The following is a 227,170-nucleotide window of genomic DNA, read 5'->3' as shown; positions in this document are numbered from 1 at the left end:
ATCGCTGACACGCGCGACAATGCCTTCGGCGATGATCGTATCCGTTTCAAACGGCAAATGAGGCCCATGCTGTTCGTGAGCGCCAAGGGGCAGAACGACAATCATGTCGCTGTTTTGATCGCGCAGATCGGTCATGTTTTCCTCGCTTTTTTCATTTCATGGAGCCCCAGAGCGTAACGTCCGTTAGCCATGACAGCAACCGGGCCTTGTTGTTTCATAAGTCGGACAATATTTTACGATATATGAATGGATGGGACTATCGATCAGGCGACAGCAACTGGTTTATTTTGAACAGCGTATCTTGTCCGAAAACCATTGGATGCTTTTCGGGATGCGCATCAAAGTGCCAACAAGGGCGAGGTGGCGATGAGCAAGGACAATAAGGCGGTTGTACTTTACCGGCTGCAATCCGTGGCAAGACTGTCGCGGACGGTGCTGGCCACGCGGCTTCTGGAACAGGGGCTCTATGCAGGGCAGGATGCAGTCATGCTGCAGCTGGCTGCGGAAGACGGACTGACGCCGGGCGTGCTTGCACAGCGGCTGGGTGTGCGTCCGCCGACCATCACCAAAACCATTGCGCGTCTGCAGGGGCAGGGGTTTGTGGCAAAGCGCGCCTCGGAGACCGATCAGCGCCAGTCGCATGTCTATCTGACGCAGACCGGTCTCGAGACTATCAAGGCGATCGAGAAATCCATTCGCAAGACTGAAAAGGACATGCTGAAGGGGCTCGACAAGAAAGATCGCAAGACCTTCCTCAAGATGCTGAGCCGGATGGAGAGCAATCTTGCGCTTCGCGGCGTCACGCGCATTCCCGATGAGCCTGAAACGGAAGTGCTTGAAGAGGACGACGTGGAATAGGCCTGTCGCTTATCAAGCTCTAACTATTTGTTTTGACGCGTATCTTGGCGGGAAACCGTGAAACACTTTTCAAGATGCGTGCTATCGAAAATGCTTCCAATTCAAGGTTTGCAATGGCATAACCGTTCGCAAGACGAACGGTCGCGTCTCACCTTGTCAGGTTGCGGCCGCGTCTCCGACTGCGGCACGGACCATTTTGGGGAGGCGACTTGGCCCAGAAAATAAAGCTATCGACCATCGCGGATGCGCTTGGTGTTTCGACAGCCACAGTTTCGCTCGCTTTGCGCGACAGTCCCCTCGTTGCCGACCAGACCCGCGAGAAGATCAAGGAACATGCCCGCGCCATCGGTTATATCTATAACCGTCGCGCTGCGAGCCTGCGCACCTCACGCTCCGGCATTGTCGGCGTCGTGGTGCATGACATCATGAATCCGTTCTTCGCGGAAATTCTCAAATCCATCGAAACGGAACTGGACCGGTCGCGGCAGACCTTCATCCTGTCCAACCATTACGATCAGCTCGAAAAACAGCGCACCTTCATGGATACGCTTTTGCAGCTCGGCGCGGATGGGGTCATTATGTCGCCCGCTATCGGCACGCCGCCGGAAGACATCCAGCTTGCGGAAGATAACGGCCTGCCGGTCGTGCTGATCGCGCGTAGCGTCGAGGGTGTTCATGCGCCGGTTTTCCGGGGTGACGATGCCTATGGTATCGGCCTTGCCACCAATCACCTTATTTCGCTCGGTCATACGCGCATCGCGATGATCGGCGGTACGGACCAGACCTCGACGGGCCGTGACCGTTATCGCGGCTATGTGCAGGCCATGGAAAAGGCCGGGCTCGAGGTTCGCCCCGACTGGCGCATTGCCGGGCCGCGCACGAAGCAGGGCGGCTTTGAAGTCGCGCCGCAATTTCTGGCGCTGAAAGACAAGCCGACGGCTGCGGTCTGCTGGAACGATCTGACCGCCATCGGCCTGATGAACGGCATTGCTCGCGCCGGGCTGGTGCCGGGCGAGGACATTTCCGTGACCGGCTATGACGATCTCGAGGAAGCGGCGATCGCAACGCCAGCGCTGACGACCGTCTGGAACGGACAGCGTGAAGTGGGACGCCGTGCCGCTCGCGCACTGCTGGACCAGCTCAACGGCGTCGAGGTTTCTTCGATGCAGGAACTTATCAAACCGGAACTGCATATCCGGCAATCGACATCCAAGCCGAAACACGGCTGATTTCCCCCGCTCCGGCTCCGGTTGCAGCCTTTGGGTTGACCGGTCGCCGGTCCCTCACGAACTGCGACATGCTGTCCAGAGGAATCCAGAGGAATATTGTCATGACCAAGCGCGACGCAACCGTTCTGGTGCTCGGAAACTTCAACGATTATGCCGTCGAGCGTCTGTCCGGTGAGTTTTCGGTGCGCCGCATACCACGCGGTGACGCGGCGCTGGTCGATGCCGACTGGGCAGGCGACATATATGGTATTGCCAGCATGTCCACCGTCGATGCGGCGCTGATCGATGCATTGCCCAATCTGAAAATAATCGGCAATTTTGGCGTCGGTTATGATGCGGTCGATGCAAAACATGCCGGTACGAAAAATGTCATGGTCACCAATACGCCTGACGTCCTGACCGATGAAGTAGCCGATACGGCGCTTGGCCTTCTGATTGATACGGTGCGGGAATTGTCGAAGTCGCAGGAATTCCTGCGTGCAGGCAATTGGGTGAAGGAAGGCCGCTATCCGCTGTCGAAGCTGTCCTTGCGTGGGCGCAAGGTCGGCATTTTCGGCCTTGGCCGCATCGGCAAGGCGGTCGCCCATCGTGTCGAAGCTTTCGGACTGCCGGTTTCCTATCACAATCGTCGCAAGGCTGAAGGCGTCGCCTACGATTATTATCCGACCCTGCTCGAGCTGGCCAAGGCGGTGGACACACTTATTCTGGTCGCACCGGGCGGCGCGGAAACCGCGAAGGCAGTCAATGCCGAAGTGCTGAAGGCGCTCGGTCCGGACGGTGTGCTGATCAATGTCGGGCGCGGTTCGCTGGTTGATGAAGATGCGCTGGCCGCAGCGCTGAACGATGGCACAATCGCTGCTGCAGGTCTGGATGTTTTCGCGAACGAACCGTCAGTGCCACAAGGCCTGCTTGATGCGCCCAACACGGTTTTGCTGCCGCATATCGCATCCGCATCGCAAAAGACCCGTCAGGCCATGGCGGATCTGGTGATTGATAATCTCATTGCATGGTTCGACACCGGCAAGGCGATCACGCCGGTGCCGGAAACGGTGCATGTGCAAGGCTGAAGCAGTCTGTCAGGCGAGTAGGGGAATATGTTTTGATTGCGGACGACCGCAACGAACTTTTACCCTTACTGTCCTACTGCCCGATGTTGACGCACAGCCTCTCCGAACGCCTCGAATATCTTGCGCGACGGAGCATCGGAATGCGCCCAATATTCCGGGTGCCACTGCACGCCGACGACAAATCCCTTCGCATTCCTCACGGAGACGGCTTCAACCGTACCGTCTTCGGCCACCGCCTCGACTTCAAGCTGCGGTGCAAGCTTGTCGATGGCCTGACGGTGAACGGAGTTCACGCGCACGCTTTCTTCTTTGAGGATTTCCGCAAGGCATGAGTTCGGGTTGAGCTTGATCGGGTGCTGGATGGCGAAGCGCTCGGCCTGGCTTTCGGATTCCGGGGCGCGGTGGTCCATCCGGCCTTCCATTTCCTGAATTTCGGTGGCGAGCGTGCCGCCCAGTGCGACGTTCAGCTCCTGTATGCCGCGGCAGATGGCCAGCACCGGAACACCTTTTTCGATGGCTGCGCGGATGAGTGGCAGCGATGTCGCATCGCGGGCATTGTCATAGGGCTCGAACGCGGCGCTCGGTTCGACGCCATAAAGCGCCGGATTGACGTTGGATTTGGAGCCTGTGACGAGAACGCCGTCCACCGCATCCAGAATGGCATCGAGATCCATCTTGTCGCCAAAACTTGGCACCAGAAGCGGCGTTACACCTGCGACGTCGATGGCGGCTGCCAGATATTGCTGGGGTGCTGCGTGCCAGGTGTAGTTTTCAAATGGCTTTACATCGGTCGGCACGGCAACGAGAGGGCGAGAAGTCTTGGGCATAATGTTCGTATCCACCAGTCGGATTATGCTCTTATCTGCTCTGTTCCTTACTTCTCCGCAATGGGTCGCGCAATCACGAACAGGTGTCGTCTTTCGGCTGCGCCATAGGTCTTTCGTCGTGCCTTCTGTGTATTGTGTTGATTTGAACCGATTTTTACGGTCGAAGATGGTTCAAATGCTGATCTCTATATTCTAGGAAGGTATAAAGAGGGATTGGCAGTTGAGGGGATGAATGACTGACGATCAGCTTTTCTCCGTCAGGGGCAAGGTTATTGCCGTGACGGGAGGGTCTTCGGGGTTGGGCCTGCGCATGGTTCATGTGCTGGCGGGGCACGGTGCACGCGTGATTTCGATCTCGCGCACCCATGCAGGCGAAAGCATTTGCCCATCGGGCGGCGAAGTGCTCGAAATCATGGCGGATGTAACCCATCCGGATGAAATCGTGCGTGCTTTTGATGAAGCGGAAGAACGCTTCGGACCGATAACGACGCTCTTCAACAATGCCGGTGTCGCGCATATGGCACGCGCGCTCGACACGACGCGCGATATGCTGGAGCATATATTCGAGGTCAATGTCGCAGGCGCCTTTTTCGTGGCGCAGGAAGCAGCGCGCCGCATGATCGAGCGCGGCGAGGGCGGCTCCATCGTCAATACGACCAGCATTCTGGGCGAGCGTCCGCAGAAGGGTGCCGCCGCCTATTCCATGTCCAAGGCCTGCGTGACGCAGATGACGCGGGCGCTGGCGCTGGAATGGGCCACGCACGATATTCGCGTCAACGCGATTTCCCCCGGATGGTTTCCAACGCGAATCAATGAAGACCAGCTGCAAGGTCCTGCCGGGGGCTACTTCAAAGGGCGGAACCCAATGCGGCGCCTCGGCGAGCCTGAGGATCTGGACGGGGTTGTGCTGATGCTGGCTTCCGATGCCAGTCGCTATATGACGGGTTCCGTCATTACCGTGGATGGCGGTCATCAGCTCTGACAAGGTTGGAAGTTTCTTTAGCGGTTATTTCCCGCGTCGTGACTTGTATGGCAGGTTTTTTCTCTAACGGACGGGGGTCTGGCGGTAGAATATCCACATCGACTAATCTGGATTAATTCTCGGGAATGCGGAAACTAACCTGTCCCTGTTCTCCCATTTTAGCCATTTCAGTAATATTAGGACGACTAAAACATGTATGCCGATGGTTGTGATTGCCCGTTGAGGGTTGTGCGTCTGTGGTTTTCCTTAAAAAATATCTGAATACATCTTATGGTGGTTGTCGTGACAGCTTGTGGTTTAATATCCCGAAAGATATTTTTAAGTCATTAGTGCGATATTGCCTCCCCGTATAAGGGATAAATGCATCGATATGTGGCAAAGCCGTAAACCTGAGATACCTGCAGATGTGCGGCTATCTTTTCTCAGAGCGCTGTATGGTAATCGTACCACGCTCTGGTTTGGCTTGCTCGCGCACGTTGTAGCCTGTGTCGTCATCTATGTGAAAACCGATGACTGGCGCTATCTGGTTTTTGGCGGTGTGTTCGCCATCATTGCCGTTGGTCGCATCTTCGACATGCACAAGTTCGACCAGGCAAAACAGCAGTCGCTGTCCCATGCCGATCTCGACCGCTGGGAAACACGCTATCTGATCGGTGCGTCCGCCGTCTGCCTGACGCTCGGCATGTTGTGTTTCTTCTCAAGCTATGTGCTCAGGGATTCCTTTGCCGAACTTGCCAGCCTGACTGTGCTGCTTGCTTCGGTCGTTTCCATTGTGGGCCGCAATTATGCATCGGCGAAAGCCGTTGTCCTGATGTCGGCCTGCACGCTGATTCCGGTTCTGGCCGGGCTTATTCTGGCGGGAACGCCGTTTCACGTCATCATTGGCCTGCTGCTGATCCCGTATTTCCTGTCCAACATCCAGATGGCAAACGGTCTGCGCGAGTTTCTCTTCGCTGCAGTCATGGGCAAACGTCGCCTGTCCATTGTGGCCGGGCGTTTCGATGCGGCGCTCAACAACATGCCGCAGGGCTTGCTGATGTTCGACAGCCAGCAGCGCATTGCGGTCATCAACAATAAGGCCAAGGCGATGTTGCAGATCGCCGAACACACCAAGCTGCATGGCCGCAAGCTCGATGTCCTGCTGCGCTATTGCGCGAAGAAGGGACTGTTTCCGCAAAACGACCTGAAAAGCGTGCATGTGCGCATGCAGGATCTTCTGCTGGGCAAGCGCACGCGCGATATTTTCCAGCTTTCGAACCAGCGTTATATCGAATGTATCGGCAATCAGACCCTCAATGAGGGGGCCGTCCTGATGTTCGAGGATGTGACGCAGCGCGTGGAAGCGGAAGCGCGCATTCAGCATATGGCGCGTTATGACGGCCTGACAGGCCTGCCGAACCGCAATTATTTCGAAACCCTGGTGCGATCCATGCGTTCCCACCAGCAAGCAGGCACGCAGGCTGCGCTCATCGTCATCGACATCAATCATTTCAAGCATGTCAACGATACGTTGGGGCATCATACCGGTGACGTATTGCTGCGCCTGTTTGCAGAGCGGCTGAACTCGCTCGATCCGCAGCGTTTCGTCGCGTCACGCTTCGGCGGCGACGAATTCGTGGTGTTCGTCTTCAATCTGCGCAGCGAGGCCGACGTTGCAGGCGTGATGGATCATATCATGACCGTCGTGACCGGCGTCTACGATCTCGACGGCGATCAGGTGCATATCGATATCAGCGCGGGCATCGCGATCGAGGATATCGGAAGATGCGATGTCGGCAGCATGCATATCAGCGCCGATCTGGCACTCTACGAAGCCAAAAGCATGGAAGACAAGCCCTGGTCCATCTTCATCGATGCGATGGACACCAAATATCGCGGGCGCCAGAAACTCAAAGCCGATTTGCGGCTTGCCATCGAGCATGGCGAGATCAAGGTCGTCTATCAGCCCATCGTCAGCGCGCAGTCCCTGCGCGTTGTTGCGTGTGAAGCGCTGGCGCGCTGGGAGCATCCGCAGCTTGGCTTTGTGCCGCCTGCGGAATTCATTCCGCTTGCGGAAGAAATGGGCATCATCACCGACATTACCCGCTTCATGCTGGCGCAGGCCTGTGCCGACTGTCTGTCATGGGGCGACCGCATCGGCGTTTCGGTCAATCTTTCGGCCATCGATCTGAAAAGCAATGACATCGCCCGCGACATCGCCAATGCCTTGCAGAAATCAGGCCTTCCGGCTCACCGCCTTGAGGTGGAAGTGACGGAAAGCGCCATCATCTCGGACCGCAACAAGACTTCGATGGTGTTGCAGCGGCTCAAGAATGCCGGGATCAATATCGCGCTGGATGATTTCGGCACCGGCTATTCCAGTCTCAGCTATCTCAACACCTTGCCATTGACCAAGGTGAAGGTCGACCGTTCCTTCGTGCGCGACATCACCACCGACCGGCGCTCGCTCATGCTGCTTCGCGGCGTTACCCAGCTTTCGCACGAGCTTGGGCTGGGCGTGACAGTCGAAGGTGTCGAAACAGAGGAACAGCTTGCGCTGATCCGTGTGGCGGCGGGTGCCGATCTCGTACAGGGCTATCTTCTCGGTATGCCTGTGCCTGTGGAAGCGATCAGCGCTATGACCACGAAAGCCGCAGCGCGCCGCGACGGCGGGCGAACCGTCGCCTGATTATTTCAGATTTAACTGTTTGTGTTGGACGAGCTTCTCGCGGTTTTTCAAAGTACTGCGAAGTGTTTGGCATATCTCATCTACGACGCTCAATGTCGTTGCCACTTCTCGTGTAAATCACAGGAATTTGAATATAAATATAATAATTGGGATTTTTTGAGATGCACGTATCATGCTCTTAATGTCTTAGGAGGATGTATATAAGTATTTCGTTATTTGCTTATAAAATGTCTATCAAATTCAATTTTAATATTTAAAGGGGAGGCGATGAAACGATTTTTTCGCTATGCTTTATATGGACTGATCGGGCTTGTTGTTCTTGCCGGTGTTGGTACTGCGGTCTTCTGGACGAAAATCCACGAAAGCTGGGCGGTCTATCAATATGCCCAGATGTTCAAGGGGCCGGAAATTTTTGAAAACTTCCGCAATGTTTACAGGCGCTATCCATCGGTGCGCATCCCGCATGAGGGCGAAGTCAGCCAGTTGGCGAAAGAAGAGCGGCCCTTGCCGGAGACTTTTGTCTACAAGGGTGAGACCCGCAAGATTTCCGACTGGCTGAAGCGCGGCGGCACGACCGGTTTCATTGTTCTGAAAGACGGCGTGATCGTCCACGAGGAATATGATCACGGCAATACCGAGGCCACCCAGAGCATCGCATTCTCCATGTCGAAATCTGTCGTTTCCTTCCTTGTCGGCAATGCCGTTCGGGACGGTCTGATCGATATCAACCAGCCGGTCGACCGCTATGCACCGGTGCTGGCCGAGGGCGGATACAAGGGCGTGACGGTCAAGAACGTGCTGCAGATGGCGTCTGGCATCGGATTTAACGAGAACTATGGTGATCTCAATTCCGATATCGTTCGGTATGCTGTCGAGCTTCTGACTGGCTCGATCACAAATTTCACCGCGCATCTGAAAAATGAACGCCCCCAGGGAACGCTCAGCCACTATGTGTCGGCGGATACGCAAGTGCTCGGGCTGGTTCTGGAAGGCGCGACTGGTGTTCGTTTTCAGGATTATTTGAAAGACAAACTCTGGTCAAAGCTTGGCGCGGAAGCCGATGTCTACTGGGCGGTGGATCCCACCGGTGAAGCTGCTGCCGGGGCCGGTATGAACGCCGTTCTTCGCGATTATGCACGTTTCGGCCTGCTCTATCTCAATGAGGGTCGCAACTTCAAGGGCGAGCAGCTTGTGCCGGCGCAATGGGTGCACGATTCGGTAACGCCGGATGCGCCTTATCTGATGCCCGGTCGCAAGGATGCACTGGGCAAGATTCCGTTCGGTTATGGCTATCAGTGGTGGACGCCGGTTGACTGGCAAGGCGACTATAGTGCCGTTGGCATCTATGGGCAGTTCATCTATGTCAATCCTGCCAAAGGTGTCGTCATTGCCAAGACCTCGGCATATTCCAATTACAATGTCGACGGGCAGGATATGAAGGACGAAACGATGTATGCGTTTCAGGCTATCGCCAACGCGCTTTGAAGGCCCGTTTTCAAATCAAGGCAAATTCGTGAAATGGCCCCTGATGGGGCCATTTTGCATTTTTATCGCGTTCGTCACGTGTAAAAGCACAATCCAATTGTGGCGAAGGAGTGTTTTTTGTGGGGCAATAAAAAGGCAGTGCAAAAAGTTATATCTTTACACGCTGATAAAGGCGCATATTCTGCGCACTGATTTGTGGGGTGCGGAAAATCGATTGCATGACGAATACAGCTGTTACAGGCGATAAACCGCCATTGTCCAATTTCGCGCGACAGCTGTTGCAGTTTCTCGACCGGGTGGAATATCGCCGCATCGTCCATGCGGAGGACCTCGAGGAAATCGGCCGTCTGCGTTACCGTTCCTACCGGACGCGCAATGTCATGCATGAGGCGGAAGTGCCGTCTATCGTTGATGATATCGACCGCGATAGCCATGCCTTCGTCTATGGCGTGTATGTGGACGGGCAATTGGTCAGCACGCTGCGCATCCATCACATTACGCCCGATCATCGTCGCGGCACGAGCTATGCACTGTTCCCGGATATTCTTGATCCGCTGCTCAATAGCGGTATGCATTTTGTTGATCCGACCCGTTTTGCCGCCGATCCCGAGCTATTGAGCGAATACCCGGCCATTCCCTATATCACGCTGCGCATTGCGGCGATGGCATCCGAATTTTTCGCGGCAGATCAATGTCTTGCCTCGGTGAAACCGGAACATATGGCGTTCTATAAGCGCATATTCGGCACCTCTGTCATGGCCGATGCGCGCGAACATGAAGGCTATGGAATCAGGGTCGGGCTTGGTTCCGCACCTATCCGCAATATTCGCGATGCGGTGGCGGTGCGCTTTCCGTTTTTCAAGTCGCAGCCGCATGAACGCCATGCGATGTTTGGTGACATGCGCAGCAGTTCCGTGCCGCTGACGATTTTGCCGACGGCGAAATATACTGGCCTCGGCGTATAAGAATCTAAAAACATCGCCGGATATTAAACAATTAAATGTAGCCAGAGGGGTGGTTTCGCTTTACGAAGATTGCGGAACCGCTTCTGCGGAGAGAGGGTAGTGCGACGAAAAGCCTTGCTGTCAAAGCATCGGTTTGTTCGGTCGCGCATTGAAGATTGCAGTTATTTTCGCTTAACATGACGGTGTACGGGCGGAAATTCTGAATGGGTGGAACTAAAATGGCAGAACATCATACGACGGCTCCGGCTGAACTTGGCGCACCGATGGATTATTCCGAGCATGAGAAAACTTATGCCGGTTTCACGGGCCTGGTTAAATGGGGCACGGTGGCGCTCGTCGCCCTTATGATTGCCATGGCGTTCGGCTTTTTTGCTGGTGGTTTCTTCTCCGCGACCGTTCTTTTCATTCTAGTTTGTGTCGCTGCCTGGTTCATCCTCTAGCGCATCCTTTCGCTGCCGGATGGAGACCAACCGGTGGCGCACGATGCAGCTTTGGTGCTGAACCGGGATTAACCCGCACGATTTGATCGAATGCCTTGGCATGGGGTACCGTGCCGAGGGTTTATGCATGTCTGTAGTTCATTTTTAGAGCGCATCCCGAAAAGTGTGAAACGGTTTTCGGACCAGATGCGCGTTACAAAACAATAGTTAGAGCGCGTGTCGATCTGATTCAATCAGTTCGAAACGCGCTCTAAAAGGGCTTCTTCCCGGAAGCCCGTAATGCCGCCTGACCGGGGGAACCCCGGAAGAACGCCACGAAAGGGAAACCAGCTTGGCCCAGACGTTATTTATCCCGAAAGAGAGTGACCCCAGCGAGACCCGCGTTGCTGCGTCGGCGGAGACGGTGAAGAAGTTCATCGCGCTCGGTTTCGACGTTGTGGTGGAAAAAGGCGCTGGCGAGAAATCGCGCATTCCCGATGCCGAGTTTACGGCAGCCGGTGCCCGCATCGGCACAGTGGCGGATGCCAAAACGGCGGATGTGGTGCTCAAGGTGCGGCGTCCGACGGACGCGGAACTCAAAGGGTATAAATCGGGCGCAGCGCTCTTCGCCATGCTTGATCCCTACGGCCATGAAGACGCCGTGGCGGCACTCGCCAAGGCCGGAATTTCGGCTTTCACGATGGAGTTCATGCCGCGCATCACCCGTGCGCAGGTGATGGACGTCTTGTCGTCGCAGGCCAATCTCGCCGGTTATCAGGCGGTGATCGATGCGGCGGAAGTCTATGACCGCGCCATGCCGATGATGATGACGGCAGCGGGCACCGTGCCTGCCGCCAAGGTGTTCGTTATGGGGGCAGGCGTTGCCGGTCTTCAGGCCATTGCAACGGCGCGCCGTCTCGGTGCTGTCGTGACGGCAACCGACGTTCGCCCCGCCGCCAAGGAGCAGGTCGCTTCGCTCGGCGCGAAGTTCATCGCCGTTGAGGACGAAGAGTTCAAGGCTGCGGAAACCTCCGGCGGCTACGCCAAGGAAATGTCGAAGGAATATCAGGCGAAGCAGGCCGCACTTGTTGCCGACCATATCGCCAAGCAGGATATCGTCATCACAACGGCGCTCATTCCGGGGCGTCCGGCGCCGCGTCTGGTTTCCAAGGAAATGGTTGCTTCCATGCGTCCGGGTTCCGTGCTGGTTGATCTCGCGGTCGAGCGCGGCGGCAATGTCGAAGGCGCAGTTGCGGGTCAGATCACTGACGTGAACGGTGTCAGGATCGTCGGTCACCTCAATGTGTCGGGCCGCATCGCCGCGAGCGCATCGCAGCTTTATGCACGCAACCTGATCGCCTTCGTCGAAACGCTGGTCGACAAGGAAGCCAAGGTCCTGAAAATCGACCCGGAAGAAGAGCTGGTCAAGGCTACGCTTCTGACCCATCAGGGCAAGATCTTGCATCCGGCGTTCGCCAAGGCTGAGACAGCACCGGCTCCGGCTGTTGTTGAAAAGGCTGCCAAGCCAAAAGCCGCGCCGAAACCGAAAGCGGAAAAACCGGCAGCAAAGGCAGCGGTGCCGAAGGCGGCTGCCAAGCCTGCGAAAAACGCACCTGCAAAGGCGCCGAAGACGACGTCTTCCCCCAAGTCTCCAGTTGATGGAGGAGAGGCATAATGGCCGATACAAATCTCGACAAAGCCCTTGAGGGCCTTAATCAGGCTGTGGACGCCGTGCGTCAGGCCGCGGAAAACGCCGGTGGTCTGGGCGATGCTGCGACGGCTGCCGCGCATGCCGCATCGGGCGGCGCAATCGATCCGTTCGTGTTCCGCTTTGCGATTTTCATCCTGTCGATTTTCGTCGGCTATTACGTGGTGTGGTCGGTCACGCCTGCGCTGCACACCCCGCTGATGGCCGTTACCAACGCCATTTCATCGGTGATCGTGGTGGGCGCACTTCTGGCCGTCGGTCTTTCGCTTTCGGGCTGGGCAACCGGCTTCGGTTTCATTGCGCTCATTCTGGCGAGCGTCAACATTTTTGGCGGCTTCCTGGTCACCCAGCGCATGCTCGCCATGTACAAGAAAAAAGAAAAGTGAGGCTGAACCATTATGAGCGTTAATCTCGCAGCCTTCCTTTATCTCGTTTCCGGCGTGCTGTTCATTCTGGCACTGCGCGGCCTGTCGCATCCGACAACCAGCCGTCAGGGCAATATGTACGGCATGATCGGTATGGCGATCTCCATCGTCACCACGCTTCTGCTGGCGCGTCCAAGCTTCGGCGGTCTGGTCCTGATCGTCATCGGTATTGCCATCGGTGGCGGTATCGGTGCCGTTATTGCCCGCCGCATCGCCATGACGGCCATGCCGCAGCTTGTTGCCGCGTTCCACTCGTTGATCGGCCTTGCCGCCGTTCTGGTGGCCGCGGCCGCAATTTACTCGCCGCATTCCTTCGGTATCGGCGAAGTGGGCCAGATCCACGGTCAGGCGCTGATCGAAATGTCGCTGGGCGTGGCCATCGGCGCAATCACCTTCACAGGCTCGATCATCGCCTTCCTCAAGCTTGACGGTCGCATGTCGGGCAAGCCGATCATGCTGCCGGGACGTCATGTCATCAACGCCGCTCTGGCCGCAGCCATCGTGTTGCTGGTTGTTGTGCTGGTGAACACCGAAAGCCATTTCGTGTTCTGGCTGATCGTGCTTCTGTCGCTGGTGTTCGGCGTGCTGATCATCGTGCCAATCGGCGGCGCAGACATGCCGGTCGTGGTCTCCATGCTCAATTCCTATTCGGGCTGGGCAGCGGCAGGCATCGGCTTCACGCTCGGCAATCTGGCGCTGATCATCACCGGCGCGCTGGTCGGCTCTTCGGGCGCGATCCTGTCCTACATCATGTGTAAGGGCATGAACCGTTCGTTCATCTCGGTCATTCTCGGCGGCTTTGGCGGCGATACGTCCGGCGGTCCGGCTGGCGAGGTCGAACAGCGCCCGGTCAAGCAGGGTTCTGCCGACGATGCGGCCTTCATCATGAAGAACGCTTCCAAGGTCATCATCGTGCCGGGCTATGGCATGGCTGTGGCGCAGGCGCAGCACGCGCTGCGCGAAATGGCTGACAAGCTGAAGGCCGAAGGCGTGGAAGTCAAATATGCCATCCATCCGGTGGCCGGTCGTATGCCGGGCCATATGAACGTGCTTCTGGCCGAGGCCAACGTGCCTTACGATGAAGTGTTCGAGCTGGAAGACATCAATTCGGAATTCGCGCAGGCCGATGTGGCTTTCGTGATCGGCGCGAACGACGTCACCAATCCGGCTGCGAAGACCGATCCGAAGTCACCGATCTTCGGCATGCCGATCCTCGATGTCGACAAGGCTGGCACGGTTCTGTTCATCAAGCGCGGCATGGGCTCTGGCTATGCGGGCGTGGAAAACGAACTGTTCTTCCGCGACAACACCATGATGCTCTTCGCCGATGCGAAGAAGATGGTGGAGAGTATTGTGAAGGCCCTCGATCACTAGGCCTTCGATATTCGGGTTCTGGCGGCCTGCAAATGGCGCGGTTCTGCGCTTCCGGTGCTCATGTACGTTAAGTACCCTCCGCTCCGGTTCTCGAACCTCACCATTTTCGGCACGCCATTTCCCCGAATCTCATAAGGCCGGGGTGCCCGGTTGGAAAACAAAAAGGCGGCTTCGAGCCGCCTTTTTGTTTGAGTTTTCGATCGGGCTTCAGCCGTAGATCATCTTGTCCTGCAACGCGCGCAGTTCGGCGATCTTGGAGCCCGGCTGCGGTGCCGCATTGGCATAGGTGATGAGTTCGCCCTTCCTGATCGGGGCGATGACCGTGCCGTTCTGGAGCAGGCCGCAGGGGATGGCCTTAGCCGCACGCGCTTCAGGCGTCGTCATGATCCACGAGCGGTAGCAATATTGCCCGATGGCATCCAGATGATCGCCCGGACGCAAATCCTTCTTGGCGACGGCGCAGACTTCCGCCACAGGCTTTGGCAGCGGCACCATATCGGTCTTGCCGTGCAGCACGACGCGCGCCACGGTGAGCGGTACTTCCAGCGAGGTGAGGTGGAAAGGCCGATGGAAGGTGAAGTAGGGGCCTTTGCCCATCTTCAGGTCTTCCAGGCGCTCGACCAGGCGGGGATGCTCCATCTTGGCAATCACGAAAACGCCCGGCGATACGCCGCGCCCGATGGAATAATCGACCACGCCCGATTTGTTGAGCACGCCGCCGTCTTCCTTCGGAATCAAAGTGCGGTTCAGCTCGTCAATGGCTGCCTTGGGGCCATGCATGCCCGCAATGTCGGGCACAAGCCCGGTGGCGTTGGCGATGGCCGCCATTTCAACCATCGTTTTGGAACCATCGACGAATTCCACCAGCAGGCGGACATTCATATTCCGGCGGTCGGCTTCTTCCTGATAATCGTCTGGGATCGCGTCGAAATTGAGCGGATTGTTCTTGCCCTTGCCAGCGGCCACGACCTTGTGCCCCATGGCGGAAACGAACTCGATCAGTTCCATGCAGGATGACGGCTCGTCGCCCGCGCCAAGGGAATAGATCACGCCCTGCCTGTCGGCCTCGGCCTTGAGGTAGGGCCCGATTGTGACATCCGCCTCGACGTTCATCATGACGAGATGCTTGCCATTCTGGATGGCCTTGATGCCGGTCTCGGCACCCACTTCCGGAATGCCGGTCGCATCGATGATGACATCGAGCAGCGGATTGGAAAGGATCAGGTCATTGTCATCGGTGACGGCGATCTTGCCGTTTTCGATGGCGCTGGTCATTGCGGATTCTGTGCGGGCTTCTCGCGCGTTTTCCTCGTCGCCATAGGCGGTGCGGACAGCTTTGAAAGTGTTGGGCAGTCTGCGGGCAGAAAGAGCGCCGACTTCGATGCCCTGCATCCGCGCCACCTGCGTGACGATGTCGGTGCCCATTTCGCCAGCGCCAATCAGACCGATGCGGATCGGCTTGCCGGTTTCCGCTCGCGCTGCGAGATCGCGCGCCAGTCCTACCAGTGCCACATTTGTCGTCATGAAACTCTCCGCAAAACTTCAAGGCCGCTTCTTCGCGGTAATTTTGTCACGCTTATGTTGTTATAGATGCGTATTGGATGAACAGTCTCTATATCAACACTGACAGACGCGCATCCCCAAACTGCGCGACAAAATATGCATCCCTTTAGTGGGCCACTGGAGCCAAAATGAGCAGCGTATCCCCTTTCGATCTCGTGATCTTCGACTGTGACGGCGTTCTTGTCGATAGCGAGCCGCTTTCCTGTCTGGCTTTCGAGCAGGTCTATGCCAATCACGGCATGAAGCTGCCGGAAGGAACGGTCGCCAAGGGCATCGGCATGAAGCAGGCCGATATCATGAAGATGATCGAGGACATGACCGGGCACCGTCTGCCGGAGGAGGCCACGAGCCAATTCTGGCCCGAGACGAAAATCCTGTTCGCGGAGGCTCTGCAGCCAACCATCGGCATTGCCAATTTCCTGCGCGATCTGCCGCAAAAGCGTTGCGTGGCATCGTCGTCGCAGCCGGAGCGTATCGCATTCAGCCTGGAAAAGACCGGCATCAGCCATTATTTCGGCGATGCCGTTTACTCGTCCAGCATGGTCAAGCGCGGCAAGCCGGCGCCAGACCTGTTCCTGTTTGCAGCCGACAAGATGGGCATCGATCCGGCGCGTTGCGTGGTGATCGAGGATTCTCCCTTCGGTGTCGAAGGCGCTATCGCGGCAGGCATGACGGCATTCGGCTATACGGGCGGCGGACATACTTATACCGGACACGCCGAAAAATTGACAGGCAGGGGCGCGCATCGGGTTTTCTCGCACTGGGATGATATAGCACGGGAAATTCTGGTTGCCGCCTGAGTTTTATGGGTTAAACACAAGGCAAATCACATCAGCAGGAATAGCCAGCGAATGAAAGACGCAATCACGCTCGACCAGTTGCGCGAGGCAATCGGCACGGAAGTCGGATGTTCCGAGTGGCGCGAAGTCACGCAGGAAATGATCAACCAGTTCGCAGATGCGACCGACGATCATCAGTTCATCCATGTCGACCCGGAACGCGCCGCCAAGGAAACGCCGTTTGGCGGCACCATCGCGCATGGCTTCCTGACGCTGTCGCTACTCTCTACGCTGGCTTACGAAGCGCTTCCGATGCTGGAAGGTGCTACGATGGGCATCAATTACGGCTTCGACAAGCTGCGCTTCATGTCGCCAGTCAAGACCGGCGCCCGCGTGCGCGCCCGCTTCAAGCTGGCGGATGCGGATATCCGCCCGTCAGGTCGCGTGGTCAATCATTATGATGTGACGCTGGAAATCGAAAACTCGCTGAAGCCTGCGCTGACGGCCACCTGGCTGACGATTGCCGTCGTGGAGCCGCCGGAGGCTTAAGCAGTTCAAGCCGCTTCGCTATGCCGAACTGGAAGCCGTCCTTCTTCATCGAGAGGGGCGGCTTTTCCTTTGTGTTCGGTCATCAGATCGCGGAAGAAGAACGGGCCGTGCAGGAACATGCCGAAATCGTAGAAGTTCTTCTTCTCCGCCCCGCGCATGTAAAGCAGATGCATCAGGAAGAAATTGCCCTTCGACCGCTTGTAGCGGTTTTCGCTGTGCACGTTCTTGAAGCGGATGCGGTTGATAAGCGGCGGGTTGGTGGTCTCTAGCTTCAGAACCTTGGCCGGGTCCGAGCCGTAGAAGTGGATAATGTCGGTCAGCACCTGGAATTCCGACCACAGGACCGGGCTTTCCTCGATCACTACGCGCACGTCCTCGCGCAATGATTTCGCCTTGGGATGGAGAGCGATCATCATCAGGCATGAGCCGATGGCGAGCAGCGACACGGGCTGTTTTGCCAGAAGATCGGGACGCACACGCTGCAGGTCGGCAAGCGCCTCCACTGCCGGAACCGTGCCAAGACTATGCGCAACGATGATGACCTCATCAGCATTGCTGGCTTCGATCTTCTGCTTCAGGGCTTCCGCAAAAGCCTTGCGCCGCTGGTTGAGCTTCTCGTTGCGCCCGTGGATACGATCATAGGCCGCAGACCAGTCGTCGAGCAGATAGGACATGAAAAACCGGTCGCCGGGTTTGCGCACGAGCAGGGTTGCGAGGACGGCGGCAAGTGGAACCGACCACAGAAGATGCAGCGCGGAAAGGCCTGCTGCCATCGGTGTGAAAGCGAGCAAGGCTGCGATAGCCAGAATCGCCAGCGACAGCAGAAATGGCCACAGGAAAAACAGGACAAAGCGCCAGCTCGTCGTCAGATAGCGCCACAGCGTTCCGGTGAAGAGGATGTTCAGGAATGCGTGAAAGCCGGTCAGCATCCGCTTCGGTGTGGAGCGCGCGGCGTAATCGTCAAAAATATCCGCAGTGCCGAACTGGCAGAATTCGGTTTCCGTCTGCCAGCCATTGCCCACGGTGACGGCAGTGGTCGTGCCGCAATCGTCAGGCTCCTCGGTCATGGGCGGAAGCTTGGTCTTTGCCTTCCACAGGCGGTCGAAATCCTTCAGGGCCTGCGCGTGGCGCACGCGGACGGCTTTCGGGTGCAGACCTTCATAGCCTGTGAACTGGATAACGAGTCGTTTGCGGAGGGGCATCAGGAGAATCGGATAAATTGAGAGGAGGCATTATCGGTTTGCTGGCAAAATGCTATGCATAGCTATTGAGGCCGAATTATGCGGGAAACGCGTGCCGCTTAGCCTATTCGCGCGGTTGCGGCCATAGTAATTCGTGTGCAAGCCGGTATTTCACGCAAGCCGGTGGGCAAAGTTGCATCTTGAGGTGGACAGGCTAGGCTCTTTCTGGTATTAGCCACGACCAATTTGCAGCGTATCCGTTGCGAAGCTTGGGAGCCTTTGGGCGTTGCTCGGCCGGTCAGACCGGCTGAAATCGTTAAAAGACCCCCTAACGGCCTCAGGCTTAACCGAAATTCTAACCGATACGGGAATACACGTGCAGGTACTCGTCCGCGATAATAATGTTGATCAGGCTCTCCGCGCTCTCAAGAAAAAGATGCAGCGCGAAGGTATCTTCCGCGAAATGAAGATGCGCGGCCACTATGAAAAGCCGTCCGAAAAGCGCGCTCGCGAAAAGGCAGAAGCCGTTCGTCGTGCACGCAAGCTGGCCCGTAAGCGCGCTCAGCGTGAAGGCCTCATCGGCGGCCGTCCGGGCGCTCGCTGATCGACCTTGAAAACAGGCGCTGCTGGACAGCGCCTTTTTTGCTTTCCGGTGCTGGCTTCAGCTTGCGCCGGATTTTGCACGTTTTGACTTCAGATATTTGAGGTTGTTTCCCGCGCAGTGTGAAGCGATTTTATGTCGGCTAGTGGATTGAATTTGACGTTTGATACCCGTCCGACATTAATCCCGTTTCAAACGTCGGAATCAGACCACTAGATGTATTTTCATAACTTCGAGCCTCTATTTTTAATGCAGCGTTACGAAAAGTTTCTGGACTTCTTGCACGCCATTATGTGTAAAAACAAATAATTAGGATATTCAACTGTCAGGCGGGTTATCCGAAGGCAAGCCAAGCTTAAGAACATGCCGCCTTTTTGCTGTTTTTATCTGCTGGTTGAGACCAGTATAATACCGTAACAGACAGAATAGCCCGGCATGAATTAGCTCCGGAAACCGGGCTGGCACGGGATGGAAAAGAGGCAGAAGGGCCTTGCGCCCCTATGCGAGCTGAAAGGAATGCAGTCGTTGCCCACGCGCTTGAAGATGATGCAATCGTCTGGAACAGGTCGAAACGGCCTTCTCATTGCCGCCGCACTTCTGGCTTTGACCGTTGCCGGCTGCCAAAGCTCCACAACCACCGCACTCAGCACTGTCGATAAGGCGCAGGGGTCGAGCGAGAACATCAGTTCGCTGACAAGCGTGATCCAGAGCAATCCGCGCGATCCGGAAGGCTACAATGTGCGTGGTTCCGCCTATGGCAAGTCCGGGCGCTACAAGGAAGCGCTGCGCGATTTCGATCAGGCAATAGCGCTCAACCCGAATTTCTATCAGGCCTATGCCAATCGCGCGCTGGTCTATCGCTATATGGGCGACAGCACCAAGGCCGTGCAGGATTACAGCAAGGCCATCCAGCTTAATTCGCAATATGACGCTGCCTATATCGGGCGCGGCAATGTCTATCGTCAGGCTGGTCGTCTTGATCAGGCGCTCAGCGACTTCAATCAGGCTATTGCCCTGCAGACCACCGACGGTCGCGCTTACCATAATCGCGGCCTGATCTATCAGGCCAAGGGCCAGCACAAGCAGGCCATCGAGGATTTCTCCAAGGCAATTTCGCTCAATTCCACGGCACCGGAACCTTATAACGGTCGCGGCATTTCCTATGTGGCGCTCGGCGACTACGACAATGCCTTCGATGATTTCAACACAGCCATTACGCTCGATCAGAATATTGCGGAAAGCTGGGCCAATCAGGCGCTTGTCTACGAGCACAATGGCGACAAGGCCAAGGCTGCGAATTCCTATTCGCGCGCGGTACAGCTTGATCCGAAATACCAGCCTGCAAAAGACGGTCTGGCCCGCACACGCGGATAACCTTCGATATTATCAAGAATTGAAGAGTGATAGCGGCGTTTTCCAAAATCGAAAGCGCCGCTTTTCTTTATAGTTGGCCGCGATATATTGAATCTTATGTCGCTCTTCGATCACATCGGTTTCAAAGCCCGTAACGTCAATCGCAGCCTTTCCTTTTACGAAAGCTGCATGCCTGAACTTGGCCTGGAGGTCATTGCCCGATCAGGCAGCGGTTTCTTCGTCAGCGGGGGAGAGCGGGCGCCGGTTCCGTTTCTGTGGATCCATGGCAGCCACGATGGTGCAGGCGCTGGCGAGGACAAGCCCGGCGACCGCCTGCACCTGATGTTTACAGCCGGAAGCCGCGAGGCGGTGGAGGCGTTTCATGAGGCCGCGCTGAAGGCAGGCGGCAGGGATAGCGGCGGCCCGGGCTATCAGGGACCGGAAGAGATGGGCTATTACGCGGCACTGGTCTTCGATCCCGACGGAAACACGCTGGAAGCGGGTTTCCGCGAGAGGAAAAGATAAACGGACCAGTAAAGGGTCAGGCGCGCAGGTTGCGCTTGTCCAGACGGCTCACCAGCCGGTCGCCGATCCACTGGATGCCGCAAACCATGATGATGAGGATGATCACGACTGCGATCATGATCTGCGTCTCAAAGCGCTGATAGCCATAGCGAATGGCAAGATCGCCGAGACCGCCAGCACCGATGGCGCCCGCCATTGCCGATGCGCCGACCAGAGTGATGATCGTGACCGTGAAGCCCGCGATGATGCCCGGCAGGGCTTCCGGAACCAGCACTTCGCGCACGATGGTCCAGCGGTTTGCACCCATGGAGCGCGCGGCTTCGATGAGGCCGTGGTCCACTTCACGCAACGACACTTCCGCAATACGCGCATAATAGGGAATAGCGGCAATGGAAAGCGGCACGATGGAGGCCCATGTGCCGATGGACGTGCCGACGATGAAGCGCGTGACGGGAATGAGCGCCACCAGCAGAATGATGAACGGAACCGAGCGGAAGCCATTGATGATGGCGCCGAGGATCGTGTTCAGCGTCAGGTTCTGTGCGAGGCCACCCCGTTCAGTCAGGATCATGATGAGGGCAAGCGGCAGACCGACGACGAGCGAGATCAGGCTCGAAAAGCCGGTCATGATGATGGTCTCCCAGAAGGAGCGCCAGAGAAGATCAAGCATCGCCTGAGACATAGCCGAGTACCTCCGTGGCGTCTGCATGGGTGTTGAGATAGGTGATTGCGGCGTCGAGTTTCGCCTTGTCCTCAGCGGGCAGGCCGATGAAGAGCGTGCCGACCGGCTCACCCTGGATCGTATCCATGCTGCCGTGGATCAGCTGCGGTGCCACGCCGGTGGCAGCGGAAACATCGTTGAAGAAAGCGCCTTTTGCGGCTGCGCCTGACAGCTTTACCTTCAGCACGGCGAGGGCGCCGGATTTTTCCAGCTGGTCGCGCCAGACGGCAGGCAGTTCCGGCGTCAGCACCTGCAACATGCTTTGCGTGACGGGCGATTGCGGATTGGCAAAGACTTTCCAGACCGGACCTTCCTCGGCGATAGCGCCGTGGTCGAGCACGATGACGCGGTCGGCAATGCGGCGGATGACTTCCATCTCATGCGTGATGAGCAGGATGGTAAGGCCGAGCTTGGTGTTGATGTCTTTCAGCAGCGCGAGAATGGACTGCGTGGTTTCCGGGTCGAGCGCGGATGTCGCTTCGTCCGAAAGCAGCACAGCCGGTTCGGCAGCAAGGGCGCGGGCAATGCCGACGCGCTGTTTCTGACCACCGGAAAGCTGGGCTGGGTAATGCTTTGCCTTGTCGGAAAGGCCAACCAGTTCCAGAAGTTCCGCAACACGCCTGGCGCGTTCGGCCTTCGGCTTGCCCGCGATCTTCAGCGGCAAAGCGATGTTTTCCGCAACCGTCTTGGCCGAAAGCAGATTGAAATGCTGGAACACCATGCCGATGCGGCGGCGCAAGGGGCGCAGTGCGTCTTCGCCAAGACCAGTGATTTCGCGACCTTCGATCAGGATCGAACCGGCATCCGGCTTTTCAAGGCCGTTGACGCAACGGATCAGCGTGGACTTGCCCGCGCCGCTGCGACCGATGATGCCGAGAATTTCGCCGCGCGCGACGGAAAGCGAAACGCCGTTGATAGCTGCCGTATCGCCGAACATTCGGCGCACGTCTTTCATCTCGACGATGGGCGCTGATGTGGCGGGTGGCTTTTCAATGGTCACGGTCGTTTCTTCTATGTCTGGATAGGCCGCTGCGAACAGCGGCTGTTTTATTAAGGTTCAAGGAAGGATGATGCCTCGCTCAAGCCATCAGCTTTTGCTGTGGCGATGCTTTAGGGCAATTTTTGTCGGTACGTCAATAAAAGCCGCGCCGGAAATGGTTCCGGCGCGGTCTTTCAAGCTTCAAAAGCGATTATTTCCAGGCCGGGATGCCGGTGCCCTTGTAGGCACGGTCGATTTCGGCCTTCACGGCGTCGTTCTGGAACGAAGCCACGAGGTTTTTCACCCATTCGGCGTTTTCATCTTCGGTGCGGACCGCGATGAAGTTGTTGTACGGGTTGTTTTCCTTCGATTCCCAGCCGATTGCCTCTTCCTTCTTGAGGCCTGCCTTTGCTGCCCAATCGTTGTTCACGATGGCTGCATCGAGGTCATCGATGGAACGGCCGACAACACCGGCGTCGAGTTCCTTGATCTCAAGCTTCTTCGGATTTTCGACGATGTCGATCGGCGTGGCCAGAATGCCTGCATCCGGCTTCAGCTTGATGAGGCCTTTTTCTTCGAGAACGCGAAGGGCGCGGCCTTCGTTCGACGGATCGTTCGGCACGCCGACGACCGCGCCTTCCTTCAGCTCGTCAAGGCTCTTGTGCTTGCGCGAATAGATGCCGATCGGCCAGACGGCGGTGTAGCCGGCGACGCTGATCTTGTAGCCGTGCTGCTTGACCTGCTCATCGAGATAAGGCTTGTGCTGGAAGGCGTTGGCGTCGATTTCCTTGCGTTCCAGAGCTTCATTCGGCTGGTTGTAATCGTTGAAGGTCACGCGCTCGATGTTGAGGCCGTGCTTCTTGCCTTCTTCGGCAACGACTTTCCAGACGTCTTCGTCTTCACCGCCCATGATGCCGACCTTGATGGTCTTGTCTTCTGCGTGGCTCGGTGCCGACGCGAAGCCGACAGTCAGTGCGGCTGCGGTGAAGAGAAGGGCTTTCAGACCGGCGCGACGGGTCAGCGTGTAGCGGGAAAGGACTGACGACATTTTGTTTTCCTTGTTTAAAAACTTTGGAGAGCCGGTCCCGGAAAGCGATCTTTTGAGATGATCTTTCTCCCCCTGCCCACCTTGTTGCCGATAATTCCCTTTTGTCAGGCAATAAACAAGGAAAATTATTTCAGAATTTGCCGAAGTCATGATGCCGAAATTGCGTTCACGAGACGGTGAGCGGATTGTCATTTCCGCTGACCGGGCACTCGGAAATCTGGTTCTAGCGGTTATCGGCGATAATCATCTGTGCGGCCTTCTCGGCGATCATGAGAGTCGGCGAGTTGGTGTTGCCGGAAGTGATGGTCGGCATGACCGAGGCGTCGGCAACGCGCAGGCCCGCAATGCCGTTGAAGCGCAGGCGCGGATCGACGATTGCTTCCGCATCCTGCCCCATGCGGCAGGTGCCGACCGGATGGAAAATCGTGGTGCCGATATCGCCCGCCGCCTTTTCCAGCTGCTCCTGCGTTTCGTAAGCAGGGCCGGGCTTGAATTCCTCCGGGCGGAACTTCTGCAATGGAGCCTGTGCCACGATATGGCGCGTGATGCGGATGGCGTCGGCGGCAACGCGGCGGTCGCTTTCGGTGGCGAGATAATTCGGCCTGATCGCCGGTTGTGAACGATGATCCGGTGACTTGATGTGGATCGAGCCGCGGCTATCAGGGCGCAGATTGCACACGCTTGCCGTGAAGGCAGGGAAGGGGTGCACCGCCTCGCCGAATTTTTCCAGACTGAGCGGCTGCACGTGATATTGCAGATTGGCGGTCTCGTAGGACGGGTCGGAGCGGGTGAAGACGCCGAGCTGGCTTGGAGCCATCGACATAGGCCCCGAACGGCGCAGCAGATATTCCAGCCCGATCATTGCCTTGCCGACAAGCTTGCTCGCCTTTTCGTTGAGCGTCGGAATACCGGTGACCTTATATGCGCAGCGCAATTGCAGGTGATCCTGCAGGTTTTCGCCGAGTTGCTTGCGCTCCAGCTTGATCGGGATACCCGCTTGCTGCAGCACGTCGCCGCGCCCGATGCCCGACAATTCGAGAATTTGCGGCGAGCCGACCGCACCGGCAGCAAGAATGACCTCACGCTTTGCCTTCACCGTGCGGGTGGTACCGTTCTGGTCGAAGGTGACGCCGGTGGCACGCAACTCCTCGATCTCGATGCGGCGCACATGCGCGCCGGTTTCGACGGTGAGGTTCTTGCGATCCAATGCCGGGCGCAGAAAGGCCTTGGCCGTGTTCCAGCGAATGCCGCGCTTCTGGTTGACCTTGAAATAGGACACGCCTTCATTGTCGCCGCGATTGAAATCGTCGGTGGCGGGGATGCCCGCCGAGACGGCTGCATCGCGGAAGGCATCCAGAATATCCCAGTGCAGGCGAGCGCTCTCGACGCGCCATTCGCCGCCCGAACCATGCAGATCGCTGGCGCCTGCAAAATAATCTTCTGATTTCTTGAAGAGTGGCAGGATATCGTCCCAGCCCCAGCCTTCGCATCCGGCCTGACGCCACAGATCGTAGTCGCGGGCCTGACCGCGCATATAGATCATGCCGTTGATGGAGGAGCAGCCGCCCAATACCTTGCCGCGCGGATAGCCGAGCGAACGACCGTTCAGCCCCGGTTCGGCCTCCGTGGTAAAGCACCAGTCGGTGCGCGGATTGCCGATGCAATAGAGATAGCCGACCGGGATGTGGATCCAGGCGTAATTGTCCTTTCCGCCTGCCTCCAGCAGCAGCACGGAGCGGTTCTGGTCTGCGGAAAGCCGGTTCGCGAGGGCGCAACCTGCCGTGCCCGCGCCAACCACGATGTAATCGTAGGTGTCGGTCATGATCTCATATCCAGTAAAAGGCGGAGCCGCTATCGAACGAGCGTGCGGCTCCCGAAATGTTGGTTAGCCGAAGAGTTTCTTTCCAATTCGCGATGCATAGAACTCGCCTACGATTCCCTTACGGAAGAGGAGGACGCATGCCATGAAGATGACGCCCGTCACGATCGTTACCGGGAAGTCGGATGTTGCGAGATAGTTCTGCAGCGCAACGACGAAGGCAGCGCCGACGATGGGGCCTATGAGTGTTCCGATACCGCCCAGAAGCGTCATGAGGATCACTTCGCCCGACATCTGCCAGCCGACATCGGTCAGCGTTGCAAACTGGAAGACAAGCGCCTTCAGGCCGCCTGCAAGACCCGCGAGTGCTGCCGACATGACGAAGGCTGCAAGCTTGTAGCGGTTGACGGAATAGCCGAGCGAAACCGCGCGGTTCTCGTTTTCGCGTACCGACTTCAGGATCATGCCGAAGGGCGAATTGATGATGCGCCAGATGACGAAGACGCCAAGAACGAACACGGCCAGCACGAAATAATACATGTTCATCGGCTGGTTGAGGTCGATGATGCCGAAGAGATATCCACGCGGCACACCCTGCAATCCGTCTTCGCCATGGGTGAAGGTGGCTTGCAGGCAGAAGAAGAAGAACATCTGCGCCAATGCCAGCGTAATCATCGTCGAATAGATGCCCTGGCGGCGAATGGCGAGATAACCGATCACGAGGCCAAGGGCGGCTGCGGCGAGAACGCCGAGTACGAGACCGAGTTCCGGCGTAACGCCCCAGACTTTCACCGTATGGGCCGTGATATAGGCCGCGCCGCCGAAGAAGGCTGCATGGCCGAAGGACAGAATGCCGGTATAGCCCAACAGAAGGTTGAAGGCAGAGGCGAACAGCGCAAAGCACAGCATCTTCATCAGGAAGATGGGGTAGACCATGAAGGGCGCTGCCAGTAGTCCCACAAGGGCAATGCCGAGGACGATGACCGAGAGGCTGTTGACGGCAGGCGCCTTGCTTTCGCGCGGGGCTGCGGTGGCCCTGAGAGCGGTCTTGAGAGCAGTATCAGCCATATCAGGCCTCCTTCCCGAACAGTCCGGCGGGTCGAACCAGAAGGACGATAGCCATGATGACGAAGATGACGATGCTGGAAGCCTCGGGGTAGAAGACCTTGGTGAGGCCTTCCGCCAGTCCCAGCACATAACCGGTGATGATGGCGCCAAGGATCGAGCCCATGCCGCCGACGACCACCACGGCAAAGACCACGATGATGATGTTGGACCCCATCAGCGGGCTGACCTGATAGATCGGCGCGGCCATGATGCCCGCAACACCGGCAAGCGCTGCACCCAGCGCATAGGTGAAGGTGAGCAGCAGCGGCACATTGATGCCGAAGGCCTTGACCAAAGTGGGGTTTTCCGTCGCGGCACGCAGATAGGCGCCAAGCTTGGTCTTTTCGATCAGGAGCCAGGTGCCGAGGCAGACGAAAAGCGAGGCGACGACCACCCAGGCGCGATAGTTCGGCAGGAACATGAAGCCGAGATTGTGCCCGCCCGCAAGCGAGGGCGGCACGGCATAGGGCTGACCGGCAGCGCCATAATAATAGCGGAACGTGCCTTCGATCACGAGGGCAAGGCCGAAGGTGAAGAGCAGGCCATAGAGCGGATCGAGATTGTAGAGCCGCGACAGGGCCACGCGCTCGATGATCGCGCCACCGAGGCCGACGATAAGCGGGGCGAGGATCAGCGCTGGCCAGTAGCCGATGCCAAGCCAGCTCAACAGCAGATAGCCGACAAAGGCACCCAGCATATATTGCGCGCCATGGGCGAAATTAATGATGCGCAGAAGCCCGAAGATGATGGCAAGGCCGAGACTTAGCATGGCATAGAAGGAGCCGTTGATGAGGCCGACCAGCAGCTGCCCGAGAAGTGCCTGCAAAGGTATTCCAAAAATCATTGTCATCGTGTCATACCCCCAGCGCTTCGTTGAGCGCCGCCATGCGGGCGGGCAGTTCGGCGGTGGGGAAGTTTTCCGTCACCACGCCATGATCCATGAGATAAAAGCGGTCGGCGACCTTGGCGGCGAAGCGGAAATTCTGCTCGACCAGCAACACCGTCATGCCACGTTTTTTCAACTCCACCAGCACATCGCCGATGCGCTGCACGATAACGGGCGCAAGACCTTCGGTCGGCTCGTCGAGCAGCAGCACCTTGACCCCGGTGCGCAGGATGCGCGCAATTGCCAGCATCTGCTGTTCGCCACCCGAAAGCTTGGTGCCGGGGCTGTTGCGGCGCTCATGCAGATTGGGAAAGAGTTCGTAGATTTCGTCAAGCGACATCGTGCCCTGACTGCCTTTGGCGACGACAGGCGGCAAAAGCAGGTTTTCATGCACGCTCAAGGTGGCAAAGATGCCGCGCTCTTCGGGCACAAAACCGAGACCGGCATGGGCGATGCGATGCAGCGGCACGCGCATGATGTCCTTGCCGTCGAGCGTGATGGTGCCGGTGCGCTTGCGGATGATGCCCATGATGGCACGCAGCGTCGTCGTCTTGCCGACGCCGTTGCGGCCAAGAAGCGTTATGGTTTCGCCGGGCCAGATATCGAGGTCGACGCCGTGCAGGGCATGGCTTTCGCCATACCAGGCATTGAGCCCGCGCACGGATAATAGCGGTTGGCCTCTATTCATGTTCGGTTCCCATATAGGCGGTGCGCACGCGCTCGTCCTTGGAGACGGTGGCATAATCGCCGGAGGCGAGAATTTCGCCGCGCTGCAGCACCGTGACGTGGTGGGCAATGTCGGCCACCACCTTGAGATTGTGTTCGACCATCAAGACCGCGCGATCCTTCGCCACATCGGCAATGAGGGCGGCAATGGTATGGACATCTTCATGGCCCATGCCCGCCATCGGCTCATCGAGCAGCAGAACCTTCGGATCGAGCGCCAGCGTGGTGGCGATTTCGAGCGCGCGCTTGCGGCCATAGGACAGATCGGCGGCCAGCGCATGACGGGCATCGGCAAGGCCGACCCGCTCCAGAAGCTCGATGGCCTGCGCGTCGAGCCGGTCGAGTGCTGACAGCGAGCGCCAGAACTGTGTGGCAAGCCCATTGGGACGCTGCAATGCGACCTTTACATTTTCCAGCACGGTCAGGTGCGGAAAGGTGGCCGAAATCTGGAACGAGCGCACCAAACCCATGCGGGCCACCTTGGCCGGATCGGTCTTGGTGATGGTTTCGCCCAGAAGTGTGATCTCGCCACTCGATGGCTGCAAGAACTTGGTCAGGAGGTTGAAAACAGTGGTCTTGCCTGCACCGTTGGGGCCGATCAACGCGTGAACACGAGCATGTTCCACATCGAGGTCGACATTCTTGACTGCATGAAAGCCGCCAAAAGACTTGCCCAGTCCGCGTGCCGACAGAACGGTCTTGCCGGATGAGCCGCCATCGTTCGGCCCTGCTTCATGCAGGGCCGTCATATTGCCAGTTGCTGCGTTCATTCAACCAGCCTCTTTTTACTGCGTTACCAGCGGGCAGCCGCTTTCTTCCGGCTTCATGTAGGCCTGATCGCCGGGAATGGTTGCAAGAACCTTATAGTAATCCCAAGGCGCCTTGCTTTCATCAGGCTTCTTCACTTCCATCAGATACATGTCGTAGATCATGCGTCCGTTGGCACCGACCTTGCCGTGACGGGCAAAGACGTCCTCGACCGGCATTTCATGAAGCTTCTTGGCAACGGCCTCGGTTTCGTCGGTCCCGGCTTCCTTGATCGCCTTCAGATATTGGGTGACAGCGGAATAGGTGCCTGCCTGAATCATGTTCGGCATACGGCCCGTGCGCTCGAAGAATCGCTTGCCGAATTCGCGCGATTCATCGTCGCGATCCCAGTAGAAACCTTCGGTCAGCGTCAGGCCTTGAGCGGCTTCGAGGCCGAGACCGTGCACTTCCGACAGGGTAAAGAGCAGGGCCGCGAGGCGCTGGCCACCGGCGACGATGCCGAATTCAGCCGCCTGCTTGATGGCGTTGGACGTGTCGAGACCTGCATTGGCAAGGCCGACCACCTTGGCGCCGGAGGCCTGTGCCTGCAGCAGGAAGGAGGAATAATCGGTGGTTGCCAGCGGGTGGCGCACGGAACCCAGAACCTTGCCGCCCTTGGATTCGACGAATTTGCTTGTCTGCTCTTCCAGCGAATAGCCGAAAGCATAGTCGGCAGTGAGGAAGTACCAGGTATCGCCGCCCTGCTGCACAAGCGAGCCGCCGGTGCCGACTGCAAGCGCATGGGTGTCATAGGCCCAATGGAAGCCATAAGGCGTGCACTGCTTGCCGGTCAGTTCCGACGTGGCCGCACCTGTGTTGATGGTGATCTTCTTCTTGTCCTTGGACAGGGCCTGTACGGCGAGGCCGACCGACGAGGTTGTCAGTTCCATGATGGAATCGACCTGCTCGGTGTCGTACCACTGGCGCGCGATGTTCGAGGCGACGTCCGGCTTGTTCTGGTGGTCCGCCGTGATGATCTCAATCGGCGCATCGAGCACTTTGCCCCCGAAATCTTCAGCCGCCATCTTGGCAGCCTCGAACGACCATTTGCCGCCGAAGTCGGCATAAACGCCGGATTGATCGTTCAGAATGCCGATCTTGACCTTGCCGTCGGAAATTTCCGCTGCCGACGAGATAGCCGTGGCGGCGAAAAGCGCTGCCGTTGCAAGTGCGAGACATTTCATGAAGTGCTCCTCCCAATAACACCAAAACCGCCACGGAAAACCCGCACGGCATTCTTCAGAGCGCCATGCATCCTTACGGACGTACAAACGACGCTCTAAACTATTGAATCTACGCATTGTGCTTTCTGAAAATCGATTCCGATTTTCCGGCCAATGCTGTAGTGAAGCAGTCTTTCGAGATCAGGAAACGGCTTTTCCTCTGTGCCGTTAGCCCTCTGCTTCCGCCCGATTTGTTCCTCCGCCCCGGGCGTTTCTTTCTTTGTTGCAGCTCCTGACGCAAACCTGTCTAGCATTTTCGATGGAGCTACTTTTTGAAACGGTAGCATTGACAAATGCGTACACGAACAACAATTTTTGAACACCGTCTGTTCGAAAACGTACAGACAGAGAGGCAGGAGCCACCGCAACTGTTTGGGAGGGGTGCATGCGGCAGTTCACATGGGACGATCTGCAATATTTTCTGGCGGTTGCGCGCACCGGCCAGCTCTCCACGGCGGCGCGGCAATTGCGCACCAGCCATGTCACTGTTCTGCGCCGGATCGACCGGCTGGAACAGGCCCTTGCGACCAAGCTTTTCGAGCGCAATCCGCGCGGTTATCTGCTGACGCCCATCGGTGAACGGCTGGTGAACTCTGCCGAGGTCATGGAGCGCGAGGCGATGAAATTCCAGACCGAGGCTACCGGCAATCTGGCGGCGCTGTCAGGTGTCGTGCGTCTCTCGACGCTGGAAGGTTTCGGCAATTTCTTTCTTGCCGACCGTCTGCCTGTGCTGGCGCAATCCTATCCGAGCCTGTTCGTGGAAGTGGTGACGATCCAGCAGATCATGTCGCTGTCGCGCCGCGAGGCGGAATTGTCGATCACGCTGCATATGCCGCGCACCGGTCCCTATCACAGCGAGAAGCTGACGCCCTATCGGCTCTTCATCTATGGTCATCGCGATTATCTGGAGCGGCATCCGCCGATCAGGACACGCGAGGACATGGCCCGGCATCCGTTCATTGGTTACATCGACGACATGGTGTTCACGCCCGGCCTGGATTACATGCGCGAAATCCTGCCAGGGCAGCGCTGCACCTATCAAAGTTCCAGTATTCATGCGCAACTGATCGCCACGCAGATTGGCTATGGCTTGTGCGTGCTGCCTTATTTCATCGCCAGCCGGCATCAGGAACTGGTTCCGGTTCTGCCGCGCGAGATGCATCTGGTGCGTGAATATTGGATGAGCTGTCACATCGATGTGGTGGCTGCACCGCGAATCCGGGTGCTGAGCGATTTCATGATCCGCGCTGTGCGCGAATCTTCAGCAATCTTCCTCGGGGAACCCCTGCTGAGGGCATGATATTGTCGTTCGTTACTGATCAGATAGTGCCGCCGCCAATGGCGAAAATGCAAGTAATGACGAGTGCGGTAAAGCCGAACCCGATAATGAATAGATTAAGCGTCTTCATGTCCCCTCCTTTTCAACCCGGAGGCGTTATGTTCGACTTATGGTAGAATGTCTACCTTAAATTGTAGTAGTCCAAACTAAAGTTGTATAACTGAATTTCAGACGGTTTCGCGCTCGATATCCCGGCGAAGCACGATTGCGGTAGTGAGATCCTCTACAGTTTCATGAGTGGCGATGAGATCACGCAGGCTGTTGAGGCGGTCTATGGTGGGGACTTCAACCTCGACGATCAAATCGAGCTGGCCACTCACCGACGATACCCGGCGCACCTCGGCGTGGCGCGCCAGCTCATCGAGGAGACCGAGTGCCGGTGTACGCTTGAGGCTGACCAGAATCATGGCGCGGATGACGTTCCTGTCGATCTGGCCGATGTCTGCCCTGTAACCGCGAATGACGCCATTTTTCTCAAGATTGGCGACACGCTCTCCGGTTGCACTGCGCGAAAGACCGATGCGTCCCGCCAGGGTTTTCAGCGGAATGCGCGCTTCCTTGGAGAGAATGGCCAATATCTCGCGATCCTTCGCATCCAGTTCCCGCATGGTCGGTTCTTTCGTACTATCGTAAATGTGCCGGTCCATTCCGGCAAAGTGCCGGTCTGACCGACGCCTTGTCTGATGCCTGAAAATCGCGGACATGCCAAGCTCATCCTGTTACTTCCCATTCATATTCAACCCGTGAAGTGCCTCCCATGACCGATATTTCGTATCCCGCCCCCGATTTTTCTCCGCAAGAGGCTGAAGTGCTGGCCCAGCTTCATTTCGGGGTGACGGCGAGTGCCTCGCCGCTCGACAGCGAGCGTGATCGCAATTTCCGGCTGAAGACGGGCAATGGATCGGGAGACTGGATTCTGAAAGTCGTGAATGCCAGTGAACCGCGCGTTGAAAGCGAATTCCAGACAGCGCTCCTGCAGCATCTGGCCAAGGCTGATCCGGCGCTCGCCGTACCGCGCCTGAAAGCGAGCCTGTCGGGGGAGGTACTGGCCTCTATCGAAAAGGAAAAGGGCAAGCCCCATGCGCTGCGGGTGGCAAGCTGGCTGCCGGGCACGCCGTTGGCCGAGGTCAAGCGCACCAAGGCGCTGATGCACAATCTGGGCGGTGCGCTGGGGCAGCTGGACCGCGCCTTGCAGGGCTTCATCCATCCGGGTGCCTTGCGCGATTTTGACTGGGATGTGCGCCACGCCGGACGGGCGCGTGACCGTCTGCATTTCATCGACAAGCCGGAAGACCGCGCTGTCGTCGAGCGCTTCCTTGTCCGTTTCGAGCGCGATATCGCGCCGAAGCTGCCGCTCCAGCGTGCACAGGTGATCCATAGCGATGCCAATGACTGGAATGTGCTGGTTGATCCGCAGGATAATGAACGTATTGCCGGGCTGATCGATTTTGGCGATGCGGTTCACACTGTTCTGGTTGCCGAAGTGGCGATTGCCGCTGCCTATTCCATTCTGGATATGGACGACCCGATTGGTGCAGCCGCAGCCCTCGCTGCCGGGTTCCATGCGAGATATCCGCTTTTGCCGCAGGAAATCGATCTCATATTCGATCTGATTGCGATGCGTCTCGTCACCAGCGTCACGCTGTCGGCTTCGCGCCGCGAAAAGACCGGTGACAATCCTTATCTTGCGATCAGCGAAGCACCTGCATGGCGGCTTCTGCACAAGCTTGATGCCATGAACCCGCGCTTCGCCACCGCCATCCTGCGCAAGGCATGCGGTTTCGATGCTGTAGACGGTGCTGGTGCGGTGCGTGAATGGATCAATGCCAACCGAAAGAACCTCGCCCCCATCGTTCGCCCGCATCCGGCGACGATGACCAAGGCGCTGGTGCCCTATGGCGACCCGGCTCATGTGATGACGGTCGATTCTGCCGGGCAGCGCCCAAAGGAAGCCACCGCCTGGTGGGATGATTTCTGCGCCCGCAACCATGTGCAGCTCGGCATCGGTCCATGGGGCGAAAAGCGTACTGTCTATACCGATGAGGCGTTTCGTTCACGCTTTGTCGAAGGCGAGCGGCGTGTCCACCATCTGGGCCTTGACCTGTTCATGCCTGCAGGCACGCCCGTCTACACGCCGCTTGCAGCTACTGTGAAAAGCGTCGAGATCGAGACCGCGCCACTTGGCTATGGCGGCCTGATTGCGCTGGAACATCAGCCGGAAGGCTGCCCGCCTTTCATCACGCTGTGGGGCCATATGGCGCATGAGGCTGTGTCCCGCCTGAAGCCGGGGCAGAAACTGGCCGCCGGTGATCTCGTCGGCCAGATGGGCGACATGCACGAGAATGGTGGCTGGACGCCGCATCTCCATTTCCAGATTTCGACGGATACCGGCCTCACGGCAGCGGAAATTCTGGGCGTCGGCGAACATGCCTATCTTGATGTCTGGGCCGATATCTTCCCGGATGCCGCAGTCCTTGCCGATATTCCGGCGGAAGCCTTCCACCAGACCGGTCGCACGCGCACCGAGATCGTCAGCGCCCGCAAGGATATTCTGCTGCCGAACCTCTCCATCTCCTACTCCGAGCCGATCAAGTTCGTGCGCGGTGAAGGCGCATGGCTGATCGATAATCGGGGCCGCGCCTATCTCGATTGCTTCAACAATGTCTGCCATCTCGGCCACGCTCATCCGCAGGTGGTGGAGGCGATTGCCAGACAGGCCGCGATCCTCAACACCAATACGCGCTATCTGCACGACAACATCGTTTCCTATGCGGAGCGCCTGACGGCGACTTTGCCCGAAGGTTTGACGGTGGCCTCGTTTGCCTGCTCGGGCAGTGAGGCGAACAGTCTGGCGCTGCGTATGGCACGTGCGCATTCGGGCCAGCGCGATGCGCTGGTGCTCGACTGGGCCTATCACGGTACAACGCAGGAGCTGATCGATCTCAGTCCCTATAAATACAAGCGCAAGGGCGGCAAAGGACGTCCGGATCACGTGTTTGAGGCCGTCATCCCCGACAGCTACCGCGCGCCGGAAAATTGGCCGCTGGCAGAACATGGCAAGCGCTTTGCTGAAAGTATTGCCGAGCAGATCGAGGCCATCAAAAGCCTTGGACGCGGCCCGGCTTATTTCATTGCCGAGTCGATCCCGAGCGTCGCCGGTCAGGTCTTCCTGCCGGAAGGCTATCTGCAGGAAGTCTACAAGATGGTGCGGGCGGCTGGTGGTGTCTGCATCGCGGATGAGGTGCAGGTTGGCTTCGGCCGTGTCGGCAGCCACTGGTGGGCGTTTGAAATGCAGGATGTGGTGCCGGATATCGTCACCATGGGCAAGCCTATCGGCAACGGCCATCCGATGTCGGCAGTGGTAACGACCCGTGAAATAGCCAGCAGTTTCAACAATGGCATGGAATATTTCAACACGTTTGGCGGCAATCCGGTTTCCTGCGCGGCAGGTCTGGCAGTGCTGGATGTCATTGAGCGCAACGATCTGCGCCGCAACGCGCTTGATATCGGCAACTATCTCATCGACGGGTTCCGCTCGATGCAGAAGCGCTTCGATATCATCGGTGATGTGCGCGGGCAGGGGCTGTTCCTCGGTATCGAACTGGTCACGGATCACAAGACCAAGGAACCGGCAACGGCTCTGGCCAAGAAGATCAATGATGGCGCGCGCGAACGCGGCATTCTGATGGGGACTGAAGGTCCGTTCGACAATGTCCTGAAAATGCGCCCGCCGATGATCTTCACGCGTGCCAATGCCGATCATCTGCTGAGCGTTCTGGAGGACAGCTTCGCGGCTGCACTGAAGTAGTTCGTAGTCGGATAACTGAACAAACAACAAGCCCGGCGGCGTGCTGCCGGGCAATGGATCGGCTTTTTCGAAATTCTGGGCCGAAACTCTGGGAGGAGGAACAATGAAAAAAATAGTTTTGGGTTCGTTGTTGGCGGCGGGCTTTGCCATGTCCGCTCAAACTGGGGCGCAGGCGGATACGCTTTCGACCGTGAAGGAGCGCGGCAAGATCAATTGCGGCGTCAGTCAGGGCGTTGCAGGCTTTTCGTCGCCAGACGATCAGGGCAAATGGACCGGCTTCGATATTGATTTCTGTCGTGCGGTATCGGCGGCAGTCTTTGGCGATCCTGACAAGGTGAGTTTCATTCCGCTTTCGACCAAGGAACGTTTCACGGCGTTGCAATCCGGCACGGTCGACCTGCTTTCGCGCCAGACCACCTGGACGCTTTCGCGTGATGCGGGCATGGGCATCCATTTCGTCGGCACCGCCTATTATGACGGTCAAGGTTTCATGATCCGTAAGGATCTGGGTATCGATAGCGCCTTGAAGCTCGACGGCGCTTCGGTCTGCACCGAGCAGGGCACGACTACCGAACAGAACGCCGCTGATTTTTTCAGCGCCAACAGTATCAAGTATGAACCGGTGGTGATCGATTCTGCCGATGGCATCCTGAAGGCATTTGAAACGGGTCGCTGTGATGTTTACACGACCGACGCGTCCGCACTTTATGCGCAACGTCTGAAGCTTGCCGAACCTGATGCTTTCACCGTTCTGCCGGAAGTGATTTCCAAGGAGCCGCTTGGACCTGCCGTCCGCCAGGGCGACGATAAATGGTTCAACATCGTTCGCTGGACGCTGTTTGCAATGCTTGAGGCCGAGGAACTGGGCATTACGCAAGCCTCAGCTGATGCGGATCTGAACTCCAAGAAGCCGGACGTGCGCCGTTTCCTCGGATCGGAAGGCGATAGCGGCCAACAGCTCGGCCTTGAGCCGAAATGGGCCTATAATGTCGTCTCCAAGATCGGCAATTATGGCGAAATGTTTGAACGCACCATCGGCAAGGGCAGCCTGCTCAAGATCGACCGCGGCATCAATGCGCTGTGGAACAAGGGCGGGCTTATGTATGCGCCGCCTGTAAAATAACCGGTTTACAGCTCTTCGAGCAGGTCGCCGGAGGCTTCGATATCACGCAGGCGCTTTCGTCCGGAAGCGCCTGCTTTTTCAATGGCCCGCGTGGTCAATAAATGGCAGAGCGCCATGACCGCAACGTGATTGAACAACGGGCCGGGCGCCAGTGTCTGGCAATGAAAATGCCATTGCGCGGAAGCCCGGAACGGCGCGCCTTCATCGGTGATGTAGAGAAGTTTCGCACCACGCTTTTCGATGGCGGCAAGGATGTCGTCCATTTTTGCAATACGGCGGCGAAGCGCGAAGACGATGACCATATCGTCGGGGCTGATGCTGGCAATATATTCGCCAAGTGTCTGGCCCGGTCCGGGAACCGCAACGATATTGTCCACCACCTGTATCATCTGCCATTGCAGATAGGCCGCAAAAGGCTGGCTGCTGCGAAAGCCGAATACCCATGTCTTGCGTGCGCCGAGCATTGCTTCCACAACGGCATCGATCTGTGTTTCGCGTATTGAAAGAAAGGTCTTTTCCAGATTGGCGATGCCCTGACCGACATGCGACGACAGGGACTGGCCGCTCTCCGCATCGGTGGCACTCGACAGAAACAGACGCGATCCCGTCTGTTTTTCCTCACGGGCATGGCGTCGGGATTCTTCATAGGTGTCATAACCGAGGCGCTGTACGAAACGCGTCACGGTCGCGTTGGAAACATGGGCGAGAGCTGCCAGTTCCGACGCCGAATAGCTCGCCAGTTCCCCTGGAAAATCACATACGAATTCACCCAGCCTTTTTTCGGCTGGCGGCAGTTCGTCCATCACGTCTCTTACGCGGGTCAGAAAGGACTTTTCGGTGGGTTTCATGTGCCGCCTGATGAAATCATATTTTCAGATTGCCTAACTATTAGCAGCTTTTGACTATTTTTGCATCTTTTTCGCCTAAGCTTTGAGCAGATTATCTATCTGAAAATAAACGATAAAAAATTGCTTGTAAAAATTGATTTTCTGATGTTTGATTATGAAAAAATAATTTCATACGGCTAATATCATGGGAGTTGGACCGTTATGGCAGGGGAACAAATGATACAATCCGGTGCGACGTCACCGGCCATCAAGCAGATGGAAAATGCATTGGGAAATATCGGCGTGACAACTGCGCACAAGCAGATTCTCGCGCTGATCCTGATCGGCTGTCTCTTTGACAGTTTCGAGCAGAACACGATTGGCCTCGTCGGGCCGATCCTTCGCGAACAATGGGGTCTGTCGGGCGCCGATATCGGCTTCCTCAATACCATCACTTTCGCAAGCGCGGCCATTGGCCGTCTCTTGTCCGGCATTCTTGGCGACCGGTACGGCCGCCGTGTCATGCTGACGATCAATCTTCTTCTCTTCACCGTCGGTTCCGCACTTTGTGCGCTCGCACCGAGCTTCGGCTGGCTCTGTCTCGCACGCGCCATTGTCGGCTTTGGTGTCGGCGGCGAAATTTCGACTGCCGTTACGATGCTTGCCGAATTCTGTTCGCCGAAGTTCCGTGGAACTGCAGCCGGTCTCGTCAATGTCGGCGCAGGCGGTTTCGGCAACTTCCTCGCCCCGGCTTTCGGCCTGCTGGTTTTCACGCTCTTTCCGGGCGACGACAACTGGCGCTGGCTCTTCGCCGTTCTGGCGATCCCCGCTTTCCTCGTTGTTTTCTTTCGCCGTTACGTGCCGGAAACACCGCGTTTTCTGGCCTCGCAAGGCAAGATCGACGAAGCAAACAAGGTACTTTCCATTCTGGCGTCCGGATCACTCCGACCCAAGAACCTGAAAGTCACTGAATATCTGTCGAAGTCGGAAGACAGTGACACCAAGCCTGTCAAGGGCAATTGGAGGGAACTGTTCCAGGCGCCTTATCTTGGCCGCACCGTCCCTGTGGCGATCGCGATCCTGATGAGCTACGGCGCACAGCTTTCCGTCCTGACGCTGATGCCAATGATTTTCGTTTCGATGGGCTACACGCTTTCGGGCAGCCTTCTTTACAGCATGATCATCCAGAGCGGCAGCGTGCTCGGTGCCATTGCAGCATCGGCATTCGGCTATTACTTTCCGCGCAAGAAAGTTCTCAGCCTGGGTGCGGTCTGTGCCTGTGCCGCAGCGCTTTCGATCATCTATCTGGGCACGAACATCTATCTGGTGCTGTTCTTCGGAGCGCTGTTCCAGTTCTTCGTCCTGTTGCTCAACACGTCGATCTGGATTTACGCGCCGGAACTCTATCCAACCCGTATCCGCGGCTTCGGTGTGGCACTCATCCTCGCGAGCGGTTCGGCTGCCGGATCCTTCGTACCAACGATTGCGGGTGCCTTGTTCGACACATACGGAATGCTCGGTGTCTTCGGCCTTGCCGCATCGATGTATGCCATCTTCGCATTCTGCATCCAGCTTGGGCCGGAAACCTATGGTCGGTCCATGGAAGACCTGACGCAGCCGGCGGAAGCCGACGAGCCGACGGTCGATTTCACAAAAACTGCTAAAGAACAGGCCTGAACATGACTGCATCATCCCCCTATGTCCTGCTGATCAATCCAAACAGCTCAGAGGCAACGAGCGGGATGATGCTCGATATTGCCAGGCGGAAGGCGAACGGGCGGCTTCGGATCGAAGCCGCCACTGCGACACGCAGCCCTTCGATGATCGTCAATGACGAGCAGTTGCACGCTTCAGCGGCGCAGGTCATAGAAATCGGCAGGGGGCAGAATTCAAACTGCATCGGGGTCATTGTCAGCGCTTATGGCGATCCCGGTGTCGTGCATTTGCAGGAAAGCCTGGCCGTACCGGTTCTCGGCATTTGTGAGGCCTCGATGGTCGAGGCAACACGGAATGGACGACGGTTCGGCATTGCGACGGTAACGCCGGATCTTGCCGATGCAATAGCGGCGCGGGCGGAAAGCCTAGGCCTGTCGCATCTTTATACGGGTATTCGCTGCACGCCCGGAGACCCTGAGAAACTGGCGCGCGATGGCGCGCGTCTGCGTACAGAACTGGAAGCGGCGGTGCGGTTTTGCATCATGGATGGAGCCGAAGCGGTCATCATCGGCGGTGGGCCGCTCGGGGAAGCTGCGGAACAACTGCGTGGCGGCTTCGATATTCCGATTGTCGCGCCGATCTCGTCAGCGGTGGAGCTGATGATCGAGGCGCTCGACAAACAGCAGATCTGTGGAGAAGCGCAGGCCTGATCTTGGGATTGCCGGGACACTCGTTCCGGCGACCGAAAGGCATTTTATCGGTGCGGTACACCCCCTTGCACCGGATCATAGATACGCCGGGGGGCGTTGTGATTGAAAATGTCTTTTTGCACGCTTCCTTCTTGGCCGAGAAGAAAGCGTGCTTTTTTATTGGCGTCCGTCTATCGCTGCTTGGCCAGACCCTGCTCGCGCATCTGACTGAGGCTCATCTTCGGTGAAAGCGCTTCCGGATCGATGCGGATTTCGATGAGGCCCGGCTTGCCGGACTTTTCGCAAGCCTCGAAGGCCGGTGCAAAATCAGCCGTCTTTTCCACCACTTCGCCATGCAGGCCATAGGCGCGGGCAAGCGCTGCGAAGTCAGGATTGGCGAGGCCGGTGCCTGAAACGCGGCCCGGATAGGTGCGCTCCTGATGCATGCGGATGGTGCCGTACATGCCGTTATTGACGACGATGAAGATGGCATTGGCGCCATATTGCGCCGCCGTTGCCAGTTCCTGTCCGTTCATGAGGAAGCAGCCGTCACCTGCAAAGGCAACAACCGTGCGTTCCGGCGCGGTGAGCTTGGCCGCGACCGCAGCCGGTACGCCATAGCCCATCGAGCCGTTGGTGGGAGCCAGCTGGCTGCGATAGGTACGGTACTGGTAGAAGCGATGCGGCCAGGCGGAATAGTTGCCTGCGCCATTGGTGATGATGGCGTCGGCTGGCAGATGCGCGCGCAACCACTCCATCACTTCGCCCATCTGCACATCACCGGGGATGACCGGCGATTTGATGTTGTCGCGGTAATCGGCATTGGCGCTGTCGGTCCATGATTTCCAGCGCGGATCAGCAACCGGCGCAAGCTTTGCTGCTGCCGCACAGAAGGCAGGCATGGAAGCATTGACCGGAACGTCTGCATGATAGACGCGGCCCAGTTCCTCCGCCCCCGGATGGATATGGACGAGCTTCTGTTGTGGCACCGGAATGGAGACGAGTTCGTAGCCCTGTGTCGTCATTTCGCCGAGGCGGGCACCGATTACGATCAGCAGATCGGCATCGCGCACGCGCTGCGCCAGCTTGGGGCTGATCGAGGTTCCCATTTCGCCTGCATAGAGCGGGTGAGTGTTGTCGAACATGTCCTGGCAGCGGAAGGATGCCGCGACGGGCAGGTGCATGTTCTCGGCAAATTTCCGCAGATCGCTGATGGCTCTCGCATTCCAGCCGCCACCGCCGACGATCACCAGAGGCCGTTCGGCCTTTGCAAGAAGCGCTTGCATGTCCTGCAACTGGTCGGCACCTGGATGCATCTGAACCTGTTTAAAGGCTGGTGCGTCGCTGACGGCGGCATAGGATGTCAGCATGTCTTCCGGCAGGGCGATCACGACCGGGCCGGGGCGACCGTTGACGGCGCGGTGGAAGGCTTGGCTGACCAGTTCCGGAATGCGGGCGGCATCGTCGATCTGGACGACCCATTTGGCCATCTGGCCGAACATGCGGCGATAATCGATTTCCTGAAATGCCTCGCGCTCGACCTGATCGCTGGCGACCTGACCGATGAAGAGCAGCATCGGTGTCGAATCCTGAAAAGCTGTATGCACACCGACAGAGGCGTTTGTTGCGCCGGGACCGCGTGTGACGAAGCAGATGCCCGGCTTGCCGGTCAGCTTGCCATAGGCTTCCGCCATATAGGCCGCGCCGCCTTCCTGCCGGCAGACGATCAGGTCAATCGTGTCGCTGGAATCATGAAAGGCGTCAAGCGCGGCGAGATAGCTCTCGCCGGGGACGCAGAAGACCCGGTCGGTGCCGTGGATGCGCAGCGCATCCACCAAAATCTGGCCTCCGGTACGGGCATTGGGTTTGCTCGTCATTGTATGCATTTCCTCAATCTCACCATGTCTCGCTCGCCATTCCGGCGCGCCTTGCAAGGACGGTTTCTCCGCCTCTTTTCAAAAAGATCCTCCCGAAAACCGGGACAATCCATGTGTTGGGGGAACGGGAACTCATGGTCAGACGCACCCAAATGGCCGACAGGTGCATAAACCTCAGTCTCGCGGCAAAGTTTACGTTCAGCCGCCTGCTTCTCCTCCCAGTCAAGCACGCTGATATGAACATAGCCAGCGGTGCGAATACAGATTAAACATCATGACTAAACTGTATGAACTCATGATGCACCGGTATGGAGGAATGGCGATGGCCAGGGAAAACACGGGTAAGATCCGCGTCGGTATTGGCGGATGGGCCTATGAACCGTGGGACAAGAGCTTCTATCCTGAAAAACTGTCGAAGAAGCGCCAGCTTGAATATGCATCGAGCAAGCTCACATCCATCGAGATCAACAGCACTTATTACGGTCCGCAGAAACCCACGACCTTCGCCAAATGGCACGATGAAACGCCGGAAGGCTTTGTGTTTTCGCTGAAGGCACCGCGTTTTTCCACCAATCGCCGTGTCCTGGCGGAGGCGGGTGAGAGCATTGAACGGTTCATGACCGGCGGCATGATGGAACTGAAGGACAAGCTCGGCGTGGTCAACTGGCAATTCATGGGAACGAAGAAGTTCGACCCCGTGGACTTCGAGGCGTTTTTGAAGCTTCTGCCGAAGCGTGTCGACGGGCGCGATGTGCGTCATGCGGTGGAAGTGCGCCACGACAGTTTCAATTCACCGGACTTCATCGCCTTGCTGCGCGAATATGGCGTAGCGGTGGTGATTGCAGGCGACAGCGACTTTCCGCAATTCGCCGATATGACCGCACCTTTCGCCTATCTTCGCATCATGGGAACGAAGGAAAGCGAGCCGCTTGGCTATGGTGAAAGTCATCTCGATCAGTGGGCTGCACGCGCCAAGGCGATAGCAGCGGGAGAACCCGCTGAAGGGTTGAAGACCGTGACGCCGCCTGTTGCGGACCATATCGCCCGCGATGTCTATCTCTATGTGATCAGCGGCTATAAGGCGCATAATCCGCATGCGGCCATGGCCTTGATCGAACGGACAAAATGATGCCTCGTGGCGGCTGTTGATTTTCATCTGAGTCGCCTGAGCATCATGTCAAAATTCGATCTTTCCGCGCTTGAAACCTTCGTTCGCACCATTCCGCAGCACTATAAGGGACCGGGTGGTGCGGTCGCGGTGCTGAAAGATGGCAAGGTCGTGCTGCGCCATGCATGGGGCTTTGCCGATCTTTCCACTCGCAAGGCGATGACGCCCGAAACGCGCATGCCGATCTGTTCGGTCAGCAAGCAGTTCACCTGCGCCGTTCTGCTCGACAGTGTCGGCGAGCCGGAAGTTCTTGATGATGCGCTTGCCGCCTATCTCGACAAGTTTGCTGAAAAGCGTCCCAGCGTGCGCGATCTGTGCAACAACCAGTCGGGCCTGCGCGATTACTGGGCGCTGACGGTTCTGTGCGGGGCCGATCCGGAAGGCGTCTTTCTGCCCGAACAGGCACAAAGCCTGCTGCGCCGCCTGAAGACCACGCATTTTGCACCGGGCACGCATTATTCCTACTGCAACGGCAATTTCCGCATTCTGGCTGATCTGATCGAACAGCATACAGGCCGGAAGCTTATCGAACTTCTGTCGGAACGCATTTTCCAGCCGGCGGGCATGAAGACCGCAGAACTTATTCCCGATACCGCGCTGTTCGATGAATGCATTGGCTATGAGGGCGATACGGTGCGCGGCTTCCTGCCTGCCGTCAATCGCATCCACTGGATGGGCGATGCCGGCATCTGCGCGTCGCTGGACGACATGATTGCCTGGGAGCAGTTCATCGATGCGACCGGCGACGACGAAAGCGGAATCTATCGTCGCCTGAGCGGTCCTCAGACTTTCAGCGACGGTGCTGCTGCTCCCTACGGCCTCGGCCTTAAATTCGAGGAAACAGGCGGCAAGCGACTGACCGGCCATGGCGGGGCTTTGCGCGGCTGGCGCTGCCAGCGCTGGCATTGCGCCGATGAGCGCCTCTCGACAATCGCCATGTTCAATTTTGAAGGCGGAGCTTCCGACGTCGCCTTCAAGCTGATGAATATTGCGCTTGGCGTTCCGACATCGGAACAGGTTCGCGTTGAAGCCGATGCCGCATGGTTCGGCTCATGGCTCGACCATGAAACCGGTCTCGTGCTGAGCCTTGAAGATGCCGGACGCGGACGCATGAAGGCACGTTTCGGCACCGGCCCGGAAATCATGGACGTAATAGGCGAGAACGAGGCGCGTTCCGCGATGACCACGATCCGCCGCGATGGCGACACGATCCATCTGGCGCGCGAGGATGAAAATCTGAGCCTGACAATGCAGCGCCTGAAAGGCGCGGCGAAGCAGGATATTGCTGGACGTTATCGCAGCGACGAACTTGAGGCCGATCTTCTGATCGTCAATGAGGGCGGCGCTTTTTACGGGGCCTTTGAAGGATTTCTCGGCAAGAGCGATATGTATTCGCTCTATGAGGCAGGACCGCATGTCTGGCTGCTGCCGGTGCAGCGCTCGATGGACGCGCCGTCGCCGGGCGAATGGAAACTTGTCTTCCATCGTGACGCCAAAGGCGAGATAACAGGCATGACCGTCGGCTGCTGGCTGGCACGGCATGTGGACTACAGGAGAATTCAGGAATGAGCGAACTGAAAGTCAGAACCCGCGAGACGGGTGCCGTCGCCGAAATGCAGCATGGAAAGCTGCCTGTCATCACCACGCCGACCGGCGGCGTGGTCGAGCTCGTTACGAGTGTCAGTCAAGCGGGCTTCAATCCGCTCGATCTCATCTATTCGTCGGTTGCGGCCTGCATGGCGTTGAGCGCTCGTATCGCCGCAACGAAGCTCGAACTAAGGGAAAAGCTGACCGATGTGCGGGTGGAAGTGAAGGGCGACAAGGCGCATGAAGGACCGTCGCGTATCGAACGGTTCAACATCACCTTCCATTTCGGCGGTGACCTCACCGACGACGAAAAGCATCGTCTCGCCGAAATGGCTGAGGAAATCTGCACGGTCAGTAATACGCTGCGCGGCGAGCCGCAGTTTGATCTGAAGGTATCGTAACCTTCAGAGTGGTTCTTGTATGATAGAACCGTAAGAACCGCTCTGTCTCTTTGTTACCGCATTTCCGAACGCAAAACCGGCTCCCACTTTTGCTGGAAATGCTCAGATCACATCGCGGATACGATCGACGCCGAGCTTGATAACGCTTTCCATGGCCAGACGTGCTTTTTGTGGATCACGCGATGCAATGGCGTGGGCAATGCGCAGGTGATTGGCCGCGCATTCGGCAATGCCTTCTCGCGATGAGGCGGGTGATGAAAGCTGGAACGAGATTGCCAGCGCCGCCTCGATCAATCCGCTGACCGAGCGCATGAACGGATTGCCGGACATGCGCGCAATGGCCAGATGGAATTCCAGATCAACCTTGGCGATGGACTCCGGCGTGTGGTTCGGATCGTCAAACTTGGCGGCGAGCGCGTAAAGCTCGACAATCTCGTCACTGGTGGCGCGTTCAGCCGCGGCCGCTGCGGCTGCCGGTTCCAGTGCCATGCGCATTTCCGCCAGATGGTCCACGAAGACTTCATCGAAGCCTGCCTCGAAGCGCCATGTCAGCACATCGGGATCGAAGAAATTCCAGCTCGCATGGCCCAGAACACGGGTGCCGACCTTGGCCTTGGGTTCGATGAGGCGCTTGGCGGCAAGGGTTTTCATCGCCTCGCGCAGAACGGTGCGGGAAACGCCGAAGCGCAGCGACAATTCATGATCGCCCGGAAGGATGGACCCTGCAGGAATGGTTCCCGCGACGATGCCGCGGCCCAGTTCACCCACCACGACAGCGTGGCTGTTATGGCGCTTGCGTCCGGTTATGGCCGTTTCCAGCAATCCCAATTCAGGCCTCCTTCATTCGTTGCCTGGCTAGCTATTTGTTTCAATGCGCATCTTGCCCGAAAACCGGTTCCCACTTTTCGGGATGCGCCTTAGATCCGAGAACCACGCAAGTCCTCGTTGCAGAGCAATGAACAGGAACAGCAATATACCGATTGCTATTTTCGTCCACCAGGAAGACAGCGTTCCGTCGAAAACAATGTATGTCTGGATCAGCCCCTGTATGAGAATGCCGACGAATGTTCCGGCCACAAGGCCTGCGCCACCTGTCAGCAATGTCCCGCCGATCACCACCGAAGCGATGGCATCCAGTTCTACCCCAACCGTCGCGAGCGAATAGCCGGACGAAGTATAAAGCGTATAGACGATCCCGGCGAGGCCGGAAAGGATACCCGACATCGTATAGATGCCGATTGTCGTGCGGGCAATCGGAACGCCCATCAGCTCCGCCGACTGCTGGTTGCCGCCAAGCGCGTAGATATTGGCGCCGAAGCGCGTGCGATGGGCGATGATGCCGCCAACGATGAAGACCGCGAGCATGAGCATGGCGATGAATGTCAGCCTGCCGCCGCCCGGCAGGCGGAAATAAAGCCCCTGCAATGTATCGAGAAACGGATGCGCGATGGGCACGGATTGCGTCGAGATGAGGAATGCCGCACCGCGAGCCAGAAACATGCCCGCAAGTGTGGCCACGAAAGGCGGGATCCGCAAGAAATGGATCATCATGCCCATCCACGCCCCGAACAATGCAGCGATCACAAGAACGAGGCCGAATGCCACGAGCGGATGCACGCCGAGCTGCCCGACCATCACGGCAACGAAAACGCTGGTGAAGGCGATGACCGAGCCGACCGACAGGTCGATGCCGCCGGAAAGGATCACGAATGTCATGCCGACGGCGGCTATGCCGAGGAAGGCGTTGTCCGTCAGAAGATTGCCGATTACCCGTGTCGACAGCATGTTCGGAAACTGGACGATGCAGATCGCATAGGCGAGCAGGAAGATTGCAACCGTCGTCAGGAAGGGCAGATTGCGCAGTGCTCTCATTGCCGTGCTCCCTGCTGGCTTTGACGGACCGGATTGGCTCCATTGCCCTTGCGTTCCGAGCGCAGGAAGGTAATGAGCTGGACAATGGCCGGCGACTGGAAGGTGAGCACGATCACGATGATGACGGCCTTGATGATGAGGTTGAATTCCGGCGGAAAGCCCGCCATCAGAATGCCTGTGTTGATCGACTGGATGATGAGCGCGCCGAGCAGCGAGGCCATGATCGAGAAACGCCCGCCATTAAGCGAGGTGCCGCCGATGACGACCGCCAGAATCGCGTCGAGTTCAAGCCACAGCCCGGCATTGTTGGCATCTGCGCCGCGAATATCCGCCGCCGCGATAAGCCCTGCAAGGGCAGCGCCGACGCCGGAAACCGCATAGACGCTGAACAGGAGAAAGCGTGCCTTGACCCCTGCCAGCATCGCTGCGCGACGGTTGATGCCGGTCGCCTCGATCAGGAAGCCAAGCGCACTGGTACGCACTGCGAGGCCCACGACCAGACCGGCCAGAATCCATATCAGGACTGGAACAGGCACGCCGAGGAAGGAGCCGGAGCCAAGCGCCGCAAAGGAATCATTGTTGAAGGTCAGGATCGCGCCTTCGGTGATAAGCTGTGCGATGCCGCGACCTGCCACCATAAGGATAAGCGTCGCGATGATCGGCTGGATATCGAAGACCGCAACCAGAAAGCCGTTCCACAAGCCACACAGAAGGCCGACGCCAAGCGCTGCCGGAATGACGATTGCAAGTGGATAGCCCGCGACGATGAGTGAGGCGGCAAAAGCACCGCTGATCGCCATGACGGCACCGACTGACAGATCGATGCCGCGCGTTGCGATCACCAGTGTCATGCCGACAGCCAGAATGGCGACGGGTGCGGCGCGCACCAGAATATCGATCAGGCTTCCATAAAGCCGTCCGTTCTGGAACGAGATGTCGAGAAAGCCAGGCGCGATGACGGTGTTCGCCACCAGAATGAGCACAAGGGCGGCCAGTTGCGGCGCCAGTCTTTTGAGTTTTCTGGTCATGCGGGCAATCATGCTGCAGCTTCCTTTTCGCTTCCGGTCTCAGCGATTGCACGCACGATATTGTCGGCAGTGATTTCCTCGCCCTTCAGTTCCGCCACATGGCGACGGTCGGACAGGACGATGACGCGATTGGCAACGGCGGCAAGCTCCTCGAATTCCGACGAGATGATGACCAGCGACATGCCTTCAGCGCAAAGTTCGCCGATGAGCTTCAGGATTTCAGCATGGGCGCCGATATCGATGCCACGCGTCGGCTCATCGAGGATCAGCAGGCGGGGATCGGTGGCAAGCCAGCGTGCCAGTATGGCTTTCTGCTGGTTGCCGCCGGACAGAAACTTGATCGGCTTGTCAGGATCGGGCGGGCGAATATCGAGCGCCTTGATGTAACGCTGCGCAAGCGCCGTCTTCTCGCGCGATGAAATCGGTCTGGACCAGCCGCGCTTCGCCTGAACCGCCAGCGCGATGTTTTCCGCCATCGAGAAATCGCCAATGATGCCGTCGGTCTTGCGTTCTTCCGGGCAGAAGGCGAAGCGTTCCGCAATGGCCGCAACGGGCGAGGGGAGCCTCGTTTCCTTGCCGTCGACGGTCAAGGTGCCGCTATCGGTCTGATCGACACCGAACATCAACAGCGCGGTTTCGGTGCGGCCGGAACCGAGCAACCCGGCAATGCCAACGGCTTCTCCCGGCTTGATCGAGAGATCGAACGGCGCAACGCTGCCTTGTCTGCCGAAGCCTGCAAAACGGATCGGGGCAATCGTGTCGCGGCTTACTTCCTCGGTCAGCTGGCGGCGCACAGTCTCCTGCAGCTGGTGGCCGAGCATCATGGAAATGAGATCGGTGCGCGGCAGTTCCGACAGGTTGCGGCTGCCGACCAGCCGTCCGTTGCGCAATACGGTGGCGCAATCGGCGATGGCGTAGACCTGATCCAGAAAATGGGTGATGACGATGATGCCGAGGCCTTCTGCCTTCAACTGGCGCAGCACGCCGAACAGCATTTCGACTTCGCGTGCATCGAGACTGGCGGTCGGTTCGTCAAGGACGAGCACCTTGCCCGAGAGATCGACGGCACGTGCAATCGCGATGATCTGGCGGATGGCGACTGAATAGGCGGACAGAGGCACGCCGACATCGATGGTGAGGCCATAGCGGGAAAGAAGGTTCGTCGCATCTTTTTCCATCCGGCCCCGGTCGACCAGTCCGAAACGTTTCGGCTGGCGTCCCAGAAACAGGTTTTCTGCTACCGTCAGATTTTCGAGAAGGTTGACCTCCTGATAGACCGTGCCGATGCCAAATGTCTGCGCCTCTGCCACGGAGGCAGGCGCAATCGGCTGGCCCTCAAGCAGGATCGAACCACCGAAGCCGTGGTAAGCGCCGGTCAATATCTTGATAAGCGTGGATTTACCCGCGCCGTTTTCGCCGAGCAATGCATGGATTTCCCCGCGGTTGAGCGTGAAATCGACATGGTCGAGCGCGGTCACGCCCAGAAAGGATTTGGTGATCGAACGGGCTTCAAGAAGCGGCATAGCGGCCGCCGATGGAGCGTCTTTTGCAGCCATGGCAGTTTTCCATTGCATTTTGCAAAGGTCATTCCGGGCCGCGACAAACGCGGCCCGAGGACGAGAGGATCAGTAACCGAGACCCTTCTTGGCTTCGTAGACGGCCTTCGGATCGTCAGCCTGCGTGTAGAGCTTCGATTCCGTCTGGATCCACTTCGGCGGAACGGTGCCCTTGTCCTTGAAGGCTTCAATCGCGTCGAAGGCCGGGCCTGCCATGTTCGGCGTCAGTTCGACGGTCGCGTTGGCTTCGCCGTTCGCCATGGCCTGGAAGATGTCCGGCACGGAGTCGATCGACACGATCTTGATTTCCGTGCCCGGCTTCAAGCCAGCTTCCTTGATTGCCTGAATGGCGCCGACAGCCATGTCGTCATTATGGGCATAGACGGCGCAGATATTCTTGCCGCCGCCTTCGGCCTTGATGAAGCTTTCCATGACTTCCTTGCCCTTTGTGCGGGTGAAGTCGCCCGTCTGCGAGCGGGAAATCTTGATGTTGTCATGACCTTTGATGGCGTCTTCAAAACCCTTCTTGCGGTTGATGGCGGGCGAGGAACCGGTGGTGCCCTGAAGCTCGACCACATTGCACGGCTTGTCGCCCACATCCTTCACCAGCCAGTCACCGGCCACCTTGCCTTCATGAACCTGATCGGAGGTTACGGCGGTCAGATAAAGGTCTTCCGGAGAATCGATCTGGCGGTCGAGCAGGACGACCGGAATTTCGGCTTCCTTGGCTTCCTTCAGAACGGCGTCCCAACCTGTGGAGACCACCGGTGCGATCAGGATTGCATCAACCCCTTGAGCGATGAAGCCACGAACGGCCTTGATCTGGTTTTCCTGCTTCTGCTGTGCATCGGCGAACTTGAGCGTATAGCCGCGTTTTTCGGCTTCCTGCTTGGTCAGGGCCGTTTCTGCAGCACGCCAGCCCGATTCCGAACCGATCTGCGAAAAGCCAACCGTCAGCGATGCAGCAGATGCGCTCGAAATCAGGGCAAAAGAAAATGCGGCCGTCAGGGCCGTCAATGTGCGTTTCATGATGGTTCCTCCCAATAAGGCCCTCCCGGCCTTCGCATTTATGAAGCATATAATATTACTTTATGGCAAGAGCCTTTCGACGTTTCCCAATAAAATGCCGGTGCGACAAACGCGCAATATTGCTATTTATATATATAAAACAAAGGCTTGTATTCGTGCGGGAGGGGCAGGGCTCGCGAACTGCCCCGGTGGGGGCGTCTGCTTGCTTGACAAAGCGGGTTACGGCAAAATAGTCATATTAATAACACGAGCCGTAAATTGGCGTCTTATGGCGTTTCTCAAGCGGTCGGGGTGAATTCCGCAACGGGTATGCGGAAAATGGGAGGTTTAATGTTGCGTCTGGTCCAGTTCCGCGATGAAAGCGGAGAAATGCGTGTGGCTGCCTGCAGTGAGGAGGGAGCGGCGCATGTCGTCAAGGGCGTAGCAACGACCTATGAGCTAGCCTCGGCAGCCATTGCAGCGGGTATCAGCCTTGAGGAACAAGTCGTACGCAGCGGCAAGGGCGAAGCCGTCGATATAGACGCTGCCCTGGCGGCTGGTCGCGTCGGTCTGCCCATCACCCATGCCGATCCGGCACATCTGATTGTTGCCGGCACGGGCCTCACACATCTTGGCTCCGCCGACGGTCGCGACAAGATGCATAAGGCCGCGCAGTCTGCTGAAAAGCCGACCGACTCCATGCGCATGTTCCTGATGGGTGTCGAAGGCGGCAAACCGAAGCCGGGTGAAACCGGCGTGCAGCCGGAATGGTTCTACAAGGGTGACGGTTCGGCGCTGGTGGCAACCGGCGGCGAACTGGTTTCGCCTTCCTTTGCCGAGGATGGTGGCGAAGAGCCGGAGCTGGCAGGCATCTACCTGATTGGCCTGGATGGTACGCCGTTCCGGCTTGGCTTCTGCCTTGCCAATGAATTTTCCGATCATGTGACCGAGAAGCAGAACTATCTCTGGCTTGCCCATTCCAAGCTGCGTCAGGCCGCGTTGGGGCCGGAGCTATATGTGGGGGCGTTGCCTGACCATGTGGAGGGCGTTTCGCGCATTCGTCGCGGCGATCAGGTGATCTTTGAAAAGCCGTTCCTTTCGGGTGAAGCGAACATGTCACATACGATCGCCAATCTGGAACACCATCATTTCAAATATGAGCTGTTCCGCCGTCCGGGCGACATTCATGTTCATTTCTTTGGCACGGCAACCTTGTCTTTCTCAGAAGGCGTGAAGACGGAAGCTGGCGACCAGTTCGAGATTTCTGCCAAGCCGTTCCGTTATCCGCTGGTCAACAGGCTGGCTCAGGCGGCAGCTAAAAACCTTGTCGTGAAGGCGCTTTGAACATGGCGGCGGAACCGAACATCGCTCTCGCAATCGTCGGTCTGGGCAAGATTGCGCGTGACCAGCATCTGCCATCGATTGAAGCCGTCGATGGCATTGAGCTGAAAGCCATTGCCAGTCGCAATGCCGGGCTGGACGGCCTGCCGTCTTTTCACGACATCGATGAGCTGCTGGGCAGCGACGTTGCCATTGACGCGGTGTCGCTCTGCACACCGCCGCAAGGGCGCTTTAGCCAGGCCTACGCAGCCTTGAAGGCGCGCAAGCATGTGATGCTGGAGAAGCCTCCGGGTGCAACCATTTCGGAAGTGCAGGCGCTGGAGCGTCTTGCGCAAGCGGAAGACGTGACGCTTTACGCCACGTGGCACTCGCGCGAAGCCGCAGCGGTCGAGCCGGCGCGGGAATTCCTGAAAGATGCGGAAATTCGTTCGGTTTCGGTCACGTGGAAGGAAGATGTCCGCCACTGGCATCCCGGCCAGCAATGGATCTGGGAACCGGGCGGCCTTGGCGTGTTCGATCCTGGCATCAATGCGCTTTCCATCGTCACGCATATTTTGCCGGAGCGCTTCTTCCTGACGCAATCCGATCTTTATTTTCCAGAAAACCGTGCGGCGCCCATCGCAGCCAACCTCAAGTTCCAAACGGAAAGCGGCATACCGGTTTCGTTCGAACTGGACTGGCGGCAGACCGGTCCGCAGACCTGGGATATTCGCGTCGAGACCGACAAGGGCACGGTTCTGCTCAGCCATGGCGGCAGCCGCCTCACCATCGCCGGGACCGAGAAAATGGCCGAGCCGGACCGCGAATATCAACGACTTTACAAGCGTTTCGTGCAATTGATCGGCGCGGGGCGTTCGGATGTTGATCTCGCTCCACTGACCCATGTGGCCGATGCGTTTCTGCTCGGAAAGCGGCATGTCGTCGAAGCTTTTGAAGATTAGGAATCGAGGTTGTCGTAACGCGGCCTCTCACCCACGCAGGACAATGAAATGAACAAGCCCGTCTCTCCGAAAACGCCAAAGCTCCGCTCGCGCGCCTGGTTCGACAATCCTGATAATGTCGATATGACGGCGCTCTATCTGGAGCGCTACATGAATTATGGCCTGAGCCAGGAAGAGCTGCAGTCCGGTCGTCCGATCATCGGCATCGCGCAGACGGGCTCCGACCTCTCACCTTGCAACCGTCATCATCTGGAGCTGGCCAAGCGCGTGCGCGAAGGTGTTCGCGAGGCGGGCGGCATTGTCATTGAATTTCCGGTTCATCCAATTCAGGAAACCGGCAAGCGCCCGACCGCTGGTCTGGACCGCAACCTTGCCTATCTCGGCCTCGTGGAAGTGCTTTACGGCTATCCGCTCGATGGCGTCGTGCTGACAATCGGTTGTGACAAGACCACGCCTGCCTGCCTGATGGCAGCTGCAACCGTCAATATTCCGGCGATTGCGCTGTCGGTGGGTCCGATGCTCAATGGCTGGTTCCGTGGCGAACGCACAGGTTCCGGCACCATCGTCTGGAAGGCGCGCGAGCTGCTTGCCAAGGGCGAAATCGACTATCAGGGCTTCGTCAAGCTCGTTGCTTCCTCGGCTCCATCGACGGGCTATTGCAATACGATGGGCACGGCCACGACGATGAATTCGCTCGCCGAAGCGCTCGGCATGCAGCTTCCGGGCTCCGCCGCCATTCCGGCGCCTTATCGCGACCGTCAGGAAGTTTCTTATCTATCGGGACGCCGCATCGTTGAAATGGTGCATGAGGATTTGAAGCCGTCGGACATTCTGACCAAGGATGCCTTCGTCAATGCCATCCGCGTCAATTCCGCTATTGGCGGTTCGACCAATGCGCCGATCCATCTGAACGCTCTGGCCCGTCATGTCGGTGTGGAGCTGACGGTCGATGACTGGCAGAAATATGGCGAGGAAATTCCGCTTCTGGTCAATCTGCAGCCTGCCGGTGAATATCTTGGCGAAGATTACTACCATGCGGGCGGTGTGCCAGCCGTCGTCAATCAGCTGATGGGGCAGGGCCTCATCAATGAAGATGCGCTGACCGTCAATGGCAAGACCATCGGCGAGAATTGCAAGAACGCGACCATCGAAGACGGCAATGTCATCAAGACCTACGATCAGCCGCTGAAGAAGCATGCCGGATTCCGCGTGCTGCGCGGCAATCTGTTTTCGTCGGCGATCATGAAGCTCAGCGTGATTTCGGACGAGTTCCGCAATCGCTACCTGTCCGACGACAAGGACCCGAATGCATTCGAGGGCAAGGCGGTCGTATTCGATGGGCCGGAAGATTATCATCACCGCATCGACGATCCGGCACTGGAAATCGACGAGAATACGGTGCTGTTCATGCGTGGCGCTGGCCCCATCGGTTATCCAGGTGCGGCGGAAGTCGTCAACATGCGCGCGCCGAATTACCTTCTGAAAAAGGGTATCAGCTCACTGCCATGCATCGGCGACGGTCGCCAGTCGGGCACGTCGGGTTCGCCGTCGATCCTCAATGCCTCCCCGGAAGCTGCTGCTGGCGGCGGTCTGGCTATTCTGAGGACCGGTGACCGCGTGCGTATCGATCTTGGTCGCGGCAGCGCTGACATTCTGATCTCTGACGAAGAACTGGCGGAGCGTCGCAAGGCTCTGGAAGCTGCCGGTGGCTACAAATATCCGGAAAGCCAGACACCATGGCAGGAAATCCAGCGCGCCGTTGTCGGCCAGATGGAAACCGGTGCAGTTCTCGAAAACGCGGTCAAGTATCAGGACATCGCGCATACGCGTGGCCTGCCGCGAGATAACCACTAAGGTTCCCCGGATGGCTCTCGATAAAAAGCCATTTGCGGCAGTTGCGGACTGGGGCACCACCCGGTTTCGCCTCTGGACGCTGGATGTCGATGGCAATGTGCTGGGCGAAAGCCGTGGCGATGACGGTCTGCTGCAGGCAAAGGAAGCCGGTTTCGAGCCAACGCTCGAACGGCACCTTGCTTCTGTCGGCGCGCCGGACGATCTGCCGGTGGTGATCTGCGGCATGGCCGGTTCGCGGACCGGCTGGATCGAAGCGCCCTATATGAGCTTGCCCGCCGGGTTGGATGGCATCGTGAAGGCTGCGGTGCGCGTGCCCGCGCGCCGTCACGTCATCATGTTGCCGGGCGTCGCGCGTCGGGACGAAACGGCACCCGATGTTATGCGTGGCGAGGAGACAAAACTGCTCGGTCTTGTGCACGGCGGCACGCATGATGGTGTTGTCGTCATGCCCGGCACCCATGCCAAATGGGTGCGGATTGCCGACGGTGGCCTTGCCGATTACCGAACCTTCATGACCGGTGAAATGTTCGCTCTTTTGAAGGAAAAATCGGTGCTGGCCGGTGCGCTGGAAGGTGCTGCGGCGGTTGATCCGAATGGTGTGGCTTTCGCTGCGGGCGTCAGGGCGTCGCTCGAAAACCCGGCACTGATTTCCAACGCGCTTTTTTCCATTCGCGCAGGCTGGCTCGTCCATGATCGCAAGCCGACCGACCAGCTGGCCCGTTTGTCGGGCTTGTTGATCGGGCTGGAAGTGGCAGGCGGGCGCATGCTTTATGGCAAACCCGAAGAAGTGCTGCTCCTTTCAGACGACACTATGGGCGCGCTCTATGCCAGCGCGCTTGAAATCGCCGGGCTGACAGTCAGGCGCGTTGCAGCCGATGAGCTGGTGCGAGACGGTCTGTTCATGGCTGCAAAACACGCCTTCGAAGGAGCTGCGCAATGAGCGACCGCATCGCATGGCCAAAGCTGCGCTATCCGCTGGTCGCTATCCTGCGCGGCATTCGCCCGGAAGAAACGGAAGCAATCGTCGGAGCGCTGATCGAGACGGGTTTTGAGGCCATCGAAATTCCGCTCAATTCGCCGGAGCCTTTCGTCTCGATTGAGAAGGCGGCGAAGCTTGCGCCTGCGGGCGTGTTGATCGGGGCCGGAACAGTGTTGAGTGTCGCGGATGTGGATCGGCTCAACGATGTCGGCGGCAGACTTCTTGTCAGCCCGAATGTCGAGCCGGATGTCATTCGCCGCGCGGGACAGCACGGCATGGTGACGATGCCCGGCGTTTTCACGCCGACGGAAGCCTTTTCGGCGATCCGTGCAGGCGCATCGGCGCTGAAATTCTTTCCGGCCAGCGTACTCGGCGCGGACGGTATCAAGGCGATATCCGCCGTCTTGCCGAAGGATATTCCGGTCGGCGCCGTGGGCGGTGTTTCCGAGGCTGATTTTGCGACCTATCGGGCAGCGGGAGTGAGCTGCTTCGGACTCGGTTCCAGTCTTTACAAGGCCGGATTGACGGTTGCTGAGGTTCGCGAACGCGCTGAGCGCGCGGTTGCGGCATGGGACAAGATCGCGGGCTGACGGCCCTTTGAGAACTTGTTCCGGAGGAATTCCGCATGGCCGGAAGGCGGGGGCGGAAATTTTGGGAGAACGACAGGCGGAAAAGCCTGTCCCAATTTGGGAGTGAGACAATGGCAGGCATGAAATCTCTAACATTGGCAGTCGCGATGGCCGCGCTTGCCTTTAGCGGTCTGGCGCATGCGGAAGACAAGGGTCTTGTCGCCGTCGCCATGCCCACGAAGTCTTCGGCACGCTGGATTGCCGATGGCGACAACATGGTCAAGGTGCTGAAAGAACGCGGCTACCAGACCGATCTTCAGTATGCTGAAGACGACGTACCTAACCAGCTGGCGCAGATCGAGAACATGGTGACCAAGGGCGCCAAGGTTCTCGTCGTTGCATCCATCGACGGCACGACGCTTTCCGATGTTCTGGCCAAGGCCCACGATGCGGGTATCAAGGTCATCGCCTATGATCGCCTGATCCGCGATACGCCGAATGTCGATTACTATGCGACCTTCGACAATTTCCAGGTCGGCGTGCTGCAGGCCCAGTCCATCGAAACCGCGCTGGACCTCAAGAACAAGCCGGGTCCGTTCAATGTCGAGCTTTTCGGCGGTTCGCCGGACGATAACAACGCCTACTTCTTCTACAACGGCGCGATGTCCGTTCTGCAGCCTTATATCGATAGCGGCAAAGTCGTTATCGGCAGCGGCCAGACCGGCATGGACAAGGTCGCAACGCTGCGCTGGGACGGTGCAACTGCTCAGGCCCGCATGGACTCGATCCTTTCGGCCTATTATTCCGACAAGAAGCTCGATGCAGTCCTGTCGCCTTATGACGGCATCTCCATCGGTATCCTGTCGTCCCTCAAGGGTGTAGGCTATGGCAGTGGCGACATGCCGATGCCGGTCGTTTCCGGTCAGGATGCGGAAGTGCCTTCGGTGAAGTCGATCCTCGCTGGCGAACAGAACTCGACCATCTTCAAGGATACGCGCGAACTCGCCAAGGTCACGGTCGATATGGTCGACGCGCTGATGACCGGCAAGGAGCCGGAAGTCAACGACACCAAGACCTATGACAATGGCGTCAAGGTCGTGCCGTCCTATCTGCTCAAGCCGGTGATCGTCGACAAGTCGAACTGGAAGCAGGTTCTGGTCGATAGCGGTTACTACAAGGAAGACCAGATCCAGTAATGCGGTCTCGGGCGTATCGGAGGATATGCCCGTAACCTTTCTGCATGCCATTGCCCCAAATCCCCAGCCTTTCGGCTGGGGTAGGCTCGGCGATTGACAGCGTTGTCTTTTTGTTGAGGGCAATGGCAAAGCAGATTTGTAATGGGAGCGAGCGATGAATGTAGCCAATCCTGTCCTGCGCGAGCAGTCTGACGGTAAGCCGGAAATCGCCGGCAAGCCGCTTCTGGAAATGCGCGGCATCAGCAAGTCTTTCGGCGTCGTCAAAGCGCTGAGCGATGTCAATTTCTCGGTCATGCCGGGCGAGATTCATGCCTTTGTCGGCGAGAACGGAGCAGGCAAGTCGACCTTGATGAAGGTGCTGTCAGGTGTCTATCCGCATGGCAGCTACGAGGGGTCGATCTTCTTCGACGGAGAAGAGCGACAGTTTCGCGACATCAACGATTCCGAAGCGCTTGGCATTGTCATCATCCATCAGGAGCTGGCGCTCATACCGCTCATGACGATTGCCGAGAACATTTTCCTCGTCAATCCGCCGGCAAGTTACGGGGTCATCGACCGCAGTACGGTGCACAAGCGCACCCGCGAGCTTTTGCAGAAGGTTGGCCTGTCGGAATCGCCCGATACGCTCGTCACCGATATTGGTGTCGGCAAGCAGCAGCTGGTCGAAATTGCCAAGGCATTGTCGAAGCGCGTGCGGCTTCTGATCCTCGACGAACCGACCGCAAGCCTCAACGAGACGGACAGCGCGGCATTGCTGGCGCTTCTGCGCGAGTTTCGTGCTCAAGGCATCACCTCGATCCTCATTTCGCACAAGCTCAATGAAATCCGCGAAGTTGCCGACAAGATCACGGTGCTGCGCGATGGCAAGGCAGTGGCGACACTTGACTGCAATGCGGGCGAGGTCGAGGAAGACGACATCATTCGCAAGATGGTCGACCGCGATCTGGAAAGCCGCTACCCGAAGCGCGATCCGAAGATTGGTGAGGTGATTTTCGAAGTCGACAACTGGTCGGTGCATCACCCGCTGCATCCGGAACGGCACTCGGTCAAGAATGTGTCGTTTAAGGTGAGGGCAGGTGAAATCGTCGGTATTGCCGGATTGATGGGGGCGGGACGCACAGAATTCGCCATGAGCCTGTTCGGGCGTTCATGGGGCACGAATATCAGCGGCGAGGCGCGTATCAACGGCAACAATGCCGATATTTCCACTGTGGCGCGGGCCATCAAGGCGGGGCTTGCCTATGTGACCGAGGATCGCAAGAAGCTCGGCCTGGTCTTAGGCGAAAATATTTCGCGCAACATCTCTCTTGCGCATTTACGCGGCGTCAGCCCGAAAGGCATCATCGACGATATTCGCGAAATGAAGATCGCGAATTCCTATCGCGAACAGATGAGCATTCGCTGTCACAATGTCTATCAGGAGACGGGCACGCTTTCGGGCGGCAACCAGCAGAAGGTGGTGCTATCGAAGTGGCTCTTCACCGGACCCGACGTGCTGATCCTCGATGAACCGACGCGCGGCATCGATGTCGGCGCGAAATATGACATCTACACAATTATCAATTCACTGGCGGATAGCGGCAAGGGCGTGGTCGTCATTTCTTCGGAAATGCCGGAGCTGATCGGCATCTGCGACCGCATCGTCGTCATGCATGAAGGAGCCTTTGTCGGCGAAGTCGCTGGCGAGGAAGCAACGCAGGAAAACATCATGCGCGCCATCATGCAGAACAAGGGAAAACGGCCATGAGCGAGAATATCATCGGAAGCAGTGGATCGAAAGCTCCGGCGAGCAGCGTGGGGCGGTATCTCAAGAACAATCTGCGTGAATCCGGCATGCTGATCTCGCTGGTCGCGATCATGATCTTCTTCCAGATCGTGACTGGCGGCGTGCTGATGAAGCCGCTGAACCTCACCAATCTGGTTCTGCAGAACAGCTATATCGTCATCATGGCGCTTGGTATGCTGCTTATCATCGTCACCGGGCACATCGACCTTTCGGTCGGCTCGGTCTGTGGCTTTATCGGTGCGCTCGCGGCTGTGATGATGGTGAAATGGGGAGTGCCGTTTCCTATCGCCGCCATTCTGTGCCTGCTGGCCGGGGGCATTATCGGCGCAATGCAGGGCTTTTGGGTCGCCTATTTCAATATTCCGTCCTTTATCGTCACGCTGGCTGGCATGCTGGTCTTCAAGGGGCTGATGCTTGCCGTGCTAGGCGGCCAGTCGGTCGGGCCGTTCCCGGTCGTGTTCCAGAAACTATCGTCCGGCTTTATTCCGGAAATCATCGGCACGACGGGTGGCGTCTATCTGACATCGCTCATCATCGGCGTGCTGCTGGCCGGTTTCATGATCTGGCAGAATGTCAAATCGCGTCAGCGTCATATCGCGCATGAAGTGGAAACGGAGCCTTTTGGCCTTTTCGTCATCAAGAACATCCTGTTCTTTTCGGCGATTGCCTATTTGTCGTTGCTGATTTCAATGCATCGCGGATTGCCGAACGTCCTCATCATTATGGCCGTTCTGATTGCGGCCTATGCGTTCCTCACCAATCGAACCGTGCTCGGGCGGCAAATTTATGCGGTCGGCGGCAACCGGCATGCGGCCAAGCTTTCGGGTGTGAAGACCGAACGGCTGACATTTCTGGCTTTCGTCAATATGGGTGTGCTGGCGGCGCTTGCTGGCCTGGTCTTTGCGGCGCGCCTTAACACGGCAACGCCCAAGGCCGGTATCGGCTTCGAGCTGGACGTGATCGCAGCCTGCTTCATCGGCGGTGCTTCCGCCTATGGCGGTGTGGGCCGTGTGACGGGTGCCGTGATTGGCGCGCTCATCATGGGCGTGATGAACAACGGCATGTCGATCCTCGGCATCGGTATCGACTATCAGCAGGTCATCAAGGGGATCGTGCTGCTGGGGGCTGTTTGTATCGACGTCTATAACCAGAAACGCTGATATTTCGGCTCTGACGGCCTGCAAATGGCGTTGTTTTGCGCTTCCGGTGCTCACGTACTTTGTTTAGGCACATAATCTTATCCGAAAAGTCTGCAACTTTTCGGGATTATGTTCAGAAGTACGCTCCGCTCCGGTTCTCAAACTCCACCATTTTCGGCTCGCCATAACCAAAATCTTAGCCGCTTCACTGACGTGCGGCGGTTCAGTTTTCAGATTGCCGTGCGGCGGGCGTGATCGAGATAGATTTCGCGCAGGCGCTGGGCAACTGGACCCGGTTTACCCGTGCCGATGGTTTTCTCGTCAATGACGGTGATCGGTGTGACGAATGTGCCTGCGCTGGTGAGGAAAGCTTCCTTTGCCGCATAGGCTTCATCAATGGTGAAGAGCCGCTCTTCCAGCTTCATGCCGGTCTCGGCGATCAGCTGCAGGAGCGAAAGCCGTGTGCAGCCGGGCAGAATGGAGTTGCTGTTCGGGCGTGTAACGACGACATCATCTTCGGTCACGATATAGGCGGTCGACGATGCGCCTTCGGTTACATAGCCGTCTTCAATCATCCACGCTTCATCGCAACCGGCGTTCTTGGCGATTTCCTTGGCAAGCGCTTGTGGCAGCAGACAGACCGTCTTGATGTCGCGGCGCTTCCAGCGCAGATCATCCAGCGAAAGCACACGGGCACCGGTTTTCAGCGCAGGCTTGTCGAGCAGATTGGCTTCCTGCGTGAACAGGACAACCGAAGGCTTCATGCCTTTCGCGGGCACGAAATCACGGTCGCGCCCGTCGCCGCGTGTCACCTGCAGATAGACCAGACCTTCGGTCAGATTGTTGCGGCGGATCAGCTCACGCTCGATGGCAACGATCTCGTCTTCGTTCATCGGCATCGGAATACCGATCTCGCCGGTCGAGCGGCGCAGGCGTCGCATATGCGGCTCGCTGTCGATGAGCTTGCTTTCGAGCACGGCAGTCACTTCGTAAATACCGTCGCCGAACAGGAAGCCACGGTCAAAGATGGAAATGCGCGCATCGCGGGCGGAAACATATTCGCCGTTGACATAGACGATGCGGTTTTCAAGTTCTTCTGCTGAAACGGCCATGATTGGATGTGTCCTGAAACGAAAAGACTGCGATCAAGTCGCAGTCTTTTCATAGGTCAGTCGGCTGCAATGGGAAACAGCTATTTTCAGGCAGCCTGCTTTGCTGCCGCAATGGCTTCGCTGCGGATTTCCTCGGTCAACTTCAGACGTAGTTCGGAGAATTCCGGGCTTGCCTTGACGTGGTAGGTGCGCGGATGCGCGATATCGACCGGCGTGATCGATTTGATCTTGCCCGGACGAGCCGTCATCGTGACCACGCGGGTTGCCATGAATATGGCTTCCTCGATGTCGTGGGTGACGAAGATGACCGTCTTGTGCTCCCGCTCCCAGATGCCGAGCAGAAGCTCCTGCATCAGTCCGCGGGTCTGGTTGTCCAGAGCGCCGAACGGCTCGTCGAGAAGCAGGATCTTTGGGTCGTTGGCGAGTGCGCGGGCAATCGCCGTACGCTGCTGCATGCCGCCCGAAAGCTGCTTTGGCCAGTGATCTTCAAAGCCGCGCAGTCCGACCTTGTCGATATAGCTGTCCACGATTTCACGCGCCTGTTTTTCCGGCACGCCTTTCTCACGAAGCCCGAAGCCGACATTCTGCCGGATGGTGAGCCATGGGAACAGCGTGTAGGACTGGAACACCATGCCGCGATCTGCACCCGGTCCGGTGACAGGATTGCCCTCCAGCGTCACGGTGCCGGTGGTCGGTTTGTCGAGACCGGCAATGATGCGAAGAAGCGTGGACTTGCCGCAGCCCGAGGGGCCGAGAACGGTCACGAAATCATTTTTCGGGATGATGAGGTCGGTCGGCTGCAATGCCAGTGTCGGCTTGCCACCATGCACGCCCGGAAAGGTGCGGCTCACGCCCTTGATGACAAGTTCCTGGTCGCTTTTGGTAACCATTATGCGAACCTCCATGCAAAGAGCCAGCGGTTGAAATATTTGAAGGCAAGGTCCGAGATCAGACCGATGACGCCGATCACGATGATGCCGAAGATGATCTGGCCGGTGGCCATCAGGGCCTGAGAGTTGATGATCATGTAGCCGATGCCGGACGATGCGCCGATGAGTTCGGCCACGATCACATAGGTCCATGCCCAGCCGAGCACGAGGCGCAGCGTTTCGGCAATGTCCGGCGCACTGGCAGGCATAAGTACGCGGCGAATGATGCCGCTGTTTGATGCGCCGAGCGTGTAGGCTGCTTCGACAAGATCGCGACGCGTATTGGAGACCGTCACGGCGATCATGAGAATGATCTGGAACACCGCGCCGATGAAAATGACGAGCAGCTTCTGTGTTTCACCAATGCCTGACCAGAGGATCAACAGCGGAACGAAAGCCGAAGCGGGAAGATAGCGCGCAAAAGAGACGAAGGGCTCCAGCAGCGCTTCAATCGGCTTGTATGCGCCCATGGCGATGCCGAGCGGAATGGCAACGACGCTAGCGAGTATGAAGCCGCCAAGCACGCGCCAGACAGTCATTCCGATATCGGACATAAAGCCTTGATTGGCGATAAGATCCCAACCGTCTTTGACCATGGTGATCGGGTCGGCGAGGAATGTCGGGGAAACGAAACCGCCCAGAGTGGCGATACCCCAGAACACAAAGAAGAGAACGAAGAATAGAATGCCCAGTAATATCCGGGTCTGACTGCCTATAGGCTGCAAGGGCTGCATATATTTTCCTGTTTAGTCGCGCATCCGCCGCACTCGACGGGCAGAAAATAAGGAAGCCCGGACGTGTCGTCCGGGCTTGCATATGAAGCGATGTTACTTGATGAAGCTTGTATCCACGATGTCATCGAGATTGGGCTTCGACTTGATCACACCCGCCTTCAGCAGAAGATCGGCGGCTTCGGTTGAAAACTCCTTGAATTCACCTTCAAAGAACTTCTGGTTGGCTGCCTTGTCCTGCCAGCGAAGATAGTCTGCCGACTTGCCGAAATCCTCGCCCGACTGCTTCACGTCCTTGCCCATGATTTCATAGGACTTCGCCTTGTCGGAAGCGATCATCTGCAGCGCTTCAAAGTAGCTGTCGGCAAGCGCCTTGGCGGCTTCGGGGTTCTTTCCAAGGAAATCGGGCGTGCAGCCGACCGTGTCCATGACCGCAGGATAATCGAGCGTGGTGGCAAGAATCTTGCCCTTGTCGGGTGCTGCGCGCACGGTTGAAAGATAAGGCTCGTAGGTCATGGCGGCATCGTTCTGGCCGGCCACGAAAGCCTGTGCAGCCGGTCCCGGCTCCATATTGACGACCTTGACGTCCTTGGTCGTCATACCGTTTTTGGCGAGCATGAAGGCGAGAAGGAAATAGGGCGACGTACCCGGAGCAGAAGCGGCAACCGTCTTGCCCTTCAGATCGGCGAAGGAATTCACATCGGCGCGCACCGCAATACCATCGGCACCGTAGGACTTGTCCATCTGGAATATCTGCTTGGTCTTCACGCCAGCCGCGTTCCAGACAATCCATGTTTCAACGGTGGTGGCCGCGCACTGGATATCACCGGAAGCGAGGGCCAGATGGCGGCTTGCCTGCGGGATTTTGGTCAGTGTGACGTCGAGGCCATTCTTCTTGAAAATTCCGGCTTCCTTGGCAAGCGTCAGCGGAGCAAAGCCGGTCCAGCCGGAAAAGCCAAGGGAAACGGCAGTTTCAGCGTGCGCCGCAGACGTTAACGTGAAAGCTGCTAGTACCGCCCCGGCAAGCAATGATTTCTTCATGTGTAGTACCCCTTTTATAGTGAGACTTTTTTGTCTCTTACTCCTGCCAAATTAACAGGACCGTATCGTCTGTCCAGAGAGTTCGTTGCGGTTCTTTGAATACTTCATTCTCGATGGAATAGTCGTAAACTACTGATCAGATTGGGCTAATCGAAATCAGGTAAGCGGCTCCCTTCCCCTTTAGTTCAAGAGGCAAGGCGTCGCAGTTTGTGGCGACCGCGCAATCATGCTGCTCAAGTTTCGTCGTTTTCGCCGCGAGTGTCAGATCGATCTGACCTTCGGCACAGAAAAGAAGAACCAGATTGCCATTGGCCTGGGTGAGCGTGGTGCCGTTGACGGGCAGGCGCCGGACCATATGGGCAAACCGTCCGCGCCGGGTCATCACATTGAGGTCGGTAATGGCCGATCCGATCAGCCGTGCGCTGGATTGAGCATCCGCAGCGAAGAACAGCGGTACGCTTTCGCAGGTGAGGGTGCTCTGCTGTCCTTCGACATCGAGCAAGATGCCGTCTCCTTCCAGCACCGACAATGTGCGGTCGATGCCGGGAAAGATGGAAAACGGGCCATCGCTGGCGACGGTCGCCATGGAAATGCGCCAGTCGAAATTATCGACTGACGCGCCTTCCGGATGGACGGCGATTTCGACCGTAACGCCGCCGCCATTTTTCCATGGCATGTGGCGATGACTTTCGGCCTTGAGAATTTCGACCATCAACCGAGCCATCCATTGGATGCTGCCCAGAAGGCAATTGGTGCCGTTAGCAGGATGCTGAGTGCCGTGCGGATATACCAGATCACGATCAGGTCCCGGAACTTGAGCGGGATCGAGGTGGCAAGGACGCAAGGGATTGAGGCCGACAGGAAGAGAACCTGGCTGACCGAGACAACGGCGGCGACGAACTTCAAAACGACATCGGCGTCCTTCAAGAGGATGGCTGGCAGGAACATTTCTGCAAGGCCGGACGCCATGGATTTTGCGGCAAGCATCGGATCGGCCAGTTGCGCAAGCCATGTAAACGGATAGAGCGCCAGACCCAGAAGATCAAAGATCGGCGTATATTTGGACGCAAGCAGGCCGAGAAGCCCGACCGCCATGATGCTGGGAAGGATCATGGCTGCCATGCGCAGGCCATCAAGGAACGTCGCCCCGAGAAGCGGCAGAAGCTTGGGGGCATTTTGTGCCTGCTGGATGCCGGTGTCGATTGCCGTTTGAATACGGCCTTTGCCTTCGGGCAATGGGGTATCGCGGTCGCCCGGATGATCCATGCGGCTCAATGGCCAGATGCGTGCGGTGATCGCGGAGACAATGAAAGTCACGAAGAAAGTGGTCCAGAAATAGAGGTTCCACGCGTCCATAAGGCCCAGCGTCTTTGCGACGATGATCATGAAGGTGGCTGATACCGTGGAAAAGCCGGTGGCGACGATTGCCGCTTCGCGGGCGGTGTATTTGCCTTCCTTGTAGACGCGCTCGGTGATGAGAAGTGCCAGCGAATAGCTGCCGACGAACGATGCCACGGCATCGATGGCCGACCAGCCCGGCGTGCGCCAGATCGGGCGCATGACTGGTTGTACGATGACGCCGGTAAATTCGAGCAGGCCATAGCCAATCAGGAAAGCCAGTGCCAGTGCACCGATCGGCACGATCAGGCCGACCGACAATACGAGCTTGTCGAACAGGAACGGCAGCATATCGGGCGTGAAAAGTGCAGCCGGACCGATATTGGCGAGATACATGGCAGTCGCAATGAGGCCGAGCAGACGCAGAACCGAGAAAATTCTTTCGGTTACATTCTTTTTCCACGTGCCCGTTACGAAAGGTGCAAAGGCACCATAAGCGATAAGCAAGCAGACGAAAACGAGAGCGGCAGGGCGAAGCTGCGTGGCAATCGCGGTCGCGGCGTGATCGAGCAGGATGGTCGATTTACCGCCAATGGTGACGGGCACGAAAAAGAAAAATATGCCTATGAAGCTGTATATGACCAGTTTCAAAGCCGCCGATCCACGAGAGGGCTCATTACGGCCAAGCGCTACGTCTGTCATCGTTATTCCCCAGTATTTACGTATTATCCAGCTATGAAAAAGGCGGCCCCCGGAAGGGCCGCCTTTCATTGATTTCTTAGTTGCCAAGGATGGCTGGAAGGCGCAGGCCCTGCTGCTTCGCCCAGTCGAGCGCGATATCGTAGCCCGCATCGGCATGGCGCATGACGCCGGTGGCCGGGTCGTTCCACAACACGCGACCGATGCGCTGATCGGCATCTTCGGTGCCGTCACAGCAGATGACCATGCCGGAATGCTGGCTGAAGCCCATGCCGACGCCGCCGCCGTGATGGAGTGACACCCACGTTGCGCCCGAAGCGGTGTTGAGCAGAGCATTGAGCAGCGGCCAGTCGGAGACTGCGTCCGAGCCATCCTTCATGGCTTCCGTTTCGCGGTTCGGCGAAGCCACCGAGCCGCTATCGAGGTGATCGCGACCGATAACGATTGGTGCCTTTAGCTCGCCATTGCGGACCATTTCGTTGAAGGCGAGGCCGAGACGATGGCGGTCACCGAGACCGACCCAGCAGATGCGTGCTGGCAGGCCCTGAAACTCGATACGTTCCTTTGCCATGTCGAGCCAGTTGTGCAGGTGCTTGTTGTCTGGCAGCAGCTCCTTCACCTTGGCGTCGGTCTTGGCGATATCTTCCGGATCGCCGGAAAGGGCAGCCCAGCGGAATGGGCCAATGCCGCGGCAGAACAACGGGCGGATATAGGCAGGCACGAAGCCCGGGAAATCGAAGGCGTTTTCCAGACCTTCTTCGAGTGCCATCTGGCGGATATTGTTGCCGTAATCGACGGTTGGAATGCCAGCATTCCAGAAGTCGAGCATGGCCTGAACCTGCACCTTCATCGAAGCGCGGGCGGCTTTCGCAACGCCCTTCGGATCGCTTTCCTGCTTGGCGCGCCATTCGGCGACGGTCCAGCCGATTGGCAGATAGCCATGTACCGGATCATGTGCCGAGGTCTGGTCGGTGACGATGTCGGGGCGTACGCCGCGCTTGACGAGTTCCGGATAGATTTCAGCCGCATTGCCGATGAGCGCGATGGACTTGGCTTCGCCTGCCTTGGTCCATGCATCGATCTTGGCCAGTGCTTCGTCGAGGCTATGGGTCTTTTCATCGACATAACGGGTGCGCAGGCGGAAATCAGCGCGGGTTTCGTCGCATTCGACCGCAAGGCAGCAAGCGCCTGCCATGACAGCTGCCAGAGGCTGTGCGCCGCCCATGCCGCCCAAGCCGCCGGTCAGAATCCATTTGCCCTTGAGGTTGCCATCATAATGCTGGCGACCGGCTTCCACGAAGGTTTCGTAGGTGCCCTGAACGATGCCCTGCGCGCCGATGTAGATCCACGAACCGGCGGTCATCTGGCCATACATGGCAAGACCCTTCTTATCCAGTTCGTTGAAATGATCCCAGGTCGCCCAATGCGGCACGAGGTTGGAATTGGCGATGAGAACGCGCGGTGCATCCTTGTGGGTGCGGAACACGCCCACCGGCTTGCCCGACTGCACCAGCAAGGTTTCGTCTTCATTGAGCGTCTTGAGGGTCGCGACAATCTTGTCGAAATCATCCCATGTGCGCGCAGCGCGGCCAATGCCGCCATAGACGACCAGCTCGTGCGGGCGTTCGGCGACATCGGGGTCAAGGTTGTTCATCAGCATGCGAAGCGGCGCTTCGGTCAGCCAGCTCTTGGCGTTGAGTTCGTCTCCGCGGGGCGCGCGGACTTCGCGCTCGTTATGGCGTGGATTGGACATGGTGTTCTCCTCAGGATTTCAGTTCTGCGGCTATTGCTTCCAGCCGCTGCAAAAGAGTTTTGAGATGCACGCGAAGCTTGTCCGCCCTGGCCTCGTCATAGGCGAAGGGAACCGCTTCGGTCGCAAGATGCGTGGATTGGGCAAGCTCCATCTGGATGGCGTGAACGCCAGTTTCCGGCTTGCCGTAATGGCGCGTCGTCCAGCCGCCCTTGAAGCGGCCATTGAGAATCGACGTGTAGCCTTCGGCCCGTCCCGTAACCTCAACGGCGGCAGCTTCGATCTTCGGATCGCAGGTCTTGCCCATGTCCGTGCCGATGTTGAAATCCGGCAATTTGCCTTCGAACAGGAACGGAATATGCGAGCGGATCGAATGGCAGTCATAAAGGATGGCGACGCCATGGATCGCCTTCACACGCTCGATTTCGGCTAAAAGCGCGTCGTGATAGGGCTTGTGGAAGCGCGTGATGCGGTCGGCAATATCGGCTTCCTTTGGTGCTTCGCCGTCTTTCCAGATGGCAATGCCGTCAAAGTCGGTTTCCGGGATCAGCGTCGTGGTGTTCTGGCCCGGATAGAGGCTGACACCCGCCGGATCACGATTGGCATCGATGCAATAGCGATGGAAGGTGGCGCGCACCGTGGTTGCGCCATCAATAAGGCCATCATAGAGCTGGTGAATATGCCAGTCGGTATCGGCAAGTATCCGGCCATTGTCGTTGAGCCGTGACCAGATGTCGTCAGGAACATCCGTGCCCGTATGGGGAAGGCCCAGAATGACGGGCGAGGTTCCCTGACGAACTTCGAACGGACTCATGATCACGCCTCCAGAGAGGGCAGGATGCCGCTCGAAACCGCCCCGGCAAGTGCACCGTCAGCCACCAGCTCAGCGGCATTCTTGAGGTCGTCTGCCATATAGCGGTCGTCTTCCAGCGTCGGCACGCGGCCGCGCAACGCGGCGATCACCTTGGCAAGCTCGGGGCTAGTGGTCAGCGGCTCGCGCAGCTCGACGCCTAATCCGCCGGTCAGCGCCTCAATACCGATAATGGCGTTGAGGTTGGCGGTCATCTGCAACAGGCGGCGCGCGCCATGGCAGGCCATGGACACATGGTCTTCCTGATTGGCCGAGGTCGGGGTGGAATCGACCGAAGCCGGATGCGCCATCTGCTTGTTTTCGCTCATGAGTGCTGCAGAGGTGACTTCTGCGATCATCAGGCCGGAATTGAGGCCCGGCTTGCGGGCGAGGAAGGCAGGAAGACCGAAGGAGAGGGCGGGGTCAACCAAAAGCGCGATGCGGCGCTGCGAAATCGCGCCGATTTCGCAGACGGCCAGCGCAATCTGATCGGCGGCGAAGGCAACAGGTTCGGCATGGAAATTGCCGCCCGACACGGCGCGACCGTCCGAGAGAACGAGCGGATTGTCGGTGACCGCATTGGCTTCGATTTCCAGTGTGCGGGCTGCCTGACGCAGAATGTCGAGGCAAGCGCCATCAACTTGCGGCTGGCAGCGAATGCAATAGGGGTCCTGCACGCGCTGGTCGCCCTCAAGGTGGCTCTGGCGGATGATGGAACCTTCGAGCAGGGCGCGCAGTGCCCGGCCAGCGTCGATCTGGCCCTTATGGCCGCGTAGCGTGTGGATTTCCTCGTGGAAAGGTGCGTCCGATCCCATGGCGGCATCGGTGGACAATGCGCCGGTGATGAGCGCTGTCTGTGCGGCGCGATGCGCACGGAAAAGACCTGCCAGTGCCAGAGCAGTCGAGGTCTGCGTGCCGTTGATCAGCGCCAGCCCTTCCTTGGCAGCAAGCACAACCGGCTTCAGCCCGGCCTTTTCGAGTGCCTTCGCGCTCGGCAGGCGTTCGCCCTGATAAAAGGCTTCACCTTCACCGATCATGGCCGCAGTCATGTGCGCCAGCGGTGCAAGGTCACCGGACGCGCCAACGGAACCCTTTTCCGGGATCATCGGGATCACGCCTTTTCCCAGCATGTCTTCGATGAGGGTGATGACTTCAAGTCGTACGCCGGAAGCGCCACGACCGAGCGAAATCAGCTTCAGCGCCATGATGAGGCGCACGATATTTTCCGAAAGCGGTTCGCCGACGCCGCAGCAATGCGACAGGATCAGATTGCGCTGGAGCGTGGCGACATCGCCCGCCGCAATACGGATCGAGGCAAGTTTTCCGAAGCCGGTATTGATGCCGTAAACCGGTTCATCCCCTGCCGCGATTTCCGCAATGCGTGCCGCAGCCTTTTCGACGCCTGCGTGAAAAGCAGTGTCGATGCGGACGGGGAGACCTTCGCGATAGATTGTTTCAAGTGTTTCAAGCGGCACGCTGCCGGGCTTCAATACGAGGGTCATGGAAAACTCCCAAAGAGCGCATCTCGAAAAACGTGAAGCGGTTTTCGAGATGCGCGTTGAAACAAAAACTCAGATTTGGCCTTTGAACACACGCTTCCAGAGCGGGTTGAAGCCGATGCGATAAACAAGCTCTGCCGGGCGCTCGACGTCCCAGATTGCGAGGTCGGCATCCTTGCCAATTTCCAGCGTGCCGGTCTGATCAAGAAGCCGGAGTGCGCGCGCTGCTTCGCGGGTCACGCCTGCAATGCATTCATCGACCGTCATGCGGAAGAGCGTTGCGCCCATATTCATGGTGAGCAGAAGCGAGGTCAGCGGCGAGGTGCCGGGATTGTTGTCGGTGGCGAGCGCCATCTTGGTACCCGCAGCACGGAAAAGCTCGACCGGCGGCTTTTGTGTTTCGCGAATGAAGTAGTAGGCGCCGGGCAGCAGCACAGCTACCGTTCCGGCCTTGGCCATAGCGGCAGCGCCGTCCGCATCCGTATATTCCAGATGATCGGCTGAAAGCGCATCATAAGATGCTGCAAGAGCCGCACCATGCAGATTGGACAACTGGTCGGCATGAAGCTTGACCGGAATATTATGCGCCTTGGCCGCATCGAAGACGCGGGTGATTTCATCCGGCAGGAAGGCGATGCCTTCGCAAAAACCGTCAACCGCATCGGCCAGATTTTCAGCGGCGATAGCCGGAAGCATATCGTTGATGACGCGGTCGATATAGGCGGCCTTGTCGCCATTCATTTCCGGCGGCAGGGCGTGCGCGCCAAGGAAGGTGGTGCGGACCGCCACGTCGCGCTCTTCGCTAAGACGGCGGGCGGCTTTCAACGACTTGATTTCGCTGTCACGGTCGAGGCCATAGCCGGACTTGACTTCAACGGTGGTGACACCTTCTGCAATCAGTGCATCGAGACGGGGCAGGGTTTCGCGCACCAGATCATCTTCGCTGGCAGCACGCAGGTTCTTGACTGAGGAAACAATGCCGCCGCCTGCACGTGCCACTTCTTCGTAAGTGGCACCATTCAGGCGCAGCTCAAATTCATGGGCGCGGTTGCCCGCATGGACAAGATGCGTGTGGCAGTCGATCAGGCCGGGCGTGATCAGGCGGTTCTCGCAGTCGATTTTCTCGAAAGATGCATATTCAGCAGGCAGAGCATTTTCCGGACCGACATAAGCGATCTTGCCGTCTTTCACGGCGAGCGCGGCATTGTCGATGAGCCCCAGACCCTCGGCGTTTTCACCCAAGGTGGCGATACGGGCGTTGCTGAAAATGTAGCTTGTTTTATCTGGCATGAGCGTTTTCTCGCTTCCCCTGTTTTTCAATAATGTATATACATATTAACGGAGCCGCCAAGAGAAAAAATGCATCCATTTGCGATCTGTTGAAAGATCGGCGTGTGAATTTGGCGAAATGAGGAGCTTGTTCGAATGTCTGCCGCAGCCACAAAAACGCAATTTATCCATGCCGGTCAGGCGCTTCTGCAAACAGGTTGGGCGGATGATGTGCGTCTTGGCATTGTCGATGGAAAAATCGCATCTGTGGAAACCGGCGTCAGTGCGCAGTCGGGCGACGAACACCATACAGTGATCGTTTCAGGCATGCCAAATCTGCACAGCCATGCGTTCCAATATGGCATGGCAGGACTGGCTGAGCGGCGTGGACCTTCTGCTGACAGCTTCTGGAGCTGGCGCGAGATCATGTACAAGTTTGCGCTCACCATGTCGCCGGAACAGGCCGAAGCTGCGGCGCTGCGGCTTTATGTCGACATGCTGGAGGCAGGATTTACCCGCGTCGGCGAGTTTCACTATCTGCATCATGACCGCGACGGTACACCTTACGGCAATATTTCCGAGATGGCGGATCGCATCGTTTCCGCGGCCGGAGCAGCGGGTATCGGCCTGACATTGCTGCCAGTGCTTTATGCGCATTCGACCTTTGGCGGTGCTGCTCCGAATGAAGGCCAGCGTCGGTTTATCAATGATGAAGCAAGCTTTGCGCGCCTAATCGAAGGCTGCCAGAAGGCGCTTGTCGGTTTCGATGGTGCCGTGCTTGGCGTAGCCCCGCACAGCTTGCGTGCTGTGACGCCGGATGAGCTGGCTTTTGCAGCAAAACTTCTGCCCAATGCGCCGATCCACATTCATATTGCCGAACAGGTGAAGGAAGTGGACGATTGCATCGCATGGTCGGGCCAACGACCGGTCGAATGGCTGCTCGATCATCAGGAATTGTCTTCGCGCTGGTGTCTCATTCACGCGACCCACATGACCGATGCGGAAACTGTGCGTATGGCCGAGGCGGGCGCGATTGCTGGTCTTTGTCCTGTGACGGAGGCCAATCTCGGCGACGGAACCTTCAATGCCACGGTCTTCCACGAAGCAGGCGGCAAGTTCGGCGTCGGCTCGGATTCCAATGTGCTGATCGGCATTAGCGATGAGTTACGCCAGTACGAATATTCGCAGCGTCTCCTGCACCGCGCGCGCAATGTTCTGGCCGAGAACGCAGGCTCGACAGGCCGCGCACTGTTCGATGGCGCGGTGACCGGCGGCAATATCGCCATGGGACGCGCAGGCGATGGCTTGGAAGCGGGGGCTTCGGCCGATTTCGTTGCGCTTGATGCGGCGCGTCTGCCACATGCAAAAGGCGACGCAGTGCTCGATGGCTGGATTTTTGGCGGTCGCGCACGACCGTCCGATGTATGGGTGCGCGGCGTTAAACAGGTGGAAGGCGGGCGTCACCGCTTGCGCGATGAAGCCGAGCGTGCTTTCCAGACAGTGATCGGCGAATTACTCGCCTGACAGGAGATGGCATGGCTGGCGAAGATTTGATCGTAAAGGACGCACCGGTGCTTTCGCTGCATCAGCGTATTCTGGACGATATAGAATCGCGCATCCTGTCAGGAGAATGGCTGCCCGGTCATCGCATCCCGTTCGAACACGAGCTGACGGAACAATATGGCTGTTCACGCATGACCGTGAACAAGGCGCTGACGCAGCTGGCAAAGGCCGGTCTGATTGAGCGCAAGCGGAGATCCGGCAGTTTTGTTTCCTTTCCGCAATCGCAGGCCGCAATCCTCGAAATCCACGATATTCGCGATGAAGTAGCAGCGCTTGGCGCCGCTTATCGGTTCGAGCTGACGAGCCGGCGCGAGCGATTGAGCGGACCAGCCGATGCAAGGCATATCGACATGCCGCGCCATACGCCGCTGGTTGAACTCGTCTGCCGTCACTATGCCGGCAAGCGTGTCTTCGCTTTGGAAGAGCGCATCATCAGTCTGGATGCGGTTCCGACCGCTGCGCAGACTGACTTTGCTGAAAATTCACCGGGACCATGGCTGGTTTCGTGCGTGCCGTGGAGTAGCGCAAAACACTCGATACGTGCGATTGCCGCCACGCAGGAAAATGCTGGCATGCTCGGTATTCCGCTGGGGGCGCCCTGTCTGGTGATCGAGCGCCAGACCTGGAATGCTGACCAGCCGGTAACACATGTACGCTTTACCTATCCCGGCGACAGCCATGCGCTGGTGGCGAATTTCACGCCATCGCAGGGAGGATAAGTGGCTGGTCCTGCACATTACGGCCCGGCAAACGCATCGGCGCGCTTTTCGTCATGGTTTGACTGTTAGCTTTCCGATCATATCGGGGTGAAAACGGCAGTAAAATTTGACCGCTTCTGGCGATTTCAGAACCTGTCTCGTAACCTTCCCGGGTGGCAGGAGAATATCCCATCCTCCCTTTACGGTTGCGGTGTGCTGCATGGGGTCCTTGTTGTTCCATTCGATCACATCGCCCACATTTGCCTCAATGTTCTGCGGCGAAAAAGCAAGTTTCTCGACCGTAATCTCAATCGTTTTCGCCTCTGCCGGGACACTGATAATCAGCAGCCCGGCAAGTATGGTGACAGCTTGAACATATCTCATCGGACCGGTCCTATTTCAAAGACATGGCGATGTGTTCGGCATGTTGCTCATGGCTCTGGAACAATTTGAGACCGGTTTTGAGCAGGCTCTTCAGTTCAGTGTTGCTGGCGGACGGGATAAGTGCGGTTTTCAGCGCCTTGTTCACTTCCTTATGATAGGCAACCTCGTTGTCGACATAGGATTTGTCGAAAGCTGCGCCATCGAGCTTGCTCAACCTGGTCAGTTCTTCTGCTGCCGCTTTGGACAAGGCTTTGCTTGTGTCGTTATCCTCCGGTGTGACGTTCAGTTTCTTGACCAGAGCGAGCGCCTGCTGATTGACCGCTTCATGATCACGCAGCATGGTCTGTGCGAACTCAAGCACCGTTTTGTTTTTGGATTTTTCGAGGGCCTGTTTGGCAGCCGCGACATCGATGGCGCCTGCCGTGTAGGCGATATGGGCTATCGCCGGATCGTGTAATTTTCCGTCATGGGCAATTGCCAAAGACAGACTGCCGCAAATGCAAATTGTAGCAACGGATACAACTGAACGAATAGACATGGAACTCTCCCTTGTCCGGCGCCTTTTTACGGGCTCCAGATAGTTGTTTCGTCGCATTATCCTACGCAAAACCGCTTCGCACTTTTGCTGGAAATGCTCTAGTGACAGCTATTGGATGCAGGAGAGTTCAAAAGGTTCCTGACATTATGTCAGTTCGTCCAGCCGCGCCAAAACGGCGGTTATAATCCGCTCGCAGCGTTTGCCTGCGAAGGGAAAGGCATCCAGTAATACAGGGCCGATTTTCTCGTCCAGCTGTTTTCGCAACAGATATCGGGCGCGGTGAAGACGTGTCTTTACGGTTTGCGGGCGCAGATTCAACAATTCGGCTGTTTCATCCACGCTCAAGCCTTCAATGACCCGTGCGACGAATACGAGGCGAAAAATTTCCGGCAGATTATCCGTTGCCTGTTCGACCAGCTGCAATATCTGGCGCTGCGCAAAACTGCGTTCGGGGTCATTCACGCTCATGTCGGATGGAAACGGGATGATATTGTTTGTGTCGGGTGTGGTCTCAAGAAGCTTCTCGACCTTCCGGGTTTTGCGCAGACGACCGAGGGCTTCGTGAATTGCAATACGGGATAGCCACGTGGTCAGGCTGGATTGGCCGCGAAAGCGATCAAGACTCCTGAAAGCCAGAAAATAGGTCTCCTGAACCACATCTTCCGCTTCGCTGTCGTTGCGCACGATGCCGCGGGCCAGACGATAGAGCCGCTGATTGTTGGTCTGCATGACTTTGCGCAGCGCTTCCAGATCGTGCATTTTTGCGCACTGGGCGAGGACAAGATCATCCTGAAATGTTGGAGAGGTGGCGGGTAACGCTGTTTTTGCACGCATGGGTCAAACTCCTGTGGAGTTTCATTGGATGTATGCGAGGCCAAAAGGTTCCCGAAACAAGACAATATACGTTCTGAATAGTATCGCGGTTTGATATTTCCCGATAGCGGCGAATGAATTGCTGTTATCAAAAAAAAGCCGCCGCAGGGGAACAGCGGCGGCGAGCGCATCGGTCTAAAAATCGATGCGTAGTTTAAAAATAGAGCGCATCTTGTCCGAAAACCGTTGCACACTTTTCGGGATGCGCTCTAAAAGGCAGCATGACTTGGGTGAAGGTCAGGCTGCGCGTTTGATGGCGTCACCGATGACGGACACGATCGTGTCGATCTGTTCCTTTTCCACGATCAGCGGTGGCGAAAGCGCGATCACATCGCCGGTTACGCGGATGAGCAGGCCCTTCTTGAAGCAATCCACGAAAACATCGTAGGCGCGGGCGCCCGGTGCATCCTTGCGCGACGAGAGTTCGATGGCGCCAACCAGACCGAGGTTGCGAATGTCGATGACGTTCGAAACGCCCTTGAGCGAATGGAGTGCCTCCTGCCAATGATTGGCAAGTTCCGCACCGCGCGTCAGCAAGCCTTCCTCGGCATAGACTTCCAGTGTTGCAAGGCCGGCAGCAGCGGCAACCGGATGGCCGGAATAGGTGTAGCCATGGAACAACTCGATGGCGTTTTCGGGGCCGGTCATGAGGCCATCATAGACCTTGCGGGCAGCGAAGACTGCGCCCATCGGGATGGCGCCATTGGTCAGGCCCTTGGCGGTTGTCACGAGGTCGGGCACGACGCCGAAATAATCAACGGCAAACGGCGTGCCGAGGCGGCCGAAACCGGTGATGACTTCGTCGAAGATCAGGAGGATGCCATGCTTGTCTGCCGTAGCGCGGAGGCGTTCCAGATAGCCCTTCGGTGGCAGGATGACGCCAGCCGAACCGGACATCGGTTCAACGATAACCGCAGCGATCTTTTCAGCGCCATGCAGCTGGACGAGACGTTCCAGATCGTCGGCAAGTTCGATGCCGTTTGCAGGCAGGCCCTTGGAGAAGGCGTTCTTCTCGATATCGAGCGTATGACGCAGATGGTCGGCAGGAATCTGTGGGAAGACGCGGCGGTTATTGACAAGGCCGCCGACGGAAATGCCGCCGAAACCAACGCCGTGATAGCCCTTTTCGCGACCCAGAACCATGGTGCGGGTGCCCTGGCCGATGGCGCGCTGATAGGCGATGGCGATCTTCAGTGCGGTATCGACCGATTCCGAACCGGAATTGGTGAAGAATACGCGGTCAAGTTTTGCATCCGGTCCGCCCGGCGCGATGGCCGCGAGCTTTTCAGCAAAGTCGAAAGCCACATTATGGCCCATCTGGAAGGTCGGTGCGAAATCCATGGTCGAAATCTGGCGCTCGACAGCTTCGGTGATGCGCTTGCGGCCATGACCGGCATTGCAGCACCAGAGACCAGCCGTGCCGTCCAGAACCTGATTGCCATCGGTGTCGGTGTAATACATGCCCGAAGCACTTGCGAGCAGGCGAGGCGCTGCCTTGAACTGCCGGTTCGCGGTGAACGGCATCCAGAAGTTCTCAAGGCTTGGCGTGTTGGTTTTGGTGAGCATAATTACCTCCTATTTGTAAGCAGCAGGCCACGCTTTGCGAGGTGCAACAAGTCCTTTTCTTCAAGATATTAAGCTATTGTTTTTATGTGGGATAATTATCAAGTTTGTGCTATATCGAACATCATAAACATGGGGAAGAGTTCGATGAGCATCGATATCGGCGGGAGGCTTCGTTATGTGCGCATGCGGCAGAATCTGTCGCAGCGTGAGCTGGCCAAAAGGGCAGGTGTGACCAACTCCACCATCTCCCTCATCGAGGCCAATCAGTCCAATCCGTCCGTCGGTGCATTGAAGCGCATTCTCGACGGTATTCCCATCGGCATGGCCGAGTTTTTCGCGCTCGAACCGGATGCGCCGCACAAGGTATTCTATCAGGCCGAGGAACTGGTGGAAATCGGCAAGGGCCCAATTTCCTATCGGCAGGTGGGAGACCATCTGTTTTCGCGCTCTTTACAGATGCTGAAGGAGCGTTATGAGCCGGGTTCCGATACGGGAAAAGTGCTTTTGATGCACGAGGGCGAGGAAGGCGGCATCGTCATTTCTGGCCGCATCGAAGTGACGGTCGGCAGTGAACGCCGCATTCTGGGGCCGGGTGACGCCTATTACTTTTCCAGCAAGCTGCCGCACCGGTTCCGTTGCGTCGGACCGGTGCCATGCGAAATCGTCAGCGCCTGCACGCCGCCGAGTTTTTGAATCGCCTTGAGGAAGGCGATTCAATTTCGTGCAAATAGTCTATTCGTAGCGGGAAATACCGAGATCGTCGGCCCGGATATCCGGCTTGTTGCCGGAAATAAGGTCGGCGAGCAATTTGCCGGAACCGCACGACATCGTCCAGCCGAGCGTTCCGTGACCGGCATTGATGAACACGTTGTCGTAGCGCGTTGCACCGATGATCGGCGTGGAATCCGGTGTCATCGGGCGCAGGCCGGACCAGAAGGTTGCCGCTTTCAGATCGCCGCCGGGGAACAGGTCCGTTACCGACAGATCGAGCGTTGCGCGCCGCGCGGCAGGCAGGTCCGTGGTGAAGCCCGAGACTTCCGCCATACCGCCAACGCGGATGCGGTCGCCAAGACGGGTGATCGCAATCTTGTAGCTCTCGTCGAGCACCGTCGAAACCGGAGCGCGATCCTCGTCGACAATCGGTGCCGTGATGGAATAGCCCTTCACCGGATAGATCGGGGCGTTAAGGCCAAGCGATTTGACGAGCGCAGGCGTATAGCTGCCAAGAGCGACGACATAACGGTCGGCGGTCAGGACACCCTCGGAGGTCTCGACGCCGGAAACCTTGCCGCCGGACATCAGTAACGACTTGATGTTGACGCCGAAGCGGAATTTTACACCGAGTCCTTCGGCAATCTTTGCCAGCGCATTGGTGAACTTGAAGCAGTCGCCGGTTTCGTCATGCGGAAGACGCAGGCCGCCGACGAACTTGTCCTTCACGCGGGCAAGTGCCGGCTCCACCTTGGCGCAGCCTTCGCGGTCGAGGACTTCGAACGGCACGCCATCCTGACGCAGTACCTCAATATCCTTGCCGATACCGTCGAGCTGATACTGCTCGCGGAAAAGCTGGAGCGTGCCCTGCATGCGCTGGTCGTATTCGATGCCGGTTTCCTTGCGCAGATCGACAAGGCAATCGCGCGCATATTCGGCTACGCGCACCATGCGGGTCTTGTTGACCTTGTAACGGCTGTCGGTGCAGTTCGCGAGCATCTGCAGGAGCCAGCTATACTGAACCGGATCGCAAGTCGGACGCAAAACTAGTGGCGCGTGCTTCTGGAACAGCCATTTCGCGGCCTTGAACGGAATGCCGGGCGCGGCCCATGGCGAGGCATAGCCCGGCGAAACCTGACCGGCATTGGCAAAGCTCGTTTCCAGTGCGGGGCCTTCTTCGCGGTCGACAACGGTTACCTCGTGACCGAGCTTGGCGAGGTAGTAGGCGGTCGTAACGCCAATGACGCCGCTGCCGAGAATGGTGATCTGCATGTTCGCCTCTTGTCTTATACTTTTATGTCGCTCGCGCCGCTCTCCACGTAGACACGTGCATAACGGTTGCCGAGCGCAGTCAGAATTTCATAGGGAATAGTGTCGCAATCGCGCGCCACGTCTTCGAGGCGCTGGTGCGGGCCGATCAGCTCCACAAGACTGCCGAGTTTCAGCGTGCCTTCCGGCAATGCGCTGACGTCGAGCGTGATTGAGTCCATCGACACACGGCCGATGATCGGCAGTCGCGTATCGCCAAAGAAGGCCGCACCCTTGTTGCTGAGAGAACGGAACCAGCCATCGGCATATCCGACAGCAATCGTTGCAACCCGCATCGGCCCTTCGGCGATATAGGCGCCGCCATAGCCAACCGCCGCCCCCTTGTCGATCTCGCGCACCTGAATGACGCGTGCCGAAAGGGTGAGGACAGGAATGATCTCGCTTTTCGGTCCAACGCCATAAAGCGCGACACCGGGGCGGGCGAGGTCGAAATGATAGGTCTTGTCGAGGAAGCTGCCGCCGGAATTGGCAAAAGCAACCGGCAGTTTTGGCAGGCGCGCAAGCAGCGCGGTCATATTGGCAAGCTGACGGGCATTTGCCGCATTTTCCGGTTCGTCACCGCTGGCCAGGTGGCTGATGACAAACTTGATGTCGATGGCATCCAGAAGCGTGGCGTTCTCAAGAAAGCGTTCAAATTCCTTCGGCGACAGGCCGAGACGCGACATGCCGGTATCGAGCTGGAGCAGGGCGGGCAGCTTCTTGCCCTGTCTGGTGGCGAGTGCCGCCCAGTTTTCAATCTGTTCCAGCGAGTTGAGAACTGGCAGAATGCCTTCGCGGGCGCAGGCTTCTTCGGTTCCCGGTTGAAGACCGTTCAAAACGTAGAGCGTCGCGTCGGGCTGGAGAAACGGCTTCAGCGCTATCGCTTCGCCGAGATGGGCGACGAAGAAGTCACGGCAACCGGCATCGTAAAAAGCTGGCGCAACACGACTGGCGCCGAGCCCGTAGGCATCTGCCTTCACAACGGCAGCAGCGCGGGTGGGGGCGATATGACGGGCAATGGCCGAATAATTGTGACGCAGCGCCGACAGGTCGATGGTCAATACGCCACCGGCGGCAAGATCGCGCTCATCCTGTGAAAATTGCATCGACATCTCAACCATTTGCACGGTTCTTTCCAAACTGCTCACTACGCTACGAGAACGCCTGGAAGGTCATTGTCGATATGGATCGTCTGCCGCCCAAAGCATATAAGCCTCGGTTGAGAAACCTTGTGACTCCTCACTCCCAAAGCTTGCTCGCATATTAGTCGAAGACTATTCGAATGTTTTTGCTATTTGTCGCATATTATGCGAATTTTCGCACATCTTGCGCATATTTTAGCTCCAGGGTTGAAGATTATTCATGCCAACGCTCGACAGTATCGACCGCAATATCATCCGTTGCCTGCGCCGTGATGGGCGCATGACCAACAGCCATCTCGCCAGCGAAGTAGGGCTTTCGCAGTCCGCCTGTCTGCGGCGGGTGCAGATATTGGAAGAAAGCGGCGTTATCCGTGGTTATACGGCCATCGTCGGTTCATCCGACGGCGATGAGCGGCTCGTCGCTATCGTACGCATTACGCTTGACCGGCAGACAGAGGAGTTTCTGAATCGTTTCGAGGAAGCGGTGCGGCGGCACCCTGAAGTTCAGGAATGTTATCTCATGACAGGCGATGCGGATTACATTTTGCGCGTCGAAGCCGAAAACGCTGCGGCTTATGAGATCATTCACAAGGAAATCCTGTCGCGATTGCCCGGTGTCGCGCGCATCCATTCCAGTTTCGCAATCCGCACGGTGCTTCTGTCAAAAGCACCGACTTCACGCGGCTGAAATGAAAAAAAGCCCGGCACTGACCGGGCTTTCTATCCGAAAGATCACTTTCTTTAACGGAATTCGTAGCGAAGACCGGCGCGGATCGTGTGCATGTTGAAGCCATTGTCCTTGGCCTGCGTTCCGGTGGCGCCCGGTCCTTCGGCATTGCCGTAAGGGTTGGTGCTGCGATCGGCTGCGTCAAAACCGTAGGCTTTGCCACCATTGATGCGCATATAGCGGTAACCGACATCAAGTTTTAGCTGCTCGGTGAGATCGTAGCTGACACCGGCCATGAGAGCCATTGCGAAGCGCCAGCTGTCGAGGCCGTCCTTTTCGCTGGAATAGGTGCAGCCTGCGCAGACTTCGTGGGTTTTCCAGTCGTCATATTGCACATAGGCGGCGCCAAGACCCGCGCCGAGATAAGGCGTCACAGGTCCTACACGCGGCAGGTCGACATAGGCGTTTGCCATGGCCGTCCAGATATTGGCTGTCGAGGAATCCTCGTAGTTGCAGTTGTCCTCGACCGGATTGAAGCCCTTGGCAGATTTCACATAGCTCGGACAGGCGGTGCGACCGTTGATGCCTGCACGGAAGAAGTCGAGTGTGGCATCGGCGCGGAACATATCGGTGAAGCGGTAACCGACACCCACGCCGTAAGTTGCGCCTGCTTTGAGGTCGAAATCATCGTAGCGTAGCGTGTCGTCAATGCCGCGATAGGGCGGATCGAACTGGTTCCAGAAGCTCCAGTCGCCATCCGTGCTGGATTTGAAATTGTAACCGAGATCGCCACGAATATACCAGCCGGACGAATTAACCGGTTCCGGCATGGGTTCAATAACAGGGTCTGCAATTATGTCGGCGGCAAACGCCGCTCCTGATCCCGCCATCAGACTGATAGCCACGATGGCAATGGCGGAAGTGCACTTCATCGGTTCCCACTCCAAATCCGAACAGAAAAACGGCTCACAAGCCGTACTGCCGGATATGGTAAAGAGATATGTTTAACACTTGGTTATTTTTAAGTAACCTTGCGGTGCATCAGTCGCCGGTACTCGCGTGTGACGCGATGTTATGCAAGCAATTTCTAAAGTATAGGAGCCGACGCGAGGCCGGCTCCTGTCGTTATCAGAAGTTTATCGAATGGATGATCGAATTGTCGATATCGTTGATATCCCGCTTGCCGCAGAGCGCCATCGTGACATCCAGTTCCTTGCGGATGATGTCGAGTGCCAGCGTTACGCCGTCCTTGCCCATGGCGCCGAGGCCATAGAGGAACGGGCGACCGATATACACGCCCTGAGCGCCAAGTGCGCGGGCCTTGAGCACATCCTGGCCGGAGCGGATGCCGCCATCGACATGCACTTCGATCTTGTCGCCAACGGCATCAACGATCGGCTGCAGCATGGATATCGAGGACGGTGCGCCATCCAGCTGACGTCCGCCATGGTTCGACACGATGATCGCGTCGGCACCTGATTTGGCTGCCATCTTGGCATCTTCCACATCGAGAATGCCTTTAAGGATCAGCTTGCCGCCCCATTGTTCCTTGATCCAGGCAACGTCGTTCCAGTTGAGCTGCGGATCGAACTGTTCAGCCGTCCATGAGGAGAGCGAAGAAAGGTCGGTAACATTCTTGGCGTGACCGGCAATGTTGCGGAACGTGCGGCGCTGCGTGCCCATCATGCCGAGGCACCAGCCGGGACGGGTTGCCATCTGCCAGATATGCTTCGGGGTGAATTTCGGCGGGGCGGAAAGGCCGTTGCGGATATCCTTGTGGCGCTGGCCGAGAATCTGGAGATCGAGTGTCAGCACCAATGCCGAGCAGCCAGCCGCCTTGGCGCGACCGATCAGGTTCTTCACGAAATCGCGGTCCTTCATCACGTATAGCTGGAACCAGAACGGCTTCTTTGTCACCGAAGCGACGTCTTCGATGGAACAGATGCTCATGGTCGAAAGGGTGAAGGGAACGCCAAAGGCTTCGGCAGCCTGTGCTGCCAGCATTTCACCGTCCGCGTGCTGCATGCCCGTCAGGCCGGTCGGTGCGAGAGCCACCGGCATGGACACTTTCTCGCCGATCATCGTCGTTTCCAGCGAACGGTTCGTCATGTCGACGAGAATACGCTGGCGCAGCTTGATCTTCTTGAAGTCGTCTTCATTTGAGCGATAGGTCGACTCGGTCCATGCGCCAGAATCCGCGTAATCAAAGAACATCTTGGGGACGCGGCGCTGGGCAAGCCGCTTCAGATCGGCGATTTCAACGATGTTGGGCATCTATCCCACCCCTTGTGGTAATTTTTCTTGACCAATCGCATGACGGATCGCGCGGCCGAAATCAAGTACGAACAAGTATCGAATAACAATTGCCTCGCGGTTAATTGAAGGACCGTGTAATTCCACTTATGATATTGGCACCCGCCCAAGGCATCTTTGCCACTCGAAGAAGGCGGTCCCGCAACTGGGTTAGAGGGTAACGGATGAGCAAGGCCACCAAGACCGGTTTCATCGGCAAGCGATCCGCTGCAGCGGGTGGATGGGGTGCATTGAAGAGCTGCGGCAAGCAATTGCTTGCAAGTGGCGCTCCTCTTTCCGGCGCGCGCACGCTTCTCAAGGCGAACCAGCCGGACGGTTTCGATTGCCCCGGTTGTGCCTGGGGTGATCCGGAACATGGCTCATCTTTTGAATTTTGCGAAAACGGTGTGAAGGCTGTCGCCTGGGAGGCGACCGACCGGCGCACGACGCCTGCCTTTTTTCGGGAGCATACGGTTTCGCAGCTGCGCAACTGGACGGATTACGATCTGGAAAATACCGGGCGCCTGACCCATCCGATGCGGTACAATGCTTCGACCGATCAGTATGAAGCCATCGAATGGGATGAGGCGTTCAGGACTATCGGCGACATTCTCAAGAGTTTCGACAGCCCAAACCGGGTTGAGTTCTATACGTCGGGCCGTGCCTCGAACGAGGCTGCGTTTCTGTATCAGTTGTTCGTACGCGCTTATGGGACCAATAATTTCCCCGACTGCTCCAACATGTGCCACGAGGCTAGCGGCGTTGCGCTGAAACAGTCGGTTGGCGTCGGCAAGGGGACCGTCCTGCTGGAAGATTTCGAAATGGCTGATGCCATTTTCGTGGTCGGTCAGAATCCGGGCACCAACCATCCCCGCATGCTGGGTGATTTGCGTCGTGCTGCCGAGCGCGGTGCGCGCATTGTCGTTTTCAATCCGATCCGCGAACGCGGGCTGGAGCGGTTCGCTGATCCGCAGAACAAGCTTGAAATGCTGCATGGCGGCAGCGAAGCCATAGCGAGCGATTATTTCCAGCCGCGTCTTGGCGGTGATCTTGCCGCTTTCCGCGGTATGGCCAAGGCGGTTTTCGCAGCGGATGATGCCGCACTCGCCGCAGGCAAGCCATCAATCCTCGACCGGGAATTTCTCAGCACACATACAGCGGAACTGGAAGCCTATCGCACTGCGGTGGACAGCACGTCGTGGGAAGAAATCGAGGACCAGTCGGGACTTCTCCGGCAGTCGCTGGAGCGCGCCGCAAAGATCTATATGGAATCGGATCGGGTCATCTGCACCTGGGCGATGGGCATCACCCAGCATCGTCATTCGGTGATCACGATCCGCGAAATCACCAATTTCATGCTGCTGCGCGGCAATATTGGCAGGCCCGGTGCGGGTCTCTGTCCGGTGCGCGGTCATTCCAATGTGCAGGGTGATCGTACCGTCGGCATCAACGAACGGCCTCCAGTCGCATTTCTTGATGCGCTGGAAAAGGAATTTGGCTTCAATGTTCCGCGTGAGCCGGGGCACAACGTTCTGGGTGCCATCGGTGCCATGCTCGACGGGTCGGCTCAGGCATTTATCGGTCTCGGCGGCAATTTCGCCCGGGCCACTCCGGATAGTCCGTTGATTTCAAAAGCGCTTTCCGGCCAGCGCCTGACGGTTCATGTCGCAACCAAGCTCAACCATTCGCATCTGGTGCCGGGGCAGGAATCTTTCATCCTGCCTTGCCTTGGCCGCACCGAGATCGACCTCAATTCCAGAGGTGTGGCCCAGATCGTAACAGTCGAAGATTCCATGAGCATGGTGCACGGTTCGGGCGGCATTAATGCGCCTGCTTCATCACATCTTCGTTCGGAAGTGGCGATCATTGCGGGTATGGCGCAGGCGACGCTAGGGCCGCAGCCAGTCAACTGGCTGGAGCTTGCCGACGACTATGATCTTATCCGCAACCATATCGCCCGTGTGTTGCCGGACTTCTACGATTTCAACGCTCGTGTACGGGTTCCGCGTGGCTTCCATTTGCGCAATTCTGCCCGTGAGCTGGAATGGAATACGACAAAGGGCAAGGCCACATTCTGGACCGGCGCCCTTCCGGAAGCTGTCGAGCATCAGCAGGCACGCGGTACGCCGGGGCGTTATGTGCTGCAGACCTTCCGCAGCCACGACCAGTACAACACCACCATTTATGGCATGGATGACCGCTATCGCGGTGTCTATGGCGAACGACAGGTCGTCTTCATGAATGAAGCTGACATGGCGGATATCGGTGTCGAGGCCGGTGACCGGGCTGATATTGTTGGCGAATTCGATGACGGCGTGGAGCGTATCGCGCGCGATTTCCGCTTCGTGCCCTATGATATCCCGCGCGGTTGTATTGCGGGCTACTATCCGGAAATGAACGTGCTGGTGCCGCTCGCCAGTTCTGGTGATGAAAGCTACACGCCCACATCGAAATCGGTGATCGTTTCGTTCCGCCCCCTTAAATCGGCAGCTGCATGATGGATGAGGGCGAAGCGGAATATATGGCGTTCGTCGACGCTTTGATGACGGCGTCCAGCAATTTGACCGGGCTTGGTGCCGGGATCATCGCCGCGCTGGCGCTGGATATCGCGTCGGATAGCCGAACTTTTGCGCGTTCGCTGGGGATCGCTCATGCACTTGTGCTTCGGGAAATTTCAGTGCTCGGGCAGGACCACGGTTATGTGCGGATCAAACAGCGCGATCCGCGCACGCAACGCACACGTTACGAATTGAATGTTGCCGGTAAAAGGCTTGTCGAGGAGGCAACGAGTTAGCCGCCGCCTATATTCTTGAAATTCAACACAACTATATATTTCTACTTATAAATTCTCTGATCGAAGGCAATGCCTACCGATTGCTCCTGAGTAAGTGTTTTCGAAAAGACTTTAATAGCGATAACTATGATTCATCATCTTTTACAACGCCGCTTTTCTCTGCAAAGCTTTAGTTGCATTCTCAACAGAACCAAACCAGTGAGAATCGTGTAAATGGCAGCAAAACCATTCATTTACAGCGTGCAGAATGGGTGGAGGCGCGTTATGTGCCAGCTTGCTCCCCATTTCAAAGCACCCCGTATACTGCTCTTTTGCCTGGGGCTGCTTGCGCCGGGCGCAATGTTGCAGGCGCATGCCGACTCGCTCGACATCGTGCCGGTGGCAGCGGTAAAGGCAGTCGCCAGCGATTATCAACCGAAACTGACCTTATCCGGCGCCATTGCGGCACGGTCGCTTGTCAATGTCTCGTTTCGTCTGAACGGTCAGGTTGTGCAGCGTCTGGTCGAGATCGGCCAGCACGTGGAAAAGGGGCAGCCTCTCGCCAGCATCGATAATGTTGAGCAACAGGCCAATCTGCGCGTTGCACTGGCGTCGAAAGATGCCGCGCAGGCGCAGCTGGTGCAGGCCCAGGCCAATTTTGCGCGACAGAAGGCATTGCTGGCACAAGGGTTCACCACTCGCAGCACCTACGATCAGGCAAACCAGAACCTGCAAACGACGCAAAGCGCTCTTGCCAGCGCTGAAAGCCAGCTCAACGATGCACGCGATCAGCTCTCCTACACTGAATTGCAGGCACCCGTTTCAGGCGTGATTACGGCGCGCAATGTCGAGGCCGGGCAGGTCGTGCAGGCTGCGCAGACAGCGTTCTCGATTGCCGAGGATGGTCCACGCGACGCGGTATTCGATGTGCAGGAAACACTGGTCAATCATGCCAAAATCGGAATGGACGTAACGATTGCGCTGCTGTCCGATGCGTCGATAAGTGCCGAAGGCAAGGTTCGTGAGATTTCGCCGGTGGTCGATGCGCAGACTGGAACCGTACGGTTAAAGGTCGGCATAGCGCAAACCCCGCCTCAGATGGCACTCGGGGCCACAGTGACCGGCACGGTTCATATGGACACGGTGAAGGTGGTCGTTTTGCCATGGAGCGCAATGACTTCGGATGCCGGGCGTACAGCCGTCTGGAGGCTCTCGAAGGATTCCAAGGTGGCAACGCTGGTTCCGATCAAGGTGCTTTCATACGAAAAGGGGCGGCTACTCGTGGAAGGCGGGCTGCAGGAAGGCGAGCTGATCGTCACGAAGGGCGCACAAATGCTGCGTTCCGGCGAACCGACCGAAGTCGTGCAGGAACAGGAAGGACAAGTTGCGCAATGAAGGCGACAATCCAGTTTCCTAACATCCGCACCATGAGCAGTATTGCTGTTATCGCTGCCATGCTTGCGCTTGCCGCTTGCGGAAAAGGTGAAGAGAACACGGCTGAGACGGACCCTGTCCGTCCGGTTCTTTATATGGTGGTCGAGCCCAAGCCCGTAACGCAGACGGGTTTTGCAGGCACGATTGAGCCACGCTATTCCACTGATCTTGCATTCCGTGTGCTTGGGCGAATTATCAATCGGCCTGTTCAGGTGGGGGATATTGTGAAAAAGGACGAGATGGTTGCGATGGTTGATCCATCCAACCTCGATCTTGCCGTTCAGTCTGCGAGGGCTGATCTGGCGAGCGCCGAAGCACAATATGCCAACGCTGCGGCGAGCGAAGAACGCCAGAGCATCCTGCTTAAGGGCAACAACGTTTCGCAAGCCGATTATGATGCCGCCAGACAGGCGCGTGACAGCGCAGAGGCCGGGTTGGAAAAAGCCAGGGCAGGGCTGAAAAAGGCGCAGGATCAGCGCAGTTACGCTGTGCTGCGTCCGGATTATGATGGCGTCATTTCTGCAACGAATGCCGAAGTCGGGCAGGTGGTTGCCGCTGGCCAGACGGTTATGACGGTTGCGCGTCCCGATATTCGCGAAGCGGTGCTCGATATTCCTGACAGCATGACGCAATATTTTGAGCAGGGCACGCCATTCAATGTACAGCTCCAGGCCGATCCGAAAGTGACAGGGCAGGGAACAGTACGCGAGGTGGCGCCGCAGGCTGATGCGCAGACACGCACACGCCGTGTGCGTATTGCTCTCGACAACCCTCCGGAAGGCTTTCGCCTTGGCGCGACGATCCGGGCAGCCAAAGCCGGGCCTGAACAGAATCTTGTGACGATGCCGATACAGGCTTTGCTCGACGAAAACGGCAAGACAAGCATCTGGGTTATCGATCCGCATAAACAGACGGTCTCTCTTCATGACGTGCAGGTGACTGAACGGCGCGGCAACAGTTTCGTTGCCGGTGGCGTGGATGTCGGAAGCTATGTTGCGATTGCCGGTGTGCATGAGTTGAAAGAAGGACAGAAAGTCCGCCTGGACGAGAAAGGAACGGGCCTGTGAAGAAGGGATTTAATCTGTCTGACTGGGCTCTGAATCATCGGTCTCTGGTCTGGTATTTCATGCTCGTCTTTCTGGTGGCGGGCCTGATTTCCTATCTTGACCTTGGTCGTGAGGAGGATCCGGACTTCACCGTCAAGACGATGGTTGTACAGGCCAACTGGCCCGGCGCCTCCGTCGACGAAACGCTCAATCAGGTCACGGACCGGCTGGAAAAGAAGCTCGAAGAACTGGATACGCTCGATTATACGCGCAGCATAACCACGGCGGGCAAGTCGGTCGTGTTCGTCTTTCTGAAAGACACGACGCGGGCCGAGCAGGTCAAAAAGTCATGGACCGAAGTGCGTCATTTTCTGAACGATATTCAGAATACGCTGCCTCAGGGCGTTCTCGGACCGTATTTTAATGACCAGTTCGGTGACGTTTACGGAAACGTCTATGCATTCACGTCGGATGGTCTTTCCATGCGACAGTTGCGGGACTATGCCGAAAGCACGCGGACGAAAATTCTGACATTGCCCAATGCGGGCAAGGTCGAGCTGATCGGCGCGCAGGACGAAGCGATCTATCTGGAGTTCTCGACGCGCCAGATTGCAGCGCTTGGACTGGATCAGCAGGCAATCCTGCAGGCCTTGCAGGACCAGAATGCCATTACGCCGTCCGGTGTAGTGGAAGCCGGGCCGGAGCGCATCAGCGTGCGCGTCAGCGGACAGTTCAATTCGGAAGCGGATCTGCGTGCGGTAAACCTGCGCGTTAATGATCGCTTCTTCCGTCTTTCCGACGTCGCGACGATTACGCGCGGCTATGTCGACCCGCCCGCATCCATTTTCCGGGTGAACGGGCACGATGCGATCGGCCTCGGCATTGGCATGAAGCCGAACGGCAACCTGCTCGAATTTGGCGCGGCACTCGACAAAATGATGAGCCAGGTGACGGCGGAACTCCCGGTCGGTGTCAAGGTCTTCAAGGTTGCCGATCAGCCGGAAGTCGTCAAGGACGCTGTTTCGGGCTTTACCGAAGCTCTGTTTGAAGCGGTTATCATCGTTCTGGCGGTGAGCTTCGTCAGTCTTGGGGTGCGAGCGGGTTTTGTCGTTTCGCTTTCGATCCCGCTGGTGTTGGCAATCACCTTCCTGGCGATGTCTTTGATGGATATTTCCCTGCAACGCGTGTCGCTCGGTGCGCTCATCATCGCGCTAGGCCTCCTGGTCGATGACGCGATGATTGCGGTGGAAATGATGGTGGCCCGGCTTGAGCACGGCGATCCCATCAACAAGGCTGCGACCTATGTCTATTCGCATACGGCTTTCCCGATGCTGACAGGCACGCTGGTTACGATTGCCGGGTTCATCCCCATCGGACTGAACAACAGTCAGGCGGGTGAGTACACGTTCACATTGTTCGTAGTGATTGCGGTTTCGCTGCTTGTTTCCTGGATCGTGGCAGTTCTGTTTGCGCCTTTGCTGGGTGTCACTTTCCTGCCGAAGAAAATGAAGGCGCATGAGGAAAAGCACAGCCGTCTTTTCCAGATATTTTCGCAGGTCCTGCTTGCGTCCATGCGGCACAAGTGGATCACGATCATTACGACCATTGCACTTTTCCTCGTTTCGGTTTTCGGCATGGGCTTTATCGAACGGCAGTTCTTCCCGGAATCCGACCGTCCGGAACTGGTGCTCGACTGGACCTTGCCTCAGAACAGTTCCATCACCGACACCAAGGCCCAGATGGAGAAGTTTGAAGCCACGATGCTCAAGGACAATCCCGATGTGGATCACTGGAGCACGTATGTCGGGGAAGGTGCTATCCGTTTCATTCTCTCCTTCGACGTGCAGCCAGCAAATCCCTATTTCGGGCAGATGGTCGTTGTCGCGAAGGACCTCGAAGCGCGTGACAGGCTCAAGCAGAAATTCAACGAGGTTCTGCGCAAGGATTATGTCGGGACGGATGTCTATGTGAAGTATCTGGAGCTTGGACCGCCAGTTGGCCGTCCGGTGCAATATCGCATCTCGGGTCCGGATGTCCAAAAACTGCGCGGTGTCGCACAGGACTTTGCCGGCATCCTCAGTTCCGACAAGCGGCTTGGAGTGGTGAGCTACAACTGGAACGAGCCGGGTCGGGTTATCCGCGTCGACGTCATGCAGGACAAGGCGAGAAAGCTCGGCATTTCCTCGAAGGATATTGCAACGACCCTGAACGGCGTTGTCGGCGGTATCACCATCACTCAGGTGCGGGATTCGATCTATCTGATCGACGTTATTGTGCGGGCACAGAAACACGAACGCGATTCGATCGATACGCTGCAAAGTCTTCAGATCGCAACCGGTAACGGGACGTCGGTGCCATTGGCCGCGATTGCCAATTTCCGATATGAGCTGGAACAGCCGGTTGTCTATCGCCGTTCGCGTATTCCTACGATCACGGTTGCTGCAGGCATTATCGACAAGACGATGCCGGATACGATCGTCAAGGATCTGGCACCTGCCATCAAGACTTTCGCCGACAAGTTGCCGTCCGGTTATCAGATCCAGATTGCTGGCACGGTGGAGGAGAGCGGTAAGAGCCAGGGGCCGATTGCTGCCGTGGTGCCTCTGATGCTGTTCGTCATGGCGACAATCCTGATGATCCAGCTTCAAAGCTTCCAGCGCTTGTTCCTTGTTGTCGCCGTGGCGCCGCTTGGACTGATCGGTGTGGTGGCTGCCTTGTTACCGAGCGGCAAACCGCTCGGCTTCGTGGCCATCCTTGGTGTGCTGGCACTGGTCGGTATTCTTATCCGAAACTCGGTCATTCTGATCGTGCAGGTCGAAGAGCATATCACCGAGGGCATGCACCCGTGGGATGCGGTGACGCAGGCCAGTCAGCACCGAATGCGACCCATCGCGCTGACGGCGGCGGCAGCAAGTCTGGCACTGATCCCGATTGCGCGTGAAGTGTTTTGGGGACCAATGGCCTATGCCATGATGGGCGGCATCATAGCGGGCACGGCAATCACGCTTCTCTTCCTGCCGGCACTTTATGTCGCCTGGTTCCGGATCAAGGAGCCCGAGCATGGCGTAGATGAGCCACCGGCCGAGGCGCATCCCGCTCCGCAATCGCATTAAACAAAAAGCCCGGTCATGACCGGGCTTTTTTCATGAGATTGTCACTTGCCATTGGTTCTATATAGGTTCTATTATATGAAGTATGAATAGAACCACATTGATCACGGCTATTGAGGAGCGCGGTTTGCACGATCCGCAGCTTACGGGGCCGCTTTACCGGAACCTTGCGCGTATTCTCGGTGAACTGATCGAGGAGGGGCAACTTGCGCCCGCTGTCGGACTGCCGCCGGAGCGCGATCTGGCGGAGCAGCTTGGCGTCGGCCGCATCACTGTTCGCAATGCTTATAAGGAACTGCTGACTCAGGGCGCGGTCGAGGCGCGGCGCGGCAGCGGCACCTTCGTTGCCGAACGCCCGGCCCGCATCAGCCAGCATCTCTGGCGCCTGACTTCGTTTTCCGAGGATATGCTGTCGCGTGGCAAGGAGCCGGGCGCACGCGTTGTCACCAACAAGGTTGACAGGCCGTCGCCCGACGAGGCTTTCCGGCTGGGAATCGGCGTTGATACGACGGTGGTGCGGCTGGATCGTCTGCGCCTTGCCGATGGTGTGCCGATGGCCTTCGAGCGGGCTGTGGTCCCGCGCCATTATCTGGATCAGGATCGCGTCGAAGAAACCTCGCTTTATGGCGCATTGGCAAGGCGTGGCCACAAGCCGGTGCGCGCCTTGCAGCGCCTGACGGCGGTTACACTCGACCCCGGCACGGCACGCCTGCTTGGTGTGCACAGGGGTGCGCCAGCACTTTTGATCGAGCGTGTCTCGCATCTCGAGGACGACCGGATCGTCGAATATACCCGTTCGCACTATCGCGCCGATGCCTATGACTTCGTCGCCGAACTGAAAATTGGAGAATGACCATGAACAGCCCTTCCTCCCTGATGCTGCAGGAAACCGAACAGTCGCCTGCCGTCGTCGCCGGTCTGCTTGAGAAGGAGGCAGGCACCTTTGCGGAAATCGCGCGCATTTTCCAGAAGAACGAACCTGCCGTCATCACCACCGCCGCGCGTGGTTCGTCCGATCATGCGGCGACATTCTTCAAATATCTGATGGAAATCACCATGGGTATTCCGGTGGCTTCCATCGGGCCTTCGGTGGCGTCGGTCTACGGTTCCAAGCTGAAGCTCAAGAACGGATTGCACTTTACCGTGTCGCAATCCGGCGCGAGCCCGGACATTGTTGCAGCGCAGGACGCTGCCAAAAAAGGTGGTGCCACCACAATTGCCGTCGTGAACGTTGTCGATAGCCCGCTGGGTAATGCCGCCGACGTGGTACTCGCGCTCAATGCTGGTGAAGAAAAGAGTGTTGCTGCCACCAAGTCGTTCATTGCCGCAGTCGCGGCATTGTCGGGTGTGGTCGCGTCGGCCAGCGGTGACGCAAGCCTGCAGGCCGGACTGCAGCGCCTGCCGGAGGCGCTTGCTGCAACACGGCCTGACGGTCGCGAAGCGGTTGAAAATCTCCTTTTCAATGCCCGCTCGCTTTATACCGGCGGTCGCGGCACGGCCTTTGCAATCGCGCTTGAGGCTGCGCTGAAGGCAAAGGAAACCGCCAATATCCATGCGGAGGCCTTCTCTCTGGCAGAGCTGATGCACGGTCCGATGCGTCTGGTGGAAGAAGGTTTCCCGATTATTTCCTTCCTGCCGCGCGATGAAGCGTTCGACACCAACATGCAGGCCCTGAAGCGGCTGCATTCGTTTGGAGCGAGCATCGTGTCGCTATCCGATGCGGAAACACCGGGCTTCCGACTGCCATCGGCTAGCACAGGCAATGCGCATCTCGATCCGCTGGTTTCCCTCATCAATTATTACCGCGTCATTGAAGCGGTCACGCGCCGCAAGGGTTTTGACCCAGACAAGCCGCGCAATCTCAACAAGGTTACGGTGACGGTATGACAAGAAAATCGGCAATAGCAGGCGCGCGCATTTTCGACGGCGAGCGCTTTCACGACCAAAGCGCACTGGTGTTCAGCGATGGCAAGACCGAAGCCATCGTGCCGGAAGCGTCACTAGGCGAAGCCTATGATGTCGAGCGCCTGAACGGTGGCGTTCTGGCACCCGGATTCATCGATGCGCAGGTCAATGGCGGCGGCGGGCGTATGCTCAATGACCAGCCGACACCCGAGACCATGTTCACGATTGCCAAGGGGCATCGCAAATATGGAACGACGAGCCTTCTACCGACGCTGATCACCGACACGACGCCGGTGCGCGACCGGGCCATTGAAGCGGCGATTGAGGCAGTCAAGGCCGACAAGGGCGTTGCCGGTCTGCATCTGGAAGGACCGCATCTGGCACCGGCTCGCAAAGGCGCCCATCTGGCGGAACTGATGCGCCCCGTCAACGATGCCGATATCGCGCTCTATATCCATACGGCAAAGCAGATCGGCATCTTGCTGGTCACGCTTGCTGCCGAACAGGTCACGCCTGATCAGGTGCGTCGTTTGAGCGACGGCGGTGTGGTCGTCAGTATCGGCCATAGCGACACGACGGCAGATGAGGCGTTCAAGCGTTTCGATGCCGGTGCGCGAAGCGTGACCCATCTTTTCAACGCCATGAGCCAGATTGGCCATCGTGCACCGGGGCTGGCTGGTGCGGCACTTGATCATCCCGACATCTGGTGCGGTATCGTTGCCGATGGCCATCATGTCGATCCGATGGCGCTGCGGCTTGCTCTTCGGGCGAAACGGGGAGATGCCCACCTGTTCTTCGTGACGGATGCCATGGCTCTGGTCGGTTCGGATTCCGAAAGCTTCGAGATCAACGGGCGTGCCGTCCGCCGTGTGCCAGGCGGCATCTGCTCCAAGCTTGTTCTGGCAGATGGCACCATTGCTGGTTCCGATCTCGATATGGCGTCGGCGGTGCGTTTCGGCGTGGCCGAACTGGAGCTGACGCTGGCCGAGGCACTGCGCATGGCGAGCCATTATCCGGCGCGCTATCTGCATCTCAACGATCGCGGAACGTTCCGTCCCGGCATGCGGATGGACGCCGTCCATCTTGACGATGGGCTGTTTGCGAAAGCCACATGGCTTTCTGGCGGAAAACAGATTTCGGGGTAAGGTCGATGACGGAAATTACAGATCGTTATTTTGATGACCTCATTGCGCGGCTCACCGGCCTGCGTAATCGCCTTGCCGAGCCGATGGCCAAAGCCGCCGAGCTGATTACTGCTGCCGCACTGGCAGACAGCCGCGTCTATGTGTTCGGTACTGGCCATTCGCACATGATGGCGGAAGAACTGCACTATCGCGCGGGCGGATTGGCAATCACTGTGCCGATCCTTTGCGGGGCAATCATGCTGCAGGACGGAGCGGCTGCCAGCTCGCATTTCGAGCGGATCGAAGGAGCTGTGCTGCCGATCCTCGAGCGCTACGGCATTCGCGAAGGTGACGTGCTGATCGTCGTGTCGAACTCCGGTGTGAATGCCGCTCCCATTGAGGCTGCGCGCTATGCACGGGAGAAGGGGGCTGCCGTTATCGCGGTCACTTCCGTCACCTATTCCAACGTCATCGCCAAGGGCCGCACGCAACTGCTTTCTCTGGCCGATGTCGTGCTGGATAATGATGCGCCAGCGGGCGATGCGGTGCTGGAAGTGGAAGGCAGTTCTTTGAAGGTCGGTCCGGTTTCGACGGCGCTTGGTGTCACGATCCTCAATGCCATTTTTGCCGATGTGGCGGCGAAGCTGGTGGGCAAGGGCGACGCACCCATTTATCTGAGCGCCAACATGCCGGGCTCCGGTGAGGTGAACCGGGAACTTGTCGCCCGGTATCGTGACCGCAATCCGCATCTTTGATCAAATTAGAGCGATCTTTCTTCCAAAGTCGCTTGATAGCGCAATCCGGTCAGTGCATTACGCATTCTGGCATGGCGGAGGCCGCATCGTGAACTAGTTTCAAGGCGCGCGCTTTGGCTTGCGCCTTCGAAAATTGAGGAAGTCCGATGCATAATTTTGTCCTGACCGTCACCTGCAAGTCCACTCGTGGTATCGTTGCCGCAATCTCGGGTTATCTTGCGGGCAAGGGTTGCAACATCATCGATAGCGCCCAGTTCGATGATTTGGATACCGGTCGTTTTTTCATGCGCGTCAGCTTCATCTCCGAAGAAGGCGTAGCGCTTGATGTGCTGCGTGAAGGCTTTGCGCCCGTGGCAGCTCCGTTCGAGATGGAATTTGAATTCCACGACAACGCCCAACGGACAAAAACCTTGCTGATGGTTTCCCGTTTCGGCCATTGCCTGAACGATCTGCTCTATCGCTGGAAGATCGGCGCTCTGCCAATCGATATCGTTGGTGTCGTGTCGAACCATTTCGATTATCAGAAGGTTGTCGTCAATCACGACATCCCGTTCCACCATATCGCCGTGACCAAGGCCAACAAGCCGGAAGCTGAACAGCGCCTTCTGGATATTGTCGATGATACAGGCACCGAGCTGGTGGTTCTTGCGCGCTATATGCAGGTTCTGTCCGATCAGCTTTGCCAGAAGATGTCGGGCAAGATCATCAACATCCACCACTCCTTCCTGCCATCCTTCAAGGGCGCGAACCCTTACAAGCAGGCCTACGAGCGCGGTGTGAAACTGATCGGAGCCACGGCGCATTATGTCACCGCTGATCTTGATGAAGGTCCGATCATCGAACAGGATGTCGCCCGTATCACGCACGCACAGAGTGCGGCGGATTATGTGTCTATCGGACGTGATGTCGAAGCGCAGGTTCTGGCACGCGCTGTTCACGCGCATATTCATCATCGCTCGTTCCTCAACGGCAATCGCACGGTTGTATTTCCGGCTTCGCCTGGTTCTTTCGCCTCCGAACGTATGGGCTGATCGACCAGTCGATATTTACGCACTGACGGTCTGCAAATGGCGCTTCTCTGCGCTTCCGGTGCTCATGTACCTTAAAGTACACTCCGCTCCGGTTCTCGAGAAAGCACCATTTTCGCCGCGTCATTGCAAAAATCTCAACCGGTCGATGCATTGTGCCAATAAAAAACCCCGCCGAAGCGGGGTTTTCTTTTGATCTGAAATCAGATCGATTAGTCGATGTCGAAGGAAACGCCCTGTGCGAGCGGCAGAGCCTTCGAGTAGTTGATGGTGTTGGTTGCGCGGCGCATATAGCCTTTCCACGCATCCGAACCCGACTCACGACCGCCACCGGTTTCCTTTTCGCCGCCGAATGCACCGCCAATTTCAGCACCCGAAGTACCGATATTGACGTTCGCAATGCCACAATCCGAACCCTCAGCCGAGAGGAAACGTTCTGCTTCCTGCAGGTTGAGCGTGAAGATCGACGAGGACAGACCTGCGCCAACTTCGTTGTGGCTTGCCAGCACGTCGTCGAAATCCGAATACTTCATGACGTAAAGGATCGGTGCGAAGGTTTCTTCAAGAACCGGACCTTGCTGCTTCGGCATTTCGACGATGGCCGGACGCACATAGTAAGCATTTTCATGGCCAGCATCGACGCGTTCGCCGCCCTGTACCTTGCCGCCGTGAGCAGCAGCTTCCTTGAGGGCCTTCTGCATGTTGTCGAAAGCAACCTTGTCGATCAGCGGACCGACCAGAGCGCTGGTTTCGAGCGGCGAACCAACGGTGACGCTGGCGTAAGCCTTCTGCAGACGCGGAACGAGAGCGTCGTAAACGCTTTCATGTACGAAGAGACGACGCAACGTGGTGCAACGCTGACCGGCAGTGCCCATTGCGCCGAAAGCAATCGCACGCAGAGCCATGTCGAGATCGGCCGACGGGCAGACGATACCGGCATTGTTGCCGCCGAGTTCGAGAATTGCGCGAGCAAAACGCTTGGCCAGACGCGGACCGACTTCGCGGCCCATGCGGGTCGAACCGGTTGCTGAAACGACCGGAACCTTCGGGCTGTCGACGAGGACTTCACCGATTTCACGGTCGCCGAGCAGAAGCAGCGAGAGGCCTTCCGGTGCATCGCCGAAACGCTTCAGCGCGCGCTTGAAGATTGCATCGCAGGCAAGAGCGGTCAGAAGGGTCTTTTCAGACGGCTTCCAGACAACCGAGTTGCCGCAAACGATTGCAAGAGCAGCATTCCACGACCAGACAGCAACTGGGAAGTTGAAGGCAGAGATAACGCCGACAACACCGAGCGGATGCCAGGTTTCCATCATGCGATGGCCAGCGCGTTCGGTTGCAATGGTGAGACCGTAGAGCTGGCGCGACAGACCGACGGCGAAATCGCAGATGTCGATCATTTCCTGTACTTCGCCGAGACCTTCCGAAGGAATCTTGCCAGCTTCGAGCGAAACAAGACGGCCGAGGTCTTCCTTGGAAGCGCGCAGTTCTTCACCGAGCAGGCGGATCAGTTCGCCGCGCTTCGGTGCCGGAACGTTGCGCCAGGCGCGGAAGGCTTCATCGGCCTTGTCGATGATCTTGACAGCATCTTCCTTGCTGTGGGTCTTGACCGCAGCAATCTGTTCGCCCGAAACAGGGCTGAAACCGGCAAGGTCGCCGCCGGTATAAGCGGATGCATCGACGCCGAGTTTGGAAAGCAGATCGGCGGCTTCCTTCTTCACGTCGATTTTTCTAACAGCGGTGTTCATGGCTTTCCTCTCTGTATGAGTTGTTTGCGCATAGTCCTGTCCAAAAAGTCTGCAACTTTTCGGGGCTATGCGTTTATTCTGCCGCTTCGAGGCCCTTTAGACCTGCCTGAACGGCTTCGATGGATTCGCGTTCGATGCGGGCATAGTGCTCGAACTCATTAAGCACTTTCGCACCCAGATCATCCTCGAAACGCTTCTGGTTCGGGCTTTCAACAAATTCCTGTGTTTCGTCGTCGCCCAGATTGGACTGGAATATACCGGCAGCACTCACCGGCAGGAAGTCTTCATAGATGATCGGGTCGAACTGAACCGCGCCAGCTTCAATCAGAACCTCAATATCGGTGCCCGGCTTGTAAGCTTCAAGCTTTGCAGCGTCCTTGACCGAATAAGCGAAGTAGCCGAGGCCTTCTTCACGCACGCCAGCCCATGTGTCCGGGAAAGCGGCAAAAGTGTCGCTCAGCGCCTTCACATATTCAGCTGCATTCGAGCCGTCTGGGGCAGGGCGGGCAACGGCGCGGGTGTCGTTGAGCAGCTTGTCGTAAAGCGCGCGGCCCTTCGGCGTGAGCGCTACGCCGCGCTGTTCGATTTCACCGAAACGGGCAGTGTGCGAGCCCGGCGTCCAGGTGCCGTCTGCATTGACGAAGGATACTTCTTCTTCCAGCGCCTTGAACGAGGTCTGGCGCAGAAGGATCGGGCACTTGCGGGTCGGAGGACCTTCAACGACGGCTTTCGGGTTAATACCGCGATCCGGCATCTGAACCTGCACGGCGTCGATGTCGAGCGTGCGCGGCGTCAGATGGTTGATATGTGGGCCCTTGAACGACACGACATCGGCGATCAAGCGATGCGCGTCATGCAGGCGATGGTAAAGCTCGGCGCTGACATTGGCATGATCGTGCCAGCGGAAGGTTTCCAGTACTTCAGCAACAAAGGCTTTCGCGTCGTCGTCGTTGAGGCCGCCTTCGGCTTCAGCCTTTTCGACAAAAGCGATGGCTCCGGCAGTGAAGATGTTGCGCTTCAACAGGACTTCTTCCGATTCAGCGCGCAGCTTTTCATCGGCGATGAGGTCGAGGCGCAGAAGCGAGGTGAAGACACGGAACGGATTGTGCTTCAGTGCCGCATCGTCAACCGGGCGGAAGGCGGTCGAATGAACTGGAACGCCTGCGGCGCTGAGGTCGTAATAGCCGACCGGGAACATGCCCATGACCGCGAAAACACGGCGCATCATGGAAAGTTCAGCAGCTGTGCCGAGGCGGATCGCGCCGTGACGTTCTTCAGAGATGCGTTCAAGCGAATCTGTTTCCGTCAGACGTTCATGCAGGTGACTGTCATCAGCAAGCACCTTGGCGTTCACATCGGCAACGAGTCCCATCAATGTGCCATAAGCAGGTACTTCCTGCTTGTACATGGCGGACATTGCTGCCGAAAAAGCCGAGCGAATGGCGTCCGGTGAAACGAATTTCTGGTCTTTCATGGCGAAAATTTCCGTCGAGTGGGGCATCTTCGGGTGGTGCATGTCTTGTTTGGGAGGAACATGCATGGATTATGATGAAAATGTATCATATAGACCGTTTTGCGGTTATGCTTGCGACGAAAGCAACTATGTTAATGCGAGAATGGAATGAAGCTGAGCAGAAGACTGATCCCGGACATCGCCACGCTGCAGGCATTCGAGTGTGCCGCCCGTCACGGCAGTTTCACGCAGGCTGCGCATGAGCTCAATCTCACCCAGAGCGCTGTCAGCCGTCAGATCAAGGATCTTGAAAGCCAGCTCGGTGTTCTGTTGTTCGAACGCATCCGCCAGCGCATTCTGCTTTCCGACGCAGGCAGGAAATTTTTGCCGGAAGTGCGGCGTCTTCTGAACCAGACGGAGGACACGATGTTGCGCGCCATGGCTTCGGCGCAATCAACGTCTTCTTTCAGTGTGGCTACATTGCCGACATTCGGCACGCGCTGGCTGATGCCGCGCATTTCCGATTTCATCGAAAAGCATCCCGGCATTGCCATCAATGTCGCGTCGCGCTCCGGTGTCTTCGACTTCGAGGAACAGCCGTTCGATCTGGCTATCCATTATGGACAGCCGGTCTGGGCACATGCCACCTGCACTTTCCTGTGCAGCGAGGTCATCGTGCCGGTTGCCAGCCCGGCCCTGTTGAAAGCGCGTCATCCGTCGGCCCCGGAAGAGCTTGAGAATGAGCCCTTGCTGCATCTTGCGACGCGGCCCAAAATGTGGGCGCAATGGTTTGAAAGCTGCGGTGTCGAGGGGCGGTCGGCCTATCGGGGGCATCGCTTCGATCAGTTCTCGATGGTCATTGGCGCGGCGTTGGCCGGTCTGGGTTTCGCGCTCCTGCCGCTTTATCTGATTGAACAGGAATTGCTCAGCGGTGAGCTGGTCATGCTTTTCGAGAAGCCGATGCGAACCGAGAATGAATATTATCTCGTCGTGCCGGAAGGAAAGCTGGAAAATCCGCTGACGCAGGTGTTTTGTCAGTGGATCGCCGGGCAGGTAGGGAATACGGATTATTCGCCGTTGGTTCATTCCAAACCGGAATGAATTGTTGCGCAAATAACGCTGTCCAACCGGCTTTCGCGGCGTGAAATAGAAACAGTCGGGCAGGGTGCCCGTATTCCACTATTTAAAATGGTTGCTCTCAATGCTGAACGATCCGCGCTCCCATGGTCTTTGGGAAAAGACCGCCCCTGCCGCCCCCGAGACGAATGCGCTGCAAGGTGATCTGACTGCGGATGTCGTGATTGTGGGTGGCGGTTTCACCGGTCTTTCGACCGCTCTGCATCTGGCCGAAAAAGGCACGCGAGCCATCGTTCTCGAAGGTATCGAGATCGGCTATGGCGGTTCGGGCCGCAATGTGGGTCTGGTCAATGCGGGCATGTGGGTCATGCCGGATGATCTGCCCGGCGTGCTTGGCCAGAAATATGGTGACCGGTTGCTCGATGTCCTCGGCAATGCGCCGAAGCTCGTCTTCGAAATCGTTGAGAAGCACAAGATCGCCTGTGAAGTCGAGAAGCAGGGCACGCTTCATTGCGCTGTTGGCAAGAAGGGCCTGAAGGAACTTGAAGACCGCCATGAGCAGTGGGCGCGCCGCGGCGCCAATGTGAAGCTGCTCGACGCCAAAGAAACCGAAGCCAAGGTTGGAACCAAGGCCTATGCTGGATCGCTGCTCGATCTGCGCGCCGGTACGATCCAGCCGCTCGCTTATGTGCGCGGGCTTGCCCATGCCGCCATTACCGCTGGCGCGACAGTATTTACCGGAAGCCCGGTGATCGGTGCCGAAGAAAAGAACGGCAAATGGGTGGTCAAGACTGCCAAGGGTTCCGTGACGGCCAACTGGGTGGTTGTGGCGACGAATGCCTACACCAATGCGCCATGGCCGGAAGTGCGCGCCGAGCTGGTTCATCTGCCATATTTCAACATGGCTACAAGGCCACTGTCGGATAATCTGAAAAAGAGCATTCTGCCGGAACGTCAGGGTGTGTGGGATACGAAGGAAGTCCTTTCATCCTTCCGTTTCGACCAACAGGGCCGCCTTGTCTTCGGAAGCGTTGGCGCACTGCGCAATACCGGCGCTGCCGTGCATAAGGCATGGGCGAAGAAATCGTTGAAGCGTCTTTTTCCGCAGATTGGCGAGGTCGAGTTCGAAGCCGAATGGTATGGCAAGATCGGCATGACCAATGACAGCCTGCCGAAATTCCATCGCCTCGCGCGCAATGTGGTTGGATTCTCCGGTTACAACGGCCGTGGCATCGCGCCGGGCACAGTCTTCGGAAAACTGCTTTCGCAGCTTGTTTCAGGCGAGATTAACGAAGACGATCTGCCGCTGCCGGTCAGCGATCCGAAGGAACAGAATTTCCGCGGTCTGCGTGAAGCCTATTACGAGGCGGGTGCGCAGGTTGCACATGTCGCCGAGATTGTTATCTGATCTGTTGATCTTTTTACCGGGAATGCGTTTGCGGTTGTCATAAAACCGCATTGCAATTCCTCTAATGCCATCCGCATCTTCTCCATACTTGGAGATACGGATGGCTGTTCGGCAAAACATTCAATGTCTTACAAGCCTTCCGATGGTTATGATTCCGCCGGGAGGCTTTTGCTTTTCCGGGTTCACGTTGCAGGATGTTTGACAGGTGCACCATGAATGGAAATGATCGTGCCTATCGCCATGGCAGTATCTGCGCGCTATCACTTCGCACGCGTCAGGATTGTACCGGCATCGCTGGTCATGCTGGCGAACATTATACAGAAATTCGAGGAGCGAATCCCATGAACAAGATGCTGAAGCGGGCTGCTGTCGTACCTGCGCTTCTTGCTCTTTCCATTGCCGTGGCACAGGCTGATACGCTGACGCTCTATACGTCACAGCCGGAAGCGGATGCGACAAAGACGGTTGAAGCTTTCCGCAAGGCCAATCCGGACACCGATGTGCAGATTTTCCGCTCTGGCACGAGCGAACTCCTCACCAAGCTTGCCGCCGAGTTTTCGGCTGGCGCGCCGCAGCCTGACGTTCTGCTGATCGCTGATGCGGTGACGATGGAAGGTCTCAAGAAGGACAAGCGCCTGCTTAGCTATCCGGAAGCCAAGGTTGATGGTTTTGCTGCGGATAGCTATGACGCCGACAAGACCTATTTCGGCTCCAAACTGATCACCACTGGCATCGCCTACAACACGGGTGCCGCACAGAAGCCGGAACATTGGGCCGATCTCGCCAAGGCCGATTACAAAGGCCAGGTGGTCATGCCAAGCCCGCTTTATTCGGGCGCTGCTGCCTATCTCCTGAGCGGCTTTGCACTCAATAAGGATATTGGCTGGGATTACTTCAAGAACCTCAAGGCCAATGAGCTGGCAAGCGTTAAAGGCAATGGCGCCGTGCTGAAGTCGGTTGCGAGCGGCGAAAAGCCATATGGCATTCTGGTTGACTTCATGGCGCTCAATGCCAAGGCCAAGGGTTCGCCGATCGAGTTCGTCTTCCCGTCGGAAGGTGTGCCTGCCGTGACCGAACCGGTTGCGATCATGGCAACCGCCAAGAACGTCAACGGTGCCAAGAAGTTCGTCGATTTCATCCTGTCGGATGATGGCCAGAAGCTGGCATTGGAGCAGGGCTATCTGCCTGCCAAGGAAGGCGTTGGTCGCCCGGCATGGCTGCCGGAAGGCACCAAGATCAATATCATGTCTATCGACACCCAGAAGGTTCTCGATCAGACTGATGCCGACAAGAAGCAGTTTTCCGAGCTGTTCGGCGGATAAGGCATTTTAATGCGCATGTTCCGAGATCTTCAGGGCCGTGATGCGGCCCTGATTATTGGTGTAACGCTTATTGTTGCAGTGCTGTCGCTTCTGCCAATGGGCAGGCTGCTGGTCGAACTGGTCGCGCCGCAGGGGCAGTTTTCGACCTCGGCGCTGGTGGAAACGCTTGGCAGTCAATCGACCTGGGTAGCGACATGGCATTCGCTGCAGATCGGCATTGGCGGCACGCTGCTGGCGCTGGCGTTTGGCATTGTTGCGGCGCTGCTCGTCGGTCTCACCGACATGCGCGGGCGCAATGTCTTTGTGCTTTTCTACGTCACCCCGCTGCTGATTGCCCCGCAGGTAACAGCGCTGGCGTGGCTCCAGCTATTCGGGCCTTCCAGCCAGTTCCTCAAGATCATCGGCATGGCGCCGCCGCTTGGCAGCCGCAATCCGCTCTATTCTGTCTGGGGCATTATTTTTCTGCTTGGCGTGCAATATGGACCGCTGGTCTTTCTGATCGTGCGGGCAGGCCTGCGCAAACTCCCACGCGAACTGGTGGAAGCGGGTCTGAGTGCCGGTGCCAGCAAATGGACAGTTCTGCGCACCATCATCCTGCCGCTGATGACGCCGTCGATCATCGGCGCAGCCGCTCTGGCCTTCGTCTCCTGCGTCGGCAATTTCGGCATCCCAGCCTTCTTGGGAATTCCGTCCAATTATCTGGTTCTGCCGACGCTGATTTATCAGCGTCTTGCGGGCGGCGGCCCAGCTGTGCTGTCCAGCGTCGCCGTGCTGTCGGTTCTGATCGGGCTGATTGCAATGGCAGGCATCGCCGCGCAGGAATATGCCTCGCGCCGCCGCGATTTTCGCATTGTTTCGACGTCGCTGCCTGCTGCACCCTTCGCGCTTGGCCGCTGGCGCGTGTTGGTGGAAGCCGCGGCATGGCTCCTGATTGTTATCGTGCTGTTTCTGCCGTTGATCGGTCTTACGTTGTCCGCTCTGGTTCCGGCCTATGGTGTGCCGCTGACATTTGCGACGGCAACAGCCGAGAATTTCCGTTTCGTGCTGCTTGAACATGCTGGTGCTGCGCGCGCTTTCCGCAACAGTGCGGTTCTGTCGTTGGCGGCAGCATTCTTTGCGGTGCTGATAGCAGTTCCGCTTGCCTATATGCTGGCATGGCGTAAACGGCGCTGGACGCCGATCCTCAATTTCGCAGCCGAGATGCCCTATGCGTTACCGGGCGTAGTTCTCGCGATTGCCTGTCTGCTGATGTTCTTAAAGCCGCTGCCAGTGGTTGGTGTTAGCCTCTACAACACGCTTTGGATCATACTGTTTGCCTATCTTGCGCGCTTCTTCGTGCTGGCGCTGCGGCCAACGGTTGCCGGGCTGCACCAGATCGACCGTGCTTTGGAAGAAGCAGCGCGCGTTGCGGGGGCGGGGCTTTTCTATCGGCTGCGGACCATTATATTCCCTCTGGTCGCCCCGGCGACGCTTGCAGGCGGCGTGCTCATTTTCATGACCGCCTTCTGTGAGCTGACGGTTTCAGCGCTTCTTTGGGCGTCGGGATCGGAAACGCTGGGCGTGGTGATGTTTTCTTTCGAACAGGCGGGCGATTCCGCCTATGCGGCTGCCATATCCATTCTGGCCGTTGCGGTGACATTCATGCTGATGCTTGCAACAAATCTGTTTGCGCGGCGTCTTCCAAACGGAGTGCTGCCATGGCGCGACTGAAAATCGCTTCTGTTTCCAAGGCTTTCAACGAGTTTCAGGCCCTGTCTGAAGTGTCGCTCGATGTGAAGGACGGCGAGTTTGTTGCTATTCTCGGACCATCCGGCTGCGGCAAGACCACACTTCTGCGGATGATTGCAGGTTTTGAAGACGTCGATGGCGGCGAAATCCACATTGGTGACAGCCGCGTTTCCCATGTTGACGGGAACGTGCCGCCGGAGAAGCGGCAGGTCGGTATCGTCTTCCAGAACTATGCGCTCTGGCCGCATATGACGGTCGAAGAGAATGTCGGCTATAGTCTGCGGGTGGCCAAAGTTGCCAAAGCCGAGCGCGAGGCTCGTGTGAAGCAAGCGCTCGCGCTGGTCGATCTCGACGGTTTCGGTGATCGCCGCCCGGCCAATCTTTCGGGTGGTCAGCGGCAGCGCGTGGCATTGGCCCGTTGTCTGGTGGCTGCGCCTTCGCTGGTATTGTTTGACGAGCCACTCGCCAATCTCGACGTGCATTTGCGTGCTTCGATGGAAAACGAGTTTGCGGCTTTCCACAAGCGTACCGGTACGACGATTATCTACATCACGCATGACCAGGCTGAGGCCATGGCGCTTGCCGACCGGATTGCGGTTCTCGACCATGGCAAGCTTCAGCAGTTCGATACGCCGCGCAAGCTTTACGAAGAACCGGCTAGCGAAATGGTCGCGTCCTTCATCGCGCACGGCATGGTTCTGCCTGCGGAGGTCGTGTCCTTTGCGCAAGCGGGACAGTGCGAGGCGCTGGTGCTGGGAAGCCGGGCGCAGGTGCGTTGTTCTGGCATTGAAATGCCGCGTGCCAATGCACAGCTCTGCGTTCGTGCAGAAGATCTGACATTGACCGAAACCGGCGGTATTCCCGTGCGGGTCAAGCGTTCGGTCTATCGCGGTGGCGGTTCGCGCATCGAGGCACATCCGCTCAGCAAGCCCGATATTCACCTGCATTTTGAAGTGTGCGATCCGGTAAGACTGGAAGAAGGCGATGAGGTTCGCATCGCTATTCGCGGTGGCTGGATCATTCCCACCGATGAAATGCCGGTGAGAAAAGTCTCAACCGGCTTTCCAATCGGCAACAAGATTTAGCTTATTTCTTCTTCATCGCTTCCAAAAGTGCTGCACCGAAACCGCCGGTTGATGGTTGTTCCTGTTTGCGCTGTGGGGTGAAGTTTTTGGCAGGCCGCTGGTCGCGGTTTGCAGGACCACGCGGGGCAGGGGCTTCACCGCCGTCCTTTCTCATCGTCAGGCCGATGCGCTTGCGTGGCACATCCACTTCCGTCACGCGTACCTTCACCACATCGCCAGCCTTGACCACTTCATGCGGGTCTTTGACGAAGCGGTCGGCGAGCTGCGAAACATGGACAAGTCCGTCCTGATGCACACCGATATCGACAAAGGCACCAAAGGCAGCAACGTTTGTGACGGTGCCTTCAAGCATCATGCCGGGTTTCAGGTCCTTGATGTCATCGATGCCATCGGCAAAGGTCGCGGTCTTGAATTCAGGGCGGGGATCGCGGCCCGGCTTGTCGAGCTCGGCGATAATGTCGCGCACGGTTGGCAGGCCGAAACGCTCATCGACAAAGACACGCGGATCGAGGCTTTTAAGTGCTGCGCTATCACCCATGAGGCTGCGCACATCGCGGCCGCAGGCGGAAACGATCTTTTTGGCAACGCCATAGGCTTCCGGGTGAACGGAGGACGCATCAAGCGGCTCGGTGCCGTTGGCGATACGCAGGAAGCCTGCGCATTGTTCAAAAGCGCGGTTGCCTAGGCGGGCGACTTTCAGAAGTTCCTTGCGGTTCTTGAAGGCACCGGCGTCATCGCGATGCGCAACAATTGCTTCGGCGAGAGACTTTCCGAGACCGGACACACGCGCCAGCAGTGAGGCGGATGCCGTGTTGAGATCAACGCCGACAGCGTTCACTGCATCTTCGACCACTGCGTCGAGCGAACGCGCCAGACGGGACTGATCGACATCATGCTGATACTGGCCGACGCCGATGGATTTCGGCTCGATCTTGACGAGCTCTGCCAGAGGATCCTGCAGGCGGCGGGCGATGGAAACGGCACCGCGCAGCGATACGTCGAGCTGCGGGAATTCGGCCGCGGCGGCTTCTGACGCCGAATAGACCGATGCACCTGCTTCCGACACGATGACTTTGAGCGGCTTTGGCGCTGGCATGTCGGTGAGCATATCAACGACAAGCCGTTCGGTTTCGCGGCTGCCTGTGCCGTTGCCGATGGCAATCAGTTCGATCTTGTGTTTGCGGATCAGGCTTGCGAGCTCGGCCTGGGTACCACGCACATCGTTCTTTGGCGGAAACGGATAGACCGTCGTTGTGTCGAGCAGTTTGCCAGTGCCATCGACGATTGCGACCTTAACGCCGGTGCGGATGCCCGGATCAAGGCCCATGGTGGCCCGCGAACCGGCAGGCGCGGCCAACAGCAGGTCTTTGAGGTTGCGGGCGAAGACGTTGATGGCTTCTTCCTCGGCGCGTTCACGCAGGTCGCGCATCAGGTCAAGCGACAGGGAGAGCGAGAGTTTGACGCGCCAAGCCCAGCCTGCAACTTCCATCAGCCAGCGGTCGCCGGGCAGGGTTGCGCCGATATTATAGGCGGCTGCAATTTTGCGTTCGACCGGCTTTACCGGCGAGGTGTCGTCGGCGTCGATTTCAATGTCGAGCGACAGGAAATCCTCGTTGCGTCCGCGCAGCATGGCCAGAGCCCGGTGGCCTGCAACATTTGCCCAGCGCTCGAAATGGTCGAAATAATCCGAGAATTTTGCGCCTGCATCCTGTTTGCCATCGACCACATGTGAGCGCAGAACAGCGCGTTCCTTGAGATAGTTGCGCAAATTGCCGATCAGTTCGGCATTTTCCGCAAAGCCTTCGGCGATGATGTCGCGCGCACCATCCAGTGCTGCCTTCACATCGGCAACTTCACCGGTGACATATTGCGCAGCAATCTCGGTGGGGACCAGCCTGCGGTCGGTCAGAATGGCTTCGGCAAGCGGTCCAAGACCGCGTTCGCGGGCGATTTCCGCTTTGGTGCGACGCTTGGGCTTATAGGGCAGATAGAGGTCTTCAAGCTCGGCCTTGGTCTGAGCGCCAGCTATTTTTAGTTCGAGTTCTGGTGTGAGCTTTTCCTGTCCGCGGATCGATTCCAGAATGGACGAGCGCCGCGCCTCAAGTTCGCGCAAGTAAGCGAGGCGCTCTGAAAGCTGGCGCAGCTGCGTATCATCAAGGCCGCCGGTGACTTCCTTGCGGTAACGGGCGACGAAAGGCACGGTCGCGCCTTCGTCCAGCAAGCCAATGGCGGCGATTGCCTGTTCGGGCTTTGCATTGATCTCCGCCGCTATAATCCCAGCAATGCGCTTAATATCGTTGGCCATATTCATTCCAATCTCAAATCTTTACGGCAACATAGTCGGATGTGGGTTCGGCGCAATCAAGGCAGTAACGACGTTCCACAGGAAAGGCGTCGGTTTCCTGTTCACGGCGATGTGAACGAACGGCCTCTTTATAAATCGGATTTACTCAATACTTATATCGGGAAATGACGATACGTATCAAAGGATCAGCGAGGTGACTGCGATGTCGGATGTTCAATCTATACCCTTGGACGAGATACTCAAGGCGCTCGCCAATCCGGTGCGTCTCGACATTTTGAGCTGGCTCAAGGAACCGGAGAACCATTTCTCCGATCAGCACATGCCTCTGGAGATGGGCGTGTGCGCGGGCCAGTTCGAACGGTGCGGCCTCTCCCAGTCGTCCGTTTCTGCTCATTTGTCCGTGCTAACAAAGGCGGGGCTGATCATGCCCCACCGCGTTGGCCAATGGACGTTCTACAAGCGTGATGAAGAGGCGATAGCCGCCTTCATCAAAGCTGTATCCGATCTTTAATTCACCAGTCCAATCTTTCCCATTTGCCCAATCTTTCCCATTTGAAGGAATGTATCCATGGCCACATTGTTCGATCCAGTTACAATCGGCGATCTGAAGCTTGCCAATCGTATTGTTATGGCACCGCTGACGCGTAATCGCTCACCGCGCGCCGTGCCGAATGATCTCAACGTCACCTATTATGAACAGCGCGCCAGTGCGGGCCTCATCATCACCGAGGCAACGCCGATCAGCCATCAGGGACAGGGTTATGCCGATGTGCCGGGCCTTTATTCCGCCGAACAGTTGGCAGGCTGGAAGCGCGTGACCGACGCAGTGCACAGCGCAGGCGGCAAGATCGTCGTGCAGATGTGGCATGTGGGGCGTATTTCACACAACACGTTGCAGCCAAATGGCGGCAAGCCGGTTGCGCCTTCGGCCATCATCGCCAAATCAAAGACCTATCTTGTGCATCCGGATGGCACCGGCGAATTTGCGCCAACCTCCGAACCGCGTGCGCTTGAAAAGAGCGAGCTTCCGGAAATCATTGCGACCTATGCCAAGGCTGCCAAGGATGCCGTTGAAGTGGCTGGTTTCGACGGCGTCGAAATTCATGCGGCAAACGGCTATCTGATCGATCAGTTCCTGCGTTCGGACAGCAACCATCGTACCGATGAATATGGCGGCTCTATCGAAAACCGCGCCCGCTTCCTGTTTGAAGTGGTGGATGCGATCACCAAGTCGGTTGCGCCGGGCAAGGTCGGCATTCGTCTTTCGCCAGTGACGCCCGCCAATGACGCCTCGGATTCCGATCCGCAGCCGCTGTTCGACTATGTGCTCGACAAGCTCGCCGCTTACGGTCTTGCATATGTTCATATCATTGAAGGTGCGACCGGTGGTCCGCGCGACTTCCAGCAGGGCCCGCTACCTTTTGACTATGCGCGCCTGAAGCAGGTCTATCGCGATGCTGGCGGTGAAGCTGCCTGGATGGTCAATAATGGCTATGATCGTGAACTGGCGGAAGAAGAGATCGAAAGCGGTCGCGCTGACGTCGTGGCCTTTGGCAAGCCGTTCATCTCGAACCCTGATCTTGTGCGTCGCTTGAAGGATAATGCTCCGCTCAATGAGCTGGACCAGCAGCATATGTATGGCGGCGGCGCCAAGGGATATACAGATTATCCGATTCTTGCCTAACAGCGAAAAAAGCCCGGCGAATTGCCGGGCTTTTTGTTACAGACGCGCCCGCGTCGAGCGCGGTGTGGCAAGCAGCAGGTTGGTTTCGCTGGCCTTGATGCCCGGCACCAGCCTGATGCGGCGCAGCACGGCATCAAAATCGGTGAGCGTCGCAGCACCCAGTTCCACTACCAGATCGAAGCGGCCATTGGTGGTGTGAACGGCGGAAACTTCCGAGAAACCGCCGAGCGCCTTGACCACACGGTCGGCGACATTGCCTTCGATTTCGATCATCATGATACCGCGTACCGGCAGATCAACCGCATCGGACCGCAGGATCACCGTGTAGCCGATGATGTCGCCGGACTGTTCCAATCGTTCCATACGGGCGCGGACCGTTGCGCGGGAAACGCCGAGATCGATTGCCACATCCGAAATACTGCGCCGTCCGTTGTGACGTAAAAGCGTGATGAGCTTTTCATCCAGATCGTCCATGTTTTCTCCATTTTGAAAAGCCAATCCGACATTCTGATAAACCAAACCGTTAAAATTGCCAATCCGGTTGCTTCACATCGCCAAGCGTAAATGGTCAATCTAGGGCAATAATTTCTCTGGAGTAGCAGTTTATGCATTGCAAGATTTTGGGATTGCCTGTTCAGGAAGGCACGGGCCGTCTGGGCTGCAATATGGGCCCTGACGGTTATCGCGCCGCTGGCATTGCGGATGCGATTCGCGAACTCGGTCACGAGTTTACCGATCTCGGTAATCTGGCCCCGGCCGAACTACGCCCGCTGGCCCATCCCAATCCTGTGATCAAGGCGCTGCCGCAGGCTGTTGCCTGGATCGAAGCAATCAGCGAAGCTGCTTATCGTGAGAGTGAAGACGGTTTTCCGATCTTCCTCGGTGGCGATCATCTGCTTGCAGCAGGCACTGTTCCCGGCATCGCGCGCCGCGCGGCGGAAAAGGGCCGCAAGCAATTTGTGCTGTGGCTTGATGCGCATACGGATTTCCACACGCTGGAAACGACTGGCAGCGGCAATCTGCACGGCACGCCTGTTGCCTATTACACGGGCCAGAAGGGCTTTGAGGGCTATTTCCCAGCCCTGGCAGCTCCGATTGATCCCGCCAATGTTTGCATGATGGGTATTCGCAGTGTTGATCCGGCAGAACGCGCTGCAATCAAGCAGACCGATGTTGCCGTCTATGACATGCGCCTTATCGACGAACATGGTGTTGCTGCCTTGCTGCGTCGCTTCCTTAAGCGCGTGAAGGACGAAAACGGCCTTCTGCACGTCAGCCTCGATGTCGACTTCCTTGAACCTTCGATTGCGCCGGCTGTCGGCACCACGGTTCCGGGCGGAGCGACCTTCCGTGAAGCGCATCTCATCATGGAAATGCTGCATGACAGCGATCTGGTGACGAGCCTCGATCTCGTCGAGCTGAACCCGTTTCTCGATGAACGCGGACGTACCGCAACGGTGATGGTCGACCTGATGGCGAGCCTTTTGGGCCGCAGCGTCATGGACCGTCCAACCATCAATTACTGAATTCAGGAGGCCGCATTCGTGAAGCGCCGGGTGGTTCCATCCGGCGGCAGAATGCTCAAGCTAATTGTATTACGCGCATCTTGTTCCGAAAACCGCTTCGCACTTTTCGGGATGCGCTCAAGGAGCAATAATGACCCAACCGAACCTCAATATCGTCCCCTTCGTCAGCGTCGATCATATGATGAAGCTGGTGCTGTCCGTCGGCGTGGAAACCTTCCTCAAGGAACTCGCCGACTATGTCGAAGAAGATTTCCGCCGCTGGGAAAACTTCGACAAGACGCCGCGTGTGGCGTCGCACTCGAAGGAAGGCGTGATTGAGCTGATGCCGACGAGCGACGGAACGCTCTATGGCTTCAAATATGTGAACGGCCATCCGAAGAACACGCGTGAAGGTCTCCAGACCGTTACGGCATTCGGCGTTCTTGCCGATGTGGGCAGCGGCTATCCGATGCTGCTGACCGAAATGACCATCCTGACTGCGCTGCGCACTGCCGCGACTTCGGCAGTAGCCGCCAAGCATCTGGCCCCGAAGAATTCCAGCACGATGGCCATCATCGGCAATGGCGCGCAAAGCGAATTCCAGGCTCTGGCTTTCAAGGCACTGCTTGGCGTCGACAAGCTGCGTCTCTACGATCTTGATCCGGAAGCGACTGCCAAGTGCATGCGCAACCTGCAGGGCGCCGGTTTCGACATCGTTGCCTGCAAGACGGTCGAAGAGGCTGTCGAGGGTGCGGACATCATCACCACCGTCACCGCCGACAAGGCCAATGCGACGATCCTGACCGACAACATGGTTGGCGCTGGCGTGCACATCAATGCTGTTGGCGGCGATTGCCCCGGCAAGACGGAACTGCACGGCGATATTCTGCGTCGTTCGGACATCTTCGTCGAGTACCCACCGCAGACCCGTATCGAAGGCGAAATCCAGCAGCTGCCGGAAGATTATCCGGTCAAGGAGCTTTGGGAAGTCATCACCGGGAAGATCGCCGGACGCAACGATGCCCGCCAGATTACGCTGTTCGATTCCGTCGGCTTTGCGACCGAGGATTTTTCGGCCCTGCGCTATGTGCGTGACAAGCTGAAGGACACCGGCTTCTACGAAAAGCTGGATCTTCTTGCCGATCCAGATGAGCCTCGCGATCTCTACGGCATGCTGCTGCGTCACGAAAAGCTGCTGAAAGGCGAAAAGACCAAGCCAGCGGCCTGATCCGGCCTTTTGAGCAGCTTCCACTTTTGGAAGACGGGCTCTACCTGTTGCAACCCTGCCGCGCTTGATGCACGGCAGGGGCACGTTTTCGCAGTCGCTGCGATAAATCCTTGGTGCCTTGCGCGATTTCCATTATTGCAGGATGTGATTTCTGTGATGGGGTGCATCAGGCATGGGCGACAGGGTGGAAAACGAAACATCCTACAGGCAACCGGCGAATGTTGTGCGGTCTGCCGCCAGTCCGGTCGTCTTCTGCGACACGCTGGGCCTTTATCAGGCCCCTGTTGGCCCATCTCTTGATACGGTTGTCTTGTTCGCAAGCCCCTGGGGGCTGGAAGAGCTCTGCACGACACGCAAATTCTGGCGCATTATCGCCGACGGACTTTCGGTGCAGGGGATAGGCTCCTTCCGCTTCGATTGGCCCGGTACGGGCGATGGACGCGACGACATCGAATTTTCCAAAGGGCTGGAGCTCTGGCGCAATACGCTTGCTGAAGCTGCCCGGAAGGCGCGTGACCTGTCCGGGGCAAGCCGCGTTATCATCATTGGACAGAGCCTTGGTGCAGCGATTGCTGCCGAAACTGCGGTCCGGATCGAAGGCATCGCAGCGTTGGCGCTTCTGTCGCCGGTCATTTCCGGGCGGTTCTACACGCGTGAACTGGCCGTCTGGTCGAGTATGGTCGATGCCGATCTGGGCCTGACGGACGAGCAAAGGATCAAGAACAGCGTTTCCATCGCATCGCTGACAATGCAGCCGGAAGTGGCCGCCGATGTAAAGAAGATCAATCTTCTGTCGCTGGAGACGAAGCCTGCGCCTCAATGCCTTTTGCTGGCGCGGATGGACCGTCCGAATGATGCCGAATTGGCAACGCATCTGGAAAAGCTTGGCGCGGATGTGACGGTTGAAGCTTTTACCGACTACGACAAGCTGATTTCGAACCCGGTCATCTCGCGCCTGCCGCTGGAAGTCGCGGACCGGCTTGTCGACTGGGCGGCAGGTCTGGCAGGTTCGCAGCCTGCGCAGAACAAGCCGGATGAAAGGGCACTCGGCGGCACTTTGACGGGTGACGGTTTTGTGGAAACGCCTATCTCGTTCGGTTCCGGCAATCGCCTTTCAGGCGTTCTCTGCGCACCCGTGGGTGAGCGGCGCGGCAGGACGGTCCTGTTTCTCTCCGCAGCCTATGATCGACGTGTCGGGTGGGGGCGTACGACCGTCGATATGGCGCGCAAGCTTGCGCGGGAAGGGATAGCATCACTGCGCTTCGATATTGCGAATGCAGGCGACAGCCCGCCCAATCCGGGGATGCCGGAACAGGTGCTTTATACCAATGGGGCAGAGGCCGATGTTGCCGAAGCACTCGACTATCTCGACACTATTGGTTGGGGCCGTCCCATTATCGCAGGACGATGCAGCGGTGCTTTTCTGGGATTCCACAGTGCCTTGAAAGACGAGCGCATTTCCGGTGCGGTCCTCGTCAATCCGGAGACGTTCTATTGGGCGCCGGGACGCTCGGTAGAAGATGCCGTTCGCGACGGCAAGCGCACGCTGGAGGATTATGGCAGCCGCGCGCTCCGCGCCGAAACATTCCAGCGCTTGTTTCGCGGTGAACTGGATATCCGTGCCATCCTGCGTAACATCTCGCGCGGGGTTGTCGGGCGTATTCGCGGGCTTGCACGCAAGCTTCTGCGCAGCCGCACAGTGGAAGGACGGGCAGTCTATTCGGCTTTTGACGAATTGAAGCAGCGTGAGGTGCCGCTGGCGCTGGTCTATGCCGAAAAGGATATCGGGCGCGAACATTTCAATTTCTATTTTGATCAGGCGGGCGCCAAGCTGCAGGGCTTCGACAATGCGTCAGTCGCCATCATTCCGGATGCCGATCACAATCTGACGCCGGAACATTCGCGCGAGATTTATATCGGCGCGATCCGCGCAATGGCCTTGCGAGGTTAGAACCAGACGATCCGTGACGAACCGGCGATGCGGATTTCTCCAGACGGTTTTTCGAGTGTTGCCTTACGTGGAATAAGGGCGATGCGTTTCGTCTCGTTGGGAGCAAGGTGAAACCAGTTCTCGGCAGCCCGCCAGTCACCTGCATCGATGCTGACAGATTGGGCCAGAACCGGCGTTTTCAGATCGAGGAACCAGTTTCCGTTTTCTTCGATGGGAGCTACTTCGATAGTGGCGTCGTGAAATGCCTTTGTTCGTCCGAGCGGAAAGTGGAATGCCTCGGCAATCGTAATGTCATTGCGCTTCAGTCGCGCGACGGTCACGTCATGGGCCGGAGGGCCGAAACGATAAGCGTAAGTGACATCGAAGAACGCGCCGAACAAGTCCGTTGCGGCAATGGTGATCGCTGAACGTCCGGCAATCGAAAGAACACGGCGGCCGGAAACCACCGGCTGCGAACCGGCGCGCAAACAGGTCAATTCAAGCGAAAGATCAGCGGATTCTGCCTGCTCATTCAGAACATGAATCGCGAGGCCATTGACGCCTTCATCGGTCAAGGCGACCTGCTGTGGACGGAAGGCGCGTTTCAAACCATGCCATGACGCTTTGGGTTCGCCGGTCGCATCAATCATGCCCCAACCGGCACCGGGCAGCAGGTCTTGGAACATCCAGAGAAGTGCACCGAAACAGGTGCTTCCCGGTCGTCTCCACTCGGCGAAGGTCGCTTCCATCACTTCCGCCGTAACAGCGCGGGAAAGGTGGAGATACTGTTCCACATCCTCGCGCCGCAGCCGTGCCGGATCATAGCCGTACAGCATCTCCAGATAGGCGTCCCGCACATCCTCGAAATCCCAGGACACACCACGGTCGCGGGGCACGCGTGCTTTCCAGCGCGGATCGTGAACCGGGGGTACATCGAGATGGGTTTTCAGCGTGCGCGCTTCGGGCACGTTGGAGAAGGCCAGACATTCGGTCGCAAAGCGTACTTCCGCGCGCCGCGCATCGTCCAGCGGACGGCAATAAGCGCTGACTCCATAGTAATGGCTGACGCCTTCATTGCTGATGAAGGGAAGGGCGCCACCGCAGGGCGAGTTCGGCACATAGGGAATATTCGGGCAAAGTTTACCGGCGATACCGGGCAGGATTTCCTCGGTAAGCGGGCCTTTCCAAGTCGCTTCCGGCAGGCCCATCATTGCGCCCTGCTGATAGATTTCGCTACCGCCGCAGAGGATGCTCAGCGAAGGCGCATGCCTGACAGCGGTGAGAAGCTGTGAAGCTTCGGCCTGCACTTTTGCGACAAACGCTTCGTCCTTTACCGGATAGTCGAAATTGGCAAACATGAAGTCCTGCCACACCATGATGCCCAGCTCGTCACAAAGCGCATAGAAATCTGGTGTCTCATAGGCAGTGATGCCGCTCAGCCGCAGCATGTTCATGCCCGCTTCCTGCGCGAGCTTCAGCCATGGTTCGTAATCGTCGCGCGCGCCGGGAAGGCGGACGATATCGGCAGAACTCCATACTGCGCCGCGACAGAAAACCTTCTCGCCATTGATCCTGAGTGCAAAACCCTTGCGGTCCGGTCCGCGATCGACCTCGATGCGGCGGAACCCAGTGCGCCCCAGCAGGCGTAGTTCGCCGTCGAGCGAAAGTTCGACGTTGTGAAGCGTTGGATTGCCATGCGTGTGTGGCCACCATGGTTCAATATTAGGAAGCGTCAGCCTTGCCGTCCAATGATTGTCAGTCTGGCGCTCGCAGGCGATCTGCTGCCCCGCGCAATGGAGAGTGGGTGCCTCGGCCTTGCCGCTATAGGTAAAACTGACCTGAAGTTCGCCATCGCCGGTTTCTGTCAGTCTTGCCTGAATGGCGATGTCGGATATGGTCTCCGTATCAGAACGGCTGATGGAAATCGGACGCCATGGACCCACGGCATGCACTTCCGGGCACCAGCCTGGCATATAGCCAAGCGCGGTCGTGCGAATGAGGCGCAGACCTTGCGTGTTCATCAGTTGCGTGCGCCAGCGGGCACGCGGGCCTTTTTGGCTGAGGCGAGGCGCGAGCGCGCGGAAACAGAGGGCAAGCTCGTCCTTGCCGGTCAGTGTAACGGGCAGATCATGGCCGAGAAACATGCTGTCGGTTTGCAGCAGCAATTCGCCATTGAAAAAGATGTCGCAAATCGTGGCAAGCCCGCCAAAATGGAGTGTGGCGGGGCCGGGTGTCTCCTCGATATCAAGGAAATACCAGGCTTGCCTGCTATCGAGCGCTACGGGATTGTTTCGGTCGAAATGCCCCGATTTTTCCAGAGCTTCCGCCACTGTGCCGGGCACCGGCGCACCATTGATCGCCGTACTGGACTTGGCATCATGCGGCGTTTGCGCCGCATCCGGGCCGGTGACAGCAAGCCGCCAGCCGGTCGAGAGCGGTCGTTTGGTCGGGTTTAGTTCAAGCCGCATCGCGACCAAGTTCCGCTGCAAGCGCTGCCGTCAACCGATCCCAGGCATCTGCCGCCGGTTGTAGCGTTCCGGCCAATGCGTCGAATTTCTTGCGCATGACGGCGCGGGCGAGCTGGAACTGAACAGCCTTTGCCGTTTCCGCAATCTGCAAGGCATCTGCCGAGGCCGTTGCAAAGCGCCTGCCTTGCCCGAGCCAGTCGAAATGACTTGCCGCGAGTTCGAAATTCGCGCCGAGCTGGCGCAGCGTGTTGAATGCATACTTATGGAAGAAGCCGAACGGGCGTTCCGCGATTGCTTCAACCTGTCCCGGAAACACGCTGGCAAAGGCACGAATAGGGTTTTCCTTCGGCCTGCGGGCAAAGTGGCGGGGCAGAAGGATTTCGGCAACGCGTCGCTGATGCGCTTCATCCGGCACATGCTTCGGAAACTTGGCGAATTCCGTATAGGGCAGGAAGGGCAGGTCGGCTTCCGTCAGATGACGCTGGAAGACACCGTCGAAATCCTCACCTTCGAGATGATAGAAACCGCCATTGTGGAAATAGTCCAGCAAGCGGTTTTCGACGTCCATACGGTTGATGGCGATGGTCGTCTTGCCATGTTCCGTGCGATAGCTGACGCCATGCGTATCCGGCATGAAGTAGCTGTCCATTTCGATCATGCAGAGGCGTCCGCGCGCGATCTGCTCGGCGACATGGCTTTCCACGCGGTCGAAAATCGCAAGCTCCGTCGCCCGCACGCCATAAAGGGCTTCGAGGTCTTCCAGCGGCACCTTGAAGAAGGTGAACTGGTCGCCCTCGAAATCCTGTGTCAGCGTGAAACCGAGCATGGCTTCCGGAGCGACACCCAATGTTGCCAGCACTTCGATCCAAAGATCGACATAGCAGTTGGTTTCCGGCCAGATACGCGTCTGGGCATGCAAAGCGTGCGGCGTGTAACGGTCGGGCGCGATGTTCGGAAAAACTGCCTGCATGGTGGTGATCAGCCCCACAATTCCTTGCGTACGTTTTCCGGCCAGATTTCAACATCCAGACCGTGATGATGGAAGAGCGCCAGCGCGATGCGCTCCAGTCCGAACCCGACGCAGGCCGTGTGCGCCACCGCACCGTCATCGAGGGAGAGGCCCCATTTCACGCCGAACTGGTCCTGATGATAGTTAAAGCTCATGCAAGCGGTCGGCTTTTCGACGCTGGTGATCGGGATCAGCAGCTCGAATTTCAGGTTCTGGTCGCGCTGGTTGTTGACCAGCAACTTGCCTGCGCGTCCGAAGAACGGGTCGTTGGCGACGTCGATTTCGACCGGCAGTCCGACCTTCTTCATCATTTCAGTGCCACGGTCGATCCAGAGCTGGCGGAACGACATCACATCGGCTTCGGTGCCCATGCGCACATATTCCCGCATGCGGAAAAGCTGCTGGCGGGCAGGGTCGACCGACGGTTCATGACGGAAGCAATAGGATTGCAGGTCGTAAAGCCCGCCGCCCTGCGGCAGCGGTCCGCGTTTGGCCACAGTCGGATAGAGCGGATAACAGGCCGCAGGCGTCAGCACGATGTCTGTTGCTTTTTGCTCCAGCGTCCAGTCCGTGCCTTCATCCATGCATTTGATGAGATTGACGTGGTCAAGCTCGCAGCCACAGAAGCTGTGCACGGTGCCGGCCAGCTGCGGGAAGCTTTTCATGTAGCCGCTTTTTTCGAAAAAAGCGCGGTTCATGCCGGGTGGAAAGCGGATCGCTTCGGCGCCGTCATTGCCTCCGGTACGGTCGATCAGGCGTTCAAACGCCTGGATGACATCTTCGAACTGGCCGGAACGTCCGTATAGGCCTTCCACGCCGGTGTCGATCAGGAGACCGGAATCGAAAAGCCGGTCTAGAAATGATCTCTGAGCATCCATGGCAATTACCCCAAAAGGCTGGTGTTCTGTTTGTGAATGAGCAGCATGGTGGCTGTATTGCCGAGGATGCGCTCGTTGGAAATCATCAACTGCGCCGAATGCGCGTCACGCAGATGGCGGCCGAGGCTGAAAGGCGTACCGTTCTTGTAGCCCATGATGCCGCAGACCAGCATGGCATGATTGATGATCTGAAGGATCGTCTGCGATGCGGCAATCTTGAGATTGTTCATCGCAATCGCAAAGCCCATCGAGGCCAGCTTGTCCGGATCGTGCTTTGCTTCGCGATAGGTCTTAAGGCAAGCGACGATTTCGGATTTCAGCATCTGAAGCATGTTGGACGCTTCGGCTACGCGCAGAGCGCCCGGCTGCGGCGCACCCGGATTGCGCTTTGCTGCGGCGCGCACGAATGCCTGCGCGCGGTTGACCGCATCGACGGCGATGCCATACCAGAGCGAACTCCACAGCGTATGCGACTGCGCCAGCATGGATTGGGCTGCGATTTCGGCAAAGGGATGCGGCAGGATCTGCACCTTGTCCGCCTCGCCACGGAATACAAAACCTTCCGAGCAGGTGCCACGCATGCCGAGCGTGTCCCAGTCATGGGTCTTTTCGAGCGTGTACTGGTCCTTCAGGAACACGGTCATCACCTGATCCGACGATGCGGCATCCTTGTGGGAGCGCGATGTGATCAGAATGGCATCCGCATAGGTACCATAGGAAATGACGGTGGCGTTCTTTTCCAGACGGCAGATATCACCTTCGACCTCGATGGCGCAGATCGAGTTGCGCAGATCGCCGCCAATGCCGCCTTCGGTCGTAGCCGAAGCAAGCAGCAGCTGGTCCTTTGCGACCTTGCGCATGAAGTCCCGGTGCCATTCAACCGTCTGGCCGTGCTCCACCAGACTTGAAAGCTTGATGTGATGCATGGCGAAAATCATTGCGCTCGATGCGCAAGACTGACCAAGAACACAGCACAGTTCTGCAATCTGGTCGATCTCTGCACTCTCGCCGCCGAATTCGCTCGGCACCTGAATGCCCAGCAGACCTTCGGCCTTCATCGCATCGATTGCTTCACACGGGAAGCGGCCTTCCTTATCGACGCTATCGGAAAATTTACCCGCTATGGCCGCAACGCGGCCCACGCGCTCTGAAAGACTGTTTCCCGCCCCGGCATTCATTATGCGGCCTCTTTGTCCTTGAGAATTTGGGTGATCGTCTGTTCGATGGCCTTGATGCTCGCAAAAGATTTGCGATTGAGATACTGGTCTGGAAATTCGATGTCGAACTTGTCTTCCAGGCCAAGCATGAGCTGGACCGATGCAAAGGAGGACAGGCCCGCGCTGTAAAGGTCGGCATCGTCGGCGATGTCCGTCACCGGGCCCGGCAGGCCGCCGACCTTGGCCAAAAGTTCGCGAATGGATTCATTCATAGTTTAACTCCCTGCATATCCGCTCAAGTCGAAACTTCACGTCTGGGTTGACGCGATACACGATCTATCGAGCTTTCAAAAAAGCTGCGGTAACTGTTCGAAATTCTGCCCCTTTATGCAAGTGATATGTTGCGAATATTAGTTAATCCGCAAGCACACCATCGTGCGTCAGGCTTTATCTGCTCCCGCAAGCCTTTATTTTCTATTGACGCAACTGAATTGCGGCCCGGCTATTCTGCGGACGTGCTTATATAGTTAAATATTCGATGACAAGATGGGTGGCATTGCCCGTAAGGGTTGCGTCCTCTTTTGGTTAAAGAGGGCGGCGCGAATGCCGTGGTGCGGAAATCTGACCCGTATTGGTAGCAATCGCCATTTCAAAACTGTCGGCAATGCGCCGTGCCCGGTCTATGAAAATGATCGCGGCTTCCGGCGGGAAGATTTCGCGTGCGGTTGTCTCGAAAAGGTCGAGCCAACGGTCGAAATGTTCGTTCTTGAGTCCCAGTTTCAGATGTGGCGCCATGGGGCGGCCTTCATAATTGCCGGTCTTGAGAATAACCGACGACCAGAACGCGGCGATCTGTGCGATGTGATGATCCCAATCATGAACCGCATCGGCAAAGATCGGCCCGATGACTTCATCCTCGCGTGCGCGTCCATAGAAAGTGGCCACCAGTTTCTCGATTGAAACCGGATCGATGGACGGGTGAGGCTGGTTGATGAGAACAGTCATGATCGCTTGTCGATTGCCTTTCGCCGGGTAGCGGGCTTTGGGCCGGATATAGTCGCTGCGTCGGCCACAATCCAGTGAAGTGTTGCCGCATGGCCATCAACTTCCCGTTGGCGAAGCCGCTGCCACGATTTAATAGTCTAACTGTCTAATATAGTTGAGGGAGAGATGAATGCGGGTGTTTCTGCTTACGGGTCTGTTGACCCTGGCGACAACCGGGGCAGGCTTTGCTGCTTCGTGCGAACAGAATTTCAAGTCCGAGGGTGTTCCACTCGTAACAGCGATTAGCTATCGCTCGACACAAAGCTTTGCCGGTGTGAAATCGTCGACCGCCTTGCAGCGTCTGGCGCAAGCCGTCGCAGCCGAAGGCTTTTCTGGCATCAAGATCAACAAGCAGCTCGCTTCGATTGACGCGTTTCAGGAAACAACCGGATCGGGTCGCATCCAGACCTTGCGCGTCACTGCACGGGCGCAGGGTAAAGGCACTCGTGTCGATGCGATCTTCAGTATTCAGGCGGGGCAGGCGACCAGCAAGTCGGTGGTACGCGAAGGGCTTTGTCGCATCATCGCAGCTGCAGCGAATTAAAACTTATAGCCTGATGGCCATCGCCGTCAGGCTATCTTTTGCATCAATTCGATACGATTGCCGAACGGATCGTGGATGTAGCAACGCTCATAACCGTGCAGCGGCTCATCCCCGATGGTTTCGATGCCCGCTCGCGTCAGATGCGCGATCGTGTCATGGAGGTTATCGACCAGAAATGCAGGGTGTGCCTTGCGCGCAGGTGCGAAAGGGCGTTCGACGCCCAGATGAAGCCTGATTGCTCCATTCTCAAACCAGCAACCGCCGCGAGCCGCCAGATTCTCAGGCTTTGGAACTTCCGCAAAGCCGAGGGTCGAACCATAAAAATCGCGCGCTTTCTGCTCCTGACCTTCAGGCATTGCCAGTGTAGTTTGACACTGGTTATTGGATTTTATGGGAATGTCTGAAATCACCCGAAAACAAGTGAAAAGCGGCGGCAATTCAAAGACTTAAATACCAGTCAGCGGAAGTTGGCGACGAACCGAATTTGACACCGGGTCGGGGGGAAATCAAGCAGGAAGTGGTTGAACGCCGAAAATCGGGCCAGCCGCTTAAGCGTCCGCTGAAAACCCCTCAAAATCCTTTTAAGTGTCCCCAAATCGTTGAATTTATTGATAGTACCTTAAAACAACGACTTTTAAAGCTGCCCACCCAAACGGCAGAAAGTATGTGCAAATGTAAACTTAAAGATGGAAGTTTGTTCCAACAAGGGCATTGGTAAAAAATAACATAATAATAACAAATGCTTAGTCCTACTCCAGTCTGTTTTGATGCCAAATTTAAGATGGAAGACGCCCATCGCCATTTTAGCGCGCTGATGGCGGACGTTGGTGACAGGCCAGATGCCGGTGATCACGTTGAGTTTAATCACTATGGATTGTGCATTTATTAGCGGGACGCTATTCCTCTCATACTGATTTTGCAGCGGGGGCAAGTTCATGATTGTAAGCGTTTCTTTAATGACGGCGGTCGTGCTGGGAACAGCCACGCCAGGAGAAGTAGTCCAAAGTGCCGTCGGTAATTTCCAATGCATGCCGATCGAGAAAATCAACCAAGTGTCGGGCGGAACGGACCGGATAACGGTCAATAATTTCGTTATGAGCGAAAAAGAAAGCCCTCTTGCGCCTGGGCAAACTGAACTGAGTTTGAGCTTTTCAGTCGTCAATCGATCGGACAAGCCTGTTTTTCTCAGCGGACAATTCGTTGGTTTGGGCAAAGACAACGAGCAGACTTTTGTTTTGTCGACACCGACTTGGGGAAGCGCTTCTCCGCAATCGACCCAGACTATCCGAGGTGCCGTTTTCGTTGCGAGGGGAACACTCCTAAGTGTTCGCCATATCTGCGCGGAAATAATGGGCAACTTCGAGCGCTGATTCCATCAGTAGCGACTGTCCGGGGCTCAAATAAACGGCCCCGGAGATTACGTGTGTCTGAAAATTCCTAAAATACAACGGCGCTTGTGTCCCACAAAAAATGTGTGAGCAGAGCTATCGGGGAGGCACGGACCAGCATCAAGCCGAGCGTTTACCGGTTCCGGGGTTGACCTTGGCTTCGGAAAGACGTTTTCGAAGTAAATGCTCGATTTGCGGTAGCGTCGCTTCGATTTCGAGTGGATCGGCATAATTAATTACACGCGTCATCAGTTCATTGTACAGCTCGCCAGCTTCAACGGATATCTTTTCAGGCGCTATCTGGATGTGCGCGTCTTTATAAGCTTTAGTTACGATACGAGCGATCTTTTCCAAAACAGCAATATCGAGCCTCGGGCCGCGCCTTTCCACTTCCATAGCAAAGAACGGGTCTCGTGCGAGGCGGCGCTGATCATTAGCCCTCAAAGCATTGCCCAGGTCTCTATTAAACTCGGCTTTTTGGCGATCTTGCTCGGCTTCTCTAACCAACCGTTCAGCGGAATATTTTTCGCCGACCCCGGTGATCAGCCAAGCAACGTTTATATCTGCCACCTCGGCTATCTTCTGCAATGCCTCTGGTTTGGGCTTTCGGCCTTCTAGCCACGATCCGATGGTTCGCCGTGCGATTCCTGTGCGAACTGCAAGCTGGTTCAGTCCGCCCACTTCATCGGCGGCCTCTTTGATCCTGTCGCTCAGATTCATTTCTCTACACCTATGGCAACTACTTGCTTGACTCTGGCAAGTTGTTGCCATATTCCTACGTTGGTCGCCGGAATTGACCGGCAACAATTGCACCAAATGAGCCAACAAAAAGCGGATGGGCCAACATCCGCTTCTTGAGGAGAAAACCCATGACAGACCCCGTTGTTTGGGATCGCCACGAGATACTTTCCCGCCTGCGTCGTCAGAATAAAACGCTTGCGGGCATAGCCAAGGACTATGGACTATCCTTGTCCGGGGTCAAGAATATCTGGACCCGTCCCAACGAACCCGCCGAACGCGCAATCGCCGATGTGCTCGGCGTTCCGGTCGAGGTCGTCTTCTGCGATCGCTATCCGAAGAAGCGGAATCGCATTCACGTTTCTGAATACCCTTCCAGATCATCACGCGGCAAGCCTGCCCCCGTTCCCCATAAGGACGCTGCGTGATGCGTGGCGCGGCGGCGGAAAGGATATTCTAGCCTAGCATCAGACACCGCAAACCGCGTGTCTGACAAGACGGATTATGCCCCCGCGAGGTCCGTCCCGGCTGATATCTCAAACACACCGCCGCGCCACAACCCAAACAATCACAGAACTGTGCGAGGCTCTCAATGCCGAAACTCAATGACAAAATTGCCCCGGAAAATTGCTGCGGGTTTCGCCTCAACGTCACCCGAATGGTCAGCATCTACCCCACTATCTGGATCGTCGTTTCCGCTATCGCGGCGGTAATGGCCACCATGATCCGGCAGATTGCGGGGTGAGCCATGTTCAACCCGTTTTCCGAGGAAGAACGCCTCCAGATCATGCTTGCATGTTGCTATGCGGCGGTACAGCAAGGCGGATTTCAGCATCTGGCACTGCGCGACATTATCGATCCGCCGCATAACTGGTTTGATGCCCTGCTCGCGCGTCAGGTCGCTATCCACATTCTCGCTACTCAATTCGGCGTGCCGAAACGGCGGATTGTCACGATGCAGGCGCGTCAGCGAACCTCCGTTTCCTTCGCCGTTCATGCAGTTGATCGCCGCCTTGAGACCGAGGCGTTTGCGGATGCGTACCGTCGCATGGCGGCCCTAGCAGAGTCCCTTTTTGAACAAGAACTTGAGAAGGCAGCAGCATAATGGCCGAGTTTAAGCGTATTGCCATAGCCGATATTGTGGTCACGGACAGGCTTCGCGCCGTCGAGGAAGATCACGCCCAGGCGATTGCCCTTTCGATTGCTGAACATGGGCTTTTAAATCCCATCACAGTGCGTTTTACGCCAAATGCGAAGGGCGGAAAGTTTACACTGATTGCGGGTGCGCATCGCTTGCGCGGTGTTGTCCTCAACGGTGACATCGAGATTGATGCTTTGATCGTCGAGGCCGACAAGACCGAAGCGGCTTTGCAGGAAATCACCGAAAACCTGTTTCGCAATGAGCTTTCCGCCATTGATCGCGCGGAGTTCGTCAAGGCCTACCGCGAATTGTGGGAAGAAAAGAACGGCGCAATCACACGCGGCGGCGATCAGGGAGCAAAACGACAACTTGTCGCTTTGCTCGATGGCGAAACCGAAACCGTCAGCTTTTCTGAACACGTTGCGGACCGCCTCGGCCTTTCCAAGCGTTCGGTCGAGCGCCTTAACAAGATCGCACAACATCTTCACCCGGACGTGCGCGCGGCTGTACGCGGCACTTCGATTGCCGACAATCAGGCGGCTCTCCTGAAGCTTGCCAAGCTGGAACCGGCGCTTCAGCGCCGCGCTGCAATCGCCTTCCGCGAGGAAGGCGACTTGAACAAGGCGTTGCAGCTTATTGACGATGCGCCGCGCCCGGCAGCGACCGATAAGCAGACGATGATTTTCTCGACATTCGTCAAGCTTTGGAGTGACGCCAGCCCTGAAACTCAGGCGCGTATCCTTGCCCATGTTGGCGCGAATGCTGTCCAGGAGAACGCGGCATGAGCAAGCTCCATCCAGATCAGTTTGATTTCTTTCCCGAAGAACTCTTTCCGGTTCGCGCACCCGCTTCGCAGATCGACTTACAGCGCTTCCGCTCCAAGCTGCGCCGGGCCATGTCCGAGGCGATCCGGCAGTGTCCTTATGAGCGCCCGGTGATCGCGGCGCGCATGGCGCAATATCTCGGCATTCCTAATCTCACCAAAGCGGCCCTTGACGCCTACACGGCAGAAAGTCGGGCCACGCACGATATCAGCCTTGTGCGCTTCAAAGCTTTCGTCCGGGCAACCGGCGCGGTCTGGCTTTGGGACATGGTGGTTTCCGAAGACGGCCTGACATTGCTGGAAGGCGATGAGGTGCGCCTTGCGGAGATCGCCGCCGTTCAACAGCAGCAACGCGAACTGAAGGCGAAACTCAAGAAGCTCATGTCCGTGCCCGTGAATGTGAAGCGCCGGGGGCAATCATGAAGGAATGGTTCACGATTCCCGAACTGGCGGCGCACAAACTGCCCGGACTGCCGCAAACCCGGCGTGGGATTGATTTTCTCGCGCAGAATTCAGGCTGGAAGCACATTGAGGGCAAGGCGCGCAAGGCCGAACGTCGCGGCGGTGGTTGGGAATATCATATTGATCTTCTGCCGCAGTCTGCCCGCACCCGCCTCCTGGTGGTGCACAGCGCGCCTGCCAATGACGATCGCGATGCCGAGGCGGAGAAGAAGGCGGCTCTTTGGACGCGTTTTGAGGCCCTTTCGGCAGACATTAAGGCCGAGTGTGAAAAGCGCCTAGAAATTCTGACGTTCATTGATGAGCTGCTGGCAGCAGGTGCTGCAGCCGACATGACGAGCGCCGTTCTGATCGCGGTGCGCAGATACGGCGTCAGCCGCGCGTCCATCTACAATTGGCGGGCGCAGCTGCATCACCTTCCACGTGTCGATTGGTTGCCTGCGCTGGCGCCATCTTCGACCGCCAGCAAACAGCCATCGGCATGCAGCCAAGAAGCGTGGGAGTTTTTGACTGCCGATTATCTGCGCCCGGAGCGTCCGAGCTTTTCGGCCTGCTATAGGCGCATGGTGAAGGTGGCGAAAAAGAACAAGTGGACGCCGGTTCCGTCAGAACGCGCGCTTCGACGCCGTCTGGATGCGGAAGTTCCAGCCGAAGTGCAGACCTTGGCCCGCGACGGTAAGGAAAAAGCCAAAACGCTCTATCCGGCACAGCGCCGCAGCCGTGCATCTCTGCATGCGATGCAGGTCGTGAACATGGACGGTCACAAGCTCGACGTCTTTGTGAAGGTGCCATGGTCTGAAACGCCGGTGCGCATGTTTCTGCTCGGCATACAAGACCTCTATTCCGGCAAAATCCTGTCATGGCGTTTGTCTGACAGCGAAAACAAGGAAACTGTGCGCCTCGTCATCGGTGACATGGTGGAAAATTTCGGCATTCCCGAAGGGATCGTCCTCGACAATGGTCGCGCGTTTGCCTCGCACTGGATTTCAGGCGGCACAGCCAACCGTTATCGCTTCAAGGTCAAGGATGAAGACCCGCGCGGCCTGCTGACCACACTTGGCGTCGAAGTCCACTGGACCAATCCCTATTCAGGGCAGTCAAAGCCGATCGAACGCGCGTGGCGCGACCTGGCCGAGAACATATCGAAGCATCCATTCTGTGCCGGGGCATATACCGGCAACACAACCGCCAACAAACCGGAGAATTACGGTAGTCACGCCATTCCGCTTTCTGATTTCCATATGCATGTTTCGGAGCAGGTCGCGGAACATAACGCGCAGGCCGGACGCCGGGCGGCAAATTGTGCCGGTCGCAGCTTTGACGACACCTTCGCTTCCAGCATGGAAACCGCGATCGTCAGTCAGCCGACCGCCGCGCAGAAATCGCTTTGGTTGCTCGCTTCCGAGGTTATCCGCACACAAAAGGGCAACGGCGAAATCCATTATCAGGGCAACCGATATTGGAATCGCGCTCTGACGCAACATGCCGGGAAGAAGATCACCATCCGCTTTGATCCGGATGATCTTCACGGCACGATCAAGGTCTATGACCTCAACAATGCGCTGATCTGCGACGCGGAATGTATCGCAGATACAGGTTTCTTCGATCAGGACGCCGCCCGCAATCATGGCCGCGCCCGCCGCGATTACCTGAAGAGCCTAAAAGCCACCGCCGATGCACAACGGAAGCTTTCCGCCAAGCAGTTGGGCGAGTTGATCTACAAGGGCGAAAAAGCCAGCACCGAAGAACCAAAACCAGTCCGACCGAAGGTGACCCGCATCGCGAGAGGCAATCTCGCGGTGAAGGAAGAAGCGGTCGCGGATGCAATCAGTCAGGAAGATTTCGAGCGCGGCTTTGCCCGTGCGCTTCGTGGGGACGAACCCACGGTGATCCAGTTCCCGCAAGGGATGCATGAGCCGGTAAGTAGTGAGTACGGTTCCAAAAAGAAGGGCGGGAGAAATCCCGCCCAATAGTCCAAACAATCAAGGAACCTCGTAAATGAAAGACGTGAATAACACAATAGGCAATCGTGCAGCCAATGTCTGGGAGCGGCCTTTGACCGGCCCGGAACTGACTGCCAACCGCACCCAACAGGATATTGATACTTGGTGGGCGCTGATTGACCGGCTTTTGCCTGTGGTGAGTGTCAACAAATGGAGCAAGATAGAAACGGCTCGCCGTATCGGCATGCCGGAGAGCACATTTTCCGCATGGTTTTCTGGCCGCTACAATGGCCGGCTAGATGCGCAGAACAAGCTTGTCCAGCAATGGCTTGATGCGGTCGATGAGGCTGCGGAGCTTGATACGCTACCGTCTTCTCCATCATTCTTCCTGACCCGCACGGCGGCAGAGATCGAAGCCGCGCTGAAGTGGGCGCAGAAGGGGCCTGACCTCGTTATGGTCACGCAGCCTGCAGGCGTCGGCAAGACCATGACTTGCCGCCAGTACCGCGCCACGCGCCCGCATGTCTACATGGTCACAATGTCGCCGCACACGCGCACGGTGCACGGCATGATGGTCGATCTCGCCTCGGAACTTGAGGTGATGCAGCACAACCCGGCGAAGCTCACCCGCGCCATCGGCAACAGGCTGGCCCGCGCCGGTGCACCAACCCTGCTTATCGTGGACGAGGCGCAGAACCTCGTTAATGAGGCAATCGACCAGCTCCGGCATTTTGTCGATGTTTACAACTGCGGCGTGGCGCTGATCGGCAATGATGAAATCCACAGCCGTTACACCAAGCGGCAGGATATGCCGTCTGACGGTTCGAAGAACGCGCAGCTCAGGAGCCGCATCGGAAAGCGTCTGAACTATGCCAAGCCACACAAGGAAGATTTGCTTGCCTTTATCGAAGCATGGGACGTGACCGACAAGCCTACCGTTGAGCTTCTGCTTGGCATCGGCATGAAGGGCGGCGCATTGCGCCAGATAGACAAAACCATGCGGCTGGCAAACGAAGTCGCGCAGGGCCTCGGCATGTCTGTGACGTACGACGTCATCAAGAAGGCATGGGAAAACCGCGATGTTGAGGGTCTGGTGGCATGAGCATCGAACTGTCCAGAACTCTCAAGATCATCGCGGATGAACTGGGCCGGTACGATGCTGACAACCCCCTTCCTGCCCATCGCTGCCCTGACCTTTACGCCAAGTTGTCGCTTTGCTCTGACCTCGCAGTGGCCATGGAGCTTGAACTTACGGGTTTCCGCCATCTGGAAATGGATCGACAGGGCCGCGCCTTCATGGAGGCTGAAGCATCGGCGGCAATGACGGCGCGGCCCGTACCACGCGATGGCAAGATTTTGCGCCCCGAATTTGGGAGGAAGCCATGATACGCAATCCATACGAATTGAGCGAGAGCCTGTTTCTGGCGCGCAAGAATATCCTGCAATACGAGATCGCGGGTTATTTTTTCCGGCCCGGCGATATTCGTAACCTGTCGGAGCTCTTTCTGCTCAACGGCATCACCGCCCAACAGATGGGCCACGAGATCGCCCGATATCGCGCCACTGGATGCATGGAAGCGCATCCGGTTGTGACGACGATTGTCGACCACGCGACCCGGCCCGGTTCCAATGTCGTGCTGCTCAACATCAACAGCGACCGCCTGAAGTCCTGACCCTACCGCTAGAAGGAATTTCTCTATGTCTGATACCAGTATTCAAATCCCCGCAGGGTATGTCCGCGATCGTGATGGTCATCTGGTCCCCAAGGACAAGGTGAAGAAGATCGACCGCGAACGCGATGCGATGGTGAACGCCATTTTCTCTGAAGCCGTAACATTATCAGGAACGATCGCTGATTTCCGCGACCGCTGTTTCGATCTGTTGGGCGAGTTCGTGGACAAGTCAGCCGCCCAATATGGAACGAAGCTCGGTGGCAAAAAGGGAAATATGACCCTCTACAACTATGATGGTACGGTGAAGATCGTCATTCAGCGCGGCGAAACCAAGTCCTTTGATGAGCGCCTGCAGGTCGCCAAGGCCCTCGTGGATGAGTGCATCCATGAGTGGTCCAAGGGATCGAACAAGAACATCAAGGCTCTAGTCGATCACGCCTTTCAGGTAGATACGGAGGGCAAGGTTTCGGTGGATCGTATTCTATCCCTGCGTCGCTTGGATATAGATGATCCTCGCTGGCTCAACGCCATGACGGCGATCATCGACAGCATGCAGGTTGTCGGCTCCAAGAGGTATTTTCGGGTCTACAAGCGTGTGGGCGAAACGGACAAGTACATGCCCGTTTCTCTTGACGCCGCCAGCGCGTGAGGATGATCATGATCCGGTTTCACTTTGAAGACGATGGTCAGGACTTCCTCTGGTGGGACGTCGAAGACGTGGGGGACGGCATCGGCAAGGTTGTTGATGCAGGCCCTCTGCAAGCTTGGGCGTGGGCCAGTGGCAACCATTACGTAAACTTGGGCGAGCCGCATGGCGTGGGTGACAAACTCGTCACCACTGATGATCTTTCACGGTCCCAAGCCACCGGCTACAGCCTCACGCTCAATCACCGAATTGCGCGAGTTGAGCACCTTGCGAACTCAACAGGTGAAACATGAACCGCGAAACCTTGGCCAAGCGTATTGCCGCACTGCGCCAGATGACCACTGAGCGCGGATGCACCGAGGCGGAGGCACTTGCTGCCGCCGCCAAGGCAGCCGAGCTGATGCAGGAATATGGCCTGACCGAAAGTGACATTGAATTCTGCGAACAAGCCGTCTCCAGCAAAACAAAGGGACGCAACCCTGCAGCAGACCTTTGGCCGGTGATTGCTCACTGCACAAACACCGCGTCAATCATCGTCAGCTATGTGGTTCCACCGAAAACGGAAGTGACTTTTGTCGGCAAGGCACCGGGACCGCAGATAGCTACCTATCTGTTGGTGGTGTTGAACCGCGCAATTGCTAACGAGGTGAAGAAGTTCAAGGCTTCGACATTCTACCGCCGCCGCCGCTCGCTTTCGACCAAACGGAAAGCGGTCGCCGATTTTACGGTTGGTTTGGTATGGCGGTTGCGGGAGCGTTTGCTTGAGATTTTCGCTCCCGCCGTATCCGATGAAATCCGGGCGGCGGCTCATGATGCCCTCGCGGAACGATATCCTGCCGCATCCAGCATCGAACGCAAGAAGCATCGGGCGCGTTACGATGATGCATTATGGAATGGGTGGGATGCTGGCGATAACGTGAACCTTTCCCACGGGGTGAACGGATCGGAAAAGCCGTTGGCGATCGGTGGTGTTGCATGAGCGCGACTGCCATGATCAACATTGCCAAAAACCAGCTCGGACTTGACGAGGACACCTATCGCGGCATGCTGCATCGCGTCACCGGCAAGGTTTCGCTGCGGGAAATGTCCGAGGCCGACAAGTTGAAGGTGATTGATGACCTCAAACAAAAGGGCTTTGATCCTGCCGTTAAAAGCCCCTCAAAGGGCAAACGAAAGCGCCTAGAAGGCAAGTTTGCGGCGAAGCTTCAGGCGCTCTGGATTGCGGGCTACAATCTCGGCGTTGTCACCAACGGCTCTGACGAGGCGCTGATTGCCTTCGTCAAGCGCCAGACCAAGCTTGACCATGTGCGGTTTCTGCACGATCCGGCAGACGGCTATAAGGCGATTGAATGCCTGAAGCGCTGGCTCAACCGTGCGGCAGGGGTCAAATGGGCGAAAGATGCGCTTGTCCCGGATTGGGCGAACCAGCCGCACGGCCAGATCGTCCTCGCACAATGGCAGACGTTGACGAAGGCAGGCCGCATCAACGGGGAATCGCTTTCGGAAACTGTCTGGTCAATCTGCGGCTATGACGGAAAGCCGGTCCTGAACAACCTGAAGCCGAAAGAATGGCAGACCGCCATGAATGAACTCGGCAGACGCATCAGGAAAGCCGACCGCCCATGACGAACAGCGTCCACGTCACAGACCACGCTGTGCTTCGCTATCTTGAGCGTGAACACGGTCTCGACGTGGACGCAGTCCGCAATCATATCGCTGGCCTTGCCGCCACCGGCGTTCAGCTGGAGGCAATCAGCGTCAAGGTCGAAAGGGTGAAACTTTTGCTTTGTGGCGAAACTGTCGTCACCGTCTTGAAACGAAACTGGCCATCGGACCGGAGATCATGACCAGAACTAGCCTGCCAGAAGTGTTAACAGAAATTGCCCAGGTAGCCGGAACGGAAGCTGCCTGGGCAATTGTGCGTGCGCAGGGTGGCATCACGGTCTACTTGCCGTCGCAACCGAAAGAAGGCCACTGGCTGGTCGAGCTGGTCGGGCAGGAAGCCGCCGAGAAAATCTGCGCACATTTCTGTGTCGGCAATAGTGGCGTCCGTTTGACTATCCCGATGGGAAAATACGCCACCTCCCGCGAACGGCTGGTCAAGGCACTGGAAGCTGGCATGACAGCGCCACAGGCGGCACTTGCAGCGGGCATGCACGAACGTTCGGCGTACAGGGCACGCAAGCGCATTCGCAAACAGAAACAGGGAAGCTTGTTCTAACATTTGCCTGACACTGTCAGGCGTCCGGTTTCGGGTTCCGGCTGGCACATTTGATCCAAGTTTTGCTTCAGGATCAAGCCACCGGGATAAAAAATGTGAACCAGCTCGCCGCTCGCAACAATCTCGCATCCCATATCAATCATACCGTTCTGGCAGCACTCGCGCCGCGCGTGTCTGCCAAGAAGATTGCCGACCAGCAGGCAATTATTGCCGCCTTCGGACCGCTGCTGCCGGAATTTCTCGTCCGGTTCGAAGTCACCACTCCGCTGCGCATTGCCCATTTTCTCGCCCAGCTGGCGCATGAGAGCGACGGCTTCTGCGCGATTGAGGAATATGCGAGTGGTGCTGCCTATGAAGGGCGCGCCGATCTTGGCAATACGCAGCCGGGCGATGGCAGGCGTTTCAAGGGCCGTAGCCCGATCCAGTTGACGGGCCGGGCCAACTACCGCGATTTCACGCGATGGATACGCCAGTTTGTTCCCGATGCGCCCGATTTTGAGCGAAATCCCGAATTGGTCGCAACGTGGCCGTGGGCCGCGTGGGCGGTGTTCTTTTTCTGGTCCACCAAGGGACTGAACGCAATCGCAGACCGTGACGATCTTCTTGCCGCCACCAAGCGCATCAATGGTGGCACAAATGGCCTTGCCGATCGCGCGGCCTATCTGAAGAAGGCGAAGACGGTCATCGCCGAAATTCAGGGCGAACTTCTTGGTCGCGATCAGGATTATTCGATCCTGCGTCGGGGCATGCGCGGAGCTTCCGTTGCCAATGTCCAGCGCGCGCTACGTGCTGCCGGTTTCTACCATATGTCGATCGACGGGATTTTCGGTGCCGGTACCGAACAGTCCGTGCGCGCCTTCCAGCGCGACCATCGTCTTGTTGCGGATGGTTTGGTAGGCCGAAAGACCATCGCCGCGTTGGACCGCTTCATGCCGGAGGACGTGGAATGAGCGAGCCGATTAAGGAACCGGGCTACACGTCCAGCCGACGCTATCTCTGGGGCAGTTTCTATCTCGCTTGGGCCGTCATCATCATTCTCGTTGCTGCCGCCTCCTTTGGGTCCGAGCAGGCTGTTGCGATCGCTCCCATTGTGGTTCCATCCATGGTCGCCCTTATCGTCGGCGTTCTCGGCGTTCATCGCGGCTTCGGGTCTGTCGATTATTGGGCGCAGGCAAAGGCCCTGTTCATCGATCGGCGTGAGGATCGGCCATGATCAGCATAATGTCTGCATGGTTTGGCAAGCGGGCTTCGAAGCTGCTCATTTTGGCCATCCTGCTTTTGTTGGCGGCGCTTCTTGCTTTCGCAGCCATCCGAACCTTTCGCGGTATAATCAGCGATGCTGTCGCAGTCGCGGAAATGGCCCGTGACGCCCATTGGGGCGAACAGATCGCCACGGCCAATGAAGTGGCTGCGAGAAATATCATCGAACAGATGAAAGCTGCTCAGGCCGCGCAAGAAAAGGCGCAGGCCGAAATCATCCGTCTCAACAACAAGGTTTATGAATTGGAGGATGCCAATGCGGCTCTTTCTGACACTCCTGGCAGTGGCATCGATGTCGATCGTTCACGGCTGCTCAATAACCAGTTCCTCGGTGGACGCGCCAATCCTCCGTACTGAATTCAACAGAGCGCAGCTGCCGTCAGAAGCGCGAAAGCCTTGCGATCCGCCTGTCACACTCCCCGATCGTGCGCTGTCCGCCAAGGAACTGACGCCGCTATGGGGCAAGGATCGTGCTGCACTTGCTGTCTGCGAGCAACGGCGGGGCGCAGCCATTGCGGCGATTGATGCGGTTCCGGTTCCGCAGGAGCGCCCCAAGAAATGAAGATCGGCAATTTCGCGCACGAGCTGGCCGACATGCGCGCCGAGCAGGAGCGGGATGCCGGTATTGCTGCCGCTCGCGCACCGCTGAAGCAAACCGGCACGCTGGATTGTATCCGGTGCGGGGACGAGATCGAGGCGGAACGCCGGGAGGCGCTGCCGTCTGCCCGGCGCTGTGTGGATTGTCAGGAAAGTTTTGAACGATGGCAGGCGACAAGGAAACGATTGTAATGGATTTGACACTGTTGATGCCGTGGCTTGCCGCTGCCGTTTCGATCAGTCACGCGATTGCAGGCGTTTACCGTTGGGCGACATCACCCGCCCGCCGCAATTCGGAAGAGATCGTCAAGATCAAGTCCGACCAGGCCGCGCACGATCGACGCATTCAGGCCGTTGAAGCTGAGATCAAGCACATGCCTGACAGCAGCACGATCCATAAGCTTGAACTTTTCATGGAGAAACTGAGCGGTCGGCTCGATTCCATCGATGGCCGTTTCGATACGGTCGATGAAAAGCTCAAACCCATCCAGGCGGCAACAGAACGCATGAACGAAGTATTGATGTCCGGGGCGAGGAAATGAGTATCGAAATGGATTACACCAAGATCATTCGGGAGGAAGCGCGCCTCATTATCCTGAAGGCGTTGTCTGAACAGACGAATGAAAGCCTGTCGTCATCCTTGCTGGAACCTGTTCTGGCCCGTTTTGCGATTCACCAGGAGCGCGCCTGGATACACCAGCAGCTGGAATATCTGCGGAACATGGATGCCGTCACTATTATTGATGCCGGTTCGGTCAAGATCGCCACGCTCACCGAACATGGTCGCCGCCATGTCGATCGACATATCGCCATCGAGGGCGTGAAGCGTCCTTCGCGTGCGGGTGCTTGATCATGTCCAAACCGCGCGGCAGGGGCCGTCTTTCGTCTATCGACCTGCTACCGGATGAATGCGAGCCTGTCATTTCGTGGGCGGCACAGGAGTTTGCAGCGCGCAAGCGGTCGCTCCTTGATATCTATGCCGAGTTCCGGACCAAGCTGATTGCGCTTCAGGGCGAGTTTGGCATCGCCTTCGACATTCCGGCGTTTTCATCGTTCCACCGGCATTCGGTTCGGCTGTCGCTTATGGCCCGCCGCCTGGAGCAGACGCGTGAGATTGCCGCTACGATATCAGAACGCATTGACGCCGAAGCATCCGACGATCTGACTTTGATCGCGGCAGAGGCGATCAAGACGCTGATTTTCGAGTTGCTGCAGGATGCAGGCGAAGGCGGCATGTCGTCGAAAGAGGCAATGGAGCTTGCCCGCGCACTCCAGTCCGCGCTTGCTGCACAGAACGTTTCCACCTTGCGCCGCCAAAAGGTCCAGGCGGAGTTTGAAGCCAAAACGGAAAAGGTTCTGGAGAAGGTCGCAAAGGAAGCTGGTCTCTCGGCTGCGGCAGTTTCGCAGCTGCGCCGTGACTTCCTCGGCGTGAAAACGCCGGAAGAAAAGAAGCCTGAAGGTGAGGCATGAGCAAGCAGTTGCCGGAAATGAACTGGACCGATCCGGTGTTGCCGCAGTCGCCGGACATGCTGCCGGAGGAATTGCCGCGTGGCGCGGACATTCCCGACGATCTCGATCCGCTTGCCGAAGGCGTGCTAATGAAGCACCAGGCCGAATGGATCGCCGATCCGTCTGACTTGAAGGTTGCTTCGAAAGGCCGACGCACCGGCATCACCTTTGCCGAGGCACTGGACTGCACTCTTATCGCTGCCGCCAAGCGCTCTGCAGGCGGGCAGAACGTTTTCTATATTGGCGACACCAAGGACAAGGGCCGGGAATTCATCGGTTACGTGAAGCACTTTGCCCAGGTCGTGGCGAAGGAACTCTGTGCGATCGAAGAATTTATCTACCTCGATCATCGCGATGACGGCACCACCAAGCATATTTCCGGTTATCTGATCCGGTTTGCATCTGGATTTCGTGTCGAAGCTCTTTCATCGCGACCGGAAAACATTCGCGGTCTGCAGGGCGTCGTTGTCATTGACGAAGCGGCCTATCACAAAGACGTGCGCGCCGTCCTCGATGCCGTCAACGCACTTCTGATCTGGGGCGGCAAAATCCGGGTTATCTCGACCCATAAAGGCGTTCTGAACCCCTTTAATGAGCTGATCAAAGAGGCTTATGCAGGCAAGAACCCCTTCAAGGTGCACGAAATCACCTTCGGGGATGCGGTGAAGAACGGTCTTTACAAGCGCGTCTGCTACATGAAGGGCGAGGAATGGACGCCGGAAAAGGAGGCGGAATGGGAACGCAAAATCCGCGCCGCCTATGGTCCGCGTACAGCTGCCATGAAACAGGAGTTGGACGCGATTCCTGCCGAGCAGGAAGGCGCGGCGCTCACCCGCATCATGATCGAAAATTGCATGGAAAAAGGCATTCCGGTCATTCGCTGGGCCTGTAAGGATGAATTCAAGAACGAACCGGATCATGTGCGCACCGAGGTCACGCTGGAGTTCTGCGAGACACGGCTTCTGCCACACCTGAAGAAACTCGATCTGCGCCGCCAGCATGTTTTCGGCGGCGACTTCGGTCGCACGGGCGACGCGTCGATGTTCTTGCCGATGGAGATCGGGTTTGATCTGGTGCGCCGTGCTGTAATGGGGATTGAGTTGCGCAATGTGCCCTTCGACCAGCAGCGCGAGATCCTTTTCTATATTGTCGATCGACTGCCGCGCTTCACTGGCGGTGCACTCGACTCTACGGGCAACGGCGCGTATCTCGGTGAAAAGGCAGCACAACGCTATGGCGCAAGCTTCATAGAAGTGAAGCTTTCGGAAAGCTGGTATCGCACCGAAATGCCAGCCTACACGATGGCGTTCTCCGACAAGACGATCGTACTCCCGATGGATGCCGACATTCTGGCTGATCACCAGTCGCTCGCCTATGTCAACGGCATTGTCAAAGTGCCGGAAGGTCACACCAGCAAGGGCGCTGACGGCTTCGACCGGCACGGCGATAGCGCCATTGCAGGCGCGCTTGCCTACTATGTCAGCCGCGCCGATCTGGAAGAATTCGGATATCAAAAAGCGACAGACGCGGAATTGAGCGGCGGCAGCATGTTTGCTCGGCCAGCTGGTGGCGGTCTGTTGCCAAGCGTTAGAGGAGGTCTGTTCTGATGGCTGAGACGCCAAGGATCATCGACCAGTGGGGCAACCCCATTTCCACCAGCATGTTGAAACAGGAGATCGCCGGGCCGACGACCGGCAGCGTCCGCAACATCTGGACGGAAACTATTCTGTCCGGTCTCGATCCAATTTCGATGGCCGAGATTTTGCGGCAGGCAGCGAATGGCTATCCTGACCGCTTTTTTGTGCTGGCTGAAGAAATGGAGGAGCGCGATCTTCATTACCGCTCGGTCCTCGGCACCCGCAAGCTTGCCATCACCAGCATTGAGCCGGTTGTCGTTCCGGCCTCTAAGGAAAAGCGGGATGAGTATATCGCAGACGCGGTACGCAAGGTTATCAAGCTGCCCGAATTTGTAGACGACTATGTTGATGATCTGCAGGACGGTCTCGGCAAGGGCTATTCGGTTGTCGAAACCATGTGGGACCAGCAGGCACGCGAATGGTGGCCGGAGCGTTTTGAATGGCGCGATCCGCGCTTTTTCGTCATCGACCGGGTAAACGGACGAACGCTTCGCCTGAAAACCCCGGACAACCTCAACGGCACCGATCTGCCCGCGTACAAGTTCTCGATCCACCGGCCTAAGCTCAAGTCCGGCCTGCCGATCCGTAACGGCCTTGCGCGGCTAGCCTCATGGGCATTCATGTTCAAGTCCTATGCCCTGAAGGACTGGATGGCATTTCTGGAAGTGTATGGCATGCCGCTGCGGGTCGGTCGCTTCGGCAAGGGTGCAAGCCTTGATGATCGGCGCGTGCTCCTTCAGGCCGTGCGCGATATTTCCACCGATGCGGCTGCGATCATCCCGAAGGAAATGGAGATCGAGTTTATCGAGGTAAATGGTTCGTCGGGCAACGGCCTGTTTTCCGGCAAGGCTGAATATCTCGACAAGCAGATTTCCAAGGGCGTCCTCGGCCAGACCATGAGCAGCGATGACGGCTCTTCCATGGCACAGGCGAAGGTGCACGAGAATGTGCGCCACGATATCGGCAAGGCCGATGCTCGCCAGATTTCGGTTACGATCAACCGCGATCTGGTGCGTCCTTTTGTGGACCTGAATTTCGGGCCGCAGGATGCTTATCCGACAGTGGTTCTGCCCTTCGCCGAAAGCGAGGACATCAAGGCGCTGGCCGAAGTCATCAACAAGCTGGTGCCGCTTGGGCTTGAAGTCAGCATGTCCAAGGTCCGCCAGCGCATTGGTTTTGACGAACCGGAAGACGGTGAGAAACTCCTGTATGTGGTCAAGAAGCCGAGCGAGCAGCCGCCCACTGAGCCGAAACCCGATCCGGACATTGATGACGCACAGGAAAAAGCAGCCAAGGCACAGGCGATGCGCCCGGCCTGTCCGCATTGCGGCGGCTATCATGCGCTTGCGGCAGACGAGCGTGACGAGCTGGACATCCTCGCTGACACCGGCCTTGAGAATTGGGAAGCGCAGCTCGATCCGCTTTTGAAGCCCGTTAAGGCGCTCTTTGCGCGTGCCAAATCCTACGCCGAGATTGAGGCCGGGCTTGATGATCTTGCTGCCAAGATGGATGCGGGGCCTATGGCCGACCGGCTGGCGAAGCTCACCATGATCGCGCGCGGGCTTGGTGACAGCGGCGCGGAGATTTGATCGGTGGCGGATAACTTCGATCTGTTCAAAACCGCGCCCGCCGAGGTTGTCCGTTACTTCGATGCCAAGAAATCGAAGCCGACATTCGACTGGCGCGATATAGCGCCGGAAGAACATGCCTATTCGTGGACGGTCGCGAAGTCTGCCGGTTTCGACATACTGGATGATATCCGCGCTGCCATGGCCGACTCGATCCGCAACCAGTTACCGTTCGAACATTTCCGCGACCAGCTCACGCCGATCCTTCAGAAAAAGGGCTGGTGGGGACGAAAGATCGCGGTCGATCCACAGGACGGCGTCCCGAAAGTTGTCCAGCTTGGCAGTCCGCGACGGCTGCGCACCATCTACTGGTCAAATATCCGATCAGCCCATGCCGCAGGCGAATGGGAAAAGACAGAGCGCAACAAGCGGTTTCTGCCGTTTCTGGTCTATCTGCTTTCTGTATCGGCAGAGCGTCGACCCGAACATGAAACATGGGTCGGCATTGTGCTGCCCGTCGATCATCCATTCTGGGATACGCATTACCCGCCCAATGGCTGGGGCTGCAAATGCCGCATTCGCCAGATCACACAGCGCGAAGCCCAGCGGCTTGGCTGGAAGGAAGGTCAGGAGCCGCCTGTCGTCGTCATGAAGGAATGGCGCAACAAGCGCACCGGCCAGACATCGATGGTGCCAGATGGTATCGATCCGGGCTGGGAGACCAACCCCGGCAAGACGCGCGGTCGCAATGTGAGCGAGTTTCTTTACGGCAAGGTGGACGCCATGCCGCCACAGCGCCAGAGCATTGCCGTAGCCGATATCGTCAGTTCGCCGCTCATGGATGCGCTTGCGAAGGGGCATCTGCAGAAAGGCGCAGCACTTCCGGTCGCGCAGGTTGGTCGATCGGTTGTCGAAGCTTTCGGTGCCAGGACGGCGCTTGTGAAGCTTTCCGACGATAGCGTGCGGCACATCATTGAAGAACATGCGGTGCGCAATCTTGTCACCGATGATTTCCGGGCAGCGATCGGCGTGCTGCGCGATCCTGCCGCTGTCATTCGTCGTGGTCAGTCTGCCGCTTTCGTGGGCGCGGTTGCCGGTACGTGGTGGCGCACTGTGGTGAAGTCAGCCAATGACGGACTGGAATGGTGGCTCGTGAGTTTCCACCGCAAAAGCGAGAAGGACGCCCGTTCGTTCATACGGGCGGCAACGAAGAAGGGAACGCTTATAGAGTGATCGGGTGCGGAGGACCGTCAATTCCTCACGGGGCCAGCTGCTCGCCGTCCCGGTTAAACGTGAATGGCTCGCACCCGTCACCAATATGGGCCATATCCGCAGAAAAAACAACCGGGCGGAAAAACGCGCCACTGACGCGCGCGGTCCTGCTGGATGCAACATTCTTGCTCCCAACTAAAAATGCGCGCACAGGGGCTTTTAAGGTGCCTCAAAAACGGTTCTATGTTTATATGTGAGAGTGTGATTGCGGCTTCAGGCCGGTAGTCATTTCGCCTGACACTGTCAGGGGCGCTATCGAGCGGCGAACACGTCACTTTGTCGCTCATGATGAACGCGACCGCAACAGCTATTTTTCAAACCGATCTCGCAAGCTCTGGCAACACCGCGCCGGAGTGGATCGAGCTTTTTCCGGCTGGCCCGCAGATCAAGGCCCGCGACGGTCGCGCATGGACGCTTGAACCGAGCCGAGTGCTTGCTGCCTTCACCGCGAACAATGGCCCACTCGCGATCGACTATGAACATGCCCAGGCGCACAAAGCCCCGAAAGGCGAGGAAGCGCCTGCCGCTGGCTGGATTGTCGAACTGCAGGAACGCGACGGCGGGATATGGGGTCGTGTCGAATGGGTGGCGAAAGCCGCCCGGCAGATCGTCGCCAGGGAATACCGATTCATTTCTCCCGATTTCAACCACACCCGCGAAGGCGTCATCACCCGCCTGAACGGTGCGGGCCTCGTCAATCGGCCTGCGCTCGTCATGACGGCGCTTGCCCACGAACAGCCAGACCAACACTCACAACAGGAGACACCTATGCTGAAGGCCATTGCCAAGGCGTTTGGTCTCGCGGAGACGGCAGACGAAGCCGCCATTCTTTCCGCGATCGCCACGCGTGACGGCGAGCGCAAGGCGCTTTGCCAAGCGCTCAAGATCGATGACAAGGGCGGTCAGGCGGAAATCACCGCCGCCATTGCCAAGCTGCAGGAAGATACGGCAACAGCGCTTGCTGCCGTTCAGAATGGCGGCGCGGCGGAAGTGTCGTCGCTTCGTACCGAACTGAACGAAACGAAGACGGCGCTTGCGCAACTTCAGGAAAAGAACGCCGAGCGCGAAATCGATCTTGCGCTCGATGCCGCTGCCCAGGCGGGCAAGATCACGCCCGCCACTCGCGAAACCTATCGCGCCATGTGTTCGCTCGATGGCGGTCTCGACAAGTTCAATGCCCTTGTCGCCACACTACCCGTCATCGCAGCACCGTCCAAACTCGACGGCAAGCAGCCGGAAACCACGGCGGAAGCCGATCTCGATCCGGTCGCGCTTGCCAGTGAGGCCCGCGCCTATGTCAACGAAAAGGCGGCGCAGGGCATCACGGTTTCGATCACGGACGCCGTGGCTCATGTGAAGGAGAAGCGCCAGTGACCCCGACCTTTATCAAGAGCTTTCGCGCCCTTGCCGCCGTTGCGGGCTATCTGATCGTCAAGGCTGGCGTGGACGGCGTTGCGGTTGCCACGTCCGAAACCGATCCGCTGATCGGTGCCGCCGACAGCATGGGCGCGCCTGCGGATGGCATGCTTGACGTTATCCAGGGCGGACACGGTGAAGTGCGTGCAGGTGGAACTTTCGCATTTGGCGACCCCCTGACCGCCGACGCGCAAGGCCGCGCCGTCAAGGCGGTGCCTGTTGCTGGCAAGCTCGTCCGCATCATCGGCTTTGCAATGCAGGATGCCGACGAAAACGACATCGTGCCGTACCTCTTCGCGCCCGGCTGCATAGCTGCGGCCTGACCGTAACCGCGCCAGCGTCTTAGGGCGCTGGCCGATCACAACCGTTTCGAGGAAAACCCATGAAGCGCCCATTTCCAATTGACCCAACGCTGACCGCTATTGCGATCGGCTATCGCAATCCGGCGCACACCCTTATCGGGCGGCGCGTTCTCCCGCCTGTGCAAGTTCTGTCCGAACAGTTCCAGTGGATGAAGTTCCCGCTTGCGGAAGGTTTCACCGTCCCTGAAACCCGCGTCGGTCGCAAGGGCCAAGTCAACCAGGTCGAGTTCAACGCGGATGAAGAAAGCGCGTCTGTCGAAGATTACGGCCTGGACGATGCTATCCCAAATTCGGACGTGAAGGCTGCGGCCCGCGCCCGCGCAGAAAAGCGTTCCACCTATGACCCGCGCGCCTCAGCCGTTGAGGGCTTGACCAATCTGATCGAGCTGGACCGCGAAGTGCGCGTGGCGCGTCTCCTGCAGAACCCGAACAATTATGCTGTCGACAAGCGCATCGCGCTCGCGGGAACGGCCAAATTCTCGGACTTTGTCAATTCGGACCCTTACGGCGTCATTGATGACGCGATGGGAAAGACGCTTGTTTATCGTCCGAACCGCATCTCCATGGGGTTTGCCGTCTGGAGCAAGCTGAAGCGCCACCCGCGTCTCATTAAGGCGGTCAAGGGCGGGCTGACTGAAGACGGTGCGATCAGCAAGGCGCAGTTTGCGGAGCTGTTCGAGCTTTCGCCTGAAAATGTTCTGATCGGTGAAGCGCTGCTCAACACCACCCGCAAGGGGCAGGAACCGCGCCTTGAACGTGTGTGGGGCAACTCTATCCAGCTCAATTTCGTGGACACCGCCAAGCGTGCCACCACGGATTACAACGTCACCTTCGGCTTTACCGCCGAATACGGCAACCGCATTTCCGGTTCGATCGAAGATCCCGATATCGGCCTTGAAGGCGGCGAGCGGGTCCGCGTCGGCGAACGCGTCAAGGAGCTGATCTGCGCCAAGGACGTGGGCGTCATCATCACCAATCCCATCTGATCGGCCAGCCGGTCGTTTCAATCGGTCGGCCATTCAGGCCGACCATCTGCTTGAGGGAAAGAGACAATGTCCAAGCCTAACGAAAACCAGAATAAGGGCGTGACCGGCGACAATGACGCCGCCGCCAAGGCGAAAGCAGAAGCGGAAGCCAAGGCAAAGGCTGAAGCCGAGGTAAAAGCCCTGCAGGAAGCAGAGAAGGCCAAGGCCGAGGCGGAAGAAAAGGCGAAGGCCGATGCGGATGCCGCAGCGGCCAAGGCGAAAGCTGAAGCCGAGGCACAAGCCTTACAGGAAGCCGACCGGGCCAAAGCCGAGGCGGAAGCACAGGCGAAAGCGGATGCGGAAGCATTTGCACGGTTGGAAGCAAACGGGCCGATTGCCCGCTGTGAAATCCGTCTGGACGGCAAAACTTACAAGCCGGGTGCCCGCCTGCCGATTGACGAAGACGACGACGTTTTCGACGAACTGGAAGCCATCGGCGCGATTTGAGTTTCATCCTCCCATGGATGGGTCGCAGGGGGCGGCCAGCGTCAGCAAAGTGTGAACACCCCCACCAATTTCGAAGGCAGGATCATGATTTACGCAACGCGGGCAGACATCGAAGAGCTTTGGGGCGTCGAGTTCGTTGGCGACATCCTGCCTGAAGGCGTGGATGCTGCTGCGTCGATCTTGTCCGCGCTCGATATCGCCAGCAAGGAAGTCGATGTCTATCTCTCGGCGCGCTATCCGCTGCCGCTTCCTTCCGCGCCCGGCGTCCTGAAGTCGCCTACCGCCGATATCGCCGTTTACAAGCTGGCGAACCGGCATTCCGCGCTCACCAATACGATTGAGGATCGCTACAAGTGGGCGCGCGAGCTGCTGCAGCGCATTGCAGATGGCAAGGCGGGGCTTGGTGCTGATGAGCCGCGCGTTTCGACCGATCCCGGCAGTTCAGCCGGTGGCGCTGCATTCTCGGCCAATTCCCGCGTGTTCTCGCGCAGGACATTGCCATGACCGGCGTTGCGCTTGAAATCCGCGAGACCGGCCTTGAAGCCGCGTTGAGCTTGGTCGATGGGATTGCCCATGCACCGAGGCAGGAGCTTTCGGAAGGCGTCGGCAGGCTTGTCCAGGAGCAGACCCGGCAGCGCATCGAGGAAGAAAAGCGATCGCCTGAAGGCACCGCATGGAAGCCGAACATCACGCGCACCAGCATTCTTTATCGGACCGGCGCGCTATCCCGCTCGATCGACTATATTGCGACGCCCGATAGCGTCATGATCGGCTCGGCGCTCGTTTATGCGCGCATCCACCAGCTGGGTGGCACAATCCGGCCCAAGACCGCCAAGGCGCTCGCCTTCATGATCGGCAATATGATGCGCCTGGTTCAAAGCGTCACCATCCCGGCCCGCCGCTATCTTGGTCTGTCGCCTGCCAATCAGACCGAGATTGTTGATGCGGCTGAAGACTGGCTGAAGAGGCTTGTCCAATGACCAAGCGCCAGTCCCGTATCAATGAATTCCGCGCCGCCGTTGTTGAGACAATCAAGAAGGCACTGCCGGAGCTGCGCGAATGTGAATCGCAATTTGGTCGCTTCAACCTGGACGAACTGGAGACGACCAGCATTCGCCCACCCGCCGTTCGCGTCGGCCTGCTCCATGGGAAGCTGAAGCACACCGGGGCCGGTCAGGCCGAAGGAACAATGTCTTGCGCTGCCTTTGTCGTCACGGATGGCAAGGACCGCGACGACACGGCGTGGACCATTGCGGAAGCCGTTGCCGTGTCGCTGCACACAAGCCAGTTGTTCGGACTTGTCAAACTCGGCGCTCCGCAGGGGGTTTCGATCCAGCCGGTTATTTCGGCTGCGATCAAATCGCGTGGCGTGTCGATTATCGCCGTCGAGTGGACGCAGGCGCTGCACCAGCTCGGCCAGAATATTTTCGACCAGGACGGCGTTGTCCCTTCCGAACTCTATATCAATGACGAGCTTATCGAGGTGCGGCCATGACCGACATCATCGTCCGGGAGCTTTTGTCCCTTCGCAAGTCGATCGATGATCTGGAGCGCCGCCTTTCCGCTTCGCACATGACCGGCAAGGTTGTTGCCGTCGATGGCGACCGCGTGCGACTGGAGCTGCAGCCTGAAGATAGCCGCACCGGCAAGCCGTTCCTTTCGCCTTGGGTGCAGGTGCAGGAGGCCGCAGGGTCTACCGGCACACATTTCCCGGTCGCGATCGGTGATCCGATCCGCCTGTTTTCGCCCAATGGTGAGCTTGGCAGCCAGTCGATCGCCATCCGCGACGGCTACACCGAGGACGCCGAGAACCCGGCCAAGGATGGCGAACTTGCAATCGCGCACGGCGGCTGCGCCCTGCGTTTTGCTAATGGGGTCGCCACGATCGAAGCGTCGGAAGTCATCTTCAAAAGCGGCGCACTCAAGCACAACGAAAAGAATGTCGGTGACACGCACACCCACGGCGGCGTCGAGCGTGGCGGTAGCAACACCAAAGAACCCAACGATTGAAAGGGCATTTAAATGGCCGTTAAGAGCAAATTTGAAGTGACTGGAAAGGCCGGAACCTTCGTTGCCGGTGAGCGCAATCCCGGCGTCGGTAAACCGGTCAGCCTCACGGAAGAACAGGCATATTATCCGCTGATCGCGGGCGAGATCAGACGGCCCGGCACAGTCGCAGAAGCGGACCCAGCAGCGGGCAAGCCGAAGAAGGTTTGAAGATGCGAACGGGTATCGACGCTCAAACAGGCAAGCTTCTGACCGGCTGGGCGCATTGCGTCCAGTCGATCGGCAAATGCCTGACCACGCGCTTTCGGACCCGTATGCTGCGCGCCTATATCGGTTCGCTCGTCCCTGAAATGCAGGACCAGAACGCCGACGCCATGACCATTTTCAAGGTCTATATGTCGATTGCCGAGGCGTTGAACGATCCTGTCAGCGGCGAACCCGGCTTTAGCCTTCAGACAATCGAGATGGTGGAATACGGCCCTTCAGGCCGGTTTGTATTCCTGCTCGATGGCATTTTTTACCCGCGTGGACACCTGGGGGATTATTCCCTCCAGGAACGCAAATCGGCGCGGCTCGACCAGACAGGAGCTATCCTATGAGCGCCATCAGCGTGTTTGACGGCTTGCCAAGGCCGGAAATGATCAAGCCGCTCGATGCGGAGGCGATCGTTGAAACCACGTTGCTTGATTTCAAGGAACGCTCGGCATCTTATGGTGTCGATTACGATGTCGAACGGACAGCATATGACCCTGCTGTCATCCAGCACGAGGTTAGTGCTGGCCGGGAAACCGGCATGCGCGCCGAAATCAACGATGCTGCCTCTTCCAATCTGCTTGCCTTCGCGACCGGCTCAGACCTCGACCACCTCGCCGCCTTCTATGACGTGTTCCGCCTGAACGGCGAAACGGATGATGCATTGCGCGAGCGCACGGCGCTGGAAATCAAGGCCCGATCGCCGGGCGGCTCGCAATATTGGTATGAAGCCGCAGCTCGCCGCGTTGACGTACGCATCCGCAGCGCGAAAGCCTATCGTGAGCCATTCTGGCCGATCGTCCATTTAGCAATCCTGTCACGCGATAACGGCGGAGTTCCTGATCAATCCCTGCTTGGCGCTATCGATCGGGAAGTACAGCAGCAGACAGTTCGATTGATGAACGATACCGTCATCGTTGAACCCGCTGTTTCGCAAACCGTGGACATAAAGGGCCGGTTCTGGATTTTGCCGACCGCGTCATCAGTTGTCGGTGACACACTCGAACCCGCCTTGCGCGCCGCTTGGGATAAGGAAACCGGCATCGGTTTCGATCTGGAGCTTTCATGGATTGAATCGAAGCTTCACGTGCCCGGCATCAAAAAAATCATCATCGATGCGCCCGCGGCCTCGATTGTAGCCACCGATAACGCTGCCATCGCGATCGGGGCGATCCAACTCGACTATATGGGGCGTGACTATTGATTGAGCGCCATCACCATCAGCCGCAGAATGCCAGCCGCTATGAACGGGCTATGTCTGAATCTCTGGACCGGAGACCGGAGCTTAGACCCGCAATTGAAGCTCTGCATGCCTTCAAGTTCAATCCGCCTGACCAGATAGTGCCCTATCTGGTAGCTGAGTATGGATTGAATGAAATTGAGGATTATCTGCCCGACCTTCGTGCTGTTCTGCGCGAAGGTGTCAGCTGGCAACGCCTTATTGGTACGCCTGCTGCCGTGCATAAGGCGCTGCGCTGGATCAACCATGATGGTGACATCGAGGAGTTTCCGGCCAAGAAGCGCAAATGGTGGTGGTTTCAGGTTCACTTGCCATTTGAAGTAAGAAACACCGATTTCGTCAGGCCGATGACACAGCTTGTCAAGGCTTCGAAGCCCCTGCGTTCCGAGTTCGCGCGCGTCACTGCGGGTTGGGATGTGCGGGCTTTCCAGTTGAACAAGCACCGGCTCAATGGCGATGCCTTCCTCAATAACTGGTCGGGCGTCCGTCGCTCGCCGGGTGAGCCGGTGTTGTCGCTGCGCGTCAACCAGAACGTCCGCACAAAATTCTGGCCAGCACCTTTCGTCCGTGTTCGCACGCATACAGTCATCACATCATTTGTCCGCGCCACATACCAGCTGCCGTTGCGCCAGCGCATAGCAATCTTCGTGGCATCGGCGGGTGTGCTAGCGCGGTATTCGGACCCGGCAATCCAGACGTTCCAGAATGCACCTTTCGTCCATGACCGCTTCGGGAAGCCAGCTTCCAGAGCACATATAGGGTTTTCATAATGGCTTTATCCGTTTTCGTCGCAGGCTCCCGCGTCGCCTTTGCGCGTTATCTCATGCAAGCTCCGCTCTTCGTTGCGGTTGGCTCTGGCGATGCAGCGTGGGATAGTTTGCCGGAACCAACACCCGAGGAAGAAACGCAGCAACTGGCAGCGCTGTCTCAGGAAAGCGCTCTCACAAACTGTATTGGCGTGACGCGGGTTCGCGCACGGTCATACATGAAGGCGGACCCCAACGGCGATATCATTCTCAGCGACGGCTCGGCGTGGTCGGTTTCGTCAACCGAGACAAACACCATCAGGCTAGAAGCCAAGCTCGACATTGGTGATGCGACCGGCGATTCCGTGCGTGAAACCGGCGTCTACCTCGACACCAAAATCAACGAAAGCGTGCCAGCAGGACAGATGTTCATTCCGCTTGCTGATGTCGCGAGCCTTGGCACCCTGCTCCAGTTGCATCGTTTTCCTCCCATCGTGCGTGACGGCACGATCAGTCAGGCAATCAATCCCTATCTCGAATTGTGAGGCGTGATGAACAGCATCATCAAGCGTGATGGCTATGGAAGCCGTTATGACCGCTCCCAAAAGCGTCATGCGATCGCTTTCCCAGACCGCACACTTTATCTTCAGTCGAAAGACCTGAACGAAATTCAGGATATTTCGCTCGACCATACCCGCCGCGTGGCCGAATATATTCTTCAGGACGGTCGTATCGTTGACGGCACCGATCCCATTGTCACGGTTCCCGCAGGCGATGCAGGCCCCGATGAGGATCATATCCGTGTGCAGATACCAGCCTGCGCCATCTATCTCGGCGGAATTGTACACGATGTTGCTGCGGCTGATTTCATCCTGCCGAACAAGGGCGATATCGTTATCGGCGTTCGCCATTCGGACCGGCTGGTAACTGACATCGAGGACGCCACTCTAAAGGGCGATATCGACGGCACAGAAGCCTATGCTGAAGATGGCCCGGCGCGCATCGAAATCACGGTGAGGTGGGGGCATTCGCTCGATGGCGACGCAGAACCAGTCCTTTCCGTGTTCCAGGTGCGTGACGGCGTCATCCTCACGACTTCGACCAATGTCGATTATTCTGAAATCTACAAGGCGATGGAAACCGTCACGCGCGAAAGCAACGGTTCTTTCGTCAATAACGGTTTTCTGGTTACAGAACTTGGCCCGAACGCCGAAGGCAAGCAGGCATTTTCTGTTTCGGAAGGCACGGCCTATGTGAACGGTCGCCGCGTCGTTCGACGCCAGTCCTTCCGCTTCGAAGTGGAAGAAAATCCCGATCTGCGCGACGTGGATGCCGAGCCGCATCCCTTCACCGCCGAGACAGGCGGAACGCAAGCGTTCGCGGTGTCGAAATCGCCGATTGCCGAGGTGCGTCGTGTCACAGTTGAAAAAGAAACGACTGATACGATTGTTCATGGCCCTTATGCCGGTGTGACCGATCCGCTGCCGCATTCGTCGGTAACGGCCATTCTCGAAATCAGGGCGGGTACTACGATCTATACAACGCCTGCCGACTGGCTGCTTTCGCAGGGCCAGATTGACTGGTCGCCTTCCGGCAAGGAACCGGCACCGGGCAGTTCCTATACGGTCAAGTACCGTTACAACGAGAATATCCAGCCCGATCAGGTGGGGCGCGATACCATTACAGTCACGGGTGCGGCCAACGGCACGAATGTCCTGTTCGATTATCGCTACAAGCTGCCGCGCATCGATGTGATCGCGGTCGATCCTTCAGGTGGCATGGTGTATCTGACTGGCGTGTCGGCGGTTTCGCGACCTCGCCCGCCAGAAGTGCCCTCCGACCGGCTGGAGCTGGCGCGCATCTATAATGACTGGGGGCGTGCGCCCCGCGTCGAGATTACCCAAGTGCGCAACTTCACCTATGATCGCATCACGCGCCTGGAAAAGATGTTGATCGACGTCTACGATCTGGTGGCGCAGGAGCGGCTGAAGAATGATATTTCTTCGCGCGAGGTTGCTGCAAAGCGCGGGCTGTTTGTTGATCCATTCATTGACGATGACTTGCGCGATCAGGGCATTGCACAGACGGCGGCTATCGTTGGCGGCAAGCTTCGCCTGCCTATCAAGCCGACGCTACACGAGTTTCCGGCCTTCATGGAAATTCAGCATCTGGATTACAGCGAAGTGGTTGTCATCCGTCAGAATCGCCGCAGCGGTTCGATGAAGATCAACCCATACCAGACCTTCACGCCGATGCCGGGCCGCGCCAGCGTTGAGCCGTCAACCGACTTCTGGACGGAAAAACGCACCACGTGGACGTCGCCGGAAACGCAAGCCTTTGAAGCGTCGGACGGGGAATACATCACGGGGATTTCGCTTGAACAGCAAGTGGAAAAGGTCCGCGAGACGATCATATCTGCCGAGTTTATCCGCCCGCGCAATGTCAAGTTCCGGCTGGAAGGTTTCATTGAGAACGAAGCGCTGTCCAAGGTCTGGTTTGACGATATTGAAGTCGCCTTTACCGTCTCCGGCACGGCTGATGCCAACGGAGTGATGACTGGCGAATTCACCATCCCTGTCAATGTTCCGGCAGGCTCGAAATCTGTCTTCTTTGAAGGCAGCGTCGGGACGGATGCTGGGTGCACCTATATCGGGCGTGGCGAGATTACGGTTGAGGAATACAGGCTGACCAGTTCGCTGGAGACTTCCACCGAAAGCATGCCGCAGCCGATCATTAACAACACTGTGATCAACAACGTCACGAATGTAACCAACGTCACGAACGCCAACAGCTCGACCCCGATCAGTCGTGGCGGTGACGGTGGCGGGCGCGGCGGCGGACACGACCCTTTGGCACAGACATTTACGCTCGCGCAGTCGTGGTGTCTGGCAGGCATTCGGCTGATGTGCGCAAAAATCGGCTCGGCCTCAAACTCCATTCTGGTGCAGATCAGGACAGTGGAAGTGGGCTTGCCGACTTCGGAAGTGATCGCGGAAGCCTTCGTGCCGGGCACGGCCTTGCGTGAAGGCGAGATATTCACGGCGCATTTCAAATATCCGGTCTTCATTCCTGGTGGCCGGGAATTCGCGTTTGTCGTTCTAACCGACGATGGGGAGCATGAGCTTTTCGTTGCGGCGATTGGCAAGATTGATCTCGATACAGATGGCATCATCACCGGCCAGCCTTTTACGGTGGGTGTGCTGCTTTCATCTTCGAACGCTTCGACCTGGACAGTGCACAACGAGGCCGATCTTTGGTTTGAACTGATCGGCTGTCAGTTTGAGCCAAAGGAAAAGATCGTGCCGATCGGAGTATTTACACCGGCCCGCATGTCGGATGTGGTTATTCGGGCTGGCGTTGAATATCCTGATACGTCTGTTGATGTTGTCATTCGGCTGACCCGGCCCAATGGTGAGGTCATCAATGCCGCGCCCCGGCAGATCATCAGCTTCGACCAGTATATTCAGAACGAAACCATACAGGTCGCGGCGGTGCTGCGCGGAACCGAGCGTGTAACGCCATTCGTGTTTCCGAACGTGCAGATCATTGACGGGGAATTGCAGACGACCGCGGATTACGTCACCCGTGCTGTGGATGCCACGGACGCAAACCGGGTGCTGGTCACGTTTGATGCAAAGCTGCCGGCCAATTCATCGGCACAGGTGCAAATCGGCATACCGGGCAACTATGAGACCGTCAGCGTGTCAGGCGCGACCCCGCTCGGCGACGGACTGGTTGAGCAGTCCTTTGTCCGCTCCAACTATCCAGCCGTCAACCAAGATGCGCGCACGCGCATCGTTCTGACCGGGACGCCTGCCGCTCGACCGGAAATATCCAACCTGCGTATGCTACTTTCAAAGGTGTGATGAATGGCCAACACGACAAACTACAATTGGCCTTTGCCCTCTCCGTCCGGCTTGCAGTTGAACGAGATCGCAAAAATTGCAACCTCGTTCTCGGCGATCGATGCAAAGATCAAGGCGTTCGAAACCTCTTTTAGCAACCACAAGCACAAGTTTGCCGAGCTGGAGGAAAAACCGACGACGCTCGGCGGCTATGGGATCACGGACGGGATGACTGCCGAAGAGGTTGCACAAGCGATCAAAAAGGCGGTCGATGACCTCATCAATGGTTCCGGGGCAGCGCTTGACACTCTGAAAGAGCTTGCCGACGCACTTGGCAATGATCCGGAGTTCGCAACGACTGTCGGTAATGCCTTGGGCGTCCGCGTCCGGGTTGATGCCGCGCAGCCATTTACCTTAGCCGAAAAAGCGCAAGGCCGTTCCAACCTCGACGCGCTTGGAACAGTCGACAAGGGCAAGGCGGATGGGGTCGCCAGTTTGGATAGCACAGGCAAAGTGCCTCCTGCTCAACTGCCAGCCCTGACGACGACAGCAACCGTTGGTGCCGCGATGGCCGGTGCCAACGGCAAAGCGGCCCCCGCAGACGGCGACTTTTTCGCAGGGGTGGAAGCTGGCGGCTCGACCATGTTCAAAGCAACATGGGCGAACATCAAAGCTACGCTGAAAGCCTATTTCGATGCGATTTACCAAGCAAAACTTGGGTATGTTCCGGTTCGGCAATTCATTTCCGGAGTAATTTACATCGGTTGGGACGGTCCATCGGGCAAGCTCGCCACGCAGGTCGACGCAACTTACTTCGGTGTCAATTGGCCAATCGATATCAGGGGTCGAGCAAACGGCGGCGCAAATTGGGCCGACGGCGCTGGTTATGCTGACAGACTTGGCCCCGGTGGATGGACGCTGGCTACTATTCAGGATCAGCTTAACTGGCGCGTAACTGATCACCGTTTTGCTGGATACATCGCTCAAGAGGTACTGCTTGACGGGGGCGGAACATCGGGAGGCGGAGGATCTTCCGGCTATGTTGTCACTCACGTCACTAAGCGTGGTGGCGTTGCGGTGGCCGATGTGGGGTTGCGACAGCCACAACTTTACATCCCGAACGCTGGATGGCGGGCATTAGGAGGTTGGTAATGAAAGATTTCGGCATATTCACCGCTGGCGAGAACATTATTACCGTTCCGCCGATCCAGATAGGAATTGACGGGGATGGGGAACCTGTTTTCAGCGAACCTCGCGAGTTGCCAGTGCTCATCTTCCGCGACAAAAACGGGGTGGACTGGTTTGACCTCGCGAAAGAGTTTCCGCATCCGTTCTATATCGCCGTTGATGAAAATGGTCGCATTTACTCCATGGAAACTGACTTCCAAGCTTCCCAACTCGCCGGTCACCTGATCGGCATTGATAGTGATTTCGGATATACACGCGGTCTCGGCGGCACCGTCTACGGCAAATTGTGGAATGGAATGGCTATTGTTGAGCCTGAACCGGAGCCGGAGCCGATCCCGGATGAAATCAGCCGTCGCCAGTTTTTCCAACATCTGGCGGTAATGGGCATCATCACCAAAGCCGACGCTCTCGCGGCGATGCAAGGCGGGATTATTCCAGCCCCAATCCAAGCCATTATCAATCATCTTCCGAGCGACGATGACAAGTTCAATGCACAAATGTTCATCGTCGGTGCAGCTACTTTTCACCGAACTCATCCACTGGCGGAAACTGTTCGGGAGGCATTGAGTTGGACTGCCGAGCAGAAGGATGATTTTTGGCGGCAAGCTGCGATGCTTTAGGCATTTAGTGCATTTAAGCAAATTCTAAGCCGCCCTCAGGGGCGGTTTTTTTGTGATCGGAGAAACCACGTGCGGTACTGACAACGCTTATTGAGCGTAATGCTCGTCGCGAGGTGGTTTGAATATAATTGACAATCAAAAAGGCCGTAGTTATGCCCCGATCAATTGGGGCATATATTTTAAGCAAGGGGGGCGGTGCGAATTGTCACTAAACAACCAATCCAACTATGCGAATATAACATTCAACGATAAGAATATTATAAAGCGCTGGCTGCAACGTAAGCGATTGACCACGTCATTGCGATTGATCAATCCTGTATTCCGACCGCGTTGTATCGTTGACTATGGTGCCGGTAACGGGGAAATAATCAAGACGCTCGCCGTTCTGTATCCTGATGCGAAAATTATCTGTTTTGAGCCCACAAAGAACCTAATGGAAGAGGCGAAAAAGAACCTCAATGGCGTCCCAAACGTTGTATTCACGGAAACAGTTGAAACGATAAGCACATCGAGCGTTGATCTAATTTTCTGTTTGGAGGTGTTTGAGCATCTTCCTTCGAAGGAGACTGAAGACGCATTCAATGTGTTCAAGCGTGTCCTGAATGATCAAGGTAAGATCGTCATTGGCTTACCGATCGAGGTAGGTATTCCTTCACTTTATAAGGGACTGTTTCGGATGGTCAGACGGTTCGGTGCGTATGATGCTCGGATTGGCAATATATTGCGTTCGTTCGCCTATGTGCCGCCCAAAGAACGCCCATGCAGTGAAATAGCACCGGGTTTTGCTTATTATTTTGATCACATGGGTTTCGATTACAGGGCTTTTGCATCGGTCCTGCGCGAACACTTTTACATTGACCAGATAACGGGCGGCCCATTCCCTGCATTTGGTGCAATTTTCAATCCTGAGATTAATTTTCTTGCTAGACCGAAGGCTTCACACAGCCATGTTAGCGAAGCAGACGTCGCGAAAGAAGCCGTTTTAGCCTGATCAGCGAAGGCATCTTGGCGAACGCAATTCTTCTGCGTAATATGCCTCCATCTTCTGAACCGATCAGTCCTCATCGCCCCTGACACTGTCAGGGGCGTTTTGTTTTGCGTCCTGATTAATCTCTCCAAGACGGTTTTAAGCGCCCTTTAGAACGGGTTTTGGAGACACTTAATGGCCATTTCACCATTCAACCATGGCACCCGCGTCATTCAGGTCGGCAGCGAAGCCCGATCGATGGAAGTTGCGGATGTTTCGACTATCGGCGCTGCCGTGATCGCGCCCGATGCCGATCCGAAGGTTTTCCCTGTCAGCGAGCCGGTTGCCTTCTATACCCACGAAGCGGACAAGATCGCCGCCTTGGGAGCCACTGGCACCGGAATCGATATCGTGAATGCGGTTCGCGCTCAGGGCGTGGAGGCGATGCTGGTTTTCAGTCGCGAGGAAGAAGGCGCAACGCCTGAAGCCACGATGACAAACCTGATCGGCTCGGCTGCGAGCATGACCGGAGTTCATGCGCTTTCCTATGCGCTCGGCCATGTCGGGGTTGAACCTGATATCCTGCTTGCACCGGGGCATTCTGCCGGTCGCGTGGACAACGCCAAAAACCCACTTGCCGATGCGCTGCAACAGGTGGCCGAAAAGCTTCGCGCCGTTGCGGTACTCGATACAGGCGGGCCGACGCGGGAAAAGAGCCTCGAATATCGGGCCGATTTCGCATCGCGCTATTGCTATCTGCTTGATCCGTTCGTCCGGGTTTCCAGCGGCACGGATATCGTCACGAAGCCCGCTTCGCCCTTTGCAGCCGGGTTGATAGTCAAGCGCGATAAGCAGAAAGGCGGACCGTACTGGTCGCCGTCCAATCAGGAAACGCTCGGCATTCTCGGAACGGCGCGCCCGATCACCTATTTTGATGGCGAGATCGATCACGAAGCCAACCTTTTGAACGAAGCGGGCATTGCCACCTTCATTCCGGCGCGGCTGGTGCAGGGTATTGGCGGTCAGTTCGCCGCCAATGGCCGCATTCTGTGGGGCAATCGCACCACGTCCGATGATCCGCTCTGGAAGTTTATCAACGTTGTCCGCACCCGCGCCACGATCGAGAAGACCATCATCCGGTCTTTCCGCTGGGCAAACGACGACAATCTGTCGGTCCAACTCGTGACGGCTGTAATCCGCACGCTTCAGGAGTTCCTTGACGAATTGACCGTCGCCGGTGCGATCCTCGGCGGTCGCGCGTTCTGGGAGCGGGAGACGAATACCAATGCGTCCTTGCGTGACGGCAAGCTGCGCGTCGAGTTCGATGCCGAGGAAGCTCCGCCGCTTGAAGACCTGATCTTCGGTTCGCGCCGCAACGAGCAGTATTTCGACAACCTCGCTGCCGAAATCCAGCGCCGGACCTCGGTCTCTTTCTCCGTCAATATCAGCGACGTGGTCGCGGCCTAACGGGAGCTACCCATGACTTTGCGCATCATCCGGGGCTTTACGCTCTATGTGAACGACAACACCAATCTGGCGCTCGATATCGAGACCATGAAGCTGCCGACGCTGGAAGAAAACACCGAAGAGTTCCAGCCGGGCGGCAGCGACATGGCCATCAATATCACTGGCCTCGGCGTCAAAGCATTCACCATGCCTTTCAAGATCAAGAGCCACACGCCCGAAACCATCGGCTTGTTCGGCGGCGCTCCCGGCATCCGCTATCCATTCACGGGTCGCAAACTCGTCGTTTCCGAGGAAGACGGGAAGGAGCATGAGCACGCCATCGATGTGCAGGGCCGTCTTTCCAAGGTCGAAGGCGAAGAAATGTCGGGCGGCAAGGCCACAGGCTATGACCATGAGATCAACGGCATCTGGACCTATACCGAGTATTGGGACAACCAGATCATGCATCGTTTCTCATTCAAGAAGGGCGGCTGGGATATCTGGAATTTCCAGCCGTACAACACCGCGCGCCGCCGCATTCTGTTCGGTTGATGGAGAAACGAGTTGACCAAGCCCACGCCAAAACTTGAAGTGAAAATCAAGCTCGATTTCCCGGTGCCGGTGAAAGGCGAGGACGGCAAGGATGCCTCCCGCGATACTGTCACGATGCGCCGCCCTCGCACAGTTCACGTCAAGCGGCTTGCTGTCCTGCTCGGTGCCGATGTCCTGAAGGGCATTATTGGCGATCAGGAGCCTTCGGCGGTCAAGATCGACAAGGACAACGTGGACGTTGCCAAGCTCGCCGTTGATGTCATCAGCGCCTTGTTTGTACGCGAAACGCTTGATGAACTGACTTCCATCATCGCCAGCATGTGTGGTGAAAAGCCCGAATTCATTGACGAGATCGACCCGCTCGATCTGATGAAGTTTGCGGAAGGCTTCCTCGATTTTTTTCCGGCACTCCGCTCTTTCGCGTCTTCGAGTTCGGGGCAGACTGCGCAGCCTGCTTCCGCTGGCGACCTGACGACATAGACCAGCTCCCTTGGGCGGAAATGCTGGCCTATCGGGCGGAAATTCCTCGCCTGACGGGCCGTGGCGCGAAACCGGACGAATGATATGGATGTTTCACTTCTAATCCGGTTGATCGATCAGGTGAGCGGCCCCGCGCAGAAAGTGCGCGGGGCGCTGCAGAACATCGGTTCCGGCATTAACAATTTCAAAGGCGGGTTTTCTGACGCGCTGAAGAACGGCTTCTCGATCGACAATATCGAGGCTGCGACGAAGAATGCCGAAACGAAGCTGTCGCAGGCGCGCGGCAAGCTTCTCGGCGCGTTTGGTCAAGCGCTCGCCATCGGCGCGCCGGTCATCAAGGCTGCACAGTTTGACCAGTCCATGAAGGGGCTGGAAAAAGTCCTGAACGACTTGCCGGTCGATCGTGTCCGACAGTTGCGCAAGTTCGCTCTCGACACGAGCGCACTTATCCCGGTTGCCGCAAAAGACTTGCTGGAGTTGATGTCTGAAGCCGCCCAAGGCGGCGTCCCGCAAGAGGAACTGGAAGCATTCTCGACATACGTTGCGAAAGCTTCCGTGGCCTTTGATATGGCCGGGCAGGAAATTGGCGAGCGCTTTGCCAAGCTTCGAAACGTCTACAGGCTTAATCAGGAAGGCATCGAAGATCTCGGCGATGCGACGAACCACCTTTCGAACAATATGGCCGCGAAGGCCGAAGAGATCACCAATTTCACCAATCGCGCTGCCAGCGCTGCCGGTATTCTGAAGGTTAGCGCCGTCGAGGCAGCTGCATTCGGCACAGCCATGGTCGCTGCCGGTGCTGTGCCGGAAACCGCTGCACGTGGCTTCAATGCCTTTGCGACCCGCATTCTGGCGGGCGGCAAGAGGATCGATGCGGCGTTTGAGGATATCGGCGTTTCGCGTGAAAAGCTGCTCAAGGACATCCAGACGGACGGCGCGAGCGCGATCCTGAAATTCTTTGAATTGCTGGCGTCGAAGGGCGATGACGGCAAGGCCGCACTCAAGGACATCGTCGGGCAGGATTACGTCAAGGATTTCGCCAAGCTCATCGACAACCCGCAGCTTCTGGCGCAGGCCCTACAGCTGGTTGCCAATCAAAGCGACTATGCCGGTTCGGCAACCGAGGAAGCCGCAAAACAGGCAGAAGGCGCAGTCAAGCAATGGGAATTGCTGGTCAATAAGCTGAACCGTGGCGCTATCGTTATCGGTGACGCGCTATTGCCGACGCTACTTGAACTGGCGACGCAGGTCGGCTCGATCATTGATCGGTTTGCGGAATGGGCAGCGGTCAATCCCGAATTGACCAAGTATCTCGTGACTGCAATTGCCGCGCTCATGGGGCTTTCGATCGCGGGCAAGGTTCTGGGCGTCGTCTTCGCCGGTATGCGAGCGGGTATTCTGCCGCTACTTGGCTTCTTCCTAAAATTCAACAGCGCAGGCCGCAACGTCGCCAAGGGCTGGCTTCTGATGCGGTTGGGTGCCGCAGCCGTGCTTCGGACGTTTGGCCTATTTGCTGGCGCGTCACGCGTTGTCGCGGCTGGAATTCGCGGAATCGCATCGGGCGCGGCGCAGGCCAGTCGCCAGATCATCGCAACGCAGGGCCGTGCGCGGACCATGGCGACCGGCCTTCGCCGCATCATGGCCGGTTCGTGGATGCTATCGATGGGATTTCAAATCCTTGATGACATCGGGCGGACGCCGGAAGAACGCCTCGAACAGCTCCGCAAGAACGCCGAAGGCTGGAGCAAGTTCGAACAGGATGTCGAAAAGAGCTGGTTCGGCCAGATGTGGCAGGGCGTAAAGGATCGAGCTAATTCTCTGATGGGGTTGGAGCAAGGCGTCGTCCCCGCCGAAGCCCTCTCCGCTTGGGGAAAGGCCAAGGCCAAGCAGTTCTATGATGTCGGCGTGAGCTGGATGAATTCGTTATGGGACGGGCTTAAGTCCCTATGGCAGTCCGTTGAAGGATGGTTTCAGGAGAAGATCGCTTGGCTTGGCGGATTGTTGAATTTCAATCTGAATATCAATTGGCCGACTCCGCCAGAGTGGCTGACCTACCTCATGAGCATAGCCGGTAAGGGCGTCAATGTGGTCAAGGATGCAGTGAATTCCAGTGCCGGTGCGCTTGTGCCGCCCGGAATTGGCAGTGGCGAGACCCCGCTTTCAAACGTTAGCAATCCACTCGGTGACGCCAAGGTCGATCAGACGATTACTGTGGTCAACGGACAGACGCCAAATCTGAATGTAGGTCCAATCCACATTACCGGTGTTTCCGACCCACAGGCAGCCGTGAAGGCAGCAGGAGCCGAGTTTGGCCGACGCGGCGCGCAACTGATGAGCGGCAAATCCGGGGCTTTGCATGGAGGTACCGAATAGATGGGCACGCCATTGCTCGCGCTTGGGCCGCATATCTTTGAGATCGCGCCTTTAAATTTCCAGCAGATCGAGCGGAGTACCGAGGCATTATGGCCGACGATCAGCCGCTTTGGCGGTCGCCCCGGTCGCCAGTTCACCGGATATGGCGATGACCGCCTGACCATTACCGGCCTGCTTTTCCCCGACGAAATGGGAGGCCGAGCGGAATATGAGGCGATCCGCGTCACGCAGGCTGCAGCGCGGCCCGTTCTCATGTTGGGTTGGGCGACCGGTTTTTCCATGGCTGCGACCTTGTTTGGCCGTGTCGTGATTCTCAACGTTCAGGACACGCAATCCCTGATCAACCGGCAGGGTTTTGGCCGCAAGATCGAGTTCTCGATCGAGGTTGCGCCGTTTTCCAGTGACGGCAAACCAGTGGGGCTGTTCGGATGACTGTGCGCCTGATCCCTGCTGGAACTGTTACGGTCGATCTGGAAGACGTGACACTTGATCTTGCCTGCTATGACTATCTCATGCAGTGGACCGGCGACCGTGTTCAGGTCGCCAAGCTCAAGGGATATCTGGAAGCCACCTATGCGGCTAATCCGGGGCTGGCGCGGCTCGGCCTCGTCCTTCCACGCGGCACCGTCATTGCCATGCCGGAAATGACCATTTCCACCGAAATCAAGACTGTGAGGCTCTGGAGCTGATGGAGCGATCGCATCCGTTTATCGAAGTCAGTATCGAGGGCAAAACCGTCCACGATGCCTTTTATCAGCGCCTTGTCTCTGCAACCATTCGGGATGAACCGGGCCAGAGCGCTGACACGCTGGAACTGGTGTTTGACGATACCGGCAATGAAATCGAAATCCCGCAGAAAGGCGCGAGGATTGAAATCCGATTCGGTTTCAAGGGCGTCGGTACGTGGAAGATGGGCACCTTTGTGTTTGAGCGCGCCAGTTATAATTTTGGGAGTGACGGCGAGCGCCTGACCTTTTCCTGCAAGTCGGCGGAGCTGCGCGCTGACGTGAAGGAACCGCTCTCTGAGCATTTCGACGGTGAGACCGTTGGCGCGATTGTCGAGCAGCTCGCGAAGCGTCACGGCTACAAGGCCAAGGTCAGTCCTGAGATTGCGAATGCCAAGCTGGACTATATTGCCCGCACCGGGCAGTCAGCCGCTGATTTCCTCACTCGCCTCGCCGATCGCACCGGCGCGCTGTTCTCGATCAAGGACAACACCTTTCTGTTTCTAAAGCGTGGCAGCTTGCCGCCAATCACCATCACTAAGGGCGATTGTTCCGAAGGCGAGTTCTCGATCGAGCCGCGCCCGAAATATGGCAAGGCGACTGCAGGCTGGTATGACCGCCGCCGCAACAAGACGGTTTATGAGGAACACGCCACCGGCCTTGAGGGACCGACGCGCCGTTTGCGGACGGTTTACGCCTCTCAGGAAGAGGCAAAGAAGGCCGCTGAGGCGGAAGGAGCGCGGTTGGCGCGTGCGACCGGACAAGGTTCCCTGACCATAGCTGGTAGGCCGGAAGTCATGGCAGACGCACCGATCAACGCTGTGGGTTTTCGCAAGGAGTTCGACGGCGAATGGCGCGCTGCCAGCGTCGAGCATCGTTTTGAAGACACCTACACCACCAGCATTGAGCTTGAAGCGCCTGAAAAGGGAAAGAAGTGATGAGCAAGTTTCAGAAGCCGTATTTTACCCTTCAGAAGTTCAATCCAGATGGATCGTTTGCGGGAACCTCTTATTTTTATGAGGGCCTCGGCGGCGAGCAGATGGAAGCCATGATGAAAGCGATCCCTTGGGCTGTTTATCGTCGTGTTCATTCAGTCCCTGAAACGGTCGAAGTCTATATGCCTTGGTCACCGCCGCTTGGAGCTTCGGAAAAGGGCTTTTCGAACACACTATCCAAGGAGCGTGTTGACCAGTTCACGCGCCACGTGATGGGATTGGAAGCGTGAGAAATACCGCCATCATTGCCGTTCATCTGGATGGTGCCCGTGGCCTGCTTTCGGTCGAGCATGACGGCTCCATCACCTGGGATGAGCTTCAGGAACTGAAGAACATGCATTTTGGCTCGGAGGCGGTCGCCATAGAGGTTTACCCCCCCGACAGCCTTGTCGTGAACAGCCTGCCCATGCGCCATCTGTGGAAGCTTGGAGCCGGTGATTACTGGCCTGATCTGACAGGCCGTAAGCCAATAGGAGATTTGAATTTGCGCGACCGCGATCTTCTCGTTCGCGCTCAATATGAAGATTTCGGCCAAGCGCTGAAGTAGGGACGGCCACGTCAATTCGTGGCGGCGGGCCATTCCGGCAAGAGCAACCCGCCCGACAGCACCAAGAGATAACCGTCGCATCCGTTGCCCTTTCGGGCAGGCGGCTTGTGACTGATTCTCAGTAAGACGTATAGAATGAATATCCAATCGAACTTCACCGCCGTTGATCCAGTCTCGCCGCCTGCCGCCTATATTGGAGGGAAGCGACAACTTGCCCGGCGCATCTGCGACCAGATAGCGAAGGTGCCACACTCTATATATGCAGAGCCATTTGTCGGCATGGGGGGCGTGTTCTTCAGGCGGACCTCGGCACCACGGGCCGAGTTCATCAATGATCGCTCCGGCGATGTGGTGAACCTGTTTCGCATCCTTCAGCGCCATTATCCGCAATTCATGGATACGCTACGCTTCCAGATCACCAGCCGCCAAGAGTTTGATCGCCTGAAGGCCAGCGATCCGGCCACGCTCACCGATCTGGAACGCGCTGCACGCTTTCTTTATCTCCAGCGCCTGACGTTCGGCGGTAAGGTCGCCAGCCGATCATTCGGCGTGGATCGTGGCGGCGGCTCACGTTTCAACCTGACCACGCTGGCACCGCTTCTTCAGGATGTTCATGAGCGTCTCACTTCCGTGGTGATTGAGAACCTCGACTGGCAGGTGTTCCTTGATCGCTATGACCGGCCAGAGACGCTGTTTTATCTTGATCCGCCATATTGGGGGACAGAGGACTATTATGGCAAAGAGCTATTCAGCCGGGATCAATACGAGGTGATGGCCGAGCGGCTGGCGCGGATCAAAGGCCGCTTCATTCTGTCGATCAATGACGTGCCGGAAATCCGCACGATCTTCTCCGCCTTCGACATCGAGGACGTGGCGCTGACCTACACCGCAGGCGGCGGCAAGGGGAAAGCCGTCAAAGAGGTAATAATCAGTGGAGGGGCTTAAAAGCCCCTCAAACGATCCTTCAGGATGTTTTTAGAGGCTGCTTAGGAATTTTGCGTTTGTCTAAAAACGAGCGTCAAAATGTCAGAAACGAGCGTCACGCTACAGCCAGTTGAACATGATCGAGAGCGATGATTTGCATGAATGTGCCGACGTTAAATAATGACGCGCACAACATAAAGCGCATCGATAGCCGGTCAAGCTATAGGCATTTGACACAGATGTCTGGAGAGGGAGAACGATGGTAGCGGAGGAGGGATTCGAACCCCCGACACAAGGATTATGATTCCTCTGCTCTAACCTACTGAGCTACTCCGCCACGCGTCGCTTTACAGAGACAACTTCATGATCGCCGTTTCCGGTGGGACAAATCGTTGTTCCTGCAAGGAATGGCGGCGGTATATGTGCGGAATGAAATGCTGTCAAGCACTCTTCGCATAGCTTTCGTCTTGTTTTCTATCATTTGCACCGATAAGGAACTTGGCATCAGCAAAGGCATAGTTTTATGGCACCTCGTATTGCGGTTTTGGGTTGCGGCTATTGGGGCGGCAATCACATTCGTACCCTGAAGAGCCTCGGTGCCCTTCAGGCAGTCTCGGACTCAAGGGCAGAACAGGCGGAACGCTTCGCGACCGAGTTCAATGTTCCGAGCATTCCCGTCGATGAATTGTTCACGCATCCAGACATTGATGGCATCGTTCTGGCGCTGCCAGCGCAGTTTCATTCACAATATGCCATTCAGGCAGTGAAAAACGGCAAGGACGTTCTGGTCGAAAAGCCGATCGCGCTCGACATTCCGGCTGCAGAAGCCGAAGTGGAAGCTGCCCGCGAAAACGGTCGCGTGTTCATGGTTGGCCATGTGCTGCGTTTCCACCCGGCCTTCGAGAAGCTTCTCGACATGGTGAAAAGCGGTGAGCTCGGCGACATTCGCTATGTGCATTCGCATCGTGTCGGGTTCGGCAAGTTCCACAACGAGTTCGATGCCCTGTGGGATCTTGCGCCGCACGATCTTTCGATGATCCTGGCTATCACCGGGGAAGAACCGGGCGCGGTTCGCGGAGAGGGTGTTGCGACACTCGATCATCTCACCGACATCGCCCATCTTCATCTCGATTTTCCGAATGGCATCCGCGGCCACCTGTTTGCGTCGCGCCTGAATGCCTATCGTGAGCGCCGCCTGACCGTTACCGGCACAAAGGGCATGGCTGTCTTCGATGACGGCGAACCATGGGATCGCAAGCTTGCGCTCTACAGCCATGAAGTCTGGCGGGAAAACGACCAGTGGTCTTTCAAATCCGTCGAGCCTGTCTATATCCCGGTTGAGGAAGGCATGCCGCTGACACGCGAATTGCAGCATTTCCTGCATTGCATCGAGACGCGCGAAAAGCCGCGTACCGATGGCAAGGAAGCAATCAGTGTGCTGCGTATCCTCACGGAAGGCACTGTCCGGCACCCGCACTAAAGGGGAGCCGTGCGATCCGCGTCAACTGCGTCAAGCGGTGTTACAGGAATCGCAAAACTTTGAACGCTCTGGCCATAGCCGGGCAGGGCGCAAGCGAATAAATAGGTTGCCGAGGATTCGCATATCCATTTGTGCGGGCCAGATATATTGGAGCCAACATGCAGTTTATTGATCTTGGAGCGCAGCGCGCGCGTATCGAAGACCGTCTCAATGCCGCCATTTCCAAGGTTGTTGCGGAAGGCCGTTATATTCTTGGACCGGAAGTGGCCGAATTCGAAAAGAAGCTCGGTGAATATCTGGGCGTGGAACACGTCATCGCCTGCGCCAACGGCACCGACGCCTTGCAGATGCCCCTGATGGCACGCGGCATCGGTCCGGGTGATGCCGTCTTCGTTCCGTCTTTCACCTTCGCTGCTACGGCGGAAGTTGTTGCGCTGGTTGGCGCAGAGCCGGTGTTCATCGACGTAGACGCGGATACATACAATCTGAATATCGAACAGCTTGAAGCTGCCATCGCCGCTATCCGTAAGGAAGGCCGTCTGCAGCCGAAAGCGATTATCCCGGTCGATCTGTTCGGTCTGGCTGCTGACTATAACCGCATCAGCGCCATCGCTGACCGCGAAGGCCTGTTCGTCATCGAAGATGCTGCGCAGTCGATCGGCGGCAAGCGTGACAATGTCATGTGTGGTGCTTTCGGCCATGTCGGCGCGACGAGCTTCTATCCGGCCAAGCCTCTCGGCTGCTATGGCGACGGCGGTGCCATGTTCACCAACGACGCCGAACTGGCCGATACGCTGCGCTCGGTCCTGTTCCACGGCAAGGGCGAAACCCAGTACGACAATGTCCGTATCGGCATCAACTCGCGTCTCGATACGATTCAGGCTGCCGTCCTTCTGGAAAAGCTTGCGATCCTGGAAGACGAAATGGAAGCACGTGACCGCATCGCCAAGCGCTACAACGAAGCGCTGAAGGATGTCGTCAAGGTTCCCGCCCTTCCGGCTGGCAACCGTTCGGCATGGGCTCAGTATTCCATCGAGAGCGAAAACCGTGACGGCCTGAAGGCGCATCTTCAGGCGGAAGGCATTCCTTCGGTCATCTATTATGTGAAGCCGCTGCACCAGCAGACGGCATACAAGCATTACCCGGTTGCGCCGGGTGGACTTCCGGTTTCGGAAAGCCTGCCGAACCGCATTCTGAGCCTGCCGATGCACCCCTATCTGTCGGAAGCCGATCATGACAAGATCATCGGCGCCATCCGTGGTTTCCACGGAAAGAAGGCCTGATCTATCTCAACCTGATTGACGAAAAACCCGGCGAAAGCCGGGTTTTTTTATTTGTCATGCCTGTAAGTTCAATTGCCAGGAAACGCCGTATTTGTCCTTGATCCAGGCGAAAAGCTTGCTGAACCCGTAATTGTCGAGCGGCATCAGCGTCTCACCACCTTCTGAAAGCTTTTCAAAAACGCTGGTCAGGCTTTCCTCATCATGGAAATCGACGAACAGCGATATGGATGGATTGAAATCGAACTGATGCGGAATGGGGCTGTCGATGACGATCAGCCGGTGTTCGGCAAAGGTCACACGCGCAATCTGCACCTTCCCGGGACTGCCGCTCGCGTCGTCATAGATTTTGATCGACTCGATCAGGAAGTCGGGAAAGATCGAACGATATGTTTCCAGAGCTGCGCCTGCACTGCCCTGAAACATGAGATGGGTGCAAACCTGTGTCATTCAGAAAGCGTAACACGGCCCCGCCAGTTTCGGCAATCGGGCTGTTATAGCAGGGCGCTAAGATGCTAACGCATCACGCCCTGAGAATGCTCAATTGCCACACGGGCTTAACCAAGTCTCGATGAGTCAAACGCAACGAGACTTGGTATTAAAGGTTCTTTTTCATGATCCGCTTATCGATGCGCGCGGCGACAAAGCGGGCGATGGCAGGGCCTGCCAGAAGCACGATGAAGAAACGGCTCGTCTGCATTGCGATGATGAAGGGCAGGTCGACATTGCTTGATGCTGCGATGATTGCAACCGTATCGGCGCCGCCGGGACTGGTAGCGAGATAGGCGGTCAGCGGATCGAGTCCCAGCACGTGACCGAGCGCCATGCCGAACAGTCCGCAAACGGCAATGAGGAGCAGCGTGGATGTCAGCACCGCTGGAAAAGCCCGCGCGGCATGAGCGATGATGGCGCGTGAGAAGCCAAGGCCGATGCGCCATCCGATAAGCAGGTAGCTGACCGCGAGCAGCCATGGTGGCAGGTCGATGGTGATGAAACCGGTGTCCTGAAGCAATGCGCCCAGTATAAGCGGCACGAGCATGGCGCCGGTGGGGATGCGGAGAATTTCTCCAAGGAACGAGCCGCCGACAATCAGAAGCACTGTCGGGCCGAGGGTGGACCAGTCGATGGGCGGAAACCAGACGATTTCGACAGGCGCAATGGTTTCCACGCCAGTGCTGAGGCGCAGGACGAGCGAAGCGGCTGTGGCGACCAGCACTACACGCAGATATTGCATGAAGGCGACGAGACGAGCATCGGCTCCATGGGCTTCGGCCATCAGTGTCATTGCGGTGGCAGCGCCCGGAGAAGATCCCCATACAGCAGTTGTTCCGGGCAGGATGCGAAACCGCGCGAGCAGATAGCCGATAAAAGTGCTGGTAAACAGCACATAGCCGACGGAGAGCAGGATAACGGGCAGGTGTTGCCCCATGCTGGTGAAAAACTCCGCCGTGATCGAACGGGCGATAAGGCAGCCGACAACGCCTTGGGCTAACAGCGACAGCCAGCGATGAACCCGCAAGGTGCTTTCGCCTGCAGCCATCAGGATTGCGCCGAGCATCGCGCCAAGGAGCATGGCGGCAGGTAGCTGCAGCACTTCCCCTGCAAAAATCAGAATAACGGAAAACACAGCCAGCAAGACCCATTGGATTGGCTTGGCTCTGTTCCTGAAACTGAATTTGCTTGGGGTCGAATTCGGCCCTGAGGGGGAGGTTTTCTGCATTGCCCTTCCTCACTACATCTGGGGAGGAAGCTATGCAAATCCGATTTTACTCGAGAAATATTGATTTCTAAATATCAATATACTGAGGAAAATGAGGTGCTTGCAGCAAATGGCAAGACGCCGCTTTTCCACAAAAGCAGCGTCTTGAATTTCCGTATGGCCGCTTCGATCAGCCGATCATGGCGCGGCGCTGGTTGACAGGGCGCTCGATCACTTCCCGCGGAGCCTTGCCACCGTCGCGTTCTTCGAGCGCTTCGGCTTTCGTCAGTTCGGTTTCCGCAGCCGACAATTCGGCTTCGGCCGCTTCCTTCTGGGACATCAGGTCGCGAATCGAGACGAAGAGATTGTCGCGCCGCTGGCGTGCCGCCTTGGCGAAGGTCGGATAAGCGAAATGATTGATGTCAGTGATGCCAGCTTTTTTCTCTTCCGATAGAATCTGGGCGTCGAGTTCTCCGGCCATCCGTTCGAACTCGCCGATCATCAGGTCGAGCTGGCCCAGTTGACGGCGTTTTTCCTTCACCTGGAACAGTTTCAGCCTGACTAGGCTTTCACGTGGCTTCATACGCAATACTCCTTGAACACCAACCAGCTTCATGTGTTGGGGCGTTCCCCCCGACTTTATTAACAGGTGTAAACGAGCAAAACGCACCCGATCCACCGCCGAATCTCCTTGCGAATCCAAGCCCCTAAAGGGAAAATCATCGCAGCCGTTCTTCCGAAAGGGCTCAACAAGCGAAACAAAAAGTTAAGAATTCGCTCGTTTGGTAACCATTCCTTTACCGGCGAAGTTAATCATACGCGTTAGGACTTAAGGCTCGGTAAACCTCGTGTGGTTTTTCGGCAACAGGCGAAAGCTAGAGTCAGATGAATCGCTTAGCAAAGATTCTTAATGCGATGCTTTAGAGTCATCAGAATGAGAATGTCTTTATGATTCAGGCGCGTAAGAGAATTTTCTAAACAGGGAAGAAATATGCTTGCCAAGCAGAATCATATTTTGTTAACCATTTGCTGGCACCTTCATGCACAGGCAACGATAGTTCCGTGTGCTGCCGTGAGGGACATCGGGTCGGCTGCGGAAAGGGGATAAGAGATGCGCGTCCTTTTGATTGAAGACGACAGTGCTATCGCACAGAGCATCGAGTTGATGCTTAAGTCCGAGAGTTTTAATGTCTACACGACCGATCTGGGCGAAGAAGGCATCGACCTCGGCAAGTTATATGATTACGACATCATCCTGCTGGACTTGAACCTGCCGGATATGTCTGGTTACGAAGTTCTTCGCACCTTGCGTCTGTCCAAGGTGAAGACGCCGATCCTTATCCTTTCCGGCATGGCCGGTATCGAGGACAAGGTTCGCGGTCTGGGCTTCGGCGCCGATGACTACATGACCAAGCCGTTCCACAAGGACGAGCTGATCGCACGTATTCATGCGATTGTGCGCCGTTCCAAGGGGCATGCTCAGTCGGTCATCACGACGGGCGACCTGGTGGTCAATCTGGATGCGAAGACGGTCGAAGTTTCCGGCCAGCGCGTTCATCTGACCGGCAAGGAATACCAGATGCTGGAGCTTCTTTCGCTCCGCAAGGGTACGACGCTCACCAAGGAAATGTTCCTCAACCATCTCTATGGTGGCATGGATGAGCCGGAACTGAAGATCATCGACGTCTTCATCTGCAAGCTGCGCAAGAAGCTTGACGCTGTTTCCGGTAGCCAGAGCTACATCGAGACTGTCTGGGGTCGCGGCTATGTGCTGCGTGAGCCGGATGCGGAAATGCGCGAAAGCGCCTGATCGGCAACAGGCTTCGAAATGTAAAAAGCTCCGCTTCGGCGGAGCTTTTGCTTTTTGGGGACTGCTTTTGGATTTAGGCGGACAGGATGCCTGAAAATTGTTCGGTGAGATAGGCGCGGTCAAACGGCTTCAGGATGTAGCCATTGGCGCCTGCGCGCTTCGCCCGCATAATGCGGGTCACATCGAGTTCATAAAGACACAGGATGATGCGGGGGCGGTCGCCGCCCGGCATGGCGCGGAGCTCGGTTACGACCTCCAGCGCTGTCATGTCCGGAAGGTCATAGTCGAGCAGAACGACGTCTGGCATGCGCGCAAAACAGGTTTCGAGCGCTTCCCGGCCGGTTGAGGCCTCAGCAAATTCTGCAATGGTTTCGGAAAGGACGCGGCGCGCGACTTTGCGAATGACGGAGGAATCGTCGACCAGCAGGCAATAACCTGTCATTGGTTCATTCGCCATGCAGTCCCCCTCCACAAATGCGTGTTGGCTGTCACGCCTTCGCTGAATATATTCTGACGCACATCTCACTGGAAATGCGTTGCCTGACTGATAGAGGGTTTTATGACTGTTTGCCAGTGTGAGCGCGGGTCGGCCCCGCGCTCAGGGGCGCTTATTCAGCAGAAAATACGATGTCTTCCGCAGTGGCGTGGATGGAAATCTTCATACCGGCTTCTTCGGCCAGAAGCAGAGTGTAGTAAGGCTGGACGGAATGGGCGTCGATCGGCTCTTCCGGGGTGGCGCCTGAATGAAGCTCAAGGAACTTCGGTGGAACGCGCAGCATACGACCCTTCACGGTGATGACGAAGCGCGGTTCGGTATCTCCGCCTTCGAGGCGCACAGCCAGTGAGCCGCCACGTGGTATGGCTGCATTGCCGATCAGAAGCATGTTCAGAAGCAGCTTGACCTTGTTCTTGGGCAGAAGGACACGCGTGCCTTCCCAAGTGAATTCCGGCTTTTCGTTCTTGAAATATTCAGTGGCGACGTTCTGTGCATCGCCTGTGTCTATCTGCACGCCAGCCGAACCTGCAGCGCCAAAGGCGATGCGGGCAAACTGAAGGCGGGCGGAGGCATTGCGGGCGCTCGACTTGATGAGCGCCATGGCGTCTTCGTCGGCTCCGCCTTCTTCCAGCAGTTCCAGACCGTTATTGATCGCGCCAACCGGCGAAATGATGTCATGACAGATCCTGCTGCACAGAAGCGCACCGAGGTCGAGCGCAGAAAGGGTAACGGGCATTGGCATGGCGTTTTCTCCGGAACGCGGATCGATCCCGCTCGTCCCAGCGTGTTGGGTGAGCAGACCGTTATCGGTTAACGAGACAGTTCGCAAAGCCAGAGTTTGCGCGCTGCATGAAGGTGGGCGAATCGCCCGGAATGTCGATTTAACTGGATACACGCGCCATCGGACCGCCGCAACAAAGCTCTCTTTTCGGTTCTTTCGGGCTCCGGCATTCCCTCACATCAGTGTGAAAAGCTGGAAATCGTATGCCTTCGTAAAGCCAATTTCGATGCTTAAAGGTTTGGACAATAAATTCGGGTCTAAAATAGGCGCGATTCGACCGAAATGTCCGTAAGAGACGTGGTCTGGCTTTTAACAGGGCCGTCAGACAGAGGAGCGGAGAGCCAAAAGGAATTTTACATGGCCATACAATCCCTGTCGCAAATCAGATTCCGCAATGCGGCGTGCTTCGTTGCGTTTTTTGCGGCGCTGTTTGTTTCTTTCATCGCTCTGCCAAATCAGGCCAGAGCACAGAATACATACACTGCCGAGGAAATCGTCGAATCTGGTCACAGGTTCTTCGGGTCGACTTCGGGTGGCATCGCAAGCGCGGTCGAAAAGGCGTTCCAGAGTTTTGGTCTGCCCAACGGCTATATTCTTGGTGAAGAAGGCTCCGGCGCTTTCATCGGTGGCCTGACCTACGGCGAAGGCACGCTCTATACCAAGAACGCAGGCGACCATAAGACCTACTGGCAAGGCCCCTCGCTTGGCTGGGATTTCGGCGGGCAGGGTTCTCGTGTGATGATGCTCGTCTACAATCTCGACGACATCCAGAACCTTTACGGTCGTTATGCCGGTGTTGCAGGCTCTGCCTATGTCATTGCGGGTGTCGGCTTCAACGTCCTGAAACGCGAGAACATCATGCTGGTGCCGATCCGCACCGGTGTGGGCGCGAGGCTGGGCGTGAATATCGGTTATCTGAAGCTGTCCGCTGCGCCGACGTGGAATCCGTTTTAAGGATTAGTTGCTCATAGGTGTCTTTTCAGCCGGAGATTGTTTTAGCTGGCTGGAAAGACGGTCGATTGCGCACTATGAATAGGAAATACTTGTCTGAAACCGTTCGGGCTTATTTGAAATCGTGATCCAGTCCGCTCTCTTTTTCATATTCGGCGTTCTTGTGACAGTTTTCGTCGTGGTTCTGCTCGGCCCTTCGGTCTGGCGCCGCGCCTTTTTTCTGGCGCGCCGGCAGGTTCAGGCGGAACTGCCGATAACGCTGGCCGAGATACGTGCCGACCGCGACGGGTTGCGCGCCGAACACGCCGTTGCGGTCAGCCGTCAGGAACAATTGCTGAAGCTCGAACGCCACAAGAACGCGGAACAGAAGGTGACGCTCGCCCGGCAATATGAAGAGCTGAAACGCATTCCGCTGCTCGAAGAAAGCCAGGCTGAGATAGACAAGCAACTGGAAGAGCACGAGCGGGTGACGAAAGAAGCCGAGACGGCGCGTGACACGGCGCTGGAAAAGGCAGAAATCCTCCAGGCGGAACTGGAACGGATGCAAAGCCACTACAGCGCGCTCGAGGGACTGGCCGATACCTTGCGTATCGAAATAAGTGGAAGCGAGACGGAGTACAGCCGTCTGACAAACGAGATGACTGAAATGCGTCGAGATCGCAAGGAAGCCGCAGCACGTTACAACGAAGTTTCGACCCAGTTGACCTCTGCACAAACGGAACTGAAAAGCGAAAAGCGGCGCAATGGTGAACTGCAGCAGAAGCTTGAAAAGCTGATATCCGAGCTTTCCGACGCGCAGGAAAAAATCGAGCGCTATAGCCGTAAGAATGCTGGCGCGAGTGACAGCCCCGAGTTGGCCGAAATCGAACGCGAGAATGCAGCGCTTCGTGAAGAAATGGCCGTGCTCGCCGCCCGCATGGTGGCTGCGACCGCTGAAAAAGAAGGACCGGAATCTCCGATCCATTCAATTCTTGAAGCGGCAGAAAAATCTGACACAGGAAAAGACAAGAAATCCGGCCCCAAAAGTCTGGCGCGCCGCATTCGCGACCTGCAATAGAGCATTTCCAGTTTAAATCGAATCGTTGGAAATGCTCTATCTCTTTGTTTTTACGTGCATCTTTATCCCATTGTTGCGAAATCAGAAATCAGTCCGGTGGACTGATTTCCCCGCGAAGGCGGTTCCCACTTTTGGGAGACATGCTTTAGTTCAGCGATTATTCCTTGCCGAAAACATCCGACCAGTCGGGATGACGCATCGCCTGCGCGTGCATGAAGCTGCAGCGCGGGATGATTTTCCATCCGCTGCGCCGCGCGTCCAGAACGGCATTCTTGGCAAGCGCCTGCGCGACGCCTTTGCCACGCATCGTATCCGGCACGAAAGTGTGGTCGATGGAAATCAATGAGGGACCAAGCTTCGTATAGGTCATTTCGGCTTCGCTGCCGTCAAGAACAGCCGCATAGCGTCCGCCGTCGGAGCTGTCTTCCTTGCGAATCTCGATAGTCCCGCTCATGCCATCCTCCTGAACAAATACGTGTCCTGATCAACGCATCAAGTTCACAACATAGGAACGGAATGTGCAAATAAAAACCGGCCACGTGGGCCGGTTTTCGATTTGTCGATCCATGACAAGCGCGGAAGATATTGTTCCACCGAGGCCATGATCCCCGTCCTTCCAAAACCTGTCCCGGTTTTGGCGAGACAGGTCTTAGTGACGATATTGTTGTATTCTGGTGGTCCTGAGACCGGCGAGACCATGCTCGTCGATCGAGGATTGCCAGCCAAGGAACTCCTCCACCGTCAATGTATAACGCTGGCATGCCTCCTCAAGGCTCAGAAGTCCGCCGCGAACAGCAGCGACAACTTCGGCCTTGCGGCGGATGACCCAGCGCCTTGTATTGGCGGGGGGAAGGTCCGCGATGGTCAGCGGGCTGCCATCAGGACCGATAACATATTTTATACGTGGTCTTACCAGATCGGTCATTGTACTCTCTACACAACACTCAAGGACCTAATCGAGTGTGAGACTAACGCGACAGCTTTAAAAATTACCTAAGCAGCTGGTAACTCTCTGGTAAGACTTGGAAAAATTTTCGTTTTCGCCCTATTGCCGGCGTTTTTGCGACATATGTCTGGAAAACCTCACGGGGAAGTGTGCCTTGCCTGTCGCAATCTGGACAATGATTGTTCCCGGACCCTTGGCAAATTGCCGCACTTTAGCCTATATAGGGCGCAGAAATCTAAATTTTGAGAAGCAGGGCGTATGCCCGGAAGCTGGAATCAATCATGAGCCTGAACAGCCTCGATCTGCCGGGAAAGCCGGAAGACACGCGCGTTGTCGTCGCCATGTCGGGCGGCGTCGATTCATCTGTTGTGGCCGGGATTCTCAAACGTGAAGGTTACGATGTCGTTGGCGTGACGCTGCAGCTTTATGATCATGGCGCAGCCGTTCATCGCGCTGGTTCCTGCTGTGCGGGACAGGACATCGAAGATGCCCGCCGCGTTTCGGAAAGTCTCGGCATTCCGCATTATGTGCTCGATTACGAAGCGCGTTTCCGCGAAGCTGTGATCGATCCATTTGCGAATTCCTATGTCAGCGGCGAAACACCGATTCCATGCGTCTCCTGTAACCAGACGGTCAAGTTCGCCGATCTTCTCCAGACCGCACGCGATCTTGGCGCCGACGCGCTGGCGACAGGGCATTACATTCGCAGCCGCGCCAATGGTGAGCACCGTGCGCTTTATCGTCCGGTCGATACGGATCGCGACCAGAGCTATTTCCTGTTTGCAACCACGCAGGAGCAGATCGATTATCTGCGCTTCCCGCTCGGTCATCTGCCGAAGGCACAGGTGCGTGAAATTGCAGAGGAAATGGGCCTGACTGTCGCCAAGAAACAGGACAGCCAGGACATTTGCTTCGTGCCGCAGGGAAAATATTCCGACATTATCTCCAAACTGAAGCCGGAAGCGGCCAATCCCGGCGATATTGTCCATATCGATGGCCGTACGCTCGGCCGCCACGATGGCATTGTGCACTACACCGTCGGCCAACGCCGTGGCATTGGCGTTGCCACGGGTGAACCGCTTTATGTCGTGCATCTCGATGCCGCCAATGCGCGGGTTATCGTCGGTCCGCGTGAAGCGCTGGAAACACACAAAGTCTTCCTGCGCGACATCAACTGGCTGGGCGATGCGCCGATCAGCGATTTGCCTGAAGGCGGAATGGAAGTATTCGCGAAGGTTCGCTCGACCCGACCGCCACGCCCTGCCGTGCTGCGCCATGCCGATGGCCAGACCTGGGTTGAGCTGGTCGATGGTGAAAGCGGTATCGCTCCGGGACAGGCCTGTGTGCTTTATTCCGATGAAAGCAACACTGCGCGCGTCTTTGGCGGCGGCTTTATTGGCCGTTCGGAACGCGAGCCGCAGGCAGAAGAGATGTTGCGCCGCCTTGTCGCCAACACGGCAAGTGCCTCGGCAGCTTGAAGCTTTTTCTGATCGATGAATGAAAAGCGGGTGCGAGAGCATCCGCTTTTTTTATGTGTGTCAGCAAGATGCTATCTCAGTTAGAGCATTCGTTGTTATGCATGTCTTTATTCCGAATCCGGTTTCCACTTTCGAGATACATGCTCCAGAGTTTGAAAGCGACAAACGGGAAGTCAATTGCACTGGCTGCGTCTAAGCTCATAGTGAGCGGTATTTTGAGCGCGTTTTGATCCGGCCGAATCAGATCGGCGCTCCAACTTTTTGTTTTGATGCGCATCTTATCCGAAAACCGTTTCACGCTTTTCGGGATGCACTCCAAGCTTTGGCTTCAGAGGTCTTGAAGATGACGGCGCAGAAAATGATGGGGTGGAAGGAATGGGCGATGCTTCTTGTTCTTTCCGTTCTCTGGGGCGGTTCATTCTTCTTCAACGGCATTGCTGTTCGAGAATTGCCGCCTTTCAGTATCGTCACGCTACGGGTGGGGCTGGCTGCGCTCGCTTTGGTCGTATTGATTCGCATGATGGGCCTGTCGCTGCCAAAAGACCGCCGTGTATGGCTGGCGTTTTTCGGAATGGGCTTTCTCAATAATCTGCTGCCTTTCTGTCTCATCGTCTGGGGGCAGACCCAGATTGCCAGCGGGCTGGCTTCCATCCTCAATGCCACGACACCGCTCTTCGGCGTCATTGTTGCGCATTTTCTGACGGTGGATGAAAAGATCACCAGGAACAAGATTGCTGGCGTTTTGATCGGCTTTTGCGGTGTAGCAATCATGATCGGACCCGATGCCATCAGCGGGCTTGGAGGCAATCTGTGGCCGCAGCTTGCGGTTCTGTGTGCTGCTTTTTCTTATTCGCTGGCGGGAATTTTCGGTCGTCGCTTCAAAGCGATGGGGGTCGCGCCGTTGATAACCGCTACCGGCCAGGTGACGGCCACGACCGTCATGCTCATTCCGGTGGCTTTGTTGGTCGATCATCCCTGGACGCTGGCCGCTCCGAGCGCGGCAGTCTGGGGAGCGCTGGCCGGTATTGCGCTTCTTTCAACAGCACTCGCTTATGTTCTCTTTTTCCGTATTCTTTCGACGGCGGGCGCGGTCAATCTCATGCTGGTGACGTTTCTCATTCCCGTTAGTGCAATCCTGCTCGGAGTGCTCTTTCTTGGCGAGACTTTGCAAGCCAAGCATTTGATCGGCATGGCAATGATCGCCGCAGGATTGGCAGCCATCGACGGCCGGTTGATAGCAGCGGTATTGCCATCGTCAGGCCAACGAGAAATCTACTGAAACTTGCTGAAGCGCGACAAGGCGATGCCGGATGCGGTTGCAACATTCAGGCTGTCGAACGCAGTGGACATGGGAATTCGCGCTGTTTGCAGCTTCTCAAGCAGGCGTGGCGGTAATCCTTCGCCTTCCGTGCCGAGCAGGAGCGCCTGTCGGCCGTACTTGGTCGCATCGTAGACACTGAGCGACGATGACGGGCTGAGCGCAAGCAGGTTGAAGTCGGCATCGCCCAGCGCAGCGATGATCTCATCAATGCTTCCACCGTGGAAATAGGGAACTTTCAGCGTGGCGCCGACCGATACCCGAATAGCCTTGCGGTAAAGCGGGTCGCAGCACGTATCGTCCATCAGGACGCAGTCGGCTTCGAAAGCGGCGGCATTGCGGAAGATCGAACCGACATTGTCGTGATTGGAAATGCCGCACAAAACGACGACGAGTGATTTTGCGGGCAGGGTATCCAGCATTGCCTGAAGGCTTGGCGGCGTCTTGCGACGGCCTACTGCAAGAATGCCGCGATGGACATGAAATCCCGCGACCGCGTCCATAACAGTTTGTGGAACGGAATAGACAGGAACCTCTGAGGGCAATTGGCTGAGTTGTTCGCCGAGGCCCGCAAGCCGGTTCTCCAGAACGAGCAGTGATTCTGTCTCAAAACGTGCCGAAGATGAGAACAGAACGTTCAGAACCACTTTACCTTCAGCGATAAACCGCTGCTGGCGTCCTACAAGATCCTTTTCGCGAATATCGCGATAAGGGGACAAGCGGATGTCGTTCGGATCGTCGATCTGCTGGACGCAGCCGTGCGAATGAGTGTCTTGGTTCATCGCACGGCTGTGACCTCATGTGATTATGCGTGAGCGACTGCCGCCAGATTATGTCTGCGCGGTGTTGGACTCATATACAGACTTGAAAGTGTCGACAACATCAACTCGATATGCGGCGAAGAGACCATATAATAGATGGTCTGCGCGTCGCGACGGGTAGAAACGAGGTCAAGGGCTCGCAATTTTGCCAGGTGCTGAGACAAGGCGGATTGGCTAAGGTCAATCGCCTTGGCAAGCGCACCTACCGACATTTCATTATGAAGCAACTTACATAAAATTAGTAATCGCTTATTGTTAGCAAGTGCCGACAGGAAGTCGGCAGCCTGATCTACATTTTCAATTAAATCAAAGAAAGTATTCTCGTTGCTCATTTGCCGTCATACCCCCGTAAGACTCGACAAAGTTAAAAATATACATGCGAATTTTCATAAGCATGCATATTGAAAATAATGCCATATGCAGAATTTGAAAAGCCCTTGCTTATATTCAATCCAGTATAAAGACGTGCAATTTCGTCCCAAAAAAAATGCGGTTTTGTTTCAGGGGGCTTTATTTACTGTTTGGTCAGTGCTGTAACAGCTTCCCTTACGGAAGGTGGATTCGAAGGAAAAACGTAACGCAGAACAAGGTCGCCATTGGCGATGTCGACGCCATCCGGATCCAATCCTATCACCTTCTGCTGATCTTTGACGGTTCCTGCTTTTAAAAGCTGTTGAGCAATTTGCGCAATTTTTGGTGCGTGATACTCGTTCATGCTGTCGAGCGCATTTTGCTCGCTTTCGGCAAAGTCCGCGCTGATCGACGCTGCGCAGAGCAAGTCGTCCTGTGTCAGGTTGAATGCCTTGCCAAAGCCACCATTCAAGCTGGCGCTTTCCAGTTCAAGCCGGAAAAAGACAAAGTCTCCGAGATCCACATAAAGCGAACCCTTCGGATTGTGATTGAGATAGCGTCGCCGAATGCGGGGGTAGTCAGCCGCTGTTCTCTCAACTTTCCGGGCCTGACAATGAAGCGTGACGCGCGCATGGGCGAGGGGGTCTCCCTTGCCAACCTCGCCGAGCAGAAGCGAGCAGGCCGGGTTTGCCAGCAGCCCCGGTGTGTGTGTCGCCAATCCGGAAACCAGAATGAGAGGCGTTCCGTCCATATCCGTCGCTACGGAGACACGACTTGCCAGTGGCCTGCCGGTCGCAGCGTCGAAAACGGCGATGGCACCGTAGCGCGATGTCCGCAACAGGGTTTTGGCAAGCTGAATGGCTTCAGGCGTGGTCGGGCGAATTGGATTGGTTTCAGGCATGGCTGTCAGACTCAAATATGACTCATATTGTCCACTTAATACTGTGCCTTATTCGATAGAGCCAGCGAATTCGGTGGAGTCCTTATGCCGGACGTTCAAAACTGCAAGCAATTTCCGATTGATCGGCCGCCTTGATGTCGCGCCTGAGTCGGTGATGCATAAGTTGCATTATCCCATGCAAAATGCGTGCGAATAATATTATAAATCAAGGGGCTTTAGCGCAATATTTCGAAATTGTGTCGATTGATGGAATAAAAATCTAACCATTGGGGCCAAAACCCGTTGAGAATGTGAACTGGTTCTACAGATTGCGCTTGCAAAGTGACAGTCCACGCGTTTCGATAAGCGCAAGCTGCGGGCAATGGGGTGCGCGCGGCATGCTTTTCCGTGGAGGCGGACAATAATGAAATTCTACCAAAAACTCCTGGCAGCAACCGCGCTGGTGGCTCTGATGAGCGGTGCTGCATCGGCAAAGACCTTTGTATATTGCTCGCCGGCTTCGCCTGAAGGCTTCGATCCGGCTGCCTATACCGGCGGCGATACGTTCGATGCCTCGGCGCATCCGGTCTACAACCGCCTTGCCGAATTCGAAAACGGAACGACGAAAGTCGTGCCGGGTCTCGCAGAAAGCTGGGATGTTTCCGCCGATGGTCTGGAATACACCTTCCATCTGCGCAAGGGCGTCAAGTTCCATTCGAACGACTATTTCACGCCGACCCGTGATTTCAACGCCGACGACGTGATTTTCTCGTTTGATCGCATGCGCAACAAGGACAATCCTTGGCACCAGTACACCGCTGGCATCACCTACGAATATTTCGACAGCATGGAAATGGGTGCGCTGATCAAGGAAATCACCAAGGTTGACGATTATACCGTCAAGTTTGTGCTGAACCGTCCAGAAGCACCGTTCCTCGCAAATATCTCGATGCCTTTCGCTTCGATCATTTCGAAGGAATACACGGACAAGCTTGCCGCCGACGGCAAGAAGGACGATCTCAATCAGGTTCCGGTCGGTACTGGTCCTTTCCAGTTCGTCGCCTACCAGAAGGACGCCGTCGTCCGCTTCAAGGCCAACGAAAACTATTGGGGTGGCAAGCCGAAGATCGACGATCTCGTCTTCGCAATCACGACCGATCCTGCTGTTCGCGCGCAGAAGCTCAAGGCTGGCGAATGCCACCTGATGTCCTATCCTGCTCCGGCAGACATCAAGGGCCTGCAGGCCGATTCCAACCTCAAGGTTGACGAACAGGCTGGCCTCAATGTGGCTTACTTCGCGTACAACACGCTGAAGGCACCTTATGACAAGCCGGAAGTGCGCAAGGCGCTGAACCAGGCTATCAACAAGCAGGCCATCGTCGATGCCGTGTTCCAGGGTCAGGGCCAGGTTGCCAAGAACCCGATCCCGCCGACAATGTGGGGCTACAACGACAAGGTCGAGGACGACAAGTACGATCCGGAAGCTGCCAAGAAGGCTCTCGAAGCCGCTGGCGTCAAGGATCTGAAGATGAAGCTGTGGGCCATGCCTGTCAGCCGTCCGTACATGCCGAACGCACGTCGTACTGCTGAACTCATGCAGTCCGATCTGGCCAAGGTTGGCGTCAGCGCTGAAATCGTTTCGATGGAATGGGGTGAATATCTCAAGAAGTCGTCCGACAAGGACCGCGACGGCTCCGTCATCCTCGGCTGGACCGGTGACAACGGCGATCCGGACAACTTCCTGGGTACGCTTCTCGGCTGCGCCGGTGTTGGCAATAACAACCGCGCCCAGTGGTGCTACAAGCCGTTCGAAGACCTGATCCAGAAGGCCAAGGTTTCGACCAGCCAGGAAGAGCGCACGAAGCTTTACGAAGAAGCACAGGTAATCTTTAAGGAGCAGGCTCCTTGGAATACGCTTGCTCACTCGACGGTCTTTGTGCCGATGTCGGCCAAGGTTACGGGCTTCAAACAGAGCCCGCTCGGCGATTATCGCTTCGAAGACGTTGATATTTCCGAGTAAAATCTGACAACACAAGCGGCCGGGTGTAGGGTGATCCCCTGCACCCGGTCGGAGTTTTTGTATGTTCCGTTTCATATTCAACAAACTCGTCTATCTGGTTCCGACCTTCATAGGCATTACAATCGTAGCCTTCGCCTTCGTCCGGGTTCTTCCCGGCGATCCTGTGCTACTGATGGCCGGCGAACGCGGCGTAAGCCCTGAGCGCCATGCCGAGCTGATGGCGCAACTTGGGTTCGATCGCCCGATCTGGCAGCAATATCTGGACTATGTCTGGAACCTGCTGCATGGCGATTTCGGTCAGTCTCTGGTGACCAAGAAGCCTGTTCTCGTCGAATTTTTCGCGCTGTTTCCTGCAACTGTCGAGTTGTCCATCTGCGCGATCATCGTGGCTATTCTCCTTGGCATTCCTGCCGGCGTCATCGCTGCTGTCAAGCGCGGTTCGTGGTTCGATCAGGGCCTGATGGGCATTTCGCTGGTCGGTTATTCGATGCCGATTTTCTGGTGGGCGCTGCTGCTCATCATTTTCTTCTCGGGCGTGCTGCAGTGGACACCGGTTTCCGGTCGTATATCGCTGCTCTATTTCTTCCCGCCTGTGACCGGTTTCATGCTGATCGACAGTCTGCTGTCGGATCAGAAGGGCGCTTTCGCCTCGGCGGTCTCGCATCTCATCCTGCCGACCATCGTGCTTGCGACCATTCCGCTCGCCGTTATCGCGCGTCAGACCCGCTCCGCTATGCTGGAAGTTTTAGGCGAGGACTATGTGCGCACCGCTCGCGCCAAGGGCCTGCCGGTTCGTCGCGTTGTCGGACTGCACGCACTTCGCAACGCGATGATCCCTGTTATCACGACTATCGGCCTGCAGGTTGGCGTTCTGATGGCTGGTGCGATCCTGACCGAGACGATCTTCTCCTGGCCCGGTATCGGCAAATGGATGCTCGATTCCATTTTCCGTCGCGATTATCCGGTCGTGCAAAGCGGACTGCTGCTGATTGCATTCATCATCATGCTGGTGAATCTGGTCGTGGATCTGCTGTACGGCCTTATCAATCCGCGTATCCGGCACAAGTGAGGGTATCATGACACACTCAGCTATTCAGCCGGAAGCCGCGAACGACATTGGCAAGATGCGTGCGCTGAAGGACTTCTGGTTTTATTTCAGCGTCAACCGTGGCGCTGTGATCGGTCTTTTCGTATTCCTCGCGATTATTCTGGTGGCGATCTTCGCTCCATTGATTGCGCCGCACGATCCTACGGAACAGTTCCGTCAATTCGTGAAGGTTCCACCCTTCTGGGAAGATGGCGGTTCGACCCAGTTCCTTCTGGGAACGGATGCTGTCGGGCGTGATATTCTGTCCCGCCTGATCTATGGCGCGCAGTATTCGCTGCTCGTGGGCTTTGTCATCGTCATTATTTCGATGTGCCTCGGCATCACCATCGGCCTCATCACCGGCTATTTCGGTGGCGGCGTCGATACGGTGTTTATGCGCATCATGGACGTTATCCTGGCATTCCCGTCGCTCCTGCTGGCTCTGGTTCTGGTGGCAATCCTCGGACCCGGCCTGATCAATGCCGTTCTGGCGATCACGCTGGTTCTGCTGCCGCACTTCTCGCGTCTCACCCGCGCTGCCGTCATGGCGGAAAAGGAACGCGAATATGTGACCGCGGCCAAGCTTGCCGGTGCAAGCAAGCTGCGCCTGATGTTCAAGACGATTCTGCCGAACTGCCTTGCTCCGCTTGTGGTGCAGGCAACGATGTCGTTCTCCAACGCCATCCTCGACGTTGCGGCTCTGGGCTTTCTTGGCATGGGCGCGCAACCGCCAACGCCAGAATGGGGCACGATGCTTGCCGAAGCGCGTGAGTTCATCCTGAGTGCCTGGTGGATCGTTACTTTCCCCGGCCTTGCTATCCTGATTACTGTTCTCGCCATCAACCTGATTGGCGACGGTCTGCGCGATGCGCTTGACCCGAAACTGAAGAGGAGCTGATCGATGGCTCTGCTTGAAATCAAGAACCTCACGGTTTCTTTTGACACCTCGACCGGCCCGTTCCGGGCGGTCGACGGGATCGACATAAGGGTCGACAAGGGCGAAGTGCTTGCGATTGTCGGCGAGTCCGGTTCAGGCAAGTCGGTCGGCATGCTTGCCGTCATGGGGCTTCTGCCCAAGACGGCAACTGTTACCGCAGACACCATGACCTTCGATGGCAAGGACTTGCAGGCAATGTCCGACAAGGAGCGCCGCAAGATCATCGGTCGTGATATTTCGATGATTTTCCAGGAACCTGTTGCCAGCCTAAACCCGTGCTTCACGGTCGGGTATCAGCTTGAGGAAGTGCTGAAGCAGCATATGGGCATGAACGGCTCGGCGAGCCGTGCGCGTGCTATCGAGCTTCTGGAACTCGTCGGCATTCGCGATGCTGCGGAACGCCTGAAAAGCTTCCCGCATCAGATGTCGGGCGGCCAGTGCCAGCGCGTCATGATCGCTATCGCGATTGCCTGCAACCCGAAGCTCCTTATCGCCGACGAACCGACAACGGCTCTCGACGTTACGATTCAGAAGCAGATTCTCGATCTTCTGATGCGGCTTCAGGTGGAACACGGCATGGGTCTCATCATGATTACCCACGATATGGGTGTCGTGGCTGAAACGGCGGACCGTGTGATCGTGCAGTACAAGGGCCACAAGATGGAGGATGCCGACGTGCTGTCGCTATTCTCTGCGCCCAAGCACCCTTACACCCGTGCGCTGCTCTCGGCCCTGCCGGAAAATGCGACCGGTGATCGTCTTCCGACGGTTTCCGATTTCGTCTTTGAAAATAATGGTGCGGGAGAAGCGCGATGAGCGAGATTGTTCTCGAGGCGCGCGACATCAAGCGCGATTATCATGTTGGCGGTGGTCTGTTCGGCAAGGCAAAAGTGGTTCATGCCGTCAAGGGCGTGAGCTTCAAGGTCGAAAAAGGCAAGACGCTGGCGATCGTTGGTGAATCGGGTTGCGGCAAGTCCACGCTGGCACGCATTCTCACCATGATCGACCCGCAGACATCCGGCGAACTGAAGATCGGCGGCAAGGATGTGGATATCGCTCGCGATGGCCTGACGCCCGAAATGCGCCAGAAGGTGCAGATCGTTTTCCAGAACCCGTATGGCTCGCTCAATCCGCGCCAGAAGATCGGTGACGTTCTGGCTGAGCCTCTGCTGCTGAATACGAACATGTCAGCCGAGGAGCGCCGCGCGAAGGCTATGCAGATGTTGTTGAAGGTCGGCCTCGGTCGCGAACACTTCAACCGCTATCCGCATATGTTCTCCGGCGGCCAGCGCCAGCGTATCGCCATTGCGCGTGCGCTGATGCTCAACCCGAAGCTGCTCATTCTCGATGAGCCGGTTTCCGCGCTCGATCTGTCCGTGCAGGCGCAGGTTCTGAACCTGCTGTCTGATCTGCAGGAAGAATTTGGTCTCACCTATGTTTTCATCAGCCATGACCTTTCGGTCGTGCGCTACATCGCCGATGAGGTGATGGTGATGTATTTCGGTGAGGTGGTTGAATACGGCTCGCGTGACGACGTTTTCAACAATCCGCAGCATGACTATACGAAGAAGCTCTTTGCTGCGACGCCGCGTGCGGATGTCGATGCCATCAAGGCTCGCGTGGAAGCACGCGCTGCTGCCAGACAGGCAGCGCATAGCTGATCTACATCTATATGCAGTCTGAAATGAAAAAACCGCACATGAAAATGTGCGGTTTTTTGTTTTGAGCATCTCCAGCAAAAGCGCGAACGAATATAAGCGCATTCCGCTCTAGCTGGACGTTCCGCGTTGCTGATGCCAGGCGAGGGCGCGCACGATGTCATCTGCTGCAATCTTGCCGACGATGGCGCCGTTTTCGATGATGCCAACATCGCCGCTGCTGTCTGCCACCGCATTCATCAACTCGCGTACCAGCGTTTCGCGCCGGGCAGTGGCCGCAAAAGGACGTGGCGCCGCTTGGCGATCGAAGGGCACCATGATGTCGCCTGCCCGAAGCACGCCGAGCGGGTTCATATGGGCAACGAAGTCAGCGACATAGTCGTCGGCAGGCTGCAGGAGAATCTCCTGCGGCGTGCCGCACTGAACGATACGCCCGCCTTCCATGATGGCGATACGATTGCCGATCTTCATGGCTTCATCGAGATCGTGGCTGACGAAAACGATGGTCTTTTTCAATCGTGACTGGAAGGCCAGCAACTCGTCTTGCAGGCGCGTGCGGATCAGCGGATCGAGGGCCGAGAATGGCTCATCCATCAGCAGAATCGGTGCGCCGGTTGCAAAAGCGCGGGCAAGCCCGACGCGTTGCTGCATGCCGCCGGAAAGTTCTCCAACCTTGCGCTTGGCCCAGTCCTGCAGACCGACAAGTTCAAGCTGGTCGCGCGCTTTGGCAAGGCGGTCTTCCTTGCCCATACCGGAAATTTCCAGGCCGAAAGCGACGTTTTCTTCAACCGTACGCCAAGGCAGCAGGCCGAACTGCTGGAACACCATGGAGACGAGTTCGGTGCGCAGATGGCGCAGGGTTCCGCGGTCGGCCTTGCCGACATCTATGGCGCGCTCGCCTTCCCGTACGAGAACGCGCCCGCGCGAAATCGGATTGAGCCGGTTGATTGCGCGAAGAAGGGTGGATTTGCCCGAGCCTGACAGCCCCATCAGAACGAGGATTTCACCTTCCTCAATGTTGAGTGTGCAGTTGTGCACGCCCAGCACGAGATTGGTTTCAGCCTGAATCTGGGAACGGGTGGCGCCGCGATCCGCAAGAGCAAGTGCGTCATCGACATTGCTGCCGAAAATGATGCAGACGTCTTCGAGTGCGATGATGGTCATCCGCGTGCTCCTGATCTTTGTTGGAGCATGATCTGTTCCGAAAACCGGTTTCCACTTTTCGGGATCATGCTATTTCTCGCGTCCGGCGCGGAAGATACGGTCGAGCACGATGGCGACCACGACGATGACAAGTCCAGCCTCGAAACCGAGTGCGGTATTGACTGAGTTCAACGCCCGGACAACCGGTACGCCGAGGCCATCTGCGCCGACAAGGGCTGCAATGACCACCATCGAAAGCGACAGCATGATTGTCTGAGTCAGACCGGCAAGAATTTGCGGCATGGCATAAGGCAGCTCAATCTTCCACAAGAGCTGAGAACGCGACGCACCGAACGCTTCACCCGCTTCGATCAGCGATGAGGGTGTGGACGATATGCCGAGGTGGGTCAATCGCACCGGCGCAGGCAGAACGAAGATTGCCGTTGCAAGCAGGCCCGGCACCATACCGATGCCGAAGAAGACAATGGCCGGGATCAGGTAGACGAATGTCGGCAGGGTCTGCATCAGATCGAGCACAGGACGCATTGCGGCGTAAAGCGCGGGGCGATGGGCTGCGGCGATGCCGAGCGGCACGCCGATGGCCATGCAGAGAAAGCAAGCTGACAAAACGAGGGTCAGGGTTTCGAGCGTTCGATCCCAGTAACCCTGATTGATGATGAACAGGAAGCCGATCACGGTCAGCACGACCACCGAGATACGACGCTGGATCAGCCACGCGATGACAGCGAAGATTGCGATGAGAAGCAGAGGGTGCGGGAGCTTGAGAAGAAAAAGCAGCCCGTCAATGAGGCTCTGCATGACGGCGGCGAGGGTATCGAAAAAGCCGCCCATATTGTCCGTCAGCCAGTCCACCACGGATTTGGCGGTCGGTCCGACAGGGATCTTGTAGTCCGTCAGCCAGTTCAACGATCAAGTCTCCTGCTGCGTGTTAGAGCATTTCCGGCAAAGGTGCGATGCGATTTGCGTAGGATAATGCGTAAAACAAAGAGAAAGGGTGCGGGCATCCTTGAAACTGCCGGGCCGCGTTTGTCACCGCCCGGCAGCATGTCGGGATTAAAGACCGAGTGCCGCCTTTACGGCGGGCAGGCCTTCCTTGCCGTCGACGGTAGTTACACCGGCGAGCCACTGGTCGAGAGCGCCCGGATTGGCTTTCAGCCAGTTGGTCGCAGCCTTCGAAGGCTCTTCGCCATCATCGAGAATCTTGCCCATGATGTCGTTTTCGATATCGAGCTTGAATTCCAGATTGGTGAGGAACTTGCCAACATTCGGGCATTCCTGCGTGTAGCCGGTGCGAACGTTGGTTTCGACCTTGGCGCCGCCGAGATTGGGGCCGAAGAAATCGTCACCACCGGTGAGATACGCGATTTCGAAACGCTTGTTCATGGGATGTGGCTCCCATGCCAGAAAGACGACCGGTTCCTTGCTCTTGATGCTGCGAGCGACCTGCGCCAGCATGCCCTGCTCGGACGATTCCGCCAGCTCGAATGACTTGAGGCCGAAGGCATCCTTGTTGATCATGTCGAGGATCAGGCGGTTGCCGTCATTTCCCGGCTCGATCCCGTAGATCTTGCCGCCGAGCTTGTCCTTGAACGTGGCGATATCCTTGAAGTCCTTGAGGCCTTCGTCATAAGCATATTTTGGCACGGCAAGCGTGTATTTCGCGCCGGTCAGATTGGTGCGCAGCGTCTCGACGGTCTTGTTGTCCAGATAGGGCTGGAGGTCGGCGGTCATGGACGGGTTCCAATAGCCGAGGAAGACGTCGATATCCTTTTTGCTCAGTGACGCATAGGTCACCGGCACGGAGAGAACCTTGATGTCGGTTTTGTAGCCGAGACCTTTCAGGATTTCTGTCGCCACCGCCGTCGTCGAAGTGATGTCAGTCCAGCCGACATCCGAGAAACGGACGGTCGAGCAGCTTTCAGGTTCGGCGGCGAAACCGGTTGCAGGCGCGCTTAGCATTGCCGTTCCCGTGGCAAGCCCACCCAAGGCAAGCGTAAGCATATAGGTCGATACGGACTTCATTGTTCTCTCCATTTACCGGGCCGTTTTGACGGATTGATTGTTTTTCCGGTTCCAGCTTTAGCAAACACCAAAGATTGCGCCATTCAAGTACCACAGCGGCGAAAATGTTCTCGATTGCGACGTTGGTCGCAGTTTCCGGCGGAAAACCGTTTCGCACCTGACTTGAAACTGCTGTCACTCATCATTTTCCGGAACCGTCGGCCAAGGGGAAACGGGCTGGATTGCCACGCATTTGGCCGAAGCGAGTTGGCGCCATGTTACGGATCGGCCCTCGGGATTCAACCCTGTCAGCGGAAAATGACGGATAAAATCAGTTGGATGACCGTTCCAGGTTGTCGAAAAGATGAGCACACTCTATTTGAGAGCGTGAAGCCTTTTCAGGTTTGGCTGCTTGCGAACGGGACTTGTGATGCATAGGTCCATGGGCGATGCAGAAGCGATGGAAAGCCCGGATTTTCGGGCAAAAGGAAGGATTTTTTACAGTGTGGAATGCAGTAAAGGGCGTTTTTTCCTTCCTGGGCCGTTTCATCGCCGCGCTTGCTCGCCTGATTGCCATTCCGCTCGGCGGTTTGTGGCGGCTTTTCCTGCGGCTCGGAATTTTGTGGAAAGTTGCGGTTGCGGTCGTCGTGATCGGTCTTGGCGGTCTTTACGTCTATTTCATCTGGCAGACTCAGGTATGGACGAATTTCGATCCCGACTATCCGGCCAAGTACAGCTATCAGGATGCGACCACGCCCGGCGAAGAGGTAAAGGCGCAGGGCGCACCGGCTGAAGCGCCGTCCACCGCAACACCCGTGGAACAGCCTGCTGCCACGCCTGAAACCAATCAGACTGGCGATGCCGCTCCCGCGAATCAGCCGGTTCAGGCGGCACAAATCCCGTCTTCGGCCCGCAAATGCTCACGCTCGGCGATAGCGGAAGTTGCCGCTGATCTCACCGATTTCAACGTGAACCAGAACGCGTGGATTTCATCCATGCTGCTCTACAAGCTCGGTCTTTTCGGTATGGACTGGGATCGCACCCCGTTCCTTGACAATAAGGCGTCGTTCCAGCGCGGCATCAATGCAGCGGTACGCCGTACCGCGATTGAGCTCGTCGACAATATCGGCCGTCTGCGCGGCACGTCGCAGATCGACGGCGATCTGCAAAAGGCGCGTGGCAATCTGCAATTTGCCGAAGATTCCTGGTATTTCGGCCTGAGCCCGTTCGGTCCGAAGACGCCGACGCCGAGCTATTACCGTTCGGCGATCAAGGATCTGCGCTCCTTCAACGGACGGCTTGAAAACTGTCAGGCTACCTTCGATGCCCGCGCCGACAATCTGATCCAGTTTGTCGACCGTATCGCAAGCGACCTCGGTTCGACTTCGGCCATCCTCAAGGACCGTGCCGAGAATTACCACGCCGGCTGGTTCGATACGCGTGCAGATGACCGTTTCTGGTTCGCCTATGGTCAGCTCTATGCCTATTACGGCCTGCTGCGTGCGGCGCATTCGGATTTCCGCGGCGTTCTAGCCGAGAAGCACCTCGACGGTGTGTGGGACGAGATGGAAAAGCAGATGCGTGCCGCGCTCGACATGCAGCCTTTCATCGTTTCCAACGGTAGCCCGGATGCATGGTTCACGCCGTCGCATCTGACCACGATGGGTTTCTACATTCTGCGTGTCCGTTCGAATCTGGTCGATGTGAAACAGGTTCTGGAGCGCTGACCGGCAATGGAACTGCCAGCTTCATTGCGACAGGCGGTGGATGCTGCGCTTGAGGGCGTGGCATTGGCCGATCTGAAGCGCGCATCTGAAATGCTTTCACGCCGTTACCGCGCCGAGACGCGGGACGGACGCATGCATATTTCCGATGATCTTGCCGCGAAGGCCTATCTGGCAGCACGTTTGCCTGCGACCTATGCGGCGGTTCGCGCCAGTATGGACAGTGCAGCAGAGGTTTGTCCCGATTTCGCGCCGCAATCCATGCTCGATGTGGGTGCAGGACCGGGAACCGCCCTTTGGGCGGCAAAGCAATGCTGGCCCATGCTTCATTCGGCAACGATGATCGAGGCAAGCCCTGCGATCAGAGCTGTGGGCAGCGATCTTTCGCAAAATTGCGGATTTTCCGACCTCGACTGGCGGGCAGGGGATGTGGTTCGGGAGAAACTTGATTTTCCGCAAGCCGATCTCGTGACCATTGCCTATGTGCTTGACGAGCTTGCTCCTGAAAAGCGGCAGGCACTGATTGAGCGCTTGTGGGCGTCGGCACGGCAAATGCTGGTGATCGTGGAACCCGGCACACCGGCAGGCTGGCAGCGCATTCTCGATGCACGCCGGGCGCTTATTGCGGAAGGCGCAAACATTGCAGCGCCTTGTCCGCACCAGCTCGATTGCCCGCTGGTCACCCCTGACTGGTGCCATTTTTCGCGCCGCGTTGCGCGCTCGCGTATTCATCGTCTGACCAAGGAAGCCGAAGTGCCGTGGGAGGATGAGAAGTTCATCTATCTTGCTGCGGTGCGCGAGACGGTCGATGAAGTGAAAGCGCGGGTTATCGCGCCGACACGGGTTGGCGGCGGCAAAGTTTCGGTTAAACTCTGCAAGGATGACGGCAGGGCGGAAGAACGCCTTCTGACCAAGCGCGACGGCGATCTGTTCCGTTGGGCACGTCGCGCCGACTGGGGCGACGCATTATTGAAAGATTGAGTCGGAACCGAAGCCCGGAACCAAAGCGATGAAGATCAGTCTGGTCCAGTTACGTTTGCTTGAAGCTGTCGCGGAAACCGGCAGTGTCGGTGCTGCTGCGCGGCGCTTGCGGCTCACGCAATCGGGAGCCAGTCAGGCGATTGCGACATTGGAAAAAATCCTCGGGGTCGATGTGCTGGCGCGAAAGCGCGATGGAGCCGCCCTGACGGCGTTCGGGCATTCGATCCTTGCCGATACCAAGGCCGCCCTCGCGGCAGTCGACCGGATAGAACTGCAGGCACGGTGCAGTGCTTCCAGCGCGCCCGAACGGCTGCGCGTCGCGGCAATTCCAAGTCAGCTTGAATATGTTCTGCCCGGTCTGCGAAAGACGTTTCAGCGGCTTTATCCCGGCATTGAATTCAGCGCTTTCGAGGGCGGGCACGACGATGTGAGTCTATGGGTGCGCGATGGTATTGCCGATCTCGGCATTACATCGCTGCCGACGCCCGAGCTTGAAGCACGGGAAGTTGGCCGTGAAGAACTTGTCGTGGTGGGACGGCGTGATGACCCCTTCATGCGCAACGACACAATCACTGCCGGGGACCTGCGGGATCGCCAGTTGATCGCCGCAGCAGGCTGCGAAATGATTATCGACAGGATCATTCATGGCGACGGCGAAATGCGCAGCGAGCAGGTGCGCACCCGCGACGTTGCCACGGTGCTGGAAATGGTGCGCCATGGCATCGGCACGACGCTTCTGTCAGAAATCAGTCTGCCGGGGGCCGATCTGCACGGATTGCGGGCGCGCCGCCTCAATCCGCCGACGTTTCGCACCGTCTATATTGTTTTTCGGGCCGACAGTCCGGTCCGGCATCTGGTCGAACGGTTCTGCGACGTGGCGCAGGACGCCAGAAGCAGAGCGGCATAAGAAACTCTAATATCTCATATCTCGCTTATCCGTGACGCTTGCGCATATCAGGGATGCAATAGTCTGCGCTCTTCCCTCATCCTGCAGCGAGTGACCATGACGGCAATTACCGAAACCACCCCGACAAGCTCGACTTCCGATACCATACGCGGTCTGGCCTGGGGGCTGTCCGGGGTTCTCGTGTGGTCCGGTTCGTTCGTCCTGACCCGTTTCGGGTTCAAGACCGCACTGACGCCTTTCGACATCATTGCGTTGCGTTTCGGCGTGGCGGGGCTGGTGCTGTTACCGGTGGTTCTGATGAAAGGGTTCGGCTTTCGCAAGCTCGGTCCGCTCGGCTTTGTGCTTCTGGTTTCCGGAGCAGGTGTTCCCTATGCGCTGCTGACCACCTGTGGTCTGCAATATGCTCCGGTATCCCATGCAGCAGCGCTCATTCCGGGGCTGATGACAGCAATGGTTGCCGTTCTGGGTATGGCGCTTCTCAAGGAACGTCTTGCGCCGTCGCGCTGGTCCGGGGTCGTGCTGATCCTGATCGGCGCCATGCTGATCGCCGGTCTGTCGCAACTGGGCGGACCGGAAATGCTCGGGCACTTTTTCTTTCTCGTCGCGGCACTCGTGTGGGCGATTTATGTCATGGTGTTTCGCAGAAAGGGAATGGACGGGCTGCATGCGACCGCTATCGCGGCCGTCACCTCGGCAATTGTCTATCTGCCGATCTATATGCTCTTCCTGCCCAAGGGGCTTGGCGCGACATCCTGGGGTGATATTGCCCTGCAGGGTTTCTATCAGGGCGTACTTACTTCGGCCTTTGGCGTCTTTGCCTTCAACCGTGCCGTTGTGCTGCTGGGAACGGCGGCAGGGGCAGCGCTATCAGCACTGATCCCTGTCATCACTCTGGTTCTGGCGCTTGTTCTTCTGGGCGAGGTGCCCGGTTGGACCGACACGCTCGCCGCCTTCCTGATCAGTCTCGGCGTGCTGGCACTGAACAGGAAGGGCAGGAAGCGTATAGCATCATGAAGCCTGCAGGACTGGCCTTGCAGCAGGACGGTTGATGATGAACACCATGGCCGCAGCGGCAAAACACATGGCACCGGCGAGGATCAGGGCAGGGGTGTAGCTGTCATAGTCGGTGCGCACGAGCCCGGCGAAAGCGGCTGCGGCTGCGGCCCCGATCTGATGGCCGGTGAACACCCAGCCGAAAACCAGCCCGGCCTTTTCCGGGCCGAAGCGCTCGGCGGCGAGCTTGACGGTTGGCGGCACGGTCGCCACCCAGTCCAGCCCGTAAAAGACGGCGAACAATGCCAGTTCGTAGACGGTGAAGTCGGTGAAGGTCAGATAGATCAGCGAGAGACCGCGCAGCGCATAGAACCAGAACAGAAGCCAGCGATTGTCGAACCGGTCGGAAAGCCAGCCGGACATGATCGTGCCGATCAGGTCGAACGCGCCGATCACGGCAAGGATGCCAGCCGCACCGACCGGCGCAATTCCGAAATCACCGCAAAGCGTGATCCAGTGCGTCTGGATCAGGCCGTTCGTGGAAAAGCCGCAGACGAAGAAGGTCAGGAACAGGACCCAGAAAGTTGCCGTTGAAGACGCTTCGCGCAACGTGACGAGGGGTGAGGCCAGCATGGTGCCGAAGCTCATTCTGGGTCCGGGTGCCGGGAGCGGTGCCGTGCGACCGTAAGGCTTCAAGCCGATATCCGCCGGATGGTCACGCATCAAAGCGAGAACCAGTACAAGCGCGGCAACAAGGAAGCAAACGACGATGGTGAGCGACGTTCGCCAGCCGATGGTCTGGCTGACACTGGCAAGGATCGGCATGAAGACGAGCTGGCCGGTGGCATTACTGGCTGTCATCAGGCCGACGACCAGACCGCGCCGCTTTTCGAACCAGCGTGCTGCAACGGTTGCACCGAGCACGAGCGCCGTCATGCCGGTGCCAAGGCCGATCACCACGCCCCAGAGCGCAACCATCTGCCATTCCTCGGTCATGAAAATGGAACCGACAAGCCCCAGTGAAATCATGATGAGAGCGGCTGCAACCACGCGGCGCAGGCCGAACTGGTTCATGAAGGCTGCCGCAAACGGCCCCATCAGGCCGAAAAGAACGAGGCGAAGCGCCATTGCGAAGGAGATATTCGCATTCGTCCAGCCGAATTCACGCTGGAGCGGTTCGATCAGGATACCCGCAGACCCCATGGCAGCTGCTGTCGCCAGCATGGTCAGGAAGGTGATGGCGGCGACGACCCATCCGTAATGGATGTTCCTCTGGGCGAGAAAGCTGGCAAGGCGGGCAGAAATCATCTTTGGCGCTTTCGGGTTTAAGCTGGTTTCAAGCTGGCTTTTGGCCAGCCATACGTTTGATGGCGAAACCGTTCGCTCCATAACGGGCGCGTGGCTTCAGGTCATTGTTTTCAGTCAAGGGACAACCGGTCTCCGGTCAATCGAGGCTGCGTAACAGGCTTTCCAGCTGTTCCACGCCGTCCTCTCCCAGCTTGGCTTCGATTTCTTCCTGCGCCTGATCCCAGAGCGGACCGCCGCGTTCCACAAGATCGCGACCGTCTGCCGTCAGCGTCACGCTGGTCTCGCGATGGTCGTCGCTGGCCGCAGGCTCGATCAGCCCCATGCGCTGCAGAACCTTCGCATTGCGGCCCATGGTCGACCGATCCAGCTCGGACAGATGTGCAAGCTCGGTCAGCGAGATGGAACCCGCACGACGGATTTTTCGCAACGTACTGAACTGCGCGACATTGATGCCAAGCGGCGCCAGAGCGTTGTCATAGACGCTCGATGTCTTGCGGGCTGCCTGGCGCAGAAGGATACAAAAACACGGATGTGACATATTGCGGGTATATACCCGTAAATAAGCGATAGCAAGTTGGAAGTGAAAAGTAGGGAGTTCGTTGCTGCCATTCTGCTGACAGCAACGATGTCTTCAGGAAGGGCTTGTCGCCGGTTCAGACGGCGATATAGGCGGTTTCCTTCACTTCCTCCATCACGGCGTAAGTGTGCGATTCCCGCACGCCGGGCAGAGAAAGAAGCGCCTCCGAAAGGAAACGCCGATAGTGATCCATGTCGGATACACGGGCTTTGACGAGATAATCGAAGCCGCCCGCAACCATGTGGCATTCCAGAATGTCGGGATTGTTGCGGGTGAAGGTCGAGAAGGTTTCAAAGACTTCCGGCGTGGTGCGATCAAGCTTGATCTCGATAAAGACCAGCATGGCCCGGTCGAGCATCTTGGGTGAAAGCCGTGCCGAATAGCCGAGAATATACCCTTCGCGGGTCAGTCGTTTGACGCGTTCGGCAGTTGCCGTCTGCGAGAGATTTATGCGATCGGCCAGTTCGGTATTGGTCAGACGCCCGTTCTCCTGAAGGGCGCGCAAAATACTCCTGTCCATCGCATCGAGATTCTTCATCAGTTGTCCCCAATGGCCGCTTATGTGTGACGGCTCTGTTCTTGATTTTTGCATATGTGTTTGAGTTGCCACGGAAATCAATCCGAAATCGGTCCCCGACGCAAGATGAAACTTGTTGGGTGGTCCTACAAATTTTTGAACTACTCGGATGAATTCGGCTTAAACGTAAGCATATATGCAAATAACAATCACAGGTTGTAAATTATGCGCAACCTGTGATAAGGATAGTGCGCATACTGAAAGTTATATTGCACCTGTAAATTTTGGCATGGGGTAAGGGGGTGTTTGAAACTGGAGGAATCGTCCCATTCCTTCCGTTTCGTTTATCCCGGTTCTGAGGAAGTCCGGACAGCCCCAAACTGTCCGGATTTTCTTTTGCGAGACCTGTGGAACTCTGTCCCGAAGATGGCCTGCGTGGCACATTTGGGTGGCTGAATTTTCCGGTTGCAAGCGAACACATTGAACGCTAACAGTACGTCCATGAACATTTCGCGCAATATCGTCATCAACGGTTGGTGGTGGGCCCGCTAAAAGCGGCCACGCAGGCGTTTGTGCATTTGCGTTTAGAAAACAGGCCGCTGGGATTATCCGGGCGGCCTTTTTGTTTGGCTGTTTGAATAAGACTGGCGGGGAAACCGGGTTCTGGAAATATTCGGAAACAGTTGAGATTTGGGATAGCCGATCATGAATGCGAAGATTGCGGATAGCGAGATATTCCAGCACGAGACGGCAGGCGGCATCGTCGTCGAGCGCGTGCGTCACCTCACGGCCTATAAGGGCGCGATCGAGACCTATATCGATGCGCTGAACGAACGGCGTGGTGCGGTGTTTTCGTCGAACTACGAATATCCGGGCCGCTATACGCGATGGGACACAGCTATCGTCGATCCTCCGGTGGTCATCACCTCGCGCGCCCGTACCATGCGCATCGAAGCGCTGAATGCCCGCGGCGTCATTCTTCTGCGGCCTATCCTGGACACAGTGAAGGCGCTTGCCGAGGTGGCGGTCGACAAGGCCGAAGAAAACCGCATTGAGCTGACCATTGCCGAGCCGAGCGGAACCTTCACCGAGGAAGAGCGCTCGCGTATGCCTTCGGTCTTCACCGTTCTGCGCGCCATTGTCGGTCTGTTCTTCTCTGAGGAAGACGCCAATCTCGGCCTCTACGGTGCCTTCGGTTACGATCTGGCGTTCCAGTTCGATCCCGTTCAGTACAAGCTGAAGCGTCCCGACGATCAGCGCGATCTGGTGCTGTTCATTCCGGATGAAATCTTCGTGGCCGATCACTATGCGGCGCGTGCCTGGGTGGATCGTTATGAATTCGCCTGCGGTGGCTCATCCACGCATGGTCTCGCACGGGCAACGCCTGCACAGGCCTTCAAACCATCGGAAGCCAAACTTGCGCGCGGCGATCACAATCCGGGCGAATATGCGAAACTCGTAGAGCGCGCCAAGGAAAGCTTCAAGCGCGGCGACCTCTTTGAAGTGGTCCCGGGCCAGACCTTCTATGAGCGCTGCCATACCGCGCCATCGGAAATCTTCCGCCGGTTGAAGACGATTAATCCGTCGCCCTATTCGTTCTTCATCAATCTGGGTGACAACGAATATCTGGTCGGCGCATCGCCGGAAATGTTTGTGCGGGTCAACGGACGGCGTATCGAAACCTGCCCCATCTCCGGCACGATCAAGCGCGGCGAAGATGCGATTTCGGATTCGGAACAGATTCTGAAACTGCTGAATTCCAAGAAGGATGAATCCGAGCTGACGATGTGCTCGGACGTGGACCGCAACGACAAGAGCCGTGTCTGCGAGCCGGGTTCGGTGCGCGTCATCGGTCGTCGCCAGATCGAGATGTATTCGCGCCTGATCCATACGGTCGATCATATTGAAGGGCGGCTTCGCGACGGCATGGATGCTTTCGACGGGTTCCTCAGCCATGCATGGGCTGTGACCGTGACCGGCGCACCGAAGCTGTGGGCGATGCGTTTCCTCGAGGAAAACGAACGTAGCCCGCGCGCATGGTATGGCGGCGCCATTGGCATGATGCACTTCAATGGAGACATGAACACCGGCCTGACGCTGCGCACCATCCGCGTGAAGGATGGCGTGGCCGAAATTCGGGCTGGTGCAACGCTTCTGTTCGATTCCAATCCGGAAGAGGAAGAAGCCGAAACTGAATTGAAGGCATCGGCGATGATCTCGGCTGTGCGTGAAGCGCAGAAGAGCAATCAAATTGCCGAAGAACGCGTGGCGGCAAAGGTGGGTGAGGGGATATCGATCCTGCTTGTTGATCATGAAGATTCCTTCGTGCACACGCTCGCCAATTATTTCCGCCAGACCGGCGCTACGGTCTCGACGGTGCGTTCGCCTGTTGCCGAAGATGTGTTCGACAGGGTCAAGCCTGACCTCGTGGTTCTGTCACCCGGACCGGGCACGCCGCAGGATTTCGATTGTAAGGCGACCATCGACAAGGCGCGCAAGCGGGAACTGCCGATCTTCGGTGTCTGTCTTGGATTGCAGGCACTGGCAGAAGCCTATGGCGGTACGCTGCGCCAGTTGCGTATTCCGATGCACGGCAAGCCGTCGCGCATTCGCGTGTCGAAGCCGGAGCGGATATTCTCGGGCCTGCCAAAAGAAGTGACGGTCGGGCGCTATCATTCGATCTTCGCCGATCCGGAACGTCTGCCGGACGATTTCCTGGTCACAGCGGAAACGGAAGACGGTGTCATCATGGCTTTCGAGCACAAGAAGGAACCGGTTGCCGCCGTTCAGTTCCATCCGGAATCCATCATGACCCTTGGTCATAATGCCGGAATGCGCATGATCGAGAATGTGGTGACGCATCTGGCGGGCAAGAACAAGGCGCGCCGTACCAACTACTGATCGAACGCTTTTCGTTCCGATTTCGAGCCAGCCGCAGCCATCGCTGCGGTTGGCTTTTTTGTGCGCTTGCTATGCTTGCCCATTGCCTGCTTTGGCAACTCATTTGCAACTGTAATGCCTTGCATTTGCAGGAGAAAATTAAATGCCGTAACTGAAAAAACAGGGGTACGAAGTTTCGCTTTTCTGGGGTATAGAACGGCGGTGAATTGCTGCTGCATATGCCAGATGCGTTGTGGATGTGTCCCGCGCGCTGGAGCGTATCCCGAAAAGTGTGAAACGGTTTTCGGATCAGATGCGCGGTTCAAAACAAACACGTAGAGCGCCGATCTGATTCAATCAGATCGAATCGCGCTCTAGCAAATGAGTGAAGGGCTGTGCGTAGGCCCGTCTCGATTTCGGGACAAGATAACGATATTCAAAGGTTCATCATGGACGCGAGTGCAAAGGTTCGGCGGCTTGCCGCTTGGTCTATTCCCGTTGCTTTTGGTGTGATGGGTCTGAAATATCTGGCCTATGCATTGACCGGTTCCGTGGCCCTTTATTCGGACGCGCTGGAATCCATCGTCAATGTGATCGCGGCAATCGGCGCTTGGTGGGCCATTCGCGTCAGCTATCTGCCCGCCGATGACAATCATCCCTTCGGTCATCACAAGGCCGAGTATATTTCGGCTGTCGTGGAAGGCGTTCTGATTACGGTCGCCGCACTTTTGATCTTCCGCGAAGCCTGGTTTGCGCTTCAATCACCGCGAACGCTCGATGAACCCTGGCTTGGCCTTGGCATCAACACGGTAGCCGCAGTCATAAACGGCTTGTGGGCATCATTGTTGATTCGCACTGGTCGCAAGTTCCGCTCACCTGCGCTGGAAGCCGACGGCAAGCACATCATGACCGATGTGTTCACCTCCGTGGGCGTTCTGGTCGGTCTTGTCGGTGCGGTCGTGACCGGTTGGGCCATACTCGACCCGCTGCTTGCTATTCTGGTGGCAATCAACATTCTCTGGCAGGGCTGGCATGTCATCAATTCCTCGGTGCAGGGATTGATGGATATCGGCGTCGAGCCGACCGAGGAAATGCGCATTCGCGATGTGATTTCGGCCAATGCGGGCGGCGCTATCGAAGTTCATGACCTGAAGACCCGTATCGCTGGCCGTGTAACCTTCATCGAGTTTCATCTGGTCGTTGCGGCGGAAATGAGCGTCGGCGATGCCCATGTGATTTGCGACCGTATCGAAGATGCCCTGAAGAAGCAGATCGACAGCGCGCGCGTGGTGATCCACGTCGAGCCGGAGGATGAGGCAAAGCTGCCGCCGGGAACCAGCGCGGTGCCCTTCGCCTGAATGAAATACTGTCTTGCACAGTACAAATCGCGCGTGTAAAAGCTTTTCCATGACGATCAGAAACGCAACATCCTTGGAACATTCCGCAGCCGCCTTCGGCGCGCGCGTTGATGTTTGCGTTCTAAACTCGCTTCTTACCCTCGGCCTTAGCGGCGATCGCCGGGCTCGCTGAAAGGAGCGTCCGGCGGTCGATCTCCGGTCGCAGGCCTGTGCTCCTTTCCAGAAAACCCTTATAATCGATCAGTAGTATCCGCGCTTGACGGGCTTGAATGCCGTCGAAAGCCGGGAGGAAACGAAAATGAATCAGTCCGTCGCCACGCCGCAATCGAAATCCATTTCCGAGCGCAAAGGCATGCCTACTGCAGGCAGCAAATATTCGCCTTTCCCGGTTCCGCAGCTCGATGACCGCACCTGGCCGTCCAAGCGTATCGAAAAGGCACCGATCTGGTGTTCGGTCGATCTGCGTGATGGCAATCAGGCCTTGATCGACCCCATGGGCCATGACCGCAAGGAGCGCATGTTCCGCCTGCTGGTCGATATGGGTTTCCCGGAAATCGAAATCGGTTTTCCGTCCGCTTCGCAGACGGATTTCGATTTCTGCCGCTGGGCCATCGAACAGGGCAATGTTCCCGACGAAGTGGATTTGCAGGTTCTGGTCCAGTGCCGCCCAGAACTGATCACGCGCACTTTCGAAGCGCTTGAAGGCGCCAAGTCGCCGATCATCCATTTCTACAATTCCACCAGTGAATTGCAGCGCCGCGTGGTCTTCGCCAAGGATGTTGGCGGTATCAAGCAGATCGCGACCGACGCTGCAAAGATGATCATGGATATGGCTGCGAAAGCGGGGGGCGGTTATCGCTTCCAGTATTCGCCCGAAAGCTTTACCGGCACTGAGCTGGATGTGGCGCTGGAAATCTGCAATGCGGTCATCGAGATCGTGAAGCCGACCGCAGACAACAAGCTGATCGTCAACCTGCCTTCGACCGTCGAGATGAACACGCCGAACATCTATGCCGACCAGATCGAATGGATGTGCCGCAACCTCGACAATCGTGAGAACCTGATTGTCTCGCTGCACCCGCATAATGACCGTGGCACGGGCATTGCTGCAACCGAACTGGGCTTGATGGCTGGTGCCGACCGCGTTGAAGGCACGTTGTTCGGCAATGGCGAACGCACCGGCAATGTCGATGTGGTGACGCTGGCGCTCAACATGTATACGCAGGGTGTGAACCCTGAGCTGGACTGCACCGACATCAACCGGATGAAGGAAGTCTATGAATATTCGAACCAGTTGAAGATTGCCGAGCGTCATCCTTATGTCGGCGAGCTGGTCTATACGGCTTTCTCCGGCTCGCATCAGGATGCGATCAACAAGGGCATGAAGGCGCGCCGTTCGGCCAATTCGCCGATCTGGGAAGTGCCCTATCTGCCGATCGACCCGCAGGATGTGGGCCGTTCCTATGAAGCGATCATTCGCATCAATTCGCAGTCGGGCAAGGGCGGTATCGCCTATATCCTGCAGGCGGATTATGGCTTGAACCTGCCGCGCAACCTGCAGGTCGAGTTCCGCGAGATCATCCAGAACATTACCGATGAAGAAGGCAAGGAACTGCCGTCGAAGCGCATTCACGAGGCGTTCCAGCAGCTCTATGTGACGCAGCCCAATGCCCGCATCAAGTTCGTCGATCATCACACCATGCCCGATCCGGAACAGAAGGGCCGTCGTATCCTGACCGCCGAAATCACCGATAACGGCGTGACCAAGAATATCGAGGGCAAGGGAACGGGACCGATTGACGGCTTTGTCGACGCGCTGTCGAAATATCTCGGCGTGAAGATGTCGGTCGTTGACTATTCCGAACATTCGCTACAGCAGGGTTCGGATGCTTCGGCCATCTCCTATGTCGAAATGGCTCATCCGGGCGGCAAGCTGTTCGGCGCCGGTATCAACGACAATATCGTCAGCGCGTCGCTGGAAGCTATTGTCTCAGCTGTCAACCGGGTGATTGGTAAGTAGTTTCAATAGCATAACGCTAGTGAAAGGCGGCACATCGTGCCGCCTTTTTCCTATCTTGTGGTAATTATCAATTGTTGAGGCGGTTCACGAAAATAGCCTCCAATTATTAGCCTTTGAAATGTGATAACGTTTCATTTAGATCGATTAGTGTATTATTTAAAACTAATTGGTGTTCAATGAATCGTTTTTTACTATGTGTTGTTTCTTTAACCGTTATTTCCGGATGTGCGTCGCAGGCAAATAAAATTGAACCAAGTTACGCATCATCAGCGGCTTATGGTTCTCTTTCCTGTCGTGCTCTCAAAGAAGAAGGTGTTCGTCTTTCTGCCAGCGCGGCGACGGCGGTTGGGCGTCAAAACTCGGCAGCAAAAAATGATGCAATCAAAACAGGCGTCGGTCTGGTGTTGTTCTGGCCAGTATTGCTGTTCAATGAGGGAAATGGTGTCAAGGCTGCGGAAGTTGCTCGTCTAAAGGGCGAGATGCAGGCTCTGGAACGAGCTGCAGGACAGAAGGGGTGCAACATCACGTTCCGCAATTCTTAGAAATCAGTTGGAGCTGCCGTTCCCGGCGAAAACTGCGTCAACTTTAGGGAATCAGCCAAAATCGGACAAGAAACGGCGCTTCGGCGCCGTTTTTGTTTTGGAGTTAATAAAGCACGCGCTCGTTGAGCTTGGTTATTTTCTCGCTGGCATCGGAAACGCCGTGCTCTTCCATGAGGCATGACCAGCTGCCGTCAGACCGCTTATCGATATTGAATATATTATAGCGGGCAGCCGGTTTATGGCCGCCGAAATTCTGGCTTGCAGACGGCACGCTGATAACGGGAATCTTGCCGTTCGGCCCGTCGATCTCGTAATGCGTGATAAGATGCGTATGGCCGTGAAGAACCAGCTCTGCACCGTGTTTGCGTATGATCTTCTGGAAACGGCGAATACCATAGAGGCGTTTATGGGCAGGCGTTGCACCATAGATCGGCGGATGATGGATCATCACAATACGGAAGAGCCCACGAGCGCCAGCTTCATCCAGCATTGCGGCCAGACGTTTTCCTTGTTCAGACCGGAAGTCGCCGCTCGCCATGAAGGGGGCCGTCGCACGCGCTGACGAAACGCCGATCAGCGCAATGGGTCCGCGCACGCGCATATAGGGAAATTGCGGGCGATTGTCTTTGTTGTCGATGCCGTCGCCGCGCATCCACGGTTCCCATTTCCGGCACGACTTGTCGAGCGCGCCCGGAACATAGGCATCATGATTACCGGGAACGACCGATACATCGTCCGGACTACCCAGTTTGGACAACCAGTCGTGGGCAATATCGATTTCGAGATTGAGCGCCAGATTGACGAGATCGCCCGTCACCGCGATATGATCCGGCGTTTGCGCCTGCATATCATCAATGAGAGTGTCCAGCACGGTTCCGTGCATCGCATTTTTGCGATTGCGCAGCCAGTTGATATAGCCGGTGATACGCTTCGATGCCAATTCGCGATATCGCACGCGCGGCAGAGGCGAAAGGTGTATATCGGAGATATGGGCGAGACGAAACATAAGGCCCATTTACTGGATAATGCGTGAAACCGAAACCTGTTTAGCGACTTTTTGTTGATGTCATTGCTGTTTTGGATAGAGGTATATTGCCTCGCGGAGAGACGGTATGCGCTTTCGTCATTTCATATTTCATACTTATTTTCTAATGCGACGTCCGATGACGCTGGGCGTCAGGGCTATTGTCTTCGATGAAAAGAAGAATTCCGTTTTTCTTGTGAAGCATACCTATGTCCCCGGATGGCAATTGCCGGGCGGAGGCGTCGAACGCGGCGAGACCTTCGGGCAGGCGCTGGAAAAGGAACTGCGCGAGGAGGCCAACATCGTTCTGAAAGGCCCACCGCAGCTTTTTGCGCTTTACAAGAATGCGCATGCGTCGCCGCGCGACCACGTGGCGCTTTATGTATGCAGGAAATTCGAACAGACGGCCCCGCGTTTGCCGGACCGGGAAATCGCAGAATGCGGTTTCTTTCCTCTGGACGATTTGCCGGAAGGGACGACGCCGTCAACCAAGCGGCGTCTGCAGGAAGCGCTTCACGATCTGGAACCGCTTCCGCTTTGGTGAAGGCACATTGGCTGCGCCTTCACCGTGACATGCGTAATTTTAGAAGCGGTAGGTAACACCCGTACCGATCAGCCATGGATTGAGCTTGGCCTTGCCGCTGACTTCCGTGCCGCCGATCAGGGTGGCATCGAACTTGGGCTCCAGGAACAGCTTCTTGACGTCGAAGTTCACGCCCCAATGCTCGTTGAGCATGTAGTCGAAGCCAATCTGCAGCGCGCCGCCGAATGCATTCTTGACCTTGAGATATTCAACGCCAGTCGCATCCTGATTGTAGAACATGGTGTAGTTCACGCCCGCGCCGACATAAGGCTTGAAGGCGCCGAAATTGGTGAAGTGATATTGCATGGTGAGGGTCGGAGGCAGAATCCATGCCTTGCCGATCTTGCCCAATCCGTCGATTGAACCGGCGCCATTGATATTGGCATAGGTCGTGCCGAGAATGAGTTCGGCAGCGAAATTATCGGTGAAGTAATAGGTGATGTCGAGTTCAGGTGTGATCGACTTCGAATAGTCGAGATCAGAACCCGAAATGCCGTTCACATAGCCGGAATTCTGGGGGATGACGCCGAGTGCGCGCACACGGATCTGCCATGGCGACAGGGCTTCCGGAATGGCCTGAATTTCAGATGCAGGCTGTGCTACCACGGCGTCCGCAGCAAATGCTGCCGGCGCGGCAAAGGTCAGCGCGGTTGCGGCCAGCAATCCCCTCGTGAAGCGGTTCATCTTCTCTCTCCTTAAGTCGTGTTCGGTCTTGTCAGTCTTGTTAGCCTTGGGGGGTAGTGATGTGTGCAATCTGGACCGCGCAACGAAACGCCCCATTGATCGAAATCAAAGGGGCGCAAGAGATTTGAGAGAGTGCTGATGTTCTAACAATAGTGTTGCAGGAAAAACGCAGTCCCGTTTGGTCAGGCTTTCGGAAACCGACCCCGGTCATGCGGCGCAGAGAAGTTGATCTCCGGTCCGAGCGGCACAATGCCCGTCGGATTGATGTTCTTGTGGCTGCGATAATAGTGGCCCTTGATGTGCTCCATGTTCACGGTCGAGGCCACGCCCGGCACCTGATAGAGTTCACGCGTGTAATTCCAAAGGTTCGGGTAATCGGCAATACGGCGCAGATTGCACTTGAAATGGCCAACATAGACCGGATCGAAACGCAAGAGCGTCGTGAACAGCCGCCAGTCCGCTTCTGTCAGGCGGTCGCCGGTCAGATAACGCTGGCGCGAAAGCCGATCCTCAAGCGAATCGAGTGCCGCGAACAATTGCCCGAACGCTTCCTCATAGGCCTCCTGCGTGGTGGCGAAACCGGCGCGATAAACCCCGTTGTTGATATTGGGGTAGATGAAATCGTTGAGGGCATCGATTTCACCGCGCAACGCTTCCGGATAAAAGTCGAGCGAAGCGTCACCGAAATCGTTGAAAGCGGTGTTGAGCATGCGGATGATTTCCGCTGACTCGTTGGACACGATTGTCTGTTGCTCTTTGTCCCAGAGCACCGGCACCGTGACGCGGCCGGAATAGTTTGGATCGGCGCGAGTGTAGATTTCATGCAAACGCTTTGCACCGTAAAGTGCATCGCCGGTGCTGCCGGTCGTGCCGTAGAAGGTCCAGCCTTCTTCCGCCATCAGGTAGTCCACGACCGATACCGAGATGACATCTTCAAGTCCCTTCAGGGCACGGAAGATCAGCGTGCGATGCGCCCACGGACAGGCATATGAAACGTAGAGATGGTAGCGCCCAGGCTCAGCCTTGAAGCCGCCTTCGCCCGTCGGACCGGCGCTGCCGTCTGCCGTTACCCAGTTGCGGAATTGTGATTTCGAACGTTCAAAGCGGCCTTTCGTGCTCTCGGTGTCGTACCAGACATCGTGCCACTTGCCATCGACCAGAAGTCCCATGTGATTTCTCCTTTTGCAAAGAGAATAGGGCGAGAACCGCCATTTTGCAGCATTGCAAGCCGTGAACAGTGCGTAACGGTTCCAAAAAGATCAGTCTAAGCCGCCATTTTGAAAAAAATAGTTTTACCTCTGTCCATTTTGGTGTAATGCAACTTCCAAATTGCGGTCATTCAAACGCCGACCGCCAAGGAGAACGATTAATGGAAATGCTTTTCATCCGACGATGAAACTTGAACCGCGCCCAAGCGCGGAATGCATTCCATTGACCTGATGGTCCCCGACTTCTCCTATTGCGATCTAAGCCCATGCAGCAGCTTGAACTGACCTACGCGCAGGAATGCCCGGCGCACGACATTGAAATCGAAGCCATCAATGCCGAAGCCTTCGGACCCGGCCGGTTTACCCGGGCCGCGCATTTTATCCGTGAAGGTGGTCCGCACGCCCTCGACCTTTCCTTCGTTGCGCTGATGGGCGGCATCGTCGTTGGCTCAGTACGGCAGACGCCGGTTATCGTCGGCAAGACGCCCGCACTCCTGCTTGGACCACTTGCTGTGCGGCCTGAGTGGAAGAAGCGGGGCATTGGCGGCAAGCTGATGCGCATGTCGCTGGAAGCGGCGAAGAAGGCCGGTCACAAGCTGGTTATTCTCGTCGGCGACGAGCCCTACTACGGTCCGTTCGGTTTCAAGATGGTGCCTGCTGGCTCCATGGTCATGCCAGCATCGGTCGATCCGCGCCGGATGCTTGCCTGCGAACTCGCAACCGGTGCGCTGAACGGTGTCAGCGGCATCGTGCGCCACGCCAACCGGGCAAAATAGTTAAATGAGGGGAAAGCGAGGGGCGGTTTACCGCCCTTCGCGATACCACATGCTGCCGAAGACGAAGAGCAGCAGGCCGAGCGCCAGGAAGCCGGAGAACAACGGCAGGCGATTGACGCTTTTCAGCTGCGTATCCGAGGTTTCACGCAGGCCAATCCAGTCGTTGCCGCTGGCGCTACGGTTGCCGCTGATTGCGGTAATCGTGGGAACCCGGACCGAACTATCGGCACTTGCATGCACGCGATGGACCGAGCCACCGGCCGCTTCAGCGAGCGGCTTCAAACGATCCGTTGTGGAGATACTGTCCGCAAATTCCGGCGCATCGATCGGCCCGACATGGGCCAGTGCTTCCAGATCGCCGTTTTTCACCCGGAAGATGCCGATCTCGTCCGTTTGCTGCGAACCTTCAAACAGGCCTGGCTTGCTGGGCGCAAGATTGACCTGCAATTCCTTGCCGGATGGGGTCGAGACGGTTGCAACACCCGGATTGTCGCCCATGGTCTGGCGGCGGATGGAAAGGGTGCGGCCATTGCCTGAGGCGGTCAGCGCCTCTTCCTCCAGTTCCGGCTCCTGCATCAGCCAATGGGCGATACGGCGATAGAGCGAAGCATAAGGGCCGCCGCCTTCGAAGCCGCGCGCCCAAAGCCAGCCCTGATCGGAGAGGAACATGCCGACGCGGCCTTTTCCGACGCGGTTGAGAACCAGCAACGGCTTGTTGTCCGCGCCACTCATCACTGTTTCGCCCTGCGGCGCGGTGATGTCGATGGTGCGGAACCAGCGGCTCCAGTGCGGCGGCTCCTGTTCGCTGCCATCAAGCCCGCGCGTGACGGGGTGGCGTTTGCCGATCGTCGTGAGGCGTGGATAGAACGCCTTTTCCGTCACGGCACCAGTCGGCATGGCGGGCAGGGCGCTATAAAGCGGCGTGCGGGCAATCGACATTTCGCCTGCATATTCCGGGCCGGCTGCGACCAGCAAGGCACCGCCATTCTCCACATATTGCGCAATGTAATCGTAATAGAGGAGCGGCAGCACATCGCGGTGCTGATAGCGGTCGAGAATAATGAGGTCGAACTCGTTGACCTTGTCCACGAAGAGTTCGCGGGTCGGGAAAGCGATCAGCGACAATTCGTTGATCGGAGTGCCGTCCTGCTTTTCCGGCGGGCGCAAAATGGTGAAGTGAACGAGATCGACGGCGGCATCGGATTTCAGCAGGTTGCGCCATGTGCGTTCACCATTGTGCGGCTCACCGGAAACGAGCAGCACGCGCAGGTTCTCGCGCACGCCGTCCACGGTTGCGACAGCGCGATTGTTGGTGTCTGTTACTTCACCGGGAAGCGCTGGCGTGGCGATTTCGACAATGTTGACACCGGCGCGCGGCAAGGTGATGGTGACGGGTGTTTCCTGCCCGACCTGCGCTTCTTCCTCGCTGACGGTTTCGCCATTGACGCGGATTTCGACCGGCGCAGGGCTGCCGAGGTTTTTGCCTTCATCGATCACCGTAAACGACATTTCGAGCGGCTTGCCGCTGATGCCATAACGCGGTGCCTTGTTGAAGCGGATGCGGCGGTCGAATTCGTCCGGCTTTCCGGTCACGAGACCATGCAGCGGCGCATCGAAGCCGAGCGCATTCTTGTTACCTGGGATGTCGTGCACCTGACCGTCGGTAATCATGATCGCGCCCGCGACGCGGGACGGTGGCACGTCGAGAAGCGAACGTGCCAGCGGCCCAAAAAGCCGGGTTGCATAACCGTCTTCGTTTTCGCCGGGCTTACCTGCTTCTACCACGCGGGTTTCAAACTGCGGCATGGTGGCAAGCTGGTCCTGCACCGCCTTCAAGGCAGCATCAGTGTCGGCACGACGGCTGCCGAGTTCCTGGCTCTGGCTGCGATCTACGACCACCGAGACCACGCTTTTCAGCGGTTCGCGTTCTTCATTGATGATGACGGGATTGAAAAGCGCGAGCGCAAGTGCCGCCGCAGCCAGCAGACGGATCAGACCGCCGCGCATCCGTAACGCAATCGTGGCCAGCACCAACAGCGCCAGCGGCACGAGGATGGCAATCAGCCAGGGCGTGGAGAGGAACGGTTCGAATTCGATATCCATTCTCACCTCCTACCGCCGTTCGCGTTCACGACGAGGGGAAAAGAGAAGCGGGATCGGGCGATGACGTGGCTGCAAAACATCATGCTAGTTCCCCAGCCGTTCGATGAGGTCCTTGGCGTGGACCTGATCGGATTTGTAGTTGCCGGTCAGCATATACATCACGATATTCACGCCGCCGCGAATGGCATAGATGCGCTGCATCGGATCGTTTGGCACAGTCGGGAGCAGCGGATTGCCTTGCTCATCCACAGCCCATGCGCCAGCGAAATCATTGGCTGTAATCATGATCGGCGTCACGCCGTCGCCGGTGCGCACGGGGCGCTCCCGTGGCGAAGCGTTCGGTGTCGAAGCCTCCACCCACAGTGGGCTTCCTTCATAGCGACCCGGAAAATCGGGCATGATGAAGAAGGATTTGGTCAGCACATGATCGTCAGGCACGGGTTCCAGCGGCGGAACGTTCATGCCGTCGAGAATGGCGCGCAGGCGCTGGTTGGCGGGTGAGGCGGACGGATCGAGGCTGGCTCCGGCCTGCAACTGGTCGCGCGTGTCGAAAAGCACGGTGCCGCCTTGCTGCATATAGGCATCGACATTGGCAATCGCTTCCGGGCTCGGCATCGGTGCCTGCGGGTCGATAGGCCAGTAGATCAGCGGATAAAAGGCCAGTTCGTCCTTGGCGGGGTCGACGCCGATAGGGTCGCCCGGTTCGAGTGCGGTCTTGTCCATCAGCGCGAAGCTCAAGCCCCGCATGCCTGCCTTGCTGATGTCGTCGGTCTGGGCGCTGCCGGTGATGACATAGGCAAGATGCGTCTGCGAGACGGAGTTGATGATCGCCTCGTCTCCGGGCTTGCTGTCGTCATGCACCTGCTCTTGAGCCCCAGACTGGGATTGAGTCTGTGCTTTTGCTTCGCCCATTCCGGAAGGAAGAAGGTTGAAGGCGAGGGAACCGGCCAACAGAACAGCTATTCCCGCCACCTTGGCACGCACTTTCATGCGGCGACGGAAGGCCCCGCGCAGCCACAGCATCAAAAGCGTATCGAGTGCGAGAAGCATTGCGGCGATCGCAAAGAATGGACCCGCCAGTGAAATCGACTGGTCCGATGTATAGGAGGCAGGTGTTATTCCGACGGAAAGTGTCGGCTGGGCAATGGGTTGCAGCTTGATGTTCGCACCTTCGAAGATGTTGAGCGCTTTCAAGCCGTCCTCATTGCCATAAAAGCCGGGCGGCGTGTTGATGCTGACGCTGGCCTGCTTGTTCTTTTCGACGATCAGTGGCTTGGCCTCGGATGTCGGCGGGGTCAGCGCGCCGGAAGCCGAAAGCAGCTGGTAGGGCGGCAGAGAGACCGAAGCCTGATTTTCCTGCGCGCCGGTTCTCTGTGACAGCGACACGATGCGGCGCAGCATTTCCACGAAGGAACCCGAAATGGGCAGGCTCGACCAACTGGCATCGGGAGAGATGTGGAACAACACGATATTGCCGCGTCCGCGCTGTTCGCCGGTCACAAGCGGCGTTCCATCCTGAAGAACGGCGTAAGCCTTGTCGTTGAGATCGAACGACGGCTCGGCAAGAACCTGCCGGGTGACGGTCACATCATCGGGGACAGCCAGACCGGCAAAAGGTCCCTTGTCAGGAAAAATGCGCAGCTTCTGCGGTTCGGACCAGGACAGCGTGCCGCCCAAGGCGCGCTCGCCCTTGCGCAATTTCACCGGCAGAAGCGGATCATTGTCGCTGGCACCGGCAAGGCGCGGGCCTGCGAACCGCACCAGCGTGCCGCCGTCCTCGATCCATTTGGAAAGCTGTTCGGTGACAGGCTGTGGCAGCGTGCCGATATCGGCCATGATGAGGATCGACGGCTTTGCATCCAGCACTTCCGGCACGGATTGCAGAAGATCGGCAGAACGTGGTTCGATCAGATTGACATAGGGCGACAGGGCACGGGAAATATAATGCAGCGGCGAGAGAAGGGGCTGCGCCAGATCGCCGTCACCGCTGGCGATAAGGCCGACGGTGCGCCGTTCCGATCCTGCATCAATCAGCCGTGTTGCGCCTGCCTGTTCGATACCATCGACACGGATCAGGCGGAAATCGTTGCGAAGCTCCACTGGCAGGTTGAACCGTGCCGTGCCTTCCGCACTTCCAAGCGCGAAGGAAAGCGGCGCCTCGGCGATGCGGCGTCCCTTGTCGTCATAGGCAGCGGCAGTGAGCGTGCGCGGAGCCGATACGCCTTCCGGGCGGATGGCGACGGCTTCCAGACTGTCAGCCTTGTTGTCTATGCCGGTCAGCGCCAAAGTGCGGCTGAGGCTCGCGCCATACCAGAGAACGGAGGCGAGATGCCCCGACTTGTCCAGTTCTGCGAAGGTTTCCGCATCATCTGATGATGCCAGTCCGTCGTTCATGAAGGCAAGGCGGACCTTTGTATCCGCGGGCAAGGTGGAAGCCAGTCGGTCCATTGCCGACTTGCGGTCAACCGGGATCGGGCGCGGCTCCAGTGCCTGAAGGCGCTCGGCAGCACTCTTGCCGTCATAGGGGCCGATTTCGGCGTTGGCCGGTTCCGCCGAACCCACGATGTAGATCGGAGCATTGCTGCCCTCTGCATCGGAGATGAGTTTTTCGGCAGCATTGACCCGCTGTTGCCAGTCCTCGGCGGAAGCCCAGCCATTGTCGATGACGATGGCAAGCGGCTCATTGCCGGACAGCGCGACCGGACGCGGATTCCAGACCGGCGAGGCAAGTGCGAGAATGACGAGCGCGGCAATCAGCAGCCGCAGCAGCGTCATCCACCATGGACTTTTCGACGGCACTTCCTCGCGCTTGAAAACCTGCGCCAGAATGCGAAGCGGCGGAAAGGTTTCTTCCTGCGGACGCGGCGGCGTCATGCGCAAAAGCCACCAGATGACCGGCAGGGCGATCAGCCCCGCGAGAATGAGCGGCGAACCGAAGGCGAGCGGCAGAAAATTCATGTGCGCGCGCCTCCCGCTGCAGGCAGGGCGGCGCTCAAGTTTCCGCTGGTGCTCAGCGCATCGTGAAGCCGTGCCAGTGCTTCCGCCGTCGGCCTGTCTGTCCGGTGGACCGTATAGCTCCAGCCGAGCCGCTTGCAGAAATCCGACAGGGTTTCACGGCGCGCAATGTAGAGGCGGCGATAATCGTCCGCATAGGTTTCGGCCCGACCGGCGACGAGCGTGGCGCCGGTTTCAGGATCGCGGAATTCGGTGCGGCCCGAATAGGGAAATGTTTCTTCGGCAGGATCGGCAACTTCAACCAGATGCGCGCGGACACCGCGTTGTGCCAGACGGTCGAGAAGATCGGTCAGTTCATCGAACGGATGCAGGAAATCCGATACGAGGACGACTTCCGAAAAACGGCGGATCTGGGTGATGTCGGGCAGTGCTGCAACCGGCGCTTCGTGCATCAGCGCTGCCGCCAGACGTTCAGCTCCGTTGCGGGCAGAAAAAGGCTGGATCAGCGCCGGAAAGGCAATGCGTTCGCCCGAGCGCGATAAAAGTTCGGCAAGAGCGAGCGTCAGCACGAGCGAACGCGCTTCCTTGGAAACAGGCGCGAGCTGCGAGCGATAGAGCATTGAGGGCGAGAAATCGCACCAGAGCCAGACCGTATGGGCGGATTCCCATTCGCGGTCGCGGACATAGGTATGATCGTCGCGCGCGGAACGCCGCCAGTCGATACGGGCAAGGGATTCGCCGTCCACATAGGGGCGGAACTGCCAGAAATTTTCGCCGGGACCGCGTTTGCGCCGTCCGTGCCAGCCATTCATGACGGTGTTGACCACGCGCTGAGCTTCAACCAGCAGATCGGGGATAGCCGCTGCCCGCGCACGGGCGCGAGCAAGTGTCTCCTTGCGATCTGCGGTGGAAACTTCTGCGCCAATGACCATCAGACGGCAGCCTTTACCAAATTTGCGATGACGTCACGAATATGCATGCCGTCGGCGCGCGCAGCAAAGTTGAGCGCCATGCGGTGCTGAAGGACTGGCTCGGCCAGTGCCTTCACGTCGTCTACGGATGGGGCGAGACGGCCTTCATAGAGCGCGCGAGCGCGTGCGCAGAGCATCAATGCCTGGCTGGCGCGGGGGCCGGGACCCCAGGCGATGTGCTTCTTCGCATGGTCGTTATCGGCATCGGGACGGGCGGAGCGCACCAGCTTGAGGATTGCTTCCACAACGCTTTCCGACACCGGCATGCGTCGCACTAAAGTCTGCATTTCGATCAGCCGTTCGGCGTTGATGATCTCATAGGCCTTGGCCTCGGAAACGCCGGTTGTTTCCAGAAGAATGCGGCGTTCCGCATCCAGTTCCGGATAGAGAATGTCGATCTGCATCAGGAAGCGATCGAGCTGGGCTTCCGGCAGCGGATAGGTGCCTTCCTGTTCCAGCGGGTTCTGTGTCGCAAGCACATGAAACGGTGCGGGCAAGTCGTAGCGCTGGCCCGCGACCGTGACATGATATTCCTGCATGGCCTGCAAAAGCGCAGACTGCGTGCGCGGCGAAGCACGGTTGATTTCGTCAGCCATCAGGAGCTGCGCGAAGATCGGGCCCTTGAGATAGCGGAAGGAGCGGCGCCCGTCGGCATCTTGTTCCATGACTTCCGAACCGATGATGTCGGATGGCATCAGGTCGGGCGTGAACTGGATGCGCTGGCCGGAAAGGCCGAGCACGGTGCCCAGCGTTTCGACCAGCTTGGTCTTGGCGAGACCCGGTACGCCGACCAGCAAGGCGTGCCCGCCAGCCAGAACGGCGACGAGCGTGCGCTCGATCACGTTTTCCTGACCGAAGATCACAGTCCCGACGCTTTCCTTGATGCGTGCGATGTCCGCGAGCGCCCGTTCGGCCTCCGCGACGATCTGTTCGGGATTGGCGGTTTCAGGCGTAACGATAACGCTCATGTGGACCTCGCAATATGACCGCTCTGGCGGAAGTGCCTTATAAATCGCATATAGTGCTGACAAGCCGCGAAACGGTGACTATTTCATGACTTCGAGCATATTAAACACATTCGAGCAGGAATAACCGAGTCGGATGATAAAAAGCACCCCTGAAGGCAAAGACGCGCCGCAAAGTTCGATGCGCACCGCGGAAGGAACTGGCGGGCTGGAAGCCCTGATTGCGCGCGCCCATGCGGATGCGCAAAGCGGTCCGGCGACGAAAGAGCGCGGAATCCCGCCTGTTGAGCGCTGGAACCCTGACTTTTGCGGCGATCTCGATATGGAAATCAAGGCAGATGGCACCTGGTTCTATATGGGTACGCCGATTGGGCGCAAACAGCTTGTGCGGCTGTTTTCGACCGTGCTGCGCAAGGACGACGACGGCCGGACCTATCTCGTAACTCCGGTGGAAAAAGTCGGCATCCGCGTCGAGGATGCGCATTTTGTTGCCGTCGAGATGGAAGTGTCTGGCGAAGGCGATGCGCAGGTGCTGACCTTCCGCACCAATGTGGGAGATGTCGTGACCGCCGACGCGCAGCATCCCCTGCGCTTCGTGATCGAGCGGACAAGCGGTGGATTGAAGCCCTATGTGCTGGTTCGTGGACGGCTGGAGGCGCTGATTGCGCGTGCTGTGATGTATGATCTGGTGGCGCTGGGCGAAGAGATCGAAATCGACGGCGTGCCGACATTTGCGGTTCGCTCTGGCGGCGTGGTCTTTCCGATCATGGCTTCCGATGCACTGGAGGCTGCACTGCAATGAGTGAATTCCCAGCCTTTTCAGCCGGTGATTTTGCCGAGCGGGTTCGGCAGTGGCGTCCCAGCCAGGATGATCTGACGGGCGATCATTCGCTTAATCCCGATATTACACAATTAATGACGATGGCTAAGATGCGCGACGCCGCCGTGCTGGTGCCGGTGGTGGATCGCGGATCGGAGGCCACACTGCTTTTGACGCAACGCACCGATACGCTGCGCAAGCATTCCGGCCAGATCGCCTTTCCGGGCGGCGCAATCGACCCGGAGGACGGCACGGCGGAACGGGCTGCACTGCGCGAGGCGAATGAGGAAATCGGGCTTGCGGCGGATCGTGCGGAGATCATCGGCAACCTGCCGCGTTATCTCACCGGTAGCGGATTTTCGATCACGCCCATTCTGGCGGTGGTGAAAACACCGTTTGACGTGCATCCGAACCCGGATGAAGTCGCCGATATTTTCGAGGTGCCGCTTTCCTTCCTGATGAACCCGGAGAACCATCGGCGTGAAAGCCGGGTATTCAACGGCAAGGAACGCTTTTATTACGCCATGCCTTATCACGAGCGATTCATCTGGGGGGCAACCGCCGGTATCATTCGCGGACTTTATGAAAGGCTCTACGTTTGAGCGAGAGTATGAATATTTCCGGCAAGGCGGACTGGCTGAAAGCAAAGCCGTTGCAAGGCCTGTTCAAGGCGCTGAACCGCGATGGCGGCGAGGCGCGTGTCGTGGGTGGCGCAGTGCGCAACACGCTGCTCGGCACCAAGGTCAGCGATGTCGATCTGGCAACGACGCATTTGCCGCAGGATACGGTGAGGCTGGCAAATGAAGCCGGTTTCAAGCCGGTGCCGACCGGTATCGAGCATGGCACGATCACTGTTGTCGTGCAGGGCCATCCGTTCGAGGTCACGACGCTGCGGCAGGATATTGAAACCAATGGCCGCCATGCCAAGGTCGCCTTCGGCACCGACTGGAAAGCCGATGCGGAACGGCGCGACTTCACCATCAATGCACTTTATGTGACGGCTGATGGCAGCGTGATCGATGATGTGGGCGGGCTTGGCGATATTGAGAGCCGGACGCTACGCTTCATCGGCGATGCGGAACAGCGCATTCGAGAGGATTACCTGCGCATCCTGCGCTTTTTCCGCTTCTTCGCCTGGTATGGTTCGGGACGGCCCGAGGCTGAGGGCTTGCGCGCCAGCGCACGATTGAAGGACGGTCTTTCACAACTTTCCGCCGAACGGGTCTGGTCGGAACTGAAGAAACTCCTGTCCGCTCCCGATCCGTCGCGCGCGCTTTTGTGGATGCGACAGGCCGGTGTCTTGAATCTCATTCTGCCTGAAAGCGAGAAATGGGGCATCGACGCCATTCATGGGCTGGTGCGGACCGAGGCCGATCTTGGCTGGCAGCCTGATCCGCTGCTGCGGCTTGAAAGCATTATTCCACCCGACAGCGTGCGGATGGAGGAGATGGGCAAGCGGCTGAAAATGTCCAATGCGGAAAGGGCGCGGCTTGAAGCCTGGGCACGGGCCGATGCGGTCAAGCCGGAGCTTTCCGAGCAAGCTTTGAAGAAGACTATCTATCGCGGCAGCAAGCAGGCTGTGCTTGACCGCATTCGTCTGGCCTATGCGGCGGCGAGGGCCGATGCTGTGGGCAGCGACGATGCGATGATCCGCGCCGGTGGTTTCGCACGTCTTCTCGATGCTGCCGAACATTACGATGCGCCTGTTTTCCCTGTCACGGGCAGTGATCTTCTGGCTTTGGGCATTGAAAAAGGCCCCGGTCTTGGAGAAACATTGCGGTCTCTCGAAACTTTCTGGATTGACTCCGGTTTTAGTATTGACCGTGCCACGCTTCTGGACAAACTTGATCGCGGTTAGAGCGGTTTCGCTCTAACCGCTTTTTCTCAGGCATTTCCGAACACAAAACCGTGTCTCACTTTTGTTGGAAATGCCCTGAAAATGAATAGCTAATGGCTTGCTTGCAAATTTCAGCCGTAGTTTCATCGCTTTATAGCTGGAGCATGTTTCCCAAAAGTGGGAACCGGTTTTGGGGCGAAACATACCCAAAACAGGCCCAATACTGGCAAAGAAAACTTTTCAGCGCGCGTTTTGAAAGAATATGAGATGTCCAACCCCGATACATCGATACAAGACAAAGCAGCGACCGATCCGAAGCAGAAGTTTGGCACCGAAGGCATCGCCGCCATGGACCGGCCAAGCCCGATCACCCGTTTTTTCATGGGGATCGTATCCTGGGCCGAAGGTCTCAATCTGAAATATGCCAAGCTCGGCAATCCGCCCGTCTACGACAATGCGACTTTCCCCTGGTCCGCCGAGATCGAGAAGGAATGGCCTGCCATCCGCAAGGAGCTGGATACGGTTCTGCTGCGTCAGAGTGAGCTGCCTTCCTTTCAGGATATTTCGACCGATGTGAAAACGATCTCGACCGATAATCGCTGGAAGACATTCTTCCTGCTCGGTTTCGGTGTGAAGTCGGAACAGAACATCAAGGCATGCCCGGAAACCTGGCGTATCGTGAACAAGATTCCCGGCCTGACGACGGCAATGTTCTCCATCTTCGAACCGGGCAAGCATCTGCCGCCGCATCGCGGACCTTATAATGGCGTGCTGCGCCTGCATCTTGGTCTCATCGTGCCGGAACCGAATGACCAGCTTGCCATCCGCGTGGACAATCAGGTCTGTCATTGGCAGGAAGGCAAGGTGTTGATTTTCGACGATGCCTATGAGCATGAGGCGTGGAACCATACCGACAAAACGCGCGTGGTCCTTTTCGTCGACTTTGTGAAGCCGCTCAAGTTCCCGGCTCGACTGGTCAACTGGTGCCTGATGAACCTTGCGATCTTCACGCCGTTCATCAAGGAGGGGCTCGATAACCACAATGAGTGGGAAAAGAAGTTTTATGCGGAAGCCGAAAAGCTGCGCAACCAGCCGAAAAACTGAACGGTTTGACAGCGGCGCTCAGCGCTTATAAATGTGCAGGAGGGCTTATCGCCCTCCTGTTTTTATGTGTTCCCTGCCGCACTGCCATTTTGGGTTTTGCCGGGAATACCATGACGAGGAATTGTTGATGCCGGAGATTGTAGGAAGCCTTTGATCGTTCCGAACAAGCTGCAAGATGGCAGGCGCTGAGAGCGTCTGACTGGCAGTGTTCAGGAGCGGAAACGGCATTGGCCGTGGATGGTTCACCATCCGCGAGAGCTGATGCTTGTCATGGTTTCCATCCAGGCAAGAACAACAATGAATATCTCACGCATGGAACAGCGCGTCTTGCACGTGCTGGCGCAGGGCGGTTACATCCGCCATCTGCGCGAAGACGGACATATCTGCGAAATCGAATGCTTTACCCGTGAAGGCTATCTGCTTTCCGATTGCACGATGGCAGTTTTCCAGCAATTGCGCCGTAAGCGGCTGATCGAATCCCGAATGGGCAGTCCTTATCGCATCTCGTTCAAAGGGCGCGAAAATGTTCGCGCTCAGCTCAATAACCGGTGAAGGAGAGCGTCATGCATATTCGCAAGGAAACGTCTGAAGACGCCGCCGAAATCCGTCACCTCACGGATGAGGCATTCCGCACCGTGGCTTATAGCAACCAGAAGGAAGGAGAGATCGTTGATGCGCTTCGCGCTGCAAAGGCGCTCACTCTGTCGCTGGTTGCCGAAGATAAGGGCGAAATTCTGGGTCATGTCGCATTCTCGCCCGTCCTGATCGGCGGCGAGGACAAGGGCTGGTACGGGCTTGGCCCTGTTTCGGTCCGTCCAGACCGGCAAGGCGAGGGGATCGGCGGCAAGCTGATCCGCGAAGGCCTTGCGCTATTGCGTGCGACTGGAGCTAAAGGCTGCGTTCTTCTGGGTGATCCCGGCTATTACGGTCGTTTCGGCTTCAAGGCCGATGCGCGGCTGAAACTGCCGGGTGTGCCCGCGGAATATTTTCAGTGTCTGGCCTTCGGGCCCGATATGCCACAGGGCGATGCCGCCTATCATACCGCATTCAACATATAAAAAAGGGCCGGGAAACCGGCCCTTTTCATTCAGTACTGTTAAGGCCACTTCACCACGGGCGGCATGGAAGACAGGATGGAATTCACATTGCCGCCGGTCTTGAGGCCGAAGATCGTACCGCGATCATAGAGCAGGTTGAACTCGACATAGCGGCCACGGCGGATGAGCTGCTCGTTGCGATCTGCGTCGGTCCAGTCCTTGTTGAAGTTCTGGCGCACCAGATGCGGATAGACGACCGAGAAACCTCGTCCCACGTCGCGTGTATAGGCAAAATCCGCGTCCCAGCCGCCTTTTTCGTCCGGCGAATGCAGCCAGTCATAGAAGATGCCACCGGTGCCACGCGGTTCATTGCGATGCGGCAGGAAGAAATATTCGTCGCACCAGTCCTTCACGCGCTGATAGTCGACGATGTCCTTGTGCTTCTCGCAGATGAAACGGAAAGCCTTGTGGAAGGCGAGTGTATCGGGATCGTCCTGCGTACGGCGGCTGTCCAGAACCGGCGTCAGGTCGGCACCGCCGCCGAACCACTGGCGCGTGGTCACGACCATGCGCGTGTTCATGTGGACGGCAGGCACATTCGGGTTTTGCGGATGGGCGATGAGCGAAATGCCGCTCGCCCAATAACGCGGGTCTTCCTCTGCGCCGGGAATCTGCTTGCGGAACTCCGGCGAGAACTCGCCATAGACCGTCGAGACATGCACACCGACCTTTTCGAAGACACGGCCATGCATGATCGACATGACGCCACCGCCGCCACGGCCTTCGTCCTTCTGCCAGGGCGTGCGGACGAAACGTCCGGGCTCACGATCTGAAAGTGGGCCCTGCAATTCATCTTCAAGTTGTTCGTAGCTTGCACAGATACGGTCGCGCAGTTCCTCGAACCAGCGCTGTGCCGCCTGTTTCTTCTCTTCGATGTCTGCGGGGATGATTGCTGGAATTTCGTCGCGTTGCATTGTCTGTTTCCTTCCGGCGCGGTTTGCCGGATCGCTCGGCGGTATCAGGCAGCCAAGGGTAAATGGATGAACTATTATTTCTTGGCTTATCAAAGTCCGCTGCAGGCGCAAAGCACGAAGCGCGCGATCACAGGGTAGTATAGACCCTCTCCCCAAGAAAAGACTCGTCTTTGTAGACCCGCTCCCCTATCTTTCTCTACCTAGGGTTTGGAAGTCATTCATTTCCGGTTTTGCCGGGAGGGCATAGCATGACAGCAGCACCGCCCCGTCCACCGCTCGAAGGCTTGCGCAAGCAGCTGCAGAAGAGTCGCGCCCAGAAAGGCCTGAAGCAAAGCCGGATGCCGCGCGACGGTTTCGTTCGCGAGACATTCACCCTGCCGAGGCTGGCGGCACGTGAAAAAGCGCGTGAATGGTTCGAGACATTCCCGAAAGCGGCCTACTGGACGGAAATCGAGAGCTGGTGCGAGCGCCCGGATGACGTGATCGAGTTCACCATGCGCCGGCTGGCGACTGCGGATTAGCGAACTGGTTCAGCCCAGCGGCTTAATTCAATGAATCGAGATTCCAATTAGGACATTGTAAAAACGCCCTGCGGCAAAAGCCCGGGGCGCTTTCAATTCTGGTTCGTTATATCGTTACCCGTTTTGTCTCACGTTGGAAGCTTTGGTTTCAACGTGAGTCTGTTCGACACGATCGAAACAAAGTTCTAGAATTTTACTTTCAGGCCAGCTGATACAGTTGCTGCCTGAAGCGAAGCGCCAGCGCCGTCTGGCACGAAGCTCACGGTGTTGTCGGAGTGATCGAAAGTTTGGGTGTCACCTCTCATTTTCAAGTGCTTTTCAAACCCGGCAGTGACGTAAAGGCTTGTTTGTTCGTTAAACGAATAGGAAGCGTTGGCTTGAAGTTCAAAGTATGGCGCACTGTCAAATGTTTCGTTGAAACGCAGGTTGCGTAGCCAGTGATCGTCGACATCTTTGCCGGAAACGGTGACACCAACACGTCCGAGAGCGCTGAACGACCATCGATCCAGCTTGGTGGTCCATTCAGAACCAATGAAAAGCGCAGGCAAACGCTGTTCGTAACTTATTACTTTTCCGTCAGAAAATGTTCCTTCAGTGTCACGAAAATCGGTTGAACTGTAGACATAATCGCCGCCATAAGCCGTCCACTTCACGTTCGTATACTTAAATCCGCCATGAATATTCAGCGTATTCTGCGGATTGATAACGAAGTTATGCCCCAGGGCGACATCAAAACTGATGTAGCGGTCTAAATCGGTTTCACTTAGAGAGTGATCTGTCCAGTTGTTAAAGTCGTATCCGCTGAAACCGCCTACGTCGGAAAGCCAATCATAATCGTGTAAATTTCCGCTTCCAGTCAGACCGACGTTCAAGTTTCCTGAGAATGTAAGGTCAGAACCAATGTCTGCCGTTATCTTGCCGTTTAAGATCGGCATTTGAGACTTCCAGATAAGATGACTTATTCTATTGTCTTCGTCGTAGACTAGTTCGTCAGCTTTGATCCAGGAGTATCCGATGCTTCCAGAAAATGTATAATTTACATCTGTGGTTTTCTGATTTGAAATATCCGCCGAAATGGCATTGCTGCAGTTCAAAGAATATAAAAAAATAAAGAATATAATTTTCTTCATTATTTAGCCCCATATCAATTAGAGTGTAATTTGAGATGGAGTAATTTTTATAATACTTTGAATCAACCGCTTGTTTGAGCTGGCAATTTATATTCAAAAAAAACTGCCAGCTCAATGATTGGAGTTTTATTTCCCTGCAGTCTGTGGTGCCTTCTCCCACGCATTCCAGTTCTGGATAATGCTGTCGGCATAGGCCTTCCCGACGCGATAGGCGTTGGTTGTGGCGAGCGGGAAGCCGCCGGAATTTGCGGCAAGCGATTCAGCAGCCGTCTGGTCCTTGCCCTGACGGTCGAAGTTCGACGCGGTGCGCAGCAATGCGATGCGGTTGAAATCGAGCTTGCCAGCGTCGGCAGCCCGTTTCAGCGAGGTCAGTGTGGCATTGTCTTCCATCTGGGATGTGCAGTAGTCGGCCTTGCCGTCGGTCAGAAGCTTCGACCATTCGGTCATGGCTTCGCCGAGCTTCGCGCCGTGCCAGTAGGTATCGCCCGAAGCCGTATCGCAGATCGTGACCTTTGGCGAGCCGGTCGCCGCTTCCTGCGTGTAGTGCTTGCGGTATTCCTTCGCTGCGTCGCTATCGAGAAGTTCGATGCCCTTGGTTGTTGCCAGTGCGTAATCGGCCAGCTTGCCGTTCAGTTCGAAGACTTCAGTGCCCGCAGCCCATTTCGGCTTTTCGCCGGGCTTTGCAGCACCGAGGCCGAAAAAGTCCGTTGGCCAGCCTTCCGGTGCTTCCCGAATGTCGATGCGATGGTTCAGATTGGCATCGACGGAATATTTTGCCCAATGCGCCGATCCGAGTGTGCCGTGCTTCGGGTCGACACCGGCAATGCCAGCGATCAGGAAATAGGTGTGCGAGAGGTCGAGCTTGTCGCTCAGCGCCATAGCCGCCGTCGCGCTTGCGGCATTGGCGAAGCCCATCGCCGTCGTCATGTGACAGAGGCCTTCGGCGGTGCAGTCGATCTCTGGATATTCGGGGCTCAGGCCCGGCAGCTTGATCTTCTGCGTGAATTTTTCGCCTTCAAGCCATGGCTTGGCTTCTTCGCCGAACATGGTGATGACCATCACCTTTGGCGCGATAGGCGAAGCCTCCTTGGCGAAAGCCGGAGCGCTTGCCAGCAGGGAAGCGGCGGAAGCAGCAAGAGTGAGTGTACGAACAGACAGGTTCATGGACGAAGCGAGCCTTTCAGACCGGATGGGGCGGGGGTGCTTTGCGAAGCCGGTCCTTTCGCGAAGCGCAATTCTGGCGTTGTCATTCCTGCCGGAGGGAATCGACCTTGTCCCTCCGCTGGCGCAGAGCTTCGCCTGCCGTCATCGCAACCGAAACCGCAAGATTTAGCGATCTCGCGCCGGGCATCATCGGGATCAGAAGCCGTGCATCGGCGGAATTGTGGACATTGTCGGGAACGCCCGACGACTCACGCCCGAAGAGCAGAATGTCATTTTCCTGAAACCGATAATCCGTATAGGGGATCGCTGCCTTGGTGGACAGCAACACGATCCGGCGCTTGGCCTGCAGACGCCAGTCTTCGAAGTGGTGCCAGTCCGCATGGCGGGTGAGGGTTGCCTGCTCCAGATAGTCCATGCCGGCACGCTTCAGGGACCGGTCGGAAATGTCGAACCCGGCAGGTTCGATCAGGTCGACCGCGAAGCCGAGGCAAGCGGCCATACGCAGGATGGTTCCCGTGTTGCCGGGAATGTCGGGCTGGTAAAGTGCGACGCGCAGTTCCATATGATGCGGGTAACGCGAAATGCAGATCGCCGCAAGCACCGAAGGCGGCAATAGCCGGAACATCAACAGCTCCGGTGTCGTGATTTCTACAGAAAACATCTGTAGAAATATTCCCGTTTTGTTCCTCTTCCGTCTTGGCAATTCTTCCGGGACCACCTAAAAGGTGCACCATGTTCAGATGGTTTGAAAAACGACTCGAAGCCTATCCCGAAGAGCCGCCGCGCGAGCCCCCGCGCGGACTGGTAGCCTTTTGCCTTTATTATACCCGCGGTGCCTGGCCGTGGATCATCGGCATGGCAATCTTCACCACGCTCATCGCCGTGATCGAAGTGTCGCTCTTTGCCTTCATGGGCAATATTGTCGACTGGCTGTCACATCAGTCGCGAGAGACATTTCTGAGCAATGAAGGCTGGCGGCTTGCGCTGATTGCTGGTGTTGTTCTGGTCGTCCTTCCGGGCGTGGTACTGATCCATTCGCTGCTTATCCACCAGACATTGCTCGGCAATTATCCGATGCGTGTGCGCTGGCTGATGCACCGTTACCTGATCCGCCAGTCGATGGCTTTCTTTCAGGATGAGTTTGCCGGGCGTATTTCAACCAAGCTGATGCAGACTGCGCTCGCCGTTCGTGAAACGGTGATGAAGCTTCTGGACGTGCTCAACTATGTGATCGTCTATTTTGCGGGCACGCTGTTTATTGCAGCGTCTGCGGACCTTGTCCTGATGATCCCGTTTGCCGTCTGGCTCGTCGTCTACATCATATTGCTGCGCGTTTTCATCCCGCGTCTGCGCGTGATTTCAGAACAGCAGGCCGATGCGCGTTCATCGATGACGGGACGTATCGTCGACAGCTACACCAATATCGCAACCGTGAAGCTTTTCTCGCATTCAAGCCGGGAAGAATCATATGTGAAGGAAAGCCTCGATGGCTTCCTCGGTACCGTGCATCGGCAGATGCGACTCATCACGTTGTTTCATTTCACGCTCTATATGGCGAACTGCATTCTGCTGTTTGCGGTGGGTGCAATCGGCATCCAGCTCTGGATGAATGAAGCGATTTCCGTTGGCGCCGTTGCTGTGGGCATTGGTCTGGTTCTGCGCCTCAACGGCATGTCGCAGTGGATCATGTGGGAAATGTCGGCCCTGTTTGAAAATATAGGTACGGTGGAGGACGGGATCACGACGATTGCGCGTTCGCATGAGGTCGTGGACGTCCCCAGTGCACCGGCATTGCAGGTGACCAGAGGCGAACTCGACTTCGACAAGATCGGCTTCCATTACGGCAAGGGCAAAGGGGTTATCGAAAATCTCACGCTCACGATCCAGCCGGGCCAGAAAGTGGGTCTGGTTGGGCGGTCCGGTGCTGGCAAGTCCACGCTGGTCAATCTGCTGTTGCGCTTCTACGATCTGGAGAAGGGCCGCATTCTGATCGATGGGCAGGACATCTCCAAAGTCACGCAGGATTCGCTTCGCGCCAATATCGGCATGGTGACGCAGGATACCTCGCTTCTGCACCGTTCGGTTCGTGAGAACATCATGTATGGGCGGCCGGATGCGACCGAAGAGATGCTCCAGCAGGCCATTCGTCTGGCGCAGGCCGACCAGTTCATTCCGCTGCTGACCGACCCGAAGGGACGGCAGGGGCTGGATGCGCATGTCGGCGAACGGGGAGTCAAGCTTTCCGGCGGACAGCGCCAGCGCATTGCCATTGCGCGTGTGATGCTGAAGGATGCGCCGATCCTCATTCTGGACGAGGCGACCTCGGCGCTCGATTCGGAAGTCGAAGCAGCCATTCAGGATAGTCTCAACACCTTGATGGAAGGCAAGACCGTGATTGCCATCGCGCACCGCCTTTCCACCATTGCGGCGCTTGATCGTCTCGTGGTGATGGACAAGGGGCGCATCGTCGAAGATGGCACGCATGAGGAACTTGTGGCGCTCGGCGGCATTTATGCAAGTCTATGGGCCCGCCAGTCCGGCGGTTTCCTCGGCTTCGATGAAAATCCCGAGGATGCGCTGGTACAATAAGGACAGAAGCCATTGATGAAAGCGGTTTACAGCCTGTTCGAACGTTGGGTCGATCCCTTTCGTGAACCGGACCGGCTGAGACCGCCTTCAACCACGCTCGGCTTTCTCTGGCATTATGCGAGGCAAGCGAAATGGCCGCTCGCCGTTTCGCTTGCGGTTGGCGGATTGCTGCCGCTGGTCGAGGCGGGCCTGTTCTATTTCACCGGCAGGCTGGTCGATATTCTCGATCAGGCGGGGAAGGGTGGCGTCGAACGAAGCTGGTCGGCGCTTTTGCAGGCGGCAGGGCCAGAACTTCTGTTCATGGGCATAACCGTCCTTGTAATCCGCCTCGTCGTGACGGCGATCAACACGCTGCTGGAAGACCAGACCTTGTCGCCGGGTTTCTACAATATGATCCGCTGGCAGGCGAACTCCTATGTTCTCCGCCAGTCCTATGCCTTCTTCCAGAATGATTTTGCCGGGCGCATTGCCACCAAGGTCTGGCAGGCGGGGCAAGCGGCAGGCGATCTCATTGAAAGTCTCATTCAGGTCGTCTGGTTCATGGCGATCTACAGCATCACCACGCTGTTTCTGGTCGGTCGGCTCGACTGGCGGCTGGCAGCGGCGGTAGTCCTTTGGATCATTGCCTTCGGCTTCATCGCCTGGCGCTATCTGCCGCGCATCCGCAAGCACGCTGAGGCTTCTGCCGAGGCGGGATCGATGATTAACGGGCGTATCGTTGACAGCTATTCCAACATCCAGACGATCAAGCTCAATACTGCCGATGACGATGAGCGCTATCTGCGCGATGGTTTCGAGCGGTATCTCGGCGCAATTCTTCCGTTCATGCGCTCACTCACCGGCGTTCGTGTTTCGCTCACCGCACTTTCCGGCCTGATGATCGTGACGGTTGCGGCGATTGCCATCGATTTGTGGACGCGCAATGCCATCACGGTCGGGCAGGTGTCGTTCACGCTTGGCCTCGTGCTGCGCCTCAATATGCTCCTTGGCCGTCTCATGATGCAGCTCAATGGCATGCTGCGCCAGCTCGGACTGATCGAGAATTCCATGCGGCTGGTTTCTGCTCCGCTCGGTCTTGAGGATAGGCCCGGTGCCAAACCCTTGCAGGTGACTAAGGCGCGTATCGATGTTCAGGATGTCACGTTCCACTACGGCAAGGCTGCGGGCGTTCTCGACAATATCAACCTCACTGTGCGCGGTGGTGAACGCGTCGGTCTCGTCGGGCATTCCGGGGCGGGCAAGTCTACCCTCGTAAATCTCATCCTGCGCCTCTACGATGTCGAGAAAGGCGCGATCCTCGTGGACGGTCAGGACATTCGCGATGTCACCCAGACCTCGCTGCGTCGGGCGGTCGCGGTCGTCAGTCAGGAAACTGCATTGCTGCACAGGTCGCTGCGCGACAACATCATGCTGGCGCGCGACGATGCGACCGACGAAGAACTGCTGCAGGCAGCACGTCAGGCCGAAGCCGATGGGTTCATTGCCAGTCTGGAGGATTTCCAGGGGCGGCGGTCGTTCGATGCCTTTGTGGGCGAGCGCGGCGTCAAGCTTTCTGGCGGGCAGCGCCAGCGCATTGCTATCGCTCGCGCTATTTTGAAGGACGCGCCAATCCTCATCCTCGATGAGGCGACTTCCGCACTCGATTCGGAGGTCGAAGCTTCGATTCAGGAGAATTTGAAACGCCTTATGGATGGAAAGACGGTTATTGCGATTGCTCACCGCCTTTCCACCATCGCAGCGCTCGATCGTCTCGTTGTGATGGATCAAGGCCGCATCGTGGAGGAGGGGACGCATGACGAACTTATCGCCCGCGGTGGCATCTATGCGGGACTTTGGGCCCGCCAGTCGGGCGGTTTCATAGGGAGGAACGGAGAAAGCTGAAAGCTTTCCACTGTCTGTAATGCGTTATCGCTTTGCTGTGCATTCCCTGAATTGAGCAAGCAAATCCGCCTGCGACATCGTGCCGTCATAAGGGGTTGGTGTCTGGACAAGCGATTTTTACGCGCATAAACCGGATAGTGAAATGGAGGGAATTTCGTCCTGTGAGCACTTGCAGGACTACTTTTGCGCAAGTGCAAAAGAGGACGAGGGGAGAGTTCAATTGAACATGCAGGTTGAAAAGGAATTGGCACGTGAGCGCACACGACACGGCTGAGCCGACACGGCGTGATTTTTTGTATATTGCGACGGGAATGGCCGGTGTCGTCGGAGTTGGCGGACTGGCCTGGCCGTTTATCGACCAGATGCGTCCGGACGCTTCGACACTCGCGGCTGCGTCCATCGAGGTTGATGTTTCGTCCCTGACGGAAGGAGCATCACTAACTGTCAAATGGCGTGGTAAGCCGGTTTTCATTCGTAACCGCTCCGCCAAGGAAATCGAGGATGCCAAGACAACCGCTCTTGGTGATCTCAAGGATCAGAACGCACGTAACGCCAACCTCGCAGCGGATGCGCAGGCGACCGATGTCGCCCGCTCGGCAGGCGAGGGCAAGGAAAACTGGCTGGTGATGATCGGCGTGTGTACCCATCTGGGTTGCGTGCCGCTCGGTGAATCCGGTTCTTTCGGTGGCTGGTTCTGCCCATGCCATGGCTCGACCTATGACACTGCCGGACGTATCCGCAGTGGTCCGGCTCCGGAGAACATGCACATTCCGCAATATGCGTTCGCTTCCGATACGGTCATCAGGATCGGCTAACAGGTCTTGGGGAGAGAAGACATGAGTGGTGGACACTCCACATACACGCCGAAGACCGGCATCGAAAAATGGGTGGACGAACGGCTTCCCTTGCCGCGTCTCGTCTATGATTCCTTCGTGGCCTATCCGACGCCGCGTAACCTGAACTACATGTACACCTTTGGTGGCATTTTGAGCTTCATGCTCATTTCGCAGATCCTGACCGGCGTTGTGCTGGCCATGCATTATGCTGCCGATACGGGCATTGCGTTCAATTCCGTCGAAAAGATCATGCGCGACGTCAACTCCGGTTGGCTGCTGCGCTACATGCACTCCAACGGTGCATCCTTCTTCTTCATTGCCGTCTATCTCCATATCGCTCGCGGTCTCTATTACGGTTCCTACAAGGCGCCGCGCGAGCTTCTGTGGATTCTGGGCGTGGTGATCTTCCTTCTCATGATGGCTACCGCCTTCATGGGCTACGTGCTGCCATGGGGCCAGATGTCCTTCTGGGGTGCGACGGTTATCACCGGCTTCTTCACGGCTTTCCCGATCATCGGCGAACCGATCCAGCAGCTTCTGCTGGGCGGCTTTGCGGTCGACAATCCAACGCTCAACCGCTTTTTCTCGCTGCACTATCTGCTGCCGTTCATGATTGCCGGTGTCGTTATCCTGCACGTCTGGGCGCTGCATGTGACGGGTCAGACCAATCCGACCGGCATTGAAGTCAAGTCCAAGACCGACACGCTGCCGTTCACGCCTTATGCGACCATCAAGGACGCTTTCGGCGCGCTCGTCTTCTTCGTGTTCTTCGCCTACTTCGTCTTCTACATGCCGAACTTCCTCGGTCATCCGGATAACTATATCCCGGCTGATTCTCTGAAGACACCTGCTCACATCGTTCCAGAATGGTACTTCCTGCCGTTCTACGCGATGCTGCGCGCCATCACCTTCAACATCGGCCCGATCGACTCGAAGCTCGGCGGCGTTCTGACCATGTTCGGTTCGATCGCAATCCTCTTCGTCGTGCCGTGGCTCGATACGTCGAAGGTTCGTTCGGCTGTCTATCGTCCGTGGTTCAAGCTGTTCTTCTGGCTGTTCGTGATCAACGCCATCTTCCTCGGCTGGCTGGGTTCGCGTCCTGCGGAAGGTTCCTACGTCTTCATGGCGCAGCTGGGTACGCTCTACTACTTTGCTTTCTTCATCATCATCATGCCGGTCATCGGCTTGATCGAAACGCCGAAGCGTTTGCCGAACTCGATCACCGAGGCGGTTCTGGAGAAGAGCGGCAAGGCCGGGGTTACCCCCGTGGAAATCCCTGTTGAAACTCGGGGCTGAACCAGCGAGAGAGATGAAGGACGTAACAATGAAAAACATCCTCAAGAATTTCGCTGCCTTCGGTATTGCTCCGCTGGTCGCGCTTGGTATCGCCCTGGGTGGTGCCTCGGCTGAGGAAGGCGGCAATGCCGCGGAGCCGGAACATTTCCCGATCCACCATCCCAAGCAGGAAAAGTGGAGCTTTGCCGGTCCGTTCGGAACCTATGACAAAGGACAGCTTCAGCGTGGCCTGAAGGTCTACAAGGAAGTTTGTTCGGCCTGTCATTCGATGAACCTGGTGGCCTTCCGCACGCTGGAAGGTCTCGGCTACTCACCGGAGCAGGTCAAGGCATTTG

Annotated in this window: 224 protein-coding genes and 1 tRNA gene (2 of these 225 cut by a window edge); 145 read left to right on the top strand and 80 right to left on the bottom strand. The window is 57.2% G+C overall.

Annotation, left to right across the window (positions count from 1 at the left end; translation table 11 throughout):
* A protein-coding gene (locus FG152_RS13030; protein WP_010659442.1) for a creatininase family protein crosses the window boundary here: on the bottom strand, positions 1–135 show its 5' portion. 648 nt of this gene lie to the left of the window's left edge; the window shows 135 of its 783 coding nt (coding positions 1–135); the start codon lies at positions 133–135; its stop codon lies off the left edge, out of view.
* A gap of 231 nt (positions 136–366) precedes the next feature.
* Between FG152_RS13030 and FG152_RS13025 the strand changes: the two genes are divergently transcribed.
* The 3 genes from FG152_RS13025 (at position 367) to FG152_RS13015 (ending at position 3,154) form a co-directional block, all read left to right on the top strand.
* A complete protein-coding gene (locus FG152_RS13025) occupies positions 367–858 on the top strand; it encodes a MarR family winged helix-turn-helix transcriptional regulator (protein WP_012091455.1) in 492 nt (163 codons plus the stop codon).
* 209 nt (positions 859–1,067) lie between these two features.
* Positions 1,068–2,087, top strand: a complete 1,020-nt coding sequence (locus tag FG152_RS13020; protein WP_006471199.1) for a LacI family DNA-binding transcriptional regulator — start codon at positions 1,068–1,070, stop codon at positions 2,085–2,087.
* A 101-nt stretch (positions 2,088–2,188) separates the two neighbouring features.
* Entirely contained in the window at positions 2,189–3,154 is a 966-nt protein-coding gene (locus FG152_RS13015; protein WP_010659444.1) for a 2-hydroxyacid dehydrogenase, read from the top strand.
* 65 nt (positions 3,155–3,219) lie between these two features.
* Here FG152_RS13015 and FG152_RS13010 read toward each other — a convergent pair whose 3' ends face one another.
* Entirely contained in the window at positions 3,220–3,981 is a 762-nt protein-coding gene (locus FG152_RS13010) for a gamma-glutamyl-gamma-aminobutyrate hydrolase family protein (protein WP_010659445.1), read from the bottom strand.
* Between the two features lie 232 nt (positions 3,982–4,213).
* Here FG152_RS13010 and FG152_RS13005 point away from each other — a divergent pair, with 232 nt between their 5' ends.
* The 8 genes from FG152_RS13005 (at position 4,214) to FG152_RS12970 (ending at position 14,007) form a co-directional block, all read left to right on the top strand.
* Complete coding sequence (locus FG152_RS13005; RefSeq protein ID WP_010659446.1) at positions 4,214–4,963, top strand: SDR family NAD(P)-dependent oxidoreductase; 750 nt, start codon at positions 4,214–4,216, stop codon at positions 4,961–4,963.
* A 370-nt stretch (positions 4,964–5,333) separates the two neighbouring features.
* Positions 5,334–7,631, top strand: coding sequence for a putative bifunctional diguanylate cyclase/phosphodiesterase (locus FG152_RS13000; RefSeq protein WP_010659447.1), 2,298 nt, complete (start codon positions 5,334–5,336; stop codon positions 7,629–7,631).
* A 267-nt stretch (positions 7,632–7,898) separates the two neighbouring features.
* Positions 7,899–9,116: a serine hydrolase domain-containing protein gene (locus tag FG152_RS12995; protein WP_010659448.1), complete on the top strand. Its 1,218-nt coding sequence runs from the start codon at positions 7,899–7,901 to the stop codon at positions 9,114–9,116.
* A 218-nt stretch (positions 9,117–9,334) separates the two neighbouring features.
* Positions 9,335–10,081 (top strand): N-acyl amino acid synthase FeeM domain-containing protein, encoded by a 747-nt coding sequence (locus tag FG152_RS12990; protein ID WP_010659449.1) that lies wholly within the window; start codon positions 9,335–9,337, stop codon positions 10,079–10,081.
* A gap of 218 nt (positions 10,082–10,299) precedes the next feature.
* Positions 10,300–10,521: an aa3-type cytochrome c oxidase subunit IV gene (locus tag FG152_RS12985; RefSeq protein WP_010659450.1), complete on the top strand. Its 222-nt coding sequence runs from the start codon at positions 10,300–10,302 to the stop codon at positions 10,519–10,521.
* A 331-nt stretch (positions 10,522–10,852) separates the two neighbouring features.
* Complete coding sequence (locus FG152_RS12980) at positions 10,853–12,175, top strand: Re/Si-specific NAD(P)(+) transhydrogenase subunit alpha (protein WP_151576227.1); 1,323 nt, start codon at positions 10,853–10,855, stop codon at positions 12,173–12,175.
* Entirely contained in the window at positions 12,175–12,594 is a 420-nt protein-coding gene (locus FG152_RS12975) for a proton-translocating transhydrogenase family protein (protein ID WP_010659452.1), read from the top strand. Before FG152_RS12980 ends, FG152_RS12975 begins: the two co-directional genes overlap by 1 nt.
* A 12-nt stretch (positions 12,595–12,606) precedes the next feature.
* A complete protein-coding gene (locus FG152_RS12970; RefSeq protein ID WP_010659453.1) occupies positions 12,607–14,007 on the top strand; it encodes an NAD(P)(+) transhydrogenase (Re/Si-specific) subunit beta in 1,401 nt (466 codons plus the stop codon).
* Positions 14,008–14,214: 207 nt separating this feature from the next.
* Here the strand turns inward: FG152_RS12970 and FG152_RS12965 are convergent, their stop codons facing one another.
* Positions 14,215–15,531 carry a 1-deoxy-D-ribulose 5-phosphate reductoisomerase gene (locus FG152_RS12965; protein WP_010659454.1) on the bottom strand — a complete coding sequence of 439 codons (1,317 nt, stop codon included), beginning with the start codon at positions 15,529–15,531 and terminating at the stop codon, positions 14,215–14,217.
* 167 nt (positions 15,532–15,698) lie between these two features.
* Between FG152_RS12965 and FG152_RS12960 the strand changes: the two genes are divergently transcribed.
* Positions 15,699–16,370 (top strand): HAD family hydrolase, encoded by a 672-nt coding sequence (locus tag FG152_RS12960; protein WP_012091465.1) that lies wholly within the window; start codon positions 15,699–15,701, stop codon positions 16,368–16,370.
* Positions 16,371–16,421: 51 nt separating this feature from the next.
* A complete protein-coding gene (locus tag FG152_RS12955) occupies positions 16,422–16,898 on the top strand; it encodes a MaoC family dehydratase (protein WP_010659456.1) in 477 nt (158 codons plus the stop codon).
* A 5-nt stretch (positions 16,899–16,903) separates the two neighbouring features.
* On the opposite strand, the gene FG152_RS12950 is transcribed toward FG152_RS12955, so the two are convergent.
* Positions 16,904–18,100: an alpha/beta hydrolase gene (locus FG152_RS12950; RefSeq protein WP_010659457.1), complete on the bottom strand. Its 1,197-nt coding sequence runs from the start codon at positions 18,098–18,100 to the stop codon at positions 16,904–16,906.
* Between the two features lie 355 nt (positions 18,101–18,455).
* Here FG152_RS12950 and rpsU point away from each other — a divergent pair, with 355 nt between their 5' ends.
* The 3 genes from rpsU (at position 18,456) to FG152_RS12935 (ending at position 20,558) form a co-directional block, all read left to right on the top strand.
* A complete protein-coding gene (gene rpsU, locus FG152_RS12945; RefSeq protein ID WP_010659458.1) occupies positions 18,456–18,683 on the top strand; it encodes a 30S ribosomal protein S21 in 228 nt (75 codons plus the stop codon).
* Positions 18,684–19,196: 513 nt separating this feature from the next.
* On the top strand, positions 19,197–20,054 hold the full coding sequence (locus FG152_RS12940; protein WP_010659459.1) for a tetratricopeptide repeat protein: 858 nt from the start codon (positions 19,197–19,199) through the stop codon (positions 20,052–20,054).
* Positions 20,055–20,150: 96 nt separating this feature from the next.
* Entirely contained in the window at positions 20,151–20,558 is a 408-nt protein-coding gene (locus FG152_RS12935; protein WP_010659460.1) for a VOC family protein, read from the top strand.
* 16 nt (positions 20,559–20,574) lie between these two features.
* On the opposite strand, the gene FG152_RS12930 is transcribed toward FG152_RS12935, so the two are convergent.
* The 9 genes from FG152_RS12930 to FG152_RS12890 form a co-directional block, all read right to left on the bottom strand.
* Positions 20,575–21,240 (bottom strand): methionine ABC transporter permease, encoded by a 666-nt coding sequence (locus FG152_RS12930; protein ID WP_010659461.1) that lies wholly within the window; start codon positions 21,238–21,240, stop codon positions 20,575–20,577.
* On the bottom strand, positions 21,221–22,279 hold the full coding sequence (locus FG152_RS12925) for a methionine ABC transporter ATP-binding protein (protein ID WP_010659462.1): 1,059 nt from the start codon (positions 22,277–22,279) through the stop codon (positions 21,221–21,223). Before FG152_RS12925 ends, FG152_RS12930 begins: the two co-directional genes overlap by 20 nt.
* A 190-nt stretch (positions 22,280–22,469) precedes the next feature.
* The gene (locus tag FG152_RS12920; RefSeq protein WP_010659463.1) at positions 22,470–23,306 is read right to left on the bottom strand and encodes a MetQ/NlpA family ABC transporter substrate-binding protein; all 837 of its coding nucleotides are present in this window, start codon (positions 23,304–23,306) and stop codon (positions 22,470–22,472) included.
* A 223-nt stretch (positions 23,307–23,529) separates the two neighbouring features.
* Positions 23,530–25,128: a GMC family oxidoreductase gene (locus FG152_RS12915; protein WP_036585590.1), complete on the bottom strand. Its 1,599-nt coding sequence runs from the start codon at positions 25,126–25,128 to the stop codon at positions 23,530–23,532.
* A 63-nt stretch (positions 25,129–25,191) separates the two neighbouring features.
* Positions 25,192–26,193, bottom strand: coding sequence for a branched-chain amino acid ABC transporter permease (locus FG152_RS12910; RefSeq protein ID WP_010659465.1), 1,002 nt, complete (start codon positions 26,191–26,193; stop codon positions 25,192–25,194).
* 1 nt (position 26,194) lies between these two features.
* Entirely contained in the window at positions 26,195–27,082 is an 888-nt protein-coding gene (locus FG152_RS12905) for a branched-chain amino acid ABC transporter permease (protein WP_010659466.1), read from the bottom strand.
* 4 nt (positions 27,083–27,086) lie between these two features.
* Positions 27,087–27,806, bottom strand: a complete 720-nt coding sequence (locus tag FG152_RS12900; RefSeq protein ID WP_010659467.1) for an ABC transporter ATP-binding protein — start codon at positions 27,804–27,806, stop codon at positions 27,087–27,089.
* Positions 27,799–28,614 (bottom strand): ABC transporter ATP-binding protein, encoded by an 816-nt coding sequence (locus FG152_RS12895; RefSeq protein WP_010659468.1) that lies wholly within the window; start codon positions 28,612–28,614, stop codon positions 27,799–27,801. Before FG152_RS12895 ends, FG152_RS12900 begins: the two co-directional genes overlap by 8 nt.
* 15 nt (positions 28,615–28,629) lie before the next feature.
* Positions 28,630–29,835, bottom strand: a complete 1,206-nt coding sequence (locus FG152_RS12890) for an ABC transporter substrate-binding protein (protein ID WP_010659469.1) — start codon at positions 29,833–29,835, stop codon at positions 28,630–28,632.
* Between the two features lie 424 nt (positions 29,836–30,259).
* Here FG152_RS12890 and FG152_RS12885 point away from each other — a divergent pair, with 424 nt between their 5' ends.
* Positions 30,260–31,174 carry a LysR family transcriptional regulator gene (locus FG152_RS12885; protein ID WP_010659471.1) on the top strand — a complete coding sequence of 305 codons (915 nt, stop codon included), beginning with the start codon at positions 30,260–30,262 and terminating at the stop codon, positions 31,172–31,174.
* Positions 31,175–31,380: 206 nt separating this feature from the next.
* On the opposite strand, the gene FG152_RS12880 is transcribed toward FG152_RS12885, so the two are convergent.
* Positions 31,381–31,821 carry an Lrp/AsnC family transcriptional regulator gene (locus tag FG152_RS12880; RefSeq protein ID WP_010659472.1) on the bottom strand — a complete coding sequence of 147 codons (441 nt, stop codon included), beginning with the start codon at positions 31,819–31,821 and terminating at the stop codon, positions 31,381–31,383.
* Positions 31,822–31,970: 149 nt separating this feature from the next.
* Here FG152_RS12880 and FG152_RS12875 point away from each other — a divergent pair, with 149 nt between their 5' ends.
* Entirely contained in the window at positions 31,971–35,021 is a 3,051-nt protein-coding gene (locus tag FG152_RS12875) for an aminotransferase class III-fold pyridoxal phosphate-dependent enzyme (protein ID WP_010659473.1), read from the top strand.
* Between the two features lie 103 nt (positions 35,022–35,124).
* Complete coding sequence (locus FG152_RS12870; protein WP_010659474.1) at positions 35,125–36,144, top strand: amino acid ABC transporter substrate-binding protein; 1,020 nt, start codon at positions 35,125–35,127, stop codon at positions 36,142–36,144.
* A 5-nt stretch (positions 36,145–36,149) separates the two neighbouring features.
* Here the strand turns inward: FG152_RS12870 and FG152_RS12865 are convergent, their stop codons facing one another.
* Positions 36,150–36,992: a MurR/RpiR family transcriptional regulator gene (locus FG152_RS12865; RefSeq protein ID WP_010659475.1), complete on the bottom strand. Its 843-nt coding sequence runs from the start codon at positions 36,990–36,992 to the stop codon at positions 36,150–36,152.
* Between the two features lie 201 nt (positions 36,993–37,193).
* Here FG152_RS12865 and FG152_RS12860 point away from each other — a divergent pair, with 201 nt between their 5' ends.
* Both FG152_RS12860 and FG152_RS12855 read left to right on the top strand, forming a co-directional pair.
* Positions 37,194–38,648: an MFS transporter gene (locus FG152_RS12860; RefSeq protein ID WP_010659476.1), complete on the top strand. Its 1,455-nt coding sequence runs from the start codon at positions 37,194–37,196 to the stop codon at positions 38,646–38,648.
* 2 nt (positions 38,649–38,650) lie between these two features.
* Complete coding sequence (locus FG152_RS12855) at positions 38,651–39,337, top strand: aspartate/glutamate racemase family protein (RefSeq protein ID WP_010659477.1); 687 nt, start codon at positions 38,651–38,653, stop codon at positions 39,335–39,337.
* Positions 39,338–39,507: 170 nt separating this feature from the next.
* Here FG152_RS12855 and FG152_RS12850 read toward each other — a convergent pair whose 3' ends face one another.
* Complete coding sequence (locus FG152_RS12850) at positions 39,508–41,193, bottom strand: thiamine pyrophosphate-binding protein (RefSeq protein WP_010659478.1); 1,686 nt, start codon at positions 41,191–41,193, stop codon at positions 39,508–39,510.
* A gap of 322 nt (positions 41,194–41,515) precedes the next feature.
* Here FG152_RS12850 and FG152_RS12845 point away from each other — a divergent pair, with 322 nt between their 5' ends.
* Genes FG152_RS12845 through FG152_RS12835 form a run of 3 tightly spaced genes read left to right on the top strand, consistent with a single transcriptional unit; the run spans position 41,516 to position 44,349 of the window.
* The gene (locus FG152_RS12845) at positions 41,516–42,322 is read left to right on the top strand and encodes a DUF72 domain-containing protein (RefSeq protein ID WP_010659479.1); all 807 of its coding nucleotides are present in this window, start codon (positions 41,516–41,518) and stop codon (positions 42,320–42,322) included.
* Between the two features lie 45 nt (positions 42,323–42,367).
* Positions 42,368–43,930 (top strand): D-aminopeptidase, encoded by a 1,563-nt coding sequence (locus FG152_RS12840; RefSeq protein ID WP_010659480.1) that lies wholly within the window; start codon positions 42,368–42,370, stop codon positions 43,928–43,930.
* The gene (locus tag FG152_RS12835) at positions 43,927–44,349 is read left to right on the top strand and encodes an OsmC family protein (RefSeq protein ID WP_010659481.1); all 423 of its coding nucleotides are present in this window, start codon (positions 43,927–43,929) and stop codon (positions 44,347–44,349) included. Before FG152_RS12840 ends, FG152_RS12835 begins: the two co-directional genes overlap by 4 nt.
* 102 nt (positions 44,350–44,451) lie before the next feature.
* Here the strand turns inward: FG152_RS12835 and FG152_RS12830 are convergent, their stop codons facing one another.
* The 5 genes from FG152_RS12830 to ytfQ form a co-directional block, all read right to left on the bottom strand.
* Positions 44,452–45,177, bottom strand: coding sequence for a FadR/GntR family transcriptional regulator (locus tag FG152_RS12830; RefSeq protein ID WP_010659482.1), 726 nt, complete (start codon positions 45,175–45,177; stop codon positions 44,452–44,454).
* A gap of 27 nt (positions 45,178–45,204) precedes the next feature.
* On the bottom strand, positions 45,205–46,221 hold the full coding sequence (gene yjfF / locus FG152_RS12825; RefSeq protein ID WP_010659483.1) for a galactofuranose ABC transporter, permease protein YjfF: 1,017 nt from the start codon (positions 46,219–46,221) through the stop codon (positions 45,205–45,207).
* On the bottom strand, positions 46,218–47,261 hold the full coding sequence (locus FG152_RS12820; RefSeq protein WP_010659484.1) for an ABC transporter permease: 1,044 nt from the start codon (positions 47,259–47,261) through the stop codon (positions 46,218–46,220). Before FG152_RS12820 ends, yjfF begins: the two co-directional genes overlap by 4 nt.
* A complete protein-coding gene (locus FG152_RS12815) occupies positions 47,258–48,805 on the bottom strand; it encodes a sugar ABC transporter ATP-binding protein (protein ID WP_010659485.1) in 1,548 nt (515 codons plus the stop codon). Before FG152_RS12815 ends, FG152_RS12820 begins: the two co-directional genes overlap by 4 nt.
* A 69-nt stretch (positions 48,806–48,874) precedes the next feature.
* Positions 48,875–49,834, bottom strand: coding sequence for a galactofuranose ABC transporter, galactofuranose-binding protein YtfQ (gene ytfQ, locus FG152_RS12810; protein WP_010659486.1), 960 nt, complete (start codon positions 49,832–49,834; stop codon positions 48,875–48,877).
* 330 nt (positions 49,835–50,164) lie between these two features.
* Between ytfQ and araD1 the strand changes: the two genes are divergently transcribed.
* The 8 genes from araD1 to mmsB all read left to right on the top strand — a co-directional run bounded on the left by araD1 (position 50,165) and on the right by mmsB (position 59,639).
* Positions 50,165–51,157, top strand: coding sequence for an AraD1 family protein (gene araD1 / locus FG152_RS12805; RefSeq protein ID WP_010659488.1), 993 nt, complete (start codon positions 50,165–50,167; stop codon positions 51,155–51,157).
* Positions 51,158–51,159: 2 nt separating this feature from the next.
* Positions 51,160–52,095: a Gfo/Idh/MocA family protein gene (locus FG152_RS12800; RefSeq protein ID WP_036580521.1), complete on the top strand. Its 936-nt coding sequence runs from the start codon at positions 51,160–51,162 to the stop codon at positions 52,093–52,095.
* A 48-nt stretch (positions 52,096–52,143) separates the two neighbouring features.
* Positions 52,144–53,949, top strand: a complete 1,806-nt coding sequence (locus tag FG152_RS12795) for an IlvD/Edd family dehydratase (RefSeq protein ID WP_010659490.1) — start codon at positions 52,144–52,146, stop codon at positions 53,947–53,949.
* A gap of 10 nt (positions 53,950–53,959) precedes the next feature.
* A complete protein-coding gene (locus FG152_RS12790) occupies positions 53,960–54,889 on the top strand; it encodes a 2-dehydro-3-deoxygalactonokinase (RefSeq protein WP_010659491.1) in 930 nt (309 codons plus the stop codon).
* Entirely contained in the window at positions 54,886–55,518 is a 633-nt protein-coding gene (locus tag FG152_RS12785; RefSeq protein ID WP_010659492.1) for a 2-dehydro-3-deoxy-6-phosphogalactonate aldolase, read from the top strand. The genes FG152_RS12790 and FG152_RS12785 overlap by 4 nt, the downstream gene beginning before the upstream one ends.
* 110 nt (positions 55,519–55,628) lie before the next feature.
* Entirely contained in the window at positions 55,629–56,693 is a 1,065-nt protein-coding gene (gene chvE, locus FG152_RS12780) for a multiple monosaccharide ABC transporter substrate-binding protein (protein ID WP_010659493.1), read from the top strand.
* A 154-nt stretch (positions 56,694–56,847) separates the two neighbouring features.
* A complete protein-coding gene (mmsA, locus tag FG152_RS12775; RefSeq protein ID WP_036580513.1) occupies positions 56,848–58,440 on the top strand; it encodes a multiple monosaccharide ABC transporter ATP-binding protein in 1,593 nt (530 codons plus the stop codon).
* Complete coding sequence (gene mmsB / locus FG152_RS12770) at positions 58,437–59,639, top strand: multiple monosaccharide ABC transporter permease (RefSeq protein ID WP_010659495.1); 1,203 nt, start codon at positions 58,437–58,439, stop codon at positions 59,637–59,639. The genes mmsA and mmsB overlap by 4 nt, the downstream gene beginning before the upstream one ends.
* A gap of 209 nt (positions 59,640–59,848) precedes the next feature.
* Here mmsB and FG152_RS12765 read toward each other — a convergent pair whose 3' ends face one another.
* The 10 genes from FG152_RS12765 to hutI all read right to left on the bottom strand — a co-directional run bounded on the left by FG152_RS12765 (position 59,849) and on the right by hutI (position 70,857).
* On the bottom strand, positions 59,849–60,730 hold the full coding sequence (locus FG152_RS12765; RefSeq protein WP_010659496.1) for a D-amino-acid transaminase: 882 nt from the start codon (positions 60,728–60,730) through the stop codon (positions 59,849–59,851).
* A gap of 86 nt (positions 60,731–60,816) precedes the next feature.
* Positions 60,817–61,620: an ABC transporter ATP-binding protein gene (locus FG152_RS12760; RefSeq protein WP_010659497.1), complete on the bottom strand. Its 804-nt coding sequence runs from the start codon at positions 61,618–61,620 to the stop codon at positions 60,817–60,819.
* Positions 61,620–62,393 (bottom strand): ABC transporter permease, encoded by a 774-nt coding sequence (locus FG152_RS12755; RefSeq protein WP_010659498.1) that lies wholly within the window; start codon positions 62,391–62,393, stop codon positions 61,620–61,622. The genes FG152_RS12760 and FG152_RS12755 overlap by 1 nt, the downstream gene beginning before the upstream one ends.
* 93 nt (positions 62,394–62,486) lie before the next feature.
* Complete coding sequence (locus tag FG152_RS12750) at positions 62,487–63,431, bottom strand: ABC transporter substrate-binding protein (protein WP_010659499.1); 945 nt, start codon at positions 63,429–63,431, stop codon at positions 62,487–62,489.
* 136 nt (positions 63,432–63,567) lie between these two features.
* Positions 63,568–64,146, bottom strand: coding sequence for a HutD/Ves family protein (locus FG152_RS12745; RefSeq protein WP_029376046.1), 579 nt, complete (start codon positions 64,144–64,146; stop codon positions 63,568–63,570).
* Positions 64,143–65,471 (bottom strand): YjiH family protein, encoded by a 1,329-nt coding sequence (locus FG152_RS12740; RefSeq protein ID WP_498986714.1) that lies wholly within the window; start codon positions 65,469–65,471, stop codon positions 64,143–64,145. The genes FG152_RS12745 and FG152_RS12740 overlap by 4 nt, the downstream gene beginning before the upstream one ends.
* 76 nt (positions 65,472–65,547) lie before the next feature.
* Positions 65,548–67,221: a urocanate hydratase gene (gene hutU / locus FG152_RS12735; protein ID WP_036580486.1), complete on the bottom strand. Its 1,674-nt coding sequence runs from the start codon at positions 67,219–67,221 to the stop codon at positions 65,548–65,550.
* Between the two features lie 10 nt (positions 67,222–67,231).
* Positions 67,232–68,032, bottom strand: a complete 801-nt coding sequence (hutG, locus tag FG152_RS12730) for an N-formylglutamate deformylase (RefSeq protein WP_010659503.1) — start codon at positions 68,030–68,032, stop codon at positions 67,232–67,234.
* A gap of 2 nt (positions 68,033–68,034) precedes the next feature.
* Positions 68,035–69,570 carry a histidine ammonia-lyase gene (gene hutH, locus FG152_RS12725; RefSeq protein WP_010659504.1) on the bottom strand — a complete coding sequence of 512 codons (1,536 nt, stop codon included), beginning with the start codon at positions 69,568–69,570 and terminating at the stop codon, positions 68,035–68,037.
* A gap of 69 nt (positions 69,571–69,639) precedes the next feature.
* Positions 69,640–70,857 (bottom strand): imidazolonepropionase, encoded by a 1,218-nt coding sequence (gene hutI / locus FG152_RS12720; protein WP_010659505.1) that lies wholly within the window; start codon positions 70,855–70,857, stop codon positions 69,640–69,642.
* Positions 70,858–70,992: 135 nt separating this feature from the next.
* Here hutI and FG152_RS12715 point away from each other — a divergent pair, with 135 nt between their 5' ends.
* Positions 70,993–72,360, top strand: coding sequence for a formimidoylglutamate deiminase (locus FG152_RS12715; protein WP_010659506.1), 1,368 nt, complete (start codon positions 70,993–70,995; stop codon positions 72,358–72,360).
* 11 nt (positions 72,361–72,371) lie between these two features.
* Positions 72,372–73,118: a histidine utilization transcriptional repressor HutC gene (gene hutC / locus FG152_RS12710; RefSeq protein WP_010659507.1), complete on the top strand. Its 747-nt coding sequence runs from the start codon at positions 72,372–72,374 to the stop codon at positions 73,116–73,118.
* A gap of 51 nt (positions 73,119–73,169) precedes the next feature.
* Here hutC and FG152_RS12705 read toward each other — a convergent pair whose 3' ends face one another.
* From FG152_RS12705 to aptA, 4 genes are all read right to left on the bottom strand, one after another.
* Positions 73,170–73,481: a cupredoxin domain-containing protein gene (locus FG152_RS12705; RefSeq protein ID WP_010659508.1), complete on the bottom strand. Its 312-nt coding sequence runs from the start codon at positions 73,479–73,481 to the stop codon at positions 73,170–73,172.
* Positions 73,482–73,491: 10 nt separating this feature from the next.
* Positions 73,492–74,019 (bottom strand): DUF4142 domain-containing protein, encoded by a 528-nt coding sequence (locus FG152_RS12700; protein WP_010659509.1) that lies wholly within the window; start codon positions 74,017–74,019, stop codon positions 73,492–73,494.
* A 144-nt stretch (positions 74,020–74,163) separates the two neighbouring features.
* On the bottom strand, positions 74,164–74,853 hold the full coding sequence (locus FG152_RS12695) for an RNA polymerase sigma factor (RefSeq protein ID WP_010659510.1): 690 nt from the start codon (positions 74,851–74,853) through the stop codon (positions 74,164–74,166).
* A 276-nt stretch (positions 74,854–75,129) separates the two neighbouring features.
* Positions 75,130–76,458 (bottom strand): omega-aminotransferase AptA, encoded by a 1,329-nt coding sequence (gene aptA, locus FG152_RS12690; protein ID WP_010659511.1) that lies wholly within the window; start codon positions 76,456–76,458, stop codon positions 75,130–75,132.
* A gap of 144 nt (positions 76,459–76,602) precedes the next feature.
* Here aptA and FG152_RS12685 point away from each other — a divergent pair, with 144 nt between their 5' ends.
* Entirely contained in the window at positions 76,603–77,151 is a 549-nt protein-coding gene (locus tag FG152_RS12685; RefSeq protein ID WP_010659512.1) for a cupin domain-containing protein, read from the top strand.
* Positions 77,152–77,190: 39 nt separating this feature from the next.
* Here FG152_RS12685 and FG152_RS12680 read toward each other — a convergent pair whose 3' ends face one another.
* Positions 77,191–78,441: a D-amino acid dehydrogenase gene (locus FG152_RS12680; protein WP_010659513.1), complete on the bottom strand. Its 1,251-nt coding sequence runs from the start codon at positions 78,439–78,441 to the stop codon at positions 77,191–77,193.
* A 14-nt stretch (positions 78,442–78,455) separates the two neighbouring features.
* Positions 78,456–79,598 (bottom strand): alanine racemase, encoded by a 1,143-nt coding sequence (gene alr / locus FG152_RS12675; RefSeq protein ID WP_010659514.1) that lies wholly within the window; start codon positions 79,596–79,598, stop codon positions 78,456–78,458.
* Between the two features lie 241 nt (positions 79,599–79,839).
* Here alr and FG152_RS12670 point away from each other — a divergent pair, with 241 nt between their 5' ends.
* Entirely contained in the window at positions 79,840–80,307 is a 468-nt protein-coding gene (locus FG152_RS12670) for an Lrp/AsnC family transcriptional regulator (RefSeq protein ID WP_010659515.1), read from the top strand.
* Positions 80,308–80,360: 53 nt separating this feature from the next.
* Here FG152_RS12670 and FG152_RS12665 read toward each other — a convergent pair whose 3' ends face one another.
* Both FG152_RS12665 and FG152_RS12660 read right to left on the bottom strand, forming a co-directional pair.
* Positions 80,361–81,218: an outer membrane protein gene (locus FG152_RS12665; protein WP_010659516.1), complete on the bottom strand. Its 858-nt coding sequence runs from the start codon at positions 81,216–81,218 to the stop codon at positions 80,361–80,363.
* Positions 81,219–81,414: 196 nt separating this feature from the next.
* Positions 81,415–82,560 carry an alpha-hydroxy acid oxidase gene (locus tag FG152_RS12660; protein WP_010659517.1) on the bottom strand — a complete coding sequence of 382 codons (1,146 nt, stop codon included), beginning with the start codon at positions 82,558–82,560 and terminating at the stop codon, positions 81,415–81,417.
* Positions 82,561–82,763: 203 nt separating this feature from the next.
* On the opposite strand from FG152_RS12660, the gene FG152_RS12655 reads away from it, so the two are divergent.
* The 10 genes from FG152_RS12655 (at position 82,764) to purU (ending at position 95,756) form a co-directional block, all read left to right on the top strand.
* Positions 82,764–85,076, top strand: coding sequence for an FdhF/YdeP family oxidoreductase (locus FG152_RS12655; protein ID WP_010659518.1), 2,313 nt, complete (start codon positions 82,764–82,766; stop codon positions 85,074–85,076).
* On the top strand, positions 85,073–85,372 hold the full coding sequence (locus FG152_RS12650; RefSeq protein WP_010659519.1) for a hypothetical protein: 300 nt from the start codon (positions 85,073–85,075) through the stop codon (positions 85,370–85,372). The genes FG152_RS12655 and FG152_RS12650 overlap by 4 nt, the downstream gene beginning before the upstream one ends.
* Positions 85,373–85,711: 339 nt before the next feature.
* A complete protein-coding gene (locus FG152_RS12645) occupies positions 85,712–86,746 on the top strand; it encodes an efflux RND transporter periplasmic adaptor subunit (RefSeq protein WP_376749533.1) in 1,035 nt (344 codons plus the stop codon).
* Between the two features lie 32 nt (positions 86,747–86,778).
* Entirely contained in the window at positions 86,779–87,852 is a 1,074-nt protein-coding gene (locus tag FG152_RS12640) for an efflux RND transporter periplasmic adaptor subunit (RefSeq protein WP_373366441.1), read from the top strand.
* A complete protein-coding gene (locus FG152_RS12635; RefSeq protein ID WP_010659522.1) occupies positions 87,849–90,944 on the top strand; it encodes an efflux RND transporter permease subunit in 3,096 nt (1,031 codons plus the stop codon). The genes FG152_RS12640 and FG152_RS12635 overlap by 4 nt, the downstream gene beginning before the upstream one ends.
* 82 nt (positions 90,945–91,026) lie before the next feature.
* Entirely contained in the window at positions 91,027–91,794 is a 768-nt protein-coding gene (locus FG152_RS12630; RefSeq protein ID WP_010659523.1) for a GntR family transcriptional regulator, read from the top strand.
* 2 nt (positions 91,795–91,796) lie between these two features.
* Positions 91,797–92,828: an SIS domain-containing protein gene (locus tag FG152_RS12625; RefSeq protein ID WP_010659524.1), complete on the top strand. Its 1,032-nt coding sequence runs from the start codon at positions 91,797–91,799 to the stop codon at positions 92,826–92,828.
* Positions 92,825–93,991: an N-acetylglucosamine-6-phosphate deacetylase gene (gene nagA, locus FG152_RS12620; RefSeq protein ID WP_010659525.1), complete on the top strand. Its 1,167-nt coding sequence runs from the start codon at positions 92,825–92,827 to the stop codon at positions 93,989–93,991. Before FG152_RS12625 ends, nagA begins: the two co-directional genes overlap by 4 nt.
* Before the next feature lie 5 nt (positions 93,992–93,996).
* Positions 93,997–94,725, top strand: a complete 729-nt coding sequence (locus FG152_RS12615; RefSeq protein ID WP_010659526.1) for an SIS domain-containing protein — start codon at positions 93,997–93,999, stop codon at positions 94,723–94,725.
* 146 nt (positions 94,726–94,871) lie between these two features.
* Positions 94,872–95,756, top strand: a complete 885-nt coding sequence (purU, locus tag FG152_RS12610; protein ID WP_010659527.1) for a formyltetrahydrofolate deformylase — start codon at positions 94,872–94,874, stop codon at positions 95,754–95,756.
* Between the two features lie 209 nt (positions 95,757–95,965).
* Here the strand turns inward: purU and amaB are convergent, their stop codons facing one another.
* Together amaB and hglS are read right to left on the bottom strand one after the other, a co-directional pair.
* Entirely contained in the window at positions 95,966–97,498 is a 1,533-nt protein-coding gene (gene amaB / locus FG152_RS12605; RefSeq protein WP_010659528.1) for an L-piperidine-6-carboxylate dehydrogenase, read from the bottom strand.
* Between the two features lie 73 nt (positions 97,499–97,571).
* Positions 97,572–98,972 carry a 2-oxoadipate dioxygenase/decarboxylase HglS gene (hglS, locus tag FG152_RS12600; RefSeq protein WP_010659529.1) on the bottom strand — a complete coding sequence of 467 codons (1,401 nt, stop codon included), beginning with the start codon at positions 98,970–98,972 and terminating at the stop codon, positions 97,572–97,574.
* 147 nt (positions 98,973–99,119) lie between these two features.
* On the opposite strand from hglS, the gene FG152_RS12595 reads away from it, so the two are divergent.
* From FG152_RS12595 to FG152_RS12575, 5 genes are all read left to right on the top strand, one after another.
* Positions 99,120–100,052 carry a LysR family transcriptional regulator gene (locus tag FG152_RS12595; protein WP_010659530.1) on the top strand — a complete coding sequence of 311 codons (933 nt, stop codon included), beginning with the start codon at positions 99,120–99,122 and terminating at the stop codon, positions 100,050–100,052.
* A 100-nt stretch (positions 100,053–100,152) separates the two neighbouring features.
* Positions 100,153–101,436, top strand: coding sequence for an NAD(P)/FAD-dependent oxidoreductase (locus FG152_RS12590; RefSeq protein ID WP_010659531.1), 1,284 nt, complete (start codon positions 100,153–100,155; stop codon positions 101,434–101,436).
* 341 nt (positions 101,437–101,777) lie between these two features.
* Positions 101,778–102,758, top strand: a complete 981-nt coding sequence (locus FG152_RS12585; protein WP_029376048.1) for an ABC transporter substrate-binding protein — start codon at positions 101,778–101,780, stop codon at positions 102,756–102,758.
* Between the two features lie 9 nt (positions 102,759–102,767).
* On the top strand, positions 102,768–104,468 hold the full coding sequence (locus tag FG152_RS12580) for an ABC transporter permease (protein WP_010659533.1): 1,701 nt from the start codon (positions 102,768–102,770) through the stop codon (positions 104,466–104,468).
* The gene (locus FG152_RS12575; protein WP_010659534.1) at positions 104,456–105,571 is read left to right on the top strand and encodes an ABC transporter ATP-binding protein; all 1,116 of its coding nucleotides are present in this window, start codon (positions 104,456–104,458) and stop codon (positions 105,569–105,571) included. The genes FG152_RS12580 and FG152_RS12575 overlap by 13 nt, the downstream gene beginning before the upstream one ends.
* A 1-nt stretch (position 105,572) precedes the next feature.
* On the opposite strand, the gene FG152_RS12570 is transcribed toward FG152_RS12575, so the two are convergent.
* The gene (locus FG152_RS12570) at positions 105,573–107,876 is read right to left on the bottom strand and encodes a Tex family protein (protein ID WP_010659535.1); all 2,304 of its coding nucleotides are present in this window, start codon (positions 107,874–107,876) and stop codon (positions 105,573–105,575) included.
* Between the two features lie 202 nt (positions 107,877–108,078).
* Between FG152_RS12570 and FG152_RS12565 the strand changes: the two genes are divergently transcribed.
* Positions 108,079–108,387: an ArsR/SmtB family transcription factor gene (locus FG152_RS12565; protein WP_012091525.1), complete on the top strand. Its 309-nt coding sequence runs from the start codon at positions 108,079–108,081 to the stop codon at positions 108,385–108,387.
* A 57-nt stretch (positions 108,388–108,444) separates the two neighbouring features.
* Positions 108,445–109,560, top strand: a complete 1,116-nt coding sequence (locus FG152_RS12560) for an alkene reductase (protein WP_010659537.1) — start codon at positions 108,445–108,447, stop codon at positions 109,558–109,560.
* Between the two features lie 36 nt (positions 109,561–109,596).
* Here the strand turns inward: FG152_RS12560 and FG152_RS12555 are convergent, their stop codons facing one another.
* The gene (locus FG152_RS12555; RefSeq protein ID WP_010659538.1) at positions 109,597–110,034 is read right to left on the bottom strand and encodes an Lrp/AsnC family transcriptional regulator; all 438 of its coding nucleotides are present in this window, start codon (positions 110,032–110,034) and stop codon (positions 109,597–109,599) included.
* Between the two features lie 131 nt (positions 110,035–110,165).
* Here FG152_RS12555 and rocF point away from each other — a divergent pair, with 131 nt between their 5' ends.
* The 3 genes from rocF to FG152_RS12540 all read left to right on the top strand — a co-directional run bounded on the left by rocF (position 110,166) and on the right by FG152_RS12540 (position 114,244).
* Positions 110,166–111,086 carry an arginase gene (gene rocF, locus FG152_RS12550; protein WP_010659539.1) on the top strand — a complete coding sequence of 307 codons (921 nt, stop codon included), beginning with the start codon at positions 110,166–110,168 and terminating at the stop codon, positions 111,084–111,086.
* A 130-nt stretch (positions 111,087–111,216) separates the two neighbouring features.
* Positions 111,217–112,293 carry an ornithine cyclodeaminase gene (gene ocd / locus FG152_RS12545; protein WP_010659540.1) on the top strand — a complete coding sequence of 359 codons (1,077 nt, stop codon included), beginning with the start codon at positions 111,217–111,219 and terminating at the stop codon, positions 112,291–112,293.
* Between the two features lie 172 nt (positions 112,294–112,465).
* Positions 112,466–114,244, top strand: coding sequence for an alpha/beta fold hydrolase (locus tag FG152_RS12540; protein ID WP_010659541.1), 1,779 nt, complete (start codon positions 112,466–112,468; stop codon positions 114,242–114,244).
* Here FG152_RS12540 and FG152_RS12535 read toward each other — a convergent pair.
* From FG152_RS12535 to FG152_RS12510, 6 genes are all read right to left on the bottom strand, one after another.
* The gene (locus FG152_RS12535) at positions 114,241–116,691 is read right to left on the bottom strand and encodes a glycoside hydrolase family 2 protein (protein WP_010659542.1); all 2,451 of its coding nucleotides are present in this window, start codon (positions 116,689–116,691) and stop codon (positions 114,241–114,243) included. The genes FG152_RS12540 and FG152_RS12535 overlap by 4 nt on opposite strands.
* Complete coding sequence (locus FG152_RS12530; RefSeq protein WP_029376049.1) at positions 116,681–117,661, bottom strand: DUF1839 family protein; 981 nt, start codon at positions 117,659–117,661, stop codon at positions 116,681–116,683. The genes FG152_RS12535 and FG152_RS12530 overlap by 11 nt, the downstream gene beginning before the upstream one ends.
* 8 nt (positions 117,662–117,669) lie before the next feature.
* Positions 117,670–118,578 (bottom strand): amino acid--[acyl-carrier-protein] ligase, encoded by a 909-nt coding sequence (locus FG152_RS12525; RefSeq protein ID WP_010659544.1) that lies wholly within the window; start codon positions 118,576–118,578, stop codon positions 117,670–117,672.
* A 5-nt stretch (positions 118,579–118,583) separates the two neighbouring features.
* The gene (locus tag FG152_RS12520) at positions 118,584–119,756 is read right to left on the bottom strand and encodes an acyl-CoA dehydrogenase family protein (protein ID WP_010659545.1); all 1,173 of its coding nucleotides are present in this window, start codon (positions 119,754–119,756) and stop codon (positions 118,584–118,586) included.
* Positions 119,756–120,007 (bottom strand): acyl carrier protein, encoded by a 252-nt coding sequence (locus tag FG152_RS12515; protein ID WP_006467457.1) that lies wholly within the window; start codon positions 120,005–120,007, stop codon positions 119,756–119,758. The genes FG152_RS12520 and FG152_RS12515 overlap by 1 nt, the downstream gene beginning before the upstream one ends.
* A gap of 313 nt (positions 120,008–120,320) precedes the next feature.
* Positions 120,321–120,740: a group III truncated hemoglobin gene (locus tag FG152_RS12510; protein ID WP_010659546.1), complete on the bottom strand. Its 420-nt coding sequence runs from the start codon at positions 120,738–120,740 to the stop codon at positions 120,321–120,323.
* A 169-nt stretch (positions 120,741–120,909) separates the two neighbouring features.
* Between FG152_RS12510 and FG152_RS12505 the strand changes: the two genes are divergently transcribed.
* Positions 120,910–121,323, top strand: a complete 414-nt coding sequence (locus tag FG152_RS12505) for a hypothetical protein (protein ID WP_010659547.1) — start codon at positions 120,910–120,912, stop codon at positions 121,321–121,323.
* Between the two features lie 26 nt (positions 121,324–121,349).
* Here the strand turns inward: FG152_RS12505 and FG152_RS12500 are convergent, their stop codons facing one another.
* A complete protein-coding gene (locus FG152_RS12500; protein ID WP_498986686.1) occupies positions 121,350–121,679 on the bottom strand; it encodes a VOC family protein in 330 nt (109 codons plus the stop codon).
* Between the two features lie 579 nt (positions 121,680–122,258).
* Between FG152_RS12500 and FG152_RS12495 the strand changes: the two genes are divergently transcribed.
* Positions 122,259–122,693, top strand: coding sequence for a hypothetical protein (locus tag FG152_RS12495; RefSeq protein WP_006471591.1), 435 nt, complete (start codon positions 122,259–122,261; stop codon positions 122,691–122,693).
* 138 nt (positions 122,694–122,831) lie between these two features.
* On the opposite strand, the gene FG152_RS12490 is transcribed toward FG152_RS12495, so the two are convergent.
* Positions 122,832–123,431: a helix-turn-helix domain-containing protein gene (locus FG152_RS12490; RefSeq protein ID WP_006471590.1), complete on the bottom strand. Its 600-nt coding sequence runs from the start codon at positions 123,429–123,431 to the stop codon at positions 122,832–122,834.
* A 149-nt stretch (positions 123,432–123,580) separates the two neighbouring features.
* Here FG152_RS12490 and FG152_RS12485 point away from each other — a divergent pair, with 149 nt between their 5' ends.
* The 53 genes from FG152_RS12485 to FG152_RS12225 all read left to right on the top strand — a co-directional run bounded on the left by FG152_RS12485 (position 123,581) and on the right by FG152_RS12225 (position 162,376).
* Complete coding sequence (locus FG152_RS12485) at positions 123,581–123,877, top strand: helix-turn-helix domain-containing protein (protein ID WP_006471589.1); 297 nt, start codon at positions 123,581–123,583, stop codon at positions 123,875–123,877.
* Between the two features lie 164 nt (positions 123,878–124,041).
* Positions 124,042–124,194 (top strand): hypothetical protein, encoded by a 153-nt coding sequence (locus FG152_RS12480; protein WP_192798888.1) that lies wholly within the window; start codon positions 124,042–124,044, stop codon positions 124,192–124,194.
* A gap of 3 nt (positions 124,195–124,197) precedes the next feature.
* Entirely contained in the window at positions 124,198–124,554 is a 357-nt protein-coding gene (locus FG152_RS12475; RefSeq protein ID WP_006471588.1) for a hypothetical protein, read from the top strand.
* Positions 124,554–125,375: a ParB N-terminal domain-containing protein gene (locus FG152_RS12470; RefSeq protein WP_006471587.1), complete on the top strand. Its 822-nt coding sequence runs from the start codon at positions 124,554–124,556 to the stop codon at positions 125,373–125,375. The genes FG152_RS12475 and FG152_RS12470 overlap by 1 nt, the downstream gene beginning before the upstream one ends.
* A complete protein-coding gene (locus tag FG152_RS12465) occupies positions 125,372–125,836 on the top strand; it encodes a hypothetical protein (protein WP_006467449.1) in 465 nt (154 codons plus the stop codon). The genes FG152_RS12470 and FG152_RS12465 overlap by 4 nt, the downstream gene beginning before the upstream one ends.
* The gene (locus FG152_RS12460; protein ID WP_006471586.1) at positions 125,833–127,845 is read left to right on the top strand and encodes a transposase domain-containing protein; all 2,013 of its coding nucleotides are present in this window, start codon (positions 125,833–125,835) and stop codon (positions 127,843–127,845) included. The genes FG152_RS12465 and FG152_RS12460 overlap by 4 nt, the downstream gene beginning before the upstream one ends.
* Before the next feature lie 25 nt (positions 127,846–127,870).
* On the top strand, positions 127,871–128,917 hold the full coding sequence (locus FG152_RS12455) for an AAA family ATPase (protein WP_006471585.1): 1,047 nt from the start codon (positions 127,871–127,873) through the stop codon (positions 128,915–128,917).
* On the top strand, positions 128,914–129,201 hold the full coding sequence (locus FG152_RS12450) for a hypothetical protein (RefSeq protein WP_006471584.1): 288 nt from the start codon (positions 128,914–128,916) through the stop codon (positions 129,199–129,201). The genes FG152_RS12455 and FG152_RS12450 overlap by 4 nt, the downstream gene beginning before the upstream one ends.
* On the top strand, positions 129,198–129,488 hold the full coding sequence (locus FG152_RS12445) for a hypothetical protein (RefSeq protein ID WP_006471583.1): 291 nt from the start codon (positions 129,198–129,200) through the stop codon (positions 129,486–129,488). The genes FG152_RS12450 and FG152_RS12445 overlap by 4 nt, the downstream gene beginning before the upstream one ends.
* A 25-nt stretch (positions 129,489–129,513) precedes the next feature.
* Positions 129,514–130,137 (top strand): DUF3164 family protein, encoded by a 624-nt coding sequence (locus FG152_RS12440; RefSeq protein ID WP_006471582.1) that lies wholly within the window; start codon positions 129,514–129,516, stop codon positions 130,135–130,137.
* 8 nt (positions 130,138–130,145) lie between these two features.
* The gene (locus FG152_RS12435; protein WP_006471581.1) at positions 130,146–130,427 is read left to right on the top strand and encodes a hypothetical protein; all 282 of its coding nucleotides are present in this window, start codon (positions 130,146–130,148) and stop codon (positions 130,425–130,427) included.
* Complete coding sequence (locus FG152_RS12430; RefSeq protein ID WP_006471580.1) at positions 130,424–131,113, top strand: DUF7168 domain-containing protein; 690 nt, start codon at positions 130,424–130,426, stop codon at positions 131,111–131,113. The genes FG152_RS12435 and FG152_RS12430 overlap by 4 nt, the downstream gene beginning before the upstream one ends.
* On the top strand, positions 131,110–131,760 hold the full coding sequence (locus tag FG152_RS12425) for a gp16 family protein (RefSeq protein ID WP_151688335.1): 651 nt from the start codon (positions 131,110–131,112) through the stop codon (positions 131,758–131,760). Before FG152_RS12430 ends, FG152_RS12425 begins: the two co-directional genes overlap by 4 nt.
* Positions 131,757–131,981 carry a hypothetical protein gene (locus FG152_RS12420; protein WP_006471578.1) on the top strand — a complete coding sequence of 75 codons (225 nt, stop codon included), beginning with the start codon at positions 131,757–131,759 and terminating at the stop codon, positions 131,979–131,981. The genes FG152_RS12425 and FG152_RS12420 overlap by 4 nt, the downstream gene beginning before the upstream one ends.
* The gene (locus tag FG152_RS12415) at positions 131,978–132,355 is read left to right on the top strand and encodes a hypothetical protein (protein ID WP_006471577.1); all 378 of its coding nucleotides are present in this window, start codon (positions 131,978–131,980) and stop codon (positions 132,353–132,355) included. The genes FG152_RS12420 and FG152_RS12415 overlap by 4 nt, the downstream gene beginning before the upstream one ends.
* Before the next feature lie 95 nt (positions 132,356–132,450).
* Positions 132,451–133,305 (top strand): peptidoglycan-binding protein, encoded by an 855-nt coding sequence (locus FG152_RS12410; protein ID WP_006471576.1) that lies wholly within the window; start codon positions 132,451–132,453, stop codon positions 133,303–133,305.
* Positions 133,302–133,568: a hypothetical protein gene (locus FG152_RS12405; RefSeq protein WP_006471575.1), complete on the top strand. Its 267-nt coding sequence runs from the start codon at positions 133,302–133,304 to the stop codon at positions 133,566–133,568. Before FG152_RS12410 ends, FG152_RS12405 begins: the two co-directional genes overlap by 4 nt.
* Positions 133,565–133,972: a hypothetical protein gene (locus tag FG152_RS12400; RefSeq protein WP_006471574.1), complete on the top strand. Its 408-nt coding sequence runs from the start codon at positions 133,565–133,567 to the stop codon at positions 133,970–133,972. Before FG152_RS12405 ends, FG152_RS12400 begins: the two co-directional genes overlap by 4 nt.
* The gene (locus FG152_RS12395) at positions 133,947–134,177 is read left to right on the top strand and encodes a hypothetical protein (protein ID WP_006471573.1); all 231 of its coding nucleotides are present in this window, start codon (positions 133,947–133,949) and stop codon (positions 134,175–134,177) included. Before FG152_RS12400 ends, FG152_RS12395 begins: the two co-directional genes overlap by 26 nt.
* On the top strand, positions 134,174–134,404 hold the full coding sequence (locus FG152_RS12390; protein ID WP_006471572.1) for a TraR/DksA C4-type zinc finger protein: 231 nt from the start codon (positions 134,174–134,176) through the stop codon (positions 134,402–134,404). The genes FG152_RS12395 and FG152_RS12390 overlap by 4 nt, the downstream gene beginning before the upstream one ends.
* On the top strand, positions 134,404–134,754 hold the full coding sequence (locus FG152_RS12385) for a DUF2730 family protein (protein WP_006471571.1): 351 nt from the start codon (positions 134,404–134,406) through the stop codon (positions 134,752–134,754). The genes FG152_RS12390 and FG152_RS12385 overlap by 1 nt, the downstream gene beginning before the upstream one ends.
* Complete coding sequence (locus FG152_RS12380) at positions 134,751–135,062, top strand: VpaChn25_0724 family phage protein (RefSeq protein WP_006471570.1); 312 nt, start codon at positions 134,751–134,753, stop codon at positions 135,060–135,062. Before FG152_RS12385 ends, FG152_RS12380 begins: the two co-directional genes overlap by 4 nt.
* A gap of 2 nt (positions 135,063–135,064) precedes the next feature.
* Positions 135,065–135,682, top strand: a complete 618-nt coding sequence (locus FG152_RS12375; RefSeq protein WP_036565108.1) for a DUF3486 family protein — start codon at positions 135,065–135,067, stop codon at positions 135,680–135,682.
* Positions 135,679–137,328 carry a hypothetical protein gene (locus tag FG152_RS12370; protein ID WP_006471568.1) on the top strand — a complete coding sequence of 550 codons (1,650 nt, stop codon included), beginning with the start codon at positions 135,679–135,681 and terminating at the stop codon, positions 137,326–137,328. Before FG152_RS12375 ends, FG152_RS12370 begins: the two co-directional genes overlap by 4 nt.
* A complete protein-coding gene (locus FG152_RS12365; RefSeq protein ID WP_151688333.1) occupies positions 137,328–138,947 on the top strand; it encodes a DUF935 domain-containing protein in 1,620 nt (539 codons plus the stop codon). The genes FG152_RS12370 and FG152_RS12365 overlap by 1 nt, the downstream gene beginning before the upstream one ends.
* Positions 138,948–138,950: 3 nt before the next feature.
* Positions 138,951–140,159 (top strand): phage head morphogenesis protein, encoded by a 1,209-nt coding sequence (locus FG152_RS12360; RefSeq protein ID WP_006471566.1) that lies wholly within the window; start codon positions 138,951–138,953, stop codon positions 140,157–140,159.
* Between the two features lie 324 nt (positions 140,160–140,483).
* Entirely contained in the window at positions 140,484–141,572 is a 1,089-nt protein-coding gene (locus FG152_RS12355; RefSeq protein WP_235693774.1) for a phage protease, read from the top strand.
* Positions 141,569–141,937, top strand: a complete 369-nt coding sequence (locus FG152_RS12350) for a DUF2190 family protein (RefSeq protein WP_006471564.1) — start codon at positions 141,569–141,571, stop codon at positions 141,935–141,937. Before FG152_RS12355 ends, FG152_RS12350 begins: the two co-directional genes overlap by 4 nt.
* 59 nt (positions 141,938–141,996) lie before the next feature.
* A complete protein-coding gene (locus FG152_RS12345) occupies positions 141,997–142,962 on the top strand; it encodes a major capsid protein (RefSeq protein WP_006471563.1) in 966 nt (321 codons plus the stop codon).
* A gap of 66 nt (positions 142,963–143,028) precedes the next feature.
* A complete protein-coding gene (locus FG152_RS12340) occupies positions 143,029–143,448 on the top strand; it encodes a hypothetical protein (protein WP_006471562.1) in 420 nt (139 codons plus the stop codon).
* Positions 143,449–143,532: 84 nt separating this feature from the next.
* The gene (locus FG152_RS12335; RefSeq protein WP_006471561.1) at positions 143,533–143,952 is read left to right on the top strand and encodes a gp436 family protein; all 420 of its coding nucleotides are present in this window, start codon (positions 143,533–143,535) and stop codon (positions 143,950–143,952) included.
* A complete protein-coding gene (locus FG152_RS12330) occupies positions 143,949–144,428 on the top strand; it encodes a phage virion morphogenesis protein (protein WP_006471560.1) in 480 nt (159 codons plus the stop codon). Before FG152_RS12335 ends, FG152_RS12330 begins: the two co-directional genes overlap by 4 nt.
* The gene (locus tag FG152_RS12325) at positions 144,425–144,943 is read left to right on the top strand and encodes a hypothetical protein (RefSeq protein ID WP_006471559.1); all 519 of its coding nucleotides are present in this window, start codon (positions 144,425–144,427) and stop codon (positions 144,941–144,943) included. The genes FG152_RS12330 and FG152_RS12325 overlap by 4 nt, the downstream gene beginning before the upstream one ends.
* A complete protein-coding gene (locus FG152_RS12320; protein ID WP_006471558.1) occupies positions 144,940–145,458 on the top strand; it encodes a hypothetical protein in 519 nt (172 codons plus the stop codon). Before FG152_RS12325 ends, FG152_RS12320 begins: the two co-directional genes overlap by 4 nt.
* 12 nt (positions 145,459–145,470) lie before the next feature.
* The gene (locus FG152_RS12315) at positions 145,471–145,665 is read left to right on the top strand and encodes a hypothetical protein (protein WP_006471557.1); all 195 of its coding nucleotides are present in this window, start codon (positions 145,471–145,473) and stop codon (positions 145,663–145,665) included.
* A gap of 2 nt (positions 145,666–145,667) precedes the next feature.
* A complete protein-coding gene (locus FG152_RS12310; RefSeq protein ID WP_006471556.1) occupies positions 145,668–146,054 on the top strand; it encodes a GPW/gp25 family protein in 387 nt (128 codons plus the stop codon).
* Complete coding sequence (locus tag FG152_RS12305; RefSeq protein ID WP_006471555.1) at positions 146,051–146,911, top strand: baseplate J/gp47 family protein; 861 nt, start codon at positions 146,051–146,053, stop codon at positions 146,909–146,911. The genes FG152_RS12310 and FG152_RS12305 overlap by 4 nt, the downstream gene beginning before the upstream one ends.
* Before the next feature lie 50 nt (positions 146,912–146,961).
* Entirely contained in the window at positions 146,962–147,717 is a 756-nt protein-coding gene (locus tag FG152_RS12300; protein WP_051051150.1) for a phage tail protein, read from the top strand.
* Positions 147,717–148,238: a BW3TFN family phage tail fiber component gene (locus FG152_RS12295; protein WP_006471553.1), complete on the top strand. Its 522-nt coding sequence runs from the start codon at positions 147,717–147,719 to the stop codon at positions 148,236–148,238. The genes FG152_RS12300 and FG152_RS12295 overlap by 1 nt, the downstream gene beginning before the upstream one ends.
* Positions 148,239–148,244: 6 nt before the next feature.
* Positions 148,245–151,559: a DUF4815 domain-containing protein gene (locus tag FG152_RS12290; protein WP_006471552.1), complete on the top strand. Its 3,315-nt coding sequence runs from the start codon at positions 148,245–148,247 to the stop codon at positions 151,557–151,559.
* A 3-nt stretch (positions 151,560–151,562) separates the two neighbouring features.
* Entirely contained in the window at positions 151,563–152,690 is a 1,128-nt protein-coding gene (locus FG152_RS12285; protein ID WP_006471551.1) for a DEAD/DEAH box helicase family protein, read from the top strand.
* Positions 152,690–153,346 carry a hypothetical protein gene (locus tag FG152_RS12280; protein WP_498986656.1) on the top strand — a complete coding sequence of 219 codons (657 nt, stop codon included), beginning with the start codon at positions 152,690–152,692 and terminating at the stop codon, positions 153,344–153,346. Before FG152_RS12285 ends, FG152_RS12280 begins: the two co-directional genes overlap by 1 nt.
* 118 nt (positions 153,347–153,464) lie before the next feature.
* Positions 153,465–154,337: a class I SAM-dependent methyltransferase gene (locus tag FG152_RS12275; RefSeq protein ID WP_498986654.1), complete on the top strand. Its 873-nt coding sequence runs from the start codon at positions 153,465–153,467 to the stop codon at positions 154,335–154,337.
* A gap of 171 nt (positions 154,338–154,508) precedes the next feature.
* On the top strand, positions 154,509–155,780 hold the full coding sequence (locus FG152_RS12270) for a phage tail sheath subtilisin-like domain-containing protein (RefSeq protein WP_498986651.1): 1,272 nt from the start codon (positions 154,509–154,511) through the stop codon (positions 155,778–155,780).
* 12 nt (positions 155,781–155,792) lie between these two features.
* On the top strand, positions 155,793–156,311 hold the full coding sequence (locus tag FG152_RS12265; RefSeq protein WP_006472379.1) for a phage major tail tube protein: 519 nt from the start codon (positions 155,793–155,795) through the stop codon (positions 156,309–156,311).
* Between the two features lie 12 nt (positions 156,312–156,323).
* A complete protein-coding gene (locus FG152_RS12260) occupies positions 156,324–156,791 on the top strand; it encodes a hypothetical protein (protein ID WP_498986648.1) in 468 nt (155 codons plus the stop codon).
* 84 nt (positions 156,792–156,875) lie between these two features.
* A complete protein-coding gene (locus FG152_RS12255; protein WP_498986645.1) occupies positions 156,876–159,164 on the top strand; it encodes a phage tail tape measure protein in 2,289 nt (762 codons plus the stop codon).
* The gene (locus tag FG152_RS12250) at positions 159,165–159,596 is read left to right on the top strand and encodes a phage tail protein (RefSeq protein WP_498986644.1); all 432 of its coding nucleotides are present in this window, start codon (positions 159,165–159,167) and stop codon (positions 159,594–159,596) included.
* Positions 159,593–159,853 (top strand): tail protein X, encoded by a 261-nt coding sequence (locus FG152_RS12245; protein ID WP_498986642.1) that lies wholly within the window; start codon positions 159,593–159,595, stop codon positions 159,851–159,853. Before FG152_RS12250 ends, FG152_RS12245 begins: the two co-directional genes overlap by 4 nt.
* Positions 159,853–160,827 (top strand): phage late control D family protein, encoded by a 975-nt coding sequence (locus tag FG152_RS12240; RefSeq protein ID WP_498986639.1) that lies wholly within the window; start codon positions 159,853–159,855, stop codon positions 160,825–160,827. Before FG152_RS12245 ends, FG152_RS12240 begins: the two co-directional genes overlap by 1 nt.
* The gene (locus FG152_RS12235) at positions 160,827–161,114 is read left to right on the top strand and encodes a hypothetical protein (protein ID WP_006472373.1); all 288 of its coding nucleotides are present in this window, start codon (positions 160,827–160,829) and stop codon (positions 161,112–161,114) included. The genes FG152_RS12240 and FG152_RS12235 overlap by 1 nt, the downstream gene beginning before the upstream one ends.
* Positions 161,111–161,431: a DUF7694 domain-containing protein gene (locus tag FG152_RS12230; protein ID WP_006472372.1), complete on the top strand. Its 321-nt coding sequence runs from the start codon at positions 161,111–161,113 to the stop codon at positions 161,429–161,431. The genes FG152_RS12235 and FG152_RS12230 overlap by 4 nt, the downstream gene beginning before the upstream one ends.
* A gap of 135 nt (positions 161,432–161,566) precedes the next feature.
* Positions 161,567–162,376, top strand: a complete 810-nt coding sequence (locus FG152_RS12225; RefSeq protein ID WP_151688317.1) for a DNA adenine methylase — start codon at positions 161,567–161,569, stop codon at positions 162,374–162,376.
* A 239-nt stretch (positions 162,377–162,615) separates the two neighbouring features.
* On the opposite strand, the gene FG152_RS12220 is transcribed toward FG152_RS12225, so the two are convergent.
* Positions 162,616–162,692, bottom strand: a tRNA-Met gene (locus tag FG152_RS12220).
* Positions 162,693–162,878: 186 nt separating this feature from the next.
* Between FG152_RS12220 and FG152_RS12215 the strand changes: the two genes are divergently transcribed.
* Positions 162,879–163,835: a Gfo/Idh/MocA family protein gene (locus tag FG152_RS12215; protein WP_010659549.1), complete on the top strand. Its 957-nt coding sequence runs from the start codon at positions 162,879–162,881 to the stop codon at positions 163,833–163,835.
* A 158-nt stretch (positions 163,836–163,993) separates the two neighbouring features.
* Positions 163,994–165,118 (top strand): DegT/DnrJ/EryC1/StrS family aminotransferase, encoded by a 1,125-nt coding sequence (locus tag FG152_RS12210; protein WP_010659550.1) that lies wholly within the window; start codon positions 163,994–163,996, stop codon positions 165,116–165,118.
* 54 nt (positions 165,119–165,172) lie between these two features.
* On the opposite strand, the gene FG152_RS12205 is transcribed toward FG152_RS12210, so the two are convergent.
* The 3 genes from FG152_RS12205 to FG152_RS12195 all read right to left on the bottom strand — a co-directional run bounded on the left by FG152_RS12205 (position 165,173) and on the right by FG152_RS12195 (position 167,397).
* Positions 165,173–165,565, bottom strand: a complete 393-nt coding sequence (locus FG152_RS12205; protein WP_029376050.1) for a VOC family protein — start codon at positions 165,563–165,565, stop codon at positions 165,173–165,175.
* A gap of 148 nt (positions 165,566–165,713) precedes the next feature.
* Positions 165,714–166,835, bottom strand: coding sequence for an AbrB family transcriptional regulator (locus FG152_RS12200; RefSeq protein WP_010659552.1), 1,122 nt, complete (start codon positions 166,833–166,835; stop codon positions 165,714–165,716).
* Between the two features lie 169 nt (positions 166,836–167,004).
* Positions 167,005–167,397, bottom strand: a complete 393-nt coding sequence (locus FG152_RS12195) for a hypothetical protein (protein WP_006472627.1) — start codon at positions 167,395–167,397, stop codon at positions 167,005–167,007.
* Positions 167,398–167,925: 528 nt separating this feature from the next.
* On the opposite strand from FG152_RS12195, the gene ctrA reads away from it, so the two are divergent.
* Positions 167,926–168,624, top strand: a complete 699-nt coding sequence (gene ctrA, locus FG152_RS12190; protein WP_010659553.1) for a response regulator transcription factor CtrA — start codon at positions 167,926–167,928, stop codon at positions 168,622–168,624.
* Between the two features lie 73 nt (positions 168,625–168,697).
* Here ctrA and FG152_RS12185 read toward each other — a convergent pair whose 3' ends face one another.
* Both FG152_RS12185 and chpT read right to left on the bottom strand, forming a co-directional pair.
* A complete protein-coding gene (locus FG152_RS12185) occupies positions 168,698–169,081 on the bottom strand; it encodes a response regulator (RefSeq protein WP_010659554.1) in 384 nt (127 codons plus the stop codon).
* A gap of 151 nt (positions 169,082–169,232) precedes the next feature.
* Positions 169,233–169,862 carry a histidine phosphotransferase ChpT gene (gene chpT, locus FG152_RS12180; RefSeq protein WP_010659555.1) on the bottom strand — a complete coding sequence of 210 codons (630 nt, stop codon included), beginning with the start codon at positions 169,860–169,862 and terminating at the stop codon, positions 169,233–169,235.
* 396 nt (positions 169,863–170,258) lie between these two features.
* On the opposite strand from chpT, the gene FG152_RS12175 reads away from it, so the two are divergent.
* Together FG152_RS12175 and FG152_RS12170 are read left to right on the top strand one after the other, a co-directional pair.
* Positions 170,259–170,855, top strand: a complete 597-nt coding sequence (locus tag FG152_RS12175) for a DUF1134 domain-containing protein (RefSeq protein WP_010659556.1) — start codon at positions 170,259–170,261, stop codon at positions 170,853–170,855.
* Positions 170,856–171,000: 145 nt separating this feature from the next.
* Positions 171,001–171,909 (top strand): coiled-coil domain-containing protein, encoded by a 909-nt coding sequence (locus tag FG152_RS12170; protein WP_029376051.1) that lies wholly within the window; start codon positions 171,001–171,003, stop codon positions 171,907–171,909.
* A 157-nt stretch (positions 171,910–172,066) separates the two neighbouring features.
* On the opposite strand, the gene FG152_RS12165 is transcribed toward FG152_RS12170, so the two are convergent.
* Both FG152_RS12165 and sciP read right to left on the bottom strand, forming a co-directional pair.
* A complete protein-coding gene (locus FG152_RS12165) occupies positions 172,067–172,363 on the bottom strand; it encodes a GNAT family N-acetyltransferase (protein ID WP_010659558.1) in 297 nt (98 codons plus the stop codon).
* 195 nt (positions 172,364–172,558) lie between these two features.
* A complete protein-coding gene (gene sciP / locus FG152_RS12160; RefSeq protein WP_010659559.1) occupies positions 172,559–172,834 on the bottom strand; it encodes a CtrA inhibitor SciP in 276 nt (91 codons plus the stop codon).
* A 302-nt stretch (positions 172,835–173,136) separates the two neighbouring features.
* Between sciP and mnmA the strand changes: the two genes are divergently transcribed.
* Together mnmA and FG152_RS12150 are read left to right on the top strand one after the other, a co-directional pair.
* On the top strand, positions 173,137–174,333 hold the full coding sequence (gene mnmA / locus FG152_RS12155) for a tRNA 2-thiouridine(34) synthase MnmA (RefSeq protein WP_010659560.1): 1,197 nt from the start codon (positions 173,137–173,139) through the stop codon (positions 174,331–174,333).
* Positions 174,334–174,676: 343 nt separating this feature from the next.
* On the top strand, positions 174,677–175,612 hold the full coding sequence (locus FG152_RS12150; RefSeq protein ID WP_010659562.1) for a DMT family transporter: 936 nt from the start codon (positions 174,677–174,679) through the stop codon (positions 175,610–175,612).
* Here FG152_RS12150 and FG152_RS12145 read toward each other — a convergent pair.
* The 3 genes from FG152_RS12145 to FG152_RS12135 form a co-directional block, all read right to left on the bottom strand.
* Positions 175,606–176,433 carry a TrmH family RNA methyltransferase gene (locus tag FG152_RS12145; protein ID WP_010659563.1) on the bottom strand — a complete coding sequence of 276 codons (828 nt, stop codon included), beginning with the start codon at positions 176,431–176,433 and terminating at the stop codon, positions 175,606–175,608. The genes FG152_RS12150 and FG152_RS12145 overlap by 7 nt on opposite strands.
* A 23-nt stretch (positions 176,434–176,456) precedes the next feature.
* Positions 176,457–176,804, bottom strand: a complete 348-nt coding sequence (locus tag FG152_RS12140; protein ID WP_010659564.1) for an ArsR/SmtB family transcription factor — start codon at positions 176,802–176,804, stop codon at positions 176,457–176,459.
* Between the two features lie 182 nt (positions 176,805–176,986).
* Positions 176,987–177,724 carry a HugZ family pyridoxamine 5'-phosphate oxidase gene (locus tag FG152_RS12135; RefSeq protein ID WP_029376053.1) on the bottom strand — a complete coding sequence of 246 codons (738 nt, stop codon included), beginning with the start codon at positions 177,722–177,724 and terminating at the stop codon, positions 176,987–176,989.
* Between the two features lie 403 nt (positions 177,725–178,127).
* On the opposite strand from FG152_RS12135, the gene FG152_RS12130 reads away from it, so the two are divergent.
* The 5 genes from FG152_RS12130 (at position 178,128) to FG152_RS12110 (ending at position 183,408) form a co-directional block, all read left to right on the top strand.
* Positions 178,128–179,723, top strand: coding sequence for an ABC transporter substrate-binding protein (locus FG152_RS12130; protein WP_010659566.1), 1,596 nt, complete (start codon positions 178,128–178,130; stop codon positions 179,721–179,723).
* Between the two features lie 61 nt (positions 179,724–179,784).
* Positions 179,785–180,792: an ABC transporter permease subunit gene (locus FG152_RS12125; protein WP_010659567.1), complete on the top strand. Its 1,008-nt coding sequence runs from the start codon at positions 179,785–179,787 to the stop codon at positions 180,790–180,792.
* A 7-nt stretch (positions 180,793–180,799) separates the two neighbouring features.
* On the top strand, positions 180,800–181,708 hold the full coding sequence (locus FG152_RS12120) for an ABC transporter permease subunit (RefSeq protein WP_010659568.1): 909 nt from the start codon (positions 180,800–180,802) through the stop codon (positions 181,706–181,708).
* A 3-nt stretch (positions 181,709–181,711) separates the two neighbouring features.
* Positions 181,712–182,563 (top strand): ABC transporter ATP-binding protein, encoded by an 852-nt coding sequence (locus FG152_RS12115; protein ID WP_010659569.1) that lies wholly within the window; start codon positions 181,712–181,714, stop codon positions 182,561–182,563.
* Complete coding sequence (locus tag FG152_RS12110; RefSeq protein WP_010659570.1) at positions 182,560–183,408, top strand: dipeptide ABC transporter ATP-binding protein; 849 nt, start codon at positions 182,560–182,562, stop codon at positions 183,406–183,408. Before FG152_RS12115 ends, FG152_RS12110 begins: the two co-directional genes overlap by 4 nt.
* 108 nt (positions 183,409–183,516) lie before the next feature.
* On the opposite strand, the gene choV is transcribed toward FG152_RS12110, so the two are convergent.
* The 3 genes from choV to FG152_RS12095 all read right to left on the bottom strand — a co-directional run bounded on the left by choV (position 183,517) and on the right by FG152_RS12095 (position 186,591).
* Positions 183,517–184,569 (bottom strand): choline ABC transporter ATP-binding protein, encoded by a 1,053-nt coding sequence (gene choV / locus FG152_RS12105; RefSeq protein ID WP_010659571.1) that lies wholly within the window; start codon positions 184,567–184,569, stop codon positions 183,517–183,519.
* Positions 184,570–184,638: 69 nt separating this feature from the next.
* Complete coding sequence (choW, locus tag FG152_RS12100) at positions 184,639–185,475, bottom strand: choline ABC transporter permease subunit (RefSeq protein ID WP_012091632.1); 837 nt, start codon at positions 185,473–185,475, stop codon at positions 184,639–184,641.
* 147 nt (positions 185,476–185,622) lie between these two features.
* Complete coding sequence (locus FG152_RS12095) at positions 185,623–186,591, bottom strand: choline ABC transporter substrate-binding protein (protein ID WP_010659573.1); 969 nt, start codon at positions 186,589–186,591, stop codon at positions 185,623–185,625.
* Between the two features lie 428 nt (positions 186,592–187,019).
* Here FG152_RS12095 and FG152_RS12090 point away from each other — a divergent pair, with 428 nt between their 5' ends.
* The 4 genes from FG152_RS12090 to FG152_RS12075 all read left to right on the top strand — a co-directional run bounded on the left by FG152_RS12090 (position 187,020) and on the right by FG152_RS12075 (position 191,196).
* A complete protein-coding gene (locus FG152_RS12090; protein WP_010659574.1) occupies positions 187,020–188,297 on the top strand; it encodes a DUF2333 family protein in 1,278 nt (425 codons plus the stop codon).
* A 6-nt stretch (positions 188,298–188,303) separates the two neighbouring features.
* Positions 188,304–189,275 (top strand): small ribosomal subunit Rsm22 family protein, encoded by a 972-nt coding sequence (locus tag FG152_RS12085; protein ID WP_010659575.1) that lies wholly within the window; start codon positions 188,304–188,306, stop codon positions 189,273–189,275.
* 28 nt (positions 189,276–189,303) lie between these two features.
* On the top strand, positions 189,304–190,182 hold the full coding sequence (locus FG152_RS12080) for a LysR family transcriptional regulator (RefSeq protein ID WP_010659576.1): 879 nt from the start codon (positions 189,304–189,306) through the stop codon (positions 190,180–190,182).
* Positions 190,183–190,278: 96 nt separating this feature from the next.
* A complete protein-coding gene (locus FG152_RS12075) occupies positions 190,279–191,196 on the top strand; it encodes a DMT family transporter (protein ID WP_010659577.1) in 918 nt (305 codons plus the stop codon).
* Here the strand turns inward: FG152_RS12075 and FG152_RS12070 are convergent.
* From FG152_RS12070 to FG152_RS12060, 3 genes are all read right to left on the bottom strand, one after another.
* Positions 191,191–192,483 (bottom strand): MFS transporter, encoded by a 1,293-nt coding sequence (locus FG152_RS12070; RefSeq protein WP_010659578.1) that lies wholly within the window; start codon positions 192,481–192,483, stop codon positions 191,191–191,193. The genes FG152_RS12075 and FG152_RS12070 overlap by 6 nt on opposite strands.
* A gap of 136 nt (positions 192,484–192,619) precedes the next feature.
* Positions 192,620–193,021 carry a MarR family winged helix-turn-helix transcriptional regulator gene (locus FG152_RS12065; RefSeq protein ID WP_010659579.1) on the bottom strand — a complete coding sequence of 134 codons (402 nt, stop codon included), beginning with the start codon at positions 193,019–193,021 and terminating at the stop codon, positions 192,620–192,622.
* A 115-nt stretch (positions 193,022–193,136) separates the two neighbouring features.
* Entirely contained in the window at positions 193,137–193,598 is a 462-nt protein-coding gene (locus tag FG152_RS12060) for an Lrp/AsnC ligand binding domain-containing protein (protein ID WP_006472719.1), read from the bottom strand.
* Positions 193,599–194,282: 684 nt separating this feature from the next.
* Between FG152_RS12060 and FG152_RS12055 the strand changes: the two genes are divergently transcribed.
* A complete protein-coding gene (locus FG152_RS12055; RefSeq protein WP_010659580.1) occupies positions 194,283–196,478 on the top strand; it encodes an anthranilate synthase component I in 2,196 nt (731 codons plus the stop codon).
* Here the strand turns inward: FG152_RS12055 and FG152_RS12050 are convergent.
* The gene (locus FG152_RS12050; protein ID WP_125300050.1) at positions 196,472–196,792 is read right to left on the bottom strand and encodes a hypothetical protein; all 321 of its coding nucleotides are present in this window, start codon (positions 196,790–196,792) and stop codon (positions 196,472–196,474) included. The genes FG152_RS12055 and FG152_RS12050 overlap by 7 nt on opposite strands.
* 114 nt (positions 196,793–196,906) lie before the next feature.
* Between FG152_RS12050 and FG152_RS12045 the strand changes: the two genes are divergently transcribed.
* From FG152_RS12045 to FG152_RS12035, 3 genes are all read left to right on the top strand, one after another.
* Positions 196,907–197,815 carry a cation diffusion facilitator family transporter gene (locus FG152_RS12045; protein ID WP_010659582.1) on the top strand — a complete coding sequence of 303 codons (909 nt, stop codon included), beginning with the start codon at positions 196,907–196,909 and terminating at the stop codon, positions 197,813–197,815.
* Between the two features lie 298 nt (positions 197,816–198,113).
* Positions 198,114–199,835: a 2-isopropylmalate synthase gene (gene leuA, locus FG152_RS12040; RefSeq protein WP_010659584.1), complete on the top strand. Its 1,722-nt coding sequence runs from the start codon at positions 198,114–198,116 to the stop codon at positions 199,833–199,835.
* A gap of 176 nt (positions 199,836–200,011) precedes the next feature.
* Positions 200,012–200,377, top strand: coding sequence for a hypothetical protein (locus FG152_RS12035; RefSeq protein WP_010659585.1), 366 nt, complete (start codon positions 200,012–200,014; stop codon positions 200,375–200,377).
* 103 nt (positions 200,378–200,480) lie between these two features.
* On the opposite strand, the gene FG152_RS12030 is transcribed toward FG152_RS12035, so the two are convergent.
* Positions 200,481–201,383 (bottom strand): metallophosphoesterase family protein, encoded by a 903-nt coding sequence (locus FG152_RS12030; protein ID WP_010659586.1) that lies wholly within the window; start codon positions 201,381–201,383, stop codon positions 200,481–200,483.
* A 106-nt stretch (positions 201,384–201,489) separates the two neighbouring features.
* On the opposite strand from FG152_RS12030, the gene FG152_RS12025 reads away from it, so the two are divergent.
* Positions 201,490–201,945, top strand: a complete 456-nt coding sequence (locus tag FG152_RS12025) for an NUDIX domain-containing protein (RefSeq protein ID WP_010659587.1) — start codon at positions 201,490–201,492, stop codon at positions 201,943–201,945.
* Between the two features lie 39 nt (positions 201,946–201,984).
* Here the strand turns inward: FG152_RS12025 and FG152_RS12020 are convergent, their stop codons facing one another.
* The gene (locus FG152_RS12020; protein ID WP_010659588.1) at positions 201,985–202,668 is read right to left on the bottom strand and encodes an OmpW/AlkL family protein; all 684 of its coding nucleotides are present in this window, start codon (positions 202,666–202,668) and stop codon (positions 201,985–201,987) included.
* A 182-nt stretch (positions 202,669–202,850) separates the two neighbouring features.
* Positions 202,851–203,837 carry a glutathione S-transferase family protein gene (locus tag FG152_RS12015; RefSeq protein ID WP_010659589.1) on the bottom strand — a complete coding sequence of 329 codons (987 nt, stop codon included), beginning with the start codon at positions 203,835–203,837 and terminating at the stop codon, positions 202,851–202,853.
* Positions 203,838–204,142: 305 nt separating this feature from the next.
* Here FG152_RS12015 and FG152_RS12010 point away from each other — a divergent pair, with 305 nt between their 5' ends.
* The gene (locus FG152_RS12010) at positions 204,143–204,652 is read left to right on the top strand and encodes a GNAT family N-acetyltransferase (RefSeq protein WP_010659590.1); all 510 of its coding nucleotides are present in this window, start codon (positions 204,143–204,145) and stop codon (positions 204,650–204,652) included.
* A 27-nt stretch (positions 204,653–204,679) separates the two neighbouring features.
* Here FG152_RS12010 and FG152_RS12005 read toward each other — a convergent pair whose 3' ends face one another.
* The 4 genes from FG152_RS12005 to FG152_RS11990 form a co-directional block, all read right to left on the bottom strand.
* Complete coding sequence (locus FG152_RS12005; RefSeq protein WP_010659591.1) at positions 204,680–206,755, bottom strand: glutamine amidotransferase; 2,076 nt, start codon at positions 206,753–206,755, stop codon at positions 204,680–204,682.
* Positions 206,756–206,839: 84 nt separating this feature from the next.
* Entirely contained in the window at positions 206,840–209,713 is a 2,874-nt protein-coding gene (locus FG152_RS12000) for a DUF4159 domain-containing protein (protein ID WP_010659592.1), read from the bottom strand.
* Positions 209,710–210,642, bottom strand: coding sequence for a DUF58 domain-containing protein (locus FG152_RS11995; protein ID WP_010659593.1), 933 nt, complete (start codon positions 210,640–210,642; stop codon positions 209,710–209,712). Before FG152_RS11995 ends, FG152_RS12000 begins: the two co-directional genes overlap by 4 nt.
* Entirely contained in the window at positions 210,642–211,649 is a 1,008-nt protein-coding gene (locus tag FG152_RS11990) for an AAA family ATPase (protein ID WP_010659594.1), read from the bottom strand. The genes FG152_RS11995 and FG152_RS11990 overlap by 1 nt, the downstream gene beginning before the upstream one ends.
* Positions 211,650–211,782: 133 nt before the next feature.
* On the opposite strand from FG152_RS11990, the gene FG152_RS11985 reads away from it, so the two are divergent.
* The 6 genes from FG152_RS11985 (at position 211,783) to FG152_RS11960 (ending at position 216,465) form a co-directional block, all read left to right on the top strand.
* Entirely contained in the window at positions 211,783–212,448 is a 666-nt protein-coding gene (locus FG152_RS11985) for a DUF1285 domain-containing protein (RefSeq protein ID WP_010659595.1), read from the top strand.
* Entirely contained in the window at positions 212,445–213,068 is a 624-nt protein-coding gene (locus FG152_RS11980) for a CoA pyrophosphatase (RefSeq protein ID WP_010659596.1), read from the top strand. Before FG152_RS11985 ends, FG152_RS11980 begins: the two co-directional genes overlap by 4 nt.
* Positions 213,065–214,324 (top strand): CCA tRNA nucleotidyltransferase, encoded by a 1,260-nt coding sequence (locus tag FG152_RS11975; RefSeq protein WP_029376055.1) that lies wholly within the window; start codon positions 213,065–213,067, stop codon positions 214,322–214,324. The genes FG152_RS11980 and FG152_RS11975 overlap by 4 nt, the downstream gene beginning before the upstream one ends.
* Positions 214,325–214,570: 246 nt before the next feature.
* Positions 214,571–215,407: an ornithine lipid ester-linked acyl 2-hydroxylase OlsC gene (gene olsC / locus FG152_RS11970; RefSeq protein ID WP_010659598.1), complete on the top strand. Its 837-nt coding sequence runs from the start codon at positions 214,571–214,573 to the stop codon at positions 215,405–215,407.
* Between the two features lie 297 nt (positions 215,408–215,704).
* Positions 215,705–215,959, top strand: a complete 255-nt coding sequence (locus FG152_RS11965) for a YjhX family toxin (protein ID WP_010659599.1) — start codon at positions 215,705–215,707, stop codon at positions 215,957–215,959.
* 11 nt (positions 215,960–215,970) lie between these two features.
* Positions 215,971–216,465 (top strand): GNAT family N-acetyltransferase, encoded by a 495-nt coding sequence (locus FG152_RS11960; RefSeq protein WP_010659600.1) that lies wholly within the window; start codon positions 215,971–215,973, stop codon positions 216,463–216,465.
* 38 nt (positions 216,466–216,503) lie between these two features.
* Here the strand turns inward: FG152_RS11960 and hemF are convergent, their stop codons facing one another.
* Positions 216,504–217,418 (bottom strand): oxygen-dependent coproporphyrinogen oxidase, encoded by a 915-nt coding sequence (gene hemF / locus FG152_RS11955; RefSeq protein ID WP_010659601.1) that lies wholly within the window; start codon positions 217,416–217,418, stop codon positions 216,504–216,506.
* 248 nt (positions 217,419–217,666) lie between these two features.
* Here hemF and FG152_RS11950 point away from each other — a divergent pair, with 248 nt between their 5' ends.
* Positions 217,667–217,939: a hypothetical protein gene (locus tag FG152_RS11950; protein WP_010659602.1), complete on the top strand. Its 273-nt coding sequence runs from the start codon at positions 217,667–217,669 to the stop codon at positions 217,937–217,939.
* A gap of 185 nt (positions 217,940–218,124) precedes the next feature.
* Here FG152_RS11950 and FG152_RS11945 read toward each other — a convergent pair whose 3' ends face one another.
* From FG152_RS11945 to FG152_RS11935, 3 genes are all read right to left on the bottom strand, one after another.
* Positions 218,125–219,069 carry an omptin family outer membrane protease gene (locus FG152_RS11945; protein ID WP_036563636.1) on the bottom strand — a complete coding sequence of 315 codons (945 nt, stop codon included), beginning with the start codon at positions 219,067–219,069 and terminating at the stop codon, positions 218,125–218,127.
* A 126-nt stretch (positions 219,070–219,195) separates the two neighbouring features.
* Positions 219,196–220,233 (bottom strand): purine-nucleoside phosphorylase, encoded by a 1,038-nt coding sequence (locus tag FG152_RS11940; RefSeq protein ID WP_010659605.1) that lies wholly within the window; start codon positions 220,231–220,233, stop codon positions 219,196–219,198.
* 82 nt (positions 220,234–220,315) lie between these two features.
* Positions 220,316–220,795, bottom strand: coding sequence for a tRNA (cytidine(34)-2'-O)-methyltransferase (locus FG152_RS11935; protein ID WP_010659606.1), 480 nt, complete (start codon positions 220,793–220,795; stop codon positions 220,316–220,318).
* 170 nt (positions 220,796–220,965) lie between these two features.
* Here FG152_RS11935 and FG152_RS11930 point away from each other — a divergent pair, with 170 nt between their 5' ends.
* From FG152_RS11930 to FG152_RS11910, 5 genes are all read left to right on the top strand, one after another.
* Positions 220,966–222,822: an ABC transporter ATP-binding protein gene (locus tag FG152_RS11930; protein ID WP_010659607.1), complete on the top strand. Its 1,857-nt coding sequence runs from the start codon at positions 220,966–220,968 to the stop codon at positions 222,820–222,822.
* 15 nt (positions 222,823–222,837) lie between these two features.
* Positions 222,838–224,703, top strand: a complete 1,866-nt coding sequence (locus FG152_RS11925) for an ABC transporter ATP-binding protein (RefSeq protein WP_029376056.1) — start codon at positions 222,838–222,840, stop codon at positions 224,701–224,703.
* Positions 224,704–224,954: 251 nt separating this feature from the next.
* Positions 224,955–225,518: a ubiquinol-cytochrome c reductase iron-sulfur subunit gene (gene petA, locus FG152_RS11920; protein ID WP_010659609.1), complete on the top strand. Its 564-nt coding sequence runs from the start codon at positions 224,955–224,957 to the stop codon at positions 225,516–225,518.
* A 21-nt stretch (positions 225,519–225,539) separates the two neighbouring features.
* Positions 225,540–226,835 (top strand): cytochrome b, encoded by a 1,296-nt coding sequence (locus FG152_RS11915; protein ID WP_010659610.1) that lies wholly within the window; start codon positions 225,540–225,542, stop codon positions 226,833–226,835.
* 28 nt (positions 226,836–226,863) lie between these two features.
* A protein-coding gene (locus FG152_RS11910) for a cytochrome c1 (RefSeq protein WP_012091661.1) crosses the window boundary here: on the top strand, positions 226,864–227,170 show its beginning. The gene runs 566 nt beyond the window's last position; 307 of the gene's 873 nt are visible here — the first part of the coding sequence; it begins with the start codon at positions 226,864–226,866; its stop codon lies off the right edge, out of view.

The sequence above is a fragment of the Ochrobactrum sp. XJ1 genome (genome assembly GCF_024701725.1).
GTDB classification, from domain to species: Bacteria; Pseudomonadota; Alphaproteobacteria; order Rhizobiales; family Rhizobiaceae; genus Brucella; species Brucella anthropi.
Note: the sequence above shows the minus strand (reverse complement) of the source record. Positions and strands in the feature narration are given on the sequence as shown.

Bases quoted from the DNA above. Each gene is read 5' to 3' on its own strand.
- ytfQ (WP_010659486.1), bottom strand. From the start codon at position 49,834: ATGAAACGCACATTGACGGCCCTGACGGCCGCATTTTCTTTTGCCCTG.
- FG152_RS12705 (WP_010659508.1), bottom strand. From the start codon at position 73,481: ATGAGATATGTTCAAGCTGTCACCATACTTGCCGGGCTGCTGATTATC.
- FG152_RS12215 (WP_010659549.1), top strand. From the start codon at position 162,879: ATGGCACCTCGTATTGCGGTTTTGGGTTGCGGCTATTGGGGCGGCAAT.
- FG152_RS12590 (WP_010659531.1), top strand. From the start codon at position 100,153: ATGCTGAACGATCCGCGCTCCCATGGTCTTTGGGAAAAGACCGCCCCT.
- FG152_RS12880 (WP_010659472.1), bottom strand. From the start codon at position 31,821: ATGCGGGAACTGGATGCGAAGGATCGCGAGATATTGGCCATTCTCTCC.
- FG152_RS13015 (WP_010659444.1), top strand. From the start codon at position 2,189: ATGACCAAGCGCGACGCAACCGTTCTGGTGCTCGGAAACTTCAACGAT.
- nagA (WP_010659525.1), top strand. From the start codon at position 92,825: ATGACAAGAAAATCGGCAATAGCAGGCGCGCGCATTTTCGACGGCGAG.
- FG152_RS12845 (WP_010659479.1), top strand. From the start codon at position 41,516: ATGGCCAGGGAAAACACGGGTAAGATCCGCGTCGGTATTGGCGGATGG.
- FG152_RS12625 (WP_010659524.1), top strand. From the start codon at position 91,797: ATGAACAGCCCTTCCTCCCTGATGCTGCAGGAAACCGAACAGTCGCCT.
- FG152_RS12130 (WP_010659566.1), top strand. From the start codon at position 178,128: ATGAAATTCTACCAAAAACTCCTGGCAGCAACCGCGCTGGTGGCTCTG.
- FG152_RS12795 (WP_010659490.1), top strand. From the start codon at position 52,144: ATGAACAAGCCCGTCTCTCCGAAAACGCCAAAGCTCCGCTCGCGCGCC.
- FG152_RS12930 (WP_010659461.1), bottom strand. From the start codon at position 21,240: ATGTCTCAGGCGATGCTTGATCTTCTCTGGCGCTCCTTCTGGGAGACC.
- FG152_RS12085 (WP_010659575.1), top strand. From the start codon at position 188,304: ATGGAACTGCCAGCTTCATTGCGACAGGCGGTGGATGCTGCGCTTGAG.
- FG152_RS12005 (WP_010659591.1), bottom strand. From the start codon at position 206,755: ATGGATATCGAATTCGAACCGTTCCTCTCCACGCCCTGGCTGATTGCC.
- rocF (WP_010659539.1), top strand. From the start codon at position 110,166: ATGCATTGCAAGATTTTGGGATTGCCTGTTCAGGAAGGCACGGGCCGT.
- FG152_RS11940 (WP_010659605.1), bottom strand. From the start codon at position 220,233: ATGAACCTGTCTGTTCGTACACTCACTCTTGCTGCTTCCGCCGCTTCC.
- FG152_RS12895 (WP_010659468.1), bottom strand. From the start codon at position 28,614: ATGAACGCAGCAACTGGCAATATGACGGCCCTGCATGAAGCAGGGCCG.
- FG152_RS13010 (WP_010659445.1), bottom strand. From the start codon at position 3,981: ATGCCCAAGACTTCTCGCCCTCTCGTTGCCGTGCCGACCGATGTAAAG.
- chvE (WP_010659493.1), top strand. From the start codon at position 55,629: ATGGCAGGCATGAAATCTCTAACATTGGCAGTCGCGATGGCCGCGCTT.
- FG152_RS12035 (WP_010659585.1), top strand. From the start codon at position 200,012: ATGAATCGTTTTTTACTATGTGTTGTTTCTTTAACCGTTATTTCCGGA.
- FG152_RS12875 (WP_010659473.1), top strand. From the start codon at position 31,971: ATGACCGATATTTCGTATCCCGCCCCCGATTTTTCTCCGCAAGAGGCT.
- FG152_RS12645 (WP_376749533.1), top strand. From the start codon at position 85,712: ATGTTGCAGGCGCATGCCGACTCGCTCGACATCGTGCCGGTGGCAGCG.
- amaB (WP_010659528.1), bottom strand. From the start codon at position 97,498: ATGAACACCGCTGTTAGAAAAATCGACGTGAAGAAGGAAGCCGCCGAT.
- FG152_RS12910 (WP_010659465.1), bottom strand. From the start codon at position 26,193: ATGGCTGATACTGCTCTCAAGACCGCTCTCAGGGCCACCGCAGCCCCG.
- FG152_RS12305 (WP_006471555.1), top strand. From the start codon at position 146,051: ATGAGCGCCATCAGCGTGTTTGACGGCTTGCCAAGGCCGGAAATGATC.
- FG152_RS12330 (WP_006471560.1), top strand. From the start codon at position 143,949: ATGACCGGCGTTGCGCTTGAAATCCGCGAGACCGGCCTTGAAGCCGCG.
- FG152_RS12885 (WP_010659471.1), top strand. From the start codon at position 30,260: ATGCGGCAGTTCACATGGGACGATCTGCAATATTTTCTGGCGGTTGCG.
- FG152_RS12505 (WP_010659547.1), top strand. From the start codon at position 120,910: ATGCGGGTGTTTCTGCTTACGGGTCTGTTGACCCTGGCGACAACCGGG.
- FG152_RS12535 (WP_010659542.1), bottom strand. From the start codon at position 116,691: ATGCGGCTTGAACTAAACCCGACCAAACGACCGCTCTCGACCGGCTGG.
- FG152_RS12255 (WP_498986645.1), top strand. From the start codon at position 156,876: ATGGATGTTTCACTTCTAATCCGGTTGATCGATCAGGTGAGCGGCCCC.
- FG152_RS12135 (WP_029376053.1), bottom strand. From the start codon at position 177,724: ATGCCTGAAACCAATCCAATTCGCCCGACCACGCCTGAAGCCATTCAG.
- FG152_RS12415 (WP_006471577.1), top strand. From the start codon at position 131,978: ATGACCAGAACTAGCCTGCCAGAAGTGTTAACAGAAATTGCCCAGGTA.
- FG152_RS12755 (WP_010659498.1), bottom strand. From the start codon at position 62,393: ATGCAGCCCTTGCAGCCTATAGGCAGTCAGACCCGGATATTACTGGGC.
- FG152_RS12815 (WP_010659485.1), bottom strand. From the start codon at position 48,805: ATGGCTGCAAAAGACGCTCCATCGGCGGCCGCTATGCCGCTTCTTGAA.
- FG152_RS12865 (WP_010659475.1), bottom strand. From the start codon at position 36,992: ATGAAACCCACCGAAAAGTCCTTTCTGACCCGCGTAAGAGACGTGATG.
- FG152_RS12475 (WP_006471588.1), top strand. From the start codon at position 124,198: ATGTTCAACCCGTTTTCCGAGGAAGAACGCCTCCAGATCATGCTTGCA.
- FG152_RS12460 (WP_006471586.1), top strand. From the start codon at position 125,833: ATGAAGGAATGGTTCACGATTCCCGAACTGGCGGCGCACAAACTGCCC.
- FG152_RS12300 (WP_051051150.1), top strand. From the start codon at position 146,962: ATGTCTGAATCTCTGGACCGGAGACCGGAGCTTAGACCCGCAATTGAA.
- FG152_RS12055 (WP_010659580.1), top strand. From the start codon at position 194,283: ATGAATGCGAAGATTGCGGATAGCGAGATATTCCAGCACGAGACGGCA.
- FG152_RS12530 (WP_029376049.1), bottom strand. From the start codon at position 117,661: ATGCAGGCAGTTTTTCCGAACATCGCGCCCGACCGTTACACGCCGCAC.
- FG152_RS12655 (WP_010659518.1), top strand. From the start codon at position 82,764: ATGAGCAAGGCCACCAAGACCGGTTTCATCGGCAAGCGATCCGCTGCA.
- FG152_RS12420 (WP_006471578.1), top strand. From the start codon at position 131,757: ATGACGAACAGCGTCCACGTCACAGACCACGCTGTGCTTCGCTATCTT.
- FG152_RS12205 (WP_029376050.1), bottom strand. From the start codon at position 165,565: ATGACACAGGTTTGCACCCATCTCATGTTTCAGGGCAGTGCAGGCGCA.
- FG152_RS12955 (WP_010659456.1), top strand. From the start codon at position 16,422: ATGAAAGACGCAATCACGCTCGACCAGTTGCGCGAGGCAATCGGCACG.
- FG152_RS12520 (WP_010659545.1), bottom strand. From the start codon at position 119,756: ATGAATGCCGGGGCGGGAAACAGTCTTTCAGAGCGCGTGGGCCGCGTT.
- FG152_RS12970 (WP_010659453.1), top strand. From the start codon at position 12,607: ATGAGCGTTAATCTCGCAGCCTTCCTTTATCTCGTTTCCGGCGTGCTG.
- FG152_RS12295 (WP_006471553.1), top strand. From the start codon at position 147,717: ATGGCTTTATCCGTTTTCGTCGCAGGCTCCCGCGTCGCCTTTGCGCGT.
- FG152_RS12125 (WP_010659567.1), top strand. From the start codon at position 179,785: ATGTTCCGTTTCATATTCAACAAACTCGTCTATCTGGTTCCGACCTTC.
- FG152_RS12900 (WP_010659467.1), bottom strand. From the start codon at position 27,806: ATGAATAGAGGCCAACCGCTATTATCCGTGCGCGGGCTCAATGCCTGG.
- araD1 (WP_010659488.1), top strand. From the start codon at position 50,165: ATGTTGCGTCTGGTCCAGTTCCGCGATGAAAGCGGAGAAATGCGTGTG.
- FG152_RS12915 (WP_036585590.1), bottom strand. From the start codon at position 25,128: ATGACCGACACCTACGATTACATCGTGGTTGGCGCGGGCACGGCAGGT.
- FG152_RS12375 (WP_036565108.1), top strand. From the start codon at position 135,065: ATGTCCAAACCGCGCGGCAGGGGCCGTCTTTCGTCTATCGACCTGCTA.
- FG152_RS12065 (WP_010659579.1), bottom strand. From the start codon at position 193,021: ATGTCACATCCGTGTTTTTGTATCCTTCTGCGCCAGGCAGCCCGCAAG.
- FG152_RS12935 (WP_010659460.1), top strand. From the start codon at position 20,151: ATGTCGCTCTTCGATCACATCGGTTTCAAAGCCCGTAACGTCAATCGC.
- FG152_RS12850 (WP_010659478.1), bottom strand. From the start codon at position 41,193: ATGACGAGCAAACCCAATGCCCGTACCGGAGGCCAGATTTTGGTGGAT.
- FG152_RS12480 (WP_192798888.1), top strand. From the start codon at position 124,042: ATGCCGAAACTCAATGACAAAATTGCCCCGGAAAATTGCTGCGGGTTT.
- FG152_RS12580 (WP_010659533.1), top strand. From the start codon at position 102,768: ATGCGCATGTTCCGAGATCTTCAGGGCCGTGATGCGGCCCTGATTATT.
- hglS (WP_010659529.1), bottom strand. From the start codon at position 98,972: ATGAAAGACCAGAAATTCGTTTCACCGGACGCCATTCGCTCGGCTTTT.
- FG152_RS12390 (WP_006471572.1), top strand. From the start codon at position 134,174: ATGAAGATCGGCAATTTCGCGCACGAGCTGGCCGACATGCGCGCCGAG.
- FG152_RS12835 (WP_010659481.1), top strand. From the start codon at position 43,927: ATGAGCGAACTGAAAGTCAGAACCCGCGAGACGGGTGCCGTCGCCGAA.
- yjfF (WP_010659483.1), bottom strand. From the start codon at position 46,221: ATGAGAGCACTGCGCAATCTGCCCTTCCTGACGACGGTTGCAATCTTC.
- ocd (WP_010659540.1), top strand. From the start codon at position 111,217: ATGACCCAACCGAACCTCAATATCGTCCCCTTCGTCAGCGTCGATCAT.
- FG152_RS12510 (WP_010659546.1), bottom strand. From the start codon at position 120,740: ATGACTGTTCTCATCAACCAGCCTCACCCGTCCATCGATCCGGTTTCA.
- mnmA (WP_010659560.1), top strand. From the start codon at position 173,137: ATGAGCCTGAACAGCCTCGATCTGCCGGGAAAGCCGGAAGACACGCGC.
- FG152_RS12940 (WP_010659459.1), top strand. From the start codon at position 19,197: ATGCAGTCGTTGCCCACGCGCTTGAAGATGATGCAATCGTCTGGAACA.
- FG152_RS12665 (WP_010659516.1), bottom strand. From the start codon at position 81,218: ATGAAGTGCACTTCCGCCATTGCCATCGTGGCTATCAGTCTGATGGCG.
- FG152_RS12440 (WP_006471582.1), top strand. From the start codon at position 129,514: ATGTCTGATACCAGTATTCAAATCCCCGCAGGGTATGTCCGCGATCGT.
- purU (WP_010659527.1), top strand. From the start codon at position 94,872: ATGCATAATTTTGTCCTGACCGTCACCTGCAAGTCCACTCGTGGTATC.
- FG152_RS12560 (WP_010659537.1), top strand. From the start codon at position 108,445: ATGGCCACATTGTTCGATCCAGTTACAATCGGCGATCTGAAGCTTGCC.
- FG152_RS12450 (WP_006471584.1), top strand. From the start codon at position 128,914: ATGAGCATCGAACTGTCCAGAACTCTCAAGATCATCGCGGATGAACTG.
- chpT (WP_010659555.1), bottom strand. From the start codon at position 169,862: ATGCCAATGCCCGTTACCCTTTCTGCGCTCGACCTCGGTGCGCTTCTG.
- FG152_RS12855 (WP_010659477.1), top strand. From the start codon at position 38,651: ATGACTGCATCATCCCCCTATGTCCTGCTGATCAATCCAAACAGCTCA.
- FG152_RS12765 (WP_010659496.1), bottom strand. From the start codon at position 60,730: ATGGCCGTTTCAGCAGAAGAACTTGAAAACCGCATCGTCTATGTCAAC.
- FG152_RS11980 (WP_010659596.1), top strand. From the start codon at position 212,445: ATGAGTGAATTCCCAGCCTTTTCAGCCGGTGATTTTGCCGAGCGGGTT.
- FG152_RS12145 (WP_010659563.1), bottom strand. From the start codon at position 176,433: ATGAACCAAGACACTCATTCGCACGGCTGCGTCCAGCAGATCGACGAT.
- FG152_RS12615 (WP_010659526.1), top strand. From the start codon at position 93,997: ATGACGGAAATTACAGATCGTTATTTTGATGACCTCATTGCGCGGCTC.
- FG152_RS12575 (WP_010659534.1), top strand. From the start codon at position 104,456: ATGGCGCGACTGAAAATCGCTTCTGTTTCCAAGGCTTTCAACGAGTTT.
- FG152_RS12355 (WP_235693774.1), top strand. From the start codon at position 140,484: ATGATGAACGCGACCGCAACAGCTATTTTTCAAACCGATCTCGCAAGC.
- FG152_RS12515 (WP_006467457.1), bottom strand. From the start codon at position 120,007: ATGAATGAATCCATTCGCGAACTTTTGGCCAAGGTCGGCGGCCTGCCG.
- FG152_RS12870 (WP_010659474.1), top strand. From the start codon at position 35,125: ATGAAAAAAATAGTTTTGGGTTCGTTGTTGGCGGCGGGCTTTGCCATG.
- FG152_RS12090 (WP_010659574.1), top strand. From the start codon at position 187,020: ATGCAGAAGCGATGGAAAGCCCGGATTTTCGGGCAAAAGGAAGGATTT.
- FG152_RS12435 (WP_006471581.1), top strand. From the start codon at position 130,146: ATGATCCGGTTTCACTTTGAAGACGATGGTCAGGACTTCCTCTGGTGG.
- FG152_RS12640 (WP_373366441.1), top strand. From the start codon at position 86,779: ATGAGCAGTATTGCTGTTATCGCTGCCATGCTTGCGCTTGCCGCTTGC.
- hemF (WP_010659601.1), bottom strand. From the start codon at position 217,418: ATGCAACGCGACGAAATTCCAGCAATCATCCCCGCAGACATCGAAGAG.
- FG152_RS12985 (WP_010659450.1), top strand. From the start codon at position 10,300: ATGGCAGAACATCATACGACGGCTCCGGCTGAACTTGGCGCACCGATG.
- FG152_RS12670 (WP_010659515.1), top strand. From the start codon at position 79,840: ATGCCAACGCTCGACAGTATCGACCGCAATATCATCCGTTGCCTGCGC.
- FG152_RS12890 (WP_010659469.1), bottom strand. From the start codon at position 29,835: ATGAAATGTCTCGCACTTGCAACGGCAGCGCTTTTCGCCGCCACGGCT.
- FG152_RS12335 (WP_006471561.1), top strand. From the start codon at position 143,533: ATGATTTACGCAACGCGGGCAGACATCGAAGAGCTTTGGGGCGTCGAG.
- FG152_RS12320 (WP_006471558.1), top strand. From the start codon at position 144,940: ATGACCGACATCATCGTCCGGGAGCTTTTGTCCCTTCGCAAGTCGATC.
- FG152_RS12225 (WP_151688317.1), top strand. From the start codon at position 161,567: ATGAATATCCAATCGAACTTCACCGCCGTTGATCCAGTCTCGCCGCCT.
- FG152_RS12445 (WP_006471583.1), top strand. From the start codon at position 129,198: ATGATACGCAATCCATACGAATTGAGCGAGAGCCTGTTTCTGGCGCGC.
- FG152_RS12405 (WP_006471575.1), top strand. From the start codon at position 133,302: ATGAGCGAGCCGATTAAGGAACCGGGCTACACGTCCAGCCGACGCTAT.
- FG152_RS12370 (WP_006471568.1), top strand. From the start codon at position 135,679: ATGAGCAAGCAGTTGCCGGAAATGAACTGGACCGATCCGGTGTTGCCG.
- hutU (WP_036580486.1), bottom strand. From the start codon at position 67,221: ATGTCCAATCCACGCCATAACGAGCGCGAAGTCCGCGCGCCCCGCGGA.
- FG152_RS12800 (WP_036580521.1), top strand. From the start codon at position 51,160: ATGGCGGCGGAACCGAACATCGCTCTCGCAATCGTCGGTCTGGGCAAG.
- FG152_RS12585 (WP_029376048.1), top strand. From the start codon at position 101,778: ATGAACAAGATGCTGAAGCGGGCTGCTGTCGTACCTGCGCTTCTTGCT.
- FG152_RS12630 (WP_010659523.1), top strand. From the start codon at position 91,027: ATGAATAGAACCACATTGATCACGGCTATTGAGGAGCGCGGTTTGCAC.
- FG152_RS12030 (WP_010659586.1), bottom strand. From the start codon at position 201,383: ATGTTTCGTCTCGCCCATATCTCCGATATACACCTTTCGCCTCTGCCG.
- FG152_RS12570 (WP_010659535.1), bottom strand. From the start codon at position 107,876: ATGGCCAACGATATTAAGCGCATTGCTGGGATTATAGCGGCGGAGATC.
- leuA (WP_010659584.1), top strand. From the start codon at position 198,114: ATGAATCAGTCCGTCGCCACGCCGCAATCGAAATCCATTTCCGAGCGC.
- FG152_RS12785 (WP_010659492.1), top strand. From the start codon at position 54,886: ATGAGCGACCGCATCGCATGGCCAAAGCTGCGCTATCCGCTGGTCGCT.
- FG152_RS12525 (WP_010659544.1), bottom strand. From the start codon at position 118,578: ATGGATGCTCAGAGATCATTTCTAGACCGGCTTTTCGATTCCGGTCTC.
- FG152_RS12000 (WP_010659592.1), bottom strand. From the start codon at position 209,713: ATGAATTTTCTGCCGCTCGCCTTCGGTTCGCCGCTCATTCTCGCGGGG.
- FG152_RS12280 (WP_498986656.1), top strand. From the start codon at position 152,690: ATGAAAGATTTCGGCATATTCACCGCTGGCGAGAACATTATTACCGTT.
- alr (WP_010659514.1), bottom strand. From the start codon at position 79,598: ATGGTTGAGATGTCGATGCAATTTTCACAGGATGAGCGCGATCTTGCC.
- FG152_RS12200 (WP_010659552.1), bottom strand. From the start codon at position 166,835: ATGCAGAAAACCTCCCCCTCAGGGCCGAATTCGACCCCAAGCAAATTC.
- FG152_RS12685 (WP_010659512.1), top strand. From the start codon at position 76,603: ATGAGCATCGATATCGGCGGGAGGCTTCGTTATGTGCGCATGCGGCAG.
- FG152_RS12210 (WP_010659550.1), top strand. From the start codon at position 163,994: ATGCAGTTTATTGATCTTGGAGCGCAGCGCGCGCGTATCGAAGACCGT.
- FG152_RS12195 (WP_006472627.1), bottom strand. From the start codon at position 167,397: ATGAAGCCACGTGAAAGCCTAGTCAGGCTGAAACTGTTCCAGGTGAAG.
- FG152_RS12700 (WP_010659509.1), bottom strand. From the start codon at position 74,019: ATGTCTATTCGTTCAGTTGTATCCGTTGCTACAATTTGCATTTGCGGC.
- FG152_RS11995 (WP_010659593.1), bottom strand. From the start codon at position 210,642: ATGGTCATTGGCGCAGAAGTTTCCACCGCAGATCGCAAGGAGACACTT.
- FG152_RS12245 (WP_498986642.1), top strand. From the start codon at position 159,593: ATGACTGTGCGCCTGATCCCTGCTGGAACTGTTACGGTCGATCTGGAA.
- FG152_RS12115 (WP_010659569.1), top strand. From the start codon at position 181,712: ATGGCTCTGCTTGAAATCAAGAACCTCACGGTTTCTTTTGACACCTCG.
- FG152_RS12400 (WP_006471574.1), top strand. From the start codon at position 133,565: ATGATCAGCATAATGTCTGCATGGTTTGGCAAGCGGGCTTCGAAGCTG.
- FG152_RS12185 (WP_010659554.1), bottom strand. From the start codon at position 169,081: ATGGCGAATGAACCAATGACAGGTTATTGCCTGCTGGTCGACGATTCC.
- FG152_RS12495 (WP_006471591.1), top strand. From the start codon at position 122,259: ATGATTGTAAGCGTTTCTTTAATGACGGCGGTCGTGCTGGGAACAGCC.
- FG152_RS12715 (WP_010659506.1), top strand. From the start codon at position 70,993: ATGTCTGCCGCAGCCACAAAAACGCAATTTATCCATGCCGGTCAGGCG.
- FG152_RS12960 (WP_012091465.1), top strand. From the start codon at position 15,699: ATGAGCAGCGTATCCCCTTTCGATCTCGTGATCTTCGACTGTGACGGC.
- FG152_RS11985 (WP_010659595.1), top strand. From the start codon at position 211,783: ATGATAAAAAGCACCCCTGAAGGCAAAGACGCGCCGCAAAGTTCGATG.
- FG152_RS12080 (WP_010659576.1), top strand. From the start codon at position 189,304: ATGAAGATCAGTCTGGTCCAGTTACGTTTGCTTGAAGCTGTCGCGGAA.
- FG152_RS11915 (WP_010659610.1), top strand. From the start codon at position 225,540: ATGAGTGGTGGACACTCCACATACACGCCGAAGACCGGCATCGAAAAA.
- FG152_RS12750 (WP_010659499.1), bottom strand. From the start codon at position 63,431: ATGAAGAAATCATTGCTTGCCGGGGCGGTACTAGCAGCTTTCACGTTA.
- FG152_RS12235 (WP_006472373.1), top strand. From the start codon at position 160,827: ATGAGCAAGTTTCAGAAGCCGTATTTTACCCTTCAGAAGTTCAATCCA.
- ctrA (WP_010659553.1), top strand. From the start codon at position 167,926: ATGCGCGTCCTTTTGATTGAAGACGACAGTGCTATCGCACAGAGCATC.
- FG152_RS12240 (WP_498986639.1), top strand. From the start codon at position 159,853: ATGGAGCGATCGCATCCGTTTATCGAAGTCAGTATCGAGGGCAAAACC.
- sciP (WP_010659559.1), bottom strand. From the start codon at position 172,834: ATGACCGATCTGGTAAGACCACGTATAAAATATGTTATCGGTCCTGAT.
- FG152_RS12905 (WP_010659466.1), bottom strand. From the start codon at position 27,082: ATGACAATGATTTTTGGAATACCTTTGCAGGCACTTCTCGGGCAGCTG.
- FG152_RS12740 (WP_498986714.1), bottom strand. From the start codon at position 65,471: ATGACAGACGTAGCGCTTGGCCGTAATGAGCCCTCTCGTGGATCGGCG.
- FG152_RS12315 (WP_006471557.1), top strand. From the start codon at position 145,471: ATGGCCGTTAAGAGCAAATTTGAAGTGACTGGAAAGGCCGGAACCTTC.
- FG152_RS12340 (WP_006471562.1), top strand. From the start codon at position 143,029: ATGTCCAAGCCTAACGAAAACCAGAATAAGGGCGTGACCGGCGACAAT.
- FG152_RS12425 (WP_151688335.1), top strand. From the start codon at position 131,110: ATGAGCGCGACTGCCATGATCAACATTGCCAAAAACCAGCTCGGACTT.
- FG152_RS12790 (WP_010659491.1), top strand. From the start codon at position 53,960: ATGGCTCTCGATAAAAAGCCATTTGCGGCAGTTGCGGACTGGGGCACC.
- FG152_RS12950 (WP_010659457.1), bottom strand. From the start codon at position 18,100: ATGCCCCTCCGCAAACGACTCGTTATCCAGTTCACAGGCTATGAAGGT.
- FG152_RS12020 (WP_010659588.1), bottom strand. From the start codon at position 202,668: ATGAACCGCTTCACGAGGGGATTGCTGGCCGCAACCGCGCTGACCTTT.
- FG152_RS12010 (WP_010659590.1), top strand. From the start codon at position 204,143: ATGCAGCAGCTTGAACTGACCTACGCGCAGGAATGCCCGGCGCACGAC.
- mmsB (WP_010659495.1), top strand. From the start codon at position 58,437: ATGAGCGAGAATATCATCGGAAGCAGTGGATCGAAAGCTCCGGCGAGC.
- FG152_RS11965 (WP_010659599.1), top strand. From the start codon at position 215,705: ATGAATATCTCACGCATGGAACAGCGCGTCTTGCACGTGCTGGCGCAG.
- FG152_RS12840 (WP_010659480.1), top strand. From the start codon at position 42,368: ATGTCAAAATTCGATCTTTCCGCGCTTGAAACCTTCGTTCGCACCATT.
- FG152_RS12660 (WP_010659517.1), bottom strand. From the start codon at position 82,560: ATGCCCAACATCGTTGAAATCGCCGATCTGAAGCGGCTTGCCCAGCGC.
- hutG (WP_010659503.1), bottom strand. From the start codon at position 68,032: ATGAGTCCGTTCGAAGTTCGTCAGGGAACCTCGCCCGTCATTCTGGGC.
- FG152_RS12595 (WP_010659530.1), top strand. From the start codon at position 99,120: ATGAAGCTGAGCAGAAGACTGATCCCGGACATCGCCACGCTGCAGGCA.
- choV (WP_010659571.1), bottom strand. From the start codon at position 184,569: ATGACCATCATCGCACTCGAAGACGTCTGCATCATTTTCGGCAGCAAT.
- FG152_RS12540 (WP_010659541.1), top strand. From the start codon at position 112,466: ATGGGCGACAGGGTGGAAAACGAAACATCCTACAGGCAACCGGCGAAT.
- FG152_RS12265 (WP_006472379.1), top strand. From the start codon at position 155,793: ATGACTTTGCGCATCATCCGGGGCTTTACGCTCTATGTGAACGACAAC.
- FG152_RS12490 (WP_006471590.1), bottom strand. From the start codon at position 123,431: ATGAATCTGAGCGACAGGATCAAAGAGGCCGCCGATGAAGTGGGCGGA.
- FG152_RS12110 (WP_010659570.1), top strand. From the start codon at position 182,560: ATGAGCGAGATTGTTCTCGAGGCGCGCGACATCAAGCGCGATTATCAT.
- FG152_RS12465 (WP_006467449.1), top strand. From the start codon at position 125,372: ATGAGCAAGCTCCATCCAGATCAGTTTGATTTCTTTCCCGAAGAACTC.
- FG152_RS11925 (WP_029376056.1), top strand. From the start codon at position 222,838: ATGAAAGCGGTTTACAGCCTGTTCGAACGTTGGGTCGATCCCTTTCGT.
- FG152_RS12385 (WP_006471571.1), top strand. From the start codon at position 134,404: ATGGATTTGACACTGTTGATGCCGTGGCTTGCCGCTGCCGTTTCGATC.
- FG152_RS12680 (WP_010659513.1), bottom strand. From the start codon at position 78,441: ATGCAGATCACCATTCTCGGCAGCGGCGTCATTGGCGTTACGACCGCC.
- FG152_RS12070 (WP_010659578.1), bottom strand. From the start codon at position 192,483: ATGATTTCTGCCCGCCTTGCCAGCTTTCTCGCCCAGAGGAACATCCAT.
- FG152_RS12485 (WP_006471589.1), top strand. From the start codon at position 123,581: ATGACAGACCCCGTTGTTTGGGATCGCCACGAGATACTTTCCCGCCTG.
- FG152_RS13000 (WP_010659447.1), top strand. From the start codon at position 5,334: ATGTGGCAAAGCCGTAAACCTGAGATACCTGCAGATGTGCGGCTATCT.
- aptA (WP_010659511.1), bottom strand. From the start codon at position 76,458: ATGCTCACCAAAACCAACACGCCAAGCCTTGAGAACTTCTGGATGCCG.
- FG152_RS12500 (WP_498986686.1), bottom strand. From the start codon at position 121,679: ATGCCTGAAGGTCAGGAGCAGAAAGCGCGCGATTTTTATGGTTCGACC.
- FG152_RS12015 (WP_010659589.1), bottom strand. From the start codon at position 203,837: ATGGGACTTCTGGTCGATGGCAAGTGGCACGATGTCTGGTACGACACC.
- FG152_RS12975 (WP_010659452.1), top strand. From the start codon at position 12,175: ATGGCCGATACAAATCTCGACAAAGCCCTTGAGGGCCTTAATCAGGCT.
- FG152_RS12285 (WP_006471551.1), top strand. From the start codon at position 151,563: ATGGCCAACACGACAAACTACAATTGGCCTTTGCCCTCTCCGTCCGGC.
- FG152_RS12270 (WP_498986651.1), top strand. From the start codon at position 154,509: ATGGCCATTTCACCATTCAACCATGGCACCCGCGTCATTCAGGTCGGC.
- FG152_RS11935 (WP_010659606.1), bottom strand. From the start codon at position 220,795: ATGGAACTGCGCGTCGCACTTTACCAGCCCGACATTCCCGGCAACACG.
- FG152_RS12165 (WP_010659558.1), bottom strand. From the start codon at position 172,363: ATGAGCGGGACTATCGAGATTCGCAAGGAAGACAGCTCCGACGGCGGA.
- FG152_RS12025 (WP_010659587.1), top strand. From the start codon at position 201,490: ATGCGCTTTCGTCATTTCATATTTCATACTTATTTTCTAATGCGACGT.
- hutI (WP_010659505.1), bottom strand. From the start codon at position 70,857: ATGCCAGATAAAACAAGCTACATTTTCAGCAACGCCCGTATCGCCACC.
- FG152_RS12140 (WP_010659564.1), bottom strand. From the start codon at position 176,804: ATGAGCAACGAGAATACTTTCTTTGATTTAATTGAAAATGTAGATCAG.
- FG152_RS11950 (WP_010659602.1), top strand. From the start codon at position 217,667: ATGACAGCAGCACCGCCCCGTCCACCGCTCGAAGGCTTGCGCAAGCAG.
- FG152_RS12565 (WP_012091525.1), top strand. From the start codon at position 108,079: ATGTCGGATGTTCAATCTATACCCTTGGACGAGATACTCAAGGCGCTC.
- FG152_RS12060 (WP_006472719.1), bottom strand. From the start codon at position 193,598: ATGAAGAATCTCGATGCGATGGACAGGAGTATTTTGCGCGCCCTTCAG.
- hutC (WP_010659507.1), top strand. From the start codon at position 72,372: ATGGCTGGCGAAGATTTGATCGTAAAGGACGCACCGGTGCTTTCGCTG.
- FG152_RS12820 (WP_010659484.1), bottom strand. From the start codon at position 47,261: ATGATTGCCCGCATGACCAGAAAACTCAAAAGACTGGCGCCGCAACTG.
- FG152_RS12250 (WP_498986644.1), top strand. From the start codon at position 159,165: ATGGGCACGCCATTGCTCGCGCTTGGGCCGCATATCTTTGAGATCGCG.
- FG152_RS13005 (WP_010659446.1), top strand. From the start codon at position 4,214: ATGACTGACGATCAGCTTTTCTCCGTCAGGGGCAAGGTTATTGCCGTG.
- FG152_RS13025 (WP_012091455.1), top strand. From the start codon at position 367: ATGAGCAAGGACAATAAGGCGGTTGTACTTTACCGGCTGCAATCCGTG.
- FG152_RS12470 (WP_006471587.1), top strand. From the start codon at position 124,554: ATGGCCGAGTTTAAGCGTATTGCCATAGCCGATATTGTGGTCACGGAC.
- FG152_RS12455 (WP_006471585.1), top strand. From the start codon at position 127,871: ATGAAAGACGTGAATAACACAATAGGCAATCGTGCAGCCAATGTCTGG.
- FG152_RS12075 (WP_010659577.1), top strand. From the start codon at position 190,279: ATGACGGCAATTACCGAAACCACCCCGACAAGCTCGACTTCCGATACC.
- FG152_RS12990 (WP_010659449.1), top strand. From the start codon at position 9,335: ATGACGAATACAGCTGTTACAGGCGATAAACCGCCATTGTCCAATTTC.
- olsC (WP_010659598.1), top strand. From the start codon at position 214,571: ATGTCCAACCCCGATACATCGATACAAGACAAAGCAGCGACCGATCCG.
- hutH (WP_010659504.1), bottom strand. From the start codon at position 69,570: ATGACCCTCGTATTGAAGCCCGGCAGCGTGCCGCTTGAAACACTTGAA.
- FG152_RS12150 (WP_010659562.1), top strand. From the start codon at position 174,677: ATGACGGCGCAGAAAATGATGGGGTGGAAGGAATGGGCGATGCTTCTT.
- FG152_RS12290 (WP_006471552.1), top strand. From the start codon at position 148,245: ATGAACAGCATCATCAAGCGTGATGGCTATGGAAGCCGTTATGACCGC.
- FG152_RS12045 (WP_010659582.1), top strand. From the start codon at position 196,907: ATGGACGCGAGTGCAAAGGTTCGGCGGCTTGCCGCTTGGTCTATTCCC.
- FG152_RS12860 (WP_010659476.1), top strand. From the start codon at position 37,194: ATGGCAGGGGAACAAATGATACAATCCGGTGCGACGTCACCGGCCATC.
- FG152_RS12695 (WP_010659510.1), bottom strand. From the start codon at position 74,853: ATGCGTGCAAAAACAGCGTTACCCGCCACCTCTCCAACATTTCAGGAT.
- FG152_RS12920 (WP_010659463.1), bottom strand. From the start codon at position 23,306: ATGTCGTCAGTCCTTTCCCGCTACACGCTGACCCGTCGCGCCGGTCTG.
- FG152_RS12345 (WP_006471563.1), top strand. From the start codon at position 141,997: ATGAAGCGCCCATTTCCAATTGACCCAACGCTGACCGCTATTGCGATC.
- FG152_RS12555 (WP_010659538.1), bottom strand. From the start codon at position 110,034: ATGGACGATCTGGATGAAAAGCTCATCACGCTTTTACGTCACAACGGA.
- FG152_RS11990 (WP_010659594.1), bottom strand. From the start codon at position 211,649: ATGAGCGTTATCGTTACGCCTGAAACCGCCAATCCCGAACAGATCGTC.
- FG152_RS12120 (WP_010659568.1), top strand. From the start codon at position 180,800: ATGACACACTCAGCTATTCAGCCGGAAGCCGCGAACGACATTGGCAAG.
- FG152_RS11945 (WP_036563636.1), bottom strand. From the start codon at position 219,069: ATGAAGAAAATTATATTCTTTATTTTTTTATATTCTTTGAACTGCAGC.
- FG152_RS12175 (WP_010659556.1), top strand. From the start codon at position 170,259: ATGGCCATACAATCCCTGTCGCAAATCAGATTCCGCAATGCGGCGTGC.
- FG152_RS11960 (WP_010659600.1), top strand. From the start codon at position 215,971: ATGCATATTCGCAAGGAAACGTCTGAAGACGCCGCCGAAATCCGTCAC.
- FG152_RS12995 (WP_010659448.1), top strand. From the start codon at position 7,899: ATGAAACGATTTTTTCGCTATGCTTTATATGGACTGATCGGGCTTGTT.
- FG152_RS12760 (WP_010659497.1), bottom strand. From the start codon at position 61,620: ATGGTTACCAAAAGCGACCAGGAACTTGTCATCAAGGGCGTGAGCCGC.
- FG152_RS12650 (WP_010659519.1), top strand. From the start codon at position 85,073: ATGATGGATGAGGGCGAAGCGGAATATATGGCGTTCGTCGACGCTTTG.
- FG152_RS12430 (WP_006471580.1), top strand. From the start codon at position 130,424: ATGAACCGCGAAACCTTGGCCAAGCGTATTGCCGCACTGCGCCAGATG.
- FG152_RS12365 (WP_151688333.1), top strand. From the start codon at position 137,328: ATGGCTGAGACGCCAAGGATCATCGACCAGTGGGGCAACCCCATTTCC.
- FG152_RS12095 (WP_010659573.1), bottom strand. From the start codon at position 186,591: ATGAAGTCCGTATCGACCTATATGCTTACGCTTGCCTTGGGTGGGCTT.
- FG152_RS12325 (WP_006471559.1), top strand. From the start codon at position 144,425: ATGACCAAGCGCCAGTCCCGTATCAATGAATTCCGCGCCGCCGTTGTT.
- FG152_RS12380 (WP_006471570.1), top strand. From the start codon at position 134,751: ATGAGTATCGAAATGGATTACACCAAGATCATTCGGGAGGAAGCGCGC.
- FG152_RS11930 (WP_010659607.1), top strand. From the start codon at position 220,966: ATGTTCAGATGGTTTGAAAAACGACTCGAAGCCTATCCCGAAGAGCCG.
- mmsA (WP_036580513.1), top strand. From the start codon at position 56,848: ATGAATGTAGCCAATCCTGTCCTGCGCGAGCAGTCTGACGGTAAGCCG.
- FG152_RS12965 (WP_010659454.1), bottom strand. From the start codon at position 15,531: ATGACGACAAATGTGGCACTGGTAGGACTGGCGCGCGATCTCGCAGCG.
- FG152_RS12310 (WP_006471556.1), top strand. From the start codon at position 145,668: ATGCGAACGGGTATCGACGCTCAAACAGGCAAGCTTCTGACCGGCTGG.